Origin of the sequence: Arthrobacter hankyongi (assembly GCF_022012395.1) — a bacterium.
GTDB classification, from domain to species: Bacteria; Actinomycetota; Actinomycetes; order Actinomycetales; family Micrococcaceae; genus Crystallibacter; species Crystallibacter hankyongi.
In genome coordinates, this window is the sequence record NZ_JAKLTQ010000003.1 from 54,950 (window position 1) to 282,050 (window position 227,101).

Below are 227,101 nucleotides of genomic sequence, written 5' to 3' on the forward strand. Positions count from 1 at the left end.
CAGCAGACCGACTACCCGTCCGTCGGGCCCGACCGGCCGGAATACGAGCCCCGCGGCTGCCCCCGCGGGGCGGCCTTTTCCTGGTACACCTATTCGCCGACCCGGGTGCGCTATCCCTACGGGCGCGGCGTGCTGGTGGAGCTGTACCGGGAGGCCAAGGCCCGGCTGAAGGACCCGGTCCTGGCCTGGGCCGACGTCGTCTCGGATCCGGCGCGGCGGCGAAGCTACCAGCAGGCGCGCGGCAAGGGCGGGCTGGTACGGATCAGTTGGGCCGAGGCCGTGGAAATCGCCGCGGCCGCCCACGTGCACACGATCAAGACCTACGGGCCGGACCGCTGCGCGGGATTCTCGCCGATCCCGGCCATGTCCATGGTCAGCCATGCGGTGGGGACCCGGTTCATCCAGCTCATCGGCGGCGTGATGACCTCCTTCTACGACTGGTACGCGGACCTGCCGGTGGCCAGCCCGCAGGTGTTCGGGGACCAGACCGACGTGCCCGAGTCGGGGGACTGGTGGGACGCCACCTACCTGATGATGTGGGGGTCGAACGTTCCGGTGACCCGCACCCCGGACGCCCACTGGATGGCAGAGGTGCGCTACCGCGGCACCAAGGTGGTGACGGTGAGCCCGGACTATGCGGACAACACGAAGTTCGCGGACGCCTGGCTGCCGGCCCAGGCCGGCACCGATGCGGCCCTAGCGATGGCGATGGGGCATGTGATCCTGCAGGAGTTCTTCGTGGGCCGGCAGGTGCCCTTCTTCACCGACTACGTCAAGCGGTACACGGACCTGCCCTTCCTGATCACGCTGGTGCCCGCCCCGGACGGCAACGGACTGGTGCCGGGCAAGTTCCTCACCGCCGCGGACCTGCCCGGGCAGGAGGGGACCGAGGACGCGCAGTGGAAGACGGTGCTGCTGGATGCGGCCACGGGCAGCCCGATGGTGCCCAACGGTTCGCTCGGCTTCCGGTACAGCCCGTCCGGGGTCGGCAAATGGAACCTGGACCTGGCCGGCACCGACCCGGTCCTGAGCCTGTACGCGCCGGACGGCTCCGGGGACGTCCGCGAGGTGCGGCTGCCGTGCTTCGAGGCGCCGGACGGCTCCGGCACGGTGCTGCACCGCGGTGTGCCGGTGCGCGAGGTCGGCGGCAGGCTGGTCACCACCGTCTTCGACCTGATGCTGGCCCAGTACGGGGTGGGCCGGCCCGGGCTGCCGGGACAGTGGCCTGTCGGGTACGACGACGGCGGCTCGCCGTACACTCCGGCGTGGCAGGAGGGCATCACCTCCGTTCCGGCGGCCGCCTGCGTCCGGGTGGCCCGCGAATTCGCCCGGAACGCGGAGGAGTCCGGCGGCAGGTCCATGATCATCATGGGAGCCGGCATCTGCCAGTGGTTCCACGGCGATGCCACCTACCGGGCCGTGCTGTCGCTGCTGCTGCTGACCGGCTCGATGGGGCGCAACGGCGGCGGCTGGGCGCACTACGTGGGCCAGGAAAAGACCCGGCCCATCACCGGATGGGTGTCGCTGGCCAACGCCTTGGACTGGTCCCGTCCGCCCCGGACCATGACCGGCACGTCCTACTGGTACATGCATACCGGCCAGTGGCGGAACGACGGCTATTCGGCGCAGTCGCTGAGCTGGCCGCTGGCCGAAGGGCATCTGGACGGACTGCACACCGCCGATGCCATCTCCCGCTCCGCCCGGCTGGGCTGGATGCCGTTCTATCCGCAGTTCGACCGGAACCCGCTGGAGGTGGCGGACGAGGCCGCGGCGGCGGTGGGCGCCGGGGTCGCGGAGGACCCGGCCGGCTACGTGGCCAACCAACTGGTCACCGGCCGCCTGAAGCCGGCCGTCGAGGACGTGGACGCGCCGGGCAACTGGCCGCGGACCTTGGTGCTGTGGCGCTCGAACCTGCTCGGTTCCTCGGCCAAGGGCAACGAATACTTCCTGAAGAACCTGCTCGGCACCCACCATAACGTGATGGGCAACGAGGCCGAGGCGGGGATGGACCGGCCGCGGGACGTGGCCTGGCACGAGCAGACCGCCGAAGGCAAGCTGGACCTGCTGGTTTCGGCAGATTTCCGGATGACCTCGACCACGCTGCTCTCGGACATCGTCTTCCCGGCGGCCACCTGGTACGAAAAGCACGACCTGTCCTCCACCGACATGCACCCCTTTGTGCATGCCTTCAGCCCCGCCATCGATCCGCCCTGGGAGACCAAGACCGACTTCGAACTGTTCCACCTGCTGGCCGAGGAGCTTTCCCGCCAGTCCGCCGTTCACCTGGGCACCCGGCGGGACCTGGTGGCCGTGCCGCTGCAGCACGACACACCGGGCCAGATTGCCCAGCCCGGCGGCGTGGTCCGGGACTGGCGGGACGGCAGCACGCCGGCGGTGCCGGGCAGGACCATGCCGTCCTTCACGCTGGTCGAACGGGACTATACGAAGATTGCGGAGAAACTCTCCGCCGTCGGGCCGCTGGCGGACCGCCTGGGCTTCACAGTCAAGAACATCACCTACAAGCTGGACAACGCCGTGGCCTGGCTGTCCGGACGCAACGGCGTGATGCTCGGCGGGGTGGCCGACGGCCGGCCGGCGCTGGACACCGATGCCAAGCTGGCCGAGGCGATCCTGGCCTTCTCCGGCACCACCAACGGCGAACTGGCGGTGCACGGCTTCCGCGAACTGGAACGCCGGACCGGGCGGAAGCTTGCGGACCTGGCCGAAGGCTCGGAAGAAAAGTACATCACCTTCGCCGACACCCAGGCCGCGCCGGTGCCGGTGATCACATCGCCGGAATGGTCCGGCTCGGAAACCGGCGGCCGCCGCTACGCCCCGTTCACCACCAACGTGGAGCGGCTCAAGCCCTGGCACACCCTCACCGGCCGGATGCATTTCTTCCTGGACCACGACTGGATCCGGGACGTGGGGGAGGCACTGCCCATCTACCGGCCGCCGCTGGATATGCACCGCCTGTTCGGCGAGCCGCGGCTGGGCGCCGGCGGGGCCTTGGAGATCACCGTGCGCTACCTGACCCCGCACAACAAATGGTCCATCCACTCCGAGTACCAGGACAACCTGCTGATGCTCTCGCTCTCCCGCGGCGGGCCCACCTGCTGGATCAGCGCCGAGGACGCGTCAGCGATCTCGGTGGCGGACAACGACTGGATCGAATGCGTCAACGCCAACGGCGTCTTCGTCGGCCGGGCCATCGTCAGCCACCGGATGCCCGCCGGGGTCGTCTACGTGCACCACGCGCAGGAGCGGACCATCGACGTACCCAAGTCCGAGGCCACCGGCCGGCGCGGCGGGATCCACAATTCCGCCACCCGGCTGCTGGTCAAGCCCACGCACCTGATCGGCGGCTACGCCCAGCTCTCCTACGCCTTCAACTACCTGGGCCCCACCGGCAACCAGCGGGACATGGTCGCCACCATCCGCAGGCGTTCGCAGGAGGTGAAGTACTGATGAAAGTCATGGCCCAGGTCGGCATGGTGATGAACCTGGACAAATGCATTGGCTGCCACACGTGCTCGGTGACGTGCAAGCAGGCCTGGACCAACCGGGCCGGGGTGGAATATGTCTGGTTCAACAATGTGGAAACCCGTCCCGGGCAGGGGTATCCGCGCCGCTACGAGGACCAGGCGCGCTGGCGCGGCGGCTGGGAACTGAACCGGCGCGGCCGGCTCCGGCTCAGGGGCGGCGGCCGGCTGAAGAAGCTGCTCGGGCTCTTCGCCAGCCCGGTCCAGCCCGAGCTGAAGGACTACTACGAGCCGTGGACCTACGACTACCAGAACCTGGTCCAGGCCCCGCTCGGGGACGACTTCCCGGTGGCGCGGCCGAAATCCCTGATCACCGGCAAGGACACCAGGATCGAATGGTCCGCCAACTGGGACGACAACCTTGGCGGCACCGCGCAGCTGGGGCACCTGGACCCGGTGGTGGAACAGGTCCGCCGCGAGTCCGAGGACAGGATCAAGTTCGAGTTCGAACAGACCTTCATGTTCTATCTGCCGCGGATCTGCGAGCACTGCCTGAACCCCTCCTGCATGGCCTCCTGCCCGTCCGGCGCCATCTACAAACGCACCGAGGACGGGATCGTGCTGGTGGACCAGGACCGCTGCCGGGGCTGGCGCCAGTGCGTGACCGGCTGCCCCTACAAGAAGATCTATTTCAACCACAAGACCGGCAAGGCCGAGAAGTGCACCTTCTGCTACCCGCGGGTGGAGATCGGACTGCCCACCGTCTGCTCCGAAACCTGCGTCGGCCGGCTGCGCTACATCGGCATTTTCCTCTATGACGCCGACCGGGTGACCCAGGCCGCCTCCGCCGCGGAGAAGGACCTGTACCAGGCGCAGCTGGACCTGATGCTGGACCCGGAGGACCCGGCCGTGGCGGCCGCGGCCCGGGCCGGCGGAATCCCCGAGGACTGGCTGGAGGCGGCCCGGCGCTCGCCGGTGTACCGGCTGGCCAAGGTGTACCAGGTGGCGCTGCCGCTGCACCCGGAGTACCGCACCATGCCGATGGTCTGGTACGTGCCGCCGCTGTCGCCGGTGGTGGACCTGCTCAGCGGGCAAGGGCACGACGCCGAGGAGGCGGGCAACCTCTTCGGGGCGATCGAGGCGCTGCGCATCCCGGTGGAATACCTGGCCGGGCTGTTCACCGCCGGGGACACTCAGATCGTCACCGGCGTGCTGCGCCGGCTGGCCGCGATGCGCTCGTTCATGCGCGGCATCACCCTCGGCCAGGGCGCGGACGAAGCCATCGCCGCCGCCGTCGGCATGGACGCCGCGGCCATGTACGAGATGTACCGGTTGATGGCCATCGCCAAATACCAGGAACGCTACGTCATCCCGAAGGCCCATGTGGAGCAGGCCCACAACCTGGAGGAAATGGGCTGCTCCCTGGACTATGACCAGGGTCCGGGCATGTACCCCTCGGAGGCCTTCGGCGAGGCCAGCGGCAAACCGGTGCCGGTCGCCGTCGAAAACTTCCACGCGCTCAAGCAGCGCCAGACCGGCAGCGGCGAAGTCCAGCCCGGTGAGCTGCACGGACGGGTCAACCTGCTGAACTGGGACGGCCGGGGCACGCCGCCGGGAATGTTCCCCGAGCGGCGTGACACCCCGCACCCGGCCACCGCCTCGCCGGCCGACGGCGCCGGCACCGCCGGGCCCAGTCCCGACGCGGCCGGGCCCAGCGACCACGCCACGGGCGCCAGCGGGAACGACGAGGACAACAGGCCGCGGGAGCAGCGGTGAGGCGGCACCGGGTGCTCTACCAGGCCGCATCATGGCTGCTGGACTACCCGGGCCCGGCCCTGCAGGAACGGCTGCCGCTGATCCAACGGGCCCTGGCCGAGCAGCCAGGACCGGAGGCGGCGCTCGCCGGAAGGACAGCCGAGGGGCTCGCGGGGCGGCCGCCGGGGCAGCTGCAGCGGCAGTACGTGGAAACCTTCGACCTCAGCCGCAAGCACGCGCTGTACCTGTCCTACTGGACCGACGGGGACACGCGCCGCCGCGGCGAGGTGCTGGCCGGGTTCAAGCGCACGTACCGGCAGAGCGGCTTCCTGGCCGATACCCGCCGCGAACTGCCCGACTACCTGCCCATGGTGCTGGAATTCGCGGCGCTGGCCGACTACGCCGCGGGCAGGGAGCTGCTGCGCCGGTACCGGCCGGGCGTGGAGCTGCTGCGGCTGGCGCTGGAGGAGGCGGAGTCGGTGTACCGCTTCGTGCTGCAGGCGGTGTGCGCCTCGCTGCCCGGTCCGTCCCCGGCGGACCGGCAGGCGGTGATGGCCCTGGCCGGCTACGGTCCGCCGGCCGAGCAGGTCGGGCTGGAACCGTACGATCCGCGGCTGCTGCCGCTGCACGGGCCCGGCAGCGGGGATGAGGGAAGGCGCGAGGGAGGGTGACGATGGGTTTCCTGCTCTGGGGCGTGCTGCCCTACGTCATGGTGGCCATCCTGGTCGGCGGCAGCATCTGGCGCTACCGCTACGACCAATTCGGCTGGACCACCCGCTCTTCGCAGCTGTATGAGTCCCGGCTGCTGCGCATCGCCTCGCCGGTTTTCCACTTCGGCCTGCTGGCCGTGATCGCGGGCCATTTCTTCGGCCTGGTCATTCCCAAGTCGTGGACCGAGGCGGTGGGCATGAGCCAGGAGTTCTACCATTTCAACGCGCTGTTCGTCGGCGGCGTCGCCGGGGTCTGCACGCTCGGCGGCATCATCCTGCTCATTTACCGCCGGCGCCGGACCGGCCCGGTGTTCATGGCCACCACCAGGAACGACAAGACCATGTACGTGGTCCTGGTGGCCGCCATCGCCTTCGGACTGTGGACCACCCTCGCCAGCGTCTTCCTCGGCGGCCACGGGCACAATTACCGCGAAACGGTGGCCCCGTGGTTCCGCTCCCTGTTCATCTTCCGGCCGGACGTTGCGGCGATGGCCGCGGCGCCGTTCGCCTTCCACCTGCACACGCTGGTCGGCATGCTGCTGTTCGCCATCTGGCCGTTCACCCGGCTGGTCCACGCGTTCACCGCGCCGCTGCACTACCTCTTCCGGCCCTACATCGTCTATCGCAGCCGGGACCGGCAGCCCGTGCCAGGCAGCCGCGGCCGGCACCCGGGCTGGCAGCCGATCGGCACCAAGGACCGCGAACGGCGGCAGCCGTGACCACTACGTCCCGGGCGGCCGGCGGCAGGACGCGGAACCTGGTCCTGGCCACCACGGCGTCGGTGACGGCGTTCTGGGGCTGGACCATCATCGCCCCGCTGGGTGTGAGCTACACCCAGCAGCTGGGGCTGAACTCCACCCAGACGGCGGTGCTGGTCGCCATGCCGGTGTTTGTCGGCTCGCTGGGCCGGATTGTCGCCGGGACGCTGACGGACCGCTACGGCGGGCGGATCATGTTCACCGTCGTACTGCTGGCCACAGCACCCGCGGTGCTGCTGGTGGCCGTCGCCGGACTGCTGGGTTCCTACCCGCTGCTGGTGGCCATGGCATTCCTGCTCGGGGTGGCCGGAACGGTATTCGCCGTCGGCATCCCCTTCGTCAGCAGCTGGTACGAGCCGTCCCGGCGGGGCTTCGCCACCGGGGTGTTCGGCGCCGGCATGGGCGGCACCGCGCTCTCGGCCTTCCTGACGCCGCGGCTGGTCGGCAGCGTCGGGTATTTCACCACGCACCTGATCGTGGCCGTGCTGCTGCTGTCGGTGGCGGCCGCGGTCTGGTTCCTGATGCGCGAAGCCCCGGACTGGACGCCCAGCCGGACCCCCGCGCTGCCCAAGCTCAAGGCCGCGGCCCGGTTGAGGGTGACCTGGGAAATGTGCATCCTCTATGCCATCCTCTTCGGCGGCTTTGTCTCCTTCAGCAACTACCTGCCCACCTACCTGCGCGACATCTACGGCATGGACCTGACCGGCGCAGGCTCGCGCACCGCGGGCTTCGCCCTCGCGGCGGTGCTGGCCCGGCCGGTCGGCGGGATCCTCGCCGACCGGATCGGACCTAAGCCGGTGGTGCTGCTGTCGCTGTCGGCGGTCGCGGTGCTGGCCTTCGTGGTCAACCTGCAGCCGGAAGGGGAGATCCCCACCGGCCTGACCTTCCTGGCCATGGCGGCAGCGCTCGGGCTGGGTGCCGGCGGAGTGTTCGCCTGGGTCGGCACCAGCTCACCGGCAGGCCAGGTCGGACCGGTGACCGGCATCGTCAGTGCGGCCGGCGGACTGGGCGGGTACTTCCCGCCGCTGGTCATGGGCGCCACCTACAACGCGGCGGAGAAGAGCTACGCCATCGGCCTGCTGCTCCTGGCGGGGACCGCGCTGGCTGCGCTGCTGTACACCGCGTTCCTGCTGCACGCCAGCGGCAGCCGGATGAAGGGCAGTTCCGCACGGCGCCCCCGGGCCGCCGGCGGCCCGGCGTCGTAAGGTGCCCGGCGCCGCAGGGTGCCCGGCCCGGGACCGCAGGGGCCCGATTTGGTCCGGCGCGCACTGTCCCGTAAGCTTGGACTACCAAAGACCGTCGGTCGTTGAGGTTCCCGCCCAAAACAACTGGGAAAATCAACCGAAGAGTCCCGTGCCCGGGACGGCCTGCGCAGGTGAACGAAGCAGCTTCCGTGCGGCGCGCATGCGCCCGGAATGGATACCGCCCCGTGCATCTGCCCGGGGCGTTTTTTATGGCACGCGAACCTTCAGGCCGGCACTATTCCCCGGAAGGAGGGTTATGGCAACGCCAAACAAGGTGGCAGCGGTCGCTGAAATCACCAACGATTTCAAGGAATCCAACGCTGCAGTCCTAACCGAATACCGCGGGCTTACCGTTGCACAGCTCAAGGAGCTGCGTGTATCTCTCGGCCTGGACACCAAGTTCTCCGTCGTGAAGAACACCCTGACTGGCATTGCAGCCAAGGAAGCCGGCGTCGACGCGTTCGACGGCCAGCTCGCCGGTCCGACTGCAATCGCCTTCATCAAGGGTGACGCTGTTGCAGCAGCAAAGTCCCTGACGGATTTCGCAAAGGCCAACCCGCAGCTGATCATCAAGACCGGTTTCTTCGAGGGCAAGGCCCTGGACGCTTCCGGTGTGGCTGCCCTGGCCGCCCTTGAGTCCCGCGAGTTCCAGCTGGCCCGCGTGGCCGGCGTGCTCAAGGCTCCGATGTCTGCACTGGCCCGCACGGTCGACGCGCTGCGCATCAAGCTCGAGGAGAACGGCGGCGAGGCTCCGGCCGCCGCAGCCGAGGAAGCTCCGGCTGCAGAGGCGACCGAAGCAGCTCCCGCTGCAGAAGCAGCCGAGGCTGCTGCCGAAGAGAACTGATTCTCTTCCCCCACCCCAAACTCCCGGTGCGTGGCCGGCAGCCCTGACGGGCGCGGACCCGCACCACCTTAAAAGGAAGGACGCCACATCATGGCGAAGCTCAGCAACGAAGAGCTCATTGAAGCTTTCAAGGAACTGACCATCATCGAGCTCTCCGACTTCGTGAAGCTCTTCGAAGAGACCTTCGACGTCACCGCTGCTGCTGTCGCGGTTGCCGGCCCGGCTGCCGGCGGCGCTGCAGAGGCCGTTGAGGAGAAGAGCGACTTCGACGTCATCCTCGAAGCTGCCGGCGACAAGAAGATCGCAGTGATCAAGGAAGTCCGCGCCCTGACTTCCCTGGGCCTGAAGGAAGCCAAGGACCTGGTCGACGGTGCTCCGAAGGCTGTCCTCGAAGGCGCCACCAAGGAAGCTGCCGAGAAGGCCAAGGAAGTTCTCGAGGCTGCCGGCGCCACCGTCACCCTCAAGTAAGCTTCGCGCTTCACTGCAAAGAGCCCCGCACCGATTGGTGCGGGGCTCTTTCGCTGTCTGGGGGAGCGCAGTGGCTACTCCGGCTGGCTGATATCGGCCACGGTGGCCCCGAGGGCGGCGAGGAGTTCGTCGGCGGCCACGAAGGCGGAGTACCCGTGTTCCCCGGCGCCGAGCGAAATCCGCCGGCCGGCGATGGCGGCGTCGGCGTACACCGGCCAGGCCGTGCTGCTGCCCACCGGGGTGATGGTGCCGCGCCGGTACCCGGTGGCCTCGAAGGCGGTATCGGCCGGCGGCAGCGACAGCTTGTTCACCTGCAGCAGGGCCCGCAGCTTCGGCCAGGAAATCTGCCGGCCGCCGGGAACGAGCGCGAACAGGAACGATCCATCCTTGTGCTTGACCACCAGGGACTTCACGATGTCCTCCGGGTCGATGCCGAGCAGCCGGGCTGCCTCGTGCAGGCTGTGCGCGCGGGGCCGCTCGGCCACCTGCACCGCCAGTCCGAGGCTGCGGGCGCCGGCCAGGAACCGCACCAGCCCCGGGGCAGCGGCCGGATCTGTTGTCTGGACTGTTGGCTCTGTCTGCATACCGGGTACAAGGCCCGGCGGCCCGCTGGTATTCCGGCGGGCCGCCGGCTTTGGCTTAGTCGCGGTAGAGCAGCAGCGCCTCGCCCTGGCCGCCGCCGCCGCACAGCGACACCGCCGCCTTGCCCGCGCCGCGGCGCCTGAGTTCGTAGGCCGCATGCAGGGCCAGCCGGGCCCCGGAGGCGCCGATCGGGTGGCCCAGGGCGATCGCCCCGCCGTGGATGTTGCACTTCTCCAGCGGGTAGTCCAGGTCCTTCAGCGACTGCACGGCCACGGCCCCGAAAGCCTCGTTGATCTCGATGAAGTCCAGCTCCGCCACCGTCCAGCCGGCACGCGCGAGCGCCTGGTTGATGGCGTTCGAAGGCTGGGACTGCAGGGAGGTGTCCGGCCCGGCCACCTGTCCGGGCTTGCCGACGACGGCGAGCCAGTCCAGCCCGTGGTCCTCGGCGAATCCGCGGGTGGCCAGGACCACGGCGGCCGCGCCGTCGGACAGCGGGGAAGAGTTGCCGGCGGTGATGGTGCCGTCCTGGGCGAAGGCCGGGCGCAGCGGTGCCAGCGTCTCCACGGTGGTCTGCGGCCGGATGCCTTCGTCGTCGGCCACCTCCAGGACGGCGCCCTTGCGCTGCGGGACCTTGACGGGGACGATCTCCTCCGCCAGGATGCCGGCCGCCTGGGCGGCCGCGGCGCGCTGGTGCGAGGCCGCCGCGACCTCGTCCTGGGCGGTGCGCCCAATGTTCAGTTCGGTGTTCCGCCGTTCCGTCGAGGCGCCCATGGATTCGTGGTCGAAGGCGTCGGTCAGCCCGTCGTGGGCCACGGAATCGAGAGCGGTAATGTTCCCGTAGGTCCAGCCCTGCCGGGAGCCGGGCAGCAGGTGCGGTCCGTTGGTCATGGATTCCTGCCCGCCGGCGACGACCACTTCGGCCTCGCCGGCCCGGATCAGCCGGGCCGCATCGGTGACGGCGGCCAGGCCGGAAAGGCAGACCTTGTTGATCGTGACGGTGGGGACGTTCCAGCCCAGGCCGGCGCCGACCGAACTCTGCCGGGCCGGGTTCTGCCCGGTTCCCGCCTGCACCACATGGCCCATGATGACGGCGTCCACCTGCTCCGGGGCGACCCCGGCGCGTTCGATCGCCGCGGCGATGGCCTTGGCTCCCAACTGGACCGCGGTGAACCCCGCCAGCTGTCCGTTCAGCCGGCCGGTGGGGGTCCGGGCGCCGCCCAGGATGACCACATCGCCGCGGCCGGCCGTGCCGGTCCGGTCCCCGCGGTTCTCCGGGGCCGTGGCCAGGTTCTCAGTCATTTCGAATCCCGCTCGCTTTCATCGTTCCGTCGTGCCGGGGACCGTCCCCGTCAACAGGCTACCGGCCCGTACGGACCGTGTGCACCGGTGGACCGGCTGGCGGCCTATAGGCATAACGCCGCACGCCGGACAAATGATCCCGCCGCTGCGGCCGTGGCAGCCGTCGCCGCAGCCGGGCCAGGGCCGTACCGGAGCGGTGTAGGATGAGGGTTGTTGCGGCCAGGCAGGTCCGGGGGAGGCCACGGGGAGGCAGCGCAGGCCGGGCCGAAGGAAAATCCTGCCGGTAAAACTCTTGCCGGAACGGGGATCGAGCGCTATCCTGCCCACTGTTGGACAAATTTGGTGGGACGGGATAATCTTGTTGTTTGCGTCTTCCCTCTTAACCTTCGGCCTTCATATAGCGGTGGGCTTTGCCACGCCTTCCTGTATTTAACAGGACACCGGCGGGTGCGGATCATATAGCGGATCCACCAGGTTGGCTGGTGCCGGTTACCCGGCTCCGGCGGTGCGGAAGCGCAGGACAAGCCTGAAGGTCTGTGGAAGGATCCCTCTTGGTCGCCTCGAGCACCTCTAATACTGATACCGCTAACAGCCTGCTTGACGCGTCGTCGAACGACGGCGCAACCCGCAGGCTCTCATTCGCCAAGATTCACGAACCGCTGGATGTTCCGAATCTCCTCGCCCTTCAGACCCACAGCTTCGACTGGCTGGTCGGCAACGAGCGTTGGAAGGCGCGCGTCGCCCAGGCACAGGAAGAGGGCCGCCAGGGTGTGGCCACCACCTCCGGGCTGGCCGACATCTTCGAAGAGATTTCCCCGATCGAGGACTTCCAGGGCACCATGTCCCTGAGCTTCTCGGACCCGGAGTTCGCGGATCCGAAGTACACCATGGCCGAGTGCAAGGACCGCGACGCCACGTACGCCGCCCCGCTGTACGTCAAGGCCGAGTTCATGAACAACAACACGGGCGAAATCAAGCAGCAGACCGTGTTCATGGGCGACTTCCCGCTGATGACCGACAAGGGCACCTTCGTCATCAACGGCACCGAGCGCGTGGTCGTCTCCCAGCTGGTCCGCTCCCCGGGCGCCTACTTCGAGCGCACCGCGGACAAGACCAGCGACAAGGACATCTTCACCGCCAAGATCATTCCTTCCCGCGGCGCCTGGTTCGAGCTTGAGATCGACAAGCGGGACCAGGTCGGCGTGCGCCTCGACCGCAAGCGCAAGCAGTCGGTCACCGTGCTGCTGAAGGCCCTGGGCTGGACCGAGGGCCAGATCCTGGAGACCTTCGGCGAGTATGACTCCATCCGGGCCACCCTGGAGAAGGACACCACGGAGACCCAGGAAGACGCACTCCTGGACATCTACCGCAAGCTGCGCCCGGGCGAGCCGCCGACGGTCGAAGCCGCGCAGACCCTGCTGGACAACCTGTACTTCAACGCCAAGCGCTACGACCTGGCCAAGGTCGGCCGGTACAAGATCAACCGCAAGCTGGGCATCGACAAGTCCCTGGACGACGCCGACGCCTCGGTGCTGCACATCGACGACATCGTCGCCATGATCAAGTTCCTGGTCGCCCTGCACGCCGGCGAGAAGGCCATCACGGGCAAGCGCGACGGCGCGGACCATGAGATCCGCGTCGAGATCGACGACATCGACCACTTCGGCAACCGGCGCATCCGCGCGGTCGGCGAACTGATCGAGAACCAGGTCCGCACCGGCCTGTCCCGCATGGAGCGCGTGGTCCGCGAGCGGATGACCACCCAGGACGTCGAGGCGATCACGCCGCAGACCCTGATCAACATCCGCCCGGTCGTGGCAGCGATCAAGGAGTTCTTCGGAACCTCGCAGCTGTCCCAGTTCATGGACCAGAACAACCCGCTGGCCGGCCTGACCCACAAGCGCCGCCTCTCCGCGCTCGGCCCGGGCGGCCTGTCCCGCGACCGTGCCGGCATGGAAGTCCGTGACGTGCACCCGTCGCACTACGGCCGCATGTGCCCGATCGAAACCCCTGAAGGCCCGAACATCGGCCTGATCGGCTCGCTCGCCTCCTACGGCCGGATCAACGCCTTCGGGTTCATCGAGACGCCGTACCGGAAGGTTGTCAACGGCGTCGTCACGGACCAGATCGACTACCTGACCGCCGACGACGAGATCGAGTGCGTGATCGCCCAGGCCAACGCGCCGCTGGACGAGGGCAACCGCTTCGTTGAGGACCTCGTGCTCAGCCGCGAGCGCGGCGGCGGCGGCGAGCCGGTGCTGACCCCGGCGGACGAGGTCGACTACATGGACGTGTCCCCGCGCCAGATGGTGTCGGTGGCCACCGCCCTGATCCCGTTCCTGGAGCACGACGACGCCAACCGCGCGCTCATGGGTGCCAACATGCAGCGCCAGGCCGTGCCGCTGCTGCGTTCGGAGGCCCCGCTGGTCGGTACCGGCATGGAGCGCTACGCCGCGGTCGACGCCGGGGACTCGGTGGTCGCCGCCAAGGCCGGCGTGGTCAACGAGGTCTCGGCCGACCTGGTCACGACCCTGAACGACGACGGCACCATGACGCACTACCCGATCATGAAGTTCGCCCGTTCCAACCAGGGCAACGCGTACAACCAGCGGGTGCTGGTTTCCGAGGGCCAGCGGCTCGAGGTCGGCAGCATCATCGCCGACGGCCCGTCCACGGACCAGGGCGAGCTGGCGCTGGGCAAGAACCTGCTGGTCGCGTTCATGTCCTGGGAAGGCCACAACTACGAGGACGCGATCATCCTGTCCCAGCGCGTCGTCTCGGATGACCTGCTGACCTCGATCCACATCGAGGAGCACGAGGTCGATGCCCGCGACACCAAGCTCGGTGCCGAGGAAATCACCCGCGACATCCCCAATGTGAGCGAGGAAGTGCTGGCCCAGCTGGACGAGCGCGGCATCATCCACATCGGTGCCGAGGTCGAGGCTGGGGACATCCTGGTCGGCCGCGTGACCCCGAAGGGCGAAACCGAGCTGACCCCGGAGGAGCGCCTGCTGCGCGCCATCTTCGGCGAGAAGTCCCGCGAAGTCCGCGACACCTCCCTGAAGGTTCCGCACGGCGAGTCCGGAACCGTCATCGGCGTGCGCATCTTCGACCGCGACAACGACGACGAGCTGCCCCCGGGCGTGAACCAGCTGGTCCGCGTCTACGTGGCCCAGAAGCGCAAGATCACCGACGGCGACAAGCTGGCCGGCCGCCACGGCAACAAGGGCGTCATCTCCAAGATCCTGCCGCTGGAGGACATGCCGTTCCTGGAAGACGGCACCCCGGTGGACATCGTGCTGAACCCGCTGGGTGTCCCGGGCCGCATGAACGTGGGCCAGGTGCTCGAAATCCACCTCGGCTGGGCCGCCAAGCAGGGCTGGAACATCGAAGGCAACCCGGAGTGGGTCAGCAACCTGCCCAACCTGCCGCGCCAGACCGGCCCGACGACGGTTGCCACCCCGGTGTTCGACGGCGCCAGCGAGAACGAGATCACCAACCTCCTGGACGCGACCAACCCGACCCGCGACGGCGAGCGCCTGATCGGTTCCTCGGGCAAGGCCCGGCTGTTCGACGGCCGCTCCGGCGACCCGTTCCCGGACCCGATCTCCGTGGGCTACATGTACATCCTGAAGCTGCACCACCTGGTGGACGACAAGATCCACGCCCGCTCCACCGGACCGTACTCGATGATCACCCAGCAGCCGCTGGGCGGTAAGGCACAGTTCGGCGGCCAGCGCTTCGGCGAAATGGAAGTGTGGGCCCTGGAGGCCTACGGTGCCGCGTACACCCTGCAGGAACTGCTGACGATCAAGTCCGACGACATCCACGGCCGTGTGAAGGTCTACGAGGCGATCGTCAAGGGCGAGAACATCCCCGAGCCGGGTGTTCCGGAGTCCTTCAAGGTGCTGATCAAGGAAATGCAGTCGCTGTGCCTGAACGTGGAAGTCCTCTCCACCGACGGCACCACGATCGAGATGCGTGACTCGGATGATGAAGTCTTCCGGGCCGCGGAAGAACTGGGCATCGACCTCTCCCGGGCCGAGCCGAGTTCTGTCGAAGAGGTCTAAAGCGCCGCTCCGGCCGGTGCCCGCCGCGGCACCGGCCGGAGAGCCGACCCCTCTTCCCGCCACCCGCACAGACTTTCAGATTTAGAGAACAAGAGAGAACAGGGACCATATGTCCAGCGAATCCTCCTTCGGCCTCATGCGAATCGGCCTTGCCACCGCGGAAGAAATCCGTGACTGGTCTTACGGCGAGGTCAAGAAGCCGGAAACCATCAACTACCGCACGCTCAAGCCCGAGAAGGACGGCCTCTTCTGCGAGAAGATCTTCGGCCCGTCCCGGGACTGGGAATGCTACTGCGGCAAGTACAAGCGCGTGCGCTTCAAGGGCATCATTTGCGAGCGCTGCGGCGTCGAGGTCACCCGCGCCAAGGTCCGGCGCGAGCGCATGGGCCACATTGAGCTGGCCGCCCCGGTCACGCACATCTGGTACTTCAAGGGTGTCCCGTCCCGTCTGGGCTACCTGCTGGACCTGGCGCCGAAGGACCTGGAGAAGGTCATCTACTTCGCCGCCTACATGATCACCAGCGTGGACGAGCAGCGCCGCCACGAGGAACTGCCGAACCTGCAGGCCCAGCATGACCTGGAGAAGAAGCAGCTGGGCGATACGCGCGATGCCGACATCGCCGCCATCGCCCGCGACCTCGAGGACGAACTGGCCCGGCTCGAGGGCGAGGGCGCCAAGGCCGCCGACAAGAAGAAGGCCCGCGACTCGGCGGACCGCCAGATGGCCAACATCCGCAAGCGCGCCGATGCCGACATCGACCGGCTCGAGCAGGTCTGGGACCGCTTCAAGAACCTCAAGGTCGCCGACCTGGAAGGCGACGAGGGCCTGTACCGCGAGCTGCGCGACCGCTACGGCCTGTTCTTCGAGGGCTCCATGGGCGCCGAGGCGATCAAGAAGCGCCTCGAGAGCTTCGACATGGTGGCCGAGGCCGAGTCGCTGCGCGATGTGATCAAGAACGGCAAGGGCCAGCGCAAGACCCGGGCCCTGAAGCGCCTGAAGGTGGTCAACGCCTTCCTGACCACCACCAACAGCCCGCTGGGCATGGTGCTGGACGCCGTCCCGGTGATCCCGCCGGAACTGCGCCCGATGGTCCAGCTCGACGGCGGCCGCTTCGCCACCTCGGACCTGAACGACCTGTACCGCCGCGTGATCAACCGCAACAACCGGCTCAAGCGCCTGCTTGACCTCGGCGCCCCGGAGATCATCGTCAACAACGAAAAGCGCATGCTGCAGGAAGCTGTGGACTCGCTCTTCGACAACGGCCGCCGCGGCCGTCCGGTCACCGGTCCGGGCAACCGTCCGCTGAAGTCGCTGTCCGACATGCTCAAGGGCAAGCAGGGCCGCTTCCGCCAGAACCTGCTGGGCAAGCGCGTGGACTACTCCGGTCGTTCCGTGATCGTGGTCGGCCCGCAGCTGAAGCTGCACCAGTGCGGCCTGCCCAAGCAGATGGCGCTGGAGCTGTTCAAGCCGTTCGTGATGAAGCGCCTGGTGGACCTGAACCACGCGCAGAACATCAAGAGCGCCAAGCGCATGGTCGAACGCTACCGTCCGCAGGTGTGGGACGTGCTCGAGGAGATCATCACCGAGCACCCGGTGCTGCTCAACCGGGCACCAACCCTGCACCGCCTGGGCATCCAGGCCTTCGAGCCGCAGCTGGTCGAGGGCAAGGCCCTGCAGCTGCACCCGCTGGTCTGTGGTGCGTTCAACGCCGACTTCGACGGCGACCAGATGGCAGTGCACCTGCCGCTGAGCCCCGAAGCCCAGGCTGAGGCGCGCATCCTGATGCTGTCCTCGAACAACATCCTCAAGCCGTCGGACGGCCGTCCGGTGACCCTGCCCTCGCAGGACATGATCATCGGCCTGCACCACCTGACCACCAAGCGCGAGGGTGCTGTGGGCGAGGGCCGCGTGTTCGCGTCCCCGGCCGAGGCCATCATGGCGCACGACGCCGGCGAGCTGCACCTGAACGCCGTGGTGAAGATCCGCGTGCCCGGCTTCGTGCCGAGCGGGGACCAGCCGGCTCCCGAGGGCTGGGAAGAAGGCCAGCCTGCGCTGATCGAAACCTCGCTCGGCCAGGTCGTCTTCAACGAGACCCTGCCGGCGGACTACCCGTGGGTGGAGCGTGTGGCGGACAAGGGCCAGCTCTCGGCGATCGTCAACGACCTCGCCGAGCGCTACCCGAAGGTGGTCACCGCGGCCACGCTGGACAACCTGAAGGACGCCGGTTTCTACTGGGCGACCCGTTCGGGCGTGACCGTGGCCATTTCGGACATTGCCGCCCCGGCCGAGAAGGCCGCCATCATGGAGGTCTACGAAGCCCAGGCCGCCAAGGTCGAGTCCCAGTACGGCAAGGGCCTGATCGCCGACGAGGAACGGCGCCAGGAACTGATCGACATCTGGAACAAGGCGACCAACGAGGTTGCCGACGCGATGCGCAAGAGCCTGACCAAGGGCAACACCATCAACCGCATGGTGTCCTCGGGCGCCCGTGGTAACTGGCTGCAGGTCCGGCAGATCGCCGGTATCCGCGGTCTGGTGGCCAACCCGAAGGGTGAAATCATCCCGCGTCCGATCAAGTCCTCCTACCGCGAGGGCCTGTCGGTGCTGGAGTACTTCATCGCGACCCACGGTGCCCGTAAGGGGCTGGCCGATACCGCCCTGCGTACCGCCAACTCGGGTTACCTGACCCGCCGTCTGGTGGACGTGTCGCAGGACGTCATCGTGCGCGAAGAGGACTGCGGCACCGAGCGCGGCCTGGTCACTCCGATTGCGGTGGTGGACGCCAACGGCGAGCTGCACCTGCATGAAGAGGTGGAGAACTCCGCCTACGCCCGCACGCTGGCCACGGACGTGCTGGACGCCGAGGGCAACGTGCTGGCTCCGGCCGGTTCCGATGTCGGCGACGTGCTGATCGACCAGCTGTTCAACGCCGGCATCACCGAGATCAAGGTGCGCTCCGTGCTCACCTGCGAATCCGCCGTCGGAACCTGTGCGCTGTGCTACGGCCGTTCGCTGGCCACCGGCAAGACGGTGGACATCGGCGAGGCCGTGGGCATCATCGCCGCCCAGTCGATCGGCGAGCCCGGCACCCAGCTGACCATGCGTACCTTCCACACCGGCGGCGTCGCCTCCGCGGAAGATATCACCCAGGGTCTGCCCCGTATCCAGGAGCTCTTCGAGGCGCGTACCCCCAAGGGCGTCGCCCCGCTGGCCGAGGTGGCCGGCCGGATCAGCATCGAGGACGGCGAGCGCCAGATGCGCGTCATCGTCACCCCCGATGACGGTTCCGAGGAGATCGCCTACCCGGTGCTGCGCCGCGCCCGCCTGCTGGTCGCCGACGGCGACCATGTGGATGTCGGCCAGCAGCTGGTGACCGGTGCCAAGGACCCGAAGCAGGTGCTGCGCATCCTCGGCCCGCGCCAGGCCCAGAAGTTCCTGGTGGACGAGGTCCAGGGCGTGTACCGCAGCCAGGGTGTTGGCATCCACGACAAGCACGTGGAGGTCATCGTCCGCCAGATGCTGCGCCGCGTCACGGTCATCGAGTCCGGCGAAACGGACCTGCTGCCGGGCGAACTGGCCGAGCGCAGCCGCTTCCAGGCCGAGAACCGCAAGGCGGTGTCCGAGGGCAAGCAGCCGGCCAACGGCCGTGACGAGCTCATGGGCATCACCAAGGCGTCGCTGGCGACCGAGTCCTGGCTGTCCGCGGCCTCCTTCCAGGAGACCACCCGCGTGCTGACCCAGGCGGCCATGGAGGGCAAGAGCGATCCGCTGCTGGGCCTGAAGGAGAACGTCATCATCGGTAAGCTCATCCCGGCCGGTACCGGCCTGGACCGCTACAACAATGTGGCGGTGGAGCCGACCGAGGAAGCGAAGGCGAACCTCTTCACCGGTCCGAGCGCGTTCAGCGACTTCGACTACCCCGGAGTCGACGGCGGCCTGTCGCCGGAGTTCCACGCCATCCCGCTGGATGACTACGACATCGGCAACGAATACCGCTGACCCCTAAGCGGCAGAAGGCGCCCCCTGCAGACGGCAACGTCCGCAGGGGGCGCCTTGCGTTTCCCCTCCATCCCCCACCCCATCCACTCGACGGATAATGCCCTTTTCACGGCTGGAAATGGCAATAAGTGGCAAGTCGATGGGTGTGGGTGGGGTGGACGGTACGGCGGGGATCTGTGGGATTCTGGTTGGATGGCCAATTCGCGTTCCGGGGACTCGGTGCTGGACCGGCTGGTCCGCGTGCTGGGCGCCTTCGACGGGACGAAGGACTCCCTGAGCATCGCCGCCCTGGCCCGCCGGGCGGACGTGCCGCTGGCCACGGCCTACCGCCTGGTGGCCGACATGGTCCGGCACGGCCTGCTCAGCCGCGACGCCAACGGCCAGGTGCGCCCGGGGCTGCGGCTGTGGGAGCTGGCGAACCGCTCCTCGCCCGCGGTGGACCTGCGCCAGGCGGCCATCCCGTTCATGGACGATGTGCAGTCGGTGGTCCGCCAGCACACCCAGCTGGCGATCCTGCGCGACGACGAGGTGCTGGTCATCGAGCGGCTGTCCAGCCGCGGTTCGGTGGTCAACCAGGCCCAGATCGCCGGCCGCATGCCGGTGCACCGCACCTCGCTGGGCATGGTCCTGCTGGCGTTTTCGCCCAACCATGTCCAGGAGTCCTACCTGAACCGGCATCCGGACGCCGTCGCCTCGGCCGACCCGGTCTCCTTCGACTTCCGCCGGCACCTGGCCCAGATCCGGCTGCGCGGCTACGCCGCCTTCGACGGCAGGGTGGACGCGGACACCACCGGTATCGCCGTCCCGGTCCTTGGCCCGCACGGCAACGCCCAGGCGGCGCTCGGCGTCGTTGTGCCGCTGGGGTTCGAAAGCTTCCAGTCGGTGGTGCCGGCGCTGATGACGGCGGCCCGGGGGATCGCCCGCACCATGGGCAGCCAGCCCGCGTAGCCTTTTCCATTCAATGAGAATCGCGGTGCGGCGGTGATGTAGTGACAGTCACACTGGAACGGAATCCAAGCCACATTCCCGTCCAGTGAAGGGGACTCGTCCATGTCCGCAAACGCACAAATCATCAAGACCCAGGTGGGCATCGTCGGCGGCGGCCCCGCCGGCCTGATGCTCTCCCACCTGCTCGCCAAGTCCGGCATCGAGAACATCGTCGTCGAGAAGCGGGACCACGAGACCATCAAGAACACCCACCGCGCCGGCATCCTCGAGACCGGCTCGGTCAAGATGCTCACCGACACCGGCGTGGACGGCCGCGTGCTGACCGACGGCTACGAGCACGAAGGGATCGACCTGCGCTTCCGCGGCGAGTCCCACCGGATCAACTTCAAGGAACTCGTCGACGCGTCGGTCTACCTGTACCCGCAGAACGAGGTCTTCGTGGACCTGGCCGCGGCCCGCGAGCGCGACGGCGGCGACGTGCGCTACAGCGTCTCTGACACCGAGGTCCTGGACATGGCCACGGACACCCCGAAGATCCGCTTCACCGACGCCGAGGGCAACGCCTTCGAGATCCACTGCGAGATCCTGGTCGGCGCCGACGGTTCGCAGGGCATCTGCAAGTGGGCCATCCCGGCCGAACACCGGACGGACAACTTCATCGAGTACCCGTTCGCCTGGTTCGGCATCCTCACCGAGGCTCCGCCGAGCGCCCCGGAGCTGATCTACTCGAACTCCGAGCACGGCTTCGCCCTGATCTCCCAGCGCAACGAGAAGGTCCAGCGCATGTACTTCCAGGCGGACCCGAACGAGGACGCCTCGAAGTGGAGCGAGGAGCAGATCTGGGACGAACTGCAGAAGCGGGTCGACGGCCCGGACGGGCTCCAGCTCAAGCGCGGGCCGATCTTCGAGCAGATGATCCTGAAGTTCCGCTCCTATGTGTGCGAGCCGATGCGGTACGGCAACATGTTCCTGGCCGGCGACGCCGGGCACACCGTTCCGCCGACCGGTGCCAAGGGCCTGAACCTGGCCTTCGCCGACGTCAAGGTGCTCTTCGAGGCCATCGATTCCTACTTCGCCACCAAGTCCAAGGACCTGCTCGATGGCTACAGCGAGAAGGCCCTGCGCCGGGTCTGGAAGGCGCAGAACTTCTCCTACTGGATGACCAACATGCTGCACACCCGCAAGGACGCCAACCCGTTCGAAACCAAGCGCGCCATCGGCGAGCTGGACACCGTGGTGAACTCCCGCTACGGACAGCAGTACCTGGCCGAGTCCTACACCGGCTGGCCGCACGGCCTGTAGCCGGGCCGGGCCGGACACCGGCCCCTTCCGCAACACCACCAAGTATGACCGCAGCCCTAGAAAGGAGTTCCCGATGACCCCCGAAGCCCCGGAAGAATCGTTCGAGAACAGCCATACGCTGGACCCCGCCGCCACAGCGGATTCGCAGGACACCATCAACCAGGAAATCAGCGACATCCACGCGGCCTACCGCAAGGGCGTCGAAGCCGGCGAGGCGGAGGAAACCCAGCCGCGCATCGACTTCGCCCCCTACCGTTCCTCGCTGCTGCGCCATCCGACCAAGGACCTGCACCACACGGACCCCGAGACCATCGAGCTGTGGAGCCCGGCCTTCGGCCAGCGCGACGTGCACATCCTCGAGTCCGACCTGACCATCCAGCACAACGGCGAGCCGCTGGGCGAGCGCATCGTGGTCCGGGGCCGGGTCCTCGACGGCGACGGCCGGCCGGTCCGGAACCAGCTGGTGGAGATCTGGCAGGCCAATGCGGCCGGCCGCTACATCCACAAGCGGGACCAGCACCCGGCGCCGATCGACCCGAACTTCACCGGCGTGGGCCGTGCCATCACCGGCGACGATGGCTCCTACCAGTTCACCACCATCAAGCCGGCGCCGTACCCGTGGAAGAACCACCACAACGCCTGGCGCCCGGCGCATATCCACTTCTCCCTGTTCGGTACGGACTTCACCCAGCGGATGATCACGCAGATGTACTTCCCGGGCGATCCGCTGTTTTCGCTGGACCCGATCTACCAGTCGATCACCGACCAGAAGGCCCGCGACCGGCTCGTGGCCACCTACGACCACAATGTCACCAGCCATGAATGGGCCACCGGCTACACCTGGGACATTGTGCTCTCCGGCAGCAACCGCACCTGGATGGAAGACGAGGACGCACACTAATGACTGAGTCGACTGCAAAGCTTGTGGCTACCCCGGGCCAGACCATCGGCCCGTTCTACGGCTACGCCCTGCCCTACGAGAAGGACAACCAGCTCGTCCACCGCGCGCATCCGGGCTCCATCCGGCTGCACGGCGTGGTGACCGACGGCAACGGCGACCCGATCCCGGACTCCATGCTGGAGATCTGGCAGGCCGACGAGAACGGCCGCATCGTCCAGGAGACCGGCTCGCTGGTCCGCGACGACCACACCTTCACCGGCTGGGGCCGGGTGGCGGTGGACAACGTGGGCCACTACACCTTCACCACGGTGAATCCGGGGGCCACCGAGGACGGCAAGGCGCCGTTCATTTCGCTGGTGATCTTCGCCCGCGGCCTGCTCAACCGGCTGTTCACGCGCGTCTACCTGCCCGAGGACACCGAGGCCCTGGCCAACGATCCGCTGCTGGCCTCGCTGCCTGAGGAACGCCGCCGGACCCTGGTCGCCGAGCGCGAGCCGAACGGCGACCTGCGCTTCGACATCCGGCTGCAGGGCGGCGACGAGACGGTCTTCCTGAGCTTTCCGGGAGTCTAACCACACATGAATACAGCGGACAACGCTGATTTCGGGCTGCTGTCCCCGGCTACGGCCGGGACAGCAGCGTCCCGTTTAACCAGCGATTCACAGTTCATCCAGGCCATGCTCGACGTCGAACTGGCCTGGGTCCGCGTGCTCGCGGACGCCGGCTACGCCGCCGCCGAGGTGCCCGCCGCCGTCGAAGCCGCGGCCTCGGCGCAGTTGTACGACGCCGCCGGCCTCGCCGCGCGGGCCCAGGGCGGCGGCAACCCGCTGATCCCGCTGCTGGCGGACCTGCGCGCAGCCATCAAGCAGTCGGACGCGCCGGCCGCGGCAGCGGCGGCCGCAGCGGTGCACAAGGGTGCCACCAGCCAGGACATCGTCGACAGCGCCCTGCTGCTGATGGCCCAGCGCACCGTCGCGGCGGTGTCGGCCGACCTGCGCACGGCAGCGGCGGCGCTGGCCCGGCTCGCCGATGCGCACCGCGGCACCGTCACGGTGGCCCGGACGCTGACCCAGCATTCGCTGCCCTCCACCTTCGGGCTCAAGGCCGCCAACTGGCTCGCCGGCATCGGCCAGGCGGGCGTCCGGCTGGACGAGGTGGCCGCGGAACTGCCGCTGCAGTGGGGTGGCGCCGCCGGCACCATGGCTGCACTGACCACGCTGACCGATACCGGCGGCGGCGAGGGCACCCCGCTGGAGCTGGCGGCCCGGCTGGCATCGTTGCTGGGGCTGGACGAGCCGGTGGCGCCCTGGCAGACCAACCGGCTGCCGGTCACCGCGCTGGCTGCGGCGCTGGCCGACGTGCTGGCCGCTGCCGGCAAGGTGGCCAATGACGTGCTGCTGCTCAGCCGGCCGGAAATCGGCGAGCTCTCCGAGCCGCGCGCCGAGGGTCGCGGAGTCTCATCGGCCATGCCGCAGAAGCAGAACCCGGTGCTCTCGGTGCTGATCCGCAGCGCCGCGCTGGCCGCCCCGGGGCAGCTGGCCCAGATCCAGGCCGCGGCCGCCGGTGCCGTCGATGAGCGTCCGGACGGCTCCTGGCATGTGGAGTGGCAGCCGCTGCGCGAACTGCTGCGCCTGGCCGGGGGAGCGGCGGCCAAGTTGGCCGAGCTCGCCGGCGGCCTGGTGGTCCACGAGGACCGGATGGCCGCCAACCTCGCCCTGACCGGGCCGCTGGTGGTCAGCGAGAAGATCATGGCGGTGGCGGCGCCGCTGCTGGACGGGGGAGTGCCCGGCGCCGGCAAGCCCAAGGTCCAGGCGCTGGTCAACGAGTCGCTGGCCACCGGCGCCTCGCTGGCGGACCTGCTGCGCGGCTCGATATCCCGCGGGCAGCTCTCCGACGAGCAGTTGGCCGCACTGCTGGACCCGACCAACTACACCGGCCAAAGCGGCGAGCTGATCACCCGGATTACTTCCCACTACCAGGAATGGAGCCATTCGTGAGCGTCCCCGAGATCACCCCCACCCAGCTGGCCGGCGGCAAGGGCAAGCCCGTACTGATCGCTGCGGCAGGCCTGGGCACCGGTGCCAAGGCCCTGTGGATCGATGCCGCCGCCTACCTGGAGGATTTCCAGGTTATTGGTATCGACCTGCCCGGGCACGGCGCCAGCCCGGCGTCCACCGAGCCCTGGACCATGGCCGAACTGGCCACCGCCGTGGCGGACCTGGCTGTGCGGCTGCGCGAATCCGGCGACATCGATCCGGCGCAGCCGCTGTACTTCGCCGGCGTTTCCCTGGCCGGCGGACTGGCCCTGCAGCTGGGGCTGGACTACCCGCAGCTGTTCTCCGGCCTGGGCGTTCTCTGCTCCGGCGCGAAGATCGGCGAGCCGCAGGCCTGGCTGGACCGCGCCGGGACCGTGCGCAATTCCGGCACGCCCACGATGGTGGTCGGCTCCGCCCAGCGCTGGTTCGCCCCGGGCTTCATCGAGCAGAACGCCGAGGCCACGACCCGGCTGCTGCACACCCTGCAGAATGCGGACCGGTTCGCCTACGCCCATGCCTGCCAGGCCCTGGCCGGCTTCGACGTGCGCGGGCGCCTGGGCGAAATCGCCACCCCGGTGATCGCCATCGCCGGCGGCGCCGACGAAGTCTGCCCACCGGCCTTCGCCGAGGCCGTGGCCGCCGGCGTCCAGCACGGCCAGTCCGCCGTCGTCGACGCCGCCGCGCACCAGGCGCCGGCGGAGGCGCCCGGAGAAACCGCGCGGCTGCTGCGCGGCTTCTTCCTCGGCAACTAAAGCCGCCGGTCCGTCCTAATATCCGAGAACCAATGAAGGAGTTCCACCCCGTGAACCAGAAGCAGTTCACCTTTGACCCGGCCAAGTCCCAGGAGACGGTCTACGACGAGGGCATGACGGTCCGCCGCCAGGTCCTCGGCGATGCGCACGTGGACCGCGCCAACGCATCGATCGATCCGTTCACCCAGGACTTCCAGGAACTGATCACCCGCTACGCCTGGGGCACCATCTGGACCCGGCCGGGCCTGCCCCGCACCACCCGCAGCGCGATCACCCTGACGGCCATGATCGCCAACGGCTACTGGGAAGAACTGGCCATGCACGTGCGGGCCGCACTGACCAACGGGATGACCCGGGACGAGATCAAGGAAGTGATCCTGCAGTCGGCCATCTACTGCAGCGTGCCGGCCGCGAATGTGGCCTTCAAGGTGGCCCAGGGCGTCTTCGCGAAGCTTGACGAAGACAGCGGCGCGGGCCTATAGTTCATATGACGTACAGGCGTTCGTAGAGCGAACATATGGCGCTCCGTGCCTGTGCCGGACCATCAGTAGCAATCCCGGCGGGCCGTACCAGCGGGTGCGGTCTGCCGGACCCGACCCGCGCCCGCTGCCGGGCGCGGACAAAGGAGCCGTAGTGAACCAGGCCTATCTCTACGATGCAATCCGGACCCCGTTCGGGAAGATCGGCGGGGCGCTGGCCTCGCACCGGCCGGACGACCTCGCGACGCTGGTCGTGAAGGCGCTGGTCGGGCGGGCGCCCAAGCTGGATCCGGAAACCATTGACGAGGTCGTCTTCGGCAACGCCAACGGCGCCGGCGAGGAAAACCGCAACGTGGCCCGGATGGCCACCCTGCTGGCCGGGCTGCCCACGTCCCTGCCCGGCACCACCGTCAACCGCCTGTGCGGTTCGAGCCTGGACGCCGCGATGATCGCCTCGCGCCAGATCAACGTCGGCGACGCGGAACTGATGCTGCTCGGCGGCGTCGAGTCGATGTCCCGGGCCCCGTGGGTCCTGCCCAAGACCGAGCGTCCCTTCCCGATGAACAACCTGGAGCTGGCCAACACCACGCTTGGCTGGCGCCTGGTCAACCCCCAGATGCCCGGCGAATGGACCGTCTCCCTCGGCGAGGCCACCGAGCAGCTGCGGGAGAAGTACGGCATCAGCCGTGAACGCCAGGATGAGTTCGCCGCCGCCTCGCACCGGCTGGCCGACGCCGCCTGGAACGAGGGCAAGTACGACAACCTGGTCGTCCCCGTCGCCCCGAACACCAAGAAGGGCGTCGAGCTGGTCCGCGACGAGACCATCCGTCCGGAATCCACCACCGGGACCCTGGCCGGGCTGCGCACCGTCTTCCGTGCCGAAAACGGCACCGTGACCGCCGGCAATGCCTCCCCGATGAACGACGGCGCCTCGGCTGCGTGGCTGGGCAGCGAGAAGGCTGCCGGCCTGCTGGGCCTGGAACCGGTGGCCCGCATCGCCGGCCGCGGCGCCGCCGCGAACGAACCGCAGTACTTCGGCTACGCCCCGGTCGAGGCCGCCAACCGCGCCCTGGCCAAGGCAGGCATCAGCTGGAACGATGTGGCCGCCGTCGAACTGAACGAGGCCTTCGCCGCCCAGTCCCTGGCCTGCCTGGACGCCTGGGAGATCGACCCGGCGGTGGTCAACGCCTGGGGCGGGGCCATCGCCATCGGCCACCCGCTGGGCGCCTCCGGCCTGCGCATCCTGGGCACGCTGGCGCGCCGGCTCCAGGACAGCGGCGAGCGCTGGGGTGTGGCGGCCATCTGCATCGGCGTCGGCCAGGGCCTGGCCGTCGTGCTCGAAAACGTCAACGCTTCCAAGTAACCACCAGATTCAGTAAGGAGGTCCTTCATGCTCAACATTGCAGCCACCGCCGCCGAGGCGGTTGCCGGCATCCACGACGGCGCCACGGTGCTGATCGGCGGGTTCGGCAACGCCGGCCAGCCGATGGAACTGATCGACGCGCTGCTGGCGTGCGGCGCCACGGACCTGACCGTCGTCAACAACAACGCAGGCCAGGCAGATGCCGGCCTGGCGCTGCTGATCAAGGAACGCCGGGTGAAGAAGATCATCTGCTCGTTCCCGCGCCAGTCCGATTCCTGGCACTTCGACGCCGCCTACCGAGCCGGCGAGATCGAGCTCGAACTGGTGCCGCAGGGCAACCTGGCCGAGCGCATCCGCGCCGCCGGCGCCGGGATCGGGGGCTTCTTCACCCCCACCGGCTACGGCACCATGCTCGCCGAGGGCAAGGAAACCCGCGTGATCGACGGCCGCGGCTATGTGCTCGAGTCCCCGATCTACGCGGACTTCGCGCTGATCAAGGCACTGAAGTCGGACAAGACCGGCAACCTGGTCTACCGCAAGACGGCCCGCAACTTCGGCCCGATCATGGCCTCCGCTGCCAAGCAGACCATCGTCCAGGTGTCCGAGATCGTGGAGACCGGCCAGATCGATCCCGAGGTGGTCATCACCCCGGGCATCTACGTGGACACCGTCGTGAAGATCGAACCGCACGCCCAGGCACCGGCGGCACAGGAGGCAAACCAGTGAGCGAGAAACTTAGCCGCGACGAGCTGGCCCAGTTGGTGGCCCGGGACATCAAGCCCGGTGCCTTCGTGAACCTGGGCATCGGCCAGCCGACGCTGGTATCCAACTACCTGACCGCCGAGCAGGACGTGACCCTGCATACCGAAAACGGCATGCTGGGCATGGGCCCGGAGGCGCACGGGGACCAAATCGACGAGGACCTGATCAACGCGGGCAAGATTCCGGTCACGGAGCTGCCCGGTGCGTCCTATTTCCACCACGCGGACTCCTTCGCGATGATGCGCGGCGGCCATCTGGACGTGTGCGTGCTGGGTGCCTTCCAGGTGTCGGCCACCGGCGACCTGGCCAACTGGCACACCGGCGCCCCGGACGCGATCCCGGCCGTCGGCGGGGCCATGGACCTGGCCACCGGTGCCAAGGACGTCTACGTGATGATGTCCCTGTTCACCAAGGACGGCAAGAGCAAGCTGGTGCCCGAATGCACCTACCCGCTCACCGGCGTCGGCTGTGTCACGCGCGTCTACACTAATGATGCTGTGTTCCTCATTTCGTCCGAGGGTGTGCGCGTGCGCGAAACCTTCGGCACCACGGTCGAGGAACTGCAGTCCAAAATGGACGTCAAGCTGCTGCCGCCGCTGGGCGAGTAGCACTACACCACAGGAAACAGCGGGGGACATGACCGAGACGAAACTGCCCGGGGACCAGTTTGTCCAGTCCCTGGCCCGCGGCTTGGCCGTGATCCGCGCCTTCGACGCGGAGCACGTGAGCATGACGCTCAGTGACGTCTCCCGCCGCACGGGACTGACCCGGGCGACGGCGCGCCGTTTCCTGCACACCCTCGTGGAACTCGGGTATGTCCGGACGGATGGGCGGGTCTTCGAGCTGACGGCCCTGGTGCTGCAGCTCGGGTACTCCTATCTGTCCGGACAGACCCTGCCCCAGCTGGTGCAGCCGCTGCTGGAGGAACTCTCCGCCCAGCTGCACGAGTCCACCTCCGCGTCCATCCTCGACGGCGGCGACATCGTCTACATCGCCCGGATCCACACGCGGCGCATCATGACGGTGGGCATCACCGTGGGGACGCGGTTTCCGGCCTATGCCACCTCGATGGGCCGGGTGCTGCTGGCCGGCCTGCCCGAAGCGGAGCTGGAGGACTACCTGGCCCGCACCGAGCTGAAGCCGCTGACGCCCCGCACCATCGCCGGCACCGACGCGCTGCGGGCGGAGCTGGCGAAGGTCCGGCTGCAGGGATTTGCACTGGTGGACCAGGAACTGGAGACCGGCCTGCGTTCGGTGGCGGTGCCGATCTACCGGCCCGACGGCTCGGTGGCCGCGGCACTGAACGTCTCCATGCAGGTCCGCTACGAGGACAGCGGCCGGGACCTGGACACCGCGGCCGCCGAGGTCCTGCCACAGCTGCGGGACGCATCGCAGCAGGTCACCGAGGCGTTGCGCGCCAAGCAAGAGCCGAGGGTCCCGCCGCGCTGACCGTGCCGGCAAGCGGACATCCGGAGTTCACCCGGATGCCGGGGGTCGTTCACCCGGTTCGGGTTGACTCACCTGTTGTGATGCCCAAGAATGACCGCCGCAGCTTCCTGCCCGAAATCCAGGCGCTGCGTGCCCTCGCGGTGCTGCTGGTGGTGGCCTACCACCTCGAGCCGTTCCGGGTGCCCGGCGGCTTCATCGGCGTCGATGTCTTCTTTGTCATCTCCGGCTACCTGATCACCGGCCACATGCTCCGGGAAGTGGCCAGGACCGGCACCTTGTCCCTGCGGGACTTCTGGGCCGGACGGGTTCGGCGTATCCTGCCGGCCGCGCTGGCGGCCATCGCCGCGGTCCTGCTGGCCACGGTCCTGCTTAGCCCCATCACACAGTGGCCGCAGCTGGGCCTGCAGGCCCTGGCCTCGACGTTCTATGTGCAGAACTGGGTGCTCGCGGCCAATTCGGTGGATTACCTGGCCGCCGCGGATACGGCCACGGCCCTGCAGCATTTCTGGTCCCTGGCGGTGGAGGAGCAGTTCTACATCTTCTGGCCGCTGCTGGTGCTGCTGGCCGCGGTGCTGATGCGCCGTTCGAAACGTCCCTTGGCGCGCATCGTCGTCCCGCTGTTCGCCGTGGCCACCGCGGCTTCCCTGGCCTTCGGACTCTGGTTCACGGCGTCGGGAAATCCCGCCGCGTACTTCATCACGCCCACCCGCATCTGGGAGCTGGGGCTGGGCGGCCTGCTCGCCGCGACGCTGACCTACACCGAACGCCACCGGCTGCTCCGCTCCGGCCTGGCCGTGGCCGGGCTGGCCGCCATTGCCGCCTCGGCCTTCCTGTTCACCGGCGACACACCGTTCCCGGGTGCGGCGGCCCTGCTGCCCGTCCTCGGCACCATGGCCGTGATCGCGGCCGGACGCACCGCCGGTACGCTCTCGCTGCACCGGCTGGTGGACCTGAAGCCGGTCCAGTGGACGGGGAACATCTCCTATTCGCTGTACCTGTGGCACTGGCCGCTGATCGTCTTCTACAAGCTCATGGCCGGCCGGGACCCCCGTCCGCTGCAGAGCCTGGCCCTGCTGGCGGCATCCTTTGCGCTGGCGGCCCTGAGCTTCTACTTCATCGAGACCCCAATGCGGCGGGCCGGCTGGCTCCGGGGCCGCGCGTGGCGCCCGCTGGCGGCCGGCGCCGCCGCCACCGTGCTGGTCGGGTCGCTGTCCTTCGTGCCGGCCGGCCTGCACCAGCAGGTAACGGCGGAGCGCACTGCACTGGCCGAAGAGCTTCTGGCCGAGCAACCGGCGAAGTTCGGTGCCGCGGCCATGACCAAGCGGGCGGACCAGACCTACGGCGCGGACAACCATGTCATCATTCCGGACCCCGGGAACGCGGCCAAGGACCGGTCCCCGCTGGGGGACTGCATCGCCGGTATCACCGATGCGGAAACCCCTGAATGCGAGTTCGGCGACAAGGACGGGGCCTACACGGTGGCCCTGATCGGCGATTCCCATGCCGGACATTGGTTTGCCGCGCTGGAACCGGTGGCCAGGAAGCAGGGCTGGCGGCTGCTGACCTACATCCACAACTCCTGTCCGTTCAGCGCGGAAAAGCGGGTGCTGGAGCGGGACAGCGACCTGAAGTGCACCGAGCCGAACCGCGAGACGCTTAAGCGCATCATCGAGCGGGACGACGTGGACGCCGTCGTCACCTCCTACTACGCGAGCGTGAATTTCGTGAATTCGCACACCGGCCACCGGCCGGGGGCTGCCGGATTCGCCAGCAACTGGAACGCCCTCACGGAGGCGGGCATCGACGTCTACCCGATCGTGGACACCCCGCGGCCTAGGGAAGGTGCCATTGCCCCGGACTGCGTGGCGCAGCACTACGAGGATCCGCAGGCATGCGACCAGCCGCGCCGCAAGGGACTCGACGGCCAGGACCTCACCCGGGAGGCGGCCAAACTGGCCCCGGGAGCCAGGGTGGTTGACCTCTCGGACGCGTTTTGCGGGACCAAAGTGTGCCCGATGGTGATCGGCAACGTCCTGCTGTACGCGGACAAGAACCACGTAACCGAGACGTACATGCAGACGCTGGTGCCGCGGCTGGAGCGGAAGCTGCTGGCGGCCATGGGCCGCAACGGGTAGGCGGCCATGGTTCCGGACGGCCGCCGCGGGGCTGGGGGAAAATCTCTGCTAGACTTGATAACGATTGTTTTGTGTGGCAGTGGATGAAGGCCGTTTCCCGGTTCCGGGGAACGGGGCCTGTTTCCGGTCCGCGGGGTACTTGCGCGGCGAATGCCACACTTTTGCACGCCTACGGTCGCTCCACTTCCGCAGGGAGTGCGAAGACGACTGAAAGTGCCCGGCCCCGGGATCCTATCCAAGCGATATGGCGCCAGCGGTGGGCAAAGTCCAACTTAACGGAGAACACGAAAGTGCCTACGATTCAGCAGCTGGTCCGCAAGGGCCGGACTCCTAAGGTCGCCAAGACCAAGGCTCCCGCGCTTAAGGGCAGCCCCATGAAGCGCGGTGTCTGCACCCGCGTCTACACCACCACCCCGAAGAAGCCGAACTCGGCGCTGCGCAAGGTGGCCCGTGTCCGCCTCGCCGGCGGCATCGAAGTGACCGCCTACATCCCCGGCGTCGGCCACAACCTGCAGGAACACTCCATCGTGCTGGTGCGCGGCGGCCGTGTGAAGGACCTGCCGGGCGTCCGCTACAAGATCGTCCGCGGCGCCCTCGATACCCAGGGTGTCAAGAACCGCAAGCAGGCTCGTAGCCGCTACGGCGCGAAGATGGAGAAGAAGTAATATGCCACGCAAGGGTCCGGCCCCCAAGCGGCCGCTCGTTGTAGATCCCGTCTACGGTTCCCCGATGGTGACCCAGCTCATCAACAAGGTTCTGGTCGACGGCAAGAAGTCCACCGCGGAGCGCATCGTCTACGGTGCCCTTGAAGGTGCCCGCGCCAAGTCCGGCGGCGATCCGGTGGCAGCCTTGAAGAAGGCCATGGACAACGTCCGCCCCACCCTCGAGGTCCGCTCCCGCCGCGTCGGCGGTGCGACCTACCAGGTTCCGGTAGAGGTCAAGCCGGGCCGCGCCACGGCCCTGGCCCTGCGCTGGCTGGTTGGCTACTCCAAGGCCCGCCGCGAGAAGACCATGACCGAGCGTCTGATGAACGAAATCCTGGACGCTTCGAACGGTCTGGGCGCCGCTGTGAAGCGCCGCGAAGATACCCACAAGATGGCCGAGTCCAACAAGGCCTTCGCCCACTACCGCTGGTAATAAGAGCGCAGCTGGCGGCGGGGGTCCGCGCCCCGGACCCCGCCGCCGTTGGTGCAGCTCACCGAATTAGGGAGACACTGTGGCACTCGACGTGCTTACCGACCTGAACAAGGTCCGCAATATCGGCATCATGGCCCACATTGATGCCGGCAAGACCACCACTACTGAGCGCATCCTGTTCTACACGGGCGTTAACCACAAGATCGGTGAGACGCACGACGGCGCCTCGACCATGGACTGGATGGCCCAGGAGCAGGAGCGTGGTATCACCATTACCTCGGCTGCCACCACCTGCTACTGGAACAACAACCAGATCAACATCATCGACACCCCGGGCCACGTGGACTTCACCGTTGAGGTGGAGCGTTCGCTGCGCGTGCTCGACGGCGCCGTCGCGGTGTTCGACGGTAAGGAAGGCGTCGAGCCGCAGTCCGAGACCGTATGGCGCCAGGCCGACAAGTACAACGTCCCGCGCATCTGCTTCGTCAACAAGATGGACAAGCTCGGTGCGGACTTCTACTTCACTGTGGACACCATCATCAACCGCCTCGGTGCCAAGCCGCTGGTCATGCAGCTGCCGATCGGTGCGGAGAACGACTTCGAGGGCGTCGTCGACCTGCTCACCATGAAGGCCTTCACCTGGCGTGGCGAGACCAAGATGGGTGCCGAGTACGAGGTCGAGGAGATCCCGGCGGACCTGCAGGCAAAGGCCGAGGAATACCGCGCCCAGCTGATCGAGGCCGTGGCGGAGTCCTCCGAGGAACTGATGGAGAAGTACCTCGAGGGCGAAGAGCCGACCGTTGACGAGCTCAAGGCCGGTATCCGCAAGCTGACCGTCAACTCCGAGATCTACCCGGTGTTCTGCGGCTCCGCGTTCAAGAACAAGGGTGTCCAGCCGATGCTGGATGCCGTGATCGAATACCTGCCGAGCCCGCTGGACGTGCCCAACATCAAGGGCCACGACGTGCGCGACGAGGAAGTCATCATCGAGCGCGCGGCGGATGCGAACGCACCGTTCGCGGCGCTGGCCTTCAAGGTGGTCACCCACCCGTTCTTCGGCAAGCTGACCTACATCCGCGTCTACTCCGGCAAGGCCGCCTCCGGCGCCCAGGTGGTCAACTCCACCAAGGGCAAGAAGGAGCGCATCGGCAAGCTGTTCCAGATGCACGCCAACAAGGAGAATCCGGTGGAAGAAGTCACCACCGGTCACATCTACGCGGCGATCGGCCTGAAGGACACCACCACCGGCGACACGCTGTGCGATCCGAACAGCCCGATCGTGCTCGAGTCCATGAGCTTCCCGGAGCCCGTGATCTCGGTGGCCATCGAGCCGAAGACCAAGGGTGACCAGGAGAAGCTCTCCACCGCCATCCAGAAGCTCTCCGAAGAGGACCCGACCTTCCAGGTCTCCCTCAACGAAGAGACCGGCCAGACCGTGATCGCCGGCATGGGCGAGCTCCATCTGGACATCCTGGTGGACCGCATGCGCCGCGAATTCAAGGTCGAGGCCAACGTCGGCAAGCCGCAGGTGGCCTACCGCGAAACCATCAAGCGCCCGGTCGCCAAGTACGACTACACGCACAAGAAGCAGACCGGTGGTTCCGGGCAGTTCGCCAAGGTGCAGATTGCCATCGAGCCGATGGACACTTCCGAAGGCACGATGTACGAGTTCGAGAACAAGGTCACCGGTGGCCGCGTTCCGCGCGAGTACATCCCCAGCGTCGACGCCGGCATCCAGGATGCCCTCAACGACGGTGTGCTGGCCGGGTACCCGGTGGTCGGCATCAAGGCCACGCTCCTCGACGGTGCGTACCACGATGTTGACTCTTCGGAAATGGCGTTCAAGATCGCCGGCCGGATGGCTTTCAAGGAAGCCGCACGTACGGCCCAGCCGGTGCTGCTCGAACCGATGATGGAAGTTGAAGTCCGCACCCCTGAGGAATACATGGGTGAAGTTATCGGCGACCTCAACTCCCGCCGCGGCCAGATGCAGTCGATGGAGGACGCCAGCGGCGTGAAGGTCATCCGCGCACTCGTGCCGCTGTCCGAAATGTTCGGCTACATCGGCGACCTGCGGTCCAAGACCCAGGGCCGCGCGGTGTACTCGATGCAGTTCGCCAGCTACGCGGAGGTCCCGAAGGCTGTTGCCGACGAGATCATCCAGAAGGTCCGCGGCGAGTAGCAAGTTCCGGTTGGCCGCCCGGCGAGCCGGGGGGCCAACCGCAATGCAGGTGGCCGGAGGTTCCGGTTCCGGGACGGCCGGCCGCCTGCACCAGGCCCAAGGCATCGCAACAGGTGCCGACGATGCCTGTAATTTCACCAAATATAAAAGCCCGACGTAGACTTGTTCAGGTTTCGGCAGCGAAAAGCGTTGCCGAAGAGCAATTCTTCTCAAGACGTTCTAGGAGGAACCAGTGGCGAAGGCAAAGTTCGAGCGGACTAAGCCGCACGTCAACATCGGCACCATCGGTCACGTTGACCATGGCAAGACCACGTTGACCGCTGCCATTTCCAAGGTGCTTGCGGACAAGTACCCCGATCTCAACGAGCAGCGTGACTTCGCAGCTATCGACTCTGCTCCGGAAGAGCGCCAGCGCGGTATCACGATCAACATCTCCCACATCGAATACCAGACCGAGAAGCGCCACTACGCACACGTAGACGCTCCCGGCCACGCTGACTACATCAAGAACATGATCACTGGTGCAGCTCAGATGGACGGCGCGATCCTCGTGGTTGCCGCTACCGATGGTCCGATGGCCCAGACCCGCGAGCACGTGCTGCTGGCCCGCCAGGTTGGCGTTCCCTACCTGCTCGTCGCCCTGAACAAGGCCGACATGGTCGAGGACGAGGAACTGCTCGACCTGGTGGAGATGGAAGTCCGCGAGCTGCTCAGCTCGCAGGGCTTCGACGGCGACAACGCTCCCGTCATCCGCGTTTCCGGCCTGAAGGCCCTCGAGGGCGACCCGCAGTGGGTCAAGTCCATCGAGGACCTGATGGACGCCGTGGACGAGAACGTTCCGGACCCGGTCCGCGACAAGGACAAGCCGTTCCTGATGCCGATCGAGGACGTCTTCACCATCACCGGCCGCGGCACCGTGGTGACCGGCCGCGCCGAGCGCGGTACCCTCGCGATCAACTCCGAAGTTGAGATCGTCGGTATCCGCCCGGTCCAGAAGACCACCGTCACCGGTATCGAGATGTTCCACAAGCAGCTCGACGAGGCATGGGCCGGCGAGAACTGTGGTCTGCTGCTGCGCGGTATCAAGCGCGAAGACGTGGAGCGTGGCCAGGTTGTCGTCAAGCCGGGTTCCATCACCCCGCACACCGACTTCGAGGCCAACGTCTACATCCTCTCCAAGGATGAAGGCGGCCGCCACAACCCGTTCTACTCGAACTACCGCCCGCAGTTCTACTTCCGTACCACGGACGTGACCGGCGTTATCACCCTGCCCGAAGGCACCGAAATGGTTATGCCGGGCGACAACACGGAGATGACCGTCGAGCTCATCCAGCCGATCGCTATGGAAGAGGGCCTGGGCTTCGCCATCCGCGAGGGTGGCCGCACCGTTGGCTCCGGCCGCGTTACCAAGATCATCAAGTAATGATCTTCACGTAACACGGTTCCGCGCCTGGCGCGGAATGCATCGAACCCCGCTGCTGCTGCAGCGGGGTTCGATGTTTAACGGTGGTTCGTGTTGAACGGTGTCTATGTCAGGTTCTGGTGGATGCAGAGGATGTTGCCCTCGGTGTCCGTGAACCAGGCACACTTCTCATGCGCGGAGGTGGCCACATGGCCCTCGGTCTTCAGGCCGGGCAGGTCGTAGTCCTCGAACCTGACCCCGTGGTCCTCCAGCGCCTTCATCTCGATGGCCAGGTCGGCGACTTCGAAGCTGACCGAGGTATGGTCCGAGGTGTCCGAGTCCGGCTTGACCATCAGTTCGATGGCCGAGCCGTCGCCGCTCGAGAGCAGGCAGCCGCCGTCGTCCTGCATTCCCTGGGCCTTGAGCCCGAGGGAATTCTCGTAGAAGTTGCGTGCACGGTCCATGTCCTTCACGGGCAGGATCGTGGTCATCCTGGTAGTGCTCAGCATGGTGTCCGTCTCCTTCACAATGGAATTCCAAGACACTTTCAGGATAGTCTCGCCAGCCCGGACGGGAGCCGCTGCGGGCGGAAAAACCGCGCCGGCTCGGGTAGCATCTGGGCCATGGAATGGGTGCTCTTCTGGGTGGTGGCCGGCGTGGTGGTGGCGGTGTCTTCGGGCGTGCTCTGGGGCCGGAAGTACTTCCGCCACGAGATCGAGCGGGCCCGGCGGATCCGCCGGGCCAACCGCAACGGGCAGTAGGGTACGGACAAGTAGCTACCGCGGCGCGGTGCTGCGGCTGGGCCGGTCCGCGGCGAGTGACTGGAGCCAGCGGTAGGAGGTCTTCGGGATCCGCTGCTGGGTGTCGAAATCCACGTAGACCAGGCCGAAGCGCTGGCTGTAGCCGGCCGCCCACTCGAAGTTGTCCAGCAGCGTCCAGACGTAGTAGCCGCGCAGGTCGATGCCCGCGGCCGGCCCGCCCGGAGCGGTCGCATCCAGGGCCGCGTCCAGATGCGCGCCGAGGTAGGCCACCCGCTGCACGTCGGCCACCACGGGCCCGCCGGTGGGCACATCCTCCACCACGACGTCGGGAAAGCTGGCGCCGCCTTCGGTGATGTGGACCGGGGGCAGGTCCGGATAGCGCCTGGCCAGCTGTGTCAGCGCCTCGGCCAGATAGTCCGGGGCGATCGGCCAGCCGAAGCCGGTGCGGTCGTAGCCGGGCCAGCCGGCCAGATGGAACGGCAGCTGCTGCCCATCCTGGAGGAACGCCTCGGGGACGCCCTCCGGCCGGGCCTGCGGGCCGGTGAGCGGACCCGGTCCGGGAGCGATCCGGGAGGGGAAGTAGTAGTTCAGCCCGTAGAAGTCCAGCGGCAGGTGCATCAGCGCCAGGTCCTCGGCCGGCACCGTGCGGAAATAGGCCAGGAACGGGGACAGCAGCGGATGGGCCCGGGGGTAGCTGCCCAGCAGTACAGGATCCGAGAACATGGCATTGAACACGATGTCGTAGAACTGGACCATCAGCTCGTTGGCCAGACCGTCGGTGGCGGCGACCACGGGGGAGTAGACATTGGCGATGCCCACCTCGCCGGGCACCGTGGCTGCCCGCAGCGCCTGCACACTCAGCCCGTGGCCGAGCAGCAGGTGGTGGGCTGCCGGCAGGCAGTCGAGCAGCTGCGGCACTCCCGGGGCGTGCAGTCCGAGCGCGTAGCCGTTGAGCGTGACCGTGGCCGGCTCGTTGATGGTCACCCAGCGGTGCACCCGGTCGCCGAACGCGTCGGCCGCGATGGCGGCGAAGTCGCCGAGCCGGTAGGCGGTTTCGCGGTTGAGCCAGCCGCCCTGCCGTTCCAGCGGCAGGGGTGTGTCCCAGTGGTAGATGGTGCACATCGGGGAGATGCCGCGTTCGAGCAGCCGGTCCAGCAGCCGGTCGTAGAAGTCCAGCCCCTTCCGGTTCACCGGCCCCTTGCCGGCCGGCTGGATCCGCGGCCAGGAGAGTGAGAACCGGTACGAGTCCACCCCCAGGCCCTGGATCAGTTGAACGTCCTCGTCCATCCGGTAGTAGTGGTCGCAGGCGACGTCGGCATCCGAGCCATCGACGATCCGTCCGGGCATATGCGTGAAGGCATCCCAGCCGGACGGGCCCCGTCCGTCCGCCGACACCGCTCCTTCGATCTGGAAGGCGGCCGTGGCCACGCCGAGGGTGAAATTCCCGGGCAGTTTCCCGGCGAGGGTTTCGGCGTCGATGCGCATGGACTGGTTCCTCTGGTCGGTTGTTTCGGGTGGCCGCGGACCGATGCCTGTAGCATTCCACCGCGGGCGCCGCGCCGAAAGCCCCCTGCCGGCTCAGTCCGGCAGCGCAGCGCCGCCGAGCAGGTCCCGGGCGATGGCGGTGCCGGCGCGCAGGCCCTGGTCGAAGGCACGGACGGCGTTCAGTCCTTCGGTATCCAGCGCGCCCCCGACGACGGTGTGCGCCGTGCCGGCAGCGGCCAGCCCGGCGGCCAGCCCGGTGGCAGGCTCCTGCCCGGCAGCCAGGATCACCGTGTCCGCCGCCACCAGCCCGGCCTCGCCGTCGGTGCGGGTGATTTCCACGCCCTCCGGCGTGATCCGGCGGTAGCTCACGCCGGTGAGCATGCGCACGCCGGCGGCGCGCAGCTGCTGCAGTACCGCCCAGCGCGTGGTGGGCCCAATGCCCTCGCCGACCCGCCCGCCGCGGCGCATGATCGTGATCTGCCGCGGCGCGTCTGCGGCCAGCAGGTGGGCGAGGTCGACGGCGATGCCGCCCGCGCCGATCACGGCCACCCGCGGCCCCACCCCGGCGGGATCGGCAAACGCCTGCCGGTAGTCCAGCACGTGCACCAGCCCGGTCCCGGGCAGCCGCACCCGGCGGGGGAGCACTCCGGTGCCGACCACCACGTGGGCATAGCCGGCCAGGCCGGCGGCATCGGCCGGATGGTCCGTCAGCACCCGGACGCCGAGGTCCACCAGCCTGTGCTCGAAGTAGCGGATGGTCTCCAGGAAGTCTTCCTTTCCCGGCACCCGGCCGGCCAGGCGGAACTGCCCGCCGATGCCGCCGGCCGCCTCGTAGAGGTCAACCGCTAGTCCTGCGGCGGCCAACGTGGCAGCCGCCTGCATGCCGGCCGGCCCGGCACCGGCCACGGCCACCGCCGGCCCCGCCGGTGCCCGTCCGGCAGCCGGTGCGGTGGGAAACTCCAGCTCGTGTCCGGCCCGCGGGTTGACCAGGCAGGAGACCGGCTCCGTGCCCAGGGCCCGGTCCAGGCACGCCTCGTTGCAGCCGATGCAGGTGTTGACCAGCGGCAGCCGGCCGGCCCGGGACGTGGCAATGATCGCAGGGTCGGCCAGGAACGGCCGGGCCATCGACACCAGGTCCAGGTCCCCCGCGGCCAGTGCCGCCTCCGCCTGCGGCAGTGAGTTCAGCCGGTTGGAGCCGATCACCGGGGTGGCCAGGCCCGCTGCCAGCAGCGCGCGCTTGATCCTCCGGGCCATCGGAAGCCAGTGCCCGTGCGGCACCAGGGACTGTACCGTGGGCACGGTGGACTCGTGCCAGCCGATGCCGATGTTCAGCGCATCGGCGCCGCCGCAGGCGAATTCGACGGCGAGTGCGTCCAGCTCGGCATCGGTGCTCGAGCCGTCCACCAGGTCCGTCCCGGAGGTGCGTACGATGATCGGGAAGCCGGCGCCTACGGCCGCGCGGACCGCGCGCAGGACCGCTACCGGGAAGCGGCGGCGCCGCACGGCATCGCCGCCCCACTCGTCCCGGCGCAGGTTGGTCAGCGGGGAGGCGAACTGGTTGAGCAGGTAGCCTTCCGAGCCCATGATTTCGACGGCGTCGAAACCCAGTCCGCGCGCCCGTCCGGCCCCCGCCGCGAAGTCAGCAATGGTCTGCTCGATCTGTGCGGCGGTCAGCGCCGCCGGTTCGCACCGGGACAGGCCGCTGTAGACGGCCGAGGGCGCTACCGGCCGCAGCCCGTAGGTCTGCTCGAAGGCGTAGCGGCCGGCGTGGAACAGCTGCAGGGCCAGATGCCCGCCGGCCGCGTGCACCGCGTCCACGGTCCGGGACAGCGCCGCCGCACATCCGGGTTCGTTGATCAGGGTGTAGCCCGGTCCGCCCGCTCCGGTACGGCTCACTGCCGCGCCGCCGGTGACGATCAGGTCCGCGCCGCCGTCCGCGCGCTCCCGGTAGAACTGCGCCAGGGCCGCGCCGCCGTCGTCGAGCTGTTCCAGGTTCAGGTGCATCGAGCCCATCACGATGCGGTGCCGCAGCTGCAGGGAGCCGATCCGTACGGGGGAGAGGGCACGGCCGGATCCCGGCGGAGAGGTCCTGTCCGCGGCCGGCTTCTGCTCGGTCACTGCAGCTCCTTTGCCGCCGGGGCGCGGATTCGCGTTTCGCGCCGATATCTGGCACACTGGATGACGTTGTTCAAGCGCTTTTGCGTGTCTTCACGCGAGACCGCGTCCCGCCCGGGATAATGCCCGGGGCAGGGTCAGGTCCGAAGAAGGCACTTCAAGCCCAAATATAACCCACCCCAATCATGTTGGGCGGAGTCTGCGGTATCGACGCGACACGCCCGAGCGCGGGGGTCGGAGCCTCGGCAGGGTGAGGAACCCGGATCCATCCGGATTCAGTCTGTTGGAGGGGCGCCAGATCGCGGCAGGCCGGGAAACCGGGCGTGGCCGGGAGGCGGGGCGCATGCCAGAAATTAACAGAGCAGCACTGAGAAAGAGAGCGGAGACGCCATGGCGGGACAGAAAATCCGCATCCGTCTGAAGTCATATGACCATGAGGTCATTGATGTTTCAGCACGGAAGATCGTCGAGACGGTCACGCGCGCAGGCGCAACGGTAGTGGGCCCGGTGCCGCTGCCGACGGAGAAGAACGTGTACTGCGTTATTCGTTCGCCGCACAAGTACAAGGACAGCCGCGAGCACTTCGAAATGCGCACGCACAAGCGTCTGATCGACATCATTGACCCCACGCCGAAGGCCGTTGACTCGCTCATGCGTCTTGACCTGCCTGCAGACGTGAACATCGAAATCAAGCTGTAAGGGGGCGCGGATCCATATGTCTACTTCGCTTACCCGCCAGGTGAAGGGCCTGCTGGGCACCAAGCTCGGCATGACCCAGGTTTGGGACGAGAACAACCGGGTTGTCCCGGTGACCGTTGTCCAGGCCGACTCCAACGTCGTTACCCAGCTGCTCAATGCAGAGCGTGACGGCTACACCGCCGTCCAGATCGGCTTCGGCGCGATCGACCCGCGCAAGGTCAACAAGCCGCTGGCCGGCCACTTCGAGAAGGCCGGCGTGACCCCGCGCCGCCACCTCGTCGAGCTGCGCACCTCCGACGCCGAGTCCTACGAACTGGGCCAGGAACTGTCCGTGGAGGTCTTCGAGGCCGGCCAGAAGGTCGACGTCGTCGGCACCAGCAAGGGCAAGGGCTTCGCCGGTGTCATGAAGCGTCACGGCTTCTCCGGCGTCGGTGCCTCCCACGGTGCCCACAAGAACCACCGCAAGCCCGGTTCCATCGGTGGCGCATCCACCCCGAGCCGCGTTTTCAAGGGCCTGCGTATGGCTGGCCGCATGGGCAACGTGCGCCACACCACCCAGAACCTGACCGTTCATGCCGTGGACGTCGAGAAGTCGCTGCTGCTGATCAAGGGCGCCGTCCCCGGTTCCCGTGGCTCGGTCGTCCTCGTCCGCACCGCAGTGAAGGGAGCCTGATCCAATGGCCAACACTGTCCAGGTAGACCTGCCTGCAGAGATCTTCGACGTCCAGACCAACGTGCCGCTGCTGCACCAGGTCGTCGTCGCACAGCTCGCTGCTGCACGCCAGGGTACCCACAAGACCAAGACCCGCGCCGAGGTTTCCGGTGCCGGCCGCAAGCCGTTCAAGCAGAAGGGCACCGGCCGCGCCCGCCAGGGTTCCATCCGCGCCCCGCACATGACCGGCGGCGGCGTCGTGCACGGCCCGACCCCGCGCGACTACAGCCAGCGCACCCCCAAGAAGATGAAGGCCGCCGCCCTGCGCGGTGCCCTGTCCGACCGGGCGCGCAACGGCCGCATCCACGTCCTGGACGCACTGGTCGAGGGCGAGAAGCCGTCGACCAAGGCAGCCATCCAGACTCTGCGTTCGGTGTCCGACCGCAAGAACCTGCTCGTGGTGATTGAGCGCGAGAACGATGTGGCGGCCCTGAGCCTGCGCAACATCGCTCAGGTCCACACGATCTACGTGGACCAGCTGAACACCTACGACGTGCTGGTCTCCGACGACGTGGTCTTCACCCAGGCCGCGTACGAGGCCTTCATCGCAGCCAAGACCACTGCCAAGGAGGACGCCAAGTGAGCGCGACCACCGCTAAGGACCCCCGCGACGTCGTTATTGCGCCCGTCGTTTCGGAAAAGAGCTACGGCCTGATCGACGAAGGTAAGTACACCTTCCTGGTCGACCCGCGCTCGAACAAGTCCGAGATCAAGTTCGCCGTGGAGAAGATCTTCTCCGTCAAGGTCGACTCGATCAACACCATCAACCGTGCCGGTAAGCGCAAGCGGACCAAGTTCGGATGGGGACAGCGCAAGAGCACCAAGCGTGCGATTGTCACCCTGAAGGAAGGCACTATCGACATCTTCGGCGGTCCGCTTTCCTAAGCGGAGACCACTTTAACGAGGAAATAAATTATGGGAATCCGTAAATACAAGCCGACCACCCCGGGCCGCCGTGGCTCGAGCGTGGCCGACTTCACCGAAATCACGCGGTCGACGCCGGAAAAGTCGCTGGTCCGCCCGCTGACCAAGACCGGCGGCCGCAACAACAGCGGTAAGATCACCACCCGGCACAAGGGCGGCGGCCACAAGCGCCAGTACCGTCTGATCGACTTCCGCCGCCACGACAAGGACGGCGTGCCGGCCAAGGTCGCGCACATCGAGTATGACCCGAACCGCACCGCCCGCATCGCGCTGCTCCACTACGTGGACGGCACCAAGCGCTACATCATCGCGCCGAACAAGCTGGCCCAGGGCGACATGGTCGAGGCCGGTCCGGACGCCGACATCAAGCCGGGTAACAACCTGCCGATGCGCAACATCCCCGTGGGTACCGTGATCCACGCGGTGGAGCTGCGCCCGGGCGGCGGCGCCAAGATGGCCCGCTCCGCCGGTGCCTCCGTGCAGCTGGTTGCCAAGGAAGGCCGCTTCGCGCAGCTGCGCCTGCCTTCCGGCGAAATCCGCAACGTTGACGTGCGCTGCCGCGCCACCGTGGGCGAGGTCGGCAACGCCGAGCAGTCCAACATCAACTGGGGCAAGGCCGGCCGCCTGCGTTGGAAGGGTGTCCGCCCGACCGTCCGCGGTGTCGCCATGAACCCGGTCGACCACCCGCATGGTGGCGGTGAGGGCAAGACCTCCGGTGGCCGCCACCCGGTCAACCCGAACGGCAAGCCCGAGGGCCGCACCCGCCGCCCCAACAAGGAAAGCGACAAGCTCATTGTGCGTCGCCGTCGTACTGGCAAGAACAAGCGATAGGAGCCTGGAAACATGCCACGCAGCCTGAAGAAAGGCCCCTTCGTCGACCAGCACCTCTTCCTGAAGGTCGCTGCCGAGAACGAAAAGGGCACCAAGAACGTCATCAAGACGTGGTCCCGCCGTTCGATGATCGTCCCCGACATGCTCGGGCACACGATCGCCGTACACGACGGACGCAAGCACATTCCGGTGTTTGTCACCGAGTCGATGGTCGGGCACAAGCTCGGCGAATTCGCCCCGACGCGGACTTTCCGCGGCCATGTGAAGGACGACCGTAAGGGCAAGCGCCGCTAGGCGCTGCTTTTACGGCAGAAGACGAGAGAAGGAAAGCAATGGAAGCCAAGGCTATTGCGCGCCATATTCGCGTAACGCCTATGAAGGCCCGGCGCGTCGTCAACCTTGTTCGTGGCAAGCAGGCGAATGAGGCTCTGGCAATTCTGAAGTTTGCCCCGCAGGCAGCTTCGGAGCCGGTATCGAAGGTGCTCGCGTCGGCAGTTGCCAACGCCCGCGTCCTCGCAGACCGCGACGGCGTCGCCTTTGACGAGAGCGACCTCTACATCAGCGAGGCATTTGTTGATGAGGGTCCGACCATGAAGCGGTTCCAGCCGCGTGCCCAGGGCCGCGCGTTCCGCATCAAGAAGCGGACCAGCCACATCACGGTTGTCGTCGCCACCCCGGAGAAAGAGGAGGACCAGTAAGTGGGACAGAAAGTAAACCCGCACGGATTCCGACTCGGTATCACCACCGACCACGTTTCCCACTGGTTCGCCGACAGCAACAAGGCCGGCCAGCGCTACAAGGACTTCGTCCGTGAGGACGTCAAGATCCGCCAGCTCATGTCCACGGGCATGGAGCGCGCCGGTATCGCCAGGGTGGAGATCGAGCGTACCCGTGACCGCGTCCGCGTGGACATCCACACGGCCCGTCCGGGCATCGTGATCGGCCGCCGCGGCGCCGAGGCGGACCGCATCCGCGGCGAGCTGGAGAAGCTGACCGGCAAGCAGGTGCAGCTGAACATCCTCGAGGTCAAGAACCCCGAGATCGAAGCGCAGCTGGTAGCCCAGGGCGTGGCCGAGCAGCTGACCTCGCGCGTGGCCTTCCGCCGCGCCATGAAGAAAGCCATTCAGTCCGCGCAGCGCGCCGGTGCCAAGGGTATCCGCGTGCAGTGCTCGGGCCGTCTGGGCGGCGCCGAAATGAGCCGTTCGGAGTTCTACCGCGAAGGCCGTGTGCCCCTGCACACCCTGCGCGCGAACATCGACTACGGCTTCTTCGAGGCCAAGACCACCTTCGGCCGCATCGGCGTGAAGGTCTGGATCTACAAGGGCGACGTCACCGCCAAGGAACTGGCTGCCCAGCAGGCTGCCGCTCCGTCGTCCCGCGGCCGCGGCGACCGTCCGGGCCGCGGCCCGGCCGACCGTGGCGACCGTGGCGACCGTGGAGATCGCCGCCGTCGTACTGACCGCAACGCTGCTCCGGCAGCCGAGGCCGCACCGGCCGCCGAGGCTGCCGCCGAGGCTCCGGCTGCAGAAGGAGGAGAGGCTTAAATGCTTATCCCACGTCGAGTCAAGCACCGTAAGCAGCACCACCCGGGTCGTTCCGGCGCTGCTACCGGCGGCACCCAGGTCAGCTTCGGCGAGTGGGGTATCCAGGCGCTTACGCCCGCATACGTCACCAACCGCCAGATCGAGGCAGCCCGTATTGCCATGACCCGCCACATCAAGCGTGGCGGCAAGGTCTGGATCAACATCTATCCGGACCGTCCGCTGACCAAGAAGCCTGCCGAAACCCGCATGGGTTCCGGTAAGGGTTCGCCGGAGTGGTGGGTTGCAAACGTCAAGCCGGGCCGGGTTCTGTTCGAACTCTCCGGTGTCAATGAAGAGGTAGCTCGCGAGGCCCTGCGCCTGGCGATCCACAAGCTGCCGTTGAAGGCACGCATTGTGCGTCGCGAGGGTGGTGAATAGACATGGCAGTTGGTTCGAAGGAACTGGCATCCAAGCAGCTCGAGACTTTCGACAGTGAGCGTCTCGTAGAGGAACTGCGCAAGGCCAAGGAGGAGCTGTTCAACCTCCGTTTCCAGTCCGCCACCGGGCAGCTGGAGAACCACGGCCGGCTCAAGGCCGTCAAGCGCGACATCGCCCGCATCTACACGGTGCTGCGCGAACGCGAGCTGGGCATCCGCCCCGAGGTCGAGGCTTCGGCCCAGGAGGCTCCGGCCGACAAGAAGGCAAAGAAGTCCAAGAAGGACGAGGAAGCCGCCGAGGCTCCCGCCGCCGAGGATGATGCCAAATGAGTGAGAAGGAAGCAGCTGTGACCCCAGCACAGGATCGTGGCACCCGGAAGACCCTGCGCGGCTACGTCGTGTCCGACAAGATGGACAAGACGATCGTCGTCGAGGTCGAGGACCGCGTGAAGCACGCCCTGTACGGCAAGGTTCTGCGCCGTAACTCCAAGGTCAAGGCGCACGACGAGCAGAACAGCGCCGGCATCGGCGACCTGGTCGTCATCGCCGAGACCCGCCCGCTGTCCGCGACCAAGCGGTGGCGCCTGGTGGAGATCGTCGAAAAGGCCAAGTAGTCCCCGCGGCTGCCCCTGAATCCGCTTCGCGGATCCGGGGGCCCCGGCCGCGTGGGCCCAGTGCAAGCTGTGCCGGGCCCGTCCGTGAAGGCGGGCGGGCCCGGTCCTCAGGTTTCCCGCCGGGCCGGCGGCGGTTTTCCGCCGCCGGCCACGGAGGGTTTGAAGGGGAGATTGTTCCCCTTGAAAATTACGAGCCCCCGGCCGCGTGCCCGGCTGGAACCAGCCGGATTTCGTGTCCGGGGTGCCTTGGTAATACACTAGTAATCTTGCCTGTGCCGTTTGGGAGGACTATCCACCTTCCCGTCTGGACAGAACAGGCAAATTCCCGCAATCGCCTTCGGGCTTAGCGCTGACGCGCGGCCAGGGGGAGCCCGGTGCGGGGCCAACCCATATCCGTTCCGCAAGGCTCAGAGTTGCTCTGAGAACCGGCGCGACGACAGGAGTAATAAGTGATTCAGCAGGAGTCGCGACTGAAGGTCGCCGACAACACGGGTGCCAAGGAAATCCTCACCATCCGCGTTCTCGGTGGATCCGGCCGTCGCTACGCAGGCATTGGCGACGTCATTGTTGCCACCGTCAAGGATGCTATCCCGGGCGGCAACGTAAAGAAGGGTGACGTCGTCAAGGCGGTCGTCGTCCGTACCAAGAAGGAACGCCGCCGTGCGGACGGTTCCTACATCAAGTTCGACGAGAACGCCGCAGTGATCCTGAAGAACGACGGCGACCCCCGCGGTACCCGTATCTTCGGCCCGGTTGGGCGCGAGCTTCGCGATAAGAAGTTCATGAAGATCATTTCGCTGGCTCCGGAGGTGCTGTAACCATGGGCGCAAAGATCAAGAAGGGCGACCTGGTCCAGGTCATCACCGGTGCCACGCAGGTCCGCGGCGGCGACCGCGGCAAGCAGGGCAAGGTCCTGAAGGTGTTCCCGGAGACCAACCGCGTGCTGGTCGAGGGCATCAACCGCGTCACCAAGCACACCAAGGTCGGCCAGTCCTCCCGCGGTACCAAGACCGGCGGCATCGAGGTTGTTGAAGCCCCGCTGCACGTCTCCAACGTCGCCATCGTCGACCCGGAGACCAAGAAGCCGACCCGCGTCGGCTTCCGGCTGGAGACCGTCGAGAAGGACGGCGTACAGAAGACCGTGCGTGTTCGCTACGCCAAGGCTTCCGGAAAGGCACTCTAATGACTGAAGCAGCTGTGAAGATCCAGCCGCGCCTGAAGGCCAAGTACGCCGGCGAAATCCGCGAATCCCTGCAGCAGGAATTCAAGTACGCCAACGTCATGCAGATCCCGCGCCTGGTCAAGGTCGTGGTGAACATGGGTGTCGGCGATGCCGCCAAGGATTCCAAGCTGATCGACGGCGCCGTGCGCGACCTGACCGAGATCACCGGCCAGAAGCCCATGGTCACCAAGGCCCGCAAGTCCATCGCCCAGTTCAAGCTGCGCGAAGGCATGCCGATCGGTACGCACGCCACGCTGCGCGGCGACCGGATGTGGGAATTCGTGGACCGCCTGGTCACGCTCGCCCTGCCGCGTATCCGCGACTTCCGCGGTCTGAACGGCAAGCAGTTCGACGGCAACGGCAACTACACCTTCGGTCTGACCGAACAGTCCATGTTCCACGAGATCGATCAGGACAAGATCGACCGTGTGCGCGGTATGGACATCACCGTGGTGACCACCGCCAAGACCGACGACGAAGGCCGCGCGCTGCTCAAGGCGCTGGGCTTCCCGTTCAAGACCGAAGATTAATCTAACTACGTAACAGGTCCGGTTCCTAGGAAACCGTTACGAGAAAGGGCAAGAGCCCAATGACTATGACAGATCCTGTCGCAGACATGCTGACGCGTCTGCGCAATGCAAACTCGGCATACCACGACACCGTGTCCATGCCGTACAGCAAGCTGAAGGCACGCGTGGCCGACATCCTGAAGGCAGAAGGCTACATCGCCGGCTGGAAGGAAGAGGAAGCCGAGGGCGGCTTCAAGAAGCTGACCATCGACCTGAAGTTCGGGCCGAACCGCGAGCGTTCCATCGCCGGCATCCGCCGCATCTCCAAGCCCGGTCTGCGTGTTTACGCGAAGTCCACCAACCTGCCGCGTGTGCTCGGTGGCCTGGGTATCGCAATCCTGTCCACCTCTTCCGGGCTGATGACTGATCGTCAGGCCGGCAAGAAGGGCGTGGGCGGCGAAGTCCTCGCGTACGTCTGGTAACGGGAAGGAAAGAGAATAATGTCACGTATTGGACGTCTCCCCATCACCGTTCCCGCCGGCGTCGATGTCAAGATCGACGGCAACGTCGTCTCCGTCAAGGGCGCCAAGGGCGAACTGACCCACGAGGTCGCTTCCCCGATCGCGGTCTCGCTGGACGAGAACACCCTGACGGTTTCCCGCCCGAACGACGAGCGCGCTTCCCGCTCGCTGCACGGCCTGACCCGCACCCTGATCAGCAACATGATCATCGGTGTGACCGAAGGCTACGAAAAGAAGCTTGAGATCGTCGGCACCGGTTACCGTGTGCAGGCCAAGGGTTCGGACCTCGAGTTCGCCCTGGGCTTCAGCCACCCGGTGAACGTGGCGGCTCCCGAGGGCATCAGCTTTGCCGTCGAGGGTCCGACCAAGCTCACCGTCTCTGGCATCAGCAAGCAGCAGGTCGGCGAGGTCGCTGCCAACATCCGCAAGCTGCGCAAGCCGGACCCTTACAAGGGCAAGGGCATCCGTTACGCCGGCGAAGTTATCCGCCGCAAGGTCGGAAAGGCTGGTAAGTAATCATGGCGATCAGCATCAACAAGAAGCGCTCGTCCAAGAGCAAGTCCGCTGCCCGTGGACGCCGCCACCTGCGCGTGCGCAAGCGCGTCTCCGGTACCGCGGTCCGTCCGCGCCTGGTGGTCACCCGCTCGGCACGCCACATGTTCGTCCAGGTAGTCGACGACACCAAGGGTGTGACCGTGGCCTCGGCGTCCACCATGGAAGCCGACCTGCGCGCCTTCGAAGGCGACAAGACGGCCAAGGCCAAGCGCGTGGGCGGCCTCGTCGCCGAGCGTGCCAAGGCTGCCGGCATTGAAGCAGTCGTCTTCGACCGCGGCGGCAACAAGTACCACGGCCGGGTGGCCGCGGTGGCCGACGGCGCACGTGAAGGTGGGCTGGCCCTGTGACCGCTGAGAATAACGAAAAGGATACTCAGGTGACTGAAGCAACTGAGACCACCGCTGCCGCCGGTTCGGCGGAGGGCACCGTCTCTGCGGCGTCTTCCCAGGATGAGCGCCGCGGCGGACGCCGTGGCGAGCGCGGCGACCGTGGCGGCCGCGGCGAGCGTGGCGGCCGTGGCGGCCGCGACGGCGGGCGCGACGCCGAGAAGGACAAGTTCCTCGAGCGCGTCGTGACCATCAACCGCGTGGCCAAGGTCGTCAAGGGCGGCCGGCGCTTCAGCTTCACTGCCCTGGTGGTTGTCGGCGACGGCAACGGCCTGGTCGGCGTGGGTTACGGCAAGGCCAAGGAAGTTCCCGCGGCCATCGCCAAGGGCGTCGAGGAAGCCAAGAAGTCCTTCTTCCGCGTCCCGATCATCGCCGGCACGGTGCCCCACCGTGTCCAGGGCGAGGCTGCCGCAGGCGTGGTCATGCTGCGTCCGGCGGCAGCCGGTACCGGTGTTATCGCCGGTGGTCCGGTCCGCGCCGTGCTCGAGTGCGCCGGGGTGCACGATGTGCTCTCCAAGTCGCTGGGTTCCTCCAACGCGATCAACATCGTGCACGCCACCGTCGACGCGCTGCGCCGGCTGGAAGAGCCGCAGGCAGTGGCTGCCCGCCGCGGCCTGCCGCTGGATGAGGTTGTTCCGGCGAATCTGCTCCGCAATCTCCAGCAGAAGGCAGGTGCGTAATGACTACGCGTAAGAATCTGGCTCCGTCCGACGCGAAGCTGGAAATCACCCAGATCAAGTCCGTCATTGGCGGCAAGCAGAACCACCGCGACACCCTGCGGTCACTGGGTCTGAAGCGCATCGGCCACACCGTGGTCCGCAGCGCCGACGCCGTGACCGTGGGCATGGTGAACACTGTTTCCCACCTGGTGAAGGTCGAGGAGGCGAAGTAGAGATGGCACAAGAGAACAACACTCTGAAGGTCCACCACCTGCGTCCTGCCCCCGGTGCCAAGACCTCCAAGACCCGCGTTGGTCGTGGTGAAGGCTCCAAGGGTAAGACCGCCGGCCGTGGTACCAAGGGCACCAAGGCCCGTTACCAGGTCAAGGCCGGCTTCGCGGGCGGGCAGCTGCCGCTGCACATGCGCCTGCCGAAGCTGCGCGGGTTCAAGAACCCGTTCCGGGTCGAGTACCAGGTGGTCAACCTGGACAAGCTCAGCGAGCTGTTCCCGGAAGGCGGCGACGTGACCGTCGAGGCCCTGGTGGCCAAGGGCGCGGTCCGCAAGAACCAGCCCGTGAAGGTCCTGGGCACCGGCGACATCACCGTCAAGGTCGATGTGAAGGTCGACGCCTTCTCCGCCAGCGCTGCTGAGAAGATCGCCGCCGCCGGCGGTTCGGCGACGGAGCTCTAAGCTCCCGGTCCCGGATCTTCCACCGCACCCATGAGGCTCCCGCGAGCCGGCTGACGCCGGTTCGCGGGAGCCTCCGGTGCTTAACGCACGGCCCCGGCGGGGCCACCGGTTTAATCAGGATGCGGCGGAACCGATAGACTCGGTAGTTGTGACTTGCCGCCATCGGGCATCAAAGAAATTCAGGAGGACGCTTGCTTAGCGCAATTGGCCGGGTATTCCGGACGCCGGACTTGCGACGCAAGTTGTTGTTCACACTCGGAATCATCACCATCTACCGCCTGGGTGCCTTCATCCCGGCCCCGGGCGTCGATTACGGGAACGTGCAGCAATGCTTGGCGTTGGGCAACACCAGCGGCGGACTCTACCAGTTCGTCAATCTCTTCAGCGGCGGTGCGCTGCTGCAGGTGTCCATCTTCGCCCTGGGCATCATGCCCTACATCACCGCGAGCATCATCGTCCAGCTGCTGCGGGTGGTCATTCCCCGTTTCCAGGAGCTGCACGAAGAAGGCGCCCAGGGCCAGTCCAAGCTCACCCAGTACACCCGCTACCTGACCATCGCGCTGGGCCTGCTCAACGCCACCACGCTGGTCTCGCTGGCCCGCAGCGGGGCGCTGCTGGGCAACTGCCCGGTGCCGCTGATCCCGGACGACAACCTGGTCACCATCATCCTGCTGATCATCACCCTCACCGCCGGCACCGGCATGATCATGTGGATGGGCGAGCTGGTCACCGAAAAGGGCGTCGGCAACGGCATGTCCATCCTGATCTTCGTTTCCATCGCCGCCGGCTTCCCCAATGCGATCGGCGAGATCCTCACCGCCCAGGGCGTCAATGTCTTCCTCGGCGTGCTGGTGGTGGGCCTGTTCGTGATCGCCGCGGTGATCTTCGTCGAGCAGTCCCAGCGCCGCATCCCGGTGCAGTACGCCAAGCGCATGGTTGGCCGCCGCACGCTGGGCGGAACCAGCACCTACATCCCGATCAAGGTGAACATGGCCGGCGTCATTCCGGTCATCTTCGCCTCGTCGATGCTCTACCTGCCGTCCCTGATCGCCCAGTTCAACACGCCCACGGACGGCACGACGCCGCCGCCGGAATGGGTGAACTGGATCAACACCTACCTGGTCCGGGGCGACCACCCGCTGTACATGGCGCTCTACTTCGCCATGATCGTTTTCTTCACCTACTTCTACGTGGCGATCACCTTCAACCCGACCGAGGTCGCGGAAAACATGAAGAAGTACGGCGGCTTCATCCCGGGAATCCGGGCCGGCCGTCCGACCGCCGACTACCTCGAGTATGTGCTCTCACGGATCACGTTGCCCGGAGCGCTCTACCTGGGGTTGATTGCCCTGATTCCGCTGATGGCCCTGGTGCTGATCAACGCGAACCAGAGCTTCCCGTTCGGCGGCACCTCTATCCTCATCATGGTTGGCGTGGGGCTGGAGACGGTGAAGCAGATTAATGCCCAGCTACAGCAACGGCACTACGAAGGACTACTGCGATGACACGAATGCTCATTATTGGCCCGCCCGGATCCGGCAAGGGGACCCAGGCATCACGTATTTCCGAGCGCCTGGCCATCGTTGCCATCTCCACCGGGGATATCTTCCGCGCCAACGTCAAGGAAGAGACCCCGCTGGGACTGGAGGCGAAGAAGTACATCGATAATGGCGACTTTGTGCCCGACAGCGTCACGAACAACATGGTGCGCGACCGGCTGGCCCAGCCCGATGTCCAGGACGGCTTCCTGCTGGACGGCTACCCCCGCACCGGCGCCCAGGTGGACGAACTGGACTCGATCCTGGCCGGGAACGGCGAGAAGCTCGATGTCGTGCTCCAGCTGACCGCCGACGACGAGGAACTGGTGCGCCGGCTGCTCTCCCGGGCGGAGCTGGAAGGCCGCGCGGACGACACCGAGAACGTCATCCGCCACCGCCTGGACCTGTACCACGAGCAGACCGAGGCAGTGGTTTCCCGCTACGTGGACCGGGGCATCGTGGCCAAGGTCGACGGCATCGGGGCCATCGACGAGGTCACCGACCGCATCATGGAAGCGCTCAAGAGCGTCACCGCCTGAACACCGCACCAGCAGGCCCCGTTGTTCCGGACAGCCCCGCTCGCTGCCGCGTGGAGATCAAGCCGCGTAGCGACGCAGCGGGAAACCGGACACGGGGCCTGCGGCATTTAACAGAAGAGAAGGACCCCATGGCATTCCGCCAGCCCAGCATCGAATACAAGACCACGGACCAGATCCGCAAAATGCGCACCGCCGGCCTGGTGGTCAGCCGCGCCCTCGACGCTGCGGTGGCTGCCGCCGTCGTCGGCGCCACCACCCGCGACATCGACGCCGCCTTCGAAGCGGTGCTGGACGAGGCCGGGGCGAAGAGCAACTTCAAGGGCTACCACGGTTTCCCGGCCACGGTCTGCGTCTCGGTAAACGAGGAAGTTGTCCACGGCATCCCGGGGGACCGGGTGCTGCAGGACGGGGATGTCCTGTCCGTCGACGGCGGCTGCAGCGTGGACGGCTGGCACGGGGACTCGGCCCGCGGCGTGATCGTAGGTACCGCGGATCCGGAGGACCAGCGGCTCTCGGATGTGACCGAAGCGGCGATGTGGCGGGGGATCGCGGCACTGGCCGGCGGACAGCGCGTGGGGGACATCGGCAACGCGATCGACGACTACGTCAGCTCCGTGCCGGGCAAGCCGCTGGGGATCCTCGAAGACTACGTCGGCCACGGCATCGGAACCGCGATGCACCAGGCCCCGGACGTGCTCAACTACCGCACCAACCACCGCGGCCCCAAGATCCGGCCCGGCCTGTGCCTGGCCATCGAGCCGATGCTGGTGCGCGGGAACATCGAGACCCGGGTGCTGGAGGACGACTGGACCGTGGTCACCACCGACGGCTCCCGCTCCTGCCAGTGGGAGCACACCGTCGCGGTGCACAGCGGCGGCATCTGGGTGCTCACCGCAGAGGACGGGGGAGCGGCGAAGCTGGCCCCGCTCGGCGTCACCCCGGTCCCGCTGGACTGACCCGCCCTCCGGTCCGCCGGAGGGCGCCGGGGGTCCTGCGTGATCGTCGCCGTTGCGCCGTGTCCGGGCAACCGCGTCCGATTGTCGGTAGCACCGGCTTTACTGGTGGCGACTGACATTTGCGATGAAAGGACCCCGAAAACACCATGATGGGAGCACACCACGCCCTCTCCGGCGCGGCGGCCTGGGTGGCGCTGACCACCCAGTACAGGATTCCGCTGGACTGGATCACGGTGCCGGCCGGCTGGGGCGAGCAGACCCTGACCGTGGGTGCCGGACTGATGGACGTGGGGCCGGTCGGCGTGCTGACCGGCGCCCTAGTCAGCGCCGGCGCAGCGCTGGTGCCGGACGCGGACCACCACAACGCCACCATTGCCCATTCGCTGCCGCCGGTTTCCAAGGCCGTCTGCTCCGGCATCGGCGCCGTCTCCGGCGGCCACCGCAAGGGCACGCACTCGGTCCTGGGCATCTTCGCGTTCATCGCCGTCGCGTTCATCGCCGGGCTGTGGACCATGGAGGTTCCCACCTTCGGCACCATCTACCCGGGCGCCGGCATCCTGTGCGTGCTGCTGGTGGCCTTCGCGGCCAAGGCACTGAAGTTCATCCCCGACCGGCTGCAGAAGATCCCCTGGGTGGTCGGACTGTCCGTGGCGGCCTTCATCGCTGCCTTTGCGCCGGAGCAACAGAACTGGTTCCCGATCGCGATGGGCGTGGGGGTGATCATGCACATCGTGGGGGACATGCTCACCACCGGCGGCGTCAACCTGATCTGGCCGCTGCGGTTCAAACCGCCGCGGGTCCTGCGCAAGGTCCCGGTGGTCAGCTGGATCTGGCGGCCCAACGGATACTTCGCCATGCCCGTGCTGGGCGATGCCGGATCGGTGCGGGAATGGCTGCTGCTGGTTCCGGTCAGCGCCTACGTGATCCTCGGCATGGGTGCGGCCACCTTCAGCATCGGCAAGGTGGCGGTGCTGGCCCTGGCCGCACTGTGAGCGGTACGCCCGGACCGGCGCTCCTCCCGTAGCGCCTATCCGCCTCCTACCGCTCGCTTCGCTCGCAGCGGGGCCCTCGGCAAGAGAGCCGCCAAGGGTCCCCGTGCGCGAAGCGCGCGGGGCAGGCGGCGAACGCTAGGCTGGCGCCATGGCATCCTCGATAACCGATGTCCCGGGGATCCGGGTGGGACAGGTAGACCGCGCCGGCGACGGCTGGCTGACCGGCGTGACGGTGGTGCTGCCGCCGCCGGGTACCGTCGGGGCCGTGGACGTCCGCGGCGGAGGCCCGGCCACGCATGAGACGGACGCACTGGACCCCACGGCCCTGGTGCGCACGGTGGATGCCGTGGTCCTGGCCGGCGGCAGCTCCTTCGGCCTGGCCGCGGCCATCGGAGCCCAGCGCTGGTGCGAGGAGCAGGGGCGAGGCTTCCGGACCCGGAATGCGCTGGTGCCGATTGTCCCGGCCGCGGCGATCTACGACCTGGGCCGCGGCGGGGAGCTTCGGGCCCGTCCGGACGCCCAGATGGGGTACGACGCCACAGCCGCGGCTGGCGCATGCCCCGAGTTTGCTCCGGTGCGGCGCGGGAATGCCGGCGCCGGGATGGGCGCTGCGGTGGACTTCGGCCGGTACAAGGGCGGCGTGGGCACTGCCTCGCTGCGGATGGCCGGGGCCAACGGGCCGGTCGTGGTGGGGGCGCTGGCGGTGGTCAACGCCGCCGGGGCCCCCGTGCTGCCCGGCCGCTCCGCCGCCGGCCGGCAGGCCGGGGACCGGACGCCCGGAGGGCATGGCCCGCTGAACACCACGTTGTGCGTGGTGGCCACCAATGCCGTGCTGGACCCGGCCGAAGCCAAGCGGACGGCGTCGGCCGCGCACGCCGGCCTGGCCCGCGCGCTGGACCCGTCGCACACCTTGGTGGACGGCGACGTCGTCTTCTGCCTGGCCACCGGCGCCCGGCCGCTGGCCGCGGAGGGCGAGGTGGACCCGCGGATGCAGCTGCAGATCCTGGCCGCGGATGCGGTGCGGCTGGCGATCCTTGACGCGGTGGCCAGCGCCGAAGCGGTAGAAACCTCCGCCGTCGGACTTGCAAAGCATCCCGATTTAACTTAAGGGCGGTGCAGGAGTACAGTTGTCTGTTGGTTGTGTCTGCCTCCGTGCGCTTTTTTATGGGCGCGGAAGCCGGAACTTCCCGGATGCCGCGCTGGTGCCAGCGTGCGGAGCCAGGCAATCAGAGCCCAAAACCAGCCCCCGCCCCTGCGGCGGTGGTTACTAACGTTAGCGGAGGATATGGCTAAAAAAGACGGTGTCATTGAGATTGAAGGCACTGTGCAGGAAGCGCTGCCCAATGCGATGTTCCGAGTTGAACTGACCAACGGGCACGTTGTGCTTGCCCACATCTCAGGCAAAATGCGCCAGCACTACATCCGGATCCTCCCCGAGGACCGTGTTGTGGTGGAACTTAGCCCGTACGACCTCTCCCGGGGCCGTATCGTCTACCGCTACAAGTAAAGACTTTCTGCGTCCCCTCCGGGGGTCGCATTAAGTAGTTACGCAATTTTAAAAAACTGCTAGCAACGCAAAGGATAACCATGAAGGTCCAGCCGAGCGTCAAGCAGATCTGCGATAAGTGCAAGGTGATCCGCCGTAATGGCCGGGTCATGGTGATCTGCGAAAACCCGCGCCACAAGCAGCGCCAGGGCTAGTCCCCCTGCTCGTATGAGCAGGGGCGCCCGCGCGTCGTAATTCCATAAAAGGCAGTGCAGCAGGAGCCTTTCCTGCATACCCCCGGGCTCGGAGGCCGGGGACCTGGCAACAGGGCCGCATTGCTTCAGACCTCCGGATACCACAAGGAGAACCGCCAATATGGCTCGTCTCGCTGGCGTAGACATTCCCCGCGAAAAGCGGGTAATCATCGCGCTCACTTACATCTACGGCGTGGGCAAGACCCGTGCAGAGCAGACCATCGCAGAGACCGGCATCAGCCCGGACACGCGCGTCAAGGACCTCACCGATGCGGAGCTCGTGCAGCTGCGTGACTACATCGAAGGCAACTTCAAGGTCGAGGGTGACCTCCGCCGCGAAGTGGCCGCTGACATCCGCCGCAAGGTTGAGATCGGCAGCTACGAAGGCCTCCGCCACCGCCGCGGCCTGCCCGTTCGCGGACAGCGCACCAAGACCAACGCTCGTACCCGCAAGGGCCCGAAGCGCACCGTCGCCGGTAAGAAGAAGGCCGGCCGCTAAACAGCGGTTGGTAGCTACCCCTGAACCTTTGTAGTAGGAGATCAAATGCCCCCGAAGACTCGTGGAGCGGTCCGCAAGCCGCGTCGCAAGGATAAGAAGAATATTGCGCTGGGACAGGCGCATATCAAGAGCACCTTTAACAACACCATCGTGTCCATCACGGATCCGAACGGTGCTGTGATTTCCTGGGCGTCCGCCGGCGAAGTCGGCTTCAAGGGCTCCCGCAAGTCCACCCCGTTCGCCGCGCAGATGGCTGCCGAGGCCGCTGCCAAGCGCGCCCAGGAGCACGGCCTGAAGAAGGTCGACGTCTTCGTGAAGGGCCCGGGGTCCGGACGCGAAACCGCCATCCGTTCGCTGCAGGCCGCTGGCCTCGAGGTCGGCTCCATCCAGGACGTCACCCCCAGCGCCCACAACGGTTGCCGTCCCCCGAAGCGCCGCCGCGTCTAGTCGGTCCTCAGGCAACTTTCGGCCGCCGTACGGAATTCCCCCAGCTTGCTGCGGGATCCTTGCGGCGGCTGAAAGGCCATTGCCGTGCCTAGGCGGCGGCATTGGCGTGCCTGGCAGACCGGCCAGCCGTCCCTTTCCACCAATCGTGTTGCGTCATATAGCGGATGCTCGCTGAAAGGAAAACTAAGTGCTTATTGCACAGCGCCCCACTCTTACTGAAGAAGTAGTGGCCGATAACCGCTCCCGGTTCGTCATCGAACCGCTGGAGCCGGGCTTCGGCTACACCCTCGGCAACTCGCTGCGCCGCACGCTGCTGTCCTCGATCCCCGGTGCTGCCGTTACGAGCATCCGGATCGACGGTGTGCTGCACGAGTTCACCACGGTTCCGGGTGTGAAGGAAGATGTCACCGAGATCATCCTGAACATCAAGAACCTGGCCGTCTCCTCCGAGCATGACGAGCCCGTGGTCGCCTACCTGCGCAAGCAGGGACCCGGCGTCGTCACCGCCGCGGACATCGCACCGCCGGCCGGTGTGGAGTTCCACAACCCGGACCTGCACATCGCCACGCTGAACGAGAAGGGCAAGTTCGAGCTCGAGCTGACCATCGAGCGCGGCCGCGGCTACGTTTCCGCCGCCCAGAACAAGTCCGGCGACGCGGAGATCGGCCGTATTCCGGTGGACTCGATCTACTCGCCGGTGCTGAAGGTCACCTTCAAGGTTGAGGCGACCCGTGTTGAGCAGCGTACCGACTTCGACCGCCTGATCGTCGACGTCGAGACCAAGGATTCCATTGCCCCGCGCGACGCCGTCGCCTCGGCCGGAACCACCCTGGTTGAGCTGTTCGGCCTGGCCCGCGAACTGAACACCGCCGCCGAAGGCATCGAGATTGGCCCGAGCCCGACGGATGCCGCCCTGGCAGCCGACATGGCCCTGCCGATCGAGGACCTGGAGCTCACCGTACGCTCCTACAACTGCCTCAAGCGCGAGGGCATCCACACCGTGGGTGAGCTCGTGGCCCGCTCCGAAGCCGACCTGATGGACATCCGGAACTTCGGTGCCAAGTCCATCGACGAGGTCAAGGCCAAGCTGGTGGAACTGGGTCTGTCCCTGAAGGATTCCCCTCCAGGGTTCGACCTGGCCGCGCGTGCCGCAGCCATCGAAGAGGACGAAGCCGGCTACACCGAGGACGAACTCTAAAACGCAGGAATTTTGCCGTACCGACGCCCGGAGCGTTCTGCGGCACCATTTGAGGAGAATACATAATGCCTACGCCCACCAAGGGTCCGCGCCTCGGCGGCGGTCCGGCCCACGAGCGCCTGATGCTCGCGAACCTGGCCGCGTCGCTCTTCGAGCACAAGCGCATCACCACCACCGTCACCAAGGCTAAGCGGCTGCGCCCGTACGCCGAGCGCCTGATCACCTTCGCCAAGCGCGGTGACCTGGCCTCCCGCCGCCGGGTGCAGGGTGCCATTTCGGCCCGCAACAACACCAACAAGGGCATCGTGCACGAGCTCTTCACCGAGATCGCGCCGCAGCTGTCCAACCGCGACGGCGGCTACACCCGCATCACCAAGATCGGCAACCGCAAGGGCGACAACGCCCCCATGGCCGTCATCGAACTGGTGCTGGAGCCCGTTTCCCCGAAGCAGGCTGTGGTGAAGGAAGCCGAGAAGGCCGCTGAGAAGGCCGCCCCGGCTGCTCCGGTTGCCGAGGAGACCCCGGCCACCGAGGCTGTGGAAACCGAGGCTGCCGAAGCTCCGGCCGCCGAGGAAGCTGCCGCAACCGAGGCCGAGGCCGCCGAGGCCCCCGCCGCTGAAGAAGCCCCGGAAGCCGAAGAGAAGAAGTAGTTTCTTCCGGCTAGACTCGGAGTATGTCTGAACAGCAGCCCGCCGTCCCCGAACCGGACGGCGGGCTGCTGCGTGTGCGGATGGATCTTTCGTACGACGGCGCGCCGTTCCGCGGCTGGGCCGTGCAGCCCGGGCACCTGACCGTCCAGGGCGCGCTGGAGGAGGCGCTCGAGGTCCTGATCCGCCGCCCGGTGCGGCTGACTGTGGCGGGCCGGACCGACGCCGGGGTGCACGCACGCGGCCAGGTGGTCCACTTCGACCTTGACCCGGGGGAGTGGCAGGCGCTGTCCCGCGGCCGGGACATCGATCCCGGCGCGGCTCTGGTGCGCCGGCTGCGCGGCGTGCTGTCGAAGGTGCTCGGCGGCCGGGCCGGTGCGCCGTCGCCGCTGCGCACTTTGGCCGGGGCCATCGAGATCCACTCGGCGGTGCCGGCCCCGCCCGGGTTCGACGCGCGGTTCTCGGCGCTGTCGCGCCGCTACAGCTACCGGATCGCGGACCGGCCCGAACTGTGGGACCCGCTGACCCGCAACACCACCCTCTGGCATGACCGCGAGCTGGATCCCAAGATGATGAACAATGCCGCCGGGCGCCTGATCGGGATCCACGACTTCCTGTCCTTCTGCAAGCCCCGCGAGGGCGCCACCACCATCCGCGAACTGCAGCACTTCTCCTTTGTCCGCGGCCACGATGGCGTGATCACGGCTACCGTGCAGGCGGACGCCTTCTGCCACAACATGGTGCGCGCCCTGATCGGTGCATCGCTGATCGTGGGGACCGAACACGATCCGTACTGGCTGCACCAGCGGCTGCTGGCCCAGGTCCGGGATTCGCAGACCAAGCTGGCGGCGCCGCATCCGCTGGTGCTGGAGCACGTAGCGTACCCGGAGGACCACGAGATGATGGTGCTGCGGGCCGCGCAGACCCGGGCCAAGCGTGAGGACCTGTCGGAAACCTAAAGAAGCGGCTCCGGCCGGGTTGATAGGGCAACCCGGCCGGAGCCGCCTGCGTGCACCCGTGCCTTCCCCCACAAAAACACAGGTAGTCTGCGGGGTGTCCGAGCCGCCGGGGCTGTTTGACGGCCCGGACCTCCCTGAATCAAACATTTCACCTTTGGGCTGGCTGCTCAAGATGCGGGACTACTCGAATTGTGCCTGGAACTTACGGGTCTTGGTACACGGAAATGTGGGTAGCGCGGACGGCAGGACGATCCGGCGACGCCGGCCGCGCGGCCAGTAGGCCGCCGGGGCTCGGCCTGCGGATCAGTCGGACACGCAAAGAGGCGGTCCCGGCCGGGATTTCTCCAGGGGCATCAGCCGGGACCGCCGTTCGGCGCCTGTGCCTTCCCCCACCAAGGCACAGGCAGTCTATTCAAGCTTTGATCGCCGTCTAGATCCTCATGAAAGTGTTCATGATGTTGATCGCGGCCGGCCCGAGCAGCACGATGAACAGCACCGGGAAAATGCAGAACAGCAGCGGGAAGAGCACCTTGACCGGCAGCTTCATGGCCTTTTCCTCGGCGCGCTGGCGCCGCTTGATCCGGGCCTGTTTGGCCTGGATCCGCAGCACCTTGGCGATACCGATACCGTACTTGTCGGCCTGGACGACGGCACGGACGAAACTCTTCAGATCCTGGACGGTGCTGCGCTCTGCCATCGCTTGGTAGGCTTCCAAGCGGCTGCGTCCCACCTGGATATCGTGCAGGGTGCGGACCAGTTCTTCGGCCAGCGGACCTTTTCCGCTCTGCCCGGCCCGCGCCATAGCTGTTTCGAAGCCTAGCCCGGCCTCCACCGAGATCAGCATCTGGTCCAAGGTGTTCGGCAGCTCCTGCTCAATCAGCTGCTGGCGCTTGATGCCGTTGTTGTAGACCAGCAGATCGGGGAGGAAATAACCGAGCACCATGATGACGACGGCCAGCAGGATTGTCCCGGTGCTGAGGTTGCGGGCTACCAGGAGGATGCCCAGGACGGCCCCGGCCAAGGCCAGCGCCGGTTTGGCAATGAGAATCCGTTCCAGCGGCATGGATATCGGCCGGCCGGCCATGGCCAGCAGCCTGTCCAACTTACCTACGTAGCTGCGCGGCGTAATTTTGTGAGCCATGCCCAGGAAGATCGGGGGACGGCTCGAGGTCCTGTCCGATGCCGCCGTCGTGTCCCGGCCAAGATTGGACTGGATCAGCAGTGCGGAGCGCCGGTCCACGGAGACAAAGGACCAAAGCAGGTAGGTGGTGGGCAGGATGATAAGGGCCGTCAGCGACCACGCGGTGAGAGTCATGGAGTTTCCGCCTTAGAACTTGATCTTGATGACACGGCTCATCCACACGGAGCCTGCGACCAGCAGCAGTCCGCCGAAGCCCACCATCACCCAACCGAGGAGGCTTTGGGTCAAGGTTCCGACGTAGCCGGGATTGATGACGCTGATGGCGAGTGCGACGCAGATCGGCAGCGCCACCAAGACATAGGCGGAGATTTTGCCTTCCGCACTCAGTGCCCGGATTTGTCCCCTGATCTGGCTTCGTTCCCGGATGGTTTCGCCAACTTGGTCCAGCACCTCTGCCAGGTCTCCGCCGACCTCGCGGTTGATGTCTACCGCCTGGCCGATCCAGCCGAAATCCTCGCTGCGCATGCGGCCCGCAGATTCCATAATTGCTGCGGTAAAGTCACGGCCAAGCCTGGACTCATTGACGATCCGACTCAGTTCCTCGGACATCGGTGCCTCGGATTCCTGCGCGGCAGCGTCGAAGGAACTGAGGATGCTGTGGCCGGCACGCAGGCCACCGGTGAGCATCAGCAGGGTGTCCAGAAGCTGCGCATCAAACTTTGCCCGCCGCTTGTCCGCGAGTATTCCGAGCGCCAGTTTGGCCAGCAGCGGTGCCAGTACGGCCAGCAGGATGCCGGCGAACGCATGCACCAGCAGCCCGCCGGCGAGACCGAGCACCAAACTTCCGGCCAGGACCAGGACGGTGAAGTCTGCGGGTGCGAGACGTACACCGGCGTTGTACAGGACGTTTCGATTGAACCATCCGCCCGAGTGTCCCATCATGCCGTCCACGGTGCTGACAGTGGTGTCCGCGAAACGCGAAAGGGCTGAACCTTTCTTGAATCCATCCGGCCGACGCCTTGACAGCGGAACGTCGGCGGTTCGTGGCCTCAGCACCACCGCGAACAACAACACGATCGCCATGACGACCATCAGGATGGCAGCCGCGAAGATCCACGGGGCCATCATCACCACCTCCCTGCCGGTGCCGTACCGGCGAAGACCGCGGGCGAGACAGTGATGCCCAGATCCGCGAAGCGGTCGATAAACCGCGGCCTGACACCAGTGGCGACGGGCCGGCCCAGGAACCTGCCATGCTGGTCTACACCGGCGGAATAGTCGAAGACAAACGCATCCTGGAGCGTCACAACGTCTCCTTCCATGCCCTGGACCTCGGTCACATGGGTGACTCTGCGGGTGCCGTCCCGCAGGCGGGTCAGCTGGACGATCACGTCCACGGCGGAGGAGAGCTGCTCGCGGATGGCCCGCAGCGGCAGGTCCATGCCGGCCATCAGCACCAAAGTCTCCAAACGGGCCACCGCATCCCGCGGTGAGTTGGCGTGCACCGTCGAGAGGGAGCCGTCATGGCCGGTGTTCATGGCCTGGAGCATGTCCAGGGATTCTCCGCCGCGGACCTCGCCGACCACAATCCGGTCCGGCCGCATGCGCAGCGAGTTGCGTACCAGTTCGCGAATGGCAATGGCACCCTTGCCCTCGATGTTCGGTGGGCGGCTTTCCAAACGCACCACATGCCGCTGCTGCAGCTGCAGTTCCACGGCGTCCTCGATGGTGACAATCCGGTCCTCTTCGGGAATGAAGGAGGAAAGCACGTTCAGCAGCGTTGTCTTGCCGGTACCGGTACCACCGGAAACGATCACGTTCAGCCGGGCACGGACGCAGGCGCTGAGCAGCTCGGCCATTTCCGGAGTCAAGGACCCGAACTCGATCAGGTTCTGAACGGTCAGCGGGACCTTGCTGAACTTCCGAATGGTCAGCGCCGGGCCATCGACAGCCAGCGGCGGGATGATGGCGTTGACACGTGAGCCATCGGCCAACCGCGCGTCTACCAGCGGGGAGGATTCGTCGATCCTTCGACCGACCCGGGTGACGATGCGCTCGATCACCTTGCGCAGATGTTCCTCGGAACTGAACCTGTAGTCGGTCGACTGCAACCGCCCCTGGCGTTCGATATAGATCCGGTCGTGCCGGTTGACCATGATTTCGGTGACAGCGGGGTCATCCAGCAGGCGCTGCAGCGGCCCGTATCCCAGGACCTCGTCGGCCACCTCGCGGATGAGCCGCCGGCGTTCCTGCGGGCTCAGCGGCACCTGTTCGGCGTCGATGACCGATGAGAGCTCCTCCCGCGCGAGGACACGCAGCTCCCCCTCGCCTATGGAGGAATCGCTGATCCGGCCACCGAGCCGCTCGAAGAGCGCCTGCCCGGCACGCTGCTTGAGCCCTGCCAGTGCGTCTGTCGCCGGGTCGGCAGGCGCGCTGGTCGGCAGCGTTGGTGAATCCGGTTCCGGTGATGCCAGCGTCGACGACGCAGGCCGCGTCATTGCTCCCGGGAGTGCCTCCGGCACAGAATCCTGTACCGGCGCAGCGGTCAGTTCATCGGCTTCGGCCAGCCTGGTTTCACGTGCCCGGATGGCACCGAGTCGGTCTGAGAGTTTCATGAAACGACCACCCTTCGGTGAAGTTGCTTCTGGGCTTCGGCAACCTTGGCCGGATCGAAGCGCTGGACGAGCCTGCGCAGTCCCTTGGTGGCCGAGTCGCGGGTGTTGTCCTGCAGCAGCGGCACGCCGCGGTTGGTGGAGAACGGTACGGTGCGCGAGCGGGGAACGACCACATCTACCGGTACCCCGATAGTGGCCTCGATGTCCTGGACGCTCAGCCCGGACTTGCGGTCCGCGAAGTTCAAGACCACATGGCGGCCATCAGGCATCAGTCCCAGCTCCTGCAGGACACCGAATCCGGTGCGCAGGCCCCGGATACTCGGGACGTCCATGCCGCACACCCACACGCCGTCGGTAGCCTGCTCGAGCGTTGCGAGGCAGTGCTCGCCCAAACCCGGGGCGGTATCTACCACGATGTACTTGAATTCCAAGGCCAGCTGCCGGATGAGCCTGCTGACATGCTCCGGAGTGATGAGGTCCGCATCGCCAGGCAGCCGGGGCGCGCAGAGGGCGTAAATTCCGGAGGAGTGTGCGGTGAGGAAGGTCTTGAGGACCATCGCGTCCCGGGCTGCCGAGCCTTGGACTGCATCGGTGATGGTTCGTTCCGGTTCCAGCAGCAACCCTGAACCGACGTCTCCGAACTGCAGGTCCAGGTCCACAATCACCACACGTTGCGGGGCGACCTTGCCCAGCCCGATGGCCAGGTTGGTGGCCACGGTGGTCTTGCCCACTCCACCCTTCGGAGACATGACAGCGATGACCCGTGCCGGGGCATCCATCGGTTCGCTGGCCATGGACAGCCCACGGCGCCTGCTGGCCGCAGCCAAACAGGCTCGCTCCAGCAGTTGACGCAGCTCGGCGTCGTCGGCAGCCGGCGCCAGGACGTCCCGGACGCCGGCCTGCATCGCTGCCAGCGCCAGTTCGTGGCTGGAATCGGCCACCAGGACCAAGCTGATTTCCGGATGCTTGAGGTCAAGCGTGCGGGCCAATTCCAGCGCCTGGGGCAGGTCCAGTCCCGGTCCCAGAAACAGGACCTCGGGCCCCTGCGAGCTGTCACGAGGGACAATGGCCTCCGTGCCGCCGCGCATGACTTCGGGCGGCAGGACCTGCAGGGTGCCGGCGAGGCTGCCGGACATGGCTTGGCGCAGACGCCCCTCGAAGTCGGGGGCCGCTGTGATCAGGATGAAGCGGCTCATCAGAACACCTCCGCCAGGGTGCTGACCGGAGGATTGCTGTTGGTGGCCGATTCCGGATCCTTGGACAGCCAGATCTTGCCGAATTCCGCTGCGAAGACCAATTTGGAAGCTTCGGCATCAGTGACCGCCAAGGTAACGAAGGCGGAACCGGACGGCATCGGCACGCTCTGCTGCTCTGAGTTCTTCGCACCGGAGTCGCTGGGCGCCTGCTGCACCGAGGTGACCAGGACCTTGCGGAACTTCAGGTCGGTGAATTCCTTGAAGCCGCGCATTTCCGGCTGCAGAGCGTTCGCCGGAACCTCCTTCTCAGTCTCCACCGAGATGAAGACGCCGACGGTGTCTCCCGCGGCCAGCCGTCCGCCGACCAGCCGCTCGGGCTCCAGCAGGAGAGTGATCTCCTGCTTGCCTTCCGGTGCGGCGACCGTCCCCGGTACCGTCACTTCGTTCGGAGAGACCAGCCGGGAGGCCAGCACCTGTTCGCCGGGCTGGAGCTCGACGGAGGTAACCTTGCCCTTCTGGTCGGACAATTTGGACACCGCTCCGGCCGGCACGGCGGCCGAAGGGACGGATTCGAGCTTCACGGCCGAGCCGAGTTTGTCGACCGGCGTGCCGGCAGCGATTCGGTCCTGGACTATCAGTACATCGACGGGTTGCATTCCTGCTGCTGCCCGGCGGTCGGCGTTCTGCACGTAGACCACGAGCAGAACCGTTCCGATAATCGCCAGCAGCGCCGCTGCTATGCCCCCCAGCAGGCGAGTTTTCACGTCAGATTCCCCAATCTGTCTTTTTTATTCGGTCAGGCGGACGATCGTCGCGCCCAGATCCGGTCCGCCGCCGCCGAAATCGCCGTCGGACGTGGATTCATCGATATAGCGTCCAATGAATCCTTGACAGCTGCCGGTACAACTGCCGTTGTTGTAGTTCCGGCCACCGGTGAAACGCCAGCCGTTGATCTCGAACGTTACGTAGCCCGAGACGTGGTATTCGACGTTCCCGCCGGTGCCGCGGCCGTTGTCGTAGATCGGCAGCACGATGTAGACCTGTTTGCCGGCCTGGAGATCCGCCTTCCACTGGGCAATGACCGCGTCGCAGCCGCCCGGAAAAGCGACGCCGGTGTCGCCGCCGGCCCAGTTTCCGATACTCATGTTCAGGGACTTGCACTGGCCGCTCTGCTGGTCCAGCCAGCCGAAGGCCCCCGGAAAGTTCTGGCCGGACGGATTATGGTTGTCGCAGCCCGCGCTGCCATGGAAATCCAGCACCTGCCACGTCCCGTTGATGATCGACTCTTCGAATTCACAGCGTTTGAAGATGATCGGGAACACCGCCGGCCCGCTGCCGATGCCTTCCCAGACCGCGGTGGCGGAGGCCTCGATGTCCACGGAATTCACGCCAAAGATACGTGCGAAGTATGTAGAGAACGTATCCGAACCGCCGGCGTCCCGGGCATTGGTCACCACACGCACCGTTTTGGCAGCCGGAAAGGTGATTGACCGTACCCCGCTGACGTTATCCCGGGCATTGCCGTTACTCAGTGCTTGGGCCGTGCCAAAGGTGTCTCCGCAACTTCCGTTGGCACAGTCCTCGGCGATGGCCAGGGCCGCAGCATCGGCCCCGTTCTGCAACTGCGCCTTTTCCCAATACATGGCACCGACGTCCACGGCGAGAGCCGCGAAGCCCAGTAACACGGTCATCAGCAGGGCGACCAGGATAGCGGAGGAACCGCGCTCGGTGTCCTCGGACTGCTTTAGCCGCCGCATCGCATAGCCCCCTGGCTCTGCAAGTCGAACGGGCCGATGAAACCTGTCAGGGCGGTCAGGCTGTAGCTGACAGTCACCGTCACCTGGCTACCTTCCGTACAGGTGCTGGGCATCGTGATGTTACCGCTGCCCAGCACTGGGTTTAGGCCGGGAGCTGCCGTGATGGCTGCGGCCGTAGCCTGCCCCGAATCCTGGGTCAGGGCCATCACCCGGGCGCCCTCTCGAGCCGCTTGGGCGAGTGAGATTTCGGTGAAAAACGCCCGGCCGAACTCCGCGATGCCGATCACAACCAGGAGGAGGATGGGCAGCACGAGTGCGAACTCGACCGCCGCAGCGCCGTGCTCCCGCCGAAGAGCTTTCATTGTTCCCCCAAGGAATTGAAGACGCGAGTGGCGGTCCCAGCAGATGGAACCGCCACTCGGCTGCCTATCGGTGTGCTTCGGGTCGAGGACTAGCCGCCCAGAGTGTCGAGCACGTCACCAAAAAGGACATCCAGCTGGCCGCCGATGAGGAAGACGGTTCCCATGACCAGAACGGCGATGCCGGCGACCATGATGCCGTACTCGACCGCGGTGGCGCCCTTCTCCTCGCCCTTCAGGCGGTCGGTGGCGGTGGCGAAGAAGGACTGGACGGTGGCGTAGAAAGCGAGCATTTGTATACCCCTAACAAATGTGTGAGTGAAAGAGAGACCTCCCGGACCGTGTGTCCGGGACCCCAACTTGGTCCCTGTGGACCTCGTTGAGATCAAACTATTCACTGGCCGCCGGCCGCTCAATACTTCCGACTACTCGATTGCTACTCAGGGATTACCGGTTGTTCTACGGGTCGTACCACTGAGTACTACTGGTTAAGCGCTAAATGGACACGGTGGATACGTGCCGAAGCCACGGAACGACACGTGGAGGCTGCCTCGGACCCGCGTAAATCCGAGGAATAGCCTCGTGGCTGGGTACCACCAGTAGTACTTATGAGTAAGGCAGCGCCGGAGCCAGCAGCGAGGCCAGGATCATGGCCGGCCCAAAGGGGATTTCCGAGTTGCGGGTGGCACGGCGGGCCAGCAAAAGTGTGACGCCCGCCACTGCGCTGAGCAGGAATGCGGCCATGAGCACGAACAGCCAGCTGCTGAAACCGAGGTAGCCGGCGTAGAGGCCGACGACGGCGGCCAGTTTGACGTCGCCCATGCCGATCCCACCGGGCCTGATCAGCGCCAGCGCCAGGTAGACGGCGAACAGTCCGGCCCCGCCCAGGATCCCGCCGAGCAGCCGGTCCCAGTCACCCGTGATCAGGCACGCGGCGGCCAGCAGCAGCAGGGCACCGAGCAGGAACGGTGCCACCAGCCGGTTGGGCAGCAGCTTGTGCCGGGCGTCGATGGCGGCCAGCAGCACGCCCAGGACCGCGAGCAGCAGGAACGCCGGTATGGCCCAGCTCGGACCGGCAACCCAGGCCAGCAGGCCGCCGGCGGCACCGGTGAGCGCCGCCGTCGTGATCCGCCAGCCGGGCGGCAGGGCGGTGCGCTCCTCGCGCTGGGCGAGCGGAAAGACGTACCAGCCGGCGATCAGGCCGGCCAGCGTGCAGGAGGCGAACAGGGGGATGAACATGCCGGCCGGATCCGCCTGCTACCCGGCCAGCGGGGCGAGGTCGGCCCGCAGCGGCCAGTCCTGGCCCTCGAGGATCACCTGCGCGGACGCGCCGGTGGCGGTGTTGACCACGACCGGTGCCATCAGGTTGACCGTGGTACCGGCCTGGCCGGGGTTGGCCACCACCAGCACCATGGCTTCCTCGGGCCCGCGCAGGCCCAGCACGGCCACGTCCTCGTCCGAGATCACCGGCTGGTAGTGCGGCAGGTAGACCGAGGCGTCCAGCACGAACAGCCGCCGGCCCGCGTCCGCGGCGGCTTCCAAGGCGAACAGGCCTGCCGCGCCGTCCAGCGGCCGCAGCACGAAGTCCACCAGCGGAGCCAGACCCGGGGGAGGAGCCACGAAGGTCAGCGCGACGCTCACCGCAGGAAGTCCATCAGAGTCGGCTGCAGCACCCGGGCGGTGACGGCCAGGGCGGACTGGTAGGAGACCTCCTGCAGCTTCAGATCCAGGATGACCTTGGAAAGGTCCACGTCCTCCACGCCCGAGCGCTGGGCTTCGAGCGCAATTTTCTGGTCCAGATTGGCCTCCTCGGCTTGCTGCAGCAGCGCGTGCCGGACGCCGACGCCGGCGTGCGCACTGATGATGGCATCCAGCCGCTGGTCGATGGCGGCGAGGTTGGTACCGACATTGGCGGCGGGATCGCGCAGGTCGGCGGCGATCTTGTCCAGCAGGGCAAAGACCGAATCACCGTCCGCAGCCGTACCGAACACCTCGGCCCCGTCCGCGTCCACCCGGACGGTGGAGTTCGGGCCGATCCGGCGGTCCACCGCCGTCCCGTTGCCGTTGAACGTGCCGTCTGGCTGGAAGGCAGCACCGGCGTCGGAGGTGCCGGCGAACACGGTCCGGCCCAGGTAGGTGGTGTTCGCCTGGGCGGCCAGATCCTTCTTCAGCCCTTCGATTTCGACGGCGATCGCCTCCTTGGCCGTGGCGTTGAGGCTGCCGTTGGCCCCGCGCGCGGCCAGATCGCGCACCCGCTGCATCAGGTCGGTGGCGGTAGCCAGTGCGCCGTCCAAGGTGGTGAGCCAGCCGGTGCCGTTGTCGATATTGCGCCCGTACTGGTCGGCGGCGCGCTGCTCGGCGCGGATGCGCAGCGCATCGGCGGCTGCCGCCGGATCGTCGGAAGGTTTGGTGATCGCCTTCTGCGTGGAAGCCTGGTCCTGCAGCTTGGCCAGTTTGGCCATGCCGGACTGCAGGTTCCGCTGCGCCGACTGGGCCAGGGTCTGGTTGGTGACGCGGGAAATCATGGACTACCTTCCTACCAGGCCGGTGCGGTTGATCAGGGTGTCCAGCATTTCGTCCACCGCGGTCATCACCCGGGCGGCGCCCTGGTAGGCGTGCTGGAAGCTGAGCAGGTTCACGTTCTCCTCATCCAGGTCCACCGAGGCGCTGGCCAGCTGCTGGTTTGCCGCGGAGGTGTTCGCCAGGTCGGCCAGGTTCGCGCTCTGCTGGGCAGCCTTGGCTGCCACACCGAATTCGGTCACGACGGCGGTCCAGACGGTATTGGGCGAAGTGGGCCCGGTGCCGAGCTGGGAAATCCGGTCCGCAATCGAGCCGTCCAGCCCGCCGGTGCCGGTGGCAATGTCGCCGACACCCTGCGGCACCACCGCCAGCGTTTGCGCTGCGCGGCCGGGGACATAGCTGAAGAAGTTTCCGCCGGGCGCTCCGGTAGGTGTCACCCCGGTGCTGTGGACGGCGTTGACCTGGGCAGCGAAATCCTCGGCGAAGGCGTTGAACCGGGCGGCTGCCTCGGCGATGGCACCGCCGGTCTTGGAAGCATTGGCCGGGGCGAGCACGGACAGCGCCCCGGCGAGCTCGCCGCCGTCGAGCGCGATCGGACTGCCCGGCCGGTGCGCCCATTCCAGCTGCAGGGTGCCGCCATCCAGCTGGGTGGCGCCGGTGAGCTTGACCGGGCGGAACGAATCGCCGGAAACCAGGGCATTGCCGCCGATCAGCACGTCCACGGTGCCGTCCGTGTTCTGCCGCACCGTCCCGCCGGCCAGCGAAGCGATGTCCGCGGTGAGGGTGCTGCGCTTGTCCAGCAGTTCGTTGACGGAGCCGCCCGCCGCCAGGGTGGTCCGGATCCGGGCATTGAGGTCGGCGACCTGCGCCGCGGCACTGTTCAGTTCGGCCGCCATGGTGTCCGCCTTGCCGCGCACTTCGGTCCACTGGGCTTCGATTTCGCCGTAGCCGTGCGCCAGTTGCTGGGTGAAGACGGTGGTCTGTTCCAGCAGCACCCCGGCCGGAGCCGGCTCCCCGGGCTGGTTGGCGATGTCCTGCCAGCCCGCCCAGAACTGCTGCAGCCGCGCGGAGATGCCGTTGTCACCCGGCTCCCGTAGGACGTCCTCCAGTGCAGACAGCGTGTCCGAGCGTACCGAGGCATAGCCAGCGGCGGCCGCAGCGGAGCGGACCCGGGCGTCCAGGTGCAGGTCCCCGAGCCGGGCGATCGCGTCCACCGAGACGCCCTGGCCGGCGCGCACCCCGCCGGCGAACAAGCCGGTCTGCGCCACGGGGCCGACAGACGAGGTGCTGGCCCGCTGCCGGGTGTAGCCCTCGGTGTTGACGTTGGCGATGTTCTGCCCCACCACGTTCAGGCCCTGCCGGGCGGCCACCAGGCCGGTGTAGGCGGTATTCAGTCCGCTGAAGGTGCTCACTGGAAAGTCCTCACAACCCTTATAACGTCGTGTCGAAGAGCCGGGCGGCGGCGGGCGAGAGGCCTGCGACGCCGTGGGCATCGTACGTGCCGGCTTCCGGGGCCAGATTGGCCATGGTCTCCTGCGTGGAGCGGGCCGCCGAGCGCAGGAACTGCTCGTTGGTGTCCCGCAGGTCCTTGATCTGGGTGGCCAGTTCGGTCAGGGCCCGCAGATGCCCGGTGAAAATTTCCCCCCACGGTCCCGCCGGAGCTTTTTCGACGACGTCGCGCAGGGTGGCGTTTTCCGCCGAGCCCCATTCGGCGGCCAGTGCCGCCACTTCCACCGTCCGGGCCAGCCCGGCGTCCCGGACCCGTTCAAGTACCTGCTCCACTTCGCGGGTAGCGTGCTGGAGCCAGCGCGATTTGCCCGCGGTGAGCAGCAGCTGCTCCTCTTCGAGCTTGAAAACCAGCAGTTCCAGCAGCTCGCGCTCGCGCCAGAGCATTGCCGAAAGGTCGTGTGCGCCCATAATCTCCACCTCCCCGGATTATCTGGGCGGGCCGCGATTCCCCAAGCGCGGACCCTCTTCTATTGCCGCCATATGAAATCGAGATAACGACATGGCTACGGAGCTCTCTATCGGCATGGTTTTGCATAGCGTTAGCACCCTCTGGTGATAGGTTTCATCCGTAGGTTTCTGTGACTGCCGGGCAGCTGTCCGGCAGCCATATTTTTGCGGAAGAGCCATACGTTCCGTGCGCGATGCTCATAGGGGGGCAAGCAGTTGGACCGTGCTGTGCGTAATGACCTGGTGGTGGAAAATTTGCCGCTTGTCGGCTACCTGGTGGCGGAAGTGTGCGCGAAGGCCACACATCTGTCCCGGGACGACCTGGCTTCTGCCGGATCGGTGGCGCTGATCACCGCGGCGGACGCCTTTGATCCTTCGCTCGGGGTTCCGTTCGGTGCCTTCGCCCGCCGGCGCATCGTTGGGGCTTTCGCGGACGAGATGCGCGCCATCGACTGGGCTCCGCGTTCGGTGCGCAAGCGGATCAAGGAGACCTTGGCCGTGCGCGAAACCCTCACCGCCGCACTTGGCAGGTATCCGACCGTGGACGAGATCGCCTCGGCGCTCGGCGTGGACCGCGAGACGGCCGGGGCCGCGCTGGCGGATGCCTCGCGGACCGTCTCCGCGCTGGATGATATGACCGCCGATTTCCTGATGGACGAGACACCCTCCCCGGAAGGGTCACTGCTGGACGAGGAGCGGCTGGTCTTCCTGCGCTCGGCGGTGGAGATCCTGCCGGAGAAGATGCGCTACATCATCGAGCAGATCTATTTCGAAGACCGTTCGGTCAAGGACCTGGCCGAAGAGCTCGGCGCCACGCACTCGGCCATCTCGCAGCAGCGCTCCGAGGCGATCCGGCTGCTGCGCGACGGCTTGGCCACGCACTACCACGACGACGCCGAGGCGGAGCACGTGCCCGAATCCCGGATTTCCCCGGCGCGCCGGAACAGCTACCTGTCGACCCTGGGCCAGCGCACTGCCGGCGGCATCACCCGCATCGGCCGCCAGTCCGAACCGATGGTGTCCTGACCGCTCAGTTCGCCACCAAGAAATTTCCCGAATTCCTCCTAACGCCCCTGCGACCTGCGCCGATAGCGCTAGGTGAAGGCCCACGGACGGGCCGGAAGCACCAACCCACTCACGGAGGAATACATCATGGGTATGCAGATCAACACCAACATCTCGGCGAACAACGCCTACCGCAGCCTGAGCAGCATCCAGAACAACCTGTCCAAGTCGATGGAGAAGCTCTCCAGCGGCCTGCGCATCAACCGTGCGGCCGACGACGCCGCCGGCCTGTCCATTGCCGAGGGTCTGCGTTCGCAGGTCAACGGCAACGGGGTTGCCGCCCGCAACGCCCAGGACGGCATCTCGGTTATCCAGACCGCGGAAGGCGCCCTGACCGAGGTCCACTCCATCCTGCAGCGCATGCGTGACCTGGCTGTTCAGGCAGCGAATGATGCGAACAACGCTGACTCCCGCACCGCAATCAAGAACGAAGGCGACCAGCTCGGCGCGGAGCTCTCCCGCATCATCGAGTCCACCAACTTCAACGGCATCAACCTGTTCCAGGGCGGTGCTACCGCCGGTCCTGCCACGCTGAACTTCCAGGTTGGTGCCGAGGGCGACGCCGCTTCCACCATTTCGGTGGGCATGGCGGATCTGGCCACCGACCTGACCGACGTCATCACCCACACGGGCGGCACCGTCGGGACGGCCGCGGCCGGCTTCATCGTGACCGACAAGACCACCGCGCAGGCCACCATCGAGGATATCGATACTGCGATCAAGAACGTGTCCGTGTCCCGTTCGGAGCTGGGCGCGAACCAGAACCGTCTCGAGTCCACCATCAACTCGCTGAACATCGCCAAGGAAAACCTGACCGCCGCCGAGTCCCGCATCCGCGATACGGACATGGCTGCGGAGATGGTCAACTACACCCGCTCCAACATCCTGTCCCAGGCCGGCACCGCGATGCTGGCGCAGGCCAACCAGTCCGGCCAGGGTGTGCTGCAGCTGCTGCGCTAATCCCTGACACACTGATGAAGTAACCGCCGGTGGCGGCCGGGAAGGACGCCCTTCCCTGCTGCCGCCGGCGCTCTGCATTGGTCGCTCATCCCGGCTGACAAGGAACTGAGGAAGGAAAGATTGTGGGAATCTCGCTCGATGGGCTCGCCAGCGGCCTGGACACCACCTCGCTGATCAACTCGCTGATGCAGGTGGAGGCGATCCCGCAGTCCATCCTGAAGAACAAGGTCACCTCCTCCAACAGCTTCGTCTCCGCACTGCAGGGTCTCAATGCCAAGATTGCCTCCCTGGCCGAACTGGCCAAAGCGGCGGCGAAACCTGCAGCGCTCAATATTCTTAGTGCCTCCAGCAGTTCCGACGACGTGACTGCGACCGCGGGCAGTGCCGCAGCGGCCGGCGAAGTCAGCTTCGAAGTGAGCAAGCTGGCGCAGAAGCACATCGGCGTTTCCGGAGCCGTGGCCGCCTGGCCTGACGCTCCGCCGTTCTTCAACATCGTGGGCGCCGACAACACCATTACGCCGGTCACGGCAGCGTCCGGTTCCATGGATGACATCGTCGCGGCGATCAACGGTGCCAATGTGGGTATCAACGCAGTCAAGATCGCCGCCGGGACAGGCGCCGGCGGCGAGCAGCTCTACCGGATCCAGTTCACTGCCTCTGCCACCGGCGCGGCGGGCAAATTCGACATCAAGGATGCCGGCGGCACCAGCATCTTCAGCCGGGCCGGCGCCGCCGTCATCCAGCAGGGCCAGGACGCCGAGGTCAAGCTCTGGGCGGGAACCGCCGCCGAACAGTCGGTCACCTCCGCCACCAACACCTTCACCAACCTGGTCCCCGGCGTCGACGTCACGGTCAAGGCGACGTCGGCAACGCCGGTGACCGTGTCCGTGACCCGCGACGACGCGGCTGTCACTGCCAAAGCGAAGGAACTCGTTACCTCGCTGAACGATGTATTTGCCTACATCAAGACCCGCAGCTCCGTCAGTTCGGGCACCAGCTCGACCGGTGCGGCGACCACCACTGCCGGGATCTTTACCGGTGACAGCACCGTCCGGGACGCCGGCCAGCGGATCATGCTGGCTGTTTCGACGCCGGTCGATGACAAGTCGCCGATGGAAATCGGGATTGAGATCACCAAGGTCGGCGATCTTAAGTTCGATGAGAAGAAGTTCGCCGAGGCGCTGGCCAAGGATCCGGCCCTGGTCGACGCCACGCTGCAGACCATTTCATCCCGGGTGGCCGATGCGGCCAAGGTGGCCTCGGATAAGTACGACGGCACGCTGACGGCGGTGATCAAGGGGCAGGAGTCGCTGGTCCGGAACCTGAACGACCAGATCACCGGTTGGGACGACCGCCTCGCAACACGCCGCAGCACGCTGCAGCGGATCTACTCCCAGCTGGAGGTCCAGTTGAGTAACATGCAGTCCCAGCAGAGCTGGCTGACCTCGCAGCTGGCCGGATTGACCACAGGAAGCTCCACCTCATGAACATGATGGGCAATGCACAGGCCAAGCTCAACCAGTACCAGCGGGATGCGATCCTCTCCGCCTCGCCGGCGCGGCTGCTGACCATGCTCTACGACCGGCTGATGCTGGATCTGGCCCGCGCCGAGGAGGCGCAGGAGGCGCAGCAGTGGTCGGTGGCCTCGGACAACCTGCTGCATGCGCAGGCGATCGTCACCGAGCTGACCATCACCCTGGACACCACGGCCTGGGACGGCGCCGACGGCCTGCTGGCACTGTACAACTACGTATCCCAGACCCTGATCAGCGCCAATATCCACCGGAATGTGGAGCGCACCCGCGAGTGCATCAGGCTGCTGGAACCGCTTCGCCAGGCCTGGCACGAGGCCGCCGGGGATGTTCCGGCTTTAGCCGCCCAGCAAGCCTTCGCCCAGCCGGTGGGGGAGCTGGGCATTGCCTGAGGACGCAGCGACGCCGGCCGGGGCGCACGGCGGCCAGGAGGCCACCGGCCAACCGGACGGCGGCGCACGCTGGGAAGCGGTGCTCGACGAGTTGGAGGCGGAACTGACGGTGGCCGCGGCGCCGCAGGCGGGCGACGCCGGCCGGCAGGCCGTTGCCGCGTGGACCGCGCCGCGGGACCTCGGGCCGATCCCGCCCGGCCTGGTGCGCCGGGCCACCCGGCTGGCCGCGGCCCAGCAGGAAGCCATCACCGCGCTGCGCGCGCAGGTCCGGGCGAACCGGAAGCAGTCCAGCTACCTCGAAGCAGTGCCCCAGGCGGCCGGCCGGGACATCTCCGTCTACCTTGATGTGAACGGGTAAGCCACGCCCTTCGCAGTTCCTCACGAAAAACTTCGTGTTTCCTAACATGGCACCCCCGGCTGCCGATAGGGCGGAGTGAGCATGGATCGCTCACACCTCAGGCCACGGATCGGCCGCCGCACCGCGAGTGAAGTTGGTTTTGCCGTGTTCGATTCCGTGAGCTCCGTGGCGCTGGAAAGCGCCCTGGATGGCCTGGCCCTGCGCCAGCGTGCCATCGCGAACAACATCGCCAATGTGAACACCCCGGGCTACCATGCCAAGCGGGTGGCCTTCGAGGACGCGCTCTCCCGCTCCATCCAGCTGGGCGACGGACACGCCGACGCCACCACGGCCCGGTCCCTGGAGCCCACCCGGACCGACGGCAACAACGTGAACCTGGACACCGAAACCCTCTCCAACGTTGAAACAGTGCTGCGCTACCAGTTCGCGGCCCGGGCCGTGGAAGGCCAGTTCACCAGCGTCCGCACGGCGATGAGGACCAGCTGATGACTTTCGACGCGATCGGCATCGCCGGTACCGGCCTGACCCTGCACCGCAAGTGGCTGGACGCCGTCTCGGACAACCTCGCCAACGCCAACAACGCCTCGAGCACCAACGGTCCGGCCTTCCAGGCCCGCTACGTGCTGGCACAGGAGGGGCAGGGCAACAGCGGCGCGTACGTCGCCGGCGCGGCCTGGGGCGACGCCGCGGGCCGGATGGTCTACGAACCTGACCACCCGCTGGCCGACGCCGAGGGCTATGTGCGCTATCCGGACATCGACCTTGCCGAGCAGATGGGCCAGCTCATCCTGGCCCAGCGCGGCTACCAGGCCAATGCCGCCGTCGTCGACCGAGCCAAGGCCACTTACGAGGCCGCCCTGCAGATTGGACGTTCCTGATGCCCGTACCCGCCGTTTCCGGCCTTGCTTCCGCCATCGCCCCGGTCCAGGGTGTGGCCGGCACCGGCTACCTGCCCGCAGCCAGCGAAACCACTGCCACGGAGGGCGCCGGCTTCGCCACCGCCCTGGCCGGTGCCGTGGACAATGTCCAGCAGCTGCAGTCCACCTCCAAGCAGCTTTCGCTCCAGGCCGTCACCGGGAACCTGGAGGACATCCACACCGCCACGCTGGCCTCCACCCGTGCGCAGGTGACCCTGGAACTGGTCGCGGCGGTGCGCAACAAGGGCGTTGACGCCTTCAACGAGATCATGAGGATGCAGGCCTGATGCAGACCAAGGTCGCCGCCTGGTTCGGCCGCCTGGGTGAGGTGGTCCGCGGGTTCAGCATCGCCCAGCGCACGATCGCGCTGATCGGGATCGCCGCCGTCGTGCTCGGCACGGTGGCGCTGGTGTCCTGGCTGTCCAAACCCGCCTACAGCCCGCTCTTTTCCGGCCTGCAGGCCGCGGACGCGAACAGCATCGTCGAGCAGCTGCGCGCCGACGGCGTGCCGTACGAGCTGGCCGACGGCGGCGGCACCGTGATGGTGCCGCAGGACAAGGTCTATGACGAGCGGCTCAAGGCTGCCGCCAATGGCCTGCCCACCTCGAAGACCCAGGGCTATTCGCTGCTCGATGACATGGGCGTGACCTCCTCCGAGTTCCAGCAGTCGGTGACCTTCAAACGGGCACTCGAGGGCGAACTGGCGGCCACCATCTCCGCGATGGACGGCGTGCAGACCGCCTCGGTCCAGCTGGCCATCCCGAAGGAAACGGTCTTCGCCAAGCAGAAGGCGGACCCCACGGCGTCGGTGTTCATCCAGACAGACAATGGGGTGACGTTGTCCTCGGACCAGGTCCAGGCCATCGTGCACCTGACCTCGGCGTCGATCGAGGGGATGGATGCCAAGAACGTCTCGGTGGTCGATGCCAGCGGCAAGGTGCTGTCCGCGGCGGGGGTGGGCGTCACCGGCTCCACCGACCAACAGGCCTCGGACTACGAGGAGAAGGTCCGCAATTCCGTGCAGGCCATGCTGGACCGGGTCGTCGGGCCGGGCAACGCCAGCGTGGTGGTCGCCGCGGACATGAGCAGCGAGTCCGCGCAGCGGGTGGAGGAATCCTTTACCACCCCGGACAACGCCCCGGCGCTAAACGAATCGACCACCACTGAAAAGTACACCGGCACTGGCGCCGGCTCCTCGGGTGTGCTGGGCCCGGACAATATTGCCGTCCCGGACGGCGCCAACGGCAACGGCACCTTCGATTCCGAGTCCAGCACCCGGAACAACGCGGTCAACAAGGTCACCGAGAACCGGACGATCCCGGCCGGGGTGCTCAACCGGCAGACCGTCTCCGTGGCCGTGGACCAGGCGGCGGCCGCCGGCGTGAGCATGGCCAACCTCTCCACGCTCGTCTCCACCGCGGCCGGGATCGATACGAAGCGCGGGGACCAGGTCACCGTGGAAGTCATGCCGTTCAACGCAGCCGGCGCGCAGGCCGCGGCCCAGGCCCTCGCCGACGCGCAGGCCCAGGAAGCGGCCCAGCGCCAGTTCGAGCTGATCCGCACCCTGATCATCGTCGGCGGCATCGCGCTGCTGGCCATCATCGGGCTGCTGGCCTATGCCCGCTGGTCCCGCCGGCAGAACCGCGAGCCGGTGGACCTGGAGGAACTGCAGCAGGTCACGCCCGAGCTCGAGGCGCCGCTGACCGTGGACATCAAGGAACCGGCACCGGAGCCCGTCCCGGTGGCGGCCGCCCCGGTGCGCCGCCAGGTGGCCCCGGCCCCGGTGACGACGGCGATCCCGCTGCCCGCGGCACCGCCGGAACTGGACCCGCATGCGGCCGCCGTCGAGCGCAAGCGTGCGGAGATCGACGCGCTGGCCGGCAGCGATCCCGAGCGTACGGCGGAGTTCCTGCGCAGCCTCATGGATGAACGGACGCCGGCATGAGCGATGTGCTAGGTGGGGTGACCGGGACCCAGAAGGTGGCCATCGTGCTGATGCAGATGGACCCGGAGCGGGCAGCCCAGGTGATGAAGCAGTTCAGTGAGGCCGAGGCGGAGCGGATCATCGCCGAGATCGTGGCCCTGGACCGGATCGAACCGGAGCTGGCAGAAAAGGCGCTGGCGGAGTTCCACGACATGACAGTCAAGGGCCGGCCGCGTCCACGCGGCGGCCGCACCTTCGCATCCGGCCTGCTCGCGGCCTCCTTCGGGGCGGAAAAGGCCGCCGGGGTGCTGGACCGGCTGGCGTCGACGCTGGCGGGAAAGCCGTTCGAGTTCCTCGAGGATGCCGAATCCGGGCAGGTCGTCACCCTGCTCACCGGCGAACTGCCGCAGACCATTGCCCTGGTGCTGGCGCATCTGCGCCCGGACCAGGCCTCCGCCGTGCTGGCCGGATTCCACGACGAACTGCGCGCCGAGGTGGCCCGCTGCATCGCGACGATGGGCACCGCCACGCCGGAGGCGGTCAGCATCGTCGCCGATACGATGCGGGCCCGCGCCGGCGCGCTGGTGGCGCCCAAGCAGGCCGTGGAGGTGGTCGGCGGCATCCAGCCGCTGGTGGACATCATCAACCGCGCCGATATCGCCACCGAACGTGCGGTGCTGGAGGGGCTGGCACTGCGGGATCCGCATTTGGCGGACGAGGTCCGCTCCCGGATGCTCACCTTTGCCGACATCATCAAGCTTGAGCCGCGGGACATCCAGCAGGTGCTGCGCGGCATCGACACCGCCGTGCTGGCCGTGGCGATGAAGGGCGCGGACGAACAGGTGACCGAACTGATCCGCCGGAACGTCTCCGAGCGCAACCGGGAGATCCTCGACGACGAGATCCGCGATGCCGGCCCGGTCCGCCTGTCCCAGGTGGAAGAGGCGCGCGCGGACATTGTGCGGGCCATCCGCAGCCTCGAGGCGGACGGCCTGATCACCGTCCAGCGGGCGGACGAGGACGAGTATGTCTACTGAGGCAGTGTTCTCGCCGATGAGTTTCCCGCCGCTGCGCGATGGCCGGCACGAGCAGGCGGAGGAGCGGGCCCGGGCCCGCGGCCACGCCGCCGGCTATGCCGCCGGTCTGCGCGCGGCCGCCGCCGAGATCACGGCACAGAAGGCCCGGCTGCAGGCCGAGCACGAGGCCGTGGTGCAGCACGGGAAGGCGCGCGTGGAGCGGACGGTGCAGGCCCTGAACACCGCCGTCCAGACCCTGCAGCAGCGCACCGCGCCGGTGCTGGCGGATGCGCAGGACACGCTGGCCGCGGCCGCGCTGGAACTGGCCGAGGCGGTGCTGGGCTGCGAACTGGCCGACGGCGAGCGCGGTGCCCGGGCCGCGCTGGCCCGGGCGCTGGCCGGGGTGGATGCCGCCACCGTGCAGACGGTGCGGATGAATCCGGTGGACCTGACCGTGCTCGATCCCGAGGTACGCCGGCAGGCCGGGGTGCAGTTCGTCCCCGATTCCAGCCTGGCGCGCGGGGACGCGGTCACCGAGTTCGCGGACGGCTTCCTGGACGCGAAGATCGGCAGTGCCTTGGCCCGGGCCCGGGCCGCGCTGCAGGGAGCCGGAGCATGACGACGACAGCGGCGGCGCGGCCGGGGTTCCCGGCCGGTTGGCGTCCGCGGGCAGACCGCTTCGCCGCCGCCTGTGCCGCGGCCCGGCCCGAACGGGTCGGCGTCGTGTCCTCGGTGCTGGGCCTCGCCGTCGAAATCACCGGCCTGGACTGCGCCATCGGCGAGCTCGTGCGGATCGGCGGCCAGCCGGGCATCGAGGCCGAGGTGGTGGCCGCGGACCGGACCGGCGTGCGCTGCATGCCGCTCGGTGCGCTGCGCGGCATCAGCCCCGGCGCCCCGGCCCGGGCAAAGGGTACGCCGATGCTGGTCCCGACCGGCGCCGGGCTGTTCGGGCGGGTACTGGACGGGCTCGGCCGGCCGATCGACGGCAAGGGGCCGCTGCACCCGGACGCCTGGGTGCCGCTGGACAGCGATTCGCCCTCGGCCATGCACCGGGCACGCATCGACACGCCGCTGCAGCTGGGGGTGCGCGTGATGGACACGCTGACCACGGTGGGCAAGGGCCAGCGGATGGGGCTGTTCGCGGGCTCCGGCGTCGGCAAATCCTCGCTGCTGTCGATGATCGCCCGCGGCACCAACGCCCAGATCTCCGTGATCGCGCTGGTGGGCGAGCGCGGCCGCGAAGTGCGCGAATTCCTCGAGGACGACCTTGGGCCCGAGGGCCTGGCCCGCTCCATCGTGGTGGTCTCCACCTCGGACGAACCGGCCCTGATGCGGCTGCGCGCGGCATTCACCGCCACCCGGATCGCCGAGTCCTTCCGCGAGCAGGGGGCGGACGTGATGCTGATGATGGACTCGCTGACCCGCGTGGCCATGGCGCAGCGCGAAATCGGGCTGTCCGTCGGCGAGCCGCCGGCCACCCGGGGCTACCCGCCGTCCACCTTCTCCGTGCTGGCCCGGCTGCTCGAGCGCGCCGGCACCGCCGAGACCGGATCGGTGACCGGGATGTACACCGTGCTGGTGGACGGGGACGACCACAACGAGCCGGTCGCCGACGCCGCGCGCTCGATCCTGGACGGACACGTGGTGCTGGACCGCAAGCTGGCCGTCGCTGGGCATTTCCCGTCCATCGACGCCCTGGCCTCGATTTCCCGGGTGGCCTCCAAGGTCAACCCGGCCGAGCGCACCCGGCTGGCGGCCGGCCTGCGCAAGGTCCTGGCCGCGCGCAAGGCGGCGCAGGACCTGCTCGACGTCGGCGCCTACCAGCGCGGGTCCAACCGCCTGGTGGACGCCGCGGTGGACCACGAGGACGAGATCAACCTGTTCCTGCAGCAGCGCATGGACGACCAGACCCTGGCCGATGCGGCCTGGGAGCACCTGCGCCGGCTGGCGGCAACCCTTGGAGGTATCTGATGGCCCGTTCCTTCCCGTTGGCCGGCCTGCTCAGGCTGCGCCACCTGCAGCAGGACCAGGCGGCCAGCCAGCTCGCCGCTGCCAACGCGCGGCTGCGCGACAGCGGCAAAAGCCTGGTCCAGGCACGCACCCTGCTGGGTGAATCCACCGCCGAGGTCTCGGATCCGGCCACCCTGCAGGCGGTGTCCGCGGCCCGCGCCTCCTCGCGCAGCATGCTGGCCGAACTGCAGGCGGCCGAGACGCTGTGCCGGACCGAGGCGGAGGAGGCGCAGCTGGCCTTCCAGCAGGCGCGCGCCCAGGCCATCGGGCTGGAGAAGCTGCAGGGCCAGCATGCCCTGTCGATGGCGGCCGAGGAACTGCGCGGCGAGCAGGTGGTCCTGGACGAGATCGCCTCCGGGACCTGGCACCGCGGGGAGGCCGGCCGGTGAGCCTGACCGAGATGCTCGGCCGAGTCCAGCAGATCCAGTCCACGCTGAACCAGCTCGAGGGCAACACCCTGATCTCCGGGACGGCCGGCACCGCCGGGTCTGCGGCGTCGTCCCAAGGCTCCACGGCCTCGGCGGCGGCCTTCGCCCAGGCGCTCGCCGCTGCCGGCGGCACCGCGGGTGCGGCCGGCAGCGCGCCGTCGTCGTCCGTGGCCGCGGGGACGGATGCTGCCGGGACGGGCACGAACGCCGATGCGCTGATCGCGGCGGCCAAAAACTACATCGGGCTACCCTATGTCTGGGGCGGTACGGACCCGGCGGTGGGGCTGGACTGCTCCAGCTTCGTCCAGCTGGCGTTCCGGGACATCGGCATCGAGCTGCCGCGGGTGACCTGGGACCAGATGAAGGAAGGCACCCAGGTCAATTCGCTGGCCGAGGCGCGGCCCGGGGACCTGATTTTCAGCCACGACGGCGGCCACGTGTCCATCTACCTGGGCAATGGCAAGGCGATCGACGCGCCGCAGCCGGGGGCTACGATCCAGATCCGCGACGCTTGGGAGAATGACGGCAACATCACCACCATCCGCCGGGTGCTGCCCGCCGACGGCGGCAATTCCGGCACCGCGGGTACCTCCGGCGCGGCGGTGGCGCTGGCCGGGAGCCAGGGTGCCGCCTCCGGTTTCGCTGACGCGGGGCTGTCCGACCTGGTGGCCGCCGCACAGGCAGCCCTGGTGACGGGGGGAGCGGCATGAGCATCCCGGCAGCAGGATTTTCCGCCCCGGCGGCTCCGGCGGCAGCCCGCGCCACCGGTGGCCGGCCGGCGGCCGGCCAGTTCGGCGCGGCGATGCAGGACGCGCTGGGCAGCCTCGCGGCGGACGCCGCACCTGCCGACACGCCGGACCGCGCCGGTGCCGGCGCCCTAGGCCAGGGTGCGCCGGCTGCGCCGGCTGCCGGGACCGACGGCCTTCCCGCAGCGGCGGGCTGGTTGGCCGGTTTTGCCCTCGCCGTGCCCGTGACCGGTGTGCCGTCCGGCGGCAGCCCCGCGATGGCTGCGGCCGCCGACAGCCCGGACACCGCCGCGACAGGCGGCCCGGGCGGCGGTGCAGGGTTGTCCGGCGCGGCAGCCGCTGCAGGCGACCTGCCACAAGCCGCCGCGGCGGGCCTTTCCGTACCGGCCGGCGCCGCCGGCGGACCGCAGCCAGCGGCTGCTGCCGTGCTGCCGGCCGCTGCAGAATTGGGCGCTGCAGGGACCCCGGCTGCCGGAATTTCCGGGGGAGCGGCCAGCCTGGCCAACGCTGCGGCCATCCCGGCGTCCCCGGCAGCCGTGGCCGCTGTGGACCCCCTGGCCGGAACCGGCGTGGCCGGGCAGGTTGACGCCGCTGCCGCTGCGTCTGCCAGCGGCGATGCTGCCGTGGCCGGGCCGGCTGCCGCTGCACCGCCGGCAACTGCCGCACCGCAGGCAACCGGCTTGGCGGGTGCGGTGCCGGCCGGCTCCCGGTCCGAGGCGTCCGGCAGCCGGCCGGTGCCCGATACCGGAACCGGCGTCGTCGAATCCGGTACCGCGGTCTTTGGCACCGTGACCGGCGCCGCCGACTCAGCCGCGGCTGCCGCGGCCGGCCGCGCCGCCCCGGCGCCCGCGGCAGATTCCGTTGCCCCCGCCGCTGCCGGTCAGAAAGCCCCGGACCAGGCCCCCGCCGTCGTACCCCTGCCGGCCGCGCCGGCGGCAGCTGCGGCCGGTGGGGCCGCGGCTCCGGCCCCAGCGGCCCACCCCAACGCCGCTCTCCCGTTCGGCGCCCAGATTGCCCGGCCGCTGTTTTCGCTGGCCAACGCCGCCTTGGGCGAGCATGTGCTGACCATCAACGTCGCCCCCGACAACCTGGGACCGGTCACGGTCCGCGCCCACGTCTCCGGCGAGCACATCCGGGTGGAGCTGTTCGCGCCCAGCGACGCCGGCCGCGAGGCGCTGCGCGGCATCCTGCCGGAGCTGCGCCGCGACCTGGCCGGGCAGGGCATGAACACCAGCCTGGACCTGTCCTCGCAGAACCGGCCGGGGGACCAGCGCGGCGGCGTCGCGCCGGACGGCGGACAGCCGGGCTCCGGGAACGGCTCCGGGTCCGCCGGACAGCGGCCCGACGGACGCCTGGCCGCCTCCGGCCCCGGCACCGCCACTGTCCCGGCGGCAGCCCCGGTCCCGGCCCGGCCCGTATCAAGCACTTCCATCATCGACGTATTGGCCTAGCGAAGAGGAGACCAGCTGTGCCCGTTGAAGGCGTAGTCAGCACCACACCCGCGGCGGTGTCCACCGGCGTGTATGCCGGCGCGGCAGCGCGCACGCCGAAGCAGGCCATGGACAGCGAGGTGTTTATGTCCCTGCTGGTCACCCAGCTGCGCAACCAGGACCCGAGCTCACCGATGGACACGAACCAGATGATCTCGCAGACCACGCAGCTGGCCATGATGGAGCAGATGACGGACCTGACCAAGACCAACCAGGAGAACTTCTCGCTGCAGATGCGTTCGGCGGCCGCGGCCCTGCTCGGACAGACCGCCAGCTATGCGGACACACAAGGCAAAGCCGTCACCGGCGTCATCAGCGCCGTCTCCTATGCCGGAGCAGTGCCGACGGTGACCATCGGCGGCGTCGAGGTTCCCCTGGACGCGCTGTCCGGGGTGAGCGCTGCGGCCACCTCCTGATTTTCCCAGCACGAGCAAACCACCCGAACTACCTGAAAGGCGCCACCCATGCTGCGTTCGCTGTACTCCGGGATCTCCGGCCTGCGGTCCCACCAGACCATGCTGGACGTGACCGGCAACAACATCGCCAACGTCAACACCACCGGTTTCAAGGCCTCGGCCACCCAGTTCCAGGACACCCTGTCACAGATGACCAAGGGCGCCGGCGGGGCCCAGGCCGAGGCCGGCGGCACCAACCCGGCGCAGATCGGCCTGGGCGTGCAGGTCGCCGGGATCTCGACCAACTTTGCGCAGGGGTCGGCCCAGGCCACCGGCCGCGGCACGGACATGATGATTTCCGGTGACGGCTTCTTCGTGACCAGCAAGGGCGGCGAGCAGCTGTACACCCGCGCCGGTGCCTTCGAGCTCGACGCCAACGGCAACCTGGTCAGCCCGGACGGCGCCATCCTGCAGGGCTGGATGGCAGTCAACGGGCAGGTGCCGGTCGGCGGTGCCGTGCAGAACATCAGCCTCTCGTCGAAGGCCGTCTCGCCGGCCAGCGCCACCAACGCGGCGACGGTCGACGGCAACCTGCCGGCAGACGCCGCAGTGGGAACCCAGCTGGTCCGGGACGTCGAGGTCTACGACGGACTGGGCCAGACCCGGACCCTGTCGCTGACCTTTGCAATGACCGGCGCCGGCTGGACCGTCAGCGGCGATGACGGCACCGGGGCCACCGCGGCCCAGGCGATGACCTTCGCCGGCGGGAACCTGACCGGACCGGCGACGCTGGCGGTCAACGGCGTGAACGTCGACCTGCAGGCCATCACCGGCTTTGCCGGCATGACCACCGTGGCCTTCGCGGACCAGAACGGCCGGGCCGCCGGCACGCTTGAGTCCTTCACGATGTCTCCGGACGGCACGCTGATCGGCTCCTTCAGCAACGGTGACTCCGACGTCGTCGGCCGCGTGGCGCTGGCCAACTTCACCAACCCGGGAGGCCTGGAGAAGGCCGGCTCGTCCTCCTACCGCGGCACCGCCAACTCCGGTGCCGCCACCGTGGGCACGGCCGGCACCGCCGGCATGGGTTCGCTGAGCGGCGGCTACCTGGAGATGTCCAACGTGGACCTGTCGCAGGAGTTCACCAACCTGATCGTGGCCCAGCGCGGCTTCCAGGCCAACGCGCGGATCATCACCACCTCCGACGAGGTGCTGCAGGAACTGACCAACCTGAAGCGGTAATTTGGCGGAAAACATAGCTGTCTCTTAGCTGCTTCCATGAGACAGCCCCGAACCGACCAAAAATCGGATCGGGGCTGTCTCCTCCCGGAGCGCGACATGCAACGCATCGACCTGCTCCTGGCCCTGATGGCGCAGGACTGGAAACGCACCGGACCCGACCAACGCTTCTTCCAGTACACGGCCACCTTGGCCGACGGCCTCGGGGCCGGCAAGGATCTTTTCATGGTCGAGGATGACGCCGTGATCGAGGCCCTGCTGGCCCGGCGCGGAGGCACTCGGTGCCCTGGACGTGGCCCGGCGACTGTACGCCTACCGGCGGGACGGAGACCTGCTGTTTCCCGAACGGCAGTTCACCGCACCCGGGAACACCTTGGTCCCGTACCTTCATGCCGTCCTGGCCGCCCTGCCGGCCGGTGCCCACCCGGGCTCGATAGCCGGGTTCTTCCTCACCGTGCAGCCGGACCCGGTCCTGAACGGACGGGCCGTGACCGTGAAGGAGTGGCTCGAAGCCGGCGGTCCGTCAGAGTTTGTGATCGAGATGGCTCAGGACCTGACCGCCGGTTATTGAAGCGGCCTGACCATCAGTCCGTTAGCAGGTATGCAGGGCGGCCTGCGCCGCAGATGCCGCGCAAAATAAGGGGAGCAACCGCAGAAAGGGCCGGGCTATCGCCTGAACTGGTCCCCAAAAGCTGGACTGCCTATTGTGTCTCCGCTTTAGTGGACAGCGGCTGGCTCTACTCTGATGGCTCCGCCCCAAATGGGACGGAGCCTTTTCTGAGAAGTGCCCAGCGCTAGCCACTAAAGTGGGGATCTCACAGCTGGGAGCGTCCAAACTTTCAGGGACCAGTTCATAGCCGGCCCTTCTTGTGTCACCGACACCGCTGCGCGATGCCGTGAACTGCCGGATCAGCCCGGGACATTCCGGGGATCATTGCCGTAGCTGTCCTTGGCGCGATCTTCCCGTTCTGGTACTTGATGACGTGCTCCACCTTGTCGGCCTGGGCAGCGTCCCGACCTGCAGCTTCTGCCTCATCCTTGGGGCCGTAGTCAGCGCCGAAAGCACGGCCAGTGCCCGCATTATCCAACGGAGACTGCCTGTACCGCGTGAACACTACGGCCAAAAGGGAGTTGATACTGGTGAGGCCAACCCCACCCCGGTCGGGAATCGAGTACTACAGTGGTTGCATGGCTGCCAGCCGCAATCCGCTCGACGAGCTGCGCGAAACCATCGGCCATCTGGCCGATCAGCTCAAGCTGCACAGTTCGGAGCGCGTCGACGATCTGTTCGGCGATCTCATCGGTGCGAGGCCCGGGCCGGCCCGGCCGCTGTCCGAGGTGCAGGCCGAGCTCGACGCGCTGGTCGGACTGGAGACCGTGAAGGAACAGGTGCGGGCCCTCGTCGCACTGCTCCAGGTCCAGGCCCGCCGTAAGGCGCACGGCCTGCCGGAGGTGGCCACATCACAGCATCTGGTGTTCCTCGGAAACCCGGGCACGGGCAAGACCACCGTGGCGCGGCTGCTGGCCGAGATGTACCGCGCGGTCGGTCTGCTGCAGAAAGGCCACCTGGTCGAGGTCGACCGTTCGGGCCTGGTGGGGCAGTACGTCGGCGCGACCGCCATCAAGACGGACCGGGTGATCCGGCGTGCGCTGGACGGCGTCCTGTTCATCGACGAGGCCTACGCGCTGGCCCCGGAGGACGGCCGGATGGACTTCGGCCCCGAGGCGATCGAGGTCCTGCTCAAGCGGATGGAGGACCACCGCCACCGCCTGGTCGTGATCGTGGCCGGGTACCCGCGGCTGATGGAGTCCTTCCTGCTCTCGAACCCCGGACTGCGCTCCCGATTTGCCCGCGAGATCACGTTCCCCGACTACTCCGTCGACGAACTCCAAACGATCTTCCACCAGATGCTGGCCCAGCACGAGTACACGCTGGAGCCGGGTGCGGACCAGATGCTGCGCCGCATCCTCACCGGGCTCCACGCGGGCGAGGACTCCGGCAACGCACGGTTCGCCCGCACGCTGTTCGAGCAGGCGCTCAACCGCCAGGCGCTGCGGCTGTCGCTCGACGAGGAACAAAGTCTCGACGCGCTCGATCGTGAGGCCGTCATGACGCTCACCGCGGACGACATCGTCGAGGCCGCGCTGGCCTTGGGCGAGGAGCCGGAGCCGGAACCGACGCCGGAACCGGAGCAGTCACGCTGGTGGCGCAGGCTGGGCTGACCGGATCTGCGGCGGCTGTCAGGCGAATGCTGGGTTCGCTGCGGCTGGTCTGCAAGGCCCGGCGGAAGAAGCGCTACAACTCTTACCAGGGCGAGCAGGGCATCGTTGCCCCGAACCTGCTGAACCGGCAGTTTGATGCCGGCGCCCCGAATGAAAAGTGGGTGACTGACATGACCGAATTCAGCGTCGCCGACAGGCCCGCGGGTTCCGGGTTGGTCCGGTGCCGGGTGTCTACGCCGGGCGGGCGAAGGATCGGCTGAACCTCTGGCCTGACAGGACGAGGTTCTGCCCCGCACTGACGGCTGACGCCTCATCCCACCACGGGGCAATGACCGCCGCCAGCCCAAGGCATTATGAAATGGCCATGCAGGCGGTCGGCCCAAAACCCCGATAACCGCGAATATGTCGCCCGGGGGCCAATGCTCAGGCCACCGCCCAGGACCTCGGGCTTCGGTGCGGGGCTACAGGGCGAAGACCGCGCAGACGAATAGCAACGGCCATCGCGACCCGTTATGTGGCCTGGAGCGCGTCAAGTAGGAACCAGACCGGCAGAGGTCTGCCGGGCTTTCCCAAGTCAGCCGGACAATACTGGATGCATCGTGGTGCCGGGCGCGCTGACGCCCCAGGAGAGGGCCAAGACGATGGAGCCTGGCGGTTTCCCCATATCCGCCAGGCTCCAGTCTCCCCGTCCGCTAGTCGGGGCGGGAGGCATCCAGGCCGGCAAGCCGTTCGATGATTGCAAGACCGGAGGGGCTGCCGGGCCAGTGGCGGCGCAGCGGCTCGGGGCCGGCGGATCGGATCGCGGAGCGGAGGACGAGCGCGACGATGATCACGTCGTCGGCGTGCCCGATCACGGGCAGGAAGTCCGGCACGAGGTCCAGCGGCAGGAGCAGGTAGGCCACCAGCAGGCCCAGTTTGACCCGCACGCCGGCCGGCACGGTCCGGTCCACCGCCATCCGCCGGAGCACGTGCAGCAGGTCCGGCAGCAGCCGCAGGGCGTCCTTCAGCCCCACCGTTTCCGGGTGGCGCCGGGCCTAGATCCAGATGGTCAGCAGCAGGATCATATAGACCCCGATCAGTCCGGCCAAGATGCCCAGCAGTATTTCCCACCAGTTCACGGTCTGGTGTTCTCCGTTCTTTCGTGGTCGGTGACCGTCAGGCAAACGGGATGCCCCGTTGTGGCGGCGGCTGATGGGCCGGAGGTAGCCGGCCCCGTTCTACTTCGAGACCGCGGCGTCGATGAGCTGTTCGAACTCTTGGAGCGTGGAGGGTGAGATCTGTTCTCCGTCCAGGAAGAACGTGGGGGTGCCGCTGACACCCAGCCCCAAGCCGTCGTTCTTGTCCGTTTCCACCCGGGCGGTGGTGGCAGGGTCTGCCACGGCGGCGTCGTAGGCTGCCATGTCCAGTCCCAGGTCTTTGGCGTAGCCGCGGAAGGTGCCGGCCCGGGATTCCGGGGTGTGTGACCATTCGGTCTGCGTCTCGTACATGCGGTGGTACATGTCCTCGAACTTCCCCTGTTGTGCTGCCGCCTCGACGGCCACCGCCGCAGTGAGCGCGTTGGAGTGTCCCGGGAGGGGGAAGTAGCGGCTGACCACCGTCAGGTTGTCGGCGTGTTTGGCCCGAAGTTCCTCGATGAACGGATAGGCGGCGAGGCAGGATTCGCATTCGAAGTCCAGGAACTCCACGAGAACGGCCTTCTCATCCTTGGCGGTAGACAGGCGGTGGCTGTCTTCGCGCACCACCTCCGCCGCTTCGGCGGCGGTGGCCTGCGATGCCGCGTTGGTCCTGTTGATGAAGACAGTGGCGGCCAGGGCGGCCAGCGTTGCGGCCACGACCAGGGCAATGGCGATCTTGTTGGGCGTGCTGAGAGAAGTCTTCGCCGTCAAGGTCACTTGCTCCCTTCTGCCGGGTCCGGGCAGCAGGAGCAGGCGCCGGGGTTCGGCTTGGCAGTGAGGTTGGGCGCCTGTGCCTGCGGTGCCGACGTCGGAGCCACCGTGCCGGCGGCAGCCGTGGCAGGGGCTTCGTCCTCGACGTGCAGGTGCATTCCGGGGGCGCAGCAGCTGTCCCCGCGCCAGGCTTCCAGGCCTTCCTTGACGGCCACCGCCGCGATGACCAGCGCGGCGATCGGATCAGCCCAGGACCAGCCCAGGGTACTGTTCAGGACCAGGCCCATGAGCAGCACCGCGGACAGGTACGAACACAGCAGGGTCTGCTTGGAATCGGCCACGGCGGAGCGGGATCCCAGTTCACGGCCTGCCCGGCGCTGGGCCCAGGACAGGGCCGGCATGATGGCCAGGCTGGCTGCGGCCAGCACGATGCCCACGGTCGAGTGCTCTGCTTCCCGTCCTCCCAACAGGGAGCGGAGCGCATCGAAGGCCACGAAGGCGGCCAGCGCGAAGAAGGAGAAGGCGATGAACCGCAGCGCCTTCCTCTCCCTCTTCTCCGGGTCGCGGCCGGCGAACTGCCAGGCCACGGCCGCGGCTGAGGAAACTTCGATGACAGAATCCAGGCCGAACCCGATCAGGGCGCTGGAATCGGCCACGGTCCCGGCGGCAAGGGCCACCACCGCCTCAACGACGTTGTATGTGATGGTGGCCGCGACGAACAGCCGGATGCGGCGGGCCAGCACCGCCCTGCGCTGTGGGGAAGCCGCCACAGCGGCATGGGTATGGACCGCCATCAGCAGCACCCCTTCTGCCCGCTGTCCGCGCAGGCCTCCGGATCAACGGCCAGCACCACCCCGAGCAGATCCCCCAAGGCATGGCCCAGGCGCGCGTCCGCCAGTTCGTACCGTGAGCGCCGGCCCTCGGGCACCGAGGCGACCAGGCCGCACCCGCGCAGGCAGGCCAGATGGTTGGACAGGCTTTGCCGGCTGACCCCGATCAGGTCCGCCAGGTCGCTCGGATAAGCCGGGGCCTCCCGCAATGCCAGCAGGATCCTCGCCCGCGTCGGATCCGACAGGGCATACCCGAAGCGGGAGAGTACCGAGGTGTGGGCGGCAGTGTCTGTTTCCATAATCCCAGATTAGTACATCGAATTATGTATTCACAAAATAATGTACTATCTTCTGGATTTCGGCCTGCTGGTCCTTCATGATCTTCTTTGCCAGGGCGATCGCTTCGGGAGATCGCTTCGGGATTGGAGCCAATGGCGGTTTCCTGCTCGGCCATCTTGAAGGCGGTCGGCGGCTGCCGTGACGGAGCCGGTTTGTATGCCCGGTCCCGTCCCATGGTGGGTGCCGTTGAGGATGTGCATCCCGAGGATGCCCGCGATGATGGCGGCCAGACCCAGCAACGCCACCAGGGGATGGCGGAAGGGCAGGGGAACCGCGGCGGTGTGCCGTGCACCGTCGCTCCCACCCTCCAACTTGGTGGCCTGGCCGGGGTCATTTCAGAATATCGGCACTACCTGCAGCGGCCGAATCCCGCTGCAGCCCCAGGAGCGTCGGCCCGACTCGTGCTGCGGCTACCGGGCACCGCTTGGTTCCGGAGCTGGCTCGGTTTTCCTTGTGATTCCGGTGGCTTCTCCGGGTCCGGGCAGGCGCAGGCGCTTGAGCATCAGCGCATTGACGGCGACGATGACACTGGAGCCGGACATGGAGATGGCGGCGATTTCGGGGCTGAGCATGAGGCCGAAGGCCGGGTAGAAGACACCGGCGGCGATGGGCAGGGCGATGACGTTGTAGCCGATGGCCCAGCCCAGGTTCTGGCGCATTTTGCGCAGGGTGCCCTTGCCGATGCGCAGCGCGGTCGGCACATCGAGGGGATCCGAGCGCATCAGGACCACGTCGGCGGTTTCGATGGCCACGTCGGTGCCGGCGCCGATGGCGATGCCCAGATCGGCCCGGGCCAGCGCGGGGGCGTCGTTGACGCCGTCGCCGACCATGGCGACCCGTTTGCCCATCGCCTGCAGTTCGGCAACCTTGGCGGACTTGGCCTCAGGCAGCACCTCGGCGATGACGGTGTCGATGCCCAGCTGGCCGGCGATGCGCCGGGCGGTGGCCTCGTTGTCGCCGGTGAGCATGACGACCTCGATGCCTGCCCCGTGCAGGGCGGCCACGGCGGAGGCGGCCGTGTCGCGGGCGGCGTCGGCCAGGGCGATGACGCCCGCGGCGCGCCCGTCGACGGAGACCAGGACCGCGGTGCGGCCGGTGGATGCCAGCGCCTCGCGCTGCCCTGCCACCGGGGCGATGTCGATGCCCTGGTCCGCCAGCAGCTTGCGGTTGCCGACGAGGACCTGCCGCCCGTTCACGGTGGCCCCGGCGCCGTGTCCGGGCACGTTCCGGAAAGCCGCGGCAACGGCTGCCGGGACGCCGCGGGCGGCGGCGTAGCTGACGACGGCGGCGGCGAGGGGATGCTCGGATTCGCGTTCGACGGCGGCAACAAGTGCCAGCAGTTCGTCCTCGTCGATGCCGAGGGCGATGAAGTCGGTGACCTCGGGTTCACCTCTGGTCAGGGTGCCGGTCTTGTCCATCACGACGGTGTCGATGCGGGCAGAGGTCTCCAGGGCCGTGGCGTTCTTGAACAGCACTCCGCGCCGGGCACCCAGCCCGGTGCCGACCATGATCGCCGTCGGGGTGGCCAGGCCCAGGGCGTCGGGGCAGATGATGACCACGACGGTGATGGCGAACAGAATCGCCTGGGCCACGCCCGCCCCGGCCAGCCACCAGGCCAGGAACGTCGCGGTTCCGCCGACCAGGGCCACCAGCACCAGCCAGAACGCGGCCCGGTCGGCCAGGCGCTGGCCCGGGGCCTTGGAGTTCTGGGCCTCCTGGACCAGTGCGACGATCCGGGCCAAGGCCGTGTCCGCACCGACCCGGGTGGCCCGCACTCGCAGGGTGCCGGTGGTGTTCACCGACGCGCCGATCACCTCCGAGCCGACGGATTTGGATACGGGCAGGCTTTCGCCGGTGACCATGGACTCGTCAATCTCTGACTCTCCGTCCTCCACCACGCCGTCGGTGGGTACCTTCGAGCCCGGGCGCACCAGCATCAGGTCCCCGGGCATCACCTCGGCGGTAGGAACCTCCACGGTCTCCCTGTCGCGGATAACCAGGGCCATGAACGGAGCGAGCTCGAGCAGGGTCCGGACCGCGTCATTGGCCCCGCCCCTGGCCCGCATCTCGAACCAGTGGCCCAGCAGCACGAAGGTGGCCAGCACGGTGGCGGCCTCGTAGAAGACTTCGCCGCCTCCGGTCAGAGTGACGATGAGGCTGTAGAGCCAGCCGGCGCCGACGCCGACGGCGACCAGGACCATCATGTCCAGCGTGCGGGCCTTCAGCGCCCGCCAGGCGCCGTCGAAGAAGATCCAGGCCGAATAGAAGATCACCGGCAGGGACAGGATCAGCGCGAAGACATCGTCGCGCAGGCCGAACGGCGCCGGGACCGTGAAGCCGAGAACCTCCCGGCCGATCGGGGACCACAGGATGATCGGCACCGAAAGGATGGCGGCGACCAGGAACCGGTTCCGCATGTCCCGAACCATGGACTCCATCGACATGCCGTGGCCGTGCCCTCCGTGGCCCATGAGGTCCTGCGCGTCATGAACCGCCGGCATCCCGTGCCCGGCGTGACCGACAGGGGCCTCGTGTCCCGCATGGGTCCTCGTGCCGTGGGTCGGCTCTTGGTGTGCAGGGCCCGCCTCGTGCATCGGGTCGCAGATGTGCTCCGGGACGGACTGGCCGGCACAGTGGTAGCCGCATTCGCGAACCCAGCGGGTGAGGTCGGCCACCGAGGTCTGGTCGGGGTCGAAGGTGACGTTGGCGGTCTGCGCCACCGGGTTCGCCTCGACGCTGAGCACGCCCGGGCGGCGGGACAACACCGACTCGGCGACGGCCTTGGACGAGGCCCAGTAGACGCCCTTTACTTCCATGACCGCGGTTTGAGTTTGCGGATTCATGCGGATTGTTCCTTTCGGACCGGATACTTCCGGTCCTGCCCGCATCCCACCGGATGAGTGGGCCGGGCCATGTGCGTGGCTGGAGGATTTTTGCTGCGCCGTCCTTGGTGCTCCGTCGGGGCCGGGACCTGTTGGAGCGGGAGTAGTTGCGGTGAGGGCGGCAGCGGTGCGGGTTGGCGTGGTGGCGGCCCGCATGCAGCGGACCGCCACCTGGGAGCCGCTAGTTGTTTCCTGCTAGTTTGTAGCCGGCCTCGGCCACCGCTGAGCGGACGGCCTCAGCAGGTACCGGCCCCGTGCTGTGCACCGTGACCGTTGAGGTGCCCCGCGGCACGAGCGAGACCTGGACGTCCCTGACGCCGTCGACTCGGCCGATCGCCCGGGAGACACTGGAGGCGCAGCCCCCGCATGTCATGCCATCTACCAGGTACTCCCTGATGGTGGTGACCGGGGCGGCCGTTTGGATCTGCAGCCCGGCCTGCTGCATCGGCCCGCAGCAGGAACAGCCTGCCGCGCCGGCGGTGTTCAGGGAAGTTTCCGGGGCCGTTGAGCCGCACATGATGATCTCCTCAAAGATGGTTTGTCGATGAAGCGGTGCGGAGGAGCCCTGACGTTCGGAGTCGGGCCTTGTCCGCGTTGCGGGGACCTTCATGGCGTAGGGCCCCATGTGGCCCGAGACGGCACGTTCCGGTAAGAATGAACTTATACCCCTAGGGGGTATAAGTCAAGGGTCGGGCGATGCCTAGGGCGCCAATTTCGTGACGGCCCGGCCGGGAGCCTTCCACGGCGGATATGCTCTGGGCGGGGCGTTTCCTCATTGGTAGGCTGGATGCGATGGCTGATTCGGGCAGGTCCGGCGCCCGTCGCGCAGGGCATTCCAGGATGCTTCGGAGGCTGAAACCTTGGCAAAGCGTCCTGCTGTCCCTTGCGCTGGTCCTGCTGGTGGCCGGCGGCGCTTCCAACTGCCTGACCGGCCATGCCGATGTCGGGCACGCCGAGGGAGCCGGCACTGTGTCAAACCCGCAATCAGCCCAGGCAGGGCCTGAGCCTGCCGCCATCGGTGACCTGCGGGGGATCCCGCCGACGAGTAGCCAGGGGGCGCCGCTGCGGAGCCCGGAGACACCTGGTGATACCCCCAGTTGCTGCCCCATTGCTATTCCCCCGGCGATAAACGAATCGATTCCCGGCCGCCCAGCGGCCCAGAAGGCGGATGCCCCGCGCATCAATCCGGTGTCCACTGGCGTCTGTGGACACTCTTCAGCCCCGCCGGGCCTGCTGATGGATTCGACGGCAGCCGCGGCCCCATCCCTCATCCAACTCTCGATCAGCCGCACGTAGGCGCGGAATCGCAGCGGCGGGAGAACTCCGCCGTCATCCATCAGTCGTGCCGTGGTCGGCGGGCGACATAGCCCGCCCGATTACCTGGGCTTGCTGCCTGGTCTTGCTGCGGATCTGTGCATTCCGGCTCACCTTGTCCTGCAAGCCGAGTTTAAGTTGACGGGTTCATTCCAGGCTGCTGGGCGCCACCCGTCGCATGGTCCCCGTCCTCGGCACTAATCCGCCGGACGAGGGACTGCCTGCACTAAAGGAACTGAGAGGAAAACCTGGTCATGATGTATGGATGGGACGGAGGCTGGGGCGTCGGCGGCTGGATCGCCATGGCCCTGATGATGCTGCTGTTCTGGGGAGGCGTGGTCACGGTGGCGATCCTGCTGATTCGCGGCCCGCGCCACGCCGGCTGGGGCGCTCATGAACAGTCCTGGGACGATGCCGAACGTATTCTCAACGAGCGATTCGCCCGCGGCGAAATCGACGAGCAGGAGCTGAACGCCCGCCGGGCTGCGTTGAGGCGCAGGCCGTGAACAGGATCTCCGGCCGGGCCCAAATCCTGCTGGGCATTGTCGCAACCCTGCTGCTGACCGGCTTGTCGCTGGCCGCGGTTGCCCTGTTTCACGGGGCATCTGGTCCGGGATGGCGCGGGTTTCCGGCGGCTGGTGGGTGCAGCATCCCGAACCTTCCGGGCACGGTCGTCAACGTGGCCACCATGGACATGGCGGGCCGCATGATGGGAGGCGGGATAATGGGCGGCGGCATGCGTCTGGCGGCTGACCGCGCCACCGTGGCGCACGGTGAGGTGACCTTCCTGGTCACCAACGTCGGCCAAATCAGTCACGAGATGGTGATCCTGCCGCTGTCCGGCACCCGGGCTGCCGGTACGCGGCCGATCGGCGGAGACGGGCAGGTCGATGAGGCCGGCAGCCTTGGCGAGGCATCGGCCACCTGTGCCGAAGGCGAAGGCCAGGGGATCCTGCCCCGGACCGCGGCATGGGTGACGGTCAACCTGCCGGCCGGCCGCTACGAACTCGTATGCAACCTTCCCGGCCATTACCAGGCTGGAATGTACACGCAGCTCACCGTCACCTGACGTCATCTGGAGGGCGGTCGGAAGCTCAGTCGCAAGGGCGCGCCCGGCGGACCAAGAGCGGGGCCGAGTGGCAGACGTGGCATGTCTATCCGCAGACCCCGCGAAGCGTCACAACCCGCAGCGTAGTCCGGGCGGCACGGTGAAGGCCCTGCAAATCCGGCCCGCCGCCCGGAGTGGCTTGATGACGAGGAACTCGAGCTAGGTAACCTCGCGTCGGGCCCGCAGGCTTCTGAATGTAGTCTGACGCCGTCCCGGCTTTCGGATCGGGCACAACGTTCCTGAAGCGGACGGCCAAAGGTCCCACCCTCTTGTCCACGGTGGGGCCTCTGGCCGTCCCCAAGGCCGGGTGCTGTTGTATGGTGCCGGCCCGCAATACAAATCATATGGATGTGGCGTTATTGCCTGCGGCACCTTTGCGCCACCTGTGAAGACTCTCCCATATCCCTGAAAAGCCTTGCCGCCCGGCCGTCCGCCCGGGAACACTGGAGGCACCTGTTAGGGCCACGCCTTCCGGTGTCCGGCAGACGTCGGAGGGGTCCGGGCTGAACCTGACCCCTGGGCCGGCTTCCCTCCGCACCGTGGTGGCCGTTGCTTTGGTCGGATTCGGCGCCACGCTGAACACTTGTAACAAAGCCCCCAGTCCTGAAGTTCCCCAGCCAAAGCAAGGTCGGGGTCCCAACGAGCGATCCAGTGGACCAGACCCTTGTGCGTTTTGGGCCAGGCCTGCTAATCCGGGGTCGCATGAAAGAAGGTGCCGGTGCGTATCGTCTCCCTTTGCCTCGTCCTCCTGGCCGCACTAACCGGTTGCTCGAGTCCGGGAGGGGGCAACCCCGCCACCTCTCCGCCGGCATCTCCATCGGTCGTCCAGTCGGCCGACCCGCCGACCGCTCCGTCAGCCTCTGCGTCGGCGAACACCTCCGTGCAAACCGTCGATCCGAACACTGCGACGACCGAGGAGCTGACCGCAGCACTGCAGTCGGCCGGGGTGGATAACCCCGAGAAGTGGGCCGACGAGGTCCAGGAGTACGGCCCCTACACGGCCGAGAACCTCGAGCCCACGCTTACCCAGGAGCTCGGCAAGTATGGCATCTCCCAGGATCAGCTGAGCAGGGTGCTCAGTGCCCTCAAGGTGGAGTGAGCGTTGTGGTGAGCACCGTGGGAACCCGCTCCGACGCGGTGAAGCTGGTCAACCTCTATCGCCGTCTCCTGACGTGGCTGGGCGTTAGCACCGCCCTCGGGGCCTGCGCCGAGCTAGCGATGCTGCGCCACTGGCAGGGCCCGGGCCAGCTCGTGCCGTGGGCGGTCCTGGCCGTGCTGCTTCTCGCCGCGGCGGCATGGCTGGTGCGGCGCTCCGCGGCAACCGCGCGGGTCCTGCAAGGGACCGCGGTGTTAGCCGCACTGGGCAGTGCGTTTGGTGTCTACGAACATGTCGGCGCGAACCTGGACGCCGGTCCGCTCAGCGGTCACTATGCCGGCAAGTGGGAGTCGATGTCGGCGGTGTCGCAGCTGTGGGCGGCCGCCACCGGGTCCGTTGGCGCCTCCCCGGTGCTCGCGCCGGGCATGGTCGGACTGGCGGGCGTGCTGCTATGGCTCGCCGCTTTCCGCTGGGTTCCCGGGAATCGACAGCCCTAGAGCTGGCAGTGTACTGACCATCGGGGCGAGTCCGCGGCCGCATGGGCGGCATCCCGGACGGCCAGTGATGATCCAAAGACCGACGTGACAGTCTACCGTGCCCCTGCCGGGTGCGATGCCGACTGGAGCGAAGCTGTAGAATCACCGGCAGGGCTGGCTCTGGCCATCCGCGCGGTGTACACCGCAGTCCAGCACGCCGAGAAGGAGCAGCTGGAGGCGCTGCTCATCAGTGAGGTAATGGTACTCATCGTACGCATGGTCGCAGCACGCAATATCGACATCGAAGGCGACCTTCTCCGTGCCGTCGGCCGCGGCTGGGGCTCAGGAAAGAGCTCCGAACCTACCAAGAATCGAACCTCAGCATTGATTCCAGCGGTCGGTTCATCCCGCGGCAGAAATCCCGAATCGCGGGCTTTGGGCTTGAGGCAAGCCGGGGCAAGGCTTGTCTGCACGCGGTCCGCCACCTCGTCAGATCCAACAATTACGAGCGGCTAGCCCCGATGCGACGCCGTAGGCAGCATCCCTGACAATGACCTAACAGAGCTGGTACCGGCGAGGCTCCCCGAGGGAACGAAGGACGGGAAGGCTGACAGGTCTAGGGCCGGGGACGCGCCGGAGCCACGGGCCTAACGTGCGCTTGCGGGAACCCAGCTGTACAGGGTCGGGACGGACCCAGGTTGGCTGCGACCTCTTTCGCCGACATGCCCTGGGCCCAGGAGCTTTCTGGCGGCGGCCATCTTGCTGGCGGTCATCAGCCTCTTGCGGGCGCCTACACGCCCTTGTTCCCTGGCTGCCGCCAGCCCCGCCTGGGTACGTTCGATCATGAGTTCGCGTTCCAGTTGGGCCAGGGACGCCATGACGTGGAAGAAGAACCGCCCGGACGCAGCGGCGGTATCGATGGATTCGGTCAGGCTAACGAATCCGATGCCCCTGCGGCCGAGCTCGCACACGAAATGGATAAGATCTTTGACGTTGCGTCCGAGGCCGTCGAGTTTCCACACCACGAGAGTGTCACCCTCACGCAGACTGCTGCAGGCCCGGCCTTTGGTCACGGCCTGAACTACAACCCATGCCTATCATCGGCAGCGGGATTGGGGCCTCATGCCACGTGCACGGATCGAATGCGGCGGCGGATGGGCCCCGGTTTGATCGCCCGTGCCCACCGTGGATGGCCAGGTTGAAGCGGACGAGACTGCTGGCTCGCTAAAGTCCTGGCGGGAATCGGTAGCACGACAGGGGCCAGGACCGCGGCATTCCGGCAGCCAGCGGGGTCGTGGAGGATACGCTCGGATTGAAGTATCGGAAGCTCCAGCCGTGAGCGGCGAACGGCCTCAGCTGATTCTGCGGCGGTAGATAGCGGTCGCGATCGCATAGGCGGCGACGAGGATGCCGACCAGCCAGGCGAGGGCGATCCAGATGTCATCGCCGACGGGTTGCCGGGTGAAGAGGGCACGGATGGCGTTCACGATGGAGGTCACGGGTTGGTTCTCGGCAAACCATGCGACTGGTGCGGGCATCGAACTGGTGGGCACGAACGCTGAGCTGATGAAGGGCAGGAAGATCAGCGGATAGCTGAACGCGCTTGCGCCGTCGACGGTCTTCGCCGAGAGCCCGGCGATCACGGCGATCCAAGTCAGTGCGAGGGTAAACAGGACCAGGATGCCGGCGACGGCGAGCCAGCCGGCCACGGATGCTCCGGTGCGGAACCCCATGATCAGGGCGACGCCGGTGACGATCGCGACCGAAGCCAGGTTTGCGGCCAGGGAGGTGAGCACGTGCGCCCAGAGCACGCTCGACCTTGCGATCGGCATGGACTGGAAGCGTTCGAAGATACCGCCCTGCAGGTCGAGGAACAGCCGGTACGCCGTGTAAGCGATGCCGGATGCGATCGTGATGAGCAGGATGCCGGGCAGTAGGTAGTTGACGTACGACTGGTTGGATCCGGTGTTGATCGCGCCGCCGAGCACATACACGAACAACAGCATCAGCGCGACCGGGGTGACCGCAGTGGTGATGATCGTGTCGGGGCTGCGGAGGATGTGGCGCAGCGAGCGGCTAGTGAGGACGCCGGTGTCGCCGAGCAGGAGGGAAGTCATCGGAGTTCCTTTCGTGCCGCGACCTTGTCGTCGACGCGGTCAGCGTCGGCGGTGCCGGCCTCACCGGCTTCAGAGACGAGGGCGATGAAGACCTCCTCCAGGGAGGGCTGCTTCTCGACGTAGTCGACCTTGGCGGGCGGAAGGAGTTGCTTGAGTTCGGCAAGGGTGCCGTCCTGGATGATCTTGCCCCGGTGCAGGATCGCGATCCTGTCGGCGAGCTGCTCGGCCTCGTCAAGGTACTGCGTCGTGAGCAGCACGGTCGTGCCGCCATCGGCGAGTTGCTTGATGGTCTGCCACACCTCGACCCGTGCCTGGGGGTCGAGCCCCGTTGTCGGTTCGTCAAGGAAGACGACCGGTGGGTTCCCGATCAGGCTCATCGCGATGTCGAGCCGGCGTCGCATGCCACCCGAGTACGTCGATGCCTTGCGGTTGCCAGCTTCAGTGAGCGAGAAGCGGATGAGGAGGTCATCGGCGATCGCAGCCGGGCTCTTCAGGTGACGAAGCCTGGCGACCAACATCAGGTTCTCTCGACCCGTGAGCACTTCATCGACCGCGGCGAACTGGCCGGTGAGGCTGATCGACTCGCGCACCTTGCCGGGCTCGGTTCCGACGTCGAAGCCGCGCACTGTGGCGGTGCCCGAATCGGCCTTCAGCAGCGTCGACAAGATCCGCACCAACGTCGTCTTGCCCGCACCATTCGAGCCAAGCAGCGCAAAGATACTTCCCGCTTCCACCTCAAGGTCAACGCCCCGCAGCACGTGCAGGTCCTTGAAGGACTTCCCGATGCCCTGCACTCGGATGGCGGGTTCGAGGGCCTGGCCGGTGGTCATTTCTGCTCCTTCCGCTCCGCATCCTCGATCGCTTTGGTCAGGCGGGCACGCTCCTTGTCGATCCACTGCTTGCCGGTGTAGGCCTGCGCAAACGTCTCGGCGAACTCGACCGGATCATCGCCCACGATCTCGCGCACCGGCGTGCCGTCGGCGGCGGCGCGCTCCCACAGGTCGGCCAAGTCGCCGAACATTGTGATGAGGGTCTCTCCGTCGGTGATGCCTCCGTAGTACATGAAGTACCGGTGCAGCGCTTTCGCAGCACTTCCGTACGGCTCCGGGAGGGAATCGATGCGGGTCTTGTCCTGCTTGTATTGCTTCTTCTGCTCGAGCGATCCGGTGAGGGTCTCGATCCACTTTGCTGCCATGATTACTCTCTTTCATCATGCGGGTGTTCGACATGGTGGTGGAGCTGTTCGATCCGTTCCGCGAGGAAGTTCCAGGCCCTCCAGAACTCTTCGAGGTACTCGTGGCCCAGCGCGTTGATCGAGTAGACCTTGCGCGGGGGCCCTTTCTCGGAGGGGACCTTCGCCACGTCCACAAATCCGCGCTGCTCGATCCTGATCAGCAGCGCATAGACGGTGCCTTCGACGATGTCGGAGAAGCCCTGCTCCCGCAGCCGCGCCGTGATCTCGTACCCGTATGCCGGCTGCACGGCCAGGATCGCGAGAACGATGCCCTCGAGCGTGCCCTTGAGCATCTCGGTCATCTGCTTAGCCATGGAACCCTTCCCGAACCTACCTAGCCTTACTAAGTACCACTAGATAGTAGCACTGAATAGCTGTGGGACAAGGGGTCAATCGGGTTCGGTCTGGATTCAGTCGCGCCGGCTCACACCCCACGTCAATTGGTTTCCATAAGACCGGGCCCGCGAACGAGCACGGCGCGAGTGACGGCTCGGCCGGAGGAAAGTGGCTCACCTATGTGGTGATGAGCGGATTCGTTAGGAATGCATTTCGGTCCTGCTCGATCACAACACCAGTCTGCGCGTCGTTCAGAGGTAACACACTGCGTCGCGGGCAAGGACAGTGCCTGCTGCAACGTCCTGGCTATGACGGGTCAGAGGAAGTATTTCATCCAGTCCAATTTCCAGGTCCTGAGGGACGCGGCGGGCGGACCGGTTGGCGACTCGATGAGCCCCGGGTCATCCGGTTTGGGTGAAGCACCGGCCGGCGACGCGGCCTAGGGTCGGGGCATGGGACTATTACGGCACAGGCATGACGAACCCACCGGCGCGCGGTTTCAGATGCGCGAGAAACTGCTGTCGATCGGGGATGACTTCTGGATTGAGGACGACCAGGGCCAACGCGCCTTCAAGGTCAATGGCAAGGCGGTTCGGGTCCGGGACACATTCGTTCTGGAAGACGCCTCGGGAAACGAGGTGGCGAGCATCCAGGAGCGCAAGTTCTCGGTCCGGGACAAGTTTGCCATCGAGCGCGGGGGTGACACCGCAGCGACTGTCCACAAGGCGCTGATCGGGCTCCGGGATCGCTTCTCCATCGATGTGAAGGACGGCGATGATATGAAGGCGCACGGGAACATCGTCGACCACGAGTACGAGATCGAGCGCAATGGCCACACCGTCGCCACGATCTCCAAGAAATGGTTCCGCGTGCGTGAATCCTACGGCGTCGAAGTCGTGCAAGGCGAGGACGTCCCGCTCATCCTTGCGATCACCGTCGCCATCGACTCGTTGGCCTAGCCTGTTCAGGCAACCCCACCCAGGAACCGACCCCGATTCCGGCTGGCCGCGACCTGCGATCCTCGATTCGATCCCTCCTCGGAATCCCTTCGATTTCGCGAAGGGGCAGCAGAGTCCGGCAGGATCGTTAAGTCTGCGGGAAGCTGCGCCTGTCGCCCAGACACCCGCCCGCACCCGGATCCCGGCATCATGTTGGGTCCGGGGTATCGCTTTCCCTTGGTGCCTGGCCCGTCACTCAGGTACCGGTGCCCACGGCTGTCTGGAGTCCGGTCGGGCGCGGCAGGCGCCGCCGCCCTTAAATGTCGGAGGCCGCCGCTACACTCACGCCCAACAGGTTCCGTAGCGCAACCGGGGCGGAGGGACGGATGCCAAGGGTTCGGATCGAGTACGGCGGCAGTTGGGACGCCGCCGCCGTCGAGCAGGTGCTCGGCGTGCCGCCGCTGGCGGTCCCGGTGGTCCGTTCGCCGGTGCTCAGCGTGGACGGGTTGGTCGAACCGGATGCGACGGCGTGGCTGGCCGAGGTTTATGCCCGCACCGACGGCACCAAGACGGCCAAGTCCCACGCCGAAAGCCTGCAGCGCTTCGCCTCGTTCCTGCTCGAACACGGCACCACCCTGCGCGGGGCACGCCACGGCCACATCGTGGAGTACGTGCGGCACCGCACCGAGGACGCCGCCACCCGGGTCGCGGGCGCGACCTGGCAGCGGGACCGGACCGCGATCAAGCAGTTCTACGAATGGCTTCGTGACGCGCACGGCACGGCCCTGCCGTTCACCCTCGATCTGGTGCCCACGCCGGGCGGTCCGGTGGAGTCGATGCGCGAGGGCCGCGGCATTCCGGCCGCCGGCGCGCCCGGCACCCCGCTGGAACCACCGCAGATCCCTCAGCTGCTGGCCGCGGCGCAGCGCGCCACTGCCTCCTGGGCGCCTGGCGTACCCAGTCCAGCCGGTGCCCGGGACGCCGCGTTCATCGCGCTCGGCCTGGCCTGCGGTGCCCGGGCGGACACCCTGGCGCACCTGACCATCTACGAGCTGCCGGACCCGTCCTTGCCAGGGGAGTTGGTCGAGATGTACCTGCCCGGAGCCGTCAGCAAGGGCCGCCGCGAGGTCCGGCTCCGGGCCTTCCGGCGACATCTGGACCTGGTCTACGATTACCTGCACCCGGAGCGCGGAGCCCGCCGGCTGCTGCTGAAGGACTGGCTGCCGCCGGACCCGATCCAAGCGGCGAAACCGCCTGTGCCCGGCTCCCGGGAAATCTTCGACACGGCCGGCACCAGGTACCGGTTCAACAGCATGACCGCCGCAGAGCGCCGGCGCCTGCTCACCCCCGACGGCGAGCCGGCCATGCTGTTCCTGTCCGCGCGCGACGGCGCGCCGCTGTCCTACAGTGCCGCCGAAGAGCTGACCGCCGACGTGTCCCGGGCGGCCGAAGCCGCCGCCCGGGCCCGCGGCGCCTACTTCCCCCACGTCCATACGCACGACCTGCGGCACACCTACGCCACCCACCTGGCCGCGCTCTACCTGATCGGCGCGGCGGACCAGGACATGCCCGGCGGGCATCCGGTGGACGCGCGCGGCGCCGTCGGTCTGGCCGCCACCGGGCTGGGCCACCTGGACGCCCAGACCACGGCGGTCTACATCCGGCAGGTTGGCAGCATGGCCCGCCGGTACGGCGCCGCCGACTTCCTCGGACGGACCAGAACCGACCCGGCCCCGGAGAGCCGGGCTGCACAGCAGGAGGACCCTTGAACAGCAACCGGGAACTTGCCGAAGCCATCACGGACGCCCTGGCCGGCGGTGCGCTGCCGGTGCCGCTCCAAGCGCTGGTCGCCGGCACACTGATGTGCGCCCGCGGCGGTGCCCCGACCCGGCTGGGCATGGCCAAGGTGGGCGGCTACTCCAACGGCAGTTCTCAGACGCACTATGCGGACCTGCTCGCGGCCATCATCGACCGGCTGCCCGCCGCGGTGGCAGCCATGGCCGATGACGTCGACCCGGTCCCGGCCGCACGGCTCGCCGCGGAAGTCCGACGGCGCGACGAGACCATCGCGGCGCTGCGCCGCCAAGTGAGGGCGCTCGCCAGGAGCCGGGAACAGGTACGGCGGTATGCCCTGGCACTGCATGAACGCCTCCGTGCCGTGGAGGCTCAGGCGGGGGAGGAAGCCATCGGTTAGGGGGATCCGCTGCGGGTCGCGTCGTCCCGGAGCGGTGGGACAGGGATGCTTTCCGACAGATGGGTGATGGGGTGGGGGAGGTAGCGCTAGGCGACTTGGTGGCGAGGGCCTTGGGATCGGTTGCTGGTCATGGCGGCCAGGGCGGCCCCGGCGGCCAGGACCCCGTCGACCACGGGAAGGCCGAGCCGGCGGCTCAGTTCGCCGGCCACACCCATGCTGCTCAGGCCGGTACAGGCCAGCAGGATGACATCGGCAGCTGCCGCTGCCAGCCGCTCGCCCGCGGCCAGTGTTTCGAATACGCCGGTGGGCGTGAGCAGCTCCGGCGAGACGCTGACACTTGGCGGTGATTCGACGGCAGCAAGGTGGTCCCCGAGAACTGCCGCCACCGCGGCCGGAGCATCGTGCCTGATGCCCAGAACCCCAACCCTTGAGCCGATGGCCAGCGCGGCGGCCGCGCCGGCACTGCCGGCTCCCGCCACCGGAATGCTGGCGGCTTCCCGGGCCTCGGCAAGTCCGGGATCTTCGGCGCAGCTGATGATGATGCCGTCGACGTGCGGTGCCAGTTGGCTGGCAGCGGTGCGGACCCGGGGGACCGCACGGGACAAAGATTCGACGTCGTGGACCCCGTCAGGCTGGCCTGGAATCGGGACCGACTGGACGCTGAACCCATAGGCAGCCTGCAGCGCATGCCCGTGGGTATGGAGCAGGGAACGGTTGGAAGTGGTCAAGGTGCGGATCAGCCCAATGCGTTTCATCTGGAAATCCTTAGCGGTGCAGGAGTCGGGGCAGATTCGTTGGGTTTGGCTGGTGGGGAACATCCCTACCGCGATCCATCCTGCCCGGTGGTCGTTGCAGGCAGGTTTCCCCGAGGTTATTTCCCCGCGGCCGGCCCGGACCCGCACCGCTATGCCCGGCAGCAGGTGCTACGTGCATGCCTTACTTATCCGGCGCGGCAGCCGACAGTAGGGGACAGCGGCTCATTGGAAGAGCCTTATTTATCACCAGGACGGGCGCAATGATCGTTGTCACACGGCTGAACGAGAGCCGGTTTGCGGTCAACCCTGACCTGATCGAACGCATCCACGCCAGCCCTGACACCACTTTGGTCATGGTGGACGGCGCCAAGTACATCGTCACCGAGACGATGGAAGAGGTCATCGAGATGATCGCCGGCTACCGCGCCTATGTGCTGAACCTCGCCCGCGAGATGCCCGCCTATCAGCACGGCCATCCGCAGCTCGGCCTCGTGCCGCCGGCCGACGGGCAGGCAGGCGAGCCCGGAACCGCCGGCAATACCGTGCCCCTGCGCCCAAGGAACAAGTAATGGATTTAGCCATCATCGTCGGAGTGGTCCTGGCATTCGGGGCCCTGTTCGCCATGCTCACCCTCGAAGGTTCCCACCTGACGGCCATCCTGCTGCCGGCGCCGATGATCCTGGTCTTTGGCGCCACCATCGCCGTCGGTCTGGCCGGTGGCACGATGAAGGACTTCATCCAGGCCTTCAAAGCCGTCCCGAAGGCGATCAAGGGCAAGGTAGTCCCGCCGCAGGAAGTGATCGACAAGGTCGTGTCAATGGCTGAAAAGGCCCGCAGCGAAGGCCTGCTGGCCCTTGACCAGGAGGCCACCGAGACAGAAGACCCGTTCCTGCGCCGTGCCCTGCAGAACATTGCCGACGGTACGGACGGGGACGAGCTGCGGATGATGCTGGAGGATGAAATCGCCACCAAGTCGCAGGAGGACCGCATCGCCTCCAAGTTCTTCCAGAGTCTGGGCGGCTACGCACCGACCGTGGGCATTATCGGCACCGTGGTGTCGCTGACCCACGTGCTGGAAAACCTTTCGACGCCCGAGCATCTGGGGCCGATGATCGCCGCAGCGTTTGTGGCCACCTTGTGGGGCCTGCTTAGTGCGAACTTCCTCTGGCTGCCGCTGGCCGCCCGGTTGCGCCGGATCTCGGAACTCGAAGTGGACCGGATGACGCTGCTGATGGAGGGCATGCTGGCGGTCCAGGCCGGCAGCCAGCCTCGCCTGCTGGGCGAGCGCCTGCGTGCCATGGTGCCGGCACGGGACCTGCCGCCGGTTGATTCCGCCCCCGCTGCCGCGGCATGAGCAGGAGTCGCCGCCGTCGTTCCGGGTATGAGGAGGAGGAACACCCGGACGAACGCTGGATGGCCTCCTACATGGACATGGTCACGGTGCTGATGTGCATGTTCATTGTGCTCTTCGCCATGTCCACGGTGGACGCGAACAAGTTCGCGAAGCTGGCCAACTCCCTGGCCACCGGGTTCGGCTCGGTTCAGAGCCAGAAAGTGGATACCGCCGAAGGTGTGGTGGTGCCGCCGGAGCTGGCCAACGCCCAGGGTGAGGGTTTTGCCGACATGGAGGTCGCCCTGTGGGAGGTGGAGGACCTGACCGCACTGCAGGACAAGATCGCCACCGGGCTGCACGCGCAGGGGCTGGAGGATGCGGCCCGCTTCGAGCTGGACGAGCGCGGTCTGACCATCAGGCTGGTCGGCAGCGAGTCCTTTTTCCGGCCCGACGACGCGGCCCTGACCGCCCGGACCACCCGGGTGCTCAACGTGGTGGGGCCGGTCCTGAAGCCGGTGCATTATGAGCTGAAGGTCGAGGGGCATACCGCCCAGGTGCGGGACTTCGATCCGCGTGCCACGGACTGGGAGCTGTCCTCGGACCGGGCCGTCAACGTGCTGCGCCATCTCGTGGAAAACTCCGGGGTCGCCATGTCGCACATTTCCGCGGTGGGCTTCGGCGAGTCCCGGCCGTTGAAGACCTCCGGCTCGAAGGCGGACCTGGCGGCGAACCGGCGGGTGGACATCGTGGTGCTCTCCGGGCAGCCGGAGACGGTGCGTGCCCTGATCCCCGAAGTGGCGAAGGACCCGGCGGCCGCGCTGCGCAAGATCCAGCAGACCCGGGCCAAGCAGGCCGCTTCGGCGGAAACCGGCAGCGCCCAACCTGCCGGGGAGGGCAGTCAAGAGGAGTCCGCCGGCCACTGAGCTCCGCTGGGACAGGGCATTGACTCTGCAGCAGCCGAGGTGTCGGGGGATTGAGTGTGCGCCACAGCCATGTTTGGCGGCCCATACATGGCTGTGGCGCACACTGGGTGGAGGGCCGGGTCCGGTGCGCCCTGAATGAAGTTTGGCCGGAAGGTCCTAACATCGCCGAACCGGCTGCCGATAGTGCAGGCTGTGACGGTCCAGGATCATGTGCAATCCAGCGTGCCCGCGAAGCCTGCCCCGACAGTCGAGGTGTATGACTTCCGCCGGCCCACGACGCTGGCGCGCGAGCATTCGCGTGTGCTGGAGCTGGCTTTCGAGACGTTCGCCCGCCAGTGGGGTACCCAGTTGACCGCCAAGGTCCGGGTGATTTCCCAGGTCACCTCCGAACAGGTCCTGATGCAGACCTACGACGACTACGCCGCCTCCCTGCCGCCCACCACGGCCATGGTGCTGTGTGCGCTGGAGGACATCACCGGCAAGGCTGTCATCCAGTTTCCCGCCTCCGCCGCCCTGACCTGGGTCGCCCACATGCTGGGCGGCAACGGCAGTGACACGATCCCCGAGCGCAAGTTCACCCAGGTGGAGCAGGCCCTGATCAAGCGCCTGATGGAAGACGCGCTGGAGGACCTGCGCTACTCGCTCGGTTCGCTGCTGACCACCCCGATCGGCCTGGACTCGATCCACTACAACTCCCAGTTCGCCCAGGCCGCCGCCACCAACGACCTGATGATCGTGGCCACGTTCGAAATCCGCGTGGGGGACAATGTCGCCCCGGCCACCGTGGCCTTCCCCGCGGAGGTGCTGCTCGCCCAGCTGCGGGACGCCTTCCCGATGAGCAACACCGCCAATGCGCGCAGCCTGATCGAGGCCCACCTGGCCCAGCTGCCGGTGGATGTGTCCCTGCAGTTCGCGCCCATCCAGGTCACGCCCCGGGATGTCCTGGGCCTGGCCGTCGGTGATGTGCTGCCGCTGCCTCATCCGCAGCACCGCCCGCTCGATGTGGCCATCGGCGGGCAGCCGCTGGCCCATGCGGCAGTGGGCGCCAACGGTTCCCGCCTGGCCGGCGTCATTGTCACTACCGAGGAGAACGCCCGATGAATTCCACCCAGACTCTGCAGGCCGCCGCGGCGGACGCGCTCCTGGGCTTGCTGCCCAGCACCAGCCCGCTGTACGCCATGGCCTATCCCGACGGCGCGACACTGACCGCGCGGGTGACCCGCGCCGTCGTCTCCTCCTTCGTCGGCGAGGTCTCCGCCGACGTCGCCGTGATGCTCGAGGACACCTCGGCGCTGGCCCTGGCCGCCGGCAGCGAGTCGGCGCTGGTCTCCACCTCGGACCTGCTGCGTCCGGCGCTGGAGGCAGCTACCGCGGTGCTCGGCACCGGAGTGCTCGGCGAAACCCGGGTGGACAACGCCGCCCAGCTGTTCGCCGATCCTGCTGCGGGTGTCTTCAAGCTGGCCAGCGACGACGGCCAGGCCGCCGGCTGGTTCGCGATCCGGGTGCGGGAAAACCGTGCCGGCCGCTTCGGCGCCGGCGGCGACGTGGTGGGCAAGCTCGGGCGCATCAACAATGTGGAAATGGCCCTGACCGTGGAGATCGGACGCACCCGGATGTCGGTGCGGGACGTGCTCGGCCTCGAGCCCGGCGCGGTGATCGAACTGGACCGCTCCGCCGGCGCGCCCGCGGACGTGCTGCTCAACGGCCGGCTGATCGCCCATGGTGAGGTGGTGGTGGTGGACCAGGACTACGCGGTGCGTATTACCAAGATCCTCGACGTGGCCGAAGGCCTTAACTAAGTGGACACCTTTGTCCTGGCACTGCGGGTCCTGCTCTCGCTGGCCGTGGTGCTCGGACTGCTGTGGGTTTTGCAGCGGCGGTTTTCCCGCGGGGCTGCCGGCAGCTCCGGTGACGTTGAGCTGACCGTGCTCTCCCGGCGCAACGTCAGCCCCAAGGCTTCCGTCGTCGTGGTCGAAACGGACGGCAAGCGTTTCCTGCTCGGGGTGACCGAGCAGTCGGTGAATGTCCTGCACACTTCCGATGCGCCCGAGCCCGCCCCCGCCGAGGAGCCCGCCGGCGCAGCCGCCTTCGCCCGGTCGCTGGAAGCGGCGGATACCCACGACGGCGCTGCGCCGGATACGGTCCCGGCACCTGCGCTGTATCCGGTGCCGGGCGACCGCCGGGCCCGGCACCGGCCCCCGTCGCCGCTGGCCGGATCCATTCTGTCGCCGGACACCTGGAAGCAGACCGCGGCCGCGTTGCGCCAGGTCAGCCAGAAATGACAGTACCCAACACCCCGGCCCGGGCTGTGTCCGGCCGGGCCGCACGGCTGGGACTGGCCGTGCTGTTCGCCATCTTCCTGGCCGCCGTCCTGCTACTGGCCGGCAGCGCCGCGGCGCACGCATCGCCGATCGCTCCGGTGGACCCGGCCAATCCCACGGACCCCACAGCACCGGGGAGCGGCGGGCTCTCGGTGGAGATCAACGGCCCGGACGGCACGCCCTCCAGCGCCGTCGTCACCCTGCTGGGCATCACGCTGCTCGCGGTGGCACCGGCGCTGCTGCTGATGATGACCTCGTTCACCAAGATCTTCGTGGTGCTGGCGATGACCCGGAACGCGCTCTCGCTGCCATCGATCCCGCCGAACCAGGTGCTCGCCGGCCTGGCGCTGTTCCTGTCCCTGTTCATCATGTGGCCGGTGGTCACCGAGGTGAACAACCTGGGGGTGCAGCCGTATCTCGAGGGCAAGATAGATTTCGGCGCAGCACTGGAGGCCGCCTCGGGGCCGCTGCAGCACTTCATGCTCGCGCACACCCGCGAGGAGGATCTGGCCCTGATGACCCGGGCCGCCGGCCTGGACAATCCTGCCGACCCGCAGGACGTGCCGCTGCAGACGCTGATTCCGGCCTTTATGATCTCCGAGCTCCGGGCAGCCTTCATCATCGGTTTCGTCATCTTTGTCCCGTTCCTGGTCATCGACCTGGTGGTCTCGGCGGCGTTGATGTCCATGGGCATGATGATGCTGCCGCCGGTCATGATCTCGCTGCCGTTCAAGATCCTGCTGTTCGTGCTGGTGGACGGCTGGGGCCTGATCATCACCGCACTGATCTCCAGCTACCAGGGCGGCGGCTGATGGATACCAGTGCCGTCCTGGACATCGGACTGCAGGGGCTATTCGTCGCCGCCAAACTGTCAGCGCCCATATTGCTGACGGCGCTGGTGGTGGGCTTTGCCGTATCCCTGGTCCAGTCCATGACCCAGATCCAGGAAGTCACGCTCTCCTTCGTGCCCAAGGCGATCGCCGTAGCGGTGGCCCTGCTGATCTGCGGGCACTGGATGATCACCGAGATGGTCGGGTTCACGCACGACCTATTCGACAAGCTGCCCGCGCTGCTGGGCGGCGGCTGAGGTGTCCATCCCGCTGGACCAGCACTGGATCGAGGCCGTCATGCTCGCCGGCGTGCGCATGGTGGCCTTCCTGGTCATCGCCCCGCCGTTCTCCTACCGGGCGATTCCGGCACGGGTCAAGGCCATGCTCGGCGTGGGACTGGCACTCGCGGTCTCGCCGCAGGTGGCCGGGAACTACACCTCCCTGGACACCGCCGGATATTTCGGCGCACTGGTCCTGGAGCTGCTCACCGGCGCGCTGCTGGGGTTCCTGGTGCTGGTGGTGTTCTCCGCGGTGCAGTCCGCCGGCAACCTGATCGACTTGTTCGGCGGCTTCTCGCTGGCACAGGCCTTCGACCCGCAGTCCCAGGTCAACGGCGCCCAGTTCACCCGGCTGTTCCAGATGACCGCGCTGGCCCTGCTGTTCTCCTCGGACGGCTACCAGTTGATCATCGGCGGCCTGGTCCGTACCTTCACCGCGCTGCCGCTGGGCGGCGGCATCGATCTGGCCGAGCCGGTGCAGGCGATGACCACCGCCGTGACGCAGATGTTCCTGGCCGCGGTGCAGATTGCCGGGCCGCTGCTGGTGGTGCTGTTCCTGGCCGACGCCGGCCTGGGCCTGCTCACCCGGGTGGCCCCGGCGCTGAATGCTTTCGCTTTGGGGTTTCCGCTGAAGATCCTGCTGACCCTGACCTTCGGATCGGTGGTGTTCGTGGTGCTGCCCCGGGTGGTCTCCTCGCTGGTGCAGCAGGCCGTCGGCATGGTGCTGGGGGTGGGCTAGGTGTCGGACTCCGAGGAACGCACAGAACAGGCCACCCAGAAGCGGATGAAGGAGGTCCGCTCCAAGGGCCAGCTTTCCCGGTCCCAGGACCTGACCGCCTGGGTGGCTGTCGCCGCCGTCGCCCTGATGCTGCCCGCCACCGTCGCGCGCGCTTCGGAAGCCGCCGTCGAACAGCTCTTCGCCGTCCGCGCGGCGGCAGCCAATCCGGATCCGGCGGTGGTCCTGCAGGCGCTGGGGGACGGGCTCGGGTCCATCGGGCACGTCCTCGGCCCGCTGCTGGCCGTCGCCGTGCTGGCGGTGGTCATCAGCGCCGCCCTGCAGGGCGGGATCCGCTTCAAGAAGTTCAAGCTGGATACCGAGCCGCTGAACCTCATCAACGGGTTCAAGCGCACCTTCGGCCCGCAGGCGCTGTGGCAGGGCACCAAGGCACTGCTGAAGACCGCCGCCGTCGGCCTCGTGCTGTATTTGGTGGTCGTGGACCTGGTCCCGGTGCTGATGACCGCCGGCGGGCTTTCCGTCTCCGCGCTGCTGGACACGGCCGGGGCCGGTACCGCCACGCTGGTGCGGACGGCCGTGATTGCCGGGCTGGTGCTGGCCGCGGCCGATATCTTTGTGGTGATGCGCCGGAACCGGAAGAAGACCCGGATGACCAAGAAGGAGGTCCGGGACGAGAACAAGAACTCGGACGGCGACCCGCTGATCAAGTCCCAGCGCCGTTCCCGGCAGCTGGCCATGAGCCGCAACCGCATGATCGCCGCGGTGGGAGGAGCCGACGTCGTGATGGTCAACCCGACCCACTACGCCGTGGCACTGAAATACGAACCAGGCAAATCCGCCCCGCGCGTGGTGGCCAAGGGTGCCGGGACGATCGCAGCACGGATCCGCGAGGAAGCCGAGGCCAAGCGGGTGCCGATGGTCCGGGACGTGCCGCTGACCCGCGCGCTGCATGCCGCCTGCGAGATCGGCCAGGAGATCCCCGTGGAGTTGTACAACGCCGTCGCCCGGGTGCTGGCCTTCGTGATGGCGCTCAAGACCCGCGGCGCGGCCCAGGGCGTGCATACGCTGGAGCGGCCGGCACTGACCGAACCTGCCTTGACCGAAACTGCCACATCCCCATCCGGACTTAGGGATTGAAGATGAAACGCAACCTGCCCAAGCTCGCCGTACCCCTCGGGGTGGTCGGCATCATCATGCTGCTGGTCGTCCCCATTCCGGTGGGGCTGCTGGACTTCCTGATTGCGGTGAACATCCTGTTCGCCCTGGTGATCCTGCTGACCACCATGTTCGTGAAGAAGCCGCTGGACTTCTCCGTGTTCCCGTCCCTGCTGCTGGTGGCCACACTGTTCCGGCTGGGCCTGAACGTGGCTTCCACCCGGCTGGTCCTGGGCGAGGGTTACGCCGGCAAGGTGATCGAGGCCTTCGGACATGTGGCCGTGGGCGGTTCGATGATCATCGGCGCCGTGGTGTTCCTGATCCTGGTGGTAATCCAGTTCGTGGTGGTCACCAAGGGTGCCGAACGTGTGGCCGAGGTGGGCGCGCGCTTCACCCTCGATGCCATGCCAGGCAAGCAGATGGCCATCGACGCGGACCTGAACGCGGGCCTGATCACGGACAGCCAGGCGCGCGAGCGGCGCGCCGCGGTTTCCGCCGAGGCGGACTTCTACGGTGCGATGGACGGTGCCTCCAAGTTCGTCAAGGGCGACGCGATCGCGGGCCTGATCATCATCATCATCAACATCGTCGGCGGCATCGCCATCGGCATGCTCCAGCGCGGCCAGGACATGATGGACGCGGTCAATACCTACACGCTGCTGACCATCGGCGACGGGCTGGTCACCCAGATCCCCGCCCTGCTGATGGCCGTGTCCACCGGCATGATCGTGACCCGCTCCAACGCCGAAGAGGACATGGGCTCCACCGCCTCGTCCCAGCTGTCCCAGTCGCGTAACGCGCTGATGATCGCCGGCGGTGCGGCGATCGTGCTGGCGCTGATCCCCGGCATGCCCAAGATTCCGTTCATCCTGGTGGGAGCCGTGCTGCTGTTCGCGGCCCAGCGGATCAAGGCGGCCGAGGTGACCAAGGCCGACGACGACGCCGCGGCGGCTGCCGCTGCCGCCGCGGCCCCGGCGGCGGACAGCACCGAGGACCTGATCGAGCAGATGCGCGTGCACGCACTGGAGATCCAGCTCGCACCGGACCTGGTGGATCTGGTCTCCGGCGGGCCGGACGACCTGCTCGCCCGGGTGCGCGCGCTGCGCCGGAAGATCGCCATGGACCTGGGGATCGTGGTGCCGCCGGTGCGCACCCGGGACAGCATCGACCTGCCGTCTGCGACCTACGTGATCAGGATTGCCGGCGTCGAGGCCGGCCGCGGGCAGGCGCCGGCCGGGAAGGTACTGGCGCTGGGCGAGAACCTGGAATCGCTGCCGGGAACGGCCACCGTGGAACCGGTCTTCGGCCTGGCCGGCAAGTGGGTGCCGGCCGAGATGCGGCACAGCGCGGAAATGGCCGGGGCCACCGTGATCGACCGGGTCTCGGTGCTGGTGACCCACCTGTCCGCGATGATCACCAACAACGCAGCCCGCCTGCTGACCCGCGAAGATGTGCGCGTGCTGACCGAGGGGGTCAAGGCGGTCAATCCCGCCGCGGTGGAGGAGTTGGTGCCGGGCCTGTTGACCCTGGCCGAGGTCCAGCGCGTGCTCCAGGGCCTGCTGGCCGAGCAGATCCCGATCAACGACCTGCCGCGCATCTACGAGGCGCTGGCCCTGCGCGCACGGGTCTCCACCGAACCTGAGGGACTGATCGAGGCGGCCCGGCAGGCACTGGGCCCGGCACTGACGGCCCAGTACCAGGACGGCCCGCTGCTGCGCGTGATCATGATCGACCCGCTGCTGGAGCAGGGCATGCTCGAAGGCCTGCGTCCGTCCGAGCACGGCACCCAGATCCTGCTCTCCGCGGACCGCACCGAGGCAGTGGTGCAGTCGCTGCGGGAGTCGGTGGGCAATGTGGAGGCCAACGGACTGACGGCGGTGCTGGTCTGCGCGCCGGCACTGCGCCCGGCCATCCGGCGCCTGGTCTCCGCCCAGGCCGGAGGCCTGCCGGTGCTCTCCTACCAGGAGGTCACCGCTGCCAATGTGAACATCGAGACCGTAGGGGTGGTCCGTGTCGCCGACACGGTTGCAGCTTAAGGGCGCCTCGCTGGAGGAACTGCGCACGCAGGTGCTCGCCGAGTATGGTCCGGCGGCACGGATCGTGGCGGCCGAGAAGGTCACGGTGGGCGGCATCCGCGGCTACCTGGCCCGGCACCACTACGAAGTCACGGTGGAAATCCCGGACCCGCCGGCCCCGGGCACGGTGATCGAAGGCAGGCCGGATTCCGCGGCGGGACCCGGCCGCCGTGCCGCGCATGCGCTGGACGAACCGCGGCGGGCGGGCATCGCCGCGCTGCTGGCCGAGGCGGAGGCGCTCGAAGCCCAGCTGCACGGCCGGCCGCCCGAACTGAACGTCTCCACCAGCTCCGGCGGCTTCGCCGAACTGATGGATGACCTGACCTTCAACGCGGGCCGGACTTCCATCGCGCTGCCGGGCACCGGGTCCGGTGCGGCTGGGTCCGGCGTTGCCGTGCCTGATACCGCCGGCCCCGGTACTGTCGTGTCCGCCGTGTCCAGACAGCCAGCCCCGGCCGGGCCCGGCACGGACGCGGCCGGCGTTGCGCCCGTGCCGCTGGCCGGGGCCGGGGATTTGGTGGTGGTGGCAGGCTTGGGCGAGGACCCGCTGCACGTAGCCCGGTCCATGGCCGCCGTCGTCCGCGGACAGGGCCAGGCAGGGGAGCAGGGCGCCATCCTGGTGCCGCCGGAAGTCAAGGCCGGCGGTGCGCTCGCCGGCACCGTCCGCCGGCCGGTCCAGGACCGCAAGAGCGCGCTGGCCGCCCGGGCCCGGGGCGTCGAACACGGCCACAGCGTCTTTGTGGCGTTCGGCCTGGGCCGGGGTGGACCGGACCTGGACAGCTGGCTGCCGGTGCTGGCCGGACTCGAGGCGGACCAGCTGTGGGTGGCCGTGGACGCCGGCCGCAAGCCGGGGGATACCGCACGCTGGGTGCATCGGATCATGAGGGTGGCGGAGGTGGACGCCGTGGCGGTGGAGGGATCAGCGGCCACCGACACGCCGCAGACCGTCCTCGAGCTGGGTCTGCCCATCGGCTGGATCGACGGCGACCGCCCCTGAGGCGCAGGCTTCCGGTCCCTGGGGTTGCGATAGAGTGGGCAGGTGCTGGTACTGACACGCAAGCCTGGCGAGCGGATCCTGATCGGTGACGACATCGTCATCACCGTCCTTGACGCGCGCCGGGACGGCGTCCGGCTGGGCATTGAGGCGCCGAAGGGCGTGAAGATCCAGCGCGACGAGGTGCTGCGGGCCGTGACCGAGGCCAACGTCGCCGCTGCCGAAGCCGATCCCGACGCCGAGGCGCGGATCAAGGCGCTGCTGGGCCTGACGGCCGACGATGCCTGAACCAACAGTGCCCGCTCGGGCTCGAACGGAGTCTTTTTTGACCTGCCATGGCTGCCCGCGCTAATCTTGGTAGTCGTTGTGCGTGTCCAATCTCGATACGTCCTTGCCTGCGTGACGGCTCAGTTGCAGAGCCACCTGGTCCGCGGGCCTGGCCGGGAACCACTGGACCACTGGTCATTCAGTCCTCACCTGAAGTTCCGGTAGCGCATAGAAAACGTGCGTGCGTGTCCGTCAGGGCGCGCCGCTACCTTGAACACGAAACGAAGGCAAAAACCGTGCGTACGTACACCCCGAAGCCCGGCGATATCAACCGCCAGTGGCACGTCATTGACGCCACCGACGTTGTCCTGGGTCGTCTTGCCAGCCAGACCGCAACACTGCTGCGCGGAAAGCACAAGCCGACCTTTGCGTCCCATATGGATATGGGCGACTTCGTCATCATCATCAACGCCGAGAAGGTGGCCCTGACCGGCGCCAAGCTCGAACAGAAGCGTGCCTACCGCCACTCCGGTTACCCGGGTGGCCTCAAGTCCGTCAACTACGCGGAACTGCTGGACAAGAACCCGGTCCGCGCAGTGGAGAAGGCGGTCCGCGGCATGCTGCCGAAGAACTCCCTCGCTGCCCAGCAGCTGACCAAGCTGAAGGTCTACGCCGGCCCGGAGCACCCGCACGCTGCCCAGCAGCCCAAGACCTTCGAAATCACCCAGGTCGCCCAGTAGTCCTGGCCACCGACTAAGAAACTTATTCAAGGAGAATCGTGGCTCAGAACCCTGAAGAGCTGAACACCGCTGAGGAAAACCTCACCAGCTACACCTCGGAGACCCCGGCGGAGACCGCCGAGACCACCAAGCGCGAGCGTCCGGCGCTGACCGTCGGCGGATCCGCCGTCGGCCGCCGCAAGGAAGCCGTGGCCCGCGTCCGCCTGGTGCCGGGTACCGGCAAGTGGACCATCAACGGCCGCGACCTGGCGAACTACTTCCCGAACAAGCTGCACCAGCAGGAAGTCAATGACCCGTTCCGGCTCCTCGAGCTCGACGGCGCCTACGACGTGGTCGCCCGCATCGTCGGCGGCGGCATTTCCGGCCAGGCCGGCGCGCTGCGCCTGGGTGTGGCCCGTGCGCTGAACGAGATCGACCGCGAGAACAACCGCCCGACCCTGAAGAAGGCCGGTTTCCTCACCCGCGACGCCCGTATCATCGAGCGTAAGAAGGCCGGTCTCAAGAAGGCCCGCAAGGCCCCGCAGTACTCCAAGCGCTAAACCGGCGCTGTCCTGGCCGGATTCAAGTGGCCAGGCTTCCCGGACCCCGGTCGGTGGATTCTTCCACCGGCCGGGGTTCGGTGCGTTAACTCTCACAATCTGTGAGCCGACGCCGGCGCGTTCCGGACTTTTATGTCTGGCCTTCGGGCAGGAAGGCGGCGCCGTCCGCCCGGAACACGCGGATTTGTCCGGATCCGCAGCCTGCCACTGGGTATATAAGTCCAATCCGTGCCCGCCCGGAGACGGCACGCCACGGCCGCAGCCATGTCACGGTGTCATTTGGTCACGGTTCGCTAACGTAAACTGGTCTGCGATGTCTAGATTATTTGGAACCGACGGTGTCCGTGGATTGGCCAATGGACTGCTGACCGCAGAACTCGCGCTGCAGTTGGCGCAGGCCGCAGCGGTGGTACTGGGCCACCGCCAGGTGGAGGACGGCCGGCGTCCCACGGCGGTTATCGCCCGCGACCCACGCGCCAGCGGAGAATTCATCGGCGCAGCGGTGGAAGCGGGACTGGCCAGCGCCGGGGTGGACGTGTACAACGCCGGTGTACTGCCGACCCCCGCCGCCGCCTATCTGGTGGCGGACCTCAAAGCGGACTTCGGCGTCATGATTTCCGCCTCGCACAACCCGGCACCGGACAACGGCATTAAGTTCTTCGCCCGCGGCGGCCACAAGCTGCCGGACGAGGTCGAGGATGCGATCGAGGCCGAGATGGCCCTGCCGCGCCTCCGGCCCACCGGCGCCGGGATCGGCCGCATTCAGCGCTTCTCGGACGCCGAGGACCGCTACGTCGTTCACCTGCTGCAGACCCTGCCGGCCCGGCTCGACGGCCTGAAGGTGGTGCTGGACTGCGCCAATGGCGCGGCCAGCGGCTGCTCGCCCCAGGTCTTCAAGGATGCCGGCGCCGACATCGTGGTCATCGGAGCCGAGCCGGACGGGCTGAATATCAACGACGGCGTGGGCTCCACCCATATGGACAAGCTGCGGGCCGCCGTCATCGAGCACGGCGCCAATCTGGGCATTGCCCATGACGGAGACGCGGACCGCTGCCTCGCGGTGGACGAAAACGGCGAACTCGTGGACGGCGACCAGATCATGACGATCCTCGCGCTGGCGCTCAAGAACGCCGGAAAGCTCAAGGACGATGTCCTGGTGGCCACCGTGATGAGCAACCTCGGCATGAAGATCGCCCTGCGCGAGGCGGGTATCCGCATCGAGGAAACTGCCGTGGGGGACCGGTATGTGCTGGAAAACATGCGGGCCAACGGCTACTCGCTCGGCGGCGAGCAGTCCGGCCACGTGATCTTCCTGGACCACGCCACTACTGGTGACGGCGTATTGACCGGCCTGCAGTTGGCGGCCCAGATGGCTAGGACCAGCCGGCCGCTGTCGGAGCTGGCGGCCCAGATGACCCGGCTGCCGCAGGTGCTGATCAACGTCCGCGATGTGGACAAGGCCGCAGTTTCCAGCCACGAGGGCCTGCAGCAGGCCGTGGCGGAGGCCGGGGCGGCATTGGGCGAGACCGGCCGGGTGCTGCTGCGTCCCTCGGGCACCGAACCCGTAGTGCGGGTGATGGTCGAGGCCGCGGACATGGACACCGCACAGTCCACCGCCGAGCAGCTGGCCGCAGCAGTCAAGAAGTACCTCTCGCTCGAACAGGAACTCGCCAGCTGACCAAAGGCGCAAGCCCCCTGTCGCCACCCCCGTCGACTTGCCACTTGACGACCTTTTCAGGCCTGAGAACGTCGTTAAGTGGCAAGTGGATGGGGTTTCGGAAGGGGGATCGGTTTTCTTGGGCGAGCCACCCTTGAGCGGCCGGGTTATTCGGCGTCGACAATGACCACTTCGTAGGTCTTGGCCGTCGGCGGATTCCCGGTGTCGAACTTGGCGTTGACCACCAGCAGCTTCGCCCCGATCAGCGCCGCCGTGGTCGGGGTCTGGAACTGTCCGCTGGTGATCACCTGCTCCACGGCTCCGCTGCCCAGATCGGCGTCGAGCCGGATGCGGCTGACCTGGTTCTTGAAGTTCTGTACCGCCCACAGCTGGCGGTCCTGCAGCACGAGCCCGTCCACATAGGGCAGGTCAAGGCCGGAGATCTTCTTGCTGGCACCGGTTTCGGGATCGACGGTGTAGACCGCCTGATTATTGGTGTGCGCCACAATCAGCGTCCGGCCGTCGTCGGTGGCCGCGATTCCGTTCAGGTTGAAGCCATCTCGGACTTCCGCCGCCGGTCCGGTCAACTTCACGGTCCTGGCCTCGCCTGGTTTGCCGTCGTCGCTGATCGGGACGACGTACAGCTCGCCTTTGCGGGAGTTGGTGAACCAGGCGCCGGCGGGAGTCAGCACAACGTCGTTGATGAAGGATTCCTTGGCTTTGGCGAGCTGGAGCGTGGCGATGGTCTTCCCGCTGCCGGTGTCGTAGAAATAGCCCTGCCCGGTCGTCCCGCCGGCCACGGCCAGCAGGCTGTGCGCCTGGTCCGCTTTCATGCCCACCGCCATTCGCCCCGACGGCACGTCGATGAAGCGTTCGGCCCGGCGGTCGCCCAGATCGCCGCGGAAAATATCGCCGGCCACCAGGTCGCCGGCGAAGAAGGTATCTCCCTCAGCGGCGGCGATGCCCTCGGCCGAGGTGGCCCCGGGCAGCACGATGGTCGGTGCGGGTGTCGTCGACACCGCCGATGGGGAGGGGGACGTGTCGGAAGCATCCGGTGCGGCGCAGGAGGTGAGCAGCAGGGCGCCGGCGGCCACCAGTCCGGCCAGCCGGGCCGGCGACGAAAGGTTGCGGCTTGCAGTTGCCTGGATCAGCTGGGACATCGGGTACTCCCGTCCGGACGCCGGCGGGGAGCCGCCGGAGTTGGCATGCCTGTGTTCCAGCGTACGCCGGCGCCCGGCAGCAGGACAGGGGAGTGCTAGCTAGCGCGTCGGGCCTTCCCACCGCTCGCAAGCTCGCGGCGGTCCCTCAGCCCTAGCTGCGGACCTTCAGCGAGTCGCGGATTTCGGTCAGCAGCGCCACCTGCGGATCCACCGGCGCTTCCTCGGTCTGCTTGCCGATGCCGAGCTTGCGGTCGCGCAGGGCGATCAGCTTGTTCATCGGCATCACGATGACGAAGTAGATCGCCGCGGCAATCAGCAGGAAGTTGACCACGGCGGTGAGCAGGACGCCGAACTCCACCATGTTGCCGTTGAAGTTCCAGCGCGCGAACTCGTCGAAATTCGGGGACCCGACCAGGCCGGCGATGAACGGCATCAGCACGTTCTTGACCATGGCGTTGACCACGCTGCTGAAAGCGGCACCGATGACGACGGCGACGGCGAGGTCAACAACGTTGCCCTTCATGATGAAGTCTCTGAACCCTTGAAGCATGGAAGCCAATTTACCGGGGCGCCGGAACGGGAAGCGGACGATAGCGTTCCGGGCGGTGTGACTTCGCTTACTGTGGGAGGGAGAGCTTCAGCAGGAGGGGGCCATGATGACCGCAGCAGGCAGGGGCCCCGGGCATCGCTTCGGCGGTCCGGTCCTGGCCGGTGTCCTGCCGCGGCAGGCACCCCGGGTCCGGGCCTGTGCCGCGGAGCTGGCGGCCGTCCTGCACGTCCCGCTGGTGTGCGCCTACGCCGATCCCTCCGTCTTCCCGGTGTTCGACGACGCCGGGGCCGTGCGTCTGGCGCCGATCGATCCGGACGGCGACGACGCCGGCAGTGCGGCCGAGGCCGCGGAGCTTGCCGCGCTTCTGCGCGGAGAGCTGGAGCAGGCGCCGGTGGAATGGGAATTCCGCCGCCTCTGGGGCGAACCGGCGCAGGCCCTGCACCGGACCGCCGAGGAACTGGACGCCTCGCTGATTGTGCTGGGCACGCGTCAGCCGGGCCCGGGACACCACTTGGAGGAGTTGATCACCGGCTCGGTGGCCGGCCGCCTCGCACACCGCCAGGACCGGCCGGTCCTGCTGGTTCCCTAGGGCGCGTGGCTGCGCAAGGCGTCCCGGATATCGGTCAGCAGCGCGATCTGGGGATCCATCGCGTCCTCGGCCGGGGCGATGCCCAGCCGCCGGTCGCGCCGTTCGATGGCATGGTTCATCGGCGCGACCACCAGGAAGTAGATCGCCGCGGCCACCAGCAGGAAGTTGACCAGGACGGTCAGGAAGGCACCGAACTTGATGTCGTTGCCGTTGATCGTCACCACTCCGAAGCTGTCGAAGTTGGGCGATCCGACCAGGGCGGCAATCCGCGGCATGATGATGTTCCCGACCAGGGAGTTGATCACGGCGCTGAACGCGGCGCCGATGACCACAGCGACGGCAAAGTCGACGACATTGCCTTACATGATGAATTCCTTGAAGCCATGCAGCCCGTTGGACGCTGATCCCGCCCGCCGGGACCGGCAATGCCCGCGGCCGTCAGCGGTAGCCGGGCGCGGCAGGCAGGCCGAAATAGGTCTCCAGCGACTTCATGCCCTGCGCGGCCATGTCCGCGGCGACCTTTTTGCCGACATAGCGCAGGTGCCAGGCCTCGGGCGAGTAGCCGGTGACATCCTCCTGGCCCGGTTGGTAGCGCACGATGAAGCCGAACCGGGAGGCATTGGCCGCCGCCCAGCGTCCCGCCGCGGTGTCGGCGAAGCAGGCGCTCAGGTTGCAGCTGCCTGACGGATCGCCGATATCCACTACCAGGCCCGTCTGGTGTTCGGAATAGCCGGGCCGGGCGGAAATCTTGTCCGCCTCGGCCTTGCCGTTGACCTCGACCCAGTGCTGGTAGGTGGACACCTGTGTCTGGTAGGAGCGGAAGCCGCTGAGCAGGGTCAGCGGGACGCCGTCCGCCGCGGCCGCCGCGAAGAGCTGCTCGACGGCGTTGGCCACGGCTGCGCGGACCTGGGCTGTGTCCCCGCCCGGCCCGAGCGGTACTTGCGGCGCCCGCAGGTCCGCCGGAGCGTAATCCAGCGGCATCAGCGGCCGCGTCTTGTTGACGACGACGTCGAACTGCGCCGGGTCATCGTGTCCGCCGGCGGTCGGCGGCGGGGCGCTCTTGGTTGGCGGTGCCGTCCCGGTGGGTGCCACCGCCGTCGGCGAAGCACCCGCGGTGGCCCCCGCCGTCGTCGTGGGAGAGGAAAACGTAGCGGAACCGGCGCTCGGTTCCGCCGCCGGCGGTGCGGCAGGTGTGCAGGCCGGCAACAGCAGCATGAGGCCGGCGGCAAGGCCGGCGGACCGGAGGGAACGGGGAAATCTCATCATCAGGTCTTCCGCAGCAGCATCCGGCGGATCGAATGGTCTGCATCCTTGGTCAGCACCAGCTGGGCCCTGCCCCGGGTGGGCAGCACATTCTCCCGCAGGTTCGGTTCATTGATCCGCTTCCAGATATCCAGGGCCGTGGTCCGTGCCTCGTCGTCGGTCAGGGACGCATACCGGTGGAAGTAGGATTCGGGGTCGGCGAACGCGGACGAGCGCAGCTTCTGGAACCGGCGGACGTACCACTCCTCTATATAAGAGGTCTTGGCATCCACGTAGACAGAGAAGTCGAAGAAATCGCTGACCGCCAGCGAGGACCGCCCGTCCAGCTGCGGACGGGCCGCCTGCAGCACGTTCAGGCCCTCCACGATCAGCACATCCGGACGGCGGACCACCACTTCGCGGTCCGGCACGATGTCGTAGGTCAGGTGCGAGTACCAGGGGGCGCGGACTTCCTCGGCGCCGGACTTCACCTCGCTGACAAAGCGCAGCAGGGCCCGGCGGTTGTAGGACTCCGGGAAGCCCTTGCGTTCCATCAGGCCGCGGCGGATCAGCTCGGCATTGGGATAGAGGAAGCCGTCGGTGGTCACCAGTTCCACGTTCGGGGTCCCGGGCCAGCGCCGCAGCATCTCCTGCAGCACGCGCGCGGTGGTGGACTTTCCCACCGCCACCGAACCGGCCACGCCGATCACGAACGGGGTGCGGCGGAACTGTTCGCCGAGGAAGGTGGTGGTGGCCTGGTGCAGTTCGCCGGCACCGGCCACATAGAGGTTGAGCAGGCGGGAGAGCGGCAGGTACACCTCGCGGACCTCGTTCAGGTCCAGCTGCTCGCCCAGGCCGCGCAGCCGTTCGAGGTCCTCCTCGTCCAGCGGCTGCTCCAGCTCATGGGAAAGGCGGGACCAGGTCTGGCGGTCCAGCTCCACGAAGGGTGTGAAGTTACTCTCACCCGTGGACGCCGACGTCTTCAGTGTCGGTTCACTCACTTTAGAATTGTGCCTGTTCGGGCTGCCATTCCCCAAAATGACGGCACGGGGCTGGTATATGCCTCCGGACGCGTCCTGCGCGGCGCACCCGGCGGGGACAGGTACCCTTGATCGCATGTGTGGAATCGTAGGTTATGTGGGCCGCGGCGGCTCGGCAGGCACTCTGGCAGGTCCCGAGGGGCATGGTGCCCTGGATGTGGTGTTGGAGGGGCTGCGCCGCCTCGAGTACCGGGGTTATGACTCCGCCGGCGTCGCCGTCATCACCGGCAACGGGATCGAAAGCCGGAAGAAGTCCGGCAAGCTGACGAACCTGCTCGACGAACTGCAGGCTAATCCGTTGCCCGAGTCCCTCACCGGCATCGGACACACCCGCTGGGCCACCCACGGCGGACCGACGGACCGCAACGCCCACCCGCACCTGGCCGACGGTGGCAAGCTCGCCGTCATCCACAATGGCATCATCGAAAACTTTGCCGAGCTCAAGCGCACCCTGTCCGCCCAGGGCGTTGAGTTCGTGTCCGAGACGGATACCGAGGTCGCCGCCGCGCTGATCGGCGAATTGTTCCGCGGCGAGGCCGGCGGTGACCTCACTCGGGCGATGCAGCTGGCCTGCCAGCGGCTGGAGGGCGCCTTCACCCTGCTGGCCATCCACCGGGACCAGCCGGACACCGTGGTCGCCGCACGGCGCAACTCCCCGCTTGTGGTCGGCCTGGGCGACGGCGAAAACTTCCTCGGCTCGGACGTTTCCGGCTTCATCGACTTCACCCGGCGGGCGGTGGAGCTGGGCCAGGACCAGATCGTCACCATCACCCCGGACAGCTTCGAGGTCACCGACTTCAACGGCAAGCCCGCGCAGGGCCGTGAATTCCAGGTTGACTGGGATGCCGCCGCCGCGGAAAAGGGCGGGTTCGCCTCCTTCATGGAGAAGGAGATCAACGACCAGCCCGAGGCCGTGGCCCAGACCCTGCTCGGCCGCGCCGGCCTGGACGGGAAGCTGCAGCTGGACGAACTACGCATCGACCCGTCCCAGCTGAAGGCAGTGGACAAGATCATCGTGCTGGCCTGCGGCACCTCCGCGTACGCCGGCCAGGTGGCCAAGTACGCCATCGAGCACTGGTGCCGTATCCCGGTGGAGGTGGAACTGTCCCACGAGTTCCGCTACCGGGATCCGATCGTGAACGCCAATACCCTGGTGGTGGCCATCTCCCAGTCCGGCGAGACCATGGACACCCTGATGGCCGCGCGCTACGCCCAGGAACAGGGCGCCAAGGTGCTGGCCATCTGCAACACCAACGGCTCCACCATCCCGCGCGAGGCCGACGCCGTGCTCTACACGCACGCCGGTCCGGAAATCGCTGTTGCCTCCACCAAGGCCTTCCTGGCCCAGATCACCGCGGCCTACCTGCTGGGCCTGTACCTCGGGCAGCTGCGCGGCAACCTGTTCACCGGGCAGATCCGGGACATTCTGGCGGACCTGGCCAAGGTGCCGGCGAAGATCCAGACGGTGCTCGACGATTCGGACCAGGTCAAGAAGCTGGCCCGCACCATGGCCGATACCCGCTCGGTGCTGTTCCTGGGCCGCCACGTCGGCTTCCCGGTCGCGATGGAAGGCGCGCTCAAGCTCAAGGAGCTGGCGTACATCCACGCCGAGGGTTTTGCCGCCGGCGAGCTCAAGCACGGGCCGATCGCCCTGATCGAGGAGGGCCAGCCGGTCTTCGTCATCGTCCCGTCCCCGCGCGGCCGCAATTCGCTGCATGCGAAGGTGGTGTCGAACATCCAGGAGATCCGGGCCCGCGGCGCGAAGACCATCGTCATTGCCGAGGAAGGCGACACCGCGGTGCAGGCCTATGCCGAGCATGTGTTCTACATCCCGGAGACGCCCACGCTGCTGGCGCCGCTGCTGGCCACCGTGCCGCTGCAGGTCTTTGCCTGCGAGCTGGCCACGGCCAAGGGCTACGACGTGGACCAGCCGCGGAACCTGGCCAAGTCCGTCACGGTCGAGTAGGCATCGGCCCGCAGCCGAAAGGAACCGCCGTGATCGTAGGCATCGGCGTGGACGTGGTGGACGTGCCGCGCTTCCGGCGCCAGTTGGAGCGCACTCCCGGGCTGCGGGACCGGCTGTTCACCCCTGCCGAACGGGAGCTGAACACCCGGTCGCTGGCTGCGCGCTTTGCCGCTAAGGAGGCTATCGCCAAGGCGCTGGGCGCACCGGTGGGGATGAACTGGCAGGACTGCACGATCTGCGTGGACGATGCCGGGGATCCTTACCCGGAGCTCACCGGCACCGTTGCCGCCGCGGCCGAGGCCCGGGGAGCGCTCATCTGGCACCTTTCCATGAGCCATGACGGAGATCTGGCCACGGCGATGGTGGTGGCCGAACGGTAGCCCCATAGGGTAGTAAGGTTACAGACCTTATTGGCGGATTTTGGGAGTGCAGCATGGAAGTTTGGCCCGGGCAACCGTACCCTTTGGGCGCCACCTACGACGGCAACGGCACCAACTTCACCCTGTACAGCAACGTGGCCGAGAGTGTGGTGCTGTGCCTGTTCGACGACGAAGGCAATGAGACCCGGGTCAGGATGCGGGAGGTCGACGGCTACGTCTGGCACTGCTACCTGCCCCAGATCATCCCCGGGCAGAAGTACGGTTTCCGCGTACACGGCCCCTATGACCCGGAGCAGGGGCTGCGCTGCAACCCGAACAAGCTGCTGCTGGATCCCTATGCCAAGGCCGTCCACGGGGAGATGGACTGGGACCAGTCCCTGTTTGGCTACAACTTCGGCGACGAGGACTCGCGCAATGACGAGGACTCCGCCGCGCACATGATGCTCGGCGTCGTGGTCAACCCGTTCTTCGACTGGGCCGGGGACCGCAAGCCACGCACGCCCTACCACCGTTCGGTCATCTACGAAGCCCACGTCAAGGGCCTGACCGAACTGCATCCGGACGTGCCCGAGGAACAGCGCGGAACCTACGCCGGCGTGGCGCACCCGTCCGTGGTGGCGCACCTGCAGAAGCTGGGCATCACGGCCCTCGAGCTGATGCCGGTGCACCAGTTCGTCAATGACAGCACGCTGCAGGACAAGGGACTGTCCAACTACTGGGGTTACAACACCATCGGTTTCTTTGCCCCGCAGAACACCTACAGCTCCACCGGGGACACCGGCCAGCAGGTCCAGGAGTTCAAGGCCATGGTGCGCACCCTGCATCTGGCCGGCATCGAAGTGATCCTGGACGTGGTGTACAACCACACCGCCGAGGGCAACCACCTCGGTCCCACGCTGTCCTTCCGCGGCATCGACAACGCCTCCTACTACCGGCTGGTCGAGGACGACAAGCGCTACTACATGGACTACACCGGCACCGGCAATTCGCTGAACGTGCGCAGTCCGCATTCGCTGCAGCTGCTGATGGACTCGCTGCGCTACTGGGCCACCGAGATGCATGTGGATGGGTTCCGGTTCGATCTGGCCAGCACGCTGGCCCGCGAGTTCTACGACGTGGACCGCCTCTCGTCCTTCTTTGAAATGGTGCAGCAGGATCCGGTGGTGTCCCAGTGCAAGCTCATCGCCGAACCCTGGGACGTGGGCCCCGGCGGATACCAGGTGGGCAACTTCCCGCCGCTGTGGACGGAATGGAACGGCAAGTTCCGGGATACGGTGCGCGATTTCTGGCGCGGCGAGCCGGCGACGCTGGGGGAGTTCGCCTCCCGGATCACCGGCTCGGCGGACCTGTACGAGGACACCGGCCGCCGTCCCTTCGCCTCGATCAACTTCGTCACCGCCCATGACGGTTTCACGCTGCGGGACCTGGTCTCCTATAACGAGAAGCACAACGAGGCCAACGGCGAGAACAACCGCGACGGCGAGTCCCACAACCGCTCCTGGAACTGCGGCGCCGAGGGCCCCACCGAGGATCCGAAGGTGCTGGGATTGCGGGCCCGGCAGCAGCGCAACTTCCTCGCCACGCTGCTGCTCTCCCAGGGCGTGCCGATGATCTCCCACGGGGACGAGCTCGGCCGGACCCAGGACGGCAACAACAACACCTACTGCCAGGACTCGGAACTGTCCTGGATCCACTGGGACGCGGTGGACCAGCCGCTGCTGGAGTTCGTAGCCGCGGTGAACCGGCTCCGTGCCGAGCATCCCACCTTCCGCCGCCGCCGCTTCTTCGACGGCCGGCCGGTGCGCCGGGGTCAGGGCGAGGCCCTGCCGGACATCGACTGGCTGGGCACCGACGGGCTGCCCATGCAGCCCGAGGACTGGGATTCCGGGTTTGGCCGCTGCATCGGCGTCTTCCTCAACGGCCAGGGCATCAGGGGACTGGACGAGCGCGGCGAGCGGATCACCGACGTGAATTTCCTGGCCTATTTCAATGCCCATGACGACGAGGTGGTCTTTGTGCTGCCGTCCAAGGAATACGCCCAGCACTGGGATGCGGTGATCGATACCGCCGGCGAGCATGCCGAGTCGACGGCGCTGCGGGCGGGCCGGAAAATCACCCTGCAGGCCAAATCCATGGTGGTGCTCCGCTCCCACCAGGAACCCGATGTGGAACCGGACCACTCGGTGGCTGCCTCCCTGGCGGCGCTGGCCGGGTCCAAGACGGCGAGCCCGAAGTCTGCCCAGTGAGGGCCCCGGTTTCCACCTACCGGCTGCAGATCCGCCCCGGCTTCGATCTGTACGCCGCGGCCTCGCTGGTGCCGTATCTGCGCCGGCTGGGCGTGGACTGGGTCTACCTGTCGCCGATCCTCACGGCCGAGCCCGGCTCGGACCACGGCTATGACGTCACGGACTTCTCCGCGGTGGATCCGGCCCGCGGCGGCGCGGCCGGACTGCAGGCGCTGTCCGACGCGGCCCATGCCGCCGGCCTGGGCGTGCTGGTGGACATTGTGCCCAACCACATGGGCGTGGCCACGCCGGCGAACAACAGGTGGTGGTGGTCCCTGCTGGCCGAGGGCCGCGGCAGCCGCTACGCCGAGGCCTTCGACGTGGACTGGGCTGCGGCCGGCGGCCGGATCCGCCTGCCGGTGCTGGGGGATGGCCCGGACGAGCTGGACCGGCTGGAACTGGTGCGCGGCACCGGCCCGGGCAGTGCCGGCGTCGAACTGCGCTACTACGACCACCGCTTCCCGGTGGCCGAAGGCACCGCCGGCGACGGCGCCACCGCCCGCCAGGTGCACGACCGGCAGCATTACGAACTGGTCAGCTGGCGCCGGGCCGACGCCGAACTGAACTACCGACGCTTCTTCGGCGTCAATTCGCTGGCCGGCGTCCGTGTGGAAGTCCCGTGGGTGTTCGAGGAATCCCATGCCGAGATCCGGCGCTGGTTCGCCGAAGGGCTGGTGGACGGGCTGCGGATCGACCATCCGGACGGCCTGGCGGATCCCGCAGGCTACCTCGACCGGCTGCACGGGCTCACCGGCGGGGCCTACGTGCTGGTGGAGAAGATCCTGGAGCCGGGGGAGCAGTTGCCCGGGCGCTGGCGCTGCCAGGGCACCACCGGCTATGACGCGCTCGCCGAGGTGGACCGGCTGTTCACCGATCCGGACGGCTGCCGCGAACTGACCGCCGCGGCGCAGCCGGTGCCCTGGCCCCGGATGATCCACGGCACCAAGCGCGCCATCGCGGACGGATTGCTGCATTCGGAGGTGCAGCGGCTGGTGCGGCTAGTCCCCGCCTCGGCCGGACTGGCCCCGGAGCTGGCCGCGGACGCCCTCGCCGAGCTGCTGGCCTGCTTCCCGGTCTACCGCAGCTACCTGCCCGACGACGGCGCAGGCTACCTGGCCGAGGCCGCCGTGGCCGCGCGCATCCACCGGCCGGACCTGGCGCCGGCGCTCGCGGCGCTGCTGCCGCTGCTGGACCCGGGCGCCACGCTGACCGAACTGGCGGTGCGTTTCCAGCAGACCTCCGGCATGGTGATGGCCAAGGGCGTGGAGGACACCGCGTTCTACCGCTATACGCGCCTGACCTCGCTCAACGAAGTTGGGGCGGACCCGTCCGTGGACGCACTGGACCCGTTCGGCCTGCACGCCGCGCTGATCCGGCGCCAGCAGGACCAGCCGCTGGCGATGACCGCCTTGACCACCCACGACACCAAACGCAGCGAGGACACCCGGGCGCGGATCAGCACGTTGTCCGAAGAACCGCAGCTGTGGCTTCAGCACCTGCAGCGGCTCGACAACGCCGCGCCGCTGGGGCACCGGCCCTTCGCCGACCTGTTGTGGCAGGCCTTGCTCGGTGCCTGGCCGCTGGATCCGGAACGCGCCCATGCCTATGCGCTGAAGGCCGCCCGCGAGGCCGGCGATGTGACCCGCTGGACCGAGCCGGATGAGGACTTCGAAAAGAAGCTGGCGGCCGCGGTCGAGGCCGCCTTCGGCGACACCGGGGTTGCCGCGGTCCTCGAGGAGCTGGCCGGGCGGCTGCGGCAGGCAGGCTGGACGAACTCGCTCGCGGCCAAGCTGGTACAGCTGGCCATGCCCGGTGTGCCGGATGTCTATCAGGGCACCGAATTCTGGGACCACTCGCTGGTGGACCCGGACAACCGCCGGCCGGTGGATTTCGATGCCCGCAGCCAGGTGCTGGCGCAGCTGGATGCCGGCACCGGCCCGGTGCCCGGCATCGACGCCGGCGCCGCGGCCAAGCTGCTGGTGGTCTCCCGCACCCTGCGGCTGCGGCGGGACCGCCCCGGACTCTTTACCGGCTACGAGGCGGTGGCGGCCAGCGGACCGGCGGCGGACCACGTCTTTGGATTCGACCGCGGCGGCGCGGTGGCCCTGGCCACCCGGTTGCCGCTGCGTTTGGCGCGCGACGGCGGCTGGCGGGACACCGCCGTCGTCCTGCCGCCGGGCCGCTGGCGGGATGAACTGACCTCACGCGCCTTCGCCGGCGGCACGCTGGCGGTGTCCGAGGTATTCGCGCAGCTGCCGGTGGCGCTGCTGGCCCGGGAGGATGCATGAGCGCGGAGGCCAGGGATTTTGCCGTCTGGGCGCCGGAAGCCGGACGGGTGGACCTGGTGGCCGGGCCGGACGCCCGCCCGGTGCCGCTGGGGCGGGCGGACCAGGGCTGGTGGCGGCTGCCGGCTGCCGCGCAGCTGCCGGCCGGCGAGCTGGACTACGGGTACAGCGTCGACGGCGGTGCGCCGCTGCCGGACCCGCGCTCACGGCGCCAGCCGTCCGGCGTGCACCGGCTCTCGCGCACCTTCAATCCCTCCGCCCACCGCTGGCAGGACGGCAGCTGGCGCTCGCCGGGGCTGAACGGCGGGGCCATTTACGAACTGCACGTGGGCACCTTCACGCCCGAGGGAACCTTGGACGCCGCGGCCGGCAAGCTGGAGTACCTGGCCGGACTGGGCGTGGACTTCGTCGAGCTGCTGCCGGTCAACGCCTTCAACGGCACCCACAACTGGGGCTACGACGGTGTGCTCTGGTATGCGGTGCAGGAGCAGTACGGCGGGCCGGCGGCCTATCAGCGCTTCGTCGATACCGCCCATCGGCACGGGCTCGGCGTCATCCAGGACGTGGTGTACAACCACCTCGGCCCCAGCGGCAACTACCTGCCGCAGTTCGGCCCCTACCTGAAGCCCGGGGACGCGAACACCTGGGGAGACAGCGTGAACCTGGACGGACCGTGCTCGGACCAGGTCCGGCAGTACATCGTGGACAACGCCCTGATGTGGTTCCGCGACTACCACGTGGACGGACTGCGGCTGGACGCCGTGCACGCGTTCCGCGACGAACGCGCCGTGCACCTGCTCGAGGAACTGGCCACGGCCACGGACGCCTGCGCCGCCGAACTGGGCAAGCCGCTGTTCCTGGTCGCCGAATCGGACCTGAACAACCCGCGGCTGCTCGAATCCCGCACGGTCAACGGCTACGGGCTGGCCGGCCAGTGGAGCGACGACTTCCACCATGCGGTCCATGTGAACCTGACCGGGGAGACGTCCGGCTACTACGCTGATTTTGACTCGCTCGGGGCGCTGGCCAAGGTCCTGACCGGCGGGTTCTTCCACGACGGCAGCTACTCCTCCTTCCGCGGGCGGCACCACGGCCGGCCCATCGACAAGGCCCGGGTCAACGCCCACCAGTTGGTGGTGTGCACCCAGAACCATGACCAGATCGGCAACCGTGCGGCCGGAGACCGGCTCTCCGCCACGCTGGGCTATGGACCGCTGGCGATGGCGGCGGTGCTGAACCTGGCCTCGCCGTTCACTCCGATGCTGTTCATGGGCGAGGAATTCGGTGCCTCCACACCCTGGCAGTTCTTCACCTCGCATCCGGAACCGGAGCTGGGGGAGGCCACCGCGAAGGGCCGGCTGCGCGAGTTCACCCGGATGGGCTGGGACCCGTCCGTGGTGCCGGATCCGCAGGACCCGGCCACCTTCACCCGCTCCAAACTGGACTGGTCCGAGGCCGGCAAAGGGGATCACGCGCGGCTGCTGGCGCTGTACCGCGAGCTGATTGCGCTGCGCAAAAAGATCCCGGACCTGAGGAATCCGGATTTCGGCGCGGCCACCGTGGACTTCGACGAAGACGCACGCTGGCTGGCCCTGCACCGCGGGACCGTCACCGTGGCGGTCAATTTCTGCACCGCGGCCCAGGATCTGGGACCCGGGATCGGCGAACTGCTGCTGGCCACCGACGACGGGATCCAGTTGAAGGACGGCGGGGTGCACCTTCCGGCCGGCTCGGCAGCCATCCTCCGCCGCCAGTAGGAACTGGCTGGCAGAGGCGCCGGTCCGGCATCGTGTGGCTGCCGCCCGGGAGCGGTTCCTCTAGGATCGTGGCATGGAGCCAGCGGAAGACCTGTTCGAGGGCCCGGCCGTCGGCCTGCCCGAGCCGATCCCGTCCCGGTCGGCGCTCTACGTGCCCGAAACAGAAGCCTCTCGGCCGGTGCGGCACGTGCGCGGGTATGCACCGTTCCTCGCGTTCTGCGCCGCTCAGGGCGTGAGTGCCCGGGAACTGGCCGCGGACCCGGTCCAGCTGATCGCGTTCCTCCGCGCCTCTGCGCCGGATATCCTGTCCGAACTCCGGCTCCGGGACGCGGCCGGAGTATTCACCGGCAATGCCATCGCCGCGCTGCGCCCGGACGCCCGCTGGCAGACGTCCGGGGACAGTCCGCCGACGGTGGATGCCTGGGGCGGGGGATTCACTCCCGGCATCCTGCCCGCGCGTCTCGGCGAGGCCGGCGACGACGCCGTGCAGGGCTTCCTCGCGTGGCTGCGGGACTGGGAGCAGGGAGAGGAGGACCTGCCGGCCCTCGAGCCCCGGCCCGTGCCCCTGCCGGTGGACCGGCCCGGCTACGTCCGCCCCGACCTGCCCCGCACCGAGTGCCGGGACGAGGGCGGCAACCTGGTTCCGTACGGCAGCCGGTGGGGCGGCGGCGGCCCGCCGGAGGAGACCTACAGCGTGGACAGCCACCCGGAGCGCTTTGCCGGCCTGCACGCCGTGGCCCGGGCCCTGATCGACCATTTGGTCCGGACCTATGACGCCGAGGCCGCCGACGCCACCGCCGGTGCCGCCGCGGAGCTGAGGGGCCGGATCGAGGTGATCGAAGCGGTCCGGGTGGCACCGCGCGCCACCGATGCCGCACCGCTGACCTTCGTGTTCACCGCCTACCCAGGCGTCCTGATCCAGGCCGGCCTGCTGCACGACTTCCCGTTCCCGGCCTGCGGCTGCGATGCCTGCGACGAGACAGCGGAATCGGCAGCAGACCAGCTGGAGCGGCTCGTCTTCGCCGTGGCGGCAGGCGGCTACGCCGAACGGTATCCGGCCGGCCGCCGACGCTGGGCCGAATACGCGCTGACGGCGGTGGACGGCTCCGGCGCCGAAAGCGGCAGCGGTGGACCCTCGCCGAACCTCGGCCCCGACCGGCTCCGGGACGCCGAGGTCCGGCTGCAGGAGTTCGGCGGCCGCTGGCAGCCCTGGCCGCTGCGCCCAATCGGGAGGACGTCATGATCAAGGCTTGGACCGGGAACCAGATCCGTTCCGCCGAAGCGCCGCTGCTGGCCAACGGGCAGGGCCCCGAACTGATGCAGCGGGCCGCGCACGGGCTGGCCAACGCCATCGTCCGCGGGCTGCTCCGGCGCCGCGGCCAGGTCTACGGCAGCACGGTGGCGGTGCTGGCCGGCAGCGGCAACAACGGCGGGGACGCCCTGTACGCCGGGGCATTCCTGGCCCGCCGTGGGGCGCAGGCGACGGCGGTGCTCACCTCCGCGCGCTGGCACACCGAGGCGCTGGCCGCCTTCCGGCGCGCCGGCGGCACCGTGGTCCAGGCCGGACAGGCAGGGCCGGCCCTGGCGGGGGAGCTGGCCGCCGCCGATGTCCTGGTGGACGGCATCCTGGGCACCGGGGCGTCCGGGGGCCTGCGCGGCGCTGCCGCCGGCCTGGTGGCCGCGCTGCAGGAGCGGATCTCCCGCCCAACGAACGGCACCGGCCCGCTGGTGGTCGCCTGCGACCTGCCCTCCGGGGTGGACGCGGACACCGGACAGCTGCACCAGCCGGTGCTGCGCGCCGACCTGACCGTGACCTTCGGCGGCGCCAAGCTGGGCCTGCTCACCGATCCCGGCGCCGGCGCCGCCGGCCGGGTTTGGACGGTGGACATCGGGCTCGGGCCGCACCTGCCGGAGCCAGCCCTGCGGCGGCTGGACCCCGGGGACGTGCCCGCGCTGTGGCCGGTGCCCGGCCGCAGCGACCACAAATACACCCGCGGCGTGCTGGGCATCGCCGCCGGCTCGGCCAGCTACCACGGTGCCGCCCTGCTGGCCGCCCGCGCCGCCGTGGCTACCGGCGTCGGCATGGTCCGCTACCTCGGTCCGGGCGAAATCTGCGGGCAGCTGAACCTGCTCGCCCCGGAGGTGGTCTGCGGCAGCGGAACCATTGCCGAGAACCGCTCCCAGGCCTGGCTGGTCGGCCCCGGCGCCGTCGCGGACCCGGAGCAGGCGCAGCGGGCCCGGGAGGCCTTGGCTTCGGGCCTGCCGGTGGTCGCCGATGCCGGCGCGCTGGACCTGCTGCCGGCCGAACTCGGGCCCCACGTCATCCTGACCCCGCACGCGGGGGAGTTGGTCCGGGTGCTGGCCGGCCAGGGTGTGTCGGTAGACCGGGAACAGGTCGAGGCTTCGCCGGCCGAGTTTGCCCGGCTGGCGGCCGGGTTGACCGGGGCCACAGTGCTGCTCAAGGGTGCGGCCACCGTGGTTGCCTCGCCCGCCGGCACCCTGTTCAGCCAGGACAACGCGACGGCCTGGATGGCTACCGCCGGCAGCGGGGATACCCTGGCCGGGATCCTCGGTGCCCTCGCCGCGACGGTGCGTCCGCAGGACCTGGACCGGGCCGGAATCGCGGCGCCGGACCACTTCGCGGCGGTAGCGGCGCTGGCCGCCCTGGTGCACGGGCTGGCCGGCACCGCGGCCGCGGCCGGCGGGCCGACGTCGGCCGCAGCGATCGGCCACGCGGTCCCGGCGGTGGTGCGCGCCTTGCTCAGGGAGCCGGAGCAGCGCCCCGGCCGATGAATCAGCGGGCTGGCCAGTGTCGGAGGGCGTGGCTACTGTGGGTTGCATCTGACCGGCGGACAGCGGAGGAAACCGATGGCCATCACCCGTGACCTGATCATCAACGGCGAGCATGTTCCCGCCGCATCCGGCAAGACCACCGATGACCTGAATCCCTACACCGGCGGCGTCTACGCCACGGTCGCGGCGGCCGGGTCCGAGGACGTGACCCGCGCCGTGGACGCGGCCGCTGCCGCGTCGGAATCCTGGGCGGCCACGCCGCCCTCGGCCCGCGCCCGGATTTTCCTCAAAGCGGCGGAGATCCTCGAGGCCAGGACCGACGAAGGCGCGGCCCTGATGGCGCAGGAGGTCGGCGGCGTGCGGCCGTGGGCCGAGTTCAACCTCCAGTTGGCGGCGGACATCATGCGCTCTGCCGCGGCAGCCACCACGGCCCCGCAGGGCGAGGTGCTCGCCACGAACCTGCCGGGGAAGTATTCGCTCGGCCTGCGCCGGCCGTTCGGCGTGGTGGCGGCGATCTCGCCCTGGAACGCCCCGTTCATCCTCGGTACCCGGGCCGTCGCCATTCCGCTGGCGGTGGGCAACACGGTGGTGCTGAAGCCCAGCGAGGACGCGCCGCTGGCCTGCGGGCTCTTCCTCGCCGATGCCTTGCTGGAGGCGGGGATTCCCGACGGCGTACTGAACGTGGTGACGAACGCGCGCGAGGATGCGCACGACGTCGTCGGTTCGCTGATTGCCGATAGCCGGGTCCGCTGCGTGAACTTCACCGGCTCCACCAAGGTTGGCCGGATTATTGGCACGCTGGCCGCGCAGCATCTCAAGCCCGCCGTCCTGGAACTGGGCGGCAAGAACTCCCTGCTGGTGCTCAAGGACGCCGACATCGAGTATGCGGCCAGTGCGGCGACCTTCGGATCGTTCATGAATGCCGGCCAGATCTGCATGTCCGTGGACCGCGTGCTCGTCGACCAGTCCATCGCCGAGGAATTCACCGCCCGCTTTGCGGACAAGGTGTCCAAGCTGCCCACTGGCGACCCGGCCGACCCGGCCACGTTCATCGGACCGCAGGTGAGCCAAAGCGCCGCGGACCGGCAGTACGGACTGATCGACGACGCCGTCGCCAAGGGAGCCACCGTTGCCACCGGCGGCCAGCGGCTGCAGAACGCGCTGGTGCCCGCCACGGTGCTGACCGGAATCACCGAGGACATGCGGGTCTTCGGCGAGGAGATTTTCGGATCGGCCACTACCGTGCTGCCGGTGGCCGGGGCCGAGGAAGCAGTGCAGCTGGCCAACAACACCAGCTACGGGCTGACCGCCGGAGTCATCACGGAGAACCTCGCCGAGGGCATCGAGGTGGCCGGGCGGCTGCGCACCGGCATCGCCCACGTCAATGACCAGCCGGTGCAGGATGAGCCGATGGCGCCGTTCGGCGGGATCAAGGAATCCGGCTACGGCAAGTTCGGCGGCCAGGCCGGCATCAATTCCTTTACCGAACTGCGCTGGGTCACCGTGCAGCAACAGGGCCACGCACAGTACCCGTTCTAGGCACCAGCCCGGCAATCCGAAAGGCACGGCATGTACCAGGCGTCCGAGGACCGTTACGAGCAGATGCCCTACCGGCGCGTGGGCCGCAGCGGCCTGCAGCTGCCGCTGGTTTCGCTCGGACTGTGGCACAACTTCGGTGACGACAAACCGTTCGAAATCCAGCGGGCCGTATTGCGCCGCGCCTTCGACCTGGGCGTCACGCATTTCGACCTGGCCAACAACTACGGACCGCCCTATGGGTCGGCCGAGCGCAATTTCGGCCGGCACCTGGCCGAGGACTTCCGGCCGTACCGGGATGAACTGGTCATCTCCTCGAAGGCCGGCTATGACATGTGGCCGGGCCCGTACGGGAACTGGGGGTCGCGCAAGTACCTGCTGGCCAGCCTGGACCAGTCGCTGTCCCGGCTGGGGCTGGACTACGTGGACATCTTCTACAGCCACCGGCCGGACCCGGACACGCCGCTGGAAGAGACGATGGGGGCGCTGGACACGGCCGTGCGCTCCGGCCGGGCACTATATGCGGGCATCTCCTCCTACACCCCGGCCCAGACCCGGGAGGCCGCGCGGATCATGCGCAGCCTGGGCACGCCGCTGCTGATCCACCAGCCCTCCTATTCCATGCTCAACCGCTGGGTGGAGGAGGGCAGCCCGAGCCTGCTTCAGGTGGCCGGGGAGGAGGGTATGGGCGTGATCGCCTTCTCGCCGCTGGCCCAGGGCCTGCTCACGGACCGCTACCTGGGCGGCATCCCGGAGGATTCGCGGGCCGCAGCGCAGAAGTCCTTCGCCCCCCAATGGCTCTCGGAGCAGAACCTGGAGCGGGTCCGCGGGCTGAAGGAACTGGCGGCCGCGCGCGGGCAGTCGCTGGCCCAGCTGGCCATCGCCTGGACCCTGCGCACCCAGCTCCGCGGCACGCCGGTCACCTCGGCGCTGGTCGGCGCCTCCAGCGTGCACCAGCTGGAGCAGAACCTCGCCGCGGTGCGGAAGCTCGAGTTCAGCCCGGCGGAGATCGAGGCGATCGACGAGTATGCGGTGGAATCCGGCATCGACCTGTGGCGGCAGCCGCCGGAATAGGGGCCGGAGTGGGGCGCGCGGGCCCCGCTGTGGCGGCGCAGCCGATACTGCGGGAGCGCCCCAAGGGAGGCGGCAGGGGTCCCCGTCCTGAGCGTGCGAAGGACAGGGGCAGCCGCCGATCGCTAGGTCAGCCAGGTATCCGGCGGACCGAGGAAGAGCAGGAAGCCGAACACGGCCGCCACCCCGGCAGCAGCCAGCACGACGGCGAGGACGGGGTTGCCGAGCACCCACGCCTGGGCCTTTTCGAGCGCCCCGCGCGGCGTTTCGCCGCCCGCGGCCAGGCGCCAGCCGCCGTCGAGCAGGCCCCGGCGCTCCAGGGACTTCTCCACCGGAATCGTGGCGTAGGGCAGGACCGCCGAAACCACTGCCAGCAGGCCGGTCCGGGCGCCCCATTTCTGGTTGACCCAGGTGAAGCAGGTGATTGAGAGGTAGCAGAGGAAGACGAAGCCGTGCAGCCCGCCGCCGATGCGGACACCGAGTTCGGTGGTCTGGGTCAGGTACTTCAGGGCCAGGCCGAGCAGCAGCAAGGTCCAGGTGGCGGCCTCGGCCAGTGCGACGGCACGGAACAGGATGCGGGGAGACATGGGGGTCCTCGGATCGGGGAACGCCGGAAAACCGGAAAAGCAGTCCTTCCACGCTACCCGGTGAGGCGCGGGAAACGTAAATCGTTGCATTCAGTGTAATTTTGCATCCTGTGCAAGTTTGGCCTTAGGCTGGGGACATGCCGGAACCACCAACGCCGTCGCCCCCAGGGCCCCCCGAAAGCCGGCGCGAGCTGAACCGCCGCGCCACCCACGAAGCGATTACCGCAGCAGCCCTGCGGCTGGCCCGCGAACACGGCGCCGGCGGCTTCACCGTGGACACGCTGGCCGAAGCCGCAGGCATTTCCCGCCGCACGTTCTTCAACTACTTCCCCTCGATCGAGGCCGCCGTGACGCAGCCGGTGGAGGAATTCCTGGACCGCGCCTTCGCCCGGCTGTACGAGCGCCCCGCGGACGAGCCGATCGTGGACGCGGTGCTCGCCGCCATCACGGGGGATGTGGGCCAGGAGGAAATGGCGCTGCTCTGCGAGGTCTATTCGATGAGCGCGGACGACGAACAGCTGGAGCGGATGCAGCTGTGGATCTGGGACAAGGCCCAGCAAAAGCTTGAGGAAGGCCTGAAACCCCGTCTGCCCGCGGACAGCAGCGAACTGCTCACCGATGCGCTCGCCGGCTCCATCATCGCCTGCGCCAAGGCCGCCATGCGGCAGGCTTCCGGGCAGACCGCTCCCGGACAGGCCGCCGACCCGCAGGCCTTCCACGACCTGCTCCTGGCTTCCCTCGACCTGCTGCGCGCCGGCTTCAACACCAACGGATCCATCCCGCACCCGAAGGACAACTGACTATGGCTTCCTGGCTGTATTCCCTGGGCAAACTCGCTGCCCGCAAGCGCTGGTGGTTCATTTCCGCCTGGCTCGCCGTGATGGTCGCCGTCGGCGCCTCGGTGGCCGCGTTCGGCGGCACCCTGAGCAACAGCTTCACCATTCCCGGCACCGCCGCCCAGCAGGTGCTGGACCGGCTCAAGACGGACCTGCCCGAATCCTCCGGCGGCCTGGGCACCATCGTCTTCAAGGCCGCTGACGGCCAGGCCTTCACCGCCAAGCAGAAGGCCGCCGTCGAGAAAATCGCCGGCACGCTGGCGGACCATCCCGCGGTCAAGTCCGCCACGGATCCGTTCGAGCTGCAGTCGGCGCTGGACGATGCACCGGAGCGGATCGCGGACGGCGGAACGGAGCTGAAGCAGGCCAAGCAGCGCCTGGCCGACGGCCGTGCCGCCATTGACGCGGCCAAGGCCCAGCTCGAACCGGCCAAGGTCCAGCTGCAGGCCGCCCAGGCGCAGGCAGCCCAGCTCGAGGCGGCCGGCCAGGCCGCGATGGCCGCACAGGTCCGTGCCCAGCTGCAGCCGCAGGAAACCCAGCTGGAAGCCGCCGAGAAGCAGTTGGCCAAGCAGGAGCGCAAGCTCGAGGACGGCCAGGCCAAGTACGATGACGGCGTAGCGGACCTGGCCTCGGCCAAGATCCGGATGCAGTCCTCCGAGGGCGTCCGCTTCGTGTCGGACACCGGCGACGTGGCCTTCATGCAGGTCTCCTTTGAACAGTCCATGATGGAGGTCTCGAAGGAGGACCGCGCCGCCGTCCAGCACATCGCCGAGGACGGCCTGGTTCCCGGCCTGCAGGCCGAATTCAGCAAGGACATTGTCGAGGACATCTCCTCGCTCTTCGGCGCCGCGGAAGCCATCGGCATCGCCGTGGCCGCAGCCGTGCTGGTGATCATGCTCGGTACGCTCGTGGCCGCCGGCCTGCCGCTGCTGATGGCGGTCGTCGGCGTGGGCGTCGGCGTCGGCGGCACCATGGCCCTCTCCGGCGTGGTGGAGATGAGCAGCATCTCCCCGGTGCTGGCCCTGATGCTTGGCCTGGCAGTGGGCATCGACTACTCACTGTTCATCGTCAACCGGCACCGGACCCAGCTGCTGGCCGGCATGCCGCTGCAGGAGTCGATCGGCCGTGCCACGGGTACCTCGGGCAATGCGGTGCTGTTCGCCGGCTTGACCGTCATCATTGCGCTGGCCGCGCTCGCCGTGCCCGGGATTCCGTTCCTGACCGTGCTCGGCCTGGCCGGCGCCGCGACCGTGGCCGTCGCGGTCCTGGTCGCGCTGACCCTGACCCCGGCCCTGCTCGGGGTGATCGGCAGCCGCATTCTCTCCCGCCGGGCCTGGGCGAAGGCCGGCGGCGGTGCCGCTGCCGCCGGGCTGCCCGCCGGCGCGCCGGCCGGGAACGGCACCAAGCGCAGCTGGGGCCGCGCCGTCACCCGACACCCCTGGCTGGCCCTGCTCGCCGGCGTCGTGGTGCTGGGCGCCATGGCGCTGCCCGCCGCCGAACTGCGGCTGGGCCTGCCCGACGGCAGCTCCGAACCTGCCGATTCCACGGCCTACCGGGCCTATACCCAGCTGGGCAAGAGCTTCGGCGACGGCATCAACGGACCACTCATCGTGGTCGCGGACCTGCCCGCGGGGCTGGACGGCACCGAACAGGACCGGATGCTGCTCAAGCTCTCCCAGGAACTGCGCGCGATGGACCACGTCACCGCCGCCATCCCGGTGAACACCAGCGAGGACGGCCGCACCGCGGTGCTGCAGGTGGTGCCCGACGGCGGCCCGGCCGCCGAGAGCACCGAGGACCTGGTCCACACGCTGCGGACCGAAGCCGGCGCGCTCCAGGCCGCCACCGGCGTCGAGGGCGTGGCGGTGACCGGGCAGCCGGCCATGCAGATTGATGTCTCCGACCGGCTCGCCGAGGCCATGCCGGTATATCTGGCCATCGTCATCGGGCTGTCCCTGGTGCTCCTGCTGCTGGTCTTCCGCTCCATCCTGGTCCCGCTACTGGCCACCGCCGGCTTCCTGCTCTCGCTGGGAGCCAGCTTCGGCGCCGTGGTGGCGATCTACCAGTGGGGCTGGCTGGGCGGCGTCTTCGAGGTGCATGATCCGGGCCCCATCCTCAGCTTCCTGCCGATGATCCTGATCGGCGTGCTGTTCGGCCTGGCCATGGATTACCAGATGTTCCTGGTCTCCGGCATGCGCGAGTCCTATGCCCACGGCGAGGATGCCCGCGCCGCGGTGGTCAGCGGTTTCAACCACGGGGCCCGGGTGGTCACGGCGGCCGCGATCATCATGGTCTCGGTCTTCGCCGGCTTCGTTTTCTCGCACCTGACCATGGTCCGGCCCATCGGCTTCGCGCTGGCCCTCGGCGTGCTGCTGGACGCCTTCGTGGTGCGCATGACGCTGATCCCGGCGGCCATGCACCTGTTTGGCAAGGCCGCCTGGTGGCTGCCGCAGTGGCTGGAGCGGATCCTGCCCGATGTGGACGTCGAAGGTGCCAAGCTGGTGGCCCGGGCAGAAGCCGGGGCGGACGAGGAGCCCGAACTGGAACCGGCGCTGCGGTAACGCCTGTTGACCTTCCGCAGTTGGTAGGTAGACTGGTCTACCTACCAACTGCGGAAGGGGAGCGGCTGTGGCTGTTCATCCTGCACCGGGCCGGATCCCGGCAAAGCGGGGCGAGGCCCGCGCGCGGCTGCTCGAAGCCGCCGCGCGGCGCTTCTATGTCCACGGCGTCGCGGCGACGGGCATCGATGCCATCACCTCCGATGCAGGCGTCGCGAAGATGAGCCTGTATAAGAACTTCGCCAACAAGGACGACCTGGTTGCCGCCTACCTCGAGGACCGGCACGCCACGTTGCTTCAGCTGTACCGCCGGCGGCTGGCGGAGGCGCGCAGTCCGCGCTACCGGGTGCTCGCCGTGTTCGACGCCTACCTTGATCATGCGGCCCTGGCCTACGAGGCGGATTTCCGGGGCTGCGGCCTGCTCAACGCGGCCGCCGAGCTGCCCTCGCGCCACCCCGGCCGCGCGGCCGTGCGCCGGCACAAGGAGGAGATCGAGAACCTGCTGCTGGAGCATCTGAAGGAACTGGCGCCCCGGGATCCCGAATGGTGCCGCGGCACCGCGGAGCACCTGTCGTTCCTGCTCGAAGGGGCGATGGTCCGCGCCGGGCTTGACGGTGGTGACCGCCGGCTGCGCCGGGCCCGCGACCTCGCGTCCGGCCTCCTGGACAACCGGTGAGTACGTCCCTGCGGCCGGGCGGGCCAGTGCTTGGCGCGCTCCTGGTGCTGTCCGCCTCGGTGCTTTGGGGTACCACCGGTACCGCAGCCACGTTTGCCCCCGGCGCCGGACCGCTCGCTATCGGTGCTGCGGCGATGGGTCTGGGCGGGCTGCTCCAGGCGCTGGCCGGGGCGCGTGTCCTGGCCGGAGCCCGAGTGCGGCTGCGCGGCCAGTGGACGGTCGTCGTCCTCGGCGCCATCGCCGTCGCCGTGTACCCGCTGGCCTTCTACACCTCGATGCACCTGGCCGGGGTCGCCGTCGGTACGGTAGTCACGATCGGATCGGCGCCGGTGGCATCCGCCTTCATCGAGCGGGTCGTCGACCGGCATCGGCTGGGCCCCCGCTGGGTGGCGGGCGCCGCGCTCGGACTCACCGGCGCCGCACTGCTCTGCTTTGCCGAGGCGCAGCCGGACGGCCCGGCCGACGGGGCCGGCCCGGCGCCGTCGGCCCTGGCGGGCATAGCCCTTGGCCTGGCCGCAGGGCTGGCGTACGCCGTGTATTCGTGGGCCGCGCACCGGCTCATGGCCCGGGCCGTACCGGCACGGGCCGCGATGGGTGCGGTCTTCGGCCTGGGCGGGCTGCTGCTGGTACCCGTCCTCGCCGCCACCGGGGCCCCGCTGCTGGACTCCTGGACCAATGCGGCGGTCGGGGTCTACATGGCCCTGGTTCCGATGTTCGCCGGCTACCTGCTTTTCGGCTGGGGACTGGCCCGGGTTCGGGCCAGCACCGCCACCACGTTGTCGCTGGCAGAACCGGTTGTTGCGGCCGCCCTGGCCGTCCTGATCGTCGGCGAGCGACTGTCCGCCCAGAGCTGGCTCGGCGTCGCGCTCGTGGTCGGCAGCCTCGCCGTGCTGACCCTGCCGGTGCCCCGGCGCCGGCCGGGGACGGACGAACGGCGGGAGCGGGAAGCGGCAGCCGTCGGTGCCGCGCAAATATACTGAGCCGATGGAACCCGCACCCACTGCCGCCGCCTCCGTGCCCGCTGCCGTCTCCGGCACTGCCTCCTCGGAGCCGGGGCAGTTCGTCGCCTGGCTGCGCGCCGTTGCGCCGTATATCCACGCCTTCCGGGGCAGGACCTTTGTGGTCGGAGTGCCGGGCGAGCTGGTGGAGGCGGGCCGGCTCAACGCCCTGGTGCAGGACCTGAGCCTGCTGCAGGCGCTGGGCATGCGGATCATCGTGGTCCACGGTTCGCGGCCGCAGGTCAATGCGCAGCTGCAGCTGCGCGGCCTCCAGTCCCTCTATGCCGACGGCCGGCGGATCACCGACCCGGCCGCGCTGGAATGCGCCAAGGAGGCCTCGGGCGAGCTGCGCCTGGACATCGAGGCGGCGTTCTCCCAGGGCCTGCCGAACACACCGATGGCGCATGCCTCGATCCGTGTGGTCTCCGGGAATTTCGTGGTGGCCCGCCCGGTGGGCATCCTCGGCGGAGTGGACTATCAGCACACCGGCGTGGTGCGCAAGATCGATACCTCGATGATCGATCTGGCGGTCGACGCCGGGGCGATCGTGCTGCTGTCCCCGCTGGGCTATTCACCCACCGGCGAGGCGTTCAATCTGAGCATGGAGGATGTGGCCTCCAGTACCGCCGTCGCGCTCGGGGCGGACAAGCTTGTGCTGCTGGCGGACTCGGCCGGGGTCCCGGATGCCCAGGGCCGGATGCTGGCCGAAATCTCCGAGGCCACCGCGCAGTCGCTGCTGTCGGCCGGCGGACTGCCCGAGGCCCTGGCCTTCCAGCTGCGCCACGCCCTGCGCGCCTGCCAGGGCGGTGTGCCCCGGGCCCACATTATTCCGCAGGGGCTGGACGGCAGCGTGCTGCTGGAACTGTTCCGGCACGAAGGCGTGGGTACCATGCTGGTGAAGGAAACCCTGCAGGCGGTGCGCGAGGCGGCGAACGACGACGTCGGCGGCATCCTGGCGCTGATCCGGCCGCTGGAGGAGGACGGCACCCTGGTCCGGCGCGACCGCTCGCTGATCGAGCGCGAGGTCGGGAACTTCACCGTCGTCGAACATGACGGGGTGATCTTCGGCTGCGCCGCGCTGTACCCGTTCCCGGCCGACGGGATCGGCGAAATGGCTTGCCTGGCGGTCAACCCCTCGGCGCAGGGCAAGGGCGACGGGGAGATGATCCTGCAGCGGATCGAGCAGCGTGCCCGCGCGGCCGGACTGAAGCAGTTGTTCGTGTTGACCACCCGGACGATGCACTGGTTCCTCAAGCGCGGCTTTGTCGAGGGCTCCGTGGACCAGTTGCCGCAGGCCCGCCAGAACCTGTACAACTGGCAGCGCCGCTCCCGGGTGCTGGTCAAGGACCTCTAGGCCCGCCGCTGCTCAGGCCCGGGGGCTTCATCCGGGCCCGTGTCCCCGGGCAGCGGCGCCGGGGCCGGCGCCTGTTGCTGCCGTTCGATTTCCAGCCGGGCTTCGTACCGGGCGGGAGCGAAGACTTCCTCGACGGCGCCGAAGGCCCCTGCAGCGCCGGTTGCGCCGGGTTTCAGGGTGCCGGGCCGGAGAGCGATCCATACGGTCAGGCCGATGACGGCCAGGACCGCAATGATGCCGATGCCCAGGCCGATGAAATCCATCTGCTGCTCCCTTCCTGGCGGCTGGCTCCCAGCATTGGGCCTCCGCTCCCTTCTTTAGGCTTCAACCAATGCCCTGACCTGCGGGTTTGTATTGCTTGAAGCATAAACATGGGCGTGGGGCCGGGCAAGGGACTGGAGGAGGGGTGGGCCGGCTCAGGCCCACTGGTAGCCGTGCGCCTGCTCGTACGCTTCGAGCAGGCGGATCGCGGCATGGCCGGAGCTGATCAGCGGGTGGATCATGAAGGCGCGCAGCGCGGCGTCGCGGTCACCCTGGCCTGCCTTGATGGCCTCCCGTTCCACCGCCTTCAGCTGGTTCATGTAGCCGGCTTCGTGCAGTCCCAGCGGCTTGGCCGGCAGGGGCCGGGCCCCGTTGCTGTCGACGACGGCGGGGACCTCGATGACGGCGTCCGCCGGCAGTTGTGCGAAGGTGTCCCCGTTGCGCACGTTCAGGATCAGCTCCGCCGGCACCCCCGTCAGCAGCGCGCGCATGGTATCCAAGGCCACCTGTTCGTAGCCCCCGGCGTCATCCAGCAACGTCCGGGCCCCGCCGTCCACCCTGGCCTCGGCCAGATAGCCCTCTTCGCGGGCCTGCCGCGCAGCCTCCCAGTCCCGGAACGGCGCCGCCGAGGACCGCAGCTTGGCGTACAGCTCCTGCTGCTGGCCGTGGATGAACTCACCGCGGGTCTGGGCTGCGCCGGACAGGGCCAACGTCGCCTCGCGGCGGAAATAGTAGTAGAAGAGGTACTCGTTGGGGATGGCCCCCAGCGTCTGCAGCAGCGGAGCGCCAAAGACCCGGCCCTCTTCGAAGGACGCCAGCCGGTGCTCGTCGGCCAGCAGCCCCGGCAGCCGGTCCTCACCGTCGTACTCCAGCCCGCGCAGCCAGCCCAGATGGTTCAGCCCCACATAGTCCACCCCGGGCAGCGAGCCGGCCCGCATCGGCACGCCGGCGGCCCGGGCCGCGCGGCGGACCAGACCGATGGGCGAGTCGCAGATGCCCACCACGCGGTCGCCGAGGATCGGCCTGACCGCTTCGGTCACCAGGCCCGCCGGGTTCGTCAAGTTGATCAGCCAGGCCTGCGGGCACAGTTCGCGCATCCGGTGCGCGATCTGCAGCGCGGCCGGAACGGACCGCAGCGCATAGGCGATGCCGCCGGCCCCGGTGGTTTCCTGCCCCAGCAGGTTCAGCCGGGTGGCCACCCGCTCGTCCACCGTCCGCCCGGCGGTACCGCCGGGACGGATTGCGGAAAACACGACGCCGGCGCCGGCCAGGGCGTCGTCAAGGTTCCGGGCGAAGGTCAGTTTCGGCGGCGTGGCATGCTCGGGCAGGGGCAGGTCCGCCAGCACCCGGGCGATCGCGTCCAGCCGGCCGGCGTCCGAGTCCTGGAGCATCACCTCGTCCACCAGTTCGCCGTCGGTCCCCGCCAGTACACGATAGACGAGAGGCACGCGGAATCCGCCGCCGCCCAATATGGAAAGTTTCACCCTGCCGCCCTCTCAGCATCCGGCCCCCAGCTTGTATTGTGCCAGCATGGGCCCTTTCCTCAACCCGCCACACCGCTTCGATCCGCTGGCGGCGGCCAGGACGGCGGATGCGCCGGACTTTGACCTGCTGCTGACCGGGCCCGTATTCCTGGACATCATCTTCACCGGGCTCGAGGCCATGCCGGCACCCGGTGAGGAGTTGTGGAGCGAAGGCATGGGGTCCTGTCCCGGCGGGGCGGCGAACCAGGCGGTCGCCGCGAGCCGGCTGGGCCTGCAGACCACGCTGGCCGCGGCCTTCGGCGACGACGTTTACGGCGAGTTCAACCAGGGCATCCTTGAACGGCAGGAATACGTGGACCTGTCCTTGTCCCGGCGGTTTCCCGGCTGGCATTCGCCGGTGTCCGTCTCGCTGTCCACCAGCCAGGACCGGTCCTTTGTCACCCACGGGCATCCGGCGCCGCTGAGCGCCTCCGAACTGATCGGGGACCCGCCGCGCTGCCGCGCCGCGGTCACCTCGCTCGGGCCGGACCTGGAACCCTGGGCGCTGGCCGCCCGGGACAAGGGGGCCAAGTTGTTCGGCGACGTCGGCTGGGACCCCACCGGGCAGTGGTCGGCGGACACGCTGCGCAACCTGGAGAAGTTCCACGCCTTTACCCCCAATGACACCGAAGCCATCAGGTACACCCGCACGGAGGATCCGTGGGCGGCGCTCTACGCGCTGGCCGACCGGGTGCCGGTCGCGGTGGTCACCCTGGGCGGACGCGGGGCCATCGCGATCGATTCGCTGACCGGCGAGGAGGACTGGGCCCCGGCGCTGCCGGTCAAGGCCTACGACGCCACCGGTGCCGGGGACTGCTTCGGCGCCGCGTTCCTGCTGGGCACCCTCGCCGGCTGGCGGCTGCCGGACCGGCTGGCCTTCGCGAACCTGTGCGCGGCCTTGTCGATCCAGCAGTTCGGCGGTTCGCTCGCCGCGCCGGGCTGGGGCGACATCGCGGACTGGTGGGAACGGATGAACACCTCTGGCCAGAGCGTGCGCGGGCAGTGGCTGCGCCGCTATGCCTTCCTGGAACAGTTGCTTCCGGACGTACCGCCGCAGGCGGTCCGGCGGGCGGCGGCAACGGTCGCACGCCATTCCGACGCCGGCGGCGTGCACGAGCCCGCCCGGCCAAGTGGAACAATGGACGGGTGAGTTCTACAGCGACGTCCGGGAAATTTGACCGCCAAGCCCTCATCAGCCTTGATGCCATCCGCGACAATGTGCGCCAGTTCCGCAAGGTAACCGAACCGGCCCGGGTAATGGCCGTGGTCAAGGCGGACGCCTACGGCCACGGTGCGCTGCCGGTGGCCCGGGCCGCCCTGGAGGCCGGGGCGTCGTGGCTCGGCGTCGCGCACATTTCCGAAGCACTTGTGCTGCGCGACGCCGGCATCGACGCGCCGCTGCTCGCCTGGCTGCACACGCCGGACAGCGATTTCGCTGCAGCCATCCGCGCAGGGGTGGACATCGGCATCTCCGGCTGGGAACTCGAGCACGTCGCCGCCGCGGCCCATGAGCAGGAGCGGCCCGCCCGCATCCACCTGAAAATCGACACCGGGCTCGGCCGCAACGGCTGCCCGCCCGATGAGTGGGAGGCCCTGATCGGCCGCGCCCAGGCCTTCCAGGACGAGGGGCTGCTGCGCGTGGTCGGTGTCTTTTCCCACCTGGCCGTGGCCGACGAGCCGCAGCGGCCCGAGACGGACGAGCAGATCGACAGGTTCCGGGCGGCCGTCGCCGCGGCCGAGGATGCCGGGCTGCATCTGGAGGTCAGGCACCTGGCCAACACCCCGGGCGCGCTGACCCGCCCGGACGCCCACTTTGACCTGGTCCGCATCGGCCTGGGGCTCTACGGGCTTTCCCCGTTCGAGAACCAGCGTGCCGAGGACCTGAAGCTGACGCCGGCGATGACGCTGCGCACCAGGGTGGCCAACTGCAAGAAGGTCCCGGTGGACCAGGGTGTCTCCTACGGGCTGCATTACCGCACCCAGGAGCCGACCACGCTGGTCCTGGTCCCGATGGGCTATGCGGACGGGGTGCCGCGGATTGCCAGCGGCGCCCAGGTGGCCATTCGCGGCCGCCGGTACGACGTCGTCGGACGCATCGCCATGGACCAGTTCGTGGTGGACCTGAAGTCGGCCGACGCCGGCTTTGAACCCGGGGAGGAGATCATCCTCTTCGGCCCCGGCGATGACGCGCCGGATGCGACGGACTGGGCCGTGGCCTCGGGCACGATCAATTACGAGATTGTCACGCGGATCAGCGGCCGGGTGCCGCGCGCCTACACGGGCCAGTCGCCGGAGCCGGCTGCCGTGCCCGAGGGCGCCGGTCCCGCGGCGCAGACGGCCCCCTCGGTGGCGGCGCCGTGAACGGTCCGGCGGAACCGGCACCCGTCTGGAGCGTGGAACTGAGCGCTTCCAGCGCGGCGGACACCCAGGCACTTGCGTCGCGGATCGGCACCGTGCTGCAGGCCGGGGACCTGCTGGTGCTCGCGGGCGAGCTCGGCGCCGGTAAGACCACCTTCACCCAGGGGCTGGGCCAGGGCCTGGGTGTGCGCCCGGGCATCATCTCGCCCACCTTCGTGCTGGTGCGCAGCCATCCCAGCCTCGGCGGCGGCCCGGACCTGGTCCATGTCGATGCCTACCGGCTGGGCTCCGACGCGGAAATCGACGACATCGACCTGGAGAACACCGCGGACTCTGCCGTCACCGTGGTGGAGTGGGGCCGCGGCCGGGTCGAGCATCTGAGCGACAGCTGGCTCGATATCACCTTCGAGCGCAGCACCGGCGCTCCGGCCGCTGCCGGTCCGGAGCGGGCCGGCTTCACCGCGGACTTCGACGAAGCGGACCAGGACGAGCCGCGGGTCATCCGGATCGCCGCCTACGGCCCGCGCTGGGAGGGCCGGCCGCTGTTCTGACCGTCTGGCCCGGGCGGGGCCGGCCGCACGGGTAAACCGGCTCTGCGGGGCGGGGCCGGCCGCACGAGTAAACTAGTCGGGTGCTGATCCTCTCCATCGATACTTCCGCCATTGCCAGCGCGGCGCTGCTGACCGGAGAGGGGCAGACCCTCACTGCTTTCGCCACCGAGGACACCCGCACCCATGCCGAGGTCCTGGCCCCGGGCATCCGCGCCCTGCTGGACGAGTCCGGCATCCGCCCGGACCAGCTCGACGCCCTGGTGGTCGGCGTCGGACCCGGACCGTTCACCGGCCTGCGGTCCGGGATTGCGACGGCGCGGACGCTGGCTTTCGCCTGGCACAAGCCGCTGCACGGGGTGATGAGCCTGGACGCCGTCGCCGCCGACGCGGCCCCGGCCGCCCGTGCGGCAGGGCACACAGAATTCCTGGTGGCCACCGATGCCCGGCGCCGGGAGGTTTACTGGGCCCGCTACGGCACGGACGGCAGCGGGTGGCCGGTGCTGCTGGACGGCCCGCACGTCGGCCCGGCCGCGGAACTGCCGCCGCTGCCGGCCTACGGCCGCGGCGCCGGAATCTACCAGGACCAGTTGGACGCGGTGGCCGGTTTCGGGCAGCTTCAGCCCACCGCCGAGGCGCTGGGCCGCACCGCCGCCGCCCGGTTGTCGCACGGGGTGCCGCTGCTGGACACCACGCCGCTGTACCTGCGCGAATCCGATGCCAAGGTGCCCGGCCCGCGGAAGCGGGCACTGTGAGCGCCGCCGCCATGCGTCCCGGCGCAGCCGGCATCCGCCCGATGACCGAGGCGGACGTTCCGGCCGTGGACGCCCTGGAGAAGGCCCTGTTCCCGGTGGACGCCTGGCCCACCTACATGTTCTACGACGAGCTGTCCCAGCCGGACACCCGCACCTACTATGTGGCTGTTGACGCGCTGGGCACCGTGATCGGCTACGCCGGCGTGATGTGCGTACCGCCGATCGCCGACGTGCAGACCATCGCCGTTGTCCCCGAACGCGAGGGGCAGGGGATCGGCACCGAACTGCTGGCCACGCTGATCGAGGAGGCCCGCGCGTTCGGGGCCCGGGACGTGCTGCTCGAAGTGCGGGCGGACAACCCGCGGGCGCAGCGGCTGTACGGCTGGTTCGGCTTCGAGCAGATCCACATCCGGCCGCGCTATTACCGCGACGGCGCGGACGCACTGATCATGCAGCTGGTGCTGGCCAACTGGACCGGCGTCCCGGCCCGGCGCAGCGAAGCCATCCCGGCGCCCCACAACATCACCGAGGAGACACAGTGAACCGCGAGAAGCCGCTGGTGCTCGGCATCGAATCCTCCTGCGACGAGACCGGCGTCGGGATCGTCCGCGGCGACGAACTGCTGGCCAACACCGTGTCCTCCTCGATGGAGGAGCATGTACGCTTCGGCGGAGTGATCCCGGAGATCGCCTCCCGCGCCCATTTGGACGCGATGATCCCCACGTTGCGCCAGGCCCTGGACGAGGCAGGGGTCACGCTGGACGAGGTCGACGCTCTGGCCGTGACATCCGGACCGGGGCTGGCCGGCGCGCTGATGGTCGGCGTCTGCGCGGCCAAGGCGCTCGCGCTTGCCACCGGCAAGCCGCTGTTTGCGATCAACCACCTGGTCGCCCACATCGGCGTGGGACTGCTCGACGGCGGCGAGCTGCCGCAGAACCTTGGCGCCCTGCTGGTGTCCGGCGGCCACACCGAGATCCTGCGGGTGAAGTCCATCACCGATGACGTCGAGCTGCTCGGCTCCACCATCGACGACGCCGCGGGCGAGGCGTATGACAAGGTGGCGCGCATCCTCGGGCTCGGCTATCCGGGCGGGCCGGCGATCGACAGGCTCTCCCGCGAGGGCAACCCGAAGGCCATCCGCTTCCCGCGCGGGCTCAGCCAGCCCAAGTACATGGGCAGCGCCGAGGCGCCCGGGCCGCACCGCTACGACTGGTCCTTCTCCGGCCTGAAGACCGCCGTCGCCCGCTGCGTGGAGCAGTACGAAGCGGCTGGCGAAGCGGTCCCGGTGGCCGACATCGCCGCGTCCTTCCAGGAAGCGGTGGTCGACGTGATCACGGCCAAGGCCATGCTGGCCTGCACCGAGCACGGGATCACCAACCTGCTGCTCGGCGGCGGCGTGGCGGCGAACTCGCGGCTGCGCGCGCTGACCGAGGAGCGCTGCGCGGCGCACGGGATCAGCCTGCGGGTGCCGCCGATCAACCTGTGCACGGACAACGGCGCCATGGTCGCGGCCCTGGGCGCCCAGGTGGTCATGGCCGGCGCCGGGCCCAGCGGCCTCACGTTCGCCCCGGATTCCTCCATGCCGGTGACGTCCGTCCACCTGTAGGCGGGCCCTGTTAGCATCGCCCCATGATGCTCCTGCGGCGTCCGGCCGCGGTCCTGTCGGTAACCGGGCTGGCGCTTGTGCTGGCTGGAATTGTCCTCTGCCTCACGTCGCCGCCCCATGACTTCGCACTCTTTGCCGGTGCGCCCTTCTCACCGCTGGACCTGCTCTCGGGCCAGCAGAAAGCGGGGCTGGCCGTTTCCGGCTTCGGGCTGCTGACTCTCGCCCTCGGTGCCGGCACCGCCTTGGGCCTCCGCCTGGCCAGGCGTGGCCCGTAACCCCTCCCCTCCATCCCTCCCACATCGACTTGACGGATAACGCCGTTTTCACGCCTGGAAAGGGCGTTATCTGGCAAGTCGATGGGGGATGGTGGGGCAGGGGTCAGTAGCCGTTGCGCAGCAGCTGGATGCCGTCCAGGACGACGGCGCGCAGGTCGTCGTCGTTCTCGGCGGCGATCCGCCGCTGGCGCTGGTAGCCGGCTCCGCGCTGCAGGATGCCCTCGATGTCGGCCAGTTCCTTGCTGCAGCCCAGCCGGCGTGCCACCGGCTCGAGCCGGTTGAGCACATGTTCGCGCAGGTGGTCGGTGACCAGCATTTCCTTGCCGGCTGCATCCAGGATCACGATCGCGTCCAGGCCGTAGCGGGCGGCCCGCCACTTGTTCTCCTGCACATGCCACGGCGGCATCGTGGGAATCGCCCAGCCCTCGTCCAGCACGGTGGAGAACTCCTCCACCAGGCACTGCGTCAATGCCGCGACCGCGCCGACCTCCTCCAGCGTGGCCATGCCGTCGCAGACCCGCATTTCGATGGTGCCCAGCCGGGGCACGGGCCGGATATCCCAGCGGATCTCGCTGATCACGTCGATCACCCCGGTGGTCACCATGGCCTGCACGTAGTCCTCGTAGGACGCCCAGGAGGGGAACTGGAACGGCAGTCCGGCGGTGGGCAGTTGCTGGAACATCAGCGCCCGCTGTGAGGCATAGCCCGTGTCCTCCCCGCCCCAGTACGGCGACGAGGCGGAGAGCGCCTGGAAATGCGGGAAGTAGTTGATCAGCCCGTCCATCACCGGCAGCGCCTTGTCCCGGTGGTCCAGACCCACATGGACATGCACTCCGTAGATCACCATCTGCTGGCCCCACCACTGGGTCCGGTCGATCAGCTTGGCGTAGCGTTCCTTGTCCGTCACCGGCTGGGAGCGCGGGGCGGCGAAGGGGTGGCTGCCGGCGCAGAAGAGTTCCACGCCCATCGGATCGGTGGCGGTGCGCACCGACGCCAGGCCGCCGGCCAATTCGTCCTTGGCCTGTTCCACGGAGGTGCAGATCCCGGTGACCAGTTCCACCGTGTTCAGCAGCAGCTCCTGCTTCACGTGGGGATGCTCGTCATCGTCCTTGAGTTCCGGGTGGTGGCTCTTCAGGTCCTGCAGTACGTCCTGGGCCACCGAGACCAGTTCGCCGGTCCGGCGGTCCACCAGCGCCAGCTCCCATTCCACGCCCAGGGTGGACCGGGCGGAGGGGGCGAAATCGATGTTCACTGGCGGCTCCTGAGGGCGGGGGACGGGCTGAGCGGGGGAGGGGGAGCCCAGCACGATTCTATTCCAGTGGTACGGTCTCAGATGTGAGTTTTTCCGGGCCGCGGCCATGGCGTGCAACACTTTCCGCCCTGGCCCTTTCAGCCGCCGTCCTGCTGTCCTCCTGTAGCGCCAACCCACCCGCTTCCGTACCGGGAACCGGTGCACCGCCGTCGTCGTCCGCGGCACAGCCGCAGGAGGAACCACCGCTGTCCTGGGGTCCGTCGCAACAGAATTACGACGACGCCAAGGCCGCGGTTGCGCACATGACCCTGGCCGAGAAGGCCGGCCAGGTCATGGTGGCATTCTACGCCGGGACGGACCCGGCGCCGCAGCTGCAGGCGATCAAGGACCTGCATCTGGGCGGCAGCATCATCATGGGGGACAACGTACCCACCGACGCCGGCGGCCGCGTGGACATCGCAGCGATGAAGACCGTCAATGAGTCCCTGCAGCAGGCGCTGTCCCAGGGCCGCAACTGGCCGGGGATCATTTCGGTGGACCAGGAAGGCGGCCTGGTGGCCCGGCTGCGGGCGCCGCTGACCGAGTGGCCGTCGCCGATGACCTACGGCGCCGCCGGCAGCGCGGACGTCTCCCGCAATTCGATGCAGGCACTGGCCACCGAACTGGCCGCGCTGGGCTTCACGATGGACCACGCACCCAGCGCCGACCTGACCGTGGGCGCGCAGGATCCGACCATCGGCGCGCGCTCGCTGGGCAGCAGCGGTGCGGTGGCCGGGCCGCAGCTGGCGCCGCTGCTGGCAGGTTTCGAAGCGGCCGGAGTGCTGCCCAGCGTCAAGCACTTCCCCGGCCACGGCTCGGTGACCACCGACTCGCACCTGGCCCTGCCCGAGCAGAAGGCGTCCCTGGCGCAGCTGCGGAAGCGGGACTGGGCACCCTTCCGGGACGCCATCGCTGCCGCCGCGCCGGTGGTGATGATGGGCCACATCGCCGTCGACGCGCTCGAACCGGGCATGCCCTCCTCGCTGTCCGCCGCCAGCTATAAGGCACTGCGCGGGCTGGGCTTTGAGGGCGTGGCGATCACCGACGCGCTGAACATGGGCGCCATCGAGTCCACGTATCCGGGCGGGCAGGCTGCGCCGATGGCCCTGCAGGCCGGGGCTGACCTGCTGCTGATGCCGGCGGATCCGTATGCCGCGCACGCCGCCATTGTGGCCGCGGTCAAGGACGGTTCCCTGCCGCAGCAACGGCTGGACGAGGCTGCCACCCGCGTGGCCACCCTGCAGCTCTGGCAGGAATCCCTGCACAATTCCCTCGGCAAAGAGGTACCCCTGACGGAGGTGGGAGCGCACCTGGCCGAGTCCAAGGCGGCCTCGGCGGCGGCGCTGACAGTGCTGACCGGGCAGTGCTCCGGCGACCAACTGCACGGCTCGCTCACGATCCGGGGTGCCGATGCCCAGGACGTGCAGCGGCTGACCGAGGCGGCCCGGGCCCGCGGACTGCAGGTGGGCGGCGGTCCGGTGCTCACCCTGCTCGACGGCGGCGAAGCCGGCTCGGGGGATATCGCCGTCGCACTCGGCGACCCCTGGGGCCTGGCCGCTGCCGATGCCCGGCTGAAGGCCGCGTTGTACGGGGACACCCCGGCGGCGTTCGAGGCGTTGCTGGACTACCTGACCGGCGAGGCGCCGGCACCTGGCAAATTGCCGGCCAAGGTGGGCAGCTACGCGGTCGGTACCGGCTGCAAATAGTCCCTTAGCGTCTGGCGGGACCGGCGGCCCGTATCCGGCTCCGATCTTCTGAGTAGTCAGCGGACGGAGCCCGTATGGACTACTGATGTGCCGGCAACTTGGGCTTCCTAGACTGCAATCGTAGGGGCAATTCGAGTACGTTTCTTCACCGCACAGCGGCGCTCGGTCACGGGCGCCTACCGCCATGTTCCCTGCGGCAGCCAGGCTGCCTCGGAAACATGGCGGTTCCCATGCGGAGCCGGCGGCGGCGCCTCGCGTGAGCGACGCATGCCCCCAGCCGTCGCCGGTTCCATCCCGTATGCCCGGCTGCCGGCCACCGGGCTGCAAGACAACGCGGTCGACGGCCCTTCCACGTGTCCTTTGGTGGAAGCAACTGAAGTATCTGGGGGATCTTCATTGAAATACGTAGGCGCATCAGGTAGTGACTCAACAATACCGACGACGGCGGCAGCCGTTGGCTCCGGCCCGAACGCACCTGGGGAGTCCGGCACCTGTCCCGGGGCAGCGGTTTTTCCCAGCCGGTCGGCAGCAGTCGAGCGGACCTTGCTGGAAATCATCAACCACACCATCGCCGCGCACCCCGCAGCCGCGGCCATCGACGATGGTGCCGGTCCGCTGACCTACCAGGAGCTCGGGGTCAGGATGCAGGGCGTGGCGCGGCACCTGTGGAGCGCCGACATCGGAGCAGGTGACCGGGTAGGGGTGCGGGTTCCGTCCGGCTCCGCGGACCTGTACATAGCGATCCTTGGGGTGCTTGCTTCCGGCGCCGCCTATGTGCCGGTGGACGCGGACGAGCCGGACGAGCGTGCGGCAACGGTGTGGCAGGAGGCCGGCGTCTGCGCCGTCATCGGTGCCGGCCTGGAGGTCTCGCTGGTGCCGGAAGTCCGGCCGCTGGGACAGATTCCGCAGCCGCATCTTGATGACGATGCCTGGATCATCTTCACCTCCGGCTCCACCGGCAAGCCCAAGGGCGTGGCGATCACCCACCGGTCCGCAGGAGCCTGGGTGGATGCCGAGGCCGAAATGTTCTGCACCGACCGGCCCCTCGGACCGGGCGACCGGGTGCTGGCGGGATTGTCGGTTGCCTTCGATGCCTCGTGCGAGGAGATGTGGCTGGCATGGCGCAACGGCGCCTGCCTGGTGCCGGCACCGCGGTCCGTGGTCCGCTCCGGTGCCGATCTGGGTCCGTGGCTGTCCGAACGGCACATCACTGTCGTTTCCACCGTGCCGTCGCTGGCGGCCCTGTGGCCCGCGCAGGCGCTGGAAAATGTCCGGCTGCTGATCTTCGGCGGGGAGGCCTGTCCGAACGAACTGATCGCGCGGCTGGCCGGCCCGTCGCGGGAGGTGTGGAATACCTACGGTCCCACCGAAGCCACGGTCATTGCCTGCGGTGCGCAGCTGGACGGGACTCCGCCGGCGCGGATCGGCCTGCCGTTGCGCGGCTGGGAGCTGGCCGTGGTGGACCCTGACGGCCAGCCGGTCAACTGGGGCGAGGAGGGCGAGCTCATCATCGGCGGCGTCGGTCTGGGCCGCTACCTGGACCAGGCGAAGGACGCCGAGAAATATGCGCCCATGCCGGCCCTCGGGTGGGACCGGGCCTACCGCAGCGGTGACTTGGTCCTGGCCGATCCGCAGGGGCTGGTCTTTGTGGGCCGGGCGGACGAGCAGGTCAAGCTCGCCGGCCGGCGGGTGGAGCTGGGCGAAATTGACCAGGCGCTGACCGAACTGCCCGGGGTCGCAGCAGCGGCCAGCGCGGTCCGGACGACGCCGAGCGGCAACAAGGTGCTGGCCGGGTATCTGGTGCCGGCGTCGAGCGGGAGCATCGACCTCGCTGCGGCCCGTGCCCGGCTGGCGGAAAAGCTGCCGGCCCAGCTGGTGCCGGCACTGGGGATCATTGACGAACTGCCGCTGAAAACCTCGGGCAAGGTGGACCGGAAAGCGCTGCCCTGGCCGCTGGCGGGAGGCTCCGGAGCGCAGGGTGGCGTCCCGGAGCTCAGTGGCGACGCCGGCTGGCTGGCGGAGCAATGGACAGACCTGCTCGGTCCGCAACCGCTGACCCAGGACAGCGATTTCTTCGCAGTGGGCGGAGCCAGCATGTCTGCCGCCCAGCTGGTTTCAGCCCTGCGGGACCGCTATCCGGACGTTTCGGTAGCGGACATCTACGACCATCCGACGCTGGGCGGCATGGCCGCCTTCCTGGGCACGCTGCAGGCCGCCGACGTCCGGCAGCGGACCATCCGCCCGACGCCCTGGTGGACCGGTCTGCTGCAGTTGCCCGTGGTGCTGGGCCTGTACGGCATCGTGGGGCTGCGCTATGTCACCGGCATCGCGATCGTCTGTCTGGTGCTTTTCCAGCTCACCGACGCCCCCTGGATGCCCAACCCGCCGCTGCTGCCGACGCTGGCGGCGTGGGTGGTGCTGTACAGCCTGCCGTTCCGGTTCCTGTTGGCCGTCGGTTCAGCCCGCATTCTGCTGGCCGGTGTCCGGCCAGGTACCTACCGGCGGGGCGGGTGGCTCCACGTCAGGCTGTGGGCTGTGGAACGGATTGTCACCTTCTGTAAGCTGGAGCCTGCGATGGGGACCCCGCTGGCGCCGTGGTATGCCCGGGCGTTGGGCTGCTCGGTTGGCAGGCATGTCCACTTGGACACGATGCCGCCGGTCACCGGCCTGGCTGTCATCGGTGACGGGGCAACCATCGAGTATGAGGTTGACCTGGCCGGGCACTGGCTCGACGGCGACCTGCTGCATGTTGGCCCGGTGCAGGTGGACGCGACAGTCCGGGTCGGTACCCGCTCCACCCTGATGCCGGGCGCGCATGTTGAAGCCGGCGCCGAAGTGGCCCCCGGCACCTGCGTCACCGGTGTCGTCCCGGCGGGTGAACACTGGGCCGGTTCGCAGATGCAGCGAATCGGCACCGCCGGCGAGGATTGGCCCCCGGCGCCAAAGCACCGGAAGCCGGGCAGCACGAGGTTCCTGTACCCTCTTGGCCTGGCCGTGCTGGCCCTGCTGCCGCTGGTCAGCATGGTACCCGGCGGGTTGCTGATGATCCAGGTCATCGCCGGCATCGGCCGGCTCGAGGACGCGCTCTGGATGCTGGCTGCGTGGAGCCCGCTGTTCATCGTGGCGACGTTGGCCGTCTATCTCTGCCTGACTGCGGGAACGGTCCGGCTGCTCGGCAGGCTGATGAAGCCCGGCTTCCATTCGCTGGACGGCCGCGCAGCCTGGGCGGCGTGGCTGACCAACGCCCTGTTGACCAAATCCCTCATCTCCACCTATCCGCTCTATGCCAGCCTGGCCACACCTGCCTGGCTGCGCCTGCTGGGCGCCCGGGTCGGCCGGAATGTGGAGATCTCCACGGTGGAAACCGTGCCGCACCTGACCAGTGTCGCGGACCGGTCCTTCCTGGCCGACCATTCGATGGTTTCCGCCCCGCGGGCCCGTTGCGGGTGGCTGCACCTGGGGCCGGCGACCGTGGGCGAAAAATCATTTGTCGGCAATTCCGCCATTGTCGGTCCGGACCGGAATGTGCCGGCAGATTCGTTGATCGCCGTCCTGTCCTCGGCTCCGAAGGACATGCCGGCCCGCTCATCCTGGTTCGGCCGTCCGGCAGTGGAACTTCCGCGCCCGGTGGATGATGCGGAAGGCAGCCGGACCTACCATCCTGCGCGGCATCTGGTGCTGGCCCGGGCCGCAGTCGAATGCTGCCGGATCCTGCCTGCCATCTTCACCGCCTGGCTGGCCCTGTGCACCGTGTACGTGCTTTTTTCGATCAATGCGGAGGCGGGCCTGGCGGCCATGGTCGCCTGGTCGGGGCCGGTCCTGTTGGCCAGCGCCGTTGCCGCCTGCCTGATGGCACTGGCAGCGAAATGGGCGCTGGTCGGACGGTTCAAACCGTCCGAACACCAGCTCTGGACGTCGTTCGTCTGGCGCAACGAATTGGCCGATGTCTTTTCCGAATCCCTCGCCGTGGCCGGACTGATCCGGATGAGTCTGGGAACTCCGCTGCTGAACGCCTGGCTGCGGCTGATGGGCACCAAAGTCGGCCGCGGTGTCTGGTGCGAGACCTGGTGGCTCCCGGAGTTCGACCTGATCCACCTGGCCGACGGCGTCAGCGTCAACCGGGGCACGGTGCTGCAGACCCACCTGTTCCACGACCGCATCATGCGGATGGACACCGTTCGGCTGCAGGCCGGCTCCACCCTGGGTCCGAACAGCATTGTGCTGCCCGGCAGTTCGCTGGGTGAACAGGCCACCGTGGGCGCCTGCTCGCTGGTCATGCGCGCCGAAAACGTACCGGCCGGCGGCAGCTGGGCCGGCAACCCGATCCGCAACTGGCCGGAGCACGCGGCAGCGCCTGCGCAGCCGGCGTTCATCGGCAAGTAAGAGTCGAGCAAGAGGGGACTAGAGGGGCATGACGACAATCGAGAATTTTGGCAACAGCGCCGCTTCAAAAGGCTACCGGGCCTTCGGCTCCGTGTTGACCGCCATGGTGACCCCGTTCGACCGGCACGGAGGGCTGGACGAATTCGGCGCCGAGAAACTGGCCGCCTGGCTCACCCAGGACGGCTGGAACGACGGCGTGGTGGTCAATGGCACCACGGGGGAATCGGTCACCACCTCCGATCGGGAAAAGATCGTGATGATAGAGAGCGCGAAACGGGCGCTGGAACGCCGCGGGAAAAAGGTGATCGCGGGAGTGGGGGCCGGGGATACCCGCCACAGTGTCGCGATGGCAGAGGCTGCCGCCGCGCACGGTGCTGACGGCCTGCTGGTCGTCGCGCCGTACTACTCCCGGCCCACCCAGGCCGGCATCCTGCAGCATTTCCGTGCCATCGCCGACAGCACCCCGCTCCCGGTCATGCTCTACGACCACCCTGGCCGTACCGGGGTAGCCCTTGAACCGGACACCCTGGCGGCTGCCGCCGAGCACCCGCGGATCATTGCGGTCAAAGACGCCAAAGGTGACCTGGAAGCGTCGTCCTGGGTGATGCGGCGGACCTACCTGTCCTACTACTCCGGGGACGACGCACTGAATCTTCCGCTGCTCTCGATCGGGGCCGTGGGCATGGTGTCGGTGGTCGGGCACCTGGTCGGCGACCGGCTGCGCAGTCTCCTTGACCACTATTCCAACGGGCGGATCGGTGAGGCACTGGCCCTCCACCGCGAACTGTTGCCGGTTTGCCGCGGCATGTTCCGTGCCCCGGCGGCCGCCTCGGTCAAGGCAGCGCTCAAGTCGCTGGGACTTCCGGCCGGACCGGTCCGGTCGCCGCTGGTGGATTTGGACCAGCACGAAACCCAGGCCTTGCTCGCGGACATGACCTCGACGGGCGTGCTCGCGCCGCTGCCGGCCTAAGCCGGCGATGAGCACGGGAATGAAGGAACGATGAAGGATCAGAAGAAAGGGCCTGCCTCGAAACGCTTCCTTGGCGTCGATGCGGCCCGCGGCGCAGCCCTGATCGGGATGATGGCGATCCACATCATGCCTGCCTGGAACGACAATGGCGACCCGACGCTGGTCTGGACCTTCTTTGCCGGAAAGTCGGCGGCCCTGTTCGCGCTGCTGGCCGGCGTATCGCTCACCTTTTCGTCCGGCGGGGCACGGCTGCTGAACGGCCGTGCCCTCCTCGGCGCCCAGGCAGGCCTTGCCGTGAGGGCCCTGCTCATCGGCTTGCTCGGTTTGTTACTGGCTTACCTGAACCCGCCGGCCGCCATCATCCTGGCCTATTACGGGATGATGTTCCTGCTGGCAGTGCCATTGTTGGGCTTGGGACCGCGGGCCCTGGCCCTTGCTGCCCTCGGCTTCGCCATCGTGGGACCGGTGCTGATGCAGGACGTGCGCAACGGGCTGTCTGACCTGGACGGCTTCGATCCGACGCTGACCAGCCTGATCACCCAGCCGGCCGACGTCGTCGGTGTCCTGCTGTTCACCGGCAGTTATCCGGTCATCCCGTGGATGGCCTACATCTGTGCCGGCCTGGCGATTGGACGACTGGACCTCGGCTCGGCGGCCGTCCAGATCCGGCTTGCCGTCGGGGGCGTGGTGCTGGCGGTCGGAACCTGGCTGTTGTCCCTGCTGCTCCTCGGGCCGCTGGGCGGACAGGAACGCATCCTGGCCGCGACCCCGTGGCTGGATGCTGAAGGTTATGCCGACATCCTCACCTACGGCCCGGACTTCGGACTGCCCACGACCACCGGCTGGTGGCTGGCTATCCCGGCTCCGTATTCAACCACGCCTCTGGAAATCCTGATGACCCTGGGCACCGGCATGGCAGCGCTGGGCACCATGTTGCTGCTGGCCCGCAGCTTTGCCTGGGTGCTGACGCCGCTGGCTACCGCGGGCGCCATCACGTTGACGCTGTATTCGGGCCATCTGGTACTCCTCGCGACGGGCCTGCTCGACCAGCATCCGGAGGTTGCCTTGGGCGTCCATCTGACCGCGGCCTTGCTGTTCGCGTTTATCTGGCGGAACGTCACCGGCCGCAGGCCGGGGCCGCTTGAAGGCCTGGTCTCGGCCGCAGTCAAGCGGACCCGCGCCAAAGTCTTGGCTGCCGGACAGTACCGGCAGCCTGCCGACCCGGCCGGACCCGACCTGTAGGGCAGGCAAACAGATGGTCTGGCGGCGTTTCACCGTGTGGGTGGCCAGCGCGGTGCTGGCGGTCCCGGCACTGCTGCTGCCGGCGCTGCCGGCCAACGCGGTGCCGGCACCGGTCGGCAACCCCTGCCAGCGGCTGACCGCGGGCGGAGTCCGTTACCCGGCCACCGACGCCGTCCGGGTTGTTTTTGCCACGGCCGCCTCCTACAAGGATGTCCGGGTACTCATCACCGGATGCGTCCGGACCGGCGGCGGGTACGTCCAGGAATGGCAGACCACGGGGTTCGCCGGTGCCGCCGGCTTCGCGCCACCCGGGAAGATGTGGGAAAACACCGCATATTCGCCGATGGGGTCCTTTTCCTTCACCGAGGCCCTGGGCCGGTCGAATCCGGGAACCGCGCTGGAATACCACACGGTCAACCCGTTTTCCCGGTGGGGCGGCGAACACGGACCCACCTACAACCAGTACTTCGAAGGCCGTGACGGCGGCGCGGACGAGGACCTCTGGTACTACATGAACGAGGGGTACTACGAGCAAGCAGCAGTGATCAACTGGAACCGCGAGCCGGACATGCCGACCGTCCAGGGGGCTTCCTTCGCCATCTTCTTCCACGTCGGGGACGAGGCAACGGTGGGCTGCATCGCCACCGACCTGGGCACCGTGACCCGGCTCCTGAAAACCGTCAAGCCTGGGGACCGGATTATCATGGGCGTGGATCGGGAGGTCTTCACTCCCGGCACGGGCGGCACTCCGGTGTCCGAATCACCCAGGCCCCGCCCCATGGACACTGTGAACGGCCTGATCGCGGTCTGTGTACTTGCTGTTTGCGGTGCAGTTTTCGGCAACGGGCGCAGGATCCTGCCCTAAGCTGGAAGGTGCCAGCCGCCACGATGCGGGTTTCAAGGTTCTAGGGCTAGGGTGCATCAGTGACGACCGACGGGCAGGATCCGGGCAAGGATCTGTACGAGGAACGGCTCAAATTGCTGGCCGGCCTCTGGATGCCGGACGCCCCGTCCTGGGAGGATCTGTCCGAAGAGGAGAAGGACCGGTGGCGGGGCTACGCCCGGGAGCAATGAGCTGGATGGTCCGCAGCTCGTGCCGCGGCCTGGAACGTTCGCGCCGCCGGGCTTCCTAGTACGCCGGGGTGGCGGCCATCGGCGCCGCCGTCGGACAATTTTCAGGCCGCGGCGGACAGTTAGGCGCCCGGCACTGGTTGTGGAAGTGCCAAGTGAGTAGCCTGAGGCAAATACCCGTATCCGTTACTCAGGTGCCGGGCGGAGTCCCGGCCTACGCTGAAGGTGCTGCTGGGAACGGCAGCCCCCCCAGACGGAGCCGGCGGCGGTGCCTCCATACCGGAGGCTGCCCCAGCCGCCGCCGGTTCCATTTAGGGAACAGGCTCCACCACAATCGCCACCCGGTCCTCGCCGATCCGGGTCAACACCAGTGTGGCCTTGTTCGGTCCTTTACCGGAGCCGGTCAGCAGGGTCTTGCGCAGCTCGTCCGGGGCAACGGCAGTGCCACGCTTCTTGATTTCCAGCACACCGATCCGGGACGCCTTGACCCAGGCCTTGAGCTTCTTGACATTGAACGGGCGCACCTGCAGGACCTTGTAGGCCCGGGCGAACGGGGTGGCCGTCAGATCGGGGGCGCAGATGTAGGCGATGTGCGGATCCAACAGGTGCCCGCCCAGCTGACGGGCCACGTCGGCCACCAGGCCTGCCCGGATGACGGCGCCGTCGGGCTCGTAGAGATAGCCCTCGGCCGGACCAAGTTCCACGTCCTGGTGGTTCCGGTCATAGTCGATGCCGCTGGTCAGTTCGGCCGAGCCGCCGTCGCGGATCACCAAGGCCGCCCGGCGGATTCCGGGCCGGGCGAGCTCGTTGAACCAAAGCGCCGCCTCGGTCACCTCGCCGTGGACCGAGATCCACTGCGCCTCGCAGTTCTCCGGCAGCGATTCGTGCGGGATGCCCGGCCCCATTTTCACGCCCACCGGCAGGCCGCGGTCCGCCAGCGACTCGACGAAGGACAACGGCGGGGAGAAGGCCTCGGGATCGAAGATGCGCGTGGTACCGGACGACGTCGTGGTGCGCCGCGCCGGATCCAGCCAGACGCCGTCGACGTCGGCCAGGTCCACCTCGGTGGCGTCGGCATTCACCACCGTGGCCTCCGGCCACGGCATCAGGTTGATGGTGGCGACGGCGGCGGTGGTTTCGTCCTGTTCGACGGCGGTGACCTTGCGGTCCAGCGTGGCCAGGGCCATGGCGTCGGCCCCGATGCCGCAGCCCAGGTCCGCGACCCGTTCCAGGCCTGCGGCGGCGAAACGCTGGGCATGCAGGGCGGCGATGTTCAGCCGGGTGGCCTGTTCCAGGCCCGCGTGGGTAAAGAGCATGCGCTCGGCAAACGGGCCGAATTTGGCGGCGGCTTTGGCCCGCAGCCGGGACTGGGTCAGCACCGCCGAGACGAGCTCGGCGGAGTGCCCGGCCTTGCGCAGCTCGAGATTGGTTTTCAAGCTGTCGCCGTCCGAATAGGGCCCGAGCGAATTCAGCAGCTCCCAGCCCTCGGAAGTCAGCAGGGGGGCGATATGTTCATATTCGGCTGCGGTCCCGGTCATGCTGTTAAGCCTAGTCCAGCAGGGCTGTTAGGCTCCCTGCCATGGACAGCCCCCTGCCGCAGGCAGCAACCTACCTGGCCGCCGCCGCCAGCTTCCGGGAATTGCTCGCCAGGGTGCCGCCGGACGCCTGGGACCGCCCGGGCCTGGGCCACTGGACGGTGCGCACGCTCGCCGGGCACACCAGCCGCGCGCTGGTGACGGTGCTGACCTACCTGGACCAGCCGGCGGAGCGGGTGGAACGGGAATCGGCCGCCGCCTATTTCAGCGGGCTGGATTTCAGCTCATCGCCGGACATCACCGCCCGGGCCGTGGCCGCCGGCGAGGCGCTGGGGGAGGATCCGCTGGCCACGGTGGACGGCCTGCTGGCCCGGCTGCAGCAGCGGCTGCCGCGGGAAACCGACAGGGTCATCCACACCATCGCCGGCGGCATGCGGATCAGCGACTATCTGCCCACCCGCATCTTCGAACTGGCCGTGCACTCGCTGGACCTGGCGGCGGCCTGCGGGCTGGCCGTCCGGCTGCCACCGGACGTGGAACGCGCAGCGGCCGAACTGGCGGTGCAGATCGCCGTCGGCCGCGGCGACGGCGCTCCGGTCCTGCAGGCCCTGACCGGCAGGGCAGCGCTGCCGCAAGGATATTCGGTGGTCTAACCCCCGCACCCACCCCACCCGGCTATGGCCGGTTGCGGATGGCGACGGCGGAGACCACACCGCCGGCGTAGAGCAGCAGCGCGGCGGCCAGGGCTGCGCGGCGGAACCCCGGATAGTCCAGCACGCCGCCGGTGATCGTACCGGCCGCGGCGATGGCAACCAGTCCGGCGATGCGGGCCACTGCGTTGTTCACCGCAGAGGCAATCCCGCTGCGTTGCGGTGCTACCGCGCCGAGCACCGCGGCGGTCAGCGGCGCGACGGTAGCGGCCAGGCCCAGGCCGGCCAGCAGCACACCGGGCAGGATCTGCGGCCAGAAGGCCAGCGGCTCGTGTACGGACACCATGAGCAGGAACCCGGTCCCGGCGAGCACCGGCCCCGCGGCCATGAACAGGCGAGGCCCGTACCGGCCCGAGAGCCTGCCGAACCAGGCAGCCAGGGCGAGCGAGAGTACGCTCATCGGCAACGTCGCCAGGCCGGCGGCGGCAGCGCTGAAGCCGGCGGCCTGCTGCAGGAAGACCGGAAGCGCGAACAGGCCCAGGGCCAGGCCGGCATAGATCCCCGCCGTGGCGATATTGCCGACGCCGAAATTGCGCTCGCCGAACATCTGCAGCGGCATCATCGGGTCAGGGGTGCGGTGTTCACACCACACAAAGACCGCCAGGCTGATCAGCCCGGCGGACAGCGGCACCAGCACCCGCGGGTCCGTCCAGCCGAGCCGCTGCTGCTCGATCAGCGCGAACACCGGACCGGCCAGGCCGGCTGCGGTCAGGCACACGCCCAGGACGTCGACCGGCGGCCGGGAAGCAGCCCGGGGCGGATCGGCCAGCCGGGCCAGCAGCCACAGGGTGGCGGCGACCGGCAGCACGTTCACGGCAAAGACCACCCGCCAGCCCACCGTATCCACCAGCAGGCCGCCGAGTACCGGGCCGATGATGTAGGCCGTGCCGGTCCAGGCCGTCCACACGCCGATCGCCCGGTGCTGCTCGCGTCCGCCGAAGGTCGAGGTGATCAGGGCCAGCGAGGCCGGCACGAGCAGCGCGGCGCCGCTACCCTGAACAATGCGTGCCGCCACGAGGCCGGCCGCGGCCGGCGCCGCCGCGCAGGCCAGCGAAGCAGCCCCGAAGACCAGCAGGCCCGCCCGCAGGATCCGGATCCTGCCGAACACATCGGACAGGGCGCCGGCCACCAGGATCAGCGCGCCCAGGGCCAGCAAGTAGCCGCCCACCACCCACTGCTGCACGGCCAGTCCTCCGCCGAGGTCCCGGTCAATGGCCGGCAGCGCCACATTCACCACGGACGCGTCCAGGAAAGCCACGAAGGACGCCAGGATCGCCACCCACAGCACCGTGGCTTCCCCGGACAGGCTCCGCATCGGTCCGGACCGGGGGCGTCCGCGGCGGGCTGGCGGGCTGTGGGTAGGCATGAACCGGGATACTACTCTCCGGCTGCTGCCTTCAGGGACGGGCTGTCACCCTCACCTTCTGTACGGCGTTGTTGCCCATGCCCTGGACGTTCCATTCCGGCTCCAGCGGCTGGATCTGGCCGATGGCATCCATGGCCCGGCACATCAGCTCGTGTCTGCCCGGCTCCGCCTGCCAGCGGAAGGACCAGCCACGCCAGGCGAACTCACCGTCCGGCGGGTCCAGCTGTGCGTCGGACCAGACGCCGTCGACGGCGACCTGGACCTGCCGGATGGGCGCCCGGCCGGACCAGGCCCGCCCGCGCAGCAGCACCGGCCCGGACTCGACCAGCCGGTCCCGGGTGAAGAAGTCCGGGATGCCCGGCGGCACCATCAGCGAACGGACCCGTATCCGGGTGACCGGCTCGCCCGGGTCGTCCGCAGAGGCTTGGTATCGGTAGAACGCCATCTGCTGGAAGCCCGTGAACGGCGCGGTCACGGCCTCGATCCCGGTCAGCCATTTCACGCTGGCCATGCCGTACCAGCCGGGCACCACCAGCCGCACCGGGAAGCCATGCTGCGGCGGCAGCGGCGCGCCGTTCATGGCGTAGGCCAGCAACACATCCGGGGACATCGCCTCGGAAACCGTCAGGCTCCGGGCATAGTCCTGTTCCTCGCCGCCCTGGACGCCCCGGTCCGCCCCGGTGAACACAATGTCCACCGCCGCAGCTTCCACGCCGGCCTCCTCGAGCAGCGCAGCCAGCGGGGTGCCGGTCCAATCGGCGGTGCCGATCCCGCCGTGGATCCACGGCTGGCTCACCGGCCGCGGCTCGAGCATGCTCCGGCCGTTGCCTGCGCACTCCAGCGTGACGGCCAGCGTGCGCTGTTCGCGGGCCTGCAGCTGGGCCAGCGTGAACTCCAGCGGATGGCGGACCGCGCCGCCGATCCGCAGCCGCCAGGCTCCGGCGTCGATGACGGGGACATCGAAGTGGATGAGCAGATAGTGCATGCCGGCCGGGGTGCGGTCGACGGCGAGCATCTCCAGCGGCATGGCATGGTTGCGGGAGGCCAGCTGCAGTTCTTCGGCGGTCAGCGGCACAGCCGGTGCGGCCCCGGCTCCCGATTGCGGTTTGGGAAGGGTCTTCATGGGTCCAGTGTTGGCCGCGGCCGGGACGGTGTCAGGAACCTGGGTTCCAGATCGCCAGTTCCGCCAGCCGGCCGGGTTCGACGACGACGATCCGGTCCCGTTCGGTGCGCACCACGCCGGCTTCGCGCAGTTCGCGCAGGATGCGCACCACCACCTCGCGCACCGAGCCCACGGCCTGCGCCAGTTCCTGCTGCGTGGTGCGGGCGGCCAGCTCCGGGGCGGCACCCGGCCAGGGCACGGGCAGGACCGGCTGGCCGGCGTCGGGTCCGGCAGCCAGGTCCAGCAGGTGCCGGGCCACCCGCTGGCGCACCGAGGTGAAGGCGCTGCCCGGGATCTCAGCCATGAAGCCGAGCACGCGCTCGCTCAGTTCGCGCAGGAACACCTGGGCCACCGGCAGCTCGCGCGCCGCGGCACCGCGCGCCCGCCCGGGGGAGAGCCGCAGCAGTTCGGCGTCGGTCAGCGCCACCGCGCTCGCCGGCTGGGCGAAGTGCGGCGCGAACAGGGACACCACCCCCATCAGCGACCCGCGGCGGCAGTAGCGCACCGTGATGGTCCGTCCGTCCGGCGCCGTGGCGTAGAACTTCAGCAGCCCGGAGACCATCAGTTCCAGGTGCGGGGCCGAATCGCCTTCACGGTGGGTCACCGTGCCGGCCGGAACCCAGACCCGGGTGCAGCCGGCGAGCAGGTCATCCAGCAGCGGCGCCGGCAGGCTGCCCAGCTGCGACGCGGAAACCGCCCGCTGGGCCAGGGCATCCGCGCTCCAGCCACCCACCGGCTGTCCGCCGTTCAGTTTCTGCGCAGGATTCTGTGCCACCTTGACCTCCCGGTCCGCAGCAGGCCCTGCTCTTATGCTAAGCCCGCCGGGCCCGGCCCGAAGCGTCCGGTGGCCGGCTGCGCCGGGGATCCGGGCGGATAAAGGCCGGGCGGGTCCGGCACCTCTGGCGGGCCGGTGCCGGCTGTGCCACCGTGGAAGGTATCCACCCAACTGCCATTCGGCTTTAAGGACGACATCATGTTCACTCCAAAGCGCGCCTTCAGCGGCTTCAGTGTCAATGACACTGCGGCCGCCAGACAGTTCTATGGGGAAACCTTGGGCCTGGCGGTGGCCGAGGGGCCGATGGGCATCCTCGACCTGACGCTGCCTGGCGGCGCCAAGGTCATCATGTACCCGAAGCAGGACCACGAACCGGCCTCCTTCACCATCCTGAACTTCGCCGTGGACGACGTCGAAGCGGCAGTGGAAGAGCTTAACAAGCGCGGCGTGCTGACCAAGATCTACGACGATCCGCAGCTGCCGACCGACGACAAGGGAATCATGCGCGGGCATGGGCCGGACATCGCCTGGTTCAAGGATCCGGCCGGCAATGTGCTCTCGGTGATCCAGGCGGAGTAGGCCCCTGCCCGGCGGCCTGCTGGCCCCGCAGCGGCTCAGACGACGGCGTTCCGCCGTGCTGCCTCGCGGAACCACATCGCGCTGAGCTTGGGAATCCGCTCCAGCGTCTTGAAGTCGATGTAGATGAGGCCGAACCGGTTGCCAAAGCCGGCGTTCCACTCCAGATTGTCCTGCGCGCTCCAGTGGAAGTACCCCGCCACCGGTACACCCTCGGCAGTCGCACGCTGGAGCTCCGTGAGGCAGGCCCGCAGGAACATTACCCGGTCCGAGTCGTACACCTTGCCGTCGTCGGCGACCACGTCGGAGGCCGCCCAGCCGTTCTCAGTGATGTAGACCGGCGTGGCGCCCCAGAGCGACCGGACGTGGCGTGGCGCCCAGTACATGACCTCGGGCCCGACGATGTGCCAGCCGGACTTCATCGTCGGATGCGACTCGTTGATCGGGATGACCCGGTACCCCGGCGGCTCGTCGGACGGTGCCACGTAGCAGTCCGGCACGTACACATTGATGCCCACGAAGTCGAGCGGGGAGGCGATCGTCCGCAGCTCCTCGTCGGTGAACCTCGGCGCATCCCGGCCGGCGTTCGTGAGGTAGGCATCGGTGTAGCGGCCCTCGAGCATGACTGTCACGAACGGGGCGTTCAGCTCGCGGGTGGCCGTCTCCGCCGCCTTGACGTAGTCCGGTCTGTCGATCGCAGGGACGGCGGCCCGGATGTTCTCGGCGAAGCCCACCCGGGTGCCTGCTCGGCCGCGGGCGCGGATCGCCTGCACGGCCAGGCCGTGTCCGAGCACCGCGTGGTGCCGGACCTGGTTGAGCTCGGCGTCGGAGAGGCTGAGTCCCGGGGCGATGCTGACGTGGTAGGTCTTGCCGCCGCCGATGTCGAGGTCGGCCCCTCGGTGGCCCATGTCCACGAATGACCGGAACTCATTGATGGTGAAGTAGTGCTGCACGCGGTCGCCGAGTTGCCCGGCGACATAGCCGGCGTAGTCGGCGAACGCCTTCGCCGTGTCCTTGGACTGCCAGCCGCCGTGTCGGTCCTGCAGGGCCTGCGGCAGGTCCCAGTGGTACAGCGTCGCGAACGGCTCGATGCCGGCGCCGAGCAGCTCGTCGGCGAGCCTGCTGTAGAAGTCCAGCCCCTTCCGGTTCGGCGCCCCAGTACCGTCGGGAAAGATCCGCGGCCAGGCAATCGAGAACCGGTATGCGGTGGCGCCGATCGACTTCATCAGCGCGACGTCTTCGCGGTACCGGTGGTAGTGGTCGTTGGCTACGTCGCCGTTGTCGTTGTTGCGGATGTTGCCGGGCGTGTGGGCATAGGTGTCCCAAATGGACCCACCCTTGCCGTCCTCGTTCCACGCACCTTCGATCTGGTAGGACGAGGTGGCGACACCCCAGCGGAAGCCGTCCGGAAACCGGAGGCCGGCAGCTGCGCTCATCTTCACGACCTCCTGGCATCTGGTCTGGGATCACCATGGCCCCTAGGGCGGCCGTTGGCAAGGCTTCGCTGACGGCCGCTGTCGGCTGCCGGCCAGGCGCCTTCGGCGCTCCGGAAGCGTGGCGCCGCGGCGGCATCCTAGGCGAAATAGACGCCGATCCGGTTGCCGTCGATTTCCTCGATCCGGATGTCGATGTCGTAGACCTCGCGCAGCACCTCCGGCTGCATGATCTGCCCGGGCGTGCCCTGGTGCAGCAGCCGGCCGCCGCGCATGGCCAGGATGGTGTCCGAATAGCACGAAGCGAAGTTGATGTCGTGGATGACCACCACCACCGTCTTGCCCAGTTCGTCGGCCAGCCGGCGCAGCAGGCGCATCATCTCCACCGAGTGCTTCATGTCCAGGTTGTTCAGCGGCTCGTCCAGCAGCAGGTAGCCGGTGTCCTGCGCCAGCACCATGGCAATGAACGCCCGCTGCCGCTGGCCGCCCGAGAGTTCGTCGACGAACCTGTCCGCCAGCGTCAGCAGGTCCAGCTGTTCCAGGGCGTACTCGATGTGCCCGCGGTCCTCGGCCGTGGGCCGGCCGCCCGAATGCGGGAACCGGCCGAAGGCCACCAGGTCCCGGACCTTCAGGCGCATGGTCAGGTGGTTCTCCTGGCGCAGGATGGCCATCGTCCTGGCCAGCTCGCGGCTTCCGGTGGCGGCGACGTCGAGGCCGCCCACCGCCACGCTTCCGGCGTCCATCGGCTGCAGCCGGGAGATCAGCGACAGCAGCGTGGACTTGCCCGCACCGTTCGGGCCGATGATGGAGGTGACGCCCTCGGAGGGGATCTCGGCGCTGACCTGGTCCACCACCCGGGCGGTGCCGTAGGACTTGCAGACGCCGGAAAGCCGGATCACTTTAGGGAACCTTTCAGCAGCAGGAACAGGAACAGGATGCCGCCGGCGAATTCGATGATGATGCTCAGCGCGGTATCGAAACCGAACACCTGCTCCAGCACCAGCTGTCCGCCGATCAGCGCCACCGCACCGAGCAGGCCGACAATCGGCAGCAGCCAGCGGTGCGAGTATTCGCGGCAGAGTTGGTAGCCCAGGCTCACCACCAGCAGCCCGAAAAAGGTCACCGGACCCACCAGCGCCGTGGAGACCGCCACCAGCACCGAGCACATCAGCAGCACCCAGCTGACCACCCGGCGGTGGTCCACGCCCAGATTCACTGCGGTATCCCGGCCCAGCGCCAGGACGTCCAGAGTGTGGCGCAACCGCCACGCCGCCGCCGCGATGGCCCCGACCACCGCCGCCGAGGCCCAGAGAAGGGCCGGATCCACCTGGTTGAAGGAGGCAAAGAACAAATCCTGCAGGATGATGTATTCGCTCGGATCCATCAGCCGCTGCAGCAGCGAGGACCCTCCGCGGAAGAGTGTGCCCAGCACGATCCCGACCAGCAGCATCAGGTGCAGTGAGCGCGCGCCGCCGGTGAACAGCCAGCGGTAGAGCAGCCCGGAAAACAGCACCATGAGCAGCACCTCGGCGGCGAACTTCCCGACCACCGGCGCCGTGGCCAGCGTACTCCCGCCCACGGCGAAGACCAGTGCGGTCTGGATGAACAGGTAGAGCGAGTCGAAACCCATGATCGAGGGGGTGAGGATCCGGTTGGCCGTCACTGTCTGGAACATCAGCGTGGACAGGCCCACGGCCACGGCAACCAGCAGCATCGCGGCGACCTTGACTGCGCGGCGGGGCAGGACGTAGCCGAGGTTGCCGCGCAGATCCAGGGTCATGAAGAGCACGACGGCGGCCAGCGTGGCGATAGCGAGCATAGCCAGCACGACGGCGGGGGAGGCCGCGCGCGGCAGTCCGCTCCGGCGTCGTGCAGTCAGTTCCGGTGCCTGCGGCACCGCCGCCCGGTCAGCCACGGGCCTTCCTCCCGCGCAGCAGCAGGAACAGGAAGATCACTGCGCCGAGCACGGACATGACCATGCCGACGGGAACCTCGTAAGGGTAGCGGATGGTGCGTCCCAGGATGTCGCAGCCAAGCACGAAGCCGGCGCCGAACACGGCAGTCCATGGCACGGCCCGGCGCAGGTTGTCCCCGAAGATCAACGAAACGATGTTGGGCACCACCAGGCCCAGGAAAGGTACCGCGCCCACGGTGGTGACCACGACGGCGGAAATCAGGGCCACCAGGGTCAGGCCCAGGCGCATGATCGCCTTGTAGTTCATCCCCAGATTTGTGGTGAAGTCGGCCCCCATGCCGGCCACCGTGAAACGGTCGGCGGCGATGTAGCCGAGCACCGTCAGCCCGGCGACAATCCAGAGCAGTTCATAGCGCCCGCGCAGCACCCCGGAGAAGTCGCCGATCATCCAGTTGTTCAAGGTCTGCAGCAGGTCGAAGCGGTAGGCGAAGAAGGTGGTGACCGACGCGATGACGCCGCCGAGCATGATCCCGACCAGCGGCACCAGCAGCGTATTGCGGGCCGGCAACCGGCGCAGCACGGCCAGGAACAGGGCGGTTCCGGCCAGGGCGAAGCCGCTGGCGATGCCCATCTTGGCCAGCAGCGGGGCGGCCGGGGCGAGCACGGTGACCACCAGGATGCCCAGCGTGGCCGATTCCACGGTGCCCACGGTGGACGGTTCGACGAACCGGTTGCGGACCATCAGTTGCATGATCAGTCCGGCCACGGCGACGGCGGTACCGGCGAGGATGACGGCCAGGGTGCGCGGGACGCGGGAGATCCAGAAGATGTCCCAGGCGTCCTGGCTGCCGGAGAGCAGGGCGGGCAGCGAGACGTCGGAGACCCCGACGAACATGCTGGCGGCCGCGAGGATGGCAGTGCCCCCTCCGGCCAGGGCCAGCAGCACGGCCTCGCGCACCGCGGCGCGGTGCGCGTCGGAACGGCCGGCCGCCGACGGCGATGCTGCGTCCGCGGCGGCCGGCCGGTTGACGGCGGATATTGCCATGCTTGCGTTCCGTCGTGCCTGGCTACAGCGCCGTGGCGACGGCGTCGATCATCTTGGGCAGGTTGTTCAGCCCGTATCCGACGAGGTACCAGGACGAGGAATCCAAGGCGATGATCTTGTCGTTCCTGGCGGCCTTGGTGGACTTGACCAGGTCGTTGTCCAGGACCGCGGAAGCAGCCGCGGCCTCGGTGCCCATCGCGGTGTCGCGGTCGACCATGAAGAGCAGATCGGGGTTGGTTTCCTTCACGTACTCGAAGGAGACCGACTCGCCGTGGGCGCCCTCGGCCTTGACCTCGGCGGCCGTGGGCACGCCGAGGACGTCATGGACCAGGCCGAACCGGGAGTTGGAACCGTAGGCGGTGACTTCGCCTCCGGAGGTCATGATGACCAGGCCCTTGCCGGCATCGGCGGCCTGGGCCTTGGTGTCCTCGATCTGGGTGTCGATCGCGTCCAGTTTTGCGTTGACCCGGTCCTCGGCGTCGAAGATCCGGCCCAGGTTCTGCGTCTGCTCGGTAAAGGATTCCAGCGGCTTCGTGGTGTCGACGGACAGGTCGACGGTGGGGGCGATCTTGCTGAGCTCCTCGTAGGAGCCGGCCGTGCGGCCGGAGATGATGATCAGGTCCGGATCCCCGGCGGAAATGGCCTCGAAGTCCGGCTCCTTCATCGAGCCGATCTTGGTGTACTTTGCGTCCTCATACTTGGCCAGGGACTGTGGGAACTCTGCCTCCGGCACGCCGTCGGCCTCCAGGCCCAGCGCCTCCATGCTGTCCAGCACGCCCAGGTCGAAGGTGTAGACGGTCTGCGGATTGACAGGCACCGCGGTGGAGCCTTGCGCATGGTCGATGGTGACGGTGGGACCATCGGCCTCGGCGGATGCGCCGGCATCCTGGCCGCAGGCACTGAGGGCCAGTAGGGAAATGGAGGCACCTGCTGCCAGCAGGCGGGACTTGACTCTCATGTTCACGTGGATGCTCCGTCGCAGGTCGTAGCCGGAGGCTCCCGTGTCCGCCTCCGGCATTAGATAACAAAACTGTGGTTTATTTCGGTTCGCCCCCGACGCTATCGGTTAGGTTAGCCTTACCGCAACTTCCGCGGCAGTGCGGTGAATCACGCCGGAACCTCGAAAGGGCCGCTTCCAGCCACCGTCTTGTTATGGTGCGAGGCCCGACTTCCCCGACGGCCGAGGTCTCGCGCCCCAAACGTCAATAGCTGCCAGTGAGGGCGGAAAGTCTTCCTTCCGGCCCATTCAGAAGGGCGGCGGCAGGTCCTGGCCGGCGTCATGCCCAGAGCCGTCGGCGGATTCACCGCTGCCAGCGCTGCGCTCCGGCGGCCCGCTGGCGGTTTCCCCGGCACCAGTTCCGGCGGCCTGTGTCCCGGCGGCTCCTGTTGTGCTGGTTTTCGTTCCGGCGGCGTCGGGCCTGGCGGTCCCCTTCCCGGGCCCGGGGGGTCTTGGCCAGCTGATGTCCCAGCCCTCATCGGGATCGGTGCTGTAGCGGTGGCCGGTGCGGGCGGTCCAGCAGATGCGCCCGTTTGGTCCCGGGCTGGCTTTCCAGCCGCCGTGGTGCTTGGCCCGGTGATGGGCCTTGCACAGGCACTGCAGGTTCTCGAGGGTGGTGTCACCGCCGTCGTCCCAGGCAATGATGTGGTCTGTTTCGCACCGGGCTGCGGCGCGGCGGCAGCCCGGGAACCGGCAGTGCCGGTCGCGCAGCCGGACCAAGCGCTTGAGCCAGGCAGGCGGGATGCGGAGGGCGCGTGCAGCAGCGACGGCGCGGCCGTGGTCGTCGGTGAGCACGGGCAGCCAGGCCTTGGCCAGGGAGGCGAGTTCCCGCGCCTGGCCTGCTGTGATGGGGCCGTAGCCGACGAGGTCCCCGGGTTCGTTGCTCAGGCCTGCGGCGGTTTCCAGGGGCAGCGTCACCGCGACCGCGGTAGCAACAGGTTCGGTCGCCGGTCCGCCGCCCGGAGGCTTGGAGGCACCGGACAGGGTGGACGCAGGGGCCTCGCCGGACGCGTCGGAACAGGCCGGTGTGCCGCAGCCTGCCATCAGGTCGGTGAGTGCGTCGGCGCGCAGTTGCGGCAGTGTCCGGGACTCGCCGGGGCCTTGGAGGGACCGCGCGAGAGCCTGGACGCGGTCATAGATCAGGAATGCCTTGTCCGCGCCGGTACGGATCCACAGTTCGGCCATGCCGTCGTCCTGCGGGACCACGGCGACGTCGCGGGTCTCAAAGGCGCGCTTGTGCCGGACCTCCAGGTCCTCGGGGTGCAGGCGGTGCCGGGCCGTGCGGGCGCGGGCTTGGACGCCTTCTTTGGTGATGGTCCCGGCGCCGGGAACCACTGCCTTCTCGAACTCGGGCAGGATCCCGGCGGGCAGGTCCGCCGAACCGCGGGCGATGGCCACAGCGCGGGGAAGGTCCAGGTCCCCTGCAGTCATGGCGGCCAGGGTGTCCGGCAGGTGGGTACAGATCTGGGCCGCGTCGGCAAGTTGCTTCCGGGCCGCAGCTTCGCCCATGGCCAGTGCGGCGACAATCTCTCCGGCGGCGAACCGGGAAAACCCGTCAGCCGCGCCGGCCTCGTTGCCGGTGGCCGGGCGCAGCACCGTGAACCGGTGCAATGCCTTCGCGATCAGGGACTGCGCCATGCGCTCAAGGCGCGCGGCGGTAGTGAGGAAGTCGATGGTTTCGGAATCGTCCAGGGCGCTGATGTCCAGGGCCGCCAGCTGCCGGGCCAGGTCCACAGCCGGGTGCGGCGCGGATGCCGGCCTGGCGTCCGCCGCCTCGGCGCCTGGCCGGTCGGCCGGTGTGGGAGGCGGGTCTTCCTGCCAGGCGGCCGGGGCGGATCGGAGGCGGGCGGAATCGGGAAGGTTCAGCTGCCCGGCCCACGCATCCAGCAGCAACTGGTGGGCGCAGAGCTCCAGCACGGAACGGCTCCCGGGATCCGGGAGGGCAAGTCCTGCATGCCGCTGGCCTTCCATGTCCCCACACTACGATCCGCTGCTGACAGTTTTGGACCCGGACAGCCCGTGCAGGAAAAACCCGGGCGGGACGGCGGCGGGGCCCGGCGCGGTGCCAGGCCCCGCCGGCTGCATCCAAGCTGCCGGGAGCAAGTATTTCGCGACTTGCTGGCACTCGCCTTGACCGAGTGCTAACCCGTCTCATAGAGTCGCAGTTAGCACTCTCCCTTCGAGGCTGCTAACCCTTCAAGGAAGCCTGCCGGCACCGCGACGACGGCTGGATGTCCTTGGCCATTGAACCTATTCGTATCTCATGCAAAGGAGAGAGCCGAGTGTCGGTCTCCATTAAGCCTCTTGAGGATCGTATTGTTGTCCAGCCGCTCGAAGCAGAGCAGACCACGGCTTCCGGCCTGGTCATCCCGGACACCGCCAAGGAGAAGCCGCAGGAAGGCAAGGTTGTCGCGGTGGGCCCCGGCCGTGTCGACGACAATGGCAACCGCGTCCCGGTCGACGTAGCCGAAGGCGACGTCGTGATCTACTCCAAGTACGGCGGAACCGAAGTCAAGTTCGGCGGCGAGGAGTTCCTCGTGCTGTCCGCCCGCGACGTGCTGGCCATCGTCACCAAGTAGTTTTTGCGCTGCCCCGGCCGGATCCTCCGGCCGGGGTTTTCGCCCCTAAGGAGTAGAAACATGGCAAAGCAGTTGGAGTTCAGTGACTCCGCCCGCAAGGCCCTTGAGGCCGGCGTCGACAAGCTTGCGAACACCGTCAAGGTGACCCTCGGCCCGCGCGGCCGCAACGTGGTGCTGGACAAGAAGTGGGGTGCGCCCACCATCACCAACGACGGCGTGACGATCGCCCGCGAGGTGGAGCTCGAGGATCCGTACGAGAACCTGGGCGCGCAGCTGGCCAAGGAAGTCGCTACCAAGACAAACGATGTTGCCGGCGACGGCACCACCACCGCCACCGTGCTGGCCCAGGCCTTGGTCAAGGAGGGTCTGCGCAACGTGGCCGCCGGCGCCGCTCCGGGCGAGATCAAGCGCGGCATTGAAACCGCCGTCGAGGCGGTCGCCGCCCGCCTGCTGGAGAATGCCCGCGAGGTTGAGGGCAAGGTCGCCGAGGTTGCCACCATCTCCGCCCAGAGCGAGGAAATCGGCAAGCTGCTGGCCGAGGCCTTCGACAAGGTCGGCAAGGATGGTGTGATCACCATCGAGGAAGCCTCCGGCATGCAGACCGAACTGGTGATCACCGAGGGCATGCAGTTCGACAAGGGCTACCTGTCCCCGTACTTCGTCACCGACCCCGAGCGCCAGGAGGCCGTCCTGGAGGACGCGCTCATCCTGATCAACCAGGGCAAGATCTCCTCGATCCAGGAATTCCTGCCGCTGCTGGAGAAGGTGCTGCAGGCCGGCAAGCCGCTGTTCATCATCGCCGAGGACATCGAGGGCGAGGCCCTGTCCACCCTGGTGGTCAACAAGATGCGCGGCACCCTGAACGTCGTGGCCGTCAAGGCTCCGGGCTTCGGTGACCGCCGCAAGGCCATGCTTCAGGACATCGCCATCCTGGCCGGTGCCGAGGTCGTCTCCCCGGACCTGGGCCTGAAGCTGGACCAGGTGGGCCTGGAGGTCCTGGGCACCGCCCGCCGGATCACCGTCACCAAGGACAACACCACCATTGTGGACGGCGCCGGCGCCGAGTCCGACGTCGCCGACCGCGTGGCCCAGATCCGTGCCGAGATCGATCGCACCGATTCGGACTGGGACCGCGAGAAGCTGCAGGAACGCCTGGCCAAGCTGTCCGGCGGCATCGGCGTCATCAAGGTCGGCGCGGCCACCGAGGTGGAGCTGAAGGAGAAGAAGCACCGCATCGAGGATGCCGTCTCCGCCACCCGCGCCGCCCTGGAGGAAGGCATCGTGGCCGGCGGCGGTTCCGCGCTGATCCACGCCGCCAAGGCGCTGGACACGGATCCGCAGGTCCTGAAGCTCGACGGCGATGCTGCCACCGCCGTCGGCCTGGTCCGCCGCGCCCTGACCCAGCCGCTGCGCTGGATCGCCGAGAACGCCGGCTTCGAGGGCATGGTCGTGGTCTCCAAGGTGAACGAGCTGGAGAACAACTCCGGCTTCAACGCCGTCACCGGCGACTACGAGGACCTGATCGCGGCCGGCATCATCGACCCGGTCAAGGTCACCCGCTCGGCACTGCGCAACGCAGCCTCCATCGCGGCCCTGGTGCTGACCACCGAAACCTTGGTGGCCGAAAAGCCGGCCGAGGAAGAGGACGCCCACGCCGGTCACAACCACTAAGGTTCTGCGCACCCGTTCCTAGACCATGGTCCGACCGGCCTGTGTCGGGACGAACCGCGTGGAGAGCCACCGTGTGGCGGTAAAGCGGCGACGCCGTTCAAAGCGGAGGGGACCCGGCAGCAGCCGGGTCCCCTCCGTGCGTTGGCTCCCGAAGACTCGCCACGCCGCAGCACGCTGCGGATCTGCTCCGGCAGGGCCGGGTTAGTCGGTTTCCGGCTGCACGTCCTGTACCGGCACTGGTGCGGCCGTCCTGGCCGGCTGGGCTGCCGCGATGTCGTCCGGTCCTTCGGCTGAATCCTGTGAATGGGCGCGGATGTCCGGCCCGGGCGATGGGTCGTCGCCCTCGGCGGGGTCTTCGGTGTGGAGCCGGATGTCGTCGCTGGAATTGCCGTTGGTTTCCATCGCTTCTTCTTTCCGAGGCACGTCGTACGCTCCGTGCCTCTCCAGCGTACCGCCGCCGTGCCTGCCGCGGGAGGGGTGGCGTTATCTGCGCCACATCCCTGCCGGACGGAAATAGTGGCCACCTCCGAATCGTTTTAGGATGTACTTATACCCCCCACGCAGAACCGGCCTCGACGCGACTTTTGCCGCCCGCCCGGTGTTTTCCGAAAGGCATCCCCGTGACCGACGCTGAATTCAACCCGTTTGCCTTCGAAGGCCTGACGTACGACGACGTACTGCTGTTGCCCGGTCCCACCGACGTGATCCCGTCCGAAGCGGATACCAGTTCCCGGCTGTCCAAGCGGATTACCGTACACACGCCGCTGCTTTCCGCCGCCATGGATACCGTCACCGAGTCCCGGATGGCGATCGCGATGGCCCGCGAAGGCGGCCTCGGCGTCATCCACCGGAACCTGTCCATCCAGGACCAGGCCGAGCACGTGGACCGGGTGAAGCGCAGCGAGTCCGGCATGATCACCAACCCGGTCACCATCGCCCCGGAGGCCACGCTGGCCGAACTCGATGAACTGTGCCGCAACTACCGGGTCTCGGGCCTGCCGGTGGTGGACCCGCGCGGCAAGCTGCTGGGCATCGTGACCAACCGCGACACCCGCTTCGTGCCACGCGCCGTCTACGCCACCACCAAGGTGGACGAGGTCATGACGAAGATGCCGCTGATCACCGGCCATGTGGGGATCGGCCGCGAAGAGACCGTGGAACTGCTGGGCAAGAACCGCATCGAGAAGCTGCCGCTGGTCGATGACGAGGGCTACCTGCGCGGGCTGATCACCGTTAAGGATTTCGACAAGGCCGAGCAGTACCCGCTGGCCACCAAGGACGATGAGGGCCGGCTGCGCGTCGGTGCGGCGATCGGCTTCTTCGGCGACGGCTACGAGCGCGGCATGACCATGATCGAGGCCGGCGTCGACGTGCTGGTGGTTGATACTGCCAACGGCCACAGCCGCGGCGTGCTGGACATGATCGCCCGGCTGAAGAAGGACCCGGCCGCTGCGCACGTGGACATCATCGGCGGCCAGGCCGCCACCCGGGAGGGTGCCCAGGCGCTGATCGACGCCGGTGCGGATGCCATCAAGGTCGGCGTCGGGCCCGGGTCCATTTGCACCACCCGCGTGGTCGCCGGCGTGGGCGTCCCGCAGATTACCGCCATTTACGAATCCGCCAAGGCGGCCATTCCGGCCGGCGTGCCGCTGATCGCCGACGGCGGACTGCAGTACTCCGGCGACATCGGCAAGGCCCTGGTGGCCGGCGCGGACACGGTCATGCTGGGATCCCTGCTGGCCGGCGCGGCCGAAAGCCCCGGGGACCTGGTCTTCGTCAACGGCAAGCAGTTCAAGACCTACCGGGGCATGGGCTCGCTCGGGGCCATGCAGACCCGCGGCAAGAACACCTCCTACTCCAAGGACCGCTACTTCCAGGCGGACGTTCCGGATGACGAGAAGCTGATCCCCGAAGGCATCGAAGGCCAGGTGCCCTACCGCGGCCCGGTGTCGGCCGTGGCGCACCAGCTGTCCGGCGGCCTGCGCCAGACCATGTTCTACACCGGTGCGCACACCATCGCGGAGCTGAAGGCCAAGGGCAAGTTTGTCCGGATCACGTCGGCGGGGCTGAAGGAGTCCCACCCGCACGACATCATGATCACCGCCGAGGCGCCGAACTACCGCCGGTAACCGGGCTGCCCGGACAGCGGCACGCAGCAGGCGGGGTCCCCTCAGGGGCTCCGCCTGTTTGCTGCCTGCCTGCGCCCGGCCGGCCTTGGTTACAGCTGCAGATCCGCGTAGCTGCGCAGTTCCCGTCCCGGAACGCTGGTGCCCAGCGATTCCTGGACGCCAGGTGCCCGCTCGAACGTGTCGTTGGGGGGATCGGACGCGAAGAGGTGCCGGAAGTCCAGCCCGGTCAGTTCGCTGATGGTGCGGACGGGCACCTGGAAGGTCTCCGGGACGAAGGCCTCGGTGAGGATCTGCTCCACCAGCTTGCGCTGGCTGACCAGGTAGGCCGTGGCGGACTGTCCGCCGGCGGCCTTGTCGAAGACGGCAATCTTCCAGAAAGCCAGCGGAATCTGCACGCCTCGGTACACCGGGTCGGCCGTGCCGAATACCGGTCCGGTGAACACGGTCAGCCGCTTCCGGTCCGCCTGCGCGCTGTCCAGCAGGTAGTCCTCCAGGCCGGCCCAGAGGGACTCGCCCTGGTTGAACAGCCGGTGCTGCGGGGAGCTGTTGGTGAAGTGGAAGGTATCGTCGTTGGCTGCCCGGGCCGACTGTTCGTCCGTACCCCAGGCCGGGTCCAGCCGCCGCACCAGGTGCCCCCGGTCGAAATCGTTGCTGGCGTAGAGTTCGTTGCCGATCTGCTCCTCCCGGGCCAACCGCGGATCGAAGAACCACACGTCCCGGTCGCGCCGGGGTGATTGGCTCAGGGCGCCGTCGATATTGACCGCGGTGTACAGGGCCAGCCGGCGGGTTTTGTCCGCCACCAGGCTGAAGTGGTGGTAGGGCAGCACCGCGGGGTCCTGGCCGGGCAGCACCTGCCGGTTTTGCGCGGCGTTGGCCCGCTGGCCCTCGGTGAGCGTCGGCAGCGGCACTTCAGCGCCCAGGAACCCGGCGTCGTAGCCGGTCCGGTTCCGGTAATCCGGATCGATGCTGACGGCCTCCTGCCCGGCCGCCGGAAGCACCGCACCCGCCGTGTCCGCCGGCGCAGCAGCCGGTGCCACCGTGGCGGGGCCCAGCCGGACGCTGATGTGCAGGGGCAGGACGACGGCGAGGTCGGCCTCGGCGCCTGCGGCAGGAACTGCGGCCGGCGGAATTTCCTGCGCCTGGTCGCGGCTGGGCGGCTGGCCGCCGGAAAATTCCGGCGGCTGCCCGGTTGCGTCGACGGCCGGGGCACGTTCGTCCGGCGGGTTCAGCAGGCCGCCCAGCAGTTGCCGCTGGCCTGCCTCCAGGCCGCCGGAGGCCTTGCCGAGCCACTGCAGGATGCTGCTGATCCGCACCCCCTCGTTAGCCACCCATTTGATCCGGGTCTCGCCCTGGTCCGGCGTCCAGACCGATCCGTCGACGGCCAGGATGTCGCCGTTGGCGTTGCGTTCCGGGACGCCCGAGTGATGGATCCCGACCACTTCCCATTGGTTGTTGTACAGCGGCGAGCCGGAGGAACCGGGGGCCGTATCCGTGCGGTAGTGGAGGAAGTTCTCCAACCGGTCGATCAGTTCATTCTGCTGCAGCGCTACCTGCTTGGGCTGGCCCTCGGGATGCTGGATGATGTTGATGAACTCGCCCAGCAGGACCTTGCCCTGCTCCTGGTAGGCGCGGTTAAAGCCGAATCGGGCCAGCGGCGCCCGTCCGCCGTCGCCGCCCAGTGCCTGGCTGCCAACGGCCACCACGGAGAAGTCCAGGTCCACGTCCGTCAGGAAGAGGACCTGGGGTTCCAGACTGAACAGGTACGGCGTCCGGGCCAGTCCGTCGCTGCCGTTCTGGAAGTTGAATTCCAGCTGCGAGAACCCTGCCGTCTCCCGGTCCGGCAGGACATGGTTGTTGGTGAGCAGCAGGACGGGGGAGACCATAAAACCCGTGCCGAAGCCGCGCGGCGCAAAGCGGTCCCTGATGTGGACCCGGCCTACGGACTGGGCAACGGCGTTGCCGGTTTCCAGGAAGGACACGCCGAGGAGGTTGCTGCCGCCGATCAGCCGTTCGAGGAGCAGGTCGGGAACGGCGGCACCACCCCCTGCTCCGGTCCGGGACTCGTCCGGCCGGCTTTCCGGAGCGGCCGAGACCGCGTCGCGGACTGCCGGATCACGCAGGATGCGGCGGCTGCGCATGGCCACCCGCTCGGGGTCGTCAACGTTCAGGATGCTGCCGCCGGGCTGTTTGGCGGCATCGATTTTCGCTGTCACCGCGGCCCGTTCCTGCTCATGTTGCCGGTACCGTGCTTCGGTGGCGTCCAGGACGTACTGCGGAATGATCACTGGCGGCTCTCGCTATCCAAAGGTGTGTCGGACAATGCCCGGTGGGTGCCGGCTGCCGCGCCCAGGGGCGGGCCCCTCCAGTGTCGAATACCAGCGTTACAACTCCGTTACGCCAAGGCTGCGCCGGGCAGTGCCGGACGGCGGCCGTCGTCCTTGCGGCCTTCCGCATCGGGCATCGGCCCCTGGGCATTGACCAAGGTCAGGGGCTCCCGCGGTTGGGATACGCTAGATTCCGTGACTTATGAGATTGAGATTGGCCGTGGCAAACGTGGGCGCCGAGCCTACTCCCTGGACGATGTAGCCATCGTTCCGTCCCGCCGGACGCGGGACCCGAAGGATGTCTCGGTCTCCTGGCAGATCGATGCCTACCACTTCGAAACGCCAGTCATCGCCGCGCCGATGGACTCGGTCATGTCCCCGGCCACCGCCATTGCGATGGGCAAGCTCGGCGGTCTGGGCGTGCTCAATCTGGAGGGCCTGTGGACCCGGTACGAGGACCCGCAGCCGGTGCTGGATGAGATCGTGGGCCTGGCGGAGGAGAATTTCAGCCCCGCCGCCACCCGGCGTATGCAGGAAATCTACGATGCTCCGGTCCAGGCCGAGCTGATTACCTCCCGGCTGGCCGAGATCCGCGAGGCCGGCGTCACCGTCGCCGGCTCGCTCACCCCGCAGCGCACCCAGGAGTTCTATAAGACGGTGCTGGCCGCCGGGGTGGACATCTTCGTGATCCGCGGCACCACCGTCTCAGCCGAGCACGTCTCCAAGGAGCACGAGCCGCTGAACCTGAAACAGTTCATCTATGAGCTGGACGTGCCCGTGATTGTCGGCGGTGCTGCCGGCTACACCCCGGCGCTGCACCTGATGCGCACCGGCGCGGCCGGTGTGCTCGTGGGCTTCGGCGGCGGGGCGACGACGACGACGCGCCGCGCCCTGGGCATCCACTCACCGATGGCCTCGGCCATCTCCGACGTGGCGGCGGCCCGGCGCGACTACATGGACGAGTCCGGCGGGCGCTATGTGCATGTCATTGCCGACGGCGGCGTCGGCTTCAGCGGGGACATCGTCAAGGCCGTGGCCATGGGCGCGGACGCGGTGATGCTCGGTTCCGCCCTCGCCCGCGCCGAGGAAGCGCCGGGGAAGGGCTGGCACTGGGGGATGGAAGCCCACCACGGCGAGCTGCCGCGCGGGGACCGGGTCAAGGTCGGCACCGTGGGCCCGCTGCAGGAGGTGCTGCACGGTCCGTCGCACCACACGGACGGCACCTCGAACCTGATCGGTGCGCTGCGCCGCTCGATGGCCACCACGGGCTATTCGGACCTGAAGGAATTCCAGCGCTGCGAAGTGGTGCTGTCCCCGCTGCAAGGCCGCGACTGAGGCAGGCCGGGCCAGCCATGAACGACGGCGCACTGAGTCCGCAGGACCGCGAGGAGACCCTTGCCGCCCTGCGGGCCACGGCCGCGCACGGCCGGGAGCTGGACATCCTGATCGTCGGCGGCGGCGTGGTCGGCGCCGGCGCCGCACTGGACGCGGCCACCCGCGGGCTGGACACCGCCATCGTCGAGGCCCGGGACTGGGCTTCGGGAACCTCCTCGCGGTCCTCCAAGCTCATCCACGGCGGCCTGCGCTACCTGGAAATGCTGGACTTTTCGCTGGTCCGCGAGGCCCTGCAGGAGCGTGGCCTGCTGCTCGAGCGGATCGCGCCGCATCTGGTCCGTCCGGTGCCGTTTATGTACCCGCTGACCAAGCGGTTCGTCGAACGCCCCTACGTGGGTGCCGGCGTCGCCCTCTACGACCTGATGTCAGCGGCCCAGGGCCATAACCGCGGCGTGCCGCTGCACAAGCACCTGACCCGGCACGCCATGCTGCGGGCGGCGCCGAGCCTGAAGGACGATGCCTTTGTGGGGGCCGTGCGGTACTACGACGCGCAGGTGGACGACGCCCGCCTGGTCGTCAACCTGGTCCGCACCGCGGCAGCCTACGGGGCCAAGGCGGCCAACCGGCTGAAGGTGGTCAGCTTCCTGCACGAAGGCGAACGCGTGGTCGGAGCCCGGGTGGCCAACCAGGAGGACGGCACCGAATTCGACATCCATGCCAAGCAGGTGGTCAATGCCACCGGTGTCTGGACGGACGAGACCCAGGCCATGGTCACGGACCGCGGCCAGCTCAAGGTGCGCGCCTCCAAGGGCATCCACCTGGTGGTGCCGCGGGACCGGTTCCAGTCCACCGTCGGGCTGATCCTGCGGACCGAGAAGTCGGTCCTCTTCGTCATTCCGTGGGGCCGGCACTGGATCATCGGCACCACGGACACGGAGTGGGACCTGGACAAGGCGCACCCGGCGGCCTCCTCGAAGGACATCGACTACCTGCTGGAGCACGTGAACCGGGTGCTCAAGCGGCCGTTGACGCGGGAGGACGTCGAAGGCGTGTACGCCGGCCTGCGGCCGCTGCTGGCGGGCGAAAGCGACTCCACGGCCAAGCTCTCCCGGGAGCATGTGGTGGCCCACCCGGTGCCCGGGCTCGTCGTCGTCGCCGGTGGTAAGTACACCACCTACCGCATCATGGCCCGGGACGCGGTGGACGAGGCGGTGCGCACCCTGGACGAGCGGGTGGCGCCAAGCTGCACCGAGACCATCCCGCTGCTCGGGGCGGACGGTTTCAAGGCCAAATGGAACAAACGCAGCCGCACCGCCGAACGGGCAGGAGTGCACGTGGCGCGGGTGGAGCACCTGCTTAACCGCTACGGCTCGCTCGCGGACGAGGTGCTGGCGGTCATCGCTAAGGAACCGCAACTGGCCGAACCGCTGCCGGGGGCGGACGACTATCTGCGCGCCGAGGTGGTTTACGCCACCACGCACGAGGGCGCCCGCCACATCCATGATGTGCTCACCCGCCGCACCCGGATCTCCATCGAGGCCTGGGACCGCGGCGTCTCCGCGGCTCCGGTGGTGGCGGAACTGATGGCACCGCTGCTGGACTGGAGCCCGGCCCAGCTCGAACGCGAGGTGCGGCACTATCTGGCCCGGGTCGACGCCGAGCGGCTGAGCCAGGAGCAGCCCGACGACGTCTCCGCGGACAGCGCCCGGCTCGGCGTGGACGACATCGTCCCGCTGGCATGAACGGCGCAGCCCAGCCGGCATCCGCCGGGACCGGACTGACGACGCCGGACCTGGTCGTCTTGGAACTGGACGCCCAGGACCGGGCCGGGGCCGCCGCCCAGCTCGCCGCGCGGCTGTCCACGCAGGGCCGGATCTCGGATCTGGCCGGCTTCCTGGACGACGTTAACGCACGCGAGAGCCAGCTGGCCACCGGGCTGCCCGGGGGAGTGGGGCTGCCGCACGCCCGCAGCCGGCACGTGGAGCGCACCTCCATCGCCGTGGGCATCACCCGGTTCGGCCGGGCCCTGGACTTCGGTGCCGCGGACGGCCCGGCGGACCTGATCCTGCTCGTGGCCACGCCGGCCGTCTCCTATTCGGAGCACCTGCAGGTGCTGGTCCGGCTGGCCCGGTCGCTGGCCAAGGAGGCCTTCCGCGATTCCCTGCGCCGGGCCCATGACCGGGAGGTTGTGGCCGAGCTGATGAATTCCACGGTGGATTTTTCCGATGTTTAGGATTGGGGCGCTCCGGGCAGATTCGTTTTCTACACAGCCACGAAGTAGGGTTAACGGGTGCTGAAAACCGCCCTTAAGCCCCGGTGGATCGCGGCGCTGGTCTTGGCGCTGGCCGTTTCCTGGGTCTTCGTACTGCTGAGCCAGTGGCAGTTTTCCGCCTCCCAAAGCGAGGCTCCGCCGCCGCCTTCCGCCACCGAAACGGTGCATCCGCTCACGGCGGTGTTTAAGCCCGGCACGCCGATGATGGCGACGACGGCGGACCAGATGGTGTCCTTCTCCGGCCGCTTCGTTCCGGACAAACAGGTCCTGGTCAAGAACCGGCTGCACGAGGGCCGGCAAGGCTACTGGGTGGTTTCCGCCTTCGCCGTCGACGGTGTGAAAAGCGCCGCCGGCGAGCAGGTCATGATCCCGGTGGTGCGCGGCTGGGTCGCCGCGCCGGGCGATGCCGCGCCGGCCCCGGCCGGCCGCGCCGACGTCGTCGGACGCCTGCTGCCCACCGAAGGCCCGGAGCCCGAGCTGTCCGTGCCCGGCCAGGTGCCCACCCTGTCGGTGGCCGAACTGATCAACGTCTGGGACATGCCCGGCTACTCCGGCTTCGTGGCTGGCATCAAGCTGGGGATCGACGGCGCCGACCCGGCCAGCCAGCCGGCGGGCACCGGGATGGCCGCCGTCGCGGTGGGCCCGCAGCCGCAGCAGACCCCGGTGAACTGGCTGAACATCTTCTACGCCGTGGAGTGGATCGTCTTTGCCGGCTTCGCGGTCTTCCTCTGGTGGCGGCTGGTGGCCGATGACTACCGGCGCCAGCAGGAAGCCCTCGAAGATGCGGCCCTCGCCACCCTTGCACAGGGACAAGACACGGCGCCTGCCACGGACGACAACCAGACGACCACCAGCTAACAACAGAGGTAATCAAGTGAGCGAAACCGCCCCGAACCAGGCCCGGCCGGCGAGCAAGCGGCGCTACGGCGGAACCCATGCCCAGATCCGCTCGGCGCTGACCTTCTACAAGGTCACGTCCTACATCACCGGTGTGATGTTGATCCTGCTCTGCATCGAGATGGTGCTGCGCTACGGGTTCAATCTGTTCCTGTTCGCCGGCGGCACCAATACCGTGACCGGAGAGCCCTTCGGCTTCGGCTTCGCCCAGGCTGAGCCGGCCGCCGTGGACGGCGGCATCAACCTCTCGATCGCCGTGCTGATCGCCCACGGCTGGCTCTACGTGCTGTACCTGATGGCGGATTTCCGCCTGTGGTCGCTGATGCGCTGGCCGTTCCCGCGGTTCATCCTGATCGCCCTGGGCGGGGTCATCCCGTTCCTGTCCATCATCCTGGAGCGGCGGGTGCACCGGCAGGTGGAGGAAGACCTGGCCAGCCACCCGGAGGCCGCGAAGCGGTACTGAGCCGCCGGCCGGCACCCCGCCGTCCGGGCAGCCCCCGGGCCGGCGGCTGCCGCCGGCCCGGCCCCGAGGTGCGAGCAGGAGCGCGCGGAGACTATCCTGTACGGGTGACTAATCCCCCCGCAATGGACCAACGGCCTGTTCTCGTCGTGGACTACGGGGCCCAGTACGCGCAGCTGATCGCCCGGCGCGTACGCGAGGCCAATGTCTACTCCGAAATCGTTCCGCATACCTACACCACCGAGCAGCTGCTGGCCAAGAACCCTGCGGCGATCATCCTTTCCGGCGGACCTTCCAGTGTTTACGCCGACGGCGCCCCGAATGTGGGCGCCGACCTCTTCGAAGCCGGCGTTCCCGTGCTGGGTATCTGCTATGGCTTCCAGGCCATGGCCGCGGCGCTGGGAGGCAAGGTCGCACGCACCGGACTGCGCGAATACGGGGCCACGGACACGACCACGATCGGCGAGGCCCGCTCGATCCTGGCCGGGGTCCCCACCCTGCAGAACACCTGGATGAGCCACGGCGACTCGGTCCACGAAGCGCCCGAGGGCTTCGACGTGCTGGCGAGCACCGCCGGGGCGCCGGTCGCGGCGTTCGCCAACGAGGCCAAGGCACTCTACGGCGTGCAGTGGCACCCGGAGGTCAAGCATTCCTCCTTCGGCCAGACGGTGCTGGAGAACTTCCTGTTCAAGGGCGCGAAGCTGGAGCCGAACTGGACCACCGGCAACATCGTGGAGGAGCAGGTCGAGCGCATTCGGGCCCAGATCGGCACCGCGAAGGTCATCTGCGGCCTGTCCGGCGGTGTGGACTCGGCCGTGGCTGCGGCCCTGGTGCAGCGCGCCGTGGGGGACCAACTGACCTGTGTCTTCGTGGACCACGGTCTGCTGCGCGAGGGCGAAGCCGAACAGGTCGAGCGTGACTATGTCGCCGCCACCGGAGTGAAGCTGCACGTGGCGAACGAGCAGCAGCGCTTCCTCAGCGCCCTGGCCGGTGTCACCGATCCGGAGACCAAGCGCAAGATCATCGGCCGCGAGTTCATCCGTGCCTTCGAGGCCGCCGAGAAGGCGGTGCTGGCCGAGGCCGCTGCCGAAGGCGGGCAGGTGCAGTTCCTGGTCCAGGGCACGCTCTACCCGGACGTCGTCGAATCGGGCGGCGGCGAGGGCGCGGCGAACATCAAGAGCCACCACAACGTGGGCGGCCTGCCCGAGGACCTGCAGTTCGAGCTGGTCGAACCGCTGCGCACGCTGTTCAAGGACGAGGTCCGCGCCGTCGGGCGCCAGCTGGGCCTGCCGGAAGAAATCGTCGGACGCCAGCCGTTCCCCGGCCCCGGACTGGGCATCCGGATCATCGGCGAAGTCACCGAGGACCGGCTGGCGCTGCTGCGCCGGGCGGACGCCATTGCCCGCGCCGAACTGACCGCCGCCGGGCTCGATGACGATGTCTGGCAGATGCCGGTGGTGCTGCTGGCCGATGTGCGCAGCGTGGGCGTCCAGGGCGACGGCCGTACCTACGGGCATCCGATCGTGCTGCGCCCGGTGTCCTCCGAGGACGCCATGACCGCTGACTGGTCGCGCCTGCCCTTCGACCTGCTGGCGCGCATCTCCAACCGGATCACCAACGAGGTCGACGGCGTCAACCGCGTCGTGCTCGACGTGACGAGCAAGCCGCCGGGCACCATCGAGTGGGAGTAGCCGTTCGGGAGACCGTGCCTGCAGGGCCCGTGCCGGGAGCAGTCCGGCAAAATGGCCCCGGCAGTGTTGCGGTCTCCCGATTGGCATTTGTGATCGGATAGTTTGAATGTCATGCCTATCTGGTCGAGGTTCTTATCCACGAGTGATGAAAAGGGGGCTGCCGTGCCGGATCAACACGACGGGGCCGTCGAGGATGCCCTGACGCCTTGGCTCCAGCAGCTTGGCCGCCACGCCGGTTCGGACACGCTGCTGCAGTTTGCCCCCACGCCGACCAACAGCATCGACCTGACGCATGCCCACCCGTCCGGACTGACCCAGCTGCTGACCACCCGCCGCACGCGCCTGTCCACGCTGCTGCGCGAACCTGGCCAATACGCTGCCGCGATGAAGACCGCCCGCAGCCTGCGCGCCAAGATCATTGAACTGGGCACCGAACGCGGGATCGACGTCGGCTACCTGGCCGCCGGCACGGCCAGCTGGCGGTTCGCCGGCTCGGGCCGGTCGGAATCCCTCACCGCGCCGGTCATGCTCGCCCCCGTGGCCTTGACCGTGCGTCCCACCCAGGATGACTACGAGCTCCAGCTGACTGAGCGGGCCAGGCTCAATCCTGCCCTGGTCAGGCACCTGCAGACCGAGCAGGGCCTGGCGATCGACGCCGCCGCGGTCGCCCGGCTCGCCTACGGCACCGCGCGCTTCGATCCGCATCCGGTGCTGGAACAGCTGCGCCTGCTCACCGCGGACGTGCGCGGCATGAACATTGAGCACCACCTGCTGGTGTCCACCTTTGCCGACCAGTCCGAGCTGGCCGGCAGCGTGGGAGCACGGACGGACCACCCCGTGCTCAATGCCCTGATCGCCGCGGACCTGGATCCGGACGGCGCCGGCCCGGTACCGGTGCCATGCGTCGAGCTTCCCCCGCTCGACGAGCGGGCTCCGCAGGACGAATTCCTGGTCCTGGATGCGGATACCTCCCAGCAGGACGTGCTGGACCTGGTCCAGGCCGGCCACTCGCTGGTAGTCTCCGCGCCGCCGGGCACCGGCCAGACCCAGACCGCGATCAACGCGGCGGCCGGGCTGGCCCGCCAGGGCCGCACGGTCCTGGTGGTCGCCGAGCGGCGTGCCACCTTGAACCAGTTCGTCCAGCAGCTGGCCGCGCTCAAGCTCGGGTCGCTGGCACTGCAGCTGAACGCCAACATCACCAGCCAGCAGCTGCGGGACCAGCTCATCCGGGCCATTTCGCGCAACGAGAAGGCTGCCAAGCCCGAACTGGGCAAGCTGCATGCCACCCTGACGGACCACCGCCACAAGCTGCTGGACCATGTGAAGTCCCTGCACAATGTGCGCCGGCGCTGGAATTGCTCCCCCTACCAGGCCATGCAGTCCCTGGCCGCGCTCACCGCGCTGGATCCGGCTCCGGCCACCACGGTGCGGCTCAAGCGTTCGGTCCTGGACAGCATCACCGACCGGGCCGAGCTGGCCACCCGGCTCAAGCGCGCTGCCGAGCTGGGCAGCTTCAGCAAGGCTTCCACCGCCAGCCCCTGGTTCGGCTCCAAGCTGCTCAACCGCAAGGAGACCGAGGACGCACACCAGCTCGCCGTCGACCTGGAACGCGACCTGCCCAAGCTGCGCGAGCGGATGGCCACCGTGGCCGAGCATTCGCAGATTGCACTGGGCACCACCTTTGCCCAGTGGGGCGAGCAGCTCGAGCTGCTGGTGGCCGTGCGCGAAAGCCTGGACAAGTTCACGCCGGACATCTTCGACCGTCCGGTGACCGACCTGATCTCGGCGACGGCGCCATCCGCCTGGCGCCGGGAACGGGGGATCGAAATGAGTTCGATCACCCGCTCGCGCCTGCGCCGCGTGGCCAAGGAGTACATCAGGCCGGGTGTGCACATTGCGGACCTGCACGAATCGCTGGCCCAGGTCCAGGTCCAGCGGGCGCAGTGGGCGGACTACGCCACCACGCAGCGCCACCCTGCCGTGCCGACCGGCCTGGCGGACCTGAGCAGCTTCCACCGCAATGTGCAGCGGAAACTACGCAAGCTTTCCGGCGTGCTGCCCGCCCAGCCCGCCGGGCAGTCCCTGCCGGAACTCGGCTACGACGTGCTGCTGGAGCGCATGAAGACGCTGGTCAAGGACAAGCAGACCCTGGTCGCCCTGCCCGAACGCACCCTGCTGTTGGAGCAGATGCGCGAGCACGGCCTGGGCGAGCTGCTCGACGACCTGGCCGCGCGCGAAGTCGGCCCGGACCAGGTCGGCGCCGAGCTGGAACTGGCCTGGTGGCAGTCCACCCTCGAGGCCATGATCAGCGGCGACGACTATCTGGCCATGACCGATGGCGCCAACCTGCGCAAGATCGAGGCCGTCTACCGGCTGGCCGACAATGCGCACATCGCGGCCGGGGCGGACAGGCTGCGCTGGACCCTGGCGGAAAACTGGCGGTCCTCGATCCGGAAGCATCCCGCTGCGGCCGAGGGCCTGAAGGCCCTGCTGAAGTCCGGCGAGCCGACGCTGAAGTCCCTGGCCGAGCAGTCCGGGGTGCTGGTTCCGGCGCTGATGCCGGTGTGGGCGGCGTCGCCGCTGGTGCTGTCCTCGGTGCTGCCCGAGGCCAGGACCTTCGATGCGGTGATCATTCTCGACGCCGAGTCCACCAGCCTGCAGTCCGCCCTCAGCGCAGTAGTGCGGGCGGAGCAGGTCGTTGCGTTCGGCGACGGCCGGCTGGGCGGGCCCCGGCCCTTCGAAGTCAACGTGGACCTGTCCGGGGCCCTGCCCGCCGCGCCCGAAGAGCCCGGGGAACCACTGGTCAGTGCCTTCGACGCGCTGTCCCGGGTGTTGCCGGTTAAGTCGCTGGGCACCGCCTACCGCGCAGTGGACCTGGAGCTCACCAAGTACCTCGGCGCGGAGTTCTATGACGGCACCCTGGCCCGGCTGCCGTCCGCGGCGGCCATCACCGGCTCCGAGGCACTGACGGTGGAATACATCGCCGATGGCACCGGACTGCCCGGCAACGGCCACGAGGCAGTGGAGAGCGTGCCGGCCGAAATCGGTCGGGTCGTCGACCTCGTCTTCCGACACGCCCGGCTGCGCCCGGAACGCTCCCTGGCGGTCATCACAGCCAATGGCAGGCATGCGGCCAAGGTTGCCGACGCCATCCGGAAGCAGCTGGCCGCAGCCCCGGACGCGGCGGCGTTCTTCGGATCCGGTCCGGAGCCGTTCCAGGTGGTTCCGGTGGAGCGTGCCGCTGGCCTGGTCCGTGACGATGTGGTCTTCTCCCTCGGTTACGGGCGTACGCCGCACGGACGGGCCGTCCACGACTTCGGCCCGCTGTCCGGACCGAACGGCCGCGCCCACTTCCTGACCGCCATGACCCGTGCCCGCCGGACGCTGCAGGTGCTGACCTGTTTCCAGCCCGGCGACCTTGATGCCAGCCGCCTGGGCAGCGGCGCCGTGGACTTCTACCGGCTGATCAAGCAGGGGCTGGGCGACGCTTCGGGATTCGCCAACCGGCCGTCTCCGGGATTCGACGATGCGCTGGTGTCCGATCTGGTCGAGCGGGTGCGTGCCCGCGGCGCCCGGGTACGGGACCACTATGAGGGCGACATCGACATTGTGGCGGCGCCCCTGGTACCGGACGATGAGCCGGTGCTGCCGGTGGCCCTTAATTCCGACGGCACGCAGCAGTTCCTGCAGCTTTCGGTGCGGGAGCGCAGCCGGCTCAGGCCGCAGTTCCTGGAACGGCTCGGCTGGCGGCCGCTGACACTGTGGACTATCGAGGTCTTTACCGACCCTGACAAGTGCGCTGATCTGATTGGAGGCTACTTGGGACTGAAGGAACCGGCACAACCGGAAAAGCCGTCGAAAACCGAAGACAGCCGGGAACGAACCGGCCGGCAGGATTCCCTGACCCGGCGGGCCGACCGTCCGGCCGTAGCTACCGCGCCGACCGGTGCGACGGGTCCGTCCGCCGCACCGTCCGCCGACGCGCCGTCGGCAGCCGTCCAGGCGGAGGACACGTCCGCAGCGTCCCAGGCCGGGTCCGCTTCCGCGCCCAATGCATCCGCCGGGCAGGACAAGGGCCGCCGGGCGAAACAGGCTCCGTATGCCGGCAGCGCGATCCCCAGTGTGGCCGCCGAGGACGATCCGCAATCCTGGGGCGATTCGCGTGAGAACCGGGACGCCTGGCTCAAGGAGCAACGGCCACCCCACTGGGGCTGACCAGCTTCAACCGACGAGCACGAGGACGACCTGGCCCCGGCTGGAGGAACCGGCCAAGGCAGCGGCTTCGGCCGGGGATGCGGCGACCACCACGAGTCCCTCGGCGGAGGTGCTGCCCAACAGGCCCGGGTCCGCGGTGCCGCCGTCAGCCTTCCACAGCACCGGGACGCTGCGGGCCAGAACCGTGGAGGATACCGGCTGCTCAATGCCGTTGCCGCTGCTGAGCACGATGTCCACCAGTTGCCCGGGTGAGACCAGTTGGACGGTCGAAGGGTCCGCAGGACGCACCGGCACCGCTGCGGTGCCGGGCGGCCTGCCGGTCAGCAGGCCCGGGCCGACCAGTGAGGTGTCCAGTACCGGTGAACCGGCGCGGAGTGCCGAGGCCAGCCGGCGGCCCACCAGGCCGGCGGGCGAGGCCGCGGAACCCGGAGGGCCGGTGGTGGCCGGATACCGCTGCTCCGTCAGCTGGGCGTCGGTGAGGACCGTGCCCGCCGGCAGGTCGGCGGCCGCCACGACCACCGGAACACTGGCGGCCGGGGCAGGGACGAATGCCTGGACGGTCAGGCCGGCCGCGGCGCACAGCAGCAGCGCCGCGAACAGCCGCCGGTTTCTGCGCACCAGCCGGCGCGCGTGGTGCAGCGGGCCGGTCCGGCCCGGTGTCTGTGCCTGCATGCAGCCACGCTAGGGCCGCCGGCACTGGGAACACAGCGGCCGGTGTGCTGTCGGGGACAGCACACCGGCCGGACAATCCTGTGGAGGAAAGGAAACTAGGGGAACGGGCCTCGGGTCAGCTTGCGGCAGCAGTGGCCGCTGCAGCCGGAGCCGGCGTGGCAGCCGCGGGCGTGCTGGTGGTCTCCGGCTTGGCCGCGGGAACCGTGCTGCTGGTTTTGGAGTCGCGCGAATCGGTGCGGTAGAAACCGGATCCCTTGAACACCACGCCGACGCTGTTGAACTTCTTCCGCAGCGATCCGCCGCATTCCGGGCAGACGGTCAGCGACTCGTCGCTGAAGGATTGCTGGATATCGAAGGCGTGGCTGCAGTCCTTGCAGGCGTAGGCGTAGGTTGGCACGGTGGATCCTCCTCGACACTGATCCCAAAACTGATCACGAAGCTGTTTTACGCCGCCCGCCAGGCTGGCACTCAAAAGCTTCGAGTGCTAATTCTACACTGTCCGGCCGGAAGCCTGGTTGCCGAACCAGGTCAAGGCCTCGTCGGTGACTGCCCCGTCGAGCGGAATGTCCAGGTCGGTGGACTCGAAACTGCCGGCCGGAACCAGTTCGTGGCGGTAGACGGCCCCCACTGTCAGGGGCCGGTTCGGCGCCGCGGCCAGTGACCCCAGGAAGCGGTCATAATACCCTCCGCCCTGGCCCAGCCGGTTCCCGGCGGCGTCGATCGCCAGGCCCGGAGCCAGGATCAGCGGTACCCGGGACATGATTGCGTGGTCGAAGCGCTCTCCGACCGGTTCATCGACCCAGGCCCTCGGGCTGCGCGCCAGCGGCACACCCTCGTACCAGCGCGCCCAGCTGAGCTGGTAGTCCGGTTCGCAGATCGGAACCACCACATCGTAGCCGGCCCGTACCAGGGCCGGCAGCAGCTGTGCCGTCGAGAGCTCGGAACCGACGGAAAGGTAAGCGGCCACGGTGGAACCCGGCGCGACCTCCAGTTCCGGCAGGGCGGCCAGCACATTGTCGGCCAGTCCATCGGCGGCCGCCTTGCGGGCCGCGGCGTCCAAGGCTGCGCGCCGCTGCCGGAAATGGGCGCGGGCGCTCTCCTTGTCCATCAACGTCATCGTCGGTCCTCCCGGTCGCGGATCTCGTCCTGACAGATATTTGACCACGGTCCGCCGGGTCGGAACCAACGGCAGGAAGCGGACGGATTCGGAGATTCGCCTGGCCGGATAGGTAGTCTTAGGTTATGAATGCTCGAAACACCGTACGTAAGGCAGTCATTCCGGCTGCGGGACTGGGTACCCGTTTCCTGCCCGCCACGAAGGCGATGCCCAAGGAAATGCTCCCCGTCGTGGACAAACCGGCCATCCAGTATGTGGTGGAGGAGGCCGCGCGGGCCGGAATCAACGACATCCTGATGATCACCGGGCGCAACAAGCGTTCGCTGGAGGACCATTTCGACCGCGTACCGTTCATCGAACAGACCTTGGAGGACAAAGGCGACCTCGACAAGCTCGAGGCGGTGCGCAGTGCCTCGTCCCTGGCCGATATCCATTACCTGCGGCAGGGTGACCCGAAAGGGCTCGGCCACGCGGTGCTGCGCGGCCAGCAGCATGTGGGCGACGAGCCGTTCGCCGTGCTGCTGGGCGATGACCTGATCGACGAGCGGGACAGCCTGCTGACTGAAATGATGGCGGTCCAGGCCCGCACCGGCGGTTCCGTGATTGCCTTGATGGAGGTGGATCCCGAGCAGATCAGCGCCTACGGCTGCGCCGATATCACTGCTGTCGAAGGCTCCGAGTACGTCAAGGTCAACCAACTGGTCGAGAAGCCGTCCGCGGACGAGGCGCCCTCCAACCTCGCGGTGATTGGCCGGTACGTCCTGCATCCGGCCGTCTTCGAGGTGTTGGAGCAGACGCCTCCCGGCCGCGGCGGGGAAATCCAGCTGACCGATGCGCTGCAGACACTGGCCGCCCGCGACGGCGAGGGCGGGGGAGTGTACGGTGTGGTCTTCCGGGGCCGGCGCTACGATACCGGCGACAAGCTCAGCTACCTCAAGGCCGTGGTGACCATTGCCTCCGAGCGCGAGGATATCGGTGAGCAGTTGCGGATGTGGCTCAAGGAATTCACCAACGGATCCGCGGACTGAATCCGGCTAGCCATGCTCGGCTCGGATTTCTGGCCGGTCACGCTCGAGTGCGGTGACCTGGTGCTCCGTCCCATCTCGCGGCGGGACAAGCGCGAGTGGGGGGAGGTGCGGCAGCGCAACGCGCACTGGCTGGCGCCGTGGGAGGCTTCCAATCCGCAGCCCGGCGGCCGGCTGCCGACGTTTGGTGAGATGGTGCATTCGCTCCAGCAGCAGGCGCGCCAAGGTGTCGCGCTGCCCTGGCTGATTACCGAGCGCCGGCCCATGCTGGCCAAGCCGGTCCTCGTGGGACAGCTGACCGTTTCCAGCATCGTCTGGGGGTCCGCGATGATGGCGACCTTGGGCTACTGGGTGGATCAACGCTGCGCCGGCCGCGGCATCGCACCAACCGCCGTCGCCCTGGCCACGGACCACTGTTTCGGCGTCCTGGGGCTGCACCGGATGGAAATCAACATCAGGCCGGAGAACGGCCCCAGCCTGCGCGTGGTCGAAAAGCTGGGGTTCCGTGCCGAGTGCGTGCGGCCCCGCTACCTGCACATCAACGGTGACTGGGCGGACCACAGCAGCTTTGCCCTCACAGCCGAGGAGGTGCCCGGCGGGCTGTTGTCGCGCTGGCTGCGGGAGGGTGACCAATCGGCCAAAGCACCCTAGCAAGCAGTCGTAATCTTCCCGTTATCCGACACACCGTAATTAATGCCGCACCGTTACCTGAGCCGCTTCTACGGTGTTGAGAATGGACATCCGAAGCTCAGTGATCTTTGCGGTCATCATCGGGCTTTGGCTTGCCTGGGTGGCGCCGTACGTACTCCGCTTCCAGACCGAAGCGGCCCTGGCCGAAGCAGCCGCAGGCCGGAGAATATCAATGGATTCTGCACCAGCCGGCGGAGCAGCTGCCGGCCCTCAGGGGATGATCATGGAGAACACAGCCCGTTCGACGCCGTCCGGACACGCAGGACCGGCACCTGCGGCCGCCGGCGCCGCCTTCCGGATCCGGTGGGGCCGCACCGTCCTTGCCCTGGTCGGCACCATGGCCGCCGCGGCGTTCGTCACCGGTACCCTGCTGGCCCTCCTGGGGGCGCTGCCGGGCAGTGTCCCGTTTACCGCCTTCCTGGTGGCCGCCGCCGTGGTGGTGACCCTGCGCAGCCTGGCCGTCCGCGACCGTGTACGCCGCGCTCGCGCCCGGCGGCAGCAGCCGCGCCGCGAAGCTGCGGCTGTCGTCGATGAACCGCAGCAGCCCGTCCAACGCCGGGAGACCGTGCTGTTCAACGGTGCCGAGTCGGAGGAATCTCCCGCGGCCGGGGCGCAGCCGGCGCCGTTGACGGCCGAGCAGTTGCGGGCTGAGGCTCTGAAAGTCGCCGCACAGGCCGCGCGGAACGCTGCGGCAGCCGCTCCCGGGGCGGCCTGGCAGCCGGTCGAGGTGCCGAAGCCGACCTACGTTGCCGCCGCGAAGGCCGAACGTCCCGCTCCCGAGCCGTTGCCGGCGCCCGAGGTGAAGAAGCCGGCCGCCAAGGTCAACATCAAGCAGGATGCCGCGCTCAAGGCTTCGGCCGCCGCCGAGGCCGCCGCTGCCGCCGCCACGGTCGCCCAGGCACCGGCGGCCCAGGCTCCGGCGGCAGGCGCCCCCGCAGCCCCGTCCGCCGCTCCGGCCGCGAACCAGGCAGCGAATCCGGCTGCGCCGGGCACCGACGGCCAGGCCGCCTCGCCGCGGCCGCAGACCGGCAAGCTCAACCTCGACGCCGTCCTGCAGCGCCGGCGCGCCTGAGCGCGGCTGTCCGGATCCCCGCCGTCGGGCCCGTCCGGTGCAGCCCGGGACGGGTGCCGCCGTCGGGCCTCAGCCGTCGGCCGCCTCCTCGGCCGCGCGCCGGGCCCGGTCTGCCGCCCGCGTGCGGCCCAGTTCGTCCAGCGCACCGGCCAGTCCCATGTTTGCCGCCACCACCAGCGGCCGGCTGATTTCCGGCTGGTCGAGCACCATCCGGAAAATGGTGACCGCCTCCGAGGTCTGCCCGGTCTCCGCCAGCACCTGAGCCGCGAACAGTTCGGCGTTGCAGGCCGAGCCCGGATCGTCCGCCGCGGCGTAGAGATCCGCCGCGTGCAGGGCCGCCGACACCGCGGCCTGGCCCCGGTCCAGCGCCCAGAGTGCCCGCGCCCGGGTGTCGCTGTAATCCGCTTCGTACCAGTGCGCACCGAATTCGCGGGCGATCTGGATGGCCTCGTCGAGTTGGCTGAGCCCGTCCGGATCCCCGGCCTCGCAGAGGGCGTGACCCAGCGCGTGCAGGGCCTGCGGCAGCACCGTATCGTCCTCCTTGGCCTTGCGTGCGGCGGCCGTGGCGGCCTCGAGGCAGACGAGGGCATCGGCTCCGCGGTTTTCGCGCGAGAGCAGCGTGCCGATTGCCAGCAGTGCCCGGGATGCCTCGGCGTACTCCCGGGCGGCATTGAACTCCGAGACGGCGTGCCGCCAACATTCGAGCGCGTCGGCGCTGTTGCCGCAGTGGCGGTGCGCGTGGCCCAGGCTCATCAGCGTCCGGGCGATATTGGACGCGCCGGCATTGGCGCGTTCCTGCCGTTCCAGCAGTTTCTCCAGCACCTCGCGGGCAAGTTCGTATTCCTCGGCTTCGAGCAGCTGGTTGCCCAGCGCCAGCCGCAGCGTCAATTCCTCGTGCACCTCGCCGCGTTCTGCCTGCTGTACGGCTGCGCGCCACGCCAGCACCGAGGTGGCGCCGTCGCCGGCGGCCGCGCACAGCCGGGCGACGACGACGGCGGCCGAGACCGCGCCTTTGCGGACGCCGCAGGCGGCATAGAGTTCGAGCGCGGTCAGGGCGAATTCGAGCGCCTGGTCGTCGTGTTCGCCGCTGCCGGCGGCCAGGTTCGCCTTCAGCAGCCACATGGATGCCAGCAGCGCCCGGTTGGCAGGCATGGACAACAGTCGGTCCGCGGTGGCGATCGCCCGGCGCGGGTGGTCGGTCATCACATAGGTGTGCGCCAGGTACATCAGCGCCCCCGAGAGGCTGTCCGGCCTGCGGCCGGCGGCATAGCCCTGGACCGCCCGTTCCAGCAGTTTCAGGGCCTGCGGCTTGGTCCCGTTCCGCGACCGGGCGACGGCGACCGCGAGTTGGAGGTCGGCCAGGACCGCCGGCGGGGCCTTGGCCTCGGACAGCTGTTCGAGGGCGGCCTCGAGCAGCGGCAGGTCCCGCTCGGTGGCCTCCCGGAACAGCAGGGTGCCCAGATCCGCCTCCACCGCGGCCTGGATGTCCTGGCCTGCGTCCTTCAGCACCCGGATGCGTTCGCGCAGGTACTTCTCGGCGTCCGTGTGCCGGCCGGCCAACTGGCTGACGGCGACCAGGACCGAATAAAGCGCAAGGATGGTCTCGGTTTCGACCGGTGCGGCACGCTTGAGTCCGGCCCGGGCCATAAACACGGCGCCGAGGTTGTCTTCGGCGTAGGCCGCCTCGTAGGCGCGGTCCAGGCAGTCCCGGGCGCTGGCCGGGATCGTGCCAGGCTCGGGGGCCTCGGTATTGAGGACCCGCCGCAGCCGGGCTTCGGTATCAGGCATGGCCGTACCCCGCCGATCCGGGGCAGGATGCGCCCGGGGTGCGTTTGGACCTGGTCCCCATGATGTCAGTTCTAACCCTCAGCTCGATGCCGTGCAAATAGCACTTTCTCCGGTGCCCGGGGATGGTTCCGGCGCACGGGTATTTACACGTCGAACCATTTTATGCGGAAGCGGGCCCGGTCCGTGCAGCCACTTGCAAAGATTCATTTGCAAAGATTTCTTTGCATCGCTAGGGTGGTGCCCATGGAAAGCAGGACATCCGTCCCCGGCCTGCCGGCCGCCGGGGACGTCGCGCAGGAGGTGGGGCACACCGTCGTCGGCGCCGCGGCCCTGAAGGCGCTGGCCCATCCGCTGCGGATCCGCCTGCTGGAGGAGCTTTCCCGCTATGGCGCGCAGACCGCCAGCGGCCTGGCCACCCGGCTGGGGGAGTCCAGCGGGTCCACCAGCTACCACCTGCGCCAGCTCGCCAAGCACGGGCTGGTGCGCGAGGTCCGGGACCGGGGCACCGCCCGGGAACGGTGGTGGGAGCGCCCGCCCGGACCGCTGGTGGTGGCCACACCCGGACTTGCCACCAGCCCGGCCACCCGGACTGCCGCACGGCTGGTGTCGCGTGAGTTCGAGCGCGGCCGCGCGCAGGCGCTGGCGGAATTCATGGACCACGGCGTGGACCAGCTGGACCCGCAGTGGACCGAAGCGGCGATTATTTCCACCTCAAGCCTGCACCTGACCGTGGAGCAGCTGCGCGAGGTGTCGGAAAAGGCCGAACGCTACGTGCGTTCGCTCGCCGGGCAGTACCCCAACGAACCGGGCGCCGAAGGAACACTCCCGGTGCAGCTGCATCTGAATGTTTTCCCGTTGATGGACGGACGGGCCGCTGGTCCGCCGCCAGGAAAGTGAGTTCGTCATGGCATCGGTTTCCCGCGGCGCCGGCACCCTGCTGATCCGCACCGGGCGCGCCCTGGTCGCCGCCGGACTGCGGCTGGCGGGCAGGCCGGCAGCCGCAGCAGCCGTCCGGCGCTACCGGGAGCGTTACCGGGAGTATGAAGAACGGCGCAGCCGGCTCCTGGCCCTGGGCCACAGCGCCCTGCCGCTGCTTTAAGACATCTAGGCACCGTAAACACAGCCCGAACGGGAGCTTCGCCTAGATTGGAGCCATGGACTTCGACACACGGGTGGGCGCCTACGGCATCATCATCCGGGACAACGCACTGCTGCTGGCCCGCTGGATCGAGGCTGGAACACCGCGCTGGACCTTGCCCGGCGGCGGACTGCAGCTCGGCGAGGACGCTCCCACCGGGGCGGTGCGCGAAATCTTCGAGGAAACCGGCTACCAGGCCAGCCTGGGCCCGCTGCTGGGCGTGGACAGCAAGCACATTCCGGCCGGGCGCCGGCTGCATGGCACCAGGCCGCTGCACGCGCTGCGCATCATCTACGACGCCAGCATTACCGGCGGCGAGCTCCGGCATGAAGTCGACGGTTCCACCGACCAAGCGCGCTGGGTGCCACTGGACGAGGTGCCGGCGCTTGAGCGCGTGGACCTGGTGGACGTCGGACTGCGCCTGCACTTCGCCCGAGGCACCTGAGCGGTAACTGCCGCTAGCGGCGCCGATGTGGTTAGACTCGGTCCACAAGCACCCTGCGGCCGGCCCGCCGCAGGCTCCGACGGAAGGCCCCGTACCATGACCGAGCACCCATCGGTGCCCGCAGGCACCGTCAGTCCCCAAGCCAAGCCCGCCGCCGGCGCTGCCGGCAGCGGGCCGATGGTGTGCTTCCGCAACGTTTCCAAGCTGTATCCGGGCGGGCAGCCGGCCGTCGAGAACCTCACCTTGGACATCGACCGGGGGGCCATCACCGTCTTTGTCGGACCCTCGGGCTGTGGCAAGACCACCTCGCTGCGGATGATCAACAGAATGGTTGAGCCGAGCGCCGGCACCGTGCTGGTTGACGGTACCGACGTGGCCCGGCGGCCGGCCGCGGCCCTGCGCCGCACGATGGGCTACGTGATGCAGTCGGCAGGGCTGCTGCCGCACCGTACGGTGCTGGACAACATTGCCACAGTGCCGCGGCTGAACGGCGTCCCCAAGGCGCAGGCCAGGCGCCGTGCGCGCGAACTGCTCGACGTCGTCGGACTGTCTGGGGACCTGGGCGGGCGCTATCCGGCCCAGCTCTCCGGCGGCCAGCAGCAGCGTGTGGGCGTTGCCCGGGCGCTGGCAGCAGATCCGCCCATCCTCCTGATGGACGAGCCGTTCAGCGCCGTCGATCCGGTGGTTCGGGCCGAGCTGCAGCAGGAACTGCTCCGGCTCCAGCAGGACCTGGCCAAGACCATCGTTTTCGTCACCCACGATATCGACGAGGCGGTGGTGCTGGGGGACAAGGTAGCCGTATTCGCCACCGGCGGCCGGCTGGCGCAGTTCGCCCCGCCGGCGGAGATTTTGCGTGCCCCGGTGGATGACTTCGTGGCAGGCTTTGTCGGCCGGGACCGCGGGTTCCGGGCCCTCGGCTTCGATTCTGCCGACGGGCTGGTGCTGGAGCCGGCACGCACCGCCGCGGCAGGCAGCCTCGCCGATGCCGCGCCCGGCGGCTGGCTGCTGGTGACCGACGACGCCGGACGTCCGGCCGGCTGGCTGCCGCCCGGGGCGCGCGGCCACGGTGCGGTGGTGACCGGCGGGTCGCTCTTTGTCCTCGGCTCCAGCCTGCGCCAGGCCTTGGACTCGGCGCTGTCCTCGCCGTCGGGCAAGGGTGTGGCCGTGGATGCCGGCGGCCGGGTGGCCGGGCTGGTGGACGCCGGGACCGTGCTGCGCCTGATCCGTGCGGACCGGCACGCCTGATGCAGTGGTTCCTGGCCAACTTCCCCTATGTGATGGGGCTGACCGGGCTGCACCTGTACCAGGCCATGCTGCCGCTGGTGCTGGGCTTCCTCATCTCCCTGCCGCTGGGCTACCTGGCCTGGCGGATCCGGCCCATCCGCGGGGTGATCCTGTCCGTGAGTTCGGTGCTCTACACCATTCCGTCGCTGGCGCTGTTCGTGTTCCTGCCGGTGGTGCTGGGCACCAAAATCCTGGACATGGCCAACCTGATCGTGGCCCTGACGCTCTACGCCGTGGCGCTGCTGGTGCGTGCGGTGGTGGACGCGCTCAATTCCATCGACGACGGCGTCCGGCAGGCGGCCGAGGCGATGGGGTACCGCCCGCTGCGGCAGCTCTTCACCGTGGACCTGCCGCTGGCCCTGCCGGTCCTGTTCGCCGGTCTGCGGGTGGTCTCGGTGAGCAACATTTCGCTGGCCAGCGTCGGCGCCGTGATCGGCATCCAGAACCTGGGCGTGCTGTTCACCGACGGGCTGCTGCGCTCCTTCATGACCGAGATCCTGGTCGGCATCATCCTCATCCTGGTCCTGGCGGTGCTGCTTGACGGGGTGCTGGTGCTGACCGAACGGCTGCTGACGCCCTGGCTCCGGCACGGCCGGGGCGCACGGGCCGACACCCCGAACCGCGCCGGCGGCCGGCCCGGCCAGCAGCCGGACGCGGCAGAAACGGCGATCCTGACATGAACCTGTTCCAGCAGGTCGCCGCCTGGTTCTCCGACCCGGCCAATTGGTCCGGGCCCGACGGCGTGCCCGCCCGGCTGGGCGAGCACCTGTTCTACAGTGCCCTCACGCTGCTCATCGCCGCGGCCGTCGCCATCCCGCTGGGCCTGTATGTCGGGCACACCGGCCGGGGCCGGGTCGCCGTCGTCTCCGGCACGAGTGCGCTGCGCGCGCTGCCCACGCTCGGACTGCTGACCCTATTCGTGCTCCTGCTGGGCATCGGGCTGATGCCGCCGATCTATGCCTTGGTCATCCTCACCGTCCCGCCGCTGCTGGCCGGCACCTATGCCGGCATCGCCGCCGTGGACCGCCAGCTGGTGGACGCGGCCCGGGGCCTGGGCATGACCGAATGGCAGATCCTGTCCAAGGTGGAACTGCCCAACGCCCTGCCGGTGATGCTGGGCGGATTCCGCGCCGCAGTGCTGCAGGTCATCGCTACCGTCGCCGTCGTCGCCTACATTAACCTCGGCGGCCTCGGCCGGTTCCTGATCGACGGGCTGGCGGTCCGCGATCCGGTGCGCATGTTGGCCGGCGCCCTCCTGATTGCGGCCCTGGCGCTGCTGGTGGACGGGCTGCTGGCCCTGGTCCAGCGGTTCGCGGTGTCGCCGGGCCTGAAGACTGCCCGGGCCGGCCAGGCCCGGGAAGCCACGAATGCCGGTGCATTGGGCACTGGACGTTAGTCGGAAATCAAAGGAGAACACCATGATCAACCGGGTCCATCGCACCCGCCCCGGAGCCGTCCGCCGCCGGGCGCAGGCCGTGCCGCTGCTGGCCGCTGCCGCCACGCTGCTGCTGACGCTCGCCGGCTGTGGCGCGAACTCTAATCCGCTGGGCGATACGTCCTCGCAGCCGGCGGCCAGCGGCACGGCGTCGGGCCCGTTGGTGGTCGGTTCCAGCGGCGGTACGGAAAGCCAGACCATCGCCGAACTCTACGCGGGCGCCCTGCGCTCGGCCGGGATCGAGGTCTCCACCAAGCCGGGCATCGGCTCCCGCGAGGTCTACGTCAAGGCCGTGGAGGAAGGCTCCGTGGACATCATCCCCGACTACAGCGGCAACCTGCTGCTGTTCCTGGACGGCAAGGCCACCGCCGCCGCGGCACCGGACGTGATGGCTGCCCTGCCCGCCGCGCTGCCGGCGGGATTGAAGGTACTGAAGGCCGCCCCCGCCGAAAGCAAGGACGCCATGGTGGTGACCCAGGCCACGGCGGAAAAGTACAAGCTGGCGTCGATCGAAGACATGGCCAAGGTCTGCGGCGAGCTGACCATCGGGGCCAACCCGGAATTCAAGGAGCGCGAATACGGACTGCCGGGCCTGAAGTCCAAGTATGACTGCGTGCCCAAAGGCTTCGAGCCGATCAACGACTACGGCGGCCCCACCACGCTGAACGCCCTCTTGACGGACAAGATCCAGGTGGCCGATATTTACACCACCACCCCGTCCATCGAGGACAATGACCTGGTGGTCCTGGCGGACCCGAAGAACAACTTCATCGCCCAGCAGGTCGTACCCCTGGTCCGGGCGGACAAGGTCGGCGCGGAAGCAGCCGCCGTGCTGGACAAGGTTTCGGACCAGTTGACCACCGCCGACCTGGTGGACCTGAACCGGCAGGTCAGCGGCGACGAGAAGCGCAGCCCCGCGGACGCGGCGGCGGACTGGCTGGCAGCGAAGGGATTCACAAAGTAACGCCGCGCGAAGCAAGGGTTGGACGGCCCGCCGGACCGGTATGCGAAACTGTGTAAATGGTCCAGTTCAAGCAGTCCAACAAGCTCCACAACGTCCTGTACGACATCCGCGGACCCCTGCTTGAACACGCCCAGCGGATGGAGGCCGAGGGCCACCGGATCATCAAGCTGAACATCGGCAATCCTGCGCCCTTCGGGTTCGAAGCGCCGGACGCCATCCTGGTCGACATGATCCGGAACCTGCCCACCGCCCAGGGCTACAGCGATTCGCGCGGCATTTTTTCGGCCCGCACCGCTGTCTCGCAGTACTACCAGACCCGCGGAATCCAAGACATCGGCGTAGACGATGTCTATCTGGGCAACGGCGTCAGCGAACTGATCACGATGAGCCTGCAGGCGCTGCTGAACAACGGCGACGAAGTACTCATCCCGGCCCCGGACTATCCGCTCTGGACGGCATCCGTGTCCCTGGCCGGCGGCCACCCCATCCACTACCAGTGCGTGGAGGAGGATGGGTGGCTGCCGGACCTGGAGGACATCGAACGCAACATCACGCCCAACACCAAGGGCCTGGTGATCATCAACCCGAACAACCCCACGGGCGCGGTGTATCCGCGGCACATCCTTGAAGACATGCTGGAACTGGCGCGCCGGCACAATCTGATTGTCTTCTCGGACGAGATCTACGAAAAGATCCTGTACGACGACGCAGTGCATATCAACACCGCGCTGCTCTCGGACGACGTGCTGACCCTGACCTTCAGCGGCCTGTCCAAGGCCTACCGGGTCTGCGGCTTCCGCAGCGGCTGGATGGCTATTTCCGGCCCGAGGCACCTGGCGGCGGACTATATCGAGGGCATCAACCTGCTGACCAACATGCGCCTGTGCGCGAATGTGCCCGCCCAGCACGCCATCCAGACGGCGCTCGGCGGCCACCAGAGCATCAATGACCTGATCCTGCCCGGCGGGCGCCTGCTCGAACAGCGCAATCTGGCCTACAAGCTGCTCAATGAAATCCCGGGCGTGAGCACCCAACAGGCCCAGGGCGCACTCTACCTGTTCCCGAAGCTGGATCCTGAGGTCTACCCGATCGAGGATGATGAGGCCTTCGCGCTGGATCTGCTCAAGCAGCAGAAGATCCTCATCTCGCACGGGCGGGCCTTCAACTGGAGCAAGCCGGACCACTTCCGGCTGGTCACCCTGCCGAACGTGGAGCTGCTCGAAGAGGCCATCGGCCGCATTGCGGAGTTCCTCGAGAGCCAGCGGGCCTAGAACGGGCATAGAATCCTTCCAGCACCGGCCGGCAGCCCAGGCTGCCCAGGAGGAGGACCGCCAGCATGACAGACATCGGCTTGGCCGAAAGGCCCCACGAAATCCTCCGGGTAGGGCAGGGCTTCGACCTGGCCGCTGTGGACCCGGATTCCACGCCCGGGTTCGACGGCGCCAAGGAGGACGGTAGCCGGCTGCTCGCCGAGTACGACCAGCACCTGTCTGATCTGCAGGAGCGGCTCTTTGCCGCGTCCCGTGCGGGGGCGCAGGATGCGTTGCTGCTGGTCCTGCAGGGCATGGACACCGCGGGCAAGGGCGGGATCGTCCGGCACGTCATCGGCGTCGTCGACCCGCAGGGGGTCCAGCACCACGCATTCAAGCAGCCGGCGGGCGAGGAAGTCATGCACGACTTCCTGTGGCGGGTGGCTGCGCACCTGCCCGGCTACGGCATGATCGGCTGCTTCGACCGCTCCCACTATGAGGACGTGCTGATCCATCGGGTCCGCAAACTCAGTCCGGTGGCGGAGATCGAGGCACGCTACGACCTGATCAATGGCTTCGAATACCGTCTGGCGGGCGGCGGCATGCGCATCGTCAAGGTGATGCTGCACATCAGCCGGGAAGAAGGCAAGGCGCGGCTGCAGGAACGGCTGGACCGCCCGGACAAGCACTGGAAATACAACCCGGGCGACGTCGATGAACGCCAGTTCTGGGACCAGTACATGCAGGCCTACCAGATCGCCCTCGAGCGCACCTCGACGGCGTATGCCCCGTGGTACGTGGTGCCGGCCAACAAGAAATGGTATGCGCGGCTGGCCGTCCAGCAGTTGCTGCTGAACGCCCTGCAGCAGATCGACCCGCAGTGGCCCGTGCCGCTGTTCGACGTCGAGGTCGAGAAGAAGCGGCTGGCCGGATCCTGATTGGGGCACTCCCGCAAGCTTCGGGCCGAGGGTCCCGCCGCGAGCGAAGCGACCGGTGGGTAGGCCCAGGCCGGTCGGCTTCGCCCGTTCACGGCCACCCCGCACGCTTCGCGCACGGGGACCCCTGGCCGTTCTCTTAGGCGGGTCCCTCGCGCCCCACTCATCGGGCGCTCCGGCCGGTGCTCAGCTGCCCGGCTGTTCCCGGGCCGCGCGGGCGGCATCCAGCCGCTGCCTGGCGCCTTCCAGCCACGCCTCGCAGCGTGCCGCCAAGGCCTCGCCGCGTTCCCAGAGGGCCAGCGACTCCTCCAAACTGGCGCCGCCTGCCTCCAACGCTGTGACGACGCCAACCAGCGCCTCCCGGGCCTGCTCGTAGCTCATGGCGCCGATCTCCGCATCGGCTCCGGTGCCGCGGGGGCTGGACTGTTCACTCATGGTTCCTCATCTTCCGCCGCATCTGCGGCCTTGCTGGTCATTGTGCTGGCTGCCCCTTCCCTCGAACTGGGAATCTGCTTCGCTGCGGAATGCGGGCAGCTTCCCGGTTCGCGGGAAATCCTTCTCTGGACGGTGCCGGGGCTACGGCACGACGTCGGCGGCAACCTCGCCGACCGCCACCCGGACCCGGAGGCGGGTGCCCGCCGGGGCATCCTGCGCGTCACGCAGCACCGCACCGTCCGGGAGCTGGACGACGGCGTAGCCGCGGTCCAAGGTGTTCTGCGGCGAGAGCGCGCGGACCTGGGCGCGCAGGTGCGCGATCCGGTCCCGGTCCCGGTCCACGGCCGTGGAAATGCAGCCATAGGCCCGCGCGGCGAGCCGCTGCAGATCCTCGGCGCGGGCATGGACCATCCCCTGCGGATTGGCCAGCACCGGCCGCGAGCGGACCGCGGCCAGCCGTTCTCCCTCGTGCCGGATCATGGTTTCCACGCTGCGGGCCAGCATGGCCCGCGCCCTGGCGATCCGCTCCAGTTCCTCGTTGACGTCCGGCACAATGCGTTTGGCGGCATCCGTGGGCGTGGAGGCCCGCAGGTCCGCCACATCGTCGAGCAGCGGCCGGTCCGCCTCATGGCCGATCGCGCTGACCACCGGCGTCCGCGCCGCGGCCACGGCCCGGATGAGTTCTTCGCTGCTGAACGGCAGCAGGTCCTCCAGCGACCCGCCGCCGCGGGCGATGACGATCACATCCACTTCGGCCATCGCATCCAGCTCGGCCAGGGCCTGCATCACCTGGGCGACGGCGCTGACCCCCTGGACGGCCACTTCGCGCACCTCGAAGGCGACCGCCGGCCAGCGCAGCGAGGCGTTGCGGATGACGTCCTTCATCGCGTCCGAATCCCGGCCGGTGATCAGCCCGATCCGGTGCGGGAGCATGGGCAGCCGCTTCTTCCGCTCGTCAGCGAACAGGCCCTCGGCGGCCAGAGCCTGGCGCAGCCGCTCCAGCCGCGCCAGCAGGTCCCCGAGCCCAACCGGGCGGATATCCCTGGTCTGCATCGACAGCCTGCCGGTCTTGATGTACAGGTCCGGCTTGATCTGTGCCACCACGCGGGATCCGGGCGTCAGCGGCGCCTCGAGCCGGGCCATCACAGCGCTCCAGGCCACCAGGCCGAAGGAGGCCTCGGCCTCGGTGTCCCGCAGGGTCAGGTAGGTGACGCTGTTGCGCCGGTTCAGCTCGATAACCTGGCCCTCCACCCAGGTGGGCGGGACCCTGTCGATATGGGCCTTCAGTTTTTCCGAGAGCAGCCGCAGCGGCCAAGGGTTTTCCGGCGACGTCTGCGCCGCGGTCGGCGGCAGCGTGGTGCGTTGTGCCGGAGCCTCCGCGGTTCCGGCCGCGCTTGCGGGCCCTGGCTGGTCCTGGCTCATTCGGGCCCCTTTCCGCAGCCACCGGTCGGCGCTGCTGGCTGCCGCCGGCAGGCCGGCCCGGTCCGGGGCGGCAGCGCAGCGGCAGGCTGGCATGTGTTCGAAGGTTCCATTCATTCTTACCAGCTACTGCGGACAAACCGGATGTGGCCTATTGTGCTCTACATGGCGGGCCGTCCGGCACGCCGGTCCGGGTCCCGGACGGACAAGGGAAATTGTTGGGAGCAAGCCGATGTGGCTGCGCAGCCTACTGGCCTTCATGTTGGGGCTGGCCGCGGTCCTGCTCGCCGCGGGCGCGCTGCCGGCGGCATGGCTCCACCAGAATGTCTTCGATGAGGAAGGCTTTGTCTCCTTCTCGGCCCCGATGGTCGAGGACTCCGGCTTCCGTTCCGCGCTGGCGGTGGCGGTGGCCAGCGAAGCGTCCGGTCAGCTTGACGTGCCGCCGGCCGTCAGGGCGCTGGCCAGGCCTGCGATTGAGCGGGTCGTCGGCCGGCTCACCGAGCTGGATGGTTTTGAGCAGGCCTGGCGCGAGAGTGCGGCCGCGTCCCACCGCCTGAGCCTGGCGGACCCGGAGCATCCGAAGCTGGCCGTCCAGCTGGCACCGCTGGCACAGCTGGCCGTGCGGGAAGTGGCGGACAGGCTCGGTGTTCAGGCACCAGCCGTCGGGGATCTGCCGGTCCGTTTCGACAGCGGCAGGCTGGAGGGCTATGCAGCCGCAGCCGCCCGGTTGGCTGCGGCGTGGCCGTGGCTTGCCGCCGGTGCGGTGGCAGCCGCAGTGGCCGCGCTGCTGTTGGCACGCCGCAAGGCCACAGCAGTGTTTTGGCTGGGTCTGGGGACCGCTGTGGCCGGGCTGGCCCTGTGGCTTGCCGCCGGTCAGTTGCCAGGGCTGGCCGGCGGGATCTCCGCTGGTGCGCTGGCGGAGGAATTCGCCGTCCGGTTCGCGCAATTGGCGACGGCCGGCTTCCAGCCGTGGGCCGCCGCGCTGGTAGCCGGGGGAGGCGTGGCTGCGCTGGCGGGCCTGGTGGCCCGGCTGGCCGGCCAGCGCTCCGGGCCAACCGGCGTCAGTCGAAAGAATGCCAGCCGATAGAATGGGGCATATGTCTGCCACATCCACCGCTCCGGTTTCCTTGCCCCTGCCCAGCGTCCCGCGCAGGCGACGCAGCCCCGAGGAAATTGACGCCGCCGTCCCGGTGACCGGGCCCAAGCGCGTGCTGCTGGCCGCCCCGCGCGGCTATTGCGCCGGCGTCGACCGCGCGGTGATCGCGGTGGAAAAGGCGCTGGAGCACCATGGGGCCCCCGTGTACGTGCGCAAGCAGATTGTCCACAACCGCCACGTGGTCAGCACGCTGGAGGAACGCGGCGCCATCTTCGTCGACGAGACGGACGAGGTGCCCGAGGGCGCGCTGGTGGTCTTCTCCGCCCACGGCGTTTCGCCGGCCGTCGTGCAGTCCGCCGAGGACCGCGGGCTGCGCACCATCGATGCGACCTGCCCGCTCGTGACCAAGGTGCACCGGGAGGCGGTCCGCTTTGCCAAGGCGGACAACGAGATCCTGCTGATCGGCCACGAGGGCCATGAAGAAGTCGAGGGCACCTACGGCGAAGCCCCGGAGCACACCACGATCGTGAACAACCCGGCGGAAGCGCGCACCGTCCAGGTCCGCGACCCGGACAAACTGATCTGGCTCTCGCAGACCACGCTGTCGGTGGATGAGACCATGGAGATCGTCTCGATCCTGCGCGAGCGCTTCCCGAACCTGCAGGACCCGCCCAGCGACGACATCTGCTACGCCACCTCCAACCGCCAGGCGGCGATCAAGAAGATCGCACCCCAGACGGATCTGGTGATCGTCGTCGGGTCGGCGAACTCCTCCAACTCTGTGCGGTTGGTGGAAGTCGCCTTGGAGTACGGTGCCAAGGCAGCCCACCGGGTCGACTACGCCAACGAGATCGATGAGTCCTGGTTCGAGGGCGCAGCCACGGTCGGCGTTACCTCCGGCGCCTCGGTCCCCGAGGTACTGGTGCGCGAGGTGCTGGTGCTGCTGGCCGAATATGGCTACGGCCAGGTGGATGAGGTGGTGACGGCCGAGGAAGACATCCTGTTCTCGCTGCCGAAGGAACTGCGTACCACGCTCAAGGAGAAGGGGGATTCCTCTCGCGGCCTAGGCGGCCGGGGAACCCGCCCCACGCGCTGAGGCGCCAGCCAGTTCGGCGCGGGAATCTCGGGCCTGCCGAAGGTTCGACGTCTGGGTCTGCTGCGGACACACTGGAAACGGCAGCCGACGGGTTGGAGGCCCTGCGCGAACTGGTGGCCGGCCTGCCGGAGGGATTCCGCTATGAGCCGGCGAGGGTGCTGGCTGACGGCAGCCTGGTGGCGCTGCACGGCATCTACTACGGTTTGGGGCCGGATCCGCTCGTGGCGTTCGCTACCTTCCGTGTTTCGGCCGGAAAGCTTGCCGAGCACTGGGACGCGCTCCAGCCCCGGGTCGCGGCCATTGTCAGCGGCCGCAGCCAGGTTGACGGCACAGCCGTGGTCACCGCGCCGGAGCAGGCCGAGGCCAGCCGCGCCGTCGTCGGTTTTTGTCGAAACCGTCCTGAGAGGCGGGCAGGTGGACCGGATCGCGGAATTCATCAGCGCCGGGCGCTACGACCAGCACACCCCCGGCGTCGCCGATGGCCTGGACGGGCTGGGCGCTGCGCTGAAGGTCTGGGCTAGGCAGGGCTTCACGGTGCAGTACGACACGGTGCACCCACGGTTGCCGACGGTAAGTTCGTCCTGACCCAGGCCGAAGGCCGGCTGGGCGGCAAACCGACCGCCTTCTACGACCTGTTCCGCATCGACGGCGGCAAGATCGTCGAGCACGGGGACGTCGTCACCGCCATCCCCGAATCAACGCCGCACGGTTACGGCTTTTTCTGAGCTAAGCGGGTCCTCCCACGCCGCCTACGCGGACCGTCCGCGGAGCAGGTCCTCCGGCAGCCCCTCCTCGAATCCGGCGTCCGTCCGGTTCTCCGCAGCGTCGGCAATCAGTTCGGGTGCGGCCAGCAACCGCGGCGTGCTCTCCAAGGGCGCCGGCGCCTTGGCATTGTCCAGCGACGTCGGATCGAAGGAATTGATCCGGCGGGCCGTTGGCAGCACCCGGGACTCGAGCGTGCCGACGAAGGCGTTGTACTTCTCCACGGAGCCCTTGAGCGAATTGCCCAGCTTGGTGACATGGTCCCCGAGCGTGCCCAGCCGCTCGTAGAGCTGCCGGGAGAGGTCGAAGATTTCCCGGGCATTCTCCGTGAGCATGTCCTGGCGCCAGGCGAAGGCCACGGACTTCAGCGCGGCCAGCAAGGACACCGGGGAGACCAGGCCGACATTGCGGGCAAAGGAATAGTCCAGCAGGCCCGGATCCGCCTGCAGGGCGGCGGACAGCATGGATTCGGCCGGCAGGAAGCACAGCACCAGTTCGGGGGATCCGCCGGCGGCATCCCAGTACTTTTTGCCGGCGAGCGCGTCCACGTGTGCCTTGACCGCCTTGGCATGATCGCCCAGCAGCCGGTTCCGTTCCTGGCCGCCGGCGCCGTTGTCCCCGGCCGCGTCCAGCGGCAGCTCGGTGGCCTGAAGGTAGGCACGCAGCGGCACCTTCGCGTCCACCACCAGGGCCTTGCCGCCGGGCAGGTGGATCAGCATGTCCGGCCGGAAGATGCGTTCGTCCCCGGCCAGATGCACCTGCTCGGTGAAGTCCACGTGGGCCAGCATACCGGCCGCTTCCACCACGCGGCGCAGCTGGACCTCGCCCCACTGTCCGCGGGCGGAATTGGACTGCATGGCTGCCGCGAGCGTCCGGGTGGAGCGCAGCAGCTGCTCATCGGAGGCCTGCGCCGTGCGAAGCTGCTCGGCCAGCTGCCCGAACTGTTCCACCCGGTCCCGTTCCAGCAGGCCCACCTGGTTCTGCACATGCCTGAGCTTTTCGCCCACCGGCGCGAGCGCGCGCAGCACGGCGTTCTCGCGGTCCTCCAGCACGCTTAGCTCACGGTTCTGCCGGGCCAGCAGCCGGCCCTCGGCCTCTGCCGCGGCCAGCCGCGCCGCCGCCTCGCCCAGCCGGGTACCGGCGTCGTCGAGCTCTGCCGTCAGCTCCGCCACCCGGCGGCGGCAGACCACTGCCGCCGCGCCCGCGCCCACCAGCAGGCCCACGAGCAACAGCAGCAGCGACAGCACGATTCCAAAAGCATCCATGTGTCCACCTTGCCAGTCGCAGCCGACAAAACCCGGCAGGCACCCGGATTGGCGGACGAATCGCGGCACAGGCGGCTGCACCGCTATCCTTGAATACCGTGGCTCTTACTATCGGCATCGTCGGACTGCCCAACGTCGGCAAATCAACCCTCTTCAATGCACTGACCCGTAATCAGGTCCTGGCCGCGAACTATCCGTTCGCCACCATCGAGCCGAATGTCGGCGTCGTACCGCTGCCGGACCCGCGGCTGGACCGGCTGGCCGAAATCTTCGGCTCCCAGCGCATCCTGCCTGCCACCGTCTCGTTCGTGGACATCGCAGGGATCGTCCGCGGCGCCTCCGAAGGCGAGGGACTGGGCAACCAGTTCCTGGCCAATATCCGCGAGGCCCAGGCCATTGCACAGGTCATCCGGGTCTTCGACGATCCGGACGTCGTGCATGTGGAGGGCAAGGTCGATCCGCGCTCGGACATGGAGACAATCCACACCGAGCTGATCCTGGCCGACCTGCAGACCCTGGAGAAAGCGCTGCCCCGGGTGGAAAAGGAAGTCAAGATCAAGAAGCGCGACGCTGCCGAACTGGCCGCGATGCAGGCGGCCCAGGCCGTGCTGGAGCGCGGGGAGACCATCTTCGCCGCTGGTAGCAAGCTCGATCTTGAGTCCCTGCGCGAGCTGAACCTGCTGACCGCCAAGCCGTTCATCTATGTCTTCAATGCGGACGATTCGGTGCTGGGCAGCAAGGAGAAGCAGGAGGAGCTGCGCGCCCTGGTGGCCCCGGCGGACTGCATTTTCCTGGATGCGAAGCTGGAGGCCGATCTCGTGGAGCTGTCCGAGGAGGAGGCCCGCGAAATGCTGGAGATGAACGGTCAGGACGAATCCGGGCTGGACCAGCTGGCCCGCGTCGGCTTCCACACCCTTGGCCTGCAGACGTACCTGACCGCCGGTCCGAAGGAGGCCCGGGCCTGGACCATCAACCAGGGGGATACCGCCCCGCAGGCGGCCGGGGTGATCCATTCGGATTTCCAGCGCGGCTTCATCAAGGCCGAGGTCGTCTCGTTCGATGACCTCTCCGGTGCCGGATCCATGGCCGAGGCCAAGGCTCGGGGCAAGGTGCGCATCGAAGGCAAAGAGTATGTGATGGCCGACGGCGACGTGGTGGAGTTCCGTCATGGAATAACCTCTGCGGGCCAAGGCAAAAAGTAGGCGACTGGGGCGCTGGACCACGCGTCCTCGGACTCCGGGGGCCAGAGGGGCACCATGCTGACCTCAACCGTGGTGGTCAGCGATCAGACCAGTACGAGCTCGCGCCATCAACAGGACCTTGGTCGCTCACCAGTGCCGCGGGCCTCACGCAAACTGTCGGTCCTCGTCGGTAATCTGCATCGTAGCGCTTTAGTGCGTGAAATATCCCGGGAAGGACGTAGGAGACACATGACGACCACTGACCGGAATCGTGACTTCCGAGAGGCGCGGCGGGCAAAAAAGGACGAGTTTTATACCTCGCTTCGCGACATCGAGCTCGAGTTGGAGCATTACACACGCCACTTCGAGGGAAAGGTCGTCTACTGTAACTGCGACGACCCGCGTGCGAGCAACTTTTTCCGCTATTTCGCCGCCAACTTCGAGAAGCTTGGTCTGAAGAAGCTCATCACCACCTGCTACCGGAGCCAGGATGACAGCCAGTTTGGTCGCGGCAACTCCGACCAGGCCGTCTACCTGGAGTACTCTGGCGACAAGAACGGCAACAGCGCTCCAGACGCCGAGGAGATAGGCATCCAGCCGTTGGCTGGTGACGGTGACTTCCGCAGCGCCGAGAGCGTCGAGTTGCTCCAACAGGCTGACATCGTGGTAACCAACCCTCCGTTCTCGCTGTTCCGCGAGTACGTGGCTCAGTTGGTCGAGCACCAGAAGCAGTTCCTGATCATCGGGAACTTGAACGCCTTGACCTACAAGGAGATCTTCCCGCTCTTCCAGAACGACCAGATGTGGTATGGCCCGAGCATCCGCAGCGGTGACCGCGAGTTCCGGGTGCCTGACGACTACCCGCTAACCGCCGCCGGCACCCGGGTCGACGACGAGGGCAACAAATACGTCCGCGTGAAGGGCGTCCGCTGGTTCACCAACCTCGACTATCCGGGTCGGCACGAGGAACTCGACCTTCACATGACCTACAGCCCGACCGCCTATCCGAAGTACGCGAACTTCGATGCGATCGACGTCAGCAAGACCATGCACATCCCCGTCGATTACGCCGGTCCCATGGGGGTGCCGATCACGTTCCTCGACAAGTACAACCCGGACCAGTTCGACATCCTCGGGTCCAGCAAGACCCTCGGTCGGCCGATGTCTGGGATCGCAAAAAAGGGCACATACCAGCAGGGCGGCCCGCGCTTCTATCTGCCGAATGGCGACGGCACCTACCGGCGCATGTACGACCGCATCGTCATCAGGAACAAGCAACTGGCATGACTCGAATCAATCGACAGCAGAGAACCAATCGACAGCAGAGAGGTAGCCATGTCGTACCGCTACCTTGGTAACAAGACCCGGCTGGTCGACTGGATTGTCGGCGAGATCTCGAGTGTGCTCCCCGTAGGCTCCTCCATCGCTGACCCGATGTGCGGTACCGCTTCGGTATCGATGGCGCTCGCGCAGGCCGGCTACTCGGTCACTGCGGCTGACGCACTGACCTTCCCGATTGTTCACGCGCGCACGCGCCTTCTCGCGAAGCAGGCACCAACATTTGAAGCGCTCGGCGGCTATGAAGGGGCCCTGGCGTGGATGCGTTCAGCACCGCCCCTCGAGGGATACTTCTTTCGGGAGTTCGGTGACGCCGGCCAGCCGGCGAACGGGCGTGCCCCGCGGCTCTACTTCTCGGCGAGCAACGCCGCGCATATCGATGGAATCCGCGACGGTATCCGCAAACTGACCTCGGCAGGTGCCCTCTCCGAGGTGGAGCATAGTGTGCTACTGCACCACCTGATCTTGGCAACCAACAAGGTCGCCAACATCAGCGGCACCTACGGCTACTTCCGGCGCACGATCTCGGGCCCAGCGCTCAAGCCGCTCGCGTTCGAGCCGATCGCATTCGAGCGAACCCCGGGCCACCACACCGTTGTACAAGGCCCTGTCGAGGAGCTCGCGTCGACGTTCGATACCGACGCGGTGTACCTAGACCCGCCGTACACCAAGCGGCAGTACGCCGGGAACTATCACATCTTGGAGACGCTCGCGCAAGAGGATGAGCCTGTCGCCGCCGGCGACGGCGGGCTCCGTCCGTGGAGTGACCAGGCGTCCGATTTCTGTTACCGGCGCAGCGCCGGCCAGGCGTTTCGCGAGACCCTCAAGCGACTCAAAGTCCCGCACGTGTTCATCTCCTACAGCGAGGACGGTCAGGTCCAGGAAGATGAACTGTTCTCTATCCTGAGCGATTTCGGCAACGTCACGTTGCACGAGCAACCCCATATCCGATACCGCAGCAACGGCCGAGTGAAGGATGGCTCGGTGCTGGAGCGGCTTTACCACGTGGAGGCCTTCTGACCTTGGCGCAGAAACTGAACATTGACCGCATCTGGTGGCGCAACGTCCAACCAGGCGAGTTCTACAACATCGAGCGACACCACCAGATCAATGGTGGAGGCGGATCGCTCTACATCGAGATCCCAAGCTCCATGGTGCCCGCGACCCTGGACTTCCTCGACGCCACCGGGGCCAACGTGGACGACCTTCCGGTCATCAAGATCGAAGCCCGCGTCGTCGGTCGACCGGGTGAGTCCGGTCCGATTGAGTTCCACCGGAAGAAAGGCGGCCGGATGCGAATAGCCCGGCAGAACCGTCGTCAGCCCAATTCCCAGAGACACCCGGCGTGGATCGCGGCGCGTGGATTCCCGACCGCGCCGGATGACGTCGGCAGCACGGAAGATGCACTCACGTACTTCCCCAAGGGCGGACTCCGGATCTATATCGCCAAGACCGTCGAGGGCGAATACTACGCTGGGTTCACCAAGGGGCCTCGCCCTGACAGCATCCGCTCCAACAATCCGATGTGGGACCTTTACCCGCCGGGTAGCAGGCCTGTCGGCGGCGTAATCGATGCGGACTGAGGTGGGGAATGACTGACAAGATTGACGACATTCTGTCGTCCTGGAACGCGGGTAGAAACGTGCTGCTCTACGGACCGCCCGCGACCGGGAAGACTCGCCTCATCAGCGGGCTGTTTGACGCCCTGAACAACCCACCTGAGAGTCAGCGCGGTATCCTCCTAGACGTCTCCGATGCCGAGATGCCGTTCAGCAGGCCCGCGCAGGAAATCAAGATCCCGCAGCCTATCAAGGTCGTGTGGACAACGTTTCACCAGTCGTACGGCTACGAGGACTTCGTACTGGGTCTGAGGCCGGAGATTACCTCCAAAGGCACCTGCCTCCAGCCGTGGGCTGGAGTCTTCCTCGACGCTGCGCTCGAACTTACGGATCCTGAGTCCGAGTACAAGTCCGTCGTGATCTTCATCGACGAGATCAATCGCGGCAACGCCGCCCGCATTTTCGGTGAATTCATGACGTTCCTAGACTTCGATTACCGCGACGACGGAAGCGTTCCCCTCCCGTTGCCACTCCGACAGCTGAGCTACGAGGACGGCAAGAGCGAGGAGATCCGCCGACCCGGTGGCAAGACGACGAAGATTCCCGAGGGCTTCACGTTCCCCAAGCACATCTACATTGTCTCTACGATGAACAGCGTCGACCGGGCTGCAGTCCCCATCGATAGCGCCCTCGCACGCCGGTTCGACCGGATCGAGATGCGACCGAACCTGGACGTCCTCGTCAACCACTGGGGCCTGGAGAAGACCGCGATCACTACGCCAACCGAAGACAACTGGGAGGACCTCACTCCGTTCGAGACCGGCTATTTGCTCCTCGACCGTCTCAACGTTGCGATCGCGTCCGACCTCGGACCCGAGTTCGAACTGGGCCACGGGCTTCTGACGCCGGTGTTGGCTACCAAGACCACCGACTCTGGCACCAAGGAACCGGTTGAGGAGAAGGCCGCTTGGCGCAGCCTCGCCAAGACTTGGGACGACGTTCTATTTCCGCAGCTCGAGGACCGCTACTCCGGCCGTCCCGAGCAGCTAATGGACCTGTTACACGTCGACACCGCCCCGTCGGTCGGCGACTACGCGTGGAACCTGCGTACCGCCAAGGGTGGTACCGTCCAGTCCCGCACCCTCGCTCCGGTCCGGGTGAGCGAGCTCGACATCGACGTGATCAAGAGGTCCTTCAGGTGGCTGACGCGGTAGTCACCCCGCCACGCATCGAGCTCCAGGAGTACGGAGCGCCGGTTGTCCGCTCCGCGGAGGGCCTCGATCTCCACGCGCTTGCTGAGGCGAACAAGCGGTGGAGCAGGGTCTTGGGGCTCTCGGGCGACCCGATCCGTGTCGAGGACCTCGGCGACGGTATCGTGAGGCTGCGCGCCGAGGCCGTTACCGGCGTTGTGCGAGTCGGCGACGTGGACATCGAGATCGCGCCCAAGTTCCTGAGCGCAGCCGATGACGGTTGGCAGACGGTGCTTTGGCGGATCCTCACAGTCGTCGAAGGCGGCCATGTCGACGACAACTTGACGACCGCCCACGAACTCGCTTCGCTGTCCATGCCGGACCTGCTCGCCGAGATGTTCCTCGGGTCCTATGCCAAGGGCGCTGCTCGCGGCCTGCCCCGCGGCTACCAGAGCGAGCAGGCGACCGGCACCACTCTGCGCGGCAGCCTCGACACCTCGCGCCTCGGGCAGTGGGTCGCTCGTCCGTGGGAACTGCCATATGTCGCAGATCTACTCACCGACGACACCCCCTTGGCCCGGCTGCTGCGTTGGTCGGCCGAATGCCTGGCCGCGACTGTGAAAGCGCCCGGACGAGCGAGGGCTGTTCGTGAGATCGCCGCCGGCTTAGCCCATGTCGGCAGGCAGCCTCCGCATCTTCTCGACGCGCAGCGGATTTCTCTCGGCATCCAGCATCAAGGGCTGGAGCCCGCGCGGATCGTTGGGCTCCTGTTGCTTGAAGGTGCCGGTGTTCACCATGCCAGCGGCAAGCATGCGCTCTCTGGGTTCCTCTGGAACTCCGACGTGATCTACGAAAACTACATCTACTGGCTGTGCCAGCGGGCGGCCAGCCGCCGCGGTGAGCGTGTCGATAAGCGTGCGATTAAGTTCGGCGAGGTAATTGCTGGCAAGGGTTCCAAGCTGGAAACGACGCCCGACGTGGTCTTCTACGACGGCCAGGGAACACCAGTCGCCATCACTGACTCCAAGTACAAGCGTCTCGGCACTCGACCGAAGGCACCCGACACCTACCAGGTCCTGACGGCCGGACACGTGCTCGGCTGCAGGCGAATCTCTCTTACCTACCCGGTCGCTCAGGACCGGGCCCCAACGGTCTGGCGCGTCTCGTCGGCGTTGGGAGGCAGCGACATCGAGTTGACCGCGCTACCTCTCAACCTCATGTCGTTGGCTCGCCCTGAGGGCCCTCAGGTGCTGATCGATACGATTATCCACTGGCTCGACGAGGACGTGTCCACCGGACTTGATCAGTAGGGCGGTCGCTGAGATCCGGAACGCTGCTCATCACAGGGCTTGGGAACGGCGGTTCCACTAACATCTCCAAAATGAGACGAGACCCGTTCACCAGCAAGGCGCCGGTGAACGGGTCTCGGAATGTTGTCTTAGAAGTTTCAGCCTCGGGCTGGGGTTTACGAGACTCCGGCTGTCGAACGGTGCCGGTAGTAGGTCGCCTTGGACCACCCGACAGTTCGGGCGGCATCGATGACCCCGAGTCCCTCGGCGTCGATGAGGTACTTCACCATCCGGAGGTTTAGCGCGACCTTCGCGGCGTCCGGGGCCGGACGGCCAAACTTGACGCCCCGGGCCTTCGCAGCATCGACACCGGCCTGGACGCGTTCCTGGATGAGCTCGCGCTCGTACTCGGCGAAGGTCGCCATGAGGCTGAGCATGAGCCGGCCTTCCCGGGTCTCGGGAGTGATGCCGTCGGAAAGTGATTTGATCTTCACGCCGCGGTCGACAAGATCCTTCACTGTCGTGATGACGTCGATCATCGAGCGGCCGATGCGGTCGATGCGCCACACGACGAGTTCATCACCTTCACAGAGCCGTCCGTCGAGATTCGTCCACCCCGAACGGGATTTGGCTTCCTTGGAACCGGAGACCTGGTCGGAGAAGATCTGCTTCGCACCAACTCCGGCATCGATGAGTGCCCGGCGCTGGAGGTCGTCGTCCTGCTTGTCCTTCGTGCTCGTGCGGGTGTAGCCGTACTTCATGGTGGATTCCTTTCTGAAAAAATTGGTCAGGCCGCTGCCAAGAGCTGGTCGCGCCAGGCTTTCTTAATCTCGGAACGCGGCGACGGAAGGGTGATGAGATCGGAGTAGCCGGAGTACATCTTCCGCAGGTTCAGGGCCCTTTTGAAACCCACCTGATTGCCCTCTGCGGCATGGTATTCGGCGGCGCCGAGCTGCCGGCCCGCTGATGAGATCTCGCGGCGATAGCTGTCGATCTCCGACTGAATCTCGGGCATGATCTCGTCGATGTCGACGTCGTCAGGATCAAGGTCCAATACGGCTTCGGCATAGGTCAGCACCGCGCCCAAGTGCGTCAGTTTTCCGTCCTCACAGACGTGGTCGGAAGAAGTCAGGCCGAGTTCTGCTGCATAGCTGATCGCGTGGGCACCTCGATCAGAACGAGGGCCCTTGACGTCGTGAAACATTGCGATCATGTCGATCAGGTCGTCACGCTCGCGTTCGGCTTGTTCGGCGGCAACACGTTCCTGGTACTCGGGCGTGGCCTGCTCTGCCTTGAGGGCGGCTTCGCGGGCAGCATGTTCTTCGGCCTGCTGACGGGCCTGTGCCTCACGTTCGGCCCGCTCAGCGGCCTCCCGCTCATCAGCAGCCTGGCGCTCCCGCTCAGCCTGTTCTGCACGCTCGACCTGTTCTGCCTCTTCGGCCTGCCGGCGCTCCTCATAAGCTCGACGCTCGGTTTCCTCGGCCTCTTGGCGCTTCCACTCGGCAGCTGTGTGCTCCAGCCTTGCCCAGTAGCTCGGACCCTTGGCCAAGTAGATCTTCTCGTTCTGACGATGTACGTCGCGGGCCGTCAGTTCGCCAGCGAGCACACGCTTCGCCAGTCGTTCGATCAAGGTGAGACGTGCCGGACGCTCAGGATCGACATGCTCGCGGGCGTTGAGCGCATCCACGTCGGCACGCCAGTCCCAACCCGGGGTCGCGATCATTTCATCGTCGCCGTACCGGGCCTTGCCGAGCGCCTGCTGGTCAGGGTGCTCATGGGTGTTGTACCGGGCGGCCCGTGCCATTGCGAACTTGCCACGGTCGGTGCCGGGTTCACCCGGGTGGTAGATGAAGGGCCTCACGATGACCGGCACCGGGAACTTGCGCTGGACCGCTGCAGGTGTGCGCTGGGTTTTCGAGTACCAGAAGACGTGAGCGTGTTCGTCGGTGCCGGGGTCGCGGTCATGGATCACGCCGTGTACCCGGTCATTCGGGTGGGCCGCGACGAACTCCTCGATCATCTCGCGGGTCAAGGCCTTGGACACAATGGAAAAGGCACGATGACGGCCGGACTGTAGCGCGGTAGTGTGGGGTGTGCTCTTGGACATGGGCTGATGTCCTTTCTGAAACCCCCGGTTGCCGCCGGGGGTTTCCTCGTTATTTGGGTGGTGCGCCCTGCTCGGGCGTACTCACCTGTTCCTTGACGTACTCACTTTTCAGAAGCCCGTACTCAGATTTGTGTCAAAAAAGTGAGTACGGACCGGGAGGCAAAAAGTGCAGAAATATGGAGAAGAGGGAAGTTGAGACGTACTCACTTTTTCGGCGACCAAATCAAGCCGAGTACGCGCGCATACGCACACATCCGCATGATTCCGCTGATTTTCGGAATGCCGAAGATGAAACGTACTCACTTTTGGGGTGTATCTTTCGGAGCTGGCCGCCACAGACTTTTGCACGATGGATTTCGCGGTACACACCAACGCTTCTCCTTCCGTCATCGGGGCCACCGCGGCATCCCGGCACCCTTCCATGTAGCGACCAATGCAGTCGTCCACCTGGTTCCCGCGAAGAGTCCATAAGCGACCACGGAGAGACCACAGACGACCGCCAGCCAGCGCCCGATGCCGAGCCATACGCTGCCGTCCACGTCGGTGGCCCACTGCACTCCCGTGAAGAGCCCGGCGATGGCCATCCAGAGCCCGGCGACAACCGTTGCCGCCGGCAGGAGTGTCAGGAACATTGCGGCAGCTGCCGACCAGAGCTGGCGATCGGTCAGCTTGGCCGTGGCTGCCATGATCTGCTCGGCCCTTTTGTTCGCACCGGTGAGATTGGCAGTGACGACGTGGGAAGCTTCACCGGTGATCTGCTCGATTGCCTTTTCGATCTGCTCGCCGGCACGCTGCTCGATGTGCTGAAGAGCCGCTCCGGCCTGGCTGACAAGAGCCCTGTTCTCGTCAGCCTGAACCCGGAGCCTTTCAATCGCCGAAACTACGTTCTGACGGTTCCTCTGCGCTTCGAGAATCAAACTCTGCGAGGCGCCGCTGAGCTTCTTTCCGTCGAGACTGCGCGAGAATTCGGCGAGCGTCGTCTCGATCTCGTTCAACCTGTTCCCGATACTCGCGATCTGCCGCGGCATGCCGGCGGAGGGCTGCGAGGTCGACGGCAGGGCCTTCTGCAATTCGTTCTTGACCGTCTCCTCGATGACGATCTGCAGATACATCTTCAGACCGTTCACGGCCTTCGTCTGCGCGTTCACCGCGGCGATGACCTCGGAGGTTGACGGTTCCGACGGAATCGACGTTGTCGAGTTCTGCTGCTCCTGTCGGAGCCGGTCCGCGAGTCCCATGAGCGGTGCCTTTCTGCTGGTTCTGCTGGTGGATGTCGAAGATGCTGGCGGCCCCTTCGGCGGTGAACTCCGGCGTGAGTGCCGAGGCCTTCTTGCGTCCGAGCTTCCCGTTGTCGGAGCGGCGCATCTTGTAGCTCCACCCGTCGCGATGGGTGACGGCGAGCGTGATGCCGTGCTCTTCGAGCACCTGCTCATATGCCTGCTGATCGACCGAGCGGGGATCGGAAAGCGCCATGTAGACCTTGTCTCCGAGGGTCTGTTCGAACCCTCCAGGGCTGAAGGCCTCTCGGCGGAGCTCCCAGTCTGGCTTGGGTTGCCCGGGGTCGGGGAGCACGCTCAGGCCCTCGTCGCGCATCAGGTCGTCGTTCAGCTGGCGGAGCCCGTGCTTCCAGCTGGTGTAGCGCTGCAGAGACTTCCCCGTGAGGTTGTCGTGATTGGCCACAAGGATATGCGCGTGCCCGTGACGACCTGCTGAATCCGCGTGAACCACAATGAGGTAGTCAGCGGTATGCATCCGCCCAATGAGAGCGACTGCTATGTTCCGGATACGGTCGAGGTCGTCCTGTTTGGTCACATCGAAATCGTCTGGTGGGAAGGCGAGAACGTAGGACTGGAGCTTGACCTTGCGGCCGTGCACACGAGCCAACATCTCGGTTCGTTCAATGAACGCTGCCGGTGAGGCTCCTTGGTCGCCGGCGACAGAGATGGCAAACGCCGCGGCACGGGTTTGACCGGTCTTGATGAGTTCGGCACGGCGCTCTTTCGAGTTCCCGAAAAGGACGTAGTTCACCGCACCTGCGACATCACGGGAAGACCGGACGTTGATCGTGCTCATGACGAGGTCCGATCCCCGAGCGACGCACGCACGTCATCTACGGCGACCTGCACCTGGCGGAGCAGATCTTCGTCAAGCGCCGAGACGTCTCCGGAGTGGACAACCCGGAGTGCCTGATTGAGGTTCTGACCGACCTTGCGGAGCTGTTCCACAGCCGTCGCAAGCTCCGGCTGAGGCGCCGCAAGCGCCGCCAGATGCATCCGTGAAATCTCATCCCTCCTGGCGTCGAGGGCGTCAAGAACGACCCCGCGTGCCCACGCACTCGGCTTGACGCCGAGCACGCGGGCACGGCGCCGGATCGCTTCGCGCTCCGTCTCCGTGAGCCGTATGTCCAACGAGACCCGGCGGCGCTCACGGGTGGTCTCGTTGGACGTACGGCTGTGCCTACGCGGGAGGGGAAACGGATGCAGGCCAGCAGGGTATTTGTCGGACATTTCGCTGGCGCTCATGTCTTCCAAATACCGCTGGCCCTCGTCCTCGCTCGCTTCGCTCCCTGCGGGCGAGGGGGAGTGGAAACCCGCTTCGCGGCCCTTTGACGCGGCAGAGGAAGCCTTCGGGAACACGCTCTTGAGGAGGCCAGGCTGCTCCTCTGTGAACGGCGCAGCTGGCAGGGATGTGCCAGGCAGTCGGCCGGCTGCCGGAGCACCTTGAAGATCGTCGGCAGACATCAGGCACCACCACCTAGGATGGTGGCCAACCGGTCACGCTGGGCATCGCTGAGCGGAGGGGCGGCTGCCACGATGCGTTCAATGGCTGCATCGACGCTGGACGAGACAGGCTTGATAGGGACACGAAAGCCTGCGGCGCTATCAGTGGAGGATTCTTTGCGAACCGTTCTTTCGCGGTCCAAAATGGCGGTGGACATAGTTCTCCTGCAGTAAGTTCTGCAGGTAGAGAGCCTCGTGCAACCATCTCAGGCTGATCAAAACGAGGAGAGCCACCAGTCGGGGAATCCCTAACCCTTGTTGTTGTTTTCGGGCTAAACGTTTGTCTGACAATTACCCTACGACATCAAACGTTTATCCGACAAGCAGGACGTCTCTTGTCACCGCCACATGATCGAGACGGAATCGGGATTGAAGGATTTCATGCCTCGTGGATGGGGGTAGAGGCGTACTGTGCATAGGGCGCCGATAGTGCTACGGCGTACGCCCAGGTCTCCCGCTTCGAAGGCAGCTGCCGGATCCCGTTGTCCCAGGACACTGGTATGCGAACTCCCAAGTGAGAGCCGCAGACGCTCGACTTCCAAGGTGTCAATCGCGGCGTTCTCACGGTCGCGAATGCGCTTGAGATCAAAGCCTTCGATGAGCTCGTCATCGTAATCCCGCTGCGCCCTGTGAATCCTGGCCCGGTGCTCGTTGATCTCCTCTTTGATCTCCTGCAGACGCGGCTCATCAGCAGACGGCAGCAGGTCGTGGAGATCCGGAAGCGCGAGTCGCCGCCGGACGACCTCGACAACGAAATCATCGATCTGCTCCCGGGAACGCACGACGTGGCCCGCGCATCGATACCGTTGCCCATGCGCCTTCACCGGCTTGTCGCACACCCCGCACCGATACAGGCCCGAGCCAAGGTGCTTCCTGTCGGTTCCCACCCGGTTCGTGATGCGCGCCGGGTCGTCGAGCCGGTCCTGGACAGCCTCCCACATCGCGAGGTCCACGATGCTGTCCCATTGACCGAGGATCGGCTCCCCGTGATCGTCGCGAAGGATCTGGGCCCGCCACGATCGGCGCCGGTCGCCATTGGCGAGCACTTCCTTCGGCGTGTATGTGCTGTATCCGGCGTAGCGCGGGTTGCGCAGAATCCCCATGACGGTCGACGGCACCCAGGGGTCGTCGTTTGGAACTGGACGGGGTTCGAGACCTTCTTCGGACCGACGCGCATTGCGCTCGATCATCAAGGTGCGGTTGTGCCGGGGGAGGGTCG

The 227,101-nt window shown here is 67.9% G+C and carries 226 protein-coding genes and 1 pseudogene (2 of these 227 cut by a window edge); 162 read left to right on the plus strand and 65 right to left on the minus strand.

The annotated features are described in order from the left end of the window. The 7 genes from LVY72_RS06410 to rplL all read left to right on the plus strand — a co-directional run. Window positions 1–3,468, plus strand: partial view of a nitrate reductase subunit alpha gene (locus tag LVY72_RS06410; protein WP_372463677.1) — the 3' portion only. Its footprint begins 270 nt before the window's first position; 3,468 of the gene's 3,738 nt are visible here — the last part of the coding sequence; its start codon lies beyond the left edge, outside the window; its stop codon occupies window positions 3,466–3,468. Further along, complete coding sequence (gene narH / locus LVY72_RS06415; protein ID WP_237818874.1) at window positions 3,468–5,258, plus strand: nitrate reductase subunit beta; 1,791 nt, start codon at window positions 3,468–3,470, stop codon at window positions 5,256–5,258. Before LVY72_RS06410 ends, narH begins: the two co-directional genes overlap by 1 nt. Continuing rightward, the gene (gene narJ / locus LVY72_RS06420; protein ID WP_237818876.1) at window positions 5,255–5,908 is read left to right on the plus strand and encodes a nitrate reductase molybdenum cofactor assembly chaperone; all 654 of its coding nucleotides are present in this window, start codon (window positions 5,255–5,257) and stop codon (window positions 5,906–5,908) included. Before narH ends, narJ begins: the two co-directional genes overlap by 4 nt. A gap of 2 nt (window positions 5,909–5,910) precedes the next feature. Beyond that, window positions 5,911–6,666, plus strand: a complete 756-nt coding sequence (gene narI, locus LVY72_RS06425; RefSeq protein ID WP_237818878.1) for a respiratory nitrate reductase subunit gamma — start codon at window positions 5,911–5,913, stop codon at window positions 6,664–6,666. Then, window positions 6,663–7,910, plus strand: coding sequence for an MFS transporter (locus LVY72_RS06430; RefSeq protein WP_237818880.1), 1,248 nt, complete (start codon window positions 6,663–6,665; stop codon window positions 7,908–7,910). The genes narI and LVY72_RS06430 overlap by 4 nt, the downstream gene beginning before the upstream one ends. 295 nt (window positions 7,911–8,205) lie before the next feature. Beyond that, window positions 8,206–8,793 carry a 50S ribosomal protein L10 gene (gene rplJ, locus LVY72_RS06435; protein WP_237818882.1) on the plus strand — a complete coding sequence of 196 codons (588 nt, stop codon included), beginning with the start codon at window positions 8,206–8,208 and terminating at the stop codon, window positions 8,791–8,793. 90 nt (window positions 8,794–8,883) lie between these two features. Continuing rightward, window positions 8,884–9,261, plus strand: coding sequence for a 50S ribosomal protein L7/L12 (gene rplL, locus LVY72_RS06440; RefSeq protein ID WP_237818884.1), 378 nt, complete (start codon window positions 8,884–8,886; stop codon window positions 9,259–9,261). A 74-nt stretch (window positions 9,262–9,335) separates the two neighbouring features. Here rplL and LVY72_RS06445 read toward each other — a convergent pair whose 3' ends face one another. After that, a complete protein-coding gene (locus tag LVY72_RS06445; protein WP_237818886.1) occupies window positions 9,336–9,845 on the minus strand; it encodes an aminoacyl-tRNA deacylase in 510 nt (169 codons plus the stop codon). Between the two features lie 55 nt (window positions 9,846–9,900). Continuing rightward, on the minus strand, window positions 9,901–11,142 hold the full coding sequence (locus LVY72_RS06450; RefSeq protein WP_237818888.1) for an acetyl-CoA C-acetyltransferase: 1,242 nt from the start codon (window positions 11,140–11,142) through the stop codon (window positions 9,901–9,903). A 551-nt stretch (window positions 11,143–11,693) separates the two neighbouring features. Between LVY72_RS06450 and rpoB the strand changes: the two genes are divergently transcribed. From rpoB to tuf, 18 genes are all read left to right on the plus strand, one after another. Then, window positions 11,694–15,212 carry a DNA-directed RNA polymerase subunit beta gene (rpoB, locus tag LVY72_RS06455; protein ID WP_237818890.1) on the plus strand — a complete coding sequence of 1,173 codons (3,519 nt, stop codon included), beginning with the start codon at window positions 11,694–11,696 and terminating at the stop codon, window positions 15,210–15,212. A 109-nt stretch (window positions 15,213–15,321) separates the two neighbouring features. Then, entirely contained in the window at window positions 15,322–19,212 is a 3,891-nt protein-coding gene (locus tag LVY72_RS06460) for a DNA-directed RNA polymerase subunit beta' (protein ID WP_237818892.1), read from the plus strand. Window positions 19,213–19,404: 192 nt separating this feature from the next. Continuing rightward, the gene (locus LVY72_RS06465) at window positions 19,405–20,160 is read left to right on the plus strand and encodes an IclR family transcriptional regulator (protein WP_237818894.1); all 756 of its coding nucleotides are present in this window, start codon (window positions 19,405–19,407) and stop codon (window positions 20,158–20,160) included. A gap of 102 nt (window positions 20,161–20,262) precedes the next feature. Continuing rightward, window positions 20,263–21,462, plus strand: coding sequence for a 4-hydroxybenzoate 3-monooxygenase (locus LVY72_RS06470; RefSeq protein WP_237818896.1), 1,200 nt, complete (start codon window positions 20,263–20,265; stop codon window positions 21,460–21,462). A gap of 73 nt (window positions 21,463–21,535) precedes the next feature. Continuing rightward, a complete protein-coding gene (gene pcaH / locus LVY72_RS06475; protein ID WP_237818898.1) occupies window positions 21,536–22,363 on the plus strand; it encodes a protocatechuate 3,4-dioxygenase subunit beta in 828 nt (275 codons plus the stop codon). Continuing rightward, on the plus strand, window positions 22,363–22,935 hold the full coding sequence (gene pcaG / locus LVY72_RS06480; protein ID WP_237818900.1) for a protocatechuate 3,4-dioxygenase subunit alpha: 573 nt from the start codon (window positions 22,363–22,365) through the stop codon (window positions 22,933–22,935). Before pcaH ends, pcaG begins: the two co-directional genes overlap by 1 nt. Before the next feature lie 6 nt (window positions 22,936–22,941). Next, window positions 22,942–24,360: a lyase family protein gene (locus LVY72_RS06485; protein ID WP_237818902.1), complete on the plus strand. Its 1,419-nt coding sequence runs from the start codon at window positions 22,942–22,944 to the stop codon at window positions 24,358–24,360. Further along, window positions 24,357–25,151 carry an alpha/beta fold hydrolase gene (locus LVY72_RS06490; protein WP_237818904.1) on the plus strand — a complete coding sequence of 265 codons (795 nt, stop codon included), beginning with the start codon at window positions 24,357–24,359 and terminating at the stop codon, window positions 25,149–25,151. The genes LVY72_RS06485 and LVY72_RS06490 overlap by 4 nt, the downstream gene beginning before the upstream one ends. Before the next feature lie 50 nt (window positions 25,152–25,201). After that, complete coding sequence (gene pcaC, locus LVY72_RS06495; RefSeq protein ID WP_237818906.1) at window positions 25,202–25,633, plus strand: 4-carboxymuconolactone decarboxylase; 432 nt, start codon at window positions 25,202–25,204, stop codon at window positions 25,631–25,633. 151 nt (window positions 25,634–25,784) lie between these two features. Beyond that, the gene (locus tag LVY72_RS06500) at window positions 25,785–26,993 is read left to right on the plus strand and encodes a thiolase family protein (protein ID WP_237818908.1); all 1,209 of its coding nucleotides are present in this window, start codon (window positions 25,785–25,787) and stop codon (window positions 26,991–26,993) included. Between the two features lie 27 nt (window positions 26,994–27,020). Continuing rightward, window positions 27,021–27,719: a 3-oxoacid CoA-transferase subunit A gene (locus LVY72_RS06505; RefSeq protein ID WP_237818910.1), complete on the plus strand. Its 699-nt coding sequence runs from the start codon at window positions 27,021–27,023 to the stop codon at window positions 27,717–27,719. Then, on the plus strand, window positions 27,716–28,363 hold the full coding sequence (locus LVY72_RS06510) for a 3-oxoacid CoA-transferase subunit B (protein WP_237818912.1): 648 nt from the start codon (window positions 27,716–27,718) through the stop codon (window positions 28,361–28,363). Before LVY72_RS06505 ends, LVY72_RS06510 begins: the two co-directional genes overlap by 4 nt. Before the next feature lie 28 nt (window positions 28,364–28,391). Next, the gene (locus tag LVY72_RS06515) at window positions 28,392–29,204 is read left to right on the plus strand and encodes an IclR family transcriptional regulator domain-containing protein (RefSeq protein WP_237818913.1); all 813 of its coding nucleotides are present in this window, start codon (window positions 28,392–28,394) and stop codon (window positions 29,202–29,204) included. Between the two features lie 80 nt (window positions 29,205–29,284). Next, complete coding sequence (locus tag LVY72_RS06520; protein WP_237818915.1) at window positions 29,285–31,339, plus strand: acyltransferase family protein; 2,055 nt, start codon at window positions 29,285–29,287, stop codon at window positions 31,337–31,339. 290 nt (window positions 31,340–31,629) lie between these two features. Beyond that, window positions 31,630–32,004, plus strand: coding sequence for a 30S ribosomal protein S12 (gene rpsL, locus LVY72_RS06525; RefSeq protein ID WP_237818917.1), 375 nt, complete (start codon window positions 31,630–31,632; stop codon window positions 32,002–32,004). A 1-nt stretch (window position 32,005) separates the two neighbouring features. Next, window positions 32,006–32,476, plus strand: a complete 471-nt coding sequence (gene rpsG, locus LVY72_RS06530; protein WP_237818919.1) for a 30S ribosomal protein S7 — start codon at window positions 32,006–32,008, stop codon at window positions 32,474–32,476. 79 nt (window positions 32,477–32,555) lie between these two features. Beyond that, on the plus strand, window positions 32,556–34,658 hold the full coding sequence (gene fusA, locus LVY72_RS06535) for an elongation factor G (protein WP_237818922.1): 2,103 nt from the start codon (window positions 32,556–32,558) through the stop codon (window positions 34,656–34,658). 232 nt (window positions 34,659–34,890) lie between these two features. After that, window positions 34,891–36,081 (plus strand): elongation factor Tu, encoded by a 1,191-nt coding sequence (tuf, locus tag LVY72_RS06540; RefSeq protein WP_237818923.1) that lies wholly within the window; start codon window positions 34,891–34,893, stop codon window positions 36,079–36,081. Between the two features lie 104 nt (window positions 36,082–36,185). Here the strand turns inward: tuf and LVY72_RS06545 are convergent, their stop codons facing one another. Next, window positions 36,186–36,587 carry a VOC family protein gene (locus tag LVY72_RS06545; RefSeq protein ID WP_237818925.1) on the minus strand — a complete coding sequence of 134 codons (402 nt, stop codon included), beginning with the start codon at window positions 36,585–36,587 and terminating at the stop codon, window positions 36,186–36,188. Between the two features lie 96 nt (window positions 36,588–36,683). Here LVY72_RS06545 and LVY72_RS06550 point away from each other — a divergent pair, with 96 nt between their 5' ends. Further along, entirely contained in the window at window positions 36,684–36,821 is a 138-nt protein-coding gene (locus LVY72_RS06550; RefSeq protein ID WP_237818928.1) for a hypothetical protein, read from the plus strand. Window positions 36,822–36,836: 15 nt separating this feature from the next. On the opposite strand, the gene LVY72_RS06555 is transcribed toward LVY72_RS06550, so the two are convergent. Both LVY72_RS06555 and LVY72_RS24590 read right to left on the minus strand, forming a co-directional pair. Continuing rightward, on the minus strand, window positions 36,837–38,306 hold the full coding sequence (locus LVY72_RS06555; RefSeq protein WP_237818930.1) for a glycoside hydrolase family 1 protein: 1,470 nt from the start codon (window positions 38,304–38,306) through the stop codon (window positions 36,837–36,839). A 93-nt stretch (window positions 38,307–38,399) separates the two neighbouring features. After that, complete coding sequence (locus LVY72_RS24590) at window positions 38,400–40,424, minus strand: oxidoreductase (protein WP_237818932.1); 2,025 nt, start codon at window positions 40,422–40,424, stop codon at window positions 38,400–38,402. A 387-nt stretch (window positions 40,425–40,811) separates the two neighbouring features. On the opposite strand from LVY72_RS24590, the gene rpsJ reads away from it, so the two are divergent. The 32 genes from rpsJ to LVY72_RS06720 all read left to right on the plus strand — a co-directional run bounded on the left by rpsJ (window position 40,812) and on the right by LVY72_RS06720 (window position 60,219). Then, complete coding sequence (gene rpsJ / locus LVY72_RS06565; RefSeq protein ID WP_003803825.1) at window positions 40,812–41,120, plus strand: 30S ribosomal protein S10; 309 nt, start codon at window positions 40,812–40,814, stop codon at window positions 41,118–41,120. A gap of 16 nt (window positions 41,121–41,136) precedes the next feature. Beyond that, window positions 41,137–41,793 carry a 50S ribosomal protein L3 gene (gene rplC / locus LVY72_RS06570; protein ID WP_237818935.1) on the plus strand — a complete coding sequence of 219 codons (657 nt, stop codon included), beginning with the start codon at window positions 41,137–41,139 and terminating at the stop codon, window positions 41,791–41,793. Window positions 41,794–41,797: 4 nt separating this feature from the next. Beyond that, entirely contained in the window at window positions 41,798–42,415 is a 618-nt protein-coding gene (rplD, locus tag LVY72_RS06575) for a 50S ribosomal protein L4 (RefSeq protein ID WP_237818937.1), read from the plus strand. Next, window positions 42,412–42,717: a 50S ribosomal protein L23 gene (gene rplW, locus LVY72_RS06580; protein ID WP_237818939.1), complete on the plus strand. Its 306-nt coding sequence runs from the start codon at window positions 42,412–42,414 to the stop codon at window positions 42,715–42,717. The genes rplD and rplW overlap by 4 nt, the downstream gene beginning before the upstream one ends. Before the next feature lie 30 nt (window positions 42,718–42,747). Beyond that, the gene (gene rplB, locus LVY72_RS06585; RefSeq protein WP_237818941.1) at window positions 42,748–43,587 is read left to right on the plus strand and encodes a 50S ribosomal protein L2; all 840 of its coding nucleotides are present in this window, start codon (window positions 42,748–42,750) and stop codon (window positions 43,585–43,587) included. Window positions 43,588–43,599: 12 nt separating this feature from the next. After that, entirely contained in the window at window positions 43,600–43,881 is a 282-nt protein-coding gene (gene rpsS, locus LVY72_RS06590) for a 30S ribosomal protein S19 (protein WP_168484906.1), read from the plus strand. Window positions 43,882–43,919: 38 nt separating this feature from the next. Beyond that, window positions 43,920–44,285, plus strand: a complete 366-nt coding sequence (gene rplV, locus LVY72_RS06595; RefSeq protein WP_237818943.1) for a 50S ribosomal protein L22 — start codon at window positions 43,920–43,922, stop codon at window positions 44,283–44,285. Beyond that, window positions 44,286–45,131, plus strand: coding sequence for a 30S ribosomal protein S3 (gene rpsC, locus LVY72_RS06600; protein WP_237818945.1), 846 nt, complete (start codon window positions 44,286–44,288; stop codon window positions 45,129–45,131). It begins immediately after the preceding gene. Beyond that, complete coding sequence (gene rplP, locus LVY72_RS06605; RefSeq protein ID WP_237818947.1) at window positions 45,132–45,548, plus strand: 50S ribosomal protein L16; 417 nt, start codon at window positions 45,132–45,134, stop codon at window positions 45,546–45,548. Between the two features lie 2 nt (window positions 45,549–45,550). Further along, entirely contained in the window at window positions 45,551–45,877 is a 327-nt protein-coding gene (gene rpmC / locus LVY72_RS06610; protein ID WP_237818949.1) for a 50S ribosomal protein L29, read from the plus strand. Then, entirely contained in the window at window positions 45,874–46,161 is a 288-nt protein-coding gene (rpsQ, locus tag LVY72_RS06615; RefSeq protein WP_269092257.1) for a 30S ribosomal protein S17, read from the plus strand. The genes rpmC and rpsQ overlap by 4 nt, the downstream gene beginning before the upstream one ends. A 449-nt stretch (window positions 46,162–46,610) precedes the next feature. Continuing rightward, window positions 46,611–46,979: a 50S ribosomal protein L14 gene (gene rplN / locus LVY72_RS06620; RefSeq protein ID WP_237818952.1), complete on the plus strand. Its 369-nt coding sequence runs from the start codon at window positions 46,611–46,613 to the stop codon at window positions 46,977–46,979. A gap of 2 nt (window positions 46,980–46,981) precedes the next feature. Continuing rightward, window positions 46,982–47,344 carry a 50S ribosomal protein L24 gene (rplX, locus tag LVY72_RS06625; RefSeq protein WP_237818954.1) on the plus strand — a complete coding sequence of 121 codons (363 nt, stop codon included), beginning with the start codon at window positions 46,982–46,984 and terminating at the stop codon, window positions 47,342–47,344. Next, on the plus strand, window positions 47,344–47,913 hold the full coding sequence (gene rplE, locus LVY72_RS06630; protein ID WP_237818957.1) for a 50S ribosomal protein L5: 570 nt from the start codon (window positions 47,344–47,346) through the stop codon (window positions 47,911–47,913). Before rplX ends, rplE begins: the two co-directional genes overlap by 1 nt. A gap of 59 nt (window positions 47,914–47,972) precedes the next feature. Then, on the plus strand, window positions 47,973–48,374 hold the full coding sequence (rpsH, locus tag LVY72_RS06635) for a 30S ribosomal protein S8 (RefSeq protein ID WP_237818959.1): 402 nt from the start codon (window positions 47,973–47,975) through the stop codon (window positions 48,372–48,374). A gap of 18 nt (window positions 48,375–48,392) precedes the next feature. Further along, window positions 48,393–48,929, plus strand: coding sequence for a 50S ribosomal protein L6 (gene rplF, locus LVY72_RS06640; RefSeq protein ID WP_237818962.1), 537 nt, complete (start codon window positions 48,393–48,395; stop codon window positions 48,927–48,929). A 2-nt stretch (window positions 48,930–48,931) separates the two neighbouring features. After that, entirely contained in the window at window positions 48,932–49,315 is a 384-nt protein-coding gene (rplR, locus tag LVY72_RS06645; protein ID WP_237818964.1) for a 50S ribosomal protein L18, read from the plus strand. Window positions 49,316–49,344: 29 nt separating this feature from the next. Continuing rightward, entirely contained in the window at window positions 49,345–50,034 is a 690-nt protein-coding gene (gene rpsE / locus LVY72_RS06650; RefSeq protein WP_237818966.1) for a 30S ribosomal protein S5, read from the plus strand. Beyond that, window positions 50,034–50,246, plus strand: coding sequence for a 50S ribosomal protein L30 (gene rpmD, locus LVY72_RS06655; RefSeq protein WP_237818967.1), 213 nt, complete (start codon window positions 50,034–50,036; stop codon window positions 50,244–50,246). The genes rpsE and rpmD overlap by 1 nt, the downstream gene beginning before the upstream one ends. Window positions 50,247–50,248: 2 nt before the next feature. After that, a complete protein-coding gene (gene rplO, locus LVY72_RS06660) occupies window positions 50,249–50,704 on the plus strand; it encodes a 50S ribosomal protein L15 (protein WP_237818969.1) in 456 nt (151 codons plus the stop codon). Window positions 50,705–50,895: 191 nt separating this feature from the next. Next, window positions 50,896–52,209, plus strand: coding sequence for a preprotein translocase subunit SecY (secY, locus tag LVY72_RS06665; RefSeq protein ID WP_237818971.1), 1,314 nt, complete (start codon window positions 50,896–50,898; stop codon window positions 52,207–52,209). Next, the gene (locus LVY72_RS06670) at window positions 52,206–52,781 is read left to right on the plus strand and encodes an adenylate kinase (RefSeq protein ID WP_237818973.1); all 576 of its coding nucleotides are present in this window, start codon (window positions 52,206–52,208) and stop codon (window positions 52,779–52,781) included. The genes secY and LVY72_RS06670 overlap by 4 nt, the downstream gene beginning before the upstream one ends. 128 nt (window positions 52,782–52,909) lie before the next feature. Next, a complete protein-coding gene (gene map / locus LVY72_RS06675) occupies window positions 52,910–53,737 on the plus strand; it encodes a type I methionyl aminopeptidase (protein WP_237818975.1) in 828 nt (275 codons plus the stop codon). A 146-nt stretch (window positions 53,738–53,883) separates the two neighbouring features. Beyond that, window positions 53,884–54,729, plus strand: a complete 846-nt coding sequence (locus LVY72_RS06680; protein WP_237818977.1) for a metal-dependent hydrolase — start codon at window positions 53,884–53,886, stop codon at window positions 54,727–54,729. Window positions 54,730–54,877: 148 nt separating this feature from the next. After that, window positions 54,878–55,837 carry a P1 family peptidase gene (locus tag LVY72_RS06685; protein ID WP_237818979.1) on the plus strand — a complete coding sequence of 320 codons (960 nt, stop codon included), beginning with the start codon at window positions 54,878–54,880 and terminating at the stop codon, window positions 55,835–55,837. A gap of 177 nt (window positions 55,838–56,014) precedes the next feature. Then, window positions 56,015–56,236, plus strand: coding sequence for a translation initiation factor IF-1 (gene infA / locus LVY72_RS06690; protein ID WP_005267757.1), 222 nt, complete (start codon window positions 56,015–56,017; stop codon window positions 56,234–56,236). An 80-nt stretch (window positions 56,237–56,316) separates the two neighbouring features. Further along, on the plus strand, window positions 56,317–56,430 hold the full coding sequence (gene rpmJ, locus LVY72_RS06695) for a 50S ribosomal protein L36 (protein ID WP_012397712.1): 114 nt from the start codon (window positions 56,317–56,319) through the stop codon (window positions 56,428–56,430). 160 nt (window positions 56,431–56,590) lie between these two features. Next, window positions 56,591–56,968 (plus strand): 30S ribosomal protein S13, encoded by a 378-nt coding sequence (gene rpsM, locus LVY72_RS06700; RefSeq protein ID WP_237818981.1) that lies wholly within the window; start codon window positions 56,591–56,593, stop codon window positions 56,966–56,968. Between the two features lie 45 nt (window positions 56,969–57,013). Beyond that, window positions 57,014–57,415, plus strand: coding sequence for a 30S ribosomal protein S11 (rpsK, locus tag LVY72_RS06705; RefSeq protein WP_237818983.1), 402 nt, complete (start codon window positions 57,014–57,016; stop codon window positions 57,413–57,415). Window positions 57,416–57,602: 187 nt separating this feature from the next. Further along, window positions 57,603–58,613, plus strand: a complete 1,011-nt coding sequence (locus LVY72_RS06710; RefSeq protein ID WP_237818986.1) for a DNA-directed RNA polymerase subunit alpha — start codon at window positions 57,603–57,605, stop codon at window positions 58,611–58,613. Between the two features lie 65 nt (window positions 58,614–58,678). After that, on the plus strand, window positions 58,679–59,263 hold the full coding sequence (gene rplQ / locus LVY72_RS06715) for a 50S ribosomal protein L17 (protein ID WP_237818988.1): 585 nt from the start codon (window positions 58,679–58,681) through the stop codon (window positions 59,261–59,263). 23 nt (window positions 59,264–59,286) lie between these two features. Further along, window positions 59,287–60,219 carry a tRNA pseudouridine synthase A gene (locus tag LVY72_RS06720; protein ID WP_237818990.1) on the plus strand — a complete coding sequence of 311 codons (933 nt, stop codon included), beginning with the start codon at window positions 59,287–59,289 and terminating at the stop codon, window positions 60,217–60,219. A 430-nt stretch (window positions 60,220–60,649) separates the two neighbouring features. On the opposite strand, the gene LVY72_RS06725 is transcribed toward LVY72_RS06720, so the two are convergent. The 13 genes from LVY72_RS06725 to LVY72_RS06785 all read right to left on the minus strand — a co-directional run bounded on the left by LVY72_RS06725 (window position 60,650) and on the right by LVY72_RS06785 (window position 71,724). Then, a complete protein-coding gene (locus LVY72_RS06725) occupies window positions 60,650–61,534 on the minus strand; it encodes a type II secretion system F family protein (protein ID WP_237818992.1) in 885 nt (294 codons plus the stop codon). Between the two features lie 12 nt (window positions 61,535–61,546). Beyond that, on the minus strand, window positions 61,547–62,452 hold the full coding sequence (locus LVY72_RS06730; RefSeq protein ID WP_237818994.1) for a type II secretion system F family protein: 906 nt from the start codon (window positions 62,450–62,452) through the stop codon (window positions 61,547–61,549). A gap of 35 nt (window positions 62,453–62,487) precedes the next feature. Next, the gene (locus LVY72_RS06735) at window positions 62,488–63,975 is read right to left on the minus strand and encodes a TadA family conjugal transfer-associated ATPase (RefSeq protein WP_237818996.1); all 1,488 of its coding nucleotides are present in this window, start codon (window positions 63,973–63,975) and stop codon (window positions 62,488–62,490) included. After that, window positions 63,972–65,171, minus strand: a complete 1,200-nt coding sequence (locus LVY72_RS06740) for a CpaE/TadZ family protein (RefSeq protein WP_237818998.1) — start codon at window positions 65,169–65,171, stop codon at window positions 63,972–63,974. The genes LVY72_RS06735 and LVY72_RS06740 overlap by 4 nt, the downstream gene beginning before the upstream one ends. Then, complete coding sequence (cpaB, locus tag LVY72_RS06745; RefSeq protein WP_237819000.1) at window positions 65,171–65,935, minus strand: Flp pilus assembly protein CpaB; 765 nt, start codon at window positions 65,933–65,935, stop codon at window positions 65,171–65,173. Before cpaB (LVY72_RS06745) ends, LVY72_RS06740 begins: the two co-directional genes overlap by 1 nt. Before the next feature lie 24 nt (window positions 65,936–65,959). Then, complete coding sequence (locus tag LVY72_RS06750) at window positions 65,960–66,928, minus strand: pilus assembly protein TadG-related protein (RefSeq protein ID WP_237819002.1); 969 nt, start codon at window positions 66,926–66,928, stop codon at window positions 65,960–65,962. After that, complete coding sequence (locus tag LVY72_RS06755; RefSeq protein ID WP_237819004.1) at window positions 66,916–67,290, minus strand: TadE/TadG family type IV pilus assembly protein; 375 nt, start codon at window positions 67,288–67,290, stop codon at window positions 66,916–66,918. Before LVY72_RS06755 ends, LVY72_RS06750 begins: the two co-directional genes overlap by 13 nt. Window positions 67,291–67,379: 89 nt before the next feature. Continuing rightward, entirely contained in the window at window positions 67,380–67,580 is a 201-nt protein-coding gene (locus tag LVY72_RS06760) for a Flp family type IVb pilin (RefSeq protein ID WP_237819006.1), read from the minus strand. A gap of 313 nt (window positions 67,581–67,893) precedes the next feature. Next, window positions 67,894–68,526 (minus strand): prepilin peptidase, encoded by a 633-nt coding sequence (locus LVY72_RS06765; RefSeq protein WP_237819008.1) that lies wholly within the window; start codon window positions 68,524–68,526, stop codon window positions 67,894–67,896. 18 nt (window positions 68,527–68,544) lie between these two features. Then, on the minus strand, window positions 68,545–68,928 hold the full coding sequence (fliW, locus tag LVY72_RS06770; RefSeq protein ID WP_237819010.1) for a flagellar assembly protein FliW: 384 nt from the start codon (window positions 68,926–68,928) through the stop codon (window positions 68,545–68,547). Then, window positions 68,925–69,812 carry a flagellar hook-associated protein FlgL gene (gene flgL, locus LVY72_RS06775; RefSeq protein WP_237819012.1) on the minus strand — a complete coding sequence of 296 codons (888 nt, stop codon included), beginning with the start codon at window positions 69,810–69,812 and terminating at the stop codon, window positions 68,925–68,927. Before flgL ends, fliW begins: the two co-directional genes overlap by 4 nt. Before the next feature lie 3 nt (window positions 69,813–69,815). Then, the gene (flgK, locus tag LVY72_RS06780; RefSeq protein WP_237819014.1) at window positions 69,816–71,219 is read right to left on the minus strand and encodes a flagellar hook-associated protein FlgK; all 1,404 of its coding nucleotides are present in this window, start codon (window positions 71,217–71,219) and stop codon (window positions 69,816–69,818) included. 19 nt (window positions 71,220–71,238) lie between these two features. Continuing rightward, entirely contained in the window at window positions 71,239–71,724 is a 486-nt protein-coding gene (locus tag LVY72_RS06785; protein WP_237819016.1) for a flagellar protein FlgN, read from the minus strand. A gap of 255 nt (window positions 71,725–71,979) precedes the next feature. On the opposite strand from LVY72_RS06785, the gene LVY72_RS06790 reads away from it, so the two are divergent. From LVY72_RS06790 to LVY72_RS06875, 18 genes are all read left to right on the plus strand, one after another. Further along, window positions 71,980–72,789 carry a sigma-70 family RNA polymerase sigma factor gene (locus tag LVY72_RS06790; RefSeq protein ID WP_237819018.1) on the plus strand — a complete coding sequence of 270 codons (810 nt, stop codon included), beginning with the start codon at window positions 71,980–71,982 and terminating at the stop codon, window positions 72,787–72,789. 126 nt (window positions 72,790–72,915) lie between these two features. After that, window positions 72,916–73,788 (plus strand): flagellin N-terminal helical domain-containing protein, encoded by an 873-nt coding sequence (locus LVY72_RS06795; protein ID WP_237819020.1) that lies wholly within the window; start codon window positions 72,916–72,918, stop codon window positions 73,786–73,788. 122 nt (window positions 73,789–73,910) lie between these two features. Further along, window positions 73,911–75,275, plus strand: coding sequence for a flagellar filament capping protein FliD (gene fliD / locus LVY72_RS06800; RefSeq protein WP_237819022.1), 1,365 nt, complete (start codon window positions 73,911–73,913; stop codon window positions 75,273–75,275). After that, complete coding sequence (gene fliS, locus LVY72_RS06805; protein WP_237819024.1) at window positions 75,272–75,712, plus strand: flagellar export chaperone FliS; 441 nt, start codon at window positions 75,272–75,274, stop codon at window positions 75,710–75,712. The genes fliD and fliS overlap by 4 nt, the downstream gene beginning before the upstream one ends. After that, on the plus strand, window positions 75,705–76,070 hold the full coding sequence (locus tag LVY72_RS06810; protein WP_237819026.1) for a hypothetical protein: 366 nt from the start codon (window positions 75,705–75,707) through the stop codon (window positions 76,068–76,070). The genes fliS and LVY72_RS06810 overlap by 8 nt, the downstream gene beginning before the upstream one ends. Window positions 76,071–76,214: 144 nt before the next feature. Continuing rightward, window positions 76,215–76,556 (plus strand): flagellar basal body rod protein FlgB, encoded by a 342-nt coding sequence (locus LVY72_RS06815; RefSeq protein WP_237819357.1) that lies wholly within the window; start codon window positions 76,215–76,217, stop codon window positions 76,554–76,556. Continuing rightward, on the plus strand, window positions 76,556–76,948 hold the full coding sequence (locus LVY72_RS06820) for a flagellar basal body rod protein FlgC (RefSeq protein WP_237819028.1): 393 nt from the start codon (window positions 76,556–76,558) through the stop codon (window positions 76,946–76,948). Before LVY72_RS06815 ends, LVY72_RS06820 begins: the two co-directional genes overlap by 1 nt. Continuing rightward, window positions 76,948–77,274, plus strand: coding sequence for a flagellar hook-basal body complex protein FliE (gene fliE, locus LVY72_RS06825; protein WP_237819030.1), 327 nt, complete (start codon window positions 76,948–76,950; stop codon window positions 77,272–77,274). The genes LVY72_RS06820 and fliE overlap by 1 nt, the downstream gene beginning before the upstream one ends. Beyond that, the gene (fliF, locus tag LVY72_RS06830) at window positions 77,274–78,932 is read left to right on the plus strand and encodes a flagellar basal-body MS-ring/collar protein FliF (protein ID WP_237819031.1); all 1,659 of its coding nucleotides are present in this window, start codon (window positions 77,274–77,276) and stop codon (window positions 78,930–78,932) included. The genes fliE and fliF overlap by 1 nt, the downstream gene beginning before the upstream one ends. Beyond that, window positions 78,929–79,948, plus strand: coding sequence for a flagellar motor switch protein FliG (fliG, locus tag LVY72_RS06835; protein WP_237819033.1), 1,020 nt, complete (start codon window positions 78,929–78,931; stop codon window positions 79,946–79,948). Before fliF ends, fliG begins: the two co-directional genes overlap by 4 nt. Then, the gene (locus LVY72_RS06840; RefSeq protein WP_237819036.1) at window positions 79,938–80,546 is read left to right on the plus strand and encodes a FliH/SctL family protein; all 609 of its coding nucleotides are present in this window, start codon (window positions 79,938–79,940) and stop codon (window positions 80,544–80,546) included. Before fliG ends, LVY72_RS06840 begins: the two co-directional genes overlap by 11 nt. Further along, on the plus strand, window positions 80,543–81,898 hold the full coding sequence (locus tag LVY72_RS06845) for a FliI/YscN family ATPase (RefSeq protein WP_237819037.1): 1,356 nt from the start codon (window positions 80,543–80,545) through the stop codon (window positions 81,896–81,898). Before LVY72_RS06840 ends, LVY72_RS06845 begins: the two co-directional genes overlap by 4 nt. Beyond that, window positions 81,898–82,326 carry a flagellar FliJ family protein gene (locus tag LVY72_RS06850; protein ID WP_237819039.1) on the plus strand — a complete coding sequence of 143 codons (429 nt, stop codon included), beginning with the start codon at window positions 81,898–81,900 and terminating at the stop codon, window positions 82,324–82,326. The genes LVY72_RS06845 and LVY72_RS06850 overlap by 1 nt, the downstream gene beginning before the upstream one ends. Continuing rightward, window positions 82,323–83,075 (plus strand): C40 family peptidase, encoded by a 753-nt coding sequence (locus LVY72_RS06855; protein ID WP_237819041.1) that lies wholly within the window; start codon window positions 82,323–82,325, stop codon window positions 83,073–83,075. The genes LVY72_RS06850 and LVY72_RS06855 overlap by 4 nt, the downstream gene beginning before the upstream one ends. Further along, on the plus strand, window positions 83,072–84,562 hold the full coding sequence (locus LVY72_RS06860) for a flagellar hook-length control protein FliK (RefSeq protein WP_237819043.1): 1,491 nt from the start codon (window positions 83,072–83,074) through the stop codon (window positions 84,560–84,562). Before LVY72_RS06855 ends, LVY72_RS06860 begins: the two co-directional genes overlap by 4 nt. 17 nt (window positions 84,563–84,579) lie before the next feature. Next, the gene (locus tag LVY72_RS06865; protein WP_237819045.1) at window positions 84,580–85,017 is read left to right on the plus strand and encodes a flagellar hook assembly protein FlgD; all 438 of its coding nucleotides are present in this window, start codon (window positions 84,580–84,582) and stop codon (window positions 85,015–85,017) included. Window positions 85,018–85,065: 48 nt separating this feature from the next. Then, the gene (locus LVY72_RS06870; protein ID WP_237819047.1) at window positions 85,066–86,238 is read left to right on the plus strand and encodes a flagellar hook protein FlgE; all 1,173 of its coding nucleotides are present in this window, start codon (window positions 85,066–85,068) and stop codon (window positions 86,236–86,238) included. Between the two features lie 289 nt (window positions 86,239–86,527). Beyond that, entirely contained in the window at window positions 86,528–86,806 is a 279-nt protein-coding gene (locus tag LVY72_RS06875; protein ID WP_237819049.1) for a hypothetical protein, read from the plus strand. Window positions 86,807–87,107: 301 nt separating this feature from the next. Here the strand turns inward: LVY72_RS06875 and LVY72_RS06880 are convergent, their stop codons facing one another. Further along, window positions 87,108–87,350 carry a DUF2188 domain-containing protein gene (locus LVY72_RS06880; RefSeq protein WP_237819360.1) on the minus strand — a complete coding sequence of 81 codons (243 nt, stop codon included), beginning with the start codon at window positions 87,348–87,350 and terminating at the stop codon, window positions 87,108–87,110. 73 nt (window positions 87,351–87,423) lie between these two features. On the opposite strand from LVY72_RS06880, the gene LVY72_RS06885 reads away from it, so the two are divergent. Together LVY72_RS06885 and LVY72_RS24855 are read left to right on the plus strand one after the other, a co-directional pair. Continuing rightward, window positions 87,424–88,458 (plus strand): AAA family ATPase, encoded by a 1,035-nt coding sequence (locus tag LVY72_RS06885; RefSeq protein ID WP_237819051.1) that lies wholly within the window; start codon window positions 87,424–87,426, stop codon window positions 88,456–88,458. Between the two features lie 26 nt (window positions 88,459–88,484). Continuing rightward, complete coding sequence (locus tag LVY72_RS24855; RefSeq protein ID WP_372463678.1) at window positions 88,485–88,718, plus strand: hypothetical protein; 234 nt, start codon at window positions 88,485–88,487, stop codon at window positions 88,716–88,718. 432 nt (window positions 88,719–89,150) lie between these two features. On the opposite strand, the gene LVY72_RS06895 is transcribed toward LVY72_RS24855, so the two are convergent. The 6 genes from LVY72_RS06895 to LVY72_RS06920 all read right to left on the minus strand — a co-directional run bounded on the left by LVY72_RS06895 (window position 89,151) and on the right by LVY72_RS06920 (window position 94,912). Next, window positions 89,151–89,471: a DUF1232 domain-containing protein gene (locus LVY72_RS06895; protein WP_237819053.1), complete on the minus strand. Its 321-nt coding sequence runs from the start codon at window positions 89,469–89,471 to the stop codon at window positions 89,151–89,153. Window positions 89,472–89,675: 204 nt separating this feature from the next. Next, window positions 89,676–90,350: a DsbA family protein gene (locus LVY72_RS06900; protein WP_372463679.1), complete on the minus strand. Its 675-nt coding sequence runs from the start codon at window positions 90,348–90,350 to the stop codon at window positions 89,676–89,678. Continuing rightward, on the minus strand, window positions 90,347–91,138 hold the full coding sequence (locus tag LVY72_RS06905) for a cation efflux transmembrane domain-containing protein (protein WP_237819056.1): 792 nt from the start codon (window positions 91,136–91,138) through the stop codon (window positions 90,347–90,349). The genes LVY72_RS06900 and LVY72_RS06905 overlap by 4 nt, the downstream gene beginning before the upstream one ends. Further along, window positions 91,138–91,473, minus strand: coding sequence for an ArsR/SmtB family transcription factor (locus LVY72_RS06910; protein WP_237819058.1), 336 nt, complete (start codon window positions 91,471–91,473; stop codon window positions 91,138–91,140). Before LVY72_RS06910 ends, LVY72_RS06905 begins: the two co-directional genes overlap by 1 nt. Before the next feature lie 450 nt (window positions 91,474–91,923). After that, the gene (locus LVY72_RS06915; RefSeq protein ID WP_237819060.1) at window positions 91,924–94,356 is read right to left on the minus strand and encodes a heavy metal translocating P-type ATPase; all 2,433 of its coding nucleotides are present in this window, start codon (window positions 94,354–94,356) and stop codon (window positions 91,924–91,926) included. A 220-nt stretch (window positions 94,357–94,576) separates the two neighbouring features. Continuing rightward, entirely contained in the window at window positions 94,577–94,912 is a 336-nt protein-coding gene (locus tag LVY72_RS06920) for a heavy-metal-associated domain-containing protein (protein ID WP_237819062.1), read from the minus strand. 1,051 nt (window positions 94,913–95,963) lie between these two features. On the opposite strand from LVY72_RS06920, the gene LVY72_RS06925 reads away from it, so the two are divergent. The 4 genes from LVY72_RS06925 to LVY72_RS06940 all read left to right on the plus strand — a co-directional run bounded on the left by LVY72_RS06925 (window position 95,964) and on the right by LVY72_RS06940 (window position 98,410). Next, window positions 95,964–96,215 (plus strand): SHOCT domain-containing protein, encoded by a 252-nt coding sequence (locus LVY72_RS06925; RefSeq protein ID WP_237819065.1) that lies wholly within the window; start codon window positions 95,964–95,966, stop codon window positions 96,213–96,215. Continuing rightward, on the plus strand, window positions 96,212–96,778 hold the full coding sequence (locus tag LVY72_RS06930; protein ID WP_237819067.1) for a sulfocyanin-like copper-binding protein: 567 nt from the start codon (window positions 96,212–96,214) through the stop codon (window positions 96,776–96,778). The genes LVY72_RS06925 and LVY72_RS06930 overlap by 4 nt, the downstream gene beginning before the upstream one ends. A gap of 919 nt (window positions 96,779–97,697) precedes the next feature. Further along, the gene (locus LVY72_RS06935) at window positions 97,698–97,916 is read left to right on the plus strand and encodes a hypothetical protein (protein ID WP_237819069.1); all 219 of its coding nucleotides are present in this window, start codon (window positions 97,698–97,700) and stop codon (window positions 97,914–97,916) included. Next, the gene (locus LVY72_RS06940; protein ID WP_237819071.1) at window positions 97,913–98,410 is read left to right on the plus strand and encodes a hypothetical protein; all 498 of its coding nucleotides are present in this window, start codon (window positions 97,913–97,915) and stop codon (window positions 98,408–98,410) included. Before LVY72_RS06935 ends, LVY72_RS06940 begins: the two co-directional genes overlap by 4 nt. A 626-nt stretch (window positions 98,411–99,036) precedes the next feature. On the opposite strand, the gene LVY72_RS24595 is transcribed toward LVY72_RS06940, so the two are convergent. The 5 genes from LVY72_RS24595 to LVY72_RS06965 form a co-directional block, all read right to left on the minus strand. Then, window positions 99,037–99,462: a recombinase family protein gene (locus tag LVY72_RS24595; RefSeq protein ID WP_308190708.1), complete on the minus strand. Its 426-nt coding sequence runs from the start codon at window positions 99,460–99,462 to the stop codon at window positions 99,037–99,039. A 279-nt stretch (window positions 99,463–99,741) separates the two neighbouring features. Further along, entirely contained in the window at window positions 99,742–100,506 is a 765-nt protein-coding gene (locus LVY72_RS06950) for an ABC transporter permease (RefSeq protein WP_237819073.1), read from the minus strand. Further along, complete coding sequence (locus LVY72_RS06955) at window positions 100,503–101,336, minus strand: ABC transporter ATP-binding protein (protein ID WP_237819075.1); 834 nt, start codon at window positions 101,334–101,336, stop codon at window positions 100,503–100,505. The genes LVY72_RS06950 and LVY72_RS06955 overlap by 4 nt, the downstream gene beginning before the upstream one ends. Continuing rightward, window positions 101,333–101,701 carry a DUF1048 domain-containing protein gene (locus tag LVY72_RS06960; protein ID WP_237819077.1) on the minus strand — a complete coding sequence of 123 codons (369 nt, stop codon included), beginning with the start codon at window positions 101,699–101,701 and terminating at the stop codon, window positions 101,333–101,335. Before LVY72_RS06960 ends, LVY72_RS06955 begins: the two co-directional genes overlap by 4 nt. Before the next feature lie 2 nt (window positions 101,702–101,703). Next, window positions 101,704–102,054 (minus strand): PadR family transcriptional regulator, encoded by a 351-nt coding sequence (locus LVY72_RS06965; protein ID WP_237819079.1) that lies wholly within the window; start codon window positions 102,052–102,054, stop codon window positions 101,704–101,706. A 474-nt stretch (window positions 102,055–102,528) separates the two neighbouring features. On the opposite strand from LVY72_RS06965, the gene LVY72_RS06970 reads away from it, so the two are divergent. The 3 genes from LVY72_RS06970 (at window position 102,529) to LVY72_RS06980 (ending at window position 105,208) form a co-directional block, all read left to right on the plus strand. Then, on the plus strand, window positions 102,529–103,035 hold the full coding sequence (locus LVY72_RS06970; RefSeq protein ID WP_237819082.1) for an LURP-one-related/scramblase family protein: 507 nt from the start codon (window positions 102,529–102,531) through the stop codon (window positions 103,033–103,035). 365 nt (window positions 103,036–103,400) lie between these two features. Beyond that, window positions 103,401–104,783: a site-specific integrase gene (locus tag LVY72_RS06975; protein WP_237819083.1), complete on the plus strand. Its 1,383-nt coding sequence runs from the start codon at window positions 103,401–103,403 to the stop codon at window positions 104,781–104,783. Next, window positions 104,780–105,208, plus strand: a complete 429-nt coding sequence (locus LVY72_RS06980) for a hypothetical protein (RefSeq protein WP_237819085.1) — start codon at window positions 104,780–104,782, stop codon at window positions 105,206–105,208. Before LVY72_RS06975 ends, LVY72_RS06980 begins: the two co-directional genes overlap by 4 nt. 86 nt (window positions 105,209–105,294) lie before the next feature. Here the strand turns inward: LVY72_RS06980 and LVY72_RS06985 are convergent, their stop codons facing one another. Continuing rightward, window positions 105,295–105,963, minus strand: coding sequence for an aspartate/glutamate racemase family protein (locus LVY72_RS06985; protein ID WP_237819087.1), 669 nt, complete (start codon window positions 105,961–105,963; stop codon window positions 105,295–105,297). 260 nt (window positions 105,964–106,223) lie between these two features. On the opposite strand from LVY72_RS06985, the gene LVY72_RS06990 reads away from it, so the two are divergent. The 16 genes from LVY72_RS06990 to glmM all read left to right on the plus strand — a co-directional run bounded on the left by LVY72_RS06990 (window position 106,224) and on the right by glmM (window position 119,832). Continuing rightward, the gene (locus LVY72_RS06990) at window positions 106,224–106,532 is read left to right on the plus strand and encodes a flagellar FlbD family protein (protein WP_237819089.1); all 309 of its coding nucleotides are present in this window, start codon (window positions 106,224–106,226) and stop codon (window positions 106,530–106,532) included. Continuing rightward, window positions 106,532–107,317, plus strand: coding sequence for a motility protein A (locus LVY72_RS06995; RefSeq protein ID WP_237819091.1), 786 nt, complete (start codon window positions 106,532–106,534; stop codon window positions 107,315–107,317). Before LVY72_RS06990 ends, LVY72_RS06995 begins: the two co-directional genes overlap by 1 nt. Next, window positions 107,314–108,219, plus strand: coding sequence for an OmpA/MotB family protein (locus tag LVY72_RS07000; RefSeq protein ID WP_237819092.1), 906 nt, complete (start codon window positions 107,314–107,316; stop codon window positions 108,217–108,219). Before LVY72_RS06995 ends, LVY72_RS07000 begins: the two co-directional genes overlap by 4 nt. Window positions 108,220–108,411: 192 nt before the next feature. Continuing rightward, window positions 108,412–109,320, plus strand: coding sequence for a flagellar motor switch protein FliM (locus LVY72_RS07005; RefSeq protein ID WP_237819094.1), 909 nt, complete (start codon window positions 108,412–108,414; stop codon window positions 109,318–109,320). Next, entirely contained in the window at window positions 109,317–110,018 is a 702-nt protein-coding gene (gene fliN / locus LVY72_RS07010; protein WP_237819096.1) for a flagellar motor switch protein FliN, read from the plus strand. The genes LVY72_RS07005 and fliN overlap by 4 nt, the downstream gene beginning before the upstream one ends. Then, window positions 110,019–110,501, plus strand: coding sequence for a flagellar biosynthetic protein FliO (gene fliO / locus LVY72_RS07015; protein ID WP_237819098.1), 483 nt, complete (start codon window positions 110,019–110,021; stop codon window positions 110,499–110,501). Continuing rightward, window positions 110,498–111,352 (plus strand): flagellar type III secretion system pore protein FliP, encoded by an 855-nt coding sequence (gene fliP / locus LVY72_RS07020; RefSeq protein ID WP_237819100.1) that lies wholly within the window; start codon window positions 110,498–110,500, stop codon window positions 111,350–111,352. Before fliO ends, fliP begins: the two co-directional genes overlap by 4 nt. Then, window positions 111,352–111,627 (plus strand): flagellar biosynthesis protein FliQ, encoded by a 276-nt coding sequence (gene fliQ / locus LVY72_RS07025; protein ID WP_237819102.1) that lies wholly within the window; start codon window positions 111,352–111,354, stop codon window positions 111,625–111,627. The genes fliP and fliQ overlap by 1 nt, the downstream gene beginning before the upstream one ends. 1 nt (window position 111,628) lies before the next feature. Next, a complete protein-coding gene (locus LVY72_RS07030; protein ID WP_237819104.1) occupies window positions 111,629–112,387 on the plus strand; it encodes a flagellar biosynthetic protein FliR in 759 nt (252 codons plus the stop codon). Beyond that, entirely contained in the window at window positions 112,388–113,521 is a 1,134-nt protein-coding gene (locus LVY72_RS07035) for an EscU/YscU/HrcU family type III secretion system export apparatus switch protein (RefSeq protein WP_237819105.1), read from the plus strand. It begins immediately after the preceding gene. Between the two features lie 2 nt (window positions 113,522–113,523). Further along, entirely contained in the window at window positions 113,524–115,575 is a 2,052-nt protein-coding gene (locus LVY72_RS07040; protein ID WP_237819107.1) for a flagellar biosynthesis protein FlhA, read from the plus strand. Then, the gene (locus LVY72_RS07045) at window positions 115,550–116,611 is read left to right on the plus strand and encodes a hypothetical protein (protein ID WP_237819109.1); all 1,062 of its coding nucleotides are present in this window, start codon (window positions 115,550–115,552) and stop codon (window positions 116,609–116,611) included. The genes LVY72_RS07040 and LVY72_RS07045 overlap by 26 nt, the downstream gene beginning before the upstream one ends. Before the next feature lie 42 nt (window positions 116,612–116,653). Next, the gene (gene csrA / locus LVY72_RS07050) at window positions 116,654–116,896 is read left to right on the plus strand and encodes a carbon storage regulator CsrA (protein ID WP_237819111.1); all 243 of its coding nucleotides are present in this window, start codon (window positions 116,654–116,656) and stop codon (window positions 116,894–116,896) included. 275 nt (window positions 116,897–117,171) lie between these two features. Further along, entirely contained in the window at window positions 117,172–117,615 is a 444-nt protein-coding gene (gene rplM, locus LVY72_RS07055) for a 50S ribosomal protein L13 (protein WP_237819362.1), read from the plus strand. 38 nt (window positions 117,616–117,653) lie between these two features. Then, window positions 117,654–118,154 carry a 30S ribosomal protein S9 gene (gene rpsI, locus LVY72_RS07060; RefSeq protein ID WP_237819112.1) on the plus strand — a complete coding sequence of 167 codons (501 nt, stop codon included), beginning with the start codon at window positions 117,654–117,656 and terminating at the stop codon, window positions 118,152–118,154. Window positions 118,155–118,467: 313 nt separating this feature from the next. Beyond that, complete coding sequence (glmM, locus tag LVY72_RS07065; RefSeq protein ID WP_237819114.1) at window positions 118,468–119,832, plus strand: phosphoglucosamine mutase; 1,365 nt, start codon at window positions 118,468–118,470, stop codon at window positions 119,830–119,832. Between the two features lie 146 nt (window positions 119,833–119,978). On the opposite strand, the gene LVY72_RS07070 is transcribed toward glmM, so the two are convergent. Then, window positions 119,979–120,971 carry an SMP-30/gluconolactonase/LRE family protein gene (locus LVY72_RS07070; RefSeq protein ID WP_237819116.1) on the minus strand — a complete coding sequence of 331 codons (993 nt, stop codon included), beginning with the start codon at window positions 120,969–120,971 and terminating at the stop codon, window positions 119,979–119,981. A 151-nt stretch (window positions 120,972–121,122) separates the two neighbouring features. Continuing rightward, window positions 121,123–121,521: a large conductance mechanosensitive channel protein MscL gene (gene mscL / locus LVY72_RS07075; protein WP_237819118.1), complete on the minus strand. Its 399-nt coding sequence runs from the start codon at window positions 121,519–121,521 to the stop codon at window positions 121,123–121,125. A gap of 103 nt (window positions 121,522–121,624) precedes the next feature. Between mscL (LVY72_RS07075) and LVY72_RS07080 the strand changes: the two genes are divergently transcribed. After that, complete coding sequence (locus tag LVY72_RS07080; RefSeq protein WP_237819120.1) at window positions 121,625–122,110, plus strand: universal stress protein; 486 nt, start codon at window positions 121,625–121,627, stop codon at window positions 122,108–122,110. On the opposite strand, the pseudogene mscL (LVY72_RS07085) reads toward LVY72_RS07080, so the two are convergent. The 3 genes and pseudogenes from mscL (LVY72_RS07085) to coaA form a co-directional block, all read right to left on the minus strand. Continuing rightward, window positions 122,107–122,475: pseudogene (gene mscL, locus LVY72_RS07085) on the minus strand (large conductance mechanosensitive channel protein MscL). The gene LVY72_RS07080 and the pseudogene mscL (LVY72_RS07085) overlap by 4 nt on opposite strands. A gap of 73 nt (window positions 122,476–122,548) precedes the next feature. Further along, entirely contained in the window at window positions 122,549–123,376 is an 828-nt protein-coding gene (locus LVY72_RS07090) for a M15 family metallopeptidase (RefSeq protein WP_237819125.1), read from the minus strand. Then, a complete protein-coding gene (gene coaA, locus LVY72_RS07095) occupies window positions 123,376–124,338 on the minus strand; it encodes a type I pantothenate kinase (RefSeq protein WP_269092290.1) in 963 nt (320 codons plus the stop codon). Before coaA ends, LVY72_RS07090 begins: the two co-directional genes overlap by 1 nt. A 130-nt stretch (window positions 124,339–124,468) precedes the next feature. Here coaA and glmS point away from each other — a divergent pair, with 130 nt between their 5' ends. From glmS to mgrA, 9 genes are all read left to right on the plus strand, one after another. Continuing rightward, a complete protein-coding gene (gene glmS, locus LVY72_RS07100) occupies window positions 124,469–126,358 on the plus strand; it encodes a glutamine--fructose-6-phosphate transaminase (isomerizing) (protein ID WP_237819129.1) in 1,890 nt (629 codons plus the stop codon). Window positions 126,359–126,387: 29 nt separating this feature from the next. Beyond that, window positions 126,388–126,738 carry a holo-ACP synthase gene (locus LVY72_RS07105; RefSeq protein WP_237819131.1) on the plus strand — a complete coding sequence of 117 codons (351 nt, stop codon included), beginning with the start codon at window positions 126,388–126,390 and terminating at the stop codon, window positions 126,736–126,738. A 53-nt stretch (window positions 126,739–126,791) separates the two neighbouring features. Next, the gene (gene glgX, locus LVY72_RS07110; RefSeq protein ID WP_237819133.1) at window positions 126,792–128,984 is read left to right on the plus strand and encodes a glycogen debranching protein GlgX; all 2,193 of its coding nucleotides are present in this window, start codon (window positions 126,792–126,794) and stop codon (window positions 128,982–128,984) included. Continuing rightward, window positions 128,981–131,311 carry a malto-oligosyltrehalose synthase gene (treY, locus tag LVY72_RS07115; protein WP_237819135.1) on the plus strand — a complete coding sequence of 777 codons (2,331 nt, stop codon included), beginning with the start codon at window positions 128,981–128,983 and terminating at the stop codon, window positions 131,309–131,311. Before glgX ends, treY begins: the two co-directional genes overlap by 4 nt. Next, window positions 131,308–133,065, plus strand: a complete 1,758-nt coding sequence (treZ, locus tag LVY72_RS07120) for a malto-oligosyltrehalose trehalohydrolase (protein ID WP_237819137.1) — start codon at window positions 131,308–131,310, stop codon at window positions 133,063–133,065. Before treY ends, treZ begins: the two co-directional genes overlap by 4 nt. Before the next feature lie 73 nt (window positions 133,066–133,138). Continuing rightward, window positions 133,139–134,308 (plus strand): DUF6226 family protein, encoded by a 1,170-nt coding sequence (locus tag LVY72_RS07125; protein WP_237819139.1) that lies wholly within the window; start codon window positions 133,139–133,141, stop codon window positions 134,306–134,308. Then, window positions 134,305–135,858 carry a bifunctional ADP-dependent NAD(P)H-hydrate dehydratase/NAD(P)H-hydrate epimerase gene (locus LVY72_RS07130; RefSeq protein ID WP_237819141.1) on the plus strand — a complete coding sequence of 518 codons (1,554 nt, stop codon included), beginning with the start codon at window positions 134,305–134,307 and terminating at the stop codon, window positions 135,856–135,858. Before LVY72_RS07125 ends, LVY72_RS07130 begins: the two co-directional genes overlap by 4 nt. A gap of 75 nt (window positions 135,859–135,933) precedes the next feature. After that, complete coding sequence (locus LVY72_RS07135; RefSeq protein ID WP_237819143.1) at window positions 135,934–137,397, plus strand: aldehyde dehydrogenase family protein; 1,464 nt, start codon at window positions 135,934–135,936, stop codon at window positions 137,395–137,397. A gap of 30 nt (window positions 137,398–137,427) precedes the next feature. Then, window positions 137,428–138,468: an L-glyceraldehyde 3-phosphate reductase gene (mgrA, locus tag LVY72_RS07140; protein ID WP_237819145.1), complete on the plus strand. Its 1,041-nt coding sequence runs from the start codon at window positions 137,428–137,430 to the stop codon at window positions 138,466–138,468. Window positions 138,469–138,590: 122 nt separating this feature from the next. Here mgrA and LVY72_RS07145 read toward each other — a convergent pair whose 3' ends face one another. Then, window positions 138,591–139,052: a DUF3817 domain-containing protein gene (locus LVY72_RS07145; RefSeq protein ID WP_237819147.1), complete on the minus strand. Its 462-nt coding sequence runs from the start codon at window positions 139,050–139,052 to the stop codon at window positions 138,591–138,593. A 137-nt stretch (window positions 139,053–139,189) separates the two neighbouring features. Here LVY72_RS07145 and LVY72_RS07150 point away from each other — a divergent pair, with 137 nt between their 5' ends. The 5 genes from LVY72_RS07150 to argA all read left to right on the plus strand — a co-directional run bounded on the left by LVY72_RS07150 (window position 139,190) and on the right by argA (window position 145,474). Continuing rightward, complete coding sequence (locus LVY72_RS07150) at window positions 139,190–139,852, plus strand: TetR family transcriptional regulator (protein WP_237819149.1); 663 nt, start codon at window positions 139,190–139,192, stop codon at window positions 139,850–139,852. 2 nt (window positions 139,853–139,854) lie between these two features. Then, window positions 139,855–142,449, plus strand: a complete 2,595-nt coding sequence (locus LVY72_RS07155) for an MMPL family transporter (RefSeq protein WP_237819151.1) — start codon at window positions 139,855–139,857, stop codon at window positions 142,447–142,449. Between the two features lie 67 nt (window positions 142,450–142,516). Further along, window positions 142,517–143,122 carry a TetR/AcrR family transcriptional regulator gene (locus tag LVY72_RS07160; RefSeq protein ID WP_237819153.1) on the plus strand — a complete coding sequence of 202 codons (606 nt, stop codon included), beginning with the start codon at window positions 142,517–142,519 and terminating at the stop codon, window positions 143,120–143,122. Next, window positions 143,119–144,102, plus strand: a complete 984-nt coding sequence (locus LVY72_RS07165; RefSeq protein WP_237819156.1) for a DMT family transporter — start codon at window positions 143,119–143,121, stop codon at window positions 144,100–144,102. Before LVY72_RS07160 ends, LVY72_RS07165 begins: the two co-directional genes overlap by 4 nt. A gap of 4 nt (window positions 144,103–144,106) precedes the next feature. Continuing rightward, window positions 144,107–145,474 carry an amino-acid N-acetyltransferase gene (gene argA, locus LVY72_RS07170; protein ID WP_237819157.1) on the plus strand — a complete coding sequence of 456 codons (1,368 nt, stop codon included), beginning with the start codon at window positions 144,107–144,109 and terminating at the stop codon, window positions 145,472–145,474. On the opposite strand, the gene LVY72_RS07175 is transcribed toward argA, so the two are convergent. Further along, window positions 145,471–145,737 carry a hypothetical protein gene (locus tag LVY72_RS07175; RefSeq protein ID WP_237819159.1) on the minus strand — a complete coding sequence of 89 codons (267 nt, stop codon included), beginning with the start codon at window positions 145,735–145,737 and terminating at the stop codon, window positions 145,471–145,473. The genes argA and LVY72_RS07175 overlap by 4 nt on opposite strands. A 153-nt stretch (window positions 145,738–145,890) precedes the next feature. Further along, window positions 145,891–147,219: a family 4 glycosyl hydrolase gene (locus LVY72_RS07180; RefSeq protein ID WP_237819161.1), complete on the minus strand. Its 1,329-nt coding sequence runs from the start codon at window positions 147,217–147,219 to the stop codon at window positions 145,891–145,893. A 46-nt stretch (window positions 147,220–147,265) separates the two neighbouring features. Between LVY72_RS07180 and LVY72_RS07185 the strand changes: the two genes are divergently transcribed. From LVY72_RS07185 to LVY72_RS07215, 7 genes are all read left to right on the plus strand, one after another. Beyond that, window positions 147,266–148,408 carry a carbohydrate kinase family protein gene (locus LVY72_RS07185; protein ID WP_237819163.1) on the plus strand — a complete coding sequence of 381 codons (1,143 nt, stop codon included), beginning with the start codon at window positions 147,266–147,268 and terminating at the stop codon, window positions 148,406–148,408. Then, complete coding sequence (gene alr, locus LVY72_RS07190) at window positions 148,405–149,619, plus strand: alanine racemase (protein ID WP_237819165.1); 1,215 nt, start codon at window positions 148,405–148,407, stop codon at window positions 149,617–149,619. Before LVY72_RS07185 ends, alr begins: the two co-directional genes overlap by 4 nt. Continuing rightward, window positions 149,616–150,167 (plus strand): tRNA (adenosine(37)-N6)-threonylcarbamoyltransferase complex ATPase subunit type 1 TsaE, encoded by a 552-nt coding sequence (tsaE, locus tag LVY72_RS07195; RefSeq protein WP_237819167.1) that lies wholly within the window; start codon window positions 149,616–149,618, stop codon window positions 150,165–150,167. Before alr ends, tsaE begins: the two co-directional genes overlap by 4 nt. 80 nt (window positions 150,168–150,247) lie before the next feature. After that, window positions 150,248–150,919, plus strand: coding sequence for a tRNA (adenosine(37)-N6)-threonylcarbamoyltransferase complex dimerization subunit type 1 TsaB (tsaB, locus tag LVY72_RS07200; RefSeq protein ID WP_237819170.1), 672 nt, complete (start codon window positions 150,248–150,250; stop codon window positions 150,917–150,919). Window positions 150,920–150,930: 11 nt separating this feature from the next. Next, entirely contained in the window at window positions 150,931–151,461 is a 531-nt protein-coding gene (gene rimI, locus LVY72_RS07205) for a ribosomal protein S18-alanine N-acetyltransferase (RefSeq protein WP_237819364.1), read from the plus strand. Further along, window positions 151,458–152,525, plus strand: coding sequence for a tRNA (adenosine(37)-N6)-threonylcarbamoyltransferase complex transferase subunit TsaD (gene tsaD, locus LVY72_RS07210; protein ID WP_237819172.1), 1,068 nt, complete (start codon window positions 151,458–151,460; stop codon window positions 152,523–152,525). Before rimI ends, tsaD begins: the two co-directional genes overlap by 4 nt. Window positions 152,526–152,548: 23 nt before the next feature. Beyond that, window positions 152,549–152,800: a hypothetical protein gene (locus tag LVY72_RS07215; RefSeq protein ID WP_237819175.1), complete on the plus strand. Its 252-nt coding sequence runs from the start codon at window positions 152,549–152,551 to the stop codon at window positions 152,798–152,800. A 103-nt stretch (window positions 152,801–152,903) separates the two neighbouring features. Here LVY72_RS07215 and LVY72_RS07220 read toward each other — a convergent pair whose 3' ends face one another. Further along, the gene (locus tag LVY72_RS07220) at window positions 152,904–154,052 is read right to left on the minus strand and encodes a glutamate--cysteine ligase (RefSeq protein WP_237819177.1); all 1,149 of its coding nucleotides are present in this window, start codon (window positions 154,050–154,052) and stop codon (window positions 152,904–152,906) included. Between the two features lie 302 nt (window positions 154,053–154,354). On the opposite strand from LVY72_RS07220, the gene LVY72_RS07225 reads away from it, so the two are divergent. The 6 genes from LVY72_RS07225 (at window position 154,355) to LVY72_RS07250 (ending at window position 163,466) form a co-directional block, all read left to right on the plus strand. Further along, the gene (locus LVY72_RS07225; protein WP_237819179.1) at window positions 154,355–155,797 is read left to right on the plus strand and encodes a glycoside hydrolase family 3 N-terminal domain-containing protein; all 1,443 of its coding nucleotides are present in this window, start codon (window positions 154,355–154,357) and stop codon (window positions 155,795–155,797) included. A 543-nt stretch (window positions 155,798–156,340) separates the two neighbouring features. Beyond that, a complete protein-coding gene (locus LVY72_RS07230) occupies window positions 156,341–160,180 on the plus strand; it encodes a Pls/PosA family non-ribosomal peptide synthetase (RefSeq protein WP_237819181.1) in 3,840 nt (1,279 codons plus the stop codon). Between the two features lie 28 nt (window positions 160,181–160,208). Further along, window positions 160,209–161,150 (plus strand): 4-hydroxy-tetrahydrodipicolinate synthase, encoded by a 942-nt coding sequence (gene dapA / locus LVY72_RS07235; RefSeq protein WP_237819183.1) that lies wholly within the window; start codon window positions 160,209–160,211, stop codon window positions 161,148–161,150. Window positions 161,151–161,180: 30 nt separating this feature from the next. Further along, window positions 161,181–162,392, plus strand: coding sequence for a heparan-alpha-glucosaminide N-acetyltransferase domain-containing protein (locus LVY72_RS07240; protein ID WP_237819185.1), 1,212 nt, complete (start codon window positions 161,181–161,183; stop codon window positions 162,390–162,392). Between the two features lie 13 nt (window positions 162,393–162,405). Then, window positions 162,406–163,257 (plus strand): hypothetical protein, encoded by an 852-nt coding sequence (locus LVY72_RS07245; protein ID WP_237819187.1) that lies wholly within the window; start codon window positions 162,406–162,408, stop codon window positions 163,255–163,257. A gap of 59 nt (window positions 163,258–163,316) precedes the next feature. Next, complete coding sequence (locus LVY72_RS07250) at window positions 163,317–163,466, plus strand: hypothetical protein (protein WP_237819189.1); 150 nt, start codon at window positions 163,317–163,319, stop codon at window positions 163,464–163,466. Window positions 163,467–163,774: 308 nt separating this feature from the next. Here LVY72_RS07250 and LVY72_RS07255 read toward each other — a convergent pair whose 3' ends face one another. Beyond that, on the minus strand, window positions 163,775–165,001 hold the full coding sequence (locus LVY72_RS07255; protein WP_237819191.1) for a class I SAM-dependent methyltransferase: 1,227 nt from the start codon (window positions 164,999–165,001) through the stop codon (window positions 163,775–163,777). Window positions 165,002–165,042: 41 nt separating this feature from the next. Here LVY72_RS07255 and LVY72_RS07260 point away from each other — a divergent pair, with 41 nt between their 5' ends. Continuing rightward, window positions 165,043–165,651, plus strand: coding sequence for a maleylpyruvate isomerase family mycothiol-dependent enzyme (locus tag LVY72_RS07260; RefSeq protein ID WP_237819193.1), 609 nt, complete (start codon window positions 165,043–165,045; stop codon window positions 165,649–165,651). Between the two features lie 22 nt (window positions 165,652–165,673). On the opposite strand, the gene LVY72_RS07265 is transcribed toward LVY72_RS07260, so the two are convergent. Genes LVY72_RS07265 through LVY72_RS07275 form a run of 3 tightly spaced genes read right to left on the minus strand, consistent with a single transcriptional unit; the run spans window position 165,674 to window position 169,011 of the window. Continuing rightward, window positions 165,674–167,074 (minus strand): MFS transporter, encoded by a 1,401-nt coding sequence (locus LVY72_RS07265; protein ID WP_237819195.1) that lies wholly within the window; start codon window positions 167,072–167,074, stop codon window positions 165,674–165,676. Between the two features lie 31 nt (window positions 167,075–167,105). Then, window positions 167,106–168,197: a sulfite oxidase gene (locus tag LVY72_RS07270; RefSeq protein ID WP_237819197.1), complete on the minus strand. Its 1,092-nt coding sequence runs from the start codon at window positions 168,195–168,197 to the stop codon at window positions 167,106–167,108. 31 nt (window positions 168,198–168,228) lie between these two features. Beyond that, on the minus strand, window positions 168,229–169,011 hold the full coding sequence (locus LVY72_RS07275; RefSeq protein WP_237819199.1) for a Crp/Fnr family transcriptional regulator: 783 nt from the start codon (window positions 169,009–169,011) through the stop codon (window positions 168,229–168,231). A 198-nt stretch (window positions 169,012–169,209) separates the two neighbouring features. On the opposite strand from LVY72_RS07275, the gene LVY72_RS07280 reads away from it, so the two are divergent. Further along, entirely contained in the window at window positions 169,210–169,590 is a 381-nt protein-coding gene (locus LVY72_RS07280) for a VOC family protein (protein ID WP_237819202.1), read from the plus strand. Between the two features lie 35 nt (window positions 169,591–169,625). Here the strand turns inward: LVY72_RS07280 and LVY72_RS07285 are convergent, their stop codons facing one another. The 6 genes from LVY72_RS07285 to LVY72_RS07310 all read right to left on the minus strand — a co-directional run bounded on the left by LVY72_RS07285 (window position 169,626) and on the right by LVY72_RS07310 (window position 176,894). Beyond that, window positions 169,626–171,023 carry a GH1 family beta-glucosidase gene (locus tag LVY72_RS07285; protein ID WP_237819204.1) on the minus strand — a complete coding sequence of 466 codons (1,398 nt, stop codon included), beginning with the start codon at window positions 171,021–171,023 and terminating at the stop codon, window positions 169,626–169,628. Between the two features lie 137 nt (window positions 171,024–171,160). Further along, entirely contained in the window at window positions 171,161–171,919 is a 759-nt protein-coding gene (locus tag LVY72_RS07290) for an iron ABC transporter ATP-binding protein (protein WP_237819205.1), read from the minus strand. After that, complete coding sequence (locus LVY72_RS07295; RefSeq protein WP_237819207.1) at window positions 171,916–172,935, minus strand: iron chelate uptake ABC transporter family permease subunit; 1,020 nt, start codon at window positions 172,933–172,935, stop codon at window positions 171,916–171,918. The genes LVY72_RS07290 and LVY72_RS07295 overlap by 4 nt, the downstream gene beginning before the upstream one ends. Next, window positions 172,928–173,980: an ABC transporter permease gene (locus LVY72_RS07300; RefSeq protein ID WP_237819209.1), complete on the minus strand. Its 1,053-nt coding sequence runs from the start codon at window positions 173,978–173,980 to the stop codon at window positions 172,928–172,930. Before LVY72_RS07300 ends, LVY72_RS07295 begins: the two co-directional genes overlap by 8 nt. A 22-nt stretch (window positions 173,981–174,002) precedes the next feature. Further along, window positions 174,003–174,944 carry a siderophore ABC transporter substrate-binding protein gene (locus LVY72_RS07305; RefSeq protein ID WP_443627201.1) on the minus strand — a complete coding sequence of 314 codons (942 nt, stop codon included), beginning with the start codon at window positions 174,942–174,944 and terminating at the stop codon, window positions 174,003–174,005. A 282-nt stretch (window positions 174,945–175,226) separates the two neighbouring features. After that, window positions 175,227–176,894 (minus strand): HNH endonuclease signature motif containing protein, encoded by a 1,668-nt coding sequence (locus LVY72_RS07310; RefSeq protein ID WP_237819211.1) that lies wholly within the window; start codon window positions 176,892–176,894, stop codon window positions 175,227–175,229. A gap of 365 nt (window positions 176,895–177,259) precedes the next feature. Between LVY72_RS07310 and groES the strand changes: the two genes are divergently transcribed. Both groES and groL read left to right on the plus strand, forming a co-directional pair. Next, window positions 177,260–177,556: a co-chaperone GroES gene (gene groES, locus LVY72_RS07315; protein WP_237819213.1), complete on the plus strand. Its 297-nt coding sequence runs from the start codon at window positions 177,260–177,262 to the stop codon at window positions 177,554–177,556. A 60-nt stretch (window positions 177,557–177,616) separates the two neighbouring features. Then, on the plus strand, window positions 177,617–179,227 hold the full coding sequence (groL, locus tag LVY72_RS07320; protein ID WP_237819215.1) for a chaperonin GroEL: 1,611 nt from the start codon (window positions 177,617–177,619) through the stop codon (window positions 179,225–179,227). A gap of 201 nt (window positions 179,228–179,428) precedes the next feature. Here the strand turns inward: groL and LVY72_RS07325 are convergent, their stop codons facing one another. Further along, window positions 179,429–179,629 (minus strand): hypothetical protein, encoded by a 201-nt coding sequence (locus LVY72_RS07325; protein ID WP_237819217.1) that lies wholly within the window; start codon window positions 179,627–179,629, stop codon window positions 179,429–179,431. A gap of 218 nt (window positions 179,630–179,847) precedes the next feature. Between LVY72_RS07325 and guaB the strand changes: the two genes are divergently transcribed. Further along, complete coding sequence (gene guaB / locus LVY72_RS07330; RefSeq protein WP_237819219.1) at window positions 179,848–181,356, plus strand: IMP dehydrogenase; 1,509 nt, start codon at window positions 179,848–179,850, stop codon at window positions 181,354–181,356. 89 nt (window positions 181,357–181,445) lie between these two features. On the opposite strand, the gene LVY72_RS07335 is transcribed toward guaB, so the two are convergent. Beyond that, the gene (locus LVY72_RS07335) at window positions 181,446–183,641 is read right to left on the minus strand and encodes a DNA/RNA non-specific endonuclease (RefSeq protein ID WP_237819221.1); all 2,196 of its coding nucleotides are present in this window, start codon (window positions 183,639–183,641) and stop codon (window positions 181,446–181,448) included. A 234-nt stretch (window positions 183,642–183,875) separates the two neighbouring features. On the opposite strand from LVY72_RS07335, the gene LVY72_RS07340 reads away from it, so the two are divergent. From LVY72_RS07340 to LVY72_RS07370, 7 genes are all read left to right on the plus strand, one after another. Beyond that, window positions 183,876–185,015, plus strand: a complete 1,140-nt coding sequence (locus LVY72_RS07340) for a GuaB3 family IMP dehydrogenase-related protein (RefSeq protein ID WP_237819223.1) — start codon at window positions 183,876–183,878, stop codon at window positions 185,013–185,015. A 17-nt stretch (window positions 185,016–185,032) separates the two neighbouring features. Further along, window positions 185,033–186,757, plus strand: a complete 1,725-nt coding sequence (locus tag LVY72_RS07345; RefSeq protein WP_237819225.1) for a glycerol-3-phosphate dehydrogenase/oxidase — start codon at window positions 185,033–185,035, stop codon at window positions 186,755–186,757. Next, complete coding sequence (locus tag LVY72_RS07350; RefSeq protein ID WP_237819227.1) at window positions 186,754–187,248, plus strand: PTS sugar transporter subunit IIA; 495 nt, start codon at window positions 186,754–186,756, stop codon at window positions 187,246–187,248. The genes LVY72_RS07345 and LVY72_RS07350 overlap by 4 nt, the downstream gene beginning before the upstream one ends. A 57-nt stretch (window positions 187,249–187,305) precedes the next feature. Beyond that, a complete protein-coding gene (locus LVY72_RS07355) occupies window positions 187,306–188,145 on the plus strand; it encodes an SURF1 family protein (protein WP_237819229.1) in 840 nt (279 codons plus the stop codon). 16 nt (window positions 188,146–188,161) lie between these two features. Further along, a complete protein-coding gene (locus LVY72_RS07360) occupies window positions 188,162–188,647 on the plus strand; it encodes a DUF3817 domain-containing protein (RefSeq protein WP_237819231.1) in 486 nt (161 codons plus the stop codon). Between the two features lie 122 nt (window positions 188,648–188,769). After that, a complete protein-coding gene (guaA, locus tag LVY72_RS07365; RefSeq protein ID WP_237819368.1) occupies window positions 188,770–190,335 on the plus strand; it encodes a glutamine-hydrolyzing GMP synthase in 1,566 nt (521 codons plus the stop codon). 111 nt (window positions 190,336–190,446) lie between these two features. Next, window positions 190,447–194,550, plus strand: coding sequence for a DUF4011 domain-containing protein (locus tag LVY72_RS07370; RefSeq protein WP_372463682.1), 4,104 nt, complete (start codon window positions 190,447–190,449; stop codon window positions 194,548–194,550). 6 nt (window positions 194,551–194,556) lie between these two features. Here LVY72_RS07370 and cpaB (LVY72_RS07375) read toward each other — a convergent pair whose 3' ends face one another. From cpaB (LVY72_RS07375) to LVY72_RS07385, 3 genes are all read right to left on the minus strand, one after another. Continuing rightward, on the minus strand, window positions 194,557–195,222 hold the full coding sequence (cpaB, locus tag LVY72_RS07375) for a Flp pilus assembly protein CpaB (protein WP_237819235.1): 666 nt from the start codon (window positions 195,220–195,222) through the stop codon (window positions 194,557–194,559). Window positions 195,223–195,337: 115 nt separating this feature from the next. Beyond that, on the minus strand, window positions 195,338–195,619 hold the full coding sequence (locus LVY72_RS07380; protein WP_237819237.1) for an FmdB family zinc ribbon protein: 282 nt from the start codon (window positions 195,617–195,619) through the stop codon (window positions 195,338–195,340). Between the two features lie 93 nt (window positions 195,620–195,712). Next, window positions 195,713–196,339: a 5-formyltetrahydrofolate cyclo-ligase gene (locus LVY72_RS07385; protein ID WP_237819239.1), complete on the minus strand. Its 627-nt coding sequence runs from the start codon at window positions 196,337–196,339 to the stop codon at window positions 195,713–195,715. Window positions 196,340–196,464: 125 nt separating this feature from the next. Here LVY72_RS07385 and galU point away from each other — a divergent pair, with 125 nt between their 5' ends. The 3 genes from galU (at window position 196,465) to LVY72_RS07400 (ending at window position 199,126) form a co-directional block, all read left to right on the plus strand. Then, window positions 196,465–197,367 (plus strand): UTP--glucose-1-phosphate uridylyltransferase GalU, encoded by a 903-nt coding sequence (gene galU, locus LVY72_RS07390; RefSeq protein WP_237819241.1) that lies wholly within the window; start codon window positions 196,465–196,467, stop codon window positions 197,365–197,367. Between the two features lie 12 nt (window positions 197,368–197,379). Further along, complete coding sequence (locus LVY72_RS07395) at window positions 197,380–198,015, plus strand: GNAT family N-acetyltransferase (protein ID WP_237819243.1); 636 nt, start codon at window positions 197,380–197,382, stop codon at window positions 198,013–198,015. A 262-nt stretch (window positions 198,016–198,277) separates the two neighbouring features. Next, window positions 198,278–199,126 carry a hypothetical protein gene (locus LVY72_RS07400; protein WP_237819245.1) on the plus strand — a complete coding sequence of 283 codons (849 nt, stop codon included), beginning with the start codon at window positions 198,278–198,280 and terminating at the stop codon, window positions 199,124–199,126. Between the two features lie 69 nt (window positions 199,127–199,195). On the opposite strand, the gene LVY72_RS07405 is transcribed toward LVY72_RS07400, so the two are convergent. Beyond that, on the minus strand, window positions 199,196–200,914 hold the full coding sequence (locus LVY72_RS07405; RefSeq protein WP_237819247.1) for a tetratricopeptide repeat protein: 1,719 nt from the start codon (window positions 200,912–200,914) through the stop codon (window positions 199,196–199,198). A 243-nt stretch (window positions 200,915–201,157) separates the two neighbouring features. Here LVY72_RS07405 and LVY72_RS07410 point away from each other — a divergent pair, with 243 nt between their 5' ends. The 9 genes from LVY72_RS07410 (at window position 201,158) to LVY72_RS07450 (ending at window position 208,368) form a co-directional block, all read left to right on the plus strand. After that, window positions 201,158–201,811 (plus strand): ArsR/SmtB family transcription factor, encoded by a 654-nt coding sequence (locus tag LVY72_RS07410; protein ID WP_237819248.1) that lies wholly within the window; start codon window positions 201,158–201,160, stop codon window positions 201,809–201,811. 7 nt (window positions 201,812–201,818) lie between these two features. Beyond that, on the plus strand, window positions 201,819–202,013 hold the full coding sequence (locus tag LVY72_RS07415) for a hypothetical protein (RefSeq protein WP_237819250.1): 195 nt from the start codon (window positions 201,819–201,821) through the stop codon (window positions 202,011–202,013). A 55-nt stretch (window positions 202,014–202,068) separates the two neighbouring features. Then, a complete protein-coding gene (locus LVY72_RS07420) occupies window positions 202,069–202,497 on the plus strand; it encodes an NUDIX hydrolase (RefSeq protein ID WP_237819252.1) in 429 nt (142 codons plus the stop codon). 177 nt (window positions 202,498–202,674) lie between these two features. After that, window positions 202,675–203,742 carry an ABC transporter ATP-binding protein gene (locus LVY72_RS07425; protein WP_237819370.1) on the plus strand — a complete coding sequence of 356 codons (1,068 nt, stop codon included), beginning with the start codon at window positions 202,675–202,677 and terminating at the stop codon, window positions 203,740–203,742. Continuing rightward, window positions 203,742–204,461 carry an ABC transporter permease gene (locus LVY72_RS07430; RefSeq protein ID WP_237819254.1) on the plus strand — a complete coding sequence of 240 codons (720 nt, stop codon included), beginning with the start codon at window positions 203,742–203,744 and terminating at the stop codon, window positions 204,459–204,461. Before LVY72_RS07425 ends, LVY72_RS07430 begins: the two co-directional genes overlap by 1 nt. Further along, window positions 204,458–205,177: an ABC transporter permease gene (locus LVY72_RS07435; protein ID WP_237819256.1), complete on the plus strand. Its 720-nt coding sequence runs from the start codon at window positions 204,458–204,460 to the stop codon at window positions 205,175–205,177. Before LVY72_RS07430 ends, LVY72_RS07435 begins: the two co-directional genes overlap by 4 nt. Window positions 205,178–205,199: 22 nt before the next feature. Beyond that, the gene (locus LVY72_RS07440; protein WP_237819258.1) at window positions 205,200–206,180 is read left to right on the plus strand and encodes an ABC transporter substrate-binding protein; all 981 of its coding nucleotides are present in this window, start codon (window positions 205,200–205,202) and stop codon (window positions 206,178–206,180) included. A gap of 56 nt (window positions 206,181–206,236) precedes the next feature. Further along, window positions 206,237–207,451, plus strand: a complete 1,215-nt coding sequence (locus LVY72_RS07445; RefSeq protein ID WP_237819260.1) for a pyridoxal phosphate-dependent aminotransferase — start codon at window positions 206,237–206,239, stop codon at window positions 207,449–207,451. Window positions 207,452–207,516: 65 nt separating this feature from the next. Next, window positions 207,517–208,368, plus strand: coding sequence for a PPK2 family polyphosphate kinase (locus tag LVY72_RS07450; RefSeq protein ID WP_237819262.1), 852 nt, complete (start codon window positions 207,517–207,519; stop codon window positions 208,366–208,368). A gap of 183 nt (window positions 208,369–208,551) precedes the next feature. On the opposite strand, the gene LVY72_RS07455 is transcribed toward LVY72_RS07450, so the two are convergent. Next, a complete protein-coding gene (locus LVY72_RS07455) occupies window positions 208,552–208,800 on the minus strand; it encodes an exodeoxyribonuclease VII small subunit (protein WP_237819265.1) in 249 nt (82 codons plus the stop codon). A gap of 141 nt (window positions 208,801–208,941) precedes the next feature. Then, window positions 208,942–210,222: an exodeoxyribonuclease VII large subunit gene (gene xseA / locus LVY72_RS07460; RefSeq protein WP_237819267.1), complete on the minus strand. Its 1,281-nt coding sequence runs from the start codon at window positions 210,220–210,222 to the stop codon at window positions 208,942–208,944. Between the two features lie 229 nt (window positions 210,223–210,451). On the opposite strand from xseA, the gene LVY72_RS07465 reads away from it, so the two are divergent. The 3 genes from LVY72_RS07465 to LVY72_RS07475 all read left to right on the plus strand — a co-directional run bounded on the left by LVY72_RS07465 (window position 210,452) and on the right by LVY72_RS07475 (window position 212,996). Next, complete coding sequence (locus LVY72_RS07465; protein ID WP_237819269.1) at window positions 210,452–211,306, plus strand: hypothetical protein; 855 nt, start codon at window positions 210,452–210,454, stop codon at window positions 211,304–211,306. A gap of 1 nt (window position 211,307) precedes the next feature. Further along, the gene (locus LVY72_RS07470) at window positions 211,308–212,411 is read left to right on the plus strand and encodes a 4-hydroxy-3-methylbut-2-enyl diphosphate reductase (RefSeq protein WP_237819271.1); all 1,104 of its coding nucleotides are present in this window, start codon (window positions 211,308–211,310) and stop codon (window positions 212,409–212,411) included. Between the two features lie 414 nt (window positions 212,412–212,825). Then, entirely contained in the window at window positions 212,826–212,996 is a 171-nt protein-coding gene (locus LVY72_RS07475) for a hypothetical protein (protein WP_237819273.1), read from the plus strand. A gap of 164 nt (window positions 212,997–213,160) precedes the next feature. On the opposite strand, the gene LVY72_RS07480 is transcribed toward LVY72_RS07475, so the two are convergent. Beyond that, the gene (locus LVY72_RS07480) at window positions 213,161–214,438 is read right to left on the minus strand and encodes a DNA recombination protein RmuC (protein WP_237819275.1); all 1,278 of its coding nucleotides are present in this window, start codon (window positions 214,436–214,438) and stop codon (window positions 213,161–213,163) included. Between the two features lie 98 nt (window positions 214,439–214,536). Here LVY72_RS07480 and ychF point away from each other — a divergent pair, with 98 nt between their 5' ends. The 6 genes from ychF to LVY72_RS07510 all read left to right on the plus strand — a co-directional run bounded on the left by ychF (window position 214,537) and on the right by LVY72_RS07510 (window position 221,016). Then, window positions 214,537–215,640, plus strand: coding sequence for a redox-regulated ATPase YchF (gene ychF, locus LVY72_RS07485; RefSeq protein WP_237819277.1), 1,104 nt, complete (start codon window positions 214,537–214,539; stop codon window positions 215,638–215,640). A gap of 228 nt (window positions 215,641–215,868) precedes the next feature. Then, the gene (locus tag LVY72_RS07490; protein ID WP_237819279.1) at window positions 215,869–216,906 is read left to right on the plus strand and encodes an adenine-specific methyltransferase EcoRI family protein; all 1,038 of its coding nucleotides are present in this window, start codon (window positions 215,869–215,871) and stop codon (window positions 216,904–216,906) included. 48 nt (window positions 216,907–216,954) lie between these two features. Next, window positions 216,955–217,977, plus strand: a complete 1,023-nt coding sequence (locus LVY72_RS07495) for a DNA adenine methylase (protein ID WP_237819281.1) — start codon at window positions 216,955–216,957, stop codon at window positions 217,975–217,977. A 2-nt stretch (window positions 217,978–217,979) separates the two neighbouring features. Further along, complete coding sequence (locus tag LVY72_RS07500; RefSeq protein ID WP_237819284.1) at window positions 217,980–218,540, plus strand: hypothetical protein; 561 nt, start codon at window positions 217,980–217,982, stop codon at window positions 218,538–218,540. An 8-nt stretch (window positions 218,541–218,548) separates the two neighbouring features. Continuing rightward, window positions 218,549–219,730, plus strand: a complete 1,182-nt coding sequence (locus LVY72_RS07505; protein WP_237819286.1) for an AAA family ATPase — start codon at window positions 218,549–218,551, stop codon at window positions 219,728–219,730. Continuing rightward, window positions 219,715–221,016 carry a 5-methylcytosine restriction system specificity protein McrC gene (locus tag LVY72_RS07510; RefSeq protein ID WP_237819288.1) on the plus strand — a complete coding sequence of 434 codons (1,302 nt, stop codon included), beginning with the start codon at window positions 219,715–219,717 and terminating at the stop codon, window positions 221,014–221,016. Before LVY72_RS07505 ends, LVY72_RS07510 begins: the two co-directional genes overlap by 16 nt. Before the next feature lie 155 nt (window positions 221,017–221,171). Here LVY72_RS07510 and LVY72_RS07515 read toward each other — a convergent pair whose 3' ends face one another. The 6 genes from LVY72_RS07515 to LVY72_RS07545 all read right to left on the minus strand — a co-directional run. After that, window positions 221,172–221,756, minus strand: coding sequence for a recombinase family protein (locus LVY72_RS07515; protein WP_237819290.1), 585 nt, complete (start codon window positions 221,754–221,756; stop codon window positions 221,172–221,174). A gap of 26 nt (window positions 221,757–221,782) precedes the next feature. Next, complete coding sequence (locus LVY72_RS07520) at window positions 221,783–223,102, minus strand: hypothetical protein (protein WP_237819292.1); 1,320 nt, start codon at window positions 223,100–223,102, stop codon at window positions 221,783–221,785. A gap of 867 nt (window positions 223,103–223,969) precedes the next feature. Continuing rightward, the gene (locus LVY72_RS07530; RefSeq protein WP_237819294.1) at window positions 223,970–225,175 is read right to left on the minus strand and encodes a relaxase/mobilization nuclease domain-containing protein; all 1,206 of its coding nucleotides are present in this window, start codon (window positions 225,173–225,175) and stop codon (window positions 223,970–223,972) included. Further along, on the minus strand, window positions 225,172–225,843 hold the full coding sequence (locus LVY72_RS07535) for a plasmid mobilization protein (protein WP_237819296.1): 672 nt from the start codon (window positions 225,841–225,843) through the stop codon (window positions 225,172–225,174). The genes LVY72_RS07530 and LVY72_RS07535 overlap by 4 nt, the downstream gene beginning before the upstream one ends. Beyond that, window positions 225,843–226,040 carry a hypothetical protein gene (locus LVY72_RS07540; protein WP_237819297.1) on the minus strand — a complete coding sequence of 66 codons (198 nt, stop codon included), beginning with the start codon at window positions 226,038–226,040 and terminating at the stop codon, window positions 225,843–225,845. The genes LVY72_RS07535 and LVY72_RS07540 overlap by 1 nt, the downstream gene beginning before the upstream one ends. Before the next feature lie 180 nt (window positions 226,041–226,220). Further along, window positions 226,221–227,101: the 3' portion of a recombinase family protein gene (locus LVY72_RS07545; RefSeq protein WP_237819299.1), read on the minus strand. It continues 634 nt past the right edge of the window; only the last 881 of its 1,515 coding nucleotides appear in the window; its start codon lies beyond the right edge, outside the window; the stop codon is at window positions 226,221–226,223.

Excerpts from the sequence above, each read along its gene's own strand:
- LVY72_RS07270 (WP_237819197.1), bottom strand. The coding sequence starts at position 168,197 with ATGAAGACCCTTCCCAAACCGCAATCGGGAGCCGGGGCCGCACCGGCT.
- LVY72_RS06975 (WP_237819083.1), top strand. The coding sequence starts at position 103,401 with ATGCCAAGGGTTCGGATCGAGTACGGCGGCAGTTGGGACGCCGCCGCC.
- rimI (WP_237819364.1), top strand. The coding sequence starts at position 150,931 with ATGCGTCCCGGCGCAGCCGGCATCCGCCCGATGACCGAGGCGGACGTT.
- LVY72_RS06755 (WP_237819004.1), bottom strand. The coding sequence starts at position 67,290 with ATGAAAGCTCTTCGGCGGGAGCACGGCGCTGCGGCGGTCGAGTTCGCA.
- LVY72_RS06905 (WP_237819056.1), bottom strand. The coding sequence starts at position 91,138 with ATGGCGGTCCATACCCATGCCGCTGTGGCGGCTTCCCCACAGCGCAGG.
- LVY72_RS07385 (WP_237819239.1), bottom strand. The coding sequence starts at position 196,339 with ATGACGTTGATGGACAAGGAGAGCGCCCGCGCCCATTTCCGGCAGCGG.
- LVY72_RS07535 (WP_237819296.1), bottom strand. The coding sequence starts at position 225,843 with ATGTCTGCCGACGATCTTCAAGGTGCTCCGGCAGCCGGCCGACTGCCT.
- LVY72_RS06725 (WP_237818992.1), bottom strand. The coding sequence starts at position 61,534 with ATGACTCTCACCGCGTGGTCGCTGACGGCCCTTATCATCCTGCCCACC.
- groL (WP_237819215.1), top strand. The coding sequence starts at position 177,617 with ATGGCAAAGCAGTTGGAGTTCAGTGACTCCGCCCGCAAGGCCCTTGAG.
- rplR (WP_237818964.1), top strand. The coding sequence starts at position 48,932 with ATGGCGATCAGCATCAACAAGAAGCGCTCGTCCAAGAGCAAGTCCGCT.
- LVY72_RS07040 (WP_237819107.1), top strand. The coding sequence starts at position 113,524 with ATGAAACGCAACCTGCCCAAGCTCGCCGTACCCCTCGGGGTGGTCGGC.
- LVY72_RS06850 (WP_237819039.1), top strand. The coding sequence starts at position 81,898 with ATGGCCCGTTCCTTCCCGTTGGCCGGCCTGCTCAGGCTGCGCCACCTG.
- LVY72_RS07395 (WP_237819243.1), top strand. The coding sequence starts at position 197,380 with ATGCTCGGCTCGGATTTCTGGCCGGTCACGCTCGAGTGCGGTGACCTG.
- LVY72_RS06860 (WP_237819043.1), top strand. The coding sequence starts at position 83,072 with ATGAGCATCCCGGCAGCAGGATTTTCCGCCCCGGCGGCTCCGGCGGCA.
- fliF (WP_237819031.1), top strand. The coding sequence starts at position 77,274 with ATGCAGACCAAGGTCGCCGCCTGGTTCGGCCGCCTGGGTGAGGTGGTC.
- LVY72_RS07490 (WP_237819279.1), top strand. The coding sequence starts at position 215,869 with ATGACGACCACTGACCGGAATCGTGACTTCCGAGAGGCGCGGCGGGCA.
- LVY72_RS07070 (WP_237819116.1), bottom strand. The coding sequence starts at position 120,971 with ATGTCCCAGCTGATCCAGGCAACTGCAAGCCGCAACCTTTCGTCGCCG.
- LVY72_RS06990 (WP_237819089.1), top strand. The coding sequence starts at position 106,224 with ATGATCGTTGTCACACGGCTGAACGAGAGCCGGTTTGCGGTCAACCCT.
- dapA (WP_237819183.1), top strand. The coding sequence starts at position 160,209 with ATGACGACAATCGAGAATTTTGGCAACAGCGCCGCTTCAAAAGGCTAC.
- LVY72_RS07505 (WP_237819286.1), top strand. The coding sequence starts at position 218,549 with ATGACTGACAAGATTGACGACATTCTGTCGTCCTGGAACGCGGGTAGA.
- pcaG (WP_237818900.1), top strand. The coding sequence starts at position 22,363 with ATGACTGAGTCGACTGCAAAGCTTGTGGCTACCCCGGGCCAGACCATC.
- LVY72_RS07245 (WP_237819187.1), top strand. The coding sequence starts at position 162,406 with ATGGTCTGGCGGCGTTTCACCGTGTGGGTGGCCAGCGCGGTGCTGGCG.
- LVY72_RS06870 (WP_237819047.1), top strand. The coding sequence starts at position 85,066 with ATGCTGCGTTCGCTGTACTCCGGGATCTCCGGCCTGCGGTCCCACCAG.
- LVY72_RS06910 (WP_237819058.1), bottom strand. The coding sequence starts at position 91,473 with ATGGAAACAGACACTGCCGCCCACACCTCGGTACTCTCCCGCTTCGGG.
- LVY72_RS06485 (WP_237818902.1), top strand. The coding sequence starts at position 22,942 with ATGAATACAGCGGACAACGCTGATTTCGGGCTGCTGTCCCCGGCTACG.
- treZ (WP_237819137.1), top strand. The coding sequence starts at position 131,308 with ATGAGCGCGGAGGCCAGGGATTTTGCCGTCTGGGCGCCGGAAGCCGGA.
- LVY72_RS07285 (WP_237819204.1), bottom strand. The coding sequence starts at position 171,023 with ATGAGCGCAGCTGCCGGCCTCCGGTTTCCGGACGGCTTCCGCTGGGGT.
- LVY72_RS07080 (WP_237819120.1), top strand. The coding sequence starts at position 121,625 with ATGATGACCGCAGCAGGCAGGGGCCCCGGGCATCGCTTCGGCGGTCCG.
- LVY72_RS07370 (WP_372463682.1), top strand. The coding sequence starts at position 190,447 with ATGCCTATCTGGTCGAGGTTCTTATCCACGAGTGATGAAAAGGGGGCT.
- LVY72_RS07175 (WP_237819159.1), bottom strand. The coding sequence starts at position 145,737 with ATGGATTTCATCGGCCTGGGCATCGGCATCATTGCGGTCCTGGCCGTC.
- map (WP_237818975.1), top strand. The coding sequence starts at position 52,910 with ATGGCATTCCGCCAGCCCAGCATCGAATACAAGACCACGGACCAGATC.
- LVY72_RS24855 (WP_372463678.1), top strand. The coding sequence starts at position 88,485 with ATGCTGGGTTCGCTGCGGCTGGTCTGCAAGGCCCGGCGGAAGAAGCGC.
- LVY72_RS07410 (WP_237819248.1), top strand. The coding sequence starts at position 201,158 with ATGGAAAGCAGGACATCCGTCCCCGGCCTGCCGGCCGCCGGGGACGTC.
- rpsG (WP_237818919.1), top strand. The coding sequence starts at position 32,006 with ATGCCACGCAAGGGTCCGGCCCCCAAGCGGCCGCTCGTTGTAGATCCC.
- rpsS (WP_168484906.1), top strand. The coding sequence starts at position 43,600 with ATGCCACGCAGCCTGAAGAAAGGCCCCTTCGTCGACCAGCACCTCTTC.
- LVY72_RS06915 (WP_237819060.1), bottom strand. The coding sequence starts at position 94,356 with ATGAATCCGCAAACTCAAACCGCGGTCATGGAAGTAAAGGGCGTCTAC.
- LVY72_RS07400 (WP_237819245.1), top strand. The coding sequence starts at position 198,278 with ATGGAGAACACAGCCCGTTCGACGCCGTCCGGACACGCAGGACCGGCA.
- LVY72_RS07155 (WP_237819151.1), top strand. The coding sequence starts at position 139,855 with ATGGCTTCCTGGCTGTATTCCCTGGGCAAACTCGCTGCCCGCAAGCGC.
- LVY72_RS07430 (WP_237819254.1), top strand. The coding sequence starts at position 203,742 with ATGCAGTGGTTCCTGGCCAACTTCCCCTATGTGATGGGGCTGACCGGG.
- LVY72_RS06920 (WP_237819062.1), bottom strand. The coding sequence starts at position 94,912 with ATGTGCGGCTCAACGGCCCCGGAAACTTCCCTGAACACCGCCGGCGCG.
- LVY72_RS07470 (WP_237819271.1), top strand. The coding sequence starts at position 211,308 with ATGGGGCATATGTCTGCCACATCCACCGCTCCGGTTTCCTTGCCCCTG.
- rpsJ (WP_003803825.1), top strand. The coding sequence starts at position 40,812 with ATGGCGGGACAGAAAATCCGCATCCGTCTGAAGTCATATGACCATGAG.
- LVY72_RS07265 (WP_237819195.1), bottom strand. The coding sequence starts at position 167,074 with ATGCCTACCCACAGCCCGCCAGCCCGCCGCGGACGCCCCCGGTCCGGA.
- rplQ (WP_237818988.1), top strand. The coding sequence starts at position 58,679 with ATGCCTACGCCCACCAAGGGTCCGCGCCTCGGCGGCGGTCCGGCCCAC.
- LVY72_RS06820 (WP_237819028.1), top strand. The coding sequence starts at position 76,556 with ATGACTTTCGACGCGATCGGCATCGCCGGTACCGGCCTGACCCTGCAC.
- rplO (WP_237818969.1), top strand. The coding sequence starts at position 50,249 with ATGGCACAAGAGAACAACACTCTGAAGGTCCACCACCTGCGTCCTGCC.
- LVY72_RS07225 (WP_237819179.1), top strand. The coding sequence starts at position 154,355 with ATGACCCTGGCCGAGAAGGCCGGCCAGGTCATGGTGGCATTCTACGCC.
- LVY72_RS06885 (WP_237819051.1), top strand. The coding sequence starts at position 87,424 with ATGGCTGCCAGCCGCAATCCGCTCGACGAGCTGCGCGAAACCATCGGC.
- LVY72_RS07145 (WP_237819147.1), bottom strand. The coding sequence starts at position 139,052 with ATGTCTCCCCGCATCCTGTTCCGTGCCGTCGCACTGGCCGAGGCCGCC.
- LVY72_RS07540 (WP_237819297.1), bottom strand. The coding sequence starts at position 226,040 with ATGTCCACCGCCATTTTGGACCGCGAAAGAACGGTTCGCAAAGAATCC.
- LVY72_RS07260 (WP_237819193.1), top strand. The coding sequence starts at position 165,043 with ATGGACAGCCCCCTGCCGCAGGCAGCAACCTACCTGGCCGCCGCCGCC.
- fliS (WP_237819024.1), top strand. The coding sequence starts at position 75,272 with ATGAACATGATGGGCAATGCACAGGCCAAGCTCAACCAGTACCAGCGG.
- LVY72_RS07445 (WP_237819260.1), top strand. The coding sequence starts at position 206,237 with ATGGTCCAGTTCAAGCAGTCCAACAAGCTCCACAACGTCCTGTACGAC.
- rplD (WP_237818937.1), top strand. The coding sequence starts at position 41,798 with ATGGCCAACACTGTCCAGGTAGACCTGCCTGCAGAGATCTTCGACGTC.
- LVY72_RS07405 (WP_237819247.1), bottom strand. The coding sequence starts at position 200,914 with ATGCCTGATACCGAAGCCCGGCTGCGGCGGGTCCTCAATACCGAGGCC.
- LVY72_RS06750 (WP_237819002.1), bottom strand. The coding sequence starts at position 66,928 with ATGCGGCGGCTAAAGCAGTCCGAGGACACCGAGCGCGGTTCCTCCGCT.
- LVY72_RS06470 (WP_237818896.1), top strand. The coding sequence starts at position 20,263 with ATGTCCGCAAACGCACAAATCATCAAGACCCAGGTGGGCATCGTCGGC.
- fliQ (WP_237819102.1), top strand. The coding sequence starts at position 111,352 with ATGGATACCAGTGCCGTCCTGGACATCGGACTGCAGGGGCTATTCGTC.
- LVY72_RS06685 (WP_237818979.1), top strand. The coding sequence starts at position 54,878 with ATGGCATCCTCGATAACCGATGTCCCGGGGATCCGGGTGGGACAGGTA.
- rplX (WP_237818954.1), top strand. The coding sequence starts at position 46,982 with ATGGGCGCAAAGATCAAGAAGGGCGACCTGGTCCAGGTCATCACCGGT.
- LVY72_RS07150 (WP_237819149.1), top strand. The coding sequence starts at position 139,190 with ATGCCGGAACCACCAACGCCGTCGCCCCCAGGGCCCCCCGAAAGCCGG.
- LVY72_RS07450 (WP_237819262.1), top strand. The coding sequence starts at position 207,517 with ATGACAGACATCGGCTTGGCCGAAAGGCCCCACGAAATCCTCCGGGTA.
- LVY72_RS07255 (WP_237819191.1), bottom strand. The coding sequence starts at position 165,001 with ATGACCGGGACCGCAGCCGAATATGAACATATCGCCCCCCTGCTGACT.
- LVY72_RS06960 (WP_237819077.1), bottom strand. The coding sequence starts at position 101,701 with ATGGCAGCAAAGTGGATCGAGACCCTCACCGGATCGCTCGAGCAGAAG.
- LVY72_RS07495 (WP_237819281.1), top strand. The coding sequence starts at position 216,955 with ATGTCGTACCGCTACCTTGGTAACAAGACCCGGCTGGTCGACTGGATT.
- infA (WP_005267757.1), top strand. The coding sequence starts at position 56,015 with ATGGCTAAAAAAGACGGTGTCATTGAGATTGAAGGCACTGTGCAGGAA.
- rpmD (WP_237818967.1), top strand. The coding sequence starts at position 50,034 with ATGACTACGCGTAAGAATCTGGCTCCGTCCGACGCGAAGCTGGAAATC.
- rpmJ (WP_012397712.1), top strand. The coding sequence starts at position 56,317 with ATGAAGGTCCAGCCGAGCGTCAAGCAGATCTGCGATAAGTGCAAGGTG.
- LVY72_RS06840 (WP_237819036.1), top strand. The coding sequence starts at position 79,938 with ATGTCTACTGAGGCAGTGTTCTCGCCGATGAGTTTCCCGCCGCTGCGC.
- galU (WP_237819241.1), top strand. The coding sequence starts at position 196,465 with ATGAATGCTCGAAACACCGTACGTAAGGCAGTCATTCCGGCTGCGGGA.
- LVY72_RS06680 (WP_237818977.1), top strand. The coding sequence starts at position 53,884 with ATGATGGGAGCACACCACGCCCTCTCCGGCGCGGCGGCCTGGGTGGCG.
- LVY72_RS07300 (WP_237819209.1), bottom strand. The coding sequence starts at position 173,980 with ATGGCAATATCCGCCGTCAACCGGCCGGCCGCCGCGGACGCAGCATCG.
- LVY72_RS07440 (WP_237819258.1), top strand. The coding sequence starts at position 205,200 with ATGATCAACCGGGTCCATCGCACCCGCCCCGGAGCCGTCCGCCGCCGG.
- fliP (WP_237819100.1), top strand. The coding sequence starts at position 110,498 with ATGACAGTACCCAACACCCCGGCCCGGGCTGTGTCCGGCCGGGCCGCA.
- rpmC (WP_237818949.1), top strand. The coding sequence starts at position 45,551 with ATGGCAGTTGGTTCGAAGGAACTGGCATCCAAGCAGCTCGAGACTTTC.
- LVY72_RS06670 (WP_237818973.1), top strand. The coding sequence starts at position 52,206 with ATGACACGAATGCTCATTATTGGCCCGCCCGGATCCGGCAAGGGGACC.
- guaA (WP_237819368.1), top strand. The coding sequence starts at position 188,770 with ATGGACCAACGGCCTGTTCTCGTCGTGGACTACGGGGCCCAGTACGCG.
- LVY72_RS06765 (WP_237819008.1), bottom strand. The coding sequence starts at position 68,526 with ATGTTCATCCCCCTGTTCGCCTCCTGCACGCTGGCCGGCCTGATCGCC.
- rplC (WP_237818935.1), top strand. The coding sequence starts at position 41,137 with ATGTCTACTTCGCTTACCCGCCAGGTGAAGGGCCTGCTGGGCACCAAG.
- LVY72_RS07420 (WP_237819252.1), top strand. The coding sequence starts at position 202,069 with ATGGACTTCGACACACGGGTGGGCGCCTACGGCATCATCATCCGGGAC.
- fliE (WP_237819030.1), top strand. The coding sequence starts at position 76,948 with ATGCCCGTACCCGCCGTTTCCGGCCTTGCTTCCGCCATCGCCCCGGTC.
- LVY72_RS06970 (WP_237819082.1), top strand. The coding sequence starts at position 102,529 with ATGGGACTATTACGGCACAGGCATGACGAACCCACCGGCGCGCGGTTT.
- glmM (WP_237819114.1), top strand. The coding sequence starts at position 118,468 with ATGTCTAGATTATTTGGAACCGACGGTGTCCGTGGATTGGCCAATGGA.
- LVY72_RS07530 (WP_237819294.1), bottom strand. The coding sequence starts at position 225,175 with ATGAGCACGATCAACGTCCGGTCTTCCCGTGATGTCGCAGGTGCGGTG.
- rplP (WP_237818947.1), top strand. The coding sequence starts at position 45,132 with ATGCTTATCCCACGTCGAGTCAAGCACCGTAAGCAGCACCACCCGGGT.
- glgX (WP_237819133.1), top strand. The coding sequence starts at position 126,792 with ATGGAAGTTTGGCCCGGGCAACCGTACCCTTTGGGCGCCACCTACGAC.
- narI (WP_237818878.1), top strand. The coding sequence starts at position 5,911 with ATGGGTTTCCTGCTCTGGGGCGTGCTGCCCTACGTCATGGTGGCCATC.
- LVY72_RS06720 (WP_237818990.1), top strand. The coding sequence starts at position 59,287 with ATGTCTGAACAGCAGCCCGCCGTCCCCGAACCGGACGGCGGGCTGCTG.
- LVY72_RS06845 (WP_237819037.1), top strand. The coding sequence starts at position 80,543 with ATGACGACGACAGCGGCGGCGCGGCCGGGGTTCCCGGCCGGTTGGCGT.
- LVY72_RS06985 (WP_237819087.1), bottom strand. The coding sequence starts at position 105,963 with ATGAAACGCATTGGGCTGATCCGCACCTTGACCACTTCCAACCGTTCC.
- LVY72_RS07185 (WP_237819163.1), top strand. The coding sequence starts at position 147,266 with ATGGGCCCTTTCCTCAACCCGCCACACCGCTTCGATCCGCTGGCGGCG.
- rplE (WP_237818957.1), top strand. The coding sequence starts at position 47,344 with ATGACTGAAGCAGCTGTGAAGATCCAGCCGCGCCTGAAGGCCAAGTAC.
- LVY72_RS06955 (WP_237819075.1), bottom strand. The coding sequence starts at position 101,336 with ATGACCACCGGCCAGGCCCTCGAACCCGCCATCCGAGTGCAGGGCATC.
- LVY72_RS06740 (WP_237818998.1), bottom strand. The coding sequence starts at position 65,171 with ATGAGCCGCTTCATCCTGATCACAGCGGCCCCCGACTTCGAGGGGCGT.
- LVY72_RS06995 (WP_237819091.1), top strand. The coding sequence starts at position 106,532 with ATGGATTTAGCCATCATCGTCGGAGTGGTCCTGGCATTCGGGGCCCTG.
- LVY72_RS06785 (WP_237819016.1), bottom strand. The coding sequence starts at position 71,724 with ATGGGCGCACACGACCTTTCGGCAATGCTCTGGCGCGAGCGCGAGCTG.
- LVY72_RS06550 (WP_237818928.1), top strand. The coding sequence starts at position 36,684 with ATGGAATGGGTGCTCTTCTGGGTGGTGGCCGGCGTGGTGGTGGCGGTG.
- pcaH (WP_237818898.1), top strand. The coding sequence starts at position 21,536 with ATGACCCCCGAAGCCCCGGAAGAATCGTTCGAGAACAGCCATACGCTG.
- LVY72_RS07325 (WP_237819217.1), bottom strand. The coding sequence starts at position 179,629 with ATGGAAACCAACGGCAATTCCAGCGACGACATCCGGCTCCACACCGAA.
- rpsH (WP_237818959.1), top strand. The coding sequence starts at position 47,973 with ATGACTATGACAGATCCTGTCGCAGACATGCTGACGCGTCTGCGCAAT.
- LVY72_RS06760 (WP_237819006.1), bottom strand. The coding sequence starts at position 67,580 with ATGCTCGCTTTCTACGCCACCGTCCAGTCCTTCTTCGCCACCGCCACC.
- LVY72_RS07240 (WP_237819185.1), top strand. The coding sequence starts at position 161,181 with ATGAAGGATCAGAAGAAAGGGCCTGCCTCGAAACGCTTCCTTGGCGTC.
- LVY72_RS06555 (WP_237818930.1), bottom strand. The coding sequence starts at position 38,306 with ATGCGCATCGACGCCGAAACCCTCGCCGGGAAACTGCCCGGGAATTTC.
- LVY72_RS06795 (WP_237819020.1), top strand. The coding sequence starts at position 72,916 with ATGGGTATGCAGATCAACACCAACATCTCGGCGAACAACGCCTACCGC.
- LVY72_RS07520 (WP_237819292.1), bottom strand. The coding sequence starts at position 223,102 with ATGTCCAAGAGCACACCCCACACTACCGCGCTACAGTCCGGCCGTCAT.
- LVY72_RS06450 (WP_237818888.1), bottom strand. The coding sequence starts at position 11,142 with ATGACTGAGAACCTGGCCACGGCCCCGGAGAACCGCGGGGACCGGACC.
- rpsK (WP_237818983.1), top strand. The coding sequence starts at position 57,014 with ATGCCCCCGAAGACTCGTGGAGCGGTCCGCAAGCCGCGTCGCAAGGAT.
- rplL (WP_237818884.1), top strand. The coding sequence starts at position 8,884 with ATGGCGAAGCTCAGCAACGAAGAGCTCATTGAAGCTTTCAAGGAACTG.
- LVY72_RS07215 (WP_237819175.1), top strand. The coding sequence starts at position 152,549 with ATGATGCTCCTGCGGCGTCCGGCCGCGGTCCTGTCGGTAACCGGGCTG.
- LVY72_RS06730 (WP_237818994.1), bottom strand. The coding sequence starts at position 62,452 with ATGGTCGTCATGGCGATCGTGTTGTTGTTCGCGGTGGTGCTGAGGCCA.
- LVY72_RS07455 (WP_237819265.1), bottom strand. The coding sequence starts at position 208,800 with ATGAGTGAACAGTCCAGCCCCCGCGGCACCGGAGCCGATGCGGAGATC.
- cpaB (WP_237819235.1), bottom strand. The coding sequence starts at position 195,222 with ATGCAGGCACAGACACCGGGCCGGACCGGCCCGCTGCACCACGCGCGC.
- fliG (WP_237819033.1), top strand. The coding sequence starts at position 78,929 with ATGAGCGATGTGCTAGGTGGGGTGACCGGGACCCAGAAGGTGGCCATC.
- rplV (WP_237818943.1), top strand. The coding sequence starts at position 43,920 with ATGGAAGCCAAGGCTATTGCGCGCCATATTCGCGTAACGCCTATGAAG.
- LVY72_RS07465 (WP_237819269.1), top strand. The coding sequence starts at position 210,452 with ATGTGGCTGCGCAGCCTACTGGCCTTCATGTTGGGGCTGGCCGCGGTC.
- LVY72_RS07000 (WP_237819092.1), top strand. The coding sequence starts at position 107,314 with ATGAGCAGGAGTCGCCGCCGTCGTTCCGGGTATGAGGAGGAGGAACAC.
- LVY72_RS07125 (WP_237819139.1), top strand. The coding sequence starts at position 133,139 with ATGGAGCCAGCGGAAGACCTGTTCGAGGGCCCGGCCGTCGGCCTGCCC.
- LVY72_RS06520 (WP_237818915.1), top strand. The coding sequence starts at position 29,285 with ATGCCCAAGAATGACCGCCGCAGCTTCCTGCCCGAAATCCAGGCGCTG.
- LVY72_RS06950 (WP_237819073.1), bottom strand. The coding sequence starts at position 100,506 with ATGACTTCCCTCCTGCTCGGCGACACCGGCGTCCTCACTAGCCGCTCG.
- LVY72_RS07415 (WP_237819250.1), top strand. The coding sequence starts at position 201,819 with ATGGCATCGGTTTCCCGCGGCGCCGGCACCCTGCTGATCCGCACCGGG.
- LVY72_RS06505 (WP_237818910.1), top strand. The coding sequence starts at position 27,021 with ATGCTCAACATTGCAGCCACCGCCGCCGAGGCGGTTGCCGGCATCCAC.
- fliN (WP_237819096.1), top strand. The coding sequence starts at position 109,317 with ATGAATTCCACCCAGACTCTGCAGGCCGCCGCGGCGGACGCGCTCCTG.
- rpsM (WP_237818981.1), top strand. The coding sequence starts at position 56,591 with ATGGCTCGTCTCGCTGGCGTAGACATTCCCCGCGAAAAGCGGGTAATC.
- LVY72_RS07130 (WP_237819141.1), top strand. The coding sequence starts at position 134,305 with ATGATCAAGGCTTGGACCGGGAACCAGATCCGTTCCGCCGAAGCGCCG.
- LVY72_RS07480 (WP_237819275.1), bottom strand. The coding sequence starts at position 214,438 with ATGGATGCTTTTGGAATCGTGCTGTCGCTGCTGCTGTTGCTCGTGGGC.
- LVY72_RS06445 (WP_237818886.1), bottom strand. The coding sequence starts at position 9,845 with ATGCAGACAGAGCCAACAGTCCAGACAACAGATCCGGCCGCTGCCCCG.
- LVY72_RS07135 (WP_237819143.1), top strand. The coding sequence starts at position 135,934 with ATGGCCATCACCCGTGACCTGATCATCAACGGCGAGCATGTTCCCGCC.
- mgrA (WP_237819145.1), top strand. The coding sequence starts at position 137,428 with ATGTACCAGGCGTCCGAGGACCGTTACGAGCAGATGCCCTACCGGCGC.
- LVY72_RS07515 (WP_237819290.1), bottom strand. The coding sequence starts at position 221,756 with ATGAAGTACGGCTACACCCGCACGAGCACGAAGGACAAGCAGGACGAC.
- LVY72_RS06515 (WP_237818913.1), top strand. The coding sequence starts at position 28,392 with ATGACCGAGACGAAACTGCCCGGGGACCAGTTTGTCCAGTCCCTGGCC.
- rplB (WP_237818941.1), top strand. The coding sequence starts at position 42,748 with ATGGGAATCCGTAAATACAAGCCGACCACCCCGGGCCGCCGTGGCTCG.
- xseA (WP_237819267.1), bottom strand. The coding sequence starts at position 210,222 with ATGAGCCAGGACCAGCCAGGGCCCGCAAGCGCGGCCGGAACCGCGGAG.
- rpsQ (WP_269092257.1), top strand. The coding sequence starts at position 45,874 with ATGAGTGAGAAGGAAGCAGCTGTGACCCCAGCACAGGATCGTGGCACC.
- LVY72_RS07425 (WP_237819370.1), top strand. The coding sequence starts at position 202,675 with ATGGTGTGCTTCCGCAACGTTTCCAAGCTGTATCCGGGCGGGCAGCCG.
- LVY72_RS06965 (WP_237819079.1), bottom strand. The coding sequence starts at position 102,054 with ATGGCTAAGCAGATGACCGAGATGCTCAAGGGCACGCTCGAGGGCATC.
- LVY72_RS06735 (WP_237818996.1), bottom strand. The coding sequence starts at position 63,975 with ATGAAACTCTCAGACCGACTCGGTGCCATCCGGGCACGTGAAACCAGG.
- mscL (WP_237819118.1), bottom strand. The coding sequence starts at position 121,521 with ATGCTTCAAGGGTTCAGAGACTTCATCATGAAGGGCAACGTTGTTGAC.
- rplJ (WP_237818882.1), top strand. The coding sequence starts at position 8,206 with ATGGCAACGCCAAACAAGGTGGCAGCGGTCGCTGAAATCACCAACGAT.
- LVY72_RS07280 (WP_237819202.1), top strand. The coding sequence starts at position 169,210 with ATGTTCACTCCAAAGCGCGCCTTCAGCGGCTTCAGTGTCAATGACACT.
- LVY72_RS07345 (WP_237819225.1), top strand. The coding sequence starts at position 185,033 with ATGAACGACGGCGCACTGAGTCCGCAGGACCGCGAGGAGACCCTTGCC.
- glmS (WP_237819129.1), top strand. The coding sequence starts at position 124,469 with ATGTGTGGAATCGTAGGTTATGTGGGCCGCGGCGGCTCGGCAGGCACT.
- LVY72_RS06925 (WP_237819065.1), top strand. The coding sequence starts at position 95,964 with ATGATGTATGGATGGGACGGAGGCTGGGGCGTCGGCGGCTGGATCGCC.
- LVY72_RS07435 (WP_237819256.1), top strand. The coding sequence starts at position 204,458 with ATGAACCTGTTCCAGCAGGTCGCCGCCTGGTTCTCCGACCCGGCCAAT.
- argA (WP_237819157.1), top strand. The coding sequence starts at position 144,107 with ATGGAACCCGCACCCACTGCCGCCGCCTCCGTGCCCGCTGCCGTCTCC.
- narH (WP_237818874.1), top strand. The coding sequence starts at position 3,468 with ATGAAAGTCATGGCCCAGGTCGGCATGGTGATGAACCTGGACAAATGC.
- LVY72_RS06465 (WP_237818894.1), top strand. The coding sequence starts at position 19,405 with ATGGCCAATTCGCGTTCCGGGGACTCGGTGCTGGACCGGCTGGTCCGC.
- rplF (WP_237818962.1), top strand. The coding sequence starts at position 48,393 with ATGTCACGTATTGGACGTCTCCCCATCACCGTTCCCGCCGGCGTCGAT.
- LVY72_RS07090 (WP_237819125.1), bottom strand. The coding sequence starts at position 123,376 with ATGATGAGATTTCCCCGTTCCCTCCGGTCCGCCGGCCTTGCCGCCGGC.
- LVY72_RS06460 (WP_237818892.1), top strand. The coding sequence starts at position 15,322 with ATGTCCAGCGAATCCTCCTTCGGCCTCATGCGAATCGGCCTTGCCACC.
- LVY72_RS07350 (WP_237819227.1), top strand. The coding sequence starts at position 186,754 with ATGAACGGCGCAGCCCAGCCGGCATCCGCCGGGACCGGACTGACGACG.
- flgL (WP_237819012.1), bottom strand. The coding sequence starts at position 69,812 with ATGATTTCCCGCGTCACCAACCAGACCCTGGCCCAGTCGGCGCAGCGG.